Consider the following 221,502-nt stretch of genomic DNA (forward strand, 5'->3'; position numbering starts at 1 on the left):
CTGCGCAAGGTCGCTGGAGAAATGGCCGATGTCGTCGTAACTCCCAGTGACGCGTATGGCGATGGGCTGTTCGGCGAACACGCCGGTGATCACTTCGGGCGCGGGCCGGAACAGTTCGAACTGCAGGCCGCGTCCCAGGCCGGCCTGATTGATGTCGGTCAGCAGGGCATCCATCTCTGATTTGTTCGGGAGTTGTTTGAGCAAGGCCCCGAACGACTGCTCGGTCGCCTGCATCTGCTTCTTGAGGAGGTCAAGATTGATGGCCTGCCCTTTCTTTTCCAGGAACACGCTCTTGAGCGTAGTTTCCTCAGCTTGGTAGGCGCTCAAGGTATCCCATTGGCTTTGCCAGTCGAGCAATGCGCCGAGAACGATTACCAGCAGGAAGATCAGGCTCAGCGAGAACAGTTTGACCGACTGCGGCCATTCGCCGGGGGTCTTGGGATTGACCGCTTTCAATTCGTCGAGCAATTTCATGGCTGCCCTCGGCGTTTGTCGTCAGTGACCTTGCCGGACTCTGCATGGGTCAGGTTGAAGTTCAGCGAGAACTCATTGGTCCGGACATTGTTGTTCACGGAAGCGTGGATGTCGACCAGCACCGGTGAATCCAGCCAGGGCGAGTCTTCGATGGAGCGCATCAGCGTGGAGACCCGGCCATTGGACTGGGCATAGCCTGCCAGGCTGATCTGCTTTCCCGTTTGTTTCAGGGATTTGATATACACCCCTTCGGGCAGCAGCCGCAACATCTGGTCGAGCAGATGTACCACGTCGGCGCGGGTACTTTGCAGGTCTTCGACCACGGTCTTGCGTGCCATCAGCGAGTTGCTTTGTTCGCGCAACTGCCGGATGTCGGCAATTTGCGCATCGAGTACGGCGATCTCTTGCTTGAGGTAGTTATTGCGCCGTTCCTGGTAATCGATCCTGGTGCCTATCGCCAGATGGATGATGCCAACGATCACCAGGCCCGACAACGCGGCCAGCGCGCTCAGAGCGATGAACTCATTCTGGCGGGCACGCCGCTTTTCCGCACGGTGTGGCAGGAGATTGATGCGGATCATGATGGATCGAACCTCCGTAGCGCCAGCCCGCAGGCGACCAGCAGAGAGGGCGCATCCACCTGCAACTGGCGCTGGTTGATGCGTTTCGACAAGCTCATGCGGGCGAAGGGGTTGGCCAGTTCGGTGGCGATGCCGGTCTGCTTGCCTATGGCTGCGGCCAAACCTTCGACGCTCGCGCTTCCCCCGGCCAGGATCAGCTGGCCGATGTCGTTGTAGGGGGACGAGCTGTAGAAGAACTGCAGGGCGCGCATCACCTCCATGGCGACGTTCTCGCGGAACGGTTCGAGGACTTCGGTGATGTAGTTTTCGGGCAGTCCGCCTTTTCGTTTGGCGATCTCGGCCTCTTCGGGAGAAAGCTCGAAGAGGGTCTGTATCTGCCGGCTGAGCAACTCTCCGCCGATCTGCTGGTCGCGCGAGTAGACCGACTCACCGTCCTTGAATACGCTGACGTTGGTGGCATGGGCCCCCATATCCACCAGGGCGGTGAGGGAACCTTCGCTGCCGGGGGAAGCGGAGATCAGGTTGAATGCCACTTGTTCGGCGAACGACTCGACATCGATGATGGTCGCTTTCAACCCGGCTGATTGCGCTGCGGCCACGCGGTCTTCGACATTGGCTTTGCGTGACGCGGCCAGGAAGACCACGATCTCGTCGGCGTTGCCGGGAGCCGGGCCGAGCACCTGAAAATCCAGATTGACCTCGTCCATGGCGAAAGGGATGTATTGACTGGCCTCGGCTTCGATCTGCAGCTCCATGACCTCCTCATCCAGTCCGGCGGGTAGCAGGATGCGGCGGGTGATGACTGCCGAAGCAGGCAAGGCCATGCAGACGTTGCGGGTGTGCGTGCCGAGACGGTTCCATACCCGCGCCAAACTGGCCGACACCGCATCGAGATCGTTGATGGCACCATCCACGATGGCCTCCCTTGGCAGGGGTTCGATGGCGTAGTGCTCCAGTTGATAGGTGTTGCCGCTCTTGCTCAGTTCGACCAGTTTGATGGCAGACGAGCCGATATCCACCCCCATCAGCGGGCGTGAGCGGTCATTCAGGAAACTTGGCTTAAAGTCGATTTTTCCGTTAAACATGGGCCAAGGGGCAACGGATTGTAATTGTGCGGGGCATCCTAACAACTTCCTTTAGGTGTGTAAATATAGCATTCGGACTTTATTCGATTTTCTGTGCGATTAACGTACATCATCCCGGCATCACGAAGAACGTATCGGCGTGTATTTCCGTATCTTGAGGCGGCTTAGTCGATATAATCCGACGCAGTCCATTCCTGATGACTGTGCGCCATGACTTCACGCTGGTGGTTCTACCCCGCTCTTGTTGCCCTAACCGCCGTTCTTGTGCCCGCGTTGATCCTGGGGTTCGCGGCCATCATGACCTACCCGACCCTGCCCTCGCTGGAGGTGTTGACCGACTATCGCCCCAAGGTCCCGTTGCGGGTATATAGCGCCGATGGAGCGCTGCTGGGTGAGTTCGGCGAAGAGCGCCGGGCGCTGGTCAAGATCGACGATGTGCCTGATCTGATGAAGAAATCCATCCTGGCGGCGGAAGATGACCGGTTCTATCAGCATGGCGGTGTGGATTATCTCGGGGTGCTGCGCGCGGCGCTGTCCAACTTCACCTCCGACTCGAAGCAAGGGGCCAGCACCATCACCATGCAGGTGGCGCGCAACTTCTTCCTGACCAAGGAAAAGACCGTCACCCGCAAGTTCAACGAGATGCTGCTGGCGTTCAAGATCGAACATAGTTTGAGCAAGAACGAGATATTCCAGCTGTATCTCAACCAGATATATCTGGGGCAGCGTGCCTACGGTTTCGCCGCTGCGGCGCAGATCTATTTCGGCAAGACGCTGGATCAGCTCACACCTGCCGAGATGGCGATGCTGGCTGGGTTGCCCAAGGCCCCGTCTGCCTACAATCCGGTGGCCAACCCGAAGCGTGCCAAGCTGCGCCAGATGTACGTGTTGCGGCGCATGCACGAATTGAAGTTCATCGACGATGCCCAGTATTCGGCAGCGCAGGACGAGCCGCTGCACGTCAAGCATGGTTTCCAGTCGTTCTCCGTGCGCGCCGATTTCCTGTCCGAGATGGTTCGTCAGGAGGTGTATGACCGCTTCCAGGAGGCGACCTATACCCAGGGCTATCGCGTCTATACCACCATCCGTCAGGCCGACCAGCAGGCAGCCTACGAGTCGGTGCGTCGCGGTGTGATCGATTACGACCATCGCCACGGCTATCGTGGCCCGGAAGGGTTCGTGAACATCAGCCAGAGTGGCGAAGAGGCTCTTGAGGATGCGCTACAGGAGGTGAGCGAGGGCGACGATCTGCTGCCGGCCATCGTGCAGCGCATAGGCGCAAACTCCGTCACGGCGTACTGCCGGGGAGGCGAGGTCGCCGAGATCAGCGGCGATGGCCTCAAGTTCGCCCAGCGTGCGCTCAGCGAGAAGACTCCGCCCAGCCAGCGCATCCGTGTCGGCTCCATCATCCGCGTACAGCGCAACGACAAGGGCGCATGGCAGATCACCCAGTTGCCGCAAGTGGAAGCAGCCTTCGTTTCGGCCAGCCCGCAGACGGGGGCCATCTTCGCGCTGGTGGGCGGTTTTGATTTCACCCGCAACAAGTTCAATCACATCACCCAGGCCTGGCGGCAGCCCGGTTCCAGCATCAAGCCCTTCATCTATTCGGCAGCGCTGGAGAAGGGCATCACCCCGGCCACCATCTTCCAGGATGCACCGCTGACCTTTGATGCTGCGCAGACCGGCAGCGAGGCTTGGTCACCCAAGAACTTCGACGGCAAGTTCGATGGCCCGATGCGCGTACGGGAGGCGCTGACCAAATCCAAGAACCTGGTGACGGTGCGCATCATGCAGGCGATTACGCCGGAATATGCGCGCGAGCATCTGGCCCGTTTCGGCTTCGATCCGGAGAAACACCCGCCTTACCTGACCACCGCCTTGGGTGCTGGCTCGGTCACGCCGATGCAGATGCTGGTCGGCTATTCCACCTTCGCCAATGGCGGCTACCGTATCGCGCCGTATTTCATCGACCGCATCGAGGACGGCAAGGGCAAGGTGTTGAGCCGTGCCAAACCTGTGGTGGCCGGGGAAGGGGCCGAGCAGGTGATCGATGTGCGCAACTCCTTCACCATGGTCAGCATGATGCAGGATGTGGTGCGGCGCGGTACGGCGACCCGCGCCATGCAGTTGGGGAGGCACGATCTGGCGGGCAAGACCGGCACCACCAGCGACTCGATGGATGCCTGGTTCTGCGGCTTCCAGCCTTCGCTGGTCGGAATCTCCTGGATAGGCTTCGATACGCCGCGTACGCTGGGAGAGAAAGAGACCGGCGGCGTGGCGGCCTTGCCGATCTGGATGGGTTACATGGCCAAGGCGCTCAAGGATGTGCCCGAAGTCGAATACCAGATGCCCGAGGGACTGGTGGCAGTGCAGATCAATAACAGCGGACATCGCGATGCCAGCGGCGGATTGACCGAGTATTTCTACGAGGAACATGCTCCGGGCGAGTCCCTGCTGGACTCGATCGCCAAGCCGTTGGAGGACCTCAAGGACAAGCTGTTCAACCCATGAAGCGCGACCTGATGCGTGAGCAGCTCGCGCACCATGCAGCGCGGCTGATGGCGGAGGACGGCATCACCGACTACGCATTCGCCAAGCGCAAGGCGGCCCGCCAGATGGGGGTGCCCGATACGCGGCATCTGCCCAGCAATCAGGAGGTGGATGGCGCGCTGCGCAGTTTCCGCAACCTGTATCAGCAGGACACCCATCCCGAGGTGCTGCATGCGCTGCGCGAGCAGGCCCTACTGACCATGCGGCGCTTGGAGTCGTTCCATCCCTATCTGACCGGCTCGGTGTTGAGTGGCACGGCGGGCGAGCAGTCGGACATCAATCTGGTGGTGTTCTCGGACGACGAGAAAGCGGTGCTGCTGTATCTGCTCAAGCTGGGCATGGAGTTCGACAGCGGGGAGTGGAAGGTGGTCTTGTCAGGCCGTACCCAGACCGTGCCCAGCTTCACACTGCAGACCGAATTCGGCGTGCCCGTGCACCTGACCGTGCTGCCGGACAGCGCCCGTTACAGCAGTGGGCGCAAGCCGGAGACACATGCCGACATCGCGGCGGTGACCGCACTGCTACGTGCGGACTGATGTTCAGTACAGAGCCTGGTTCACCGAAGCGAGGTCGGCCTCGCTCAAGTCTCCCGCCGCTGCCTTGAGGCGCAAGCGGCTCATCAGGAAGTTGTATTCGGCCTGATACAGGTCGCGGCGGGTGGCATAGAGCTGCTGCTGCGCATTGAGCACATCCAGATTGGTACGCACGCCGACTTCCTGTCCGAGCTTGCTGGCATCCAGCAGGCTGCTGCTGGATTTGAGCGCCTGCTGCAAGGCACCGACCTGAGCGATGCCCGACTCCACGCCCAGATAGGCCTGCTGAGTCTGCAACTCGACATTGCGGCGGGCGGTCTCCAGGTCTTGCCGGGCGCGCTCGCGGTTGGCTTCCGCCTCGCGCCATCTCGACTGTGTCGCCATCCCCTGGAAGATGGGCACGGTCACTTGCACGCCGACGACGGTGCTGCGCACATCGCTACCCACCCCGAAGCTGCCGCCATTGGCATAGTTCTGGCCATAGCTGGCGACCAGGTCGGCGGTCGGCGCATGCCCGGCCATGTTGCGGGTCGCCTCCTTGTCGGCTAGTTCGGCACCGGCTTGTGCCGCCGTCACCTGCGGATTGTTCTGGCTGGCGGTCTCAATCCAGCTGCTCATCACGGCGGGTTGCGGCGGGTCGAGCTTCAGTTCCTGATTCAGCGCGCGCAGCTCATCGCTGGTCGAGCCCGTCAACTGCTGCAAGGCGCGGCGCTTGATCAGCAGATTGCTCTGTGCGGCGATCTGTTGCGAGTTGATCAGGTCATGGCGCGCCTGCGCCTCGTACACGTCCGTTACGGTGGCGCTGCCGACCTCGAAGTTGCGCTTGGCCTGCGCCAGTTGCTCGGCGATGGCGGTCTTCTGTGCTTCGGCCAGTTGCACATTGTCCTGTGCCATCAGCACGTCGAAGTAAGTCTGCGCTACGCGCAGTACCAGTTCCTGCTCGGCGGCGCGGAACTGTGCATCCGCGATGGCGACCTGCAGTTCCGACTGGCTGTAGGCGAGCCAGTTCTGTGGGCGGAACAGCGGCTGCACCAGCGATACGCTGTAGCCGTGACTGTTGTAGCGGCTGTTGTACGGGTTGGGCAAGCCGAAGCGGGCGTTGGTCGCAGAGTTGGTGACCAGATCGTTGAAGTTGCTGTTGGCGACGAGATTGACGTTCGGCAGCAGCAGGGCGCGGCCTTGCGTCAACTTCTCCTGTCCGGCCTGATGGCTGGCGCGGGCAGCGGCGAAAACGGAATCCTGACCTTGTGCGGCGTGATAGGCATCCAGCAGATCGACACCGTGCGCCCAGGGTGCGAGGGTCATGGCCAACAAAAACGAGATGGGCTTCAGCTTCATGGAGAGGTACCTATATAAGATTCTTCTAATACTACCAAATCGCTCGGCTTTGATGCAACTGGCGGCATTATAGCGATGAGCAACCCGAGGCGGCGAGGACGGGGCTATTTCAAAGCCGCGTAGACCATCCATACCAGCATCGCCATCAGTACCGCCGTGATGGCCATCAACCAGAGGTTGCGCAACTGCGTCTGGCGGTAATGCATGGCCAGCAGCTCTTCGAGCTGGTCCAGCCGCTGGTCGTGCAAGCGCTGGTGCAGCAGGCGCGGGAGTTGCGGCAACAGGGTCGCGTAGTGCGGAGCCTCTTCCTGCAAGGCTTTGACGAAGCCGCGCCAGCCGATCTGCTCGCTCATCCAGCGCTCCAGCCAAGGCTTGGCGGTCTTCCACAGGTCCAGTTCTGGATCGAGTTGCAGACCCAGCCCTTCAATGTTGAGCAGGGTCTTTTGCAGCAACACCAGTTGCGGCTGGATCTCGATGCCAAAGCGGCGCGAGGTCTGGAACAGGCGCAACAGCACGCGACCGAAGGATACTTCGCGCAGCGGTTTGTCGAAGATGGGTTCGCATACCGAGCGGATGGCGGCCTCCAGCTCGTCCACCCGGGTGTTAGCGGGTGCCCAGCCGGATTCGATGTGGACCTCGGCGACGCGCTTGTAGTCGCGGCGGAAGAAGGCGATGAAGTTCTGCGCCAGGTAGTGCTTGTCGGTGTCGGTCAGCGTACCCATGATGCCGAAATCCAGCGCGATGTAACGCCCGTCGCGCGCCACCTGCACGTTGCCGGGGTGCATGTCGGCATGGAAGAAACCGTCGCGGAACACCTGGGTGTAAAAGATCTCCACCCCGTCCGCCGCCAGTTTGGGGATGTTCACCCCGGCAGCGCGGATCTCGTCCACCTGGCTCACCGGGATGCCGTGCATCCGCTCCATCACCATCACCGACTCGGAGCACCAGTCCCAATAGATCTCGGGTACCAGCAACAGGCGCGAGGTGGCGAAGTTGCGCTTCAACTGGCTGGCGCTGGCGGCTTCGCGCATCAGGTCCAGCTCGTCGTGCAGGTGCTTGGAGAACTCGGCCACGACTTCGCGCGGCTTGAGTCGGCGGCCGTCGGCCCAGAACCGCTCCAGCAATCCGGCGGCGGCATCGAGCAGATCGAGGTCATGTTCGATCACGCGCGCTATGCCGGGCCGCAGCACCTTCACCGCGACCTCGCGCCCGTCGGGCAGCTCGGCGAAGTGGACTTGCGCTACCGAGGCGCTGGCGATCGGCGTTTCGTCGAAGCGGGCGAACACCTGATCCAGCGGTTTGCCGAAGTTGGTCTCCAGCAAGGCGATGGCCTGCGCGGACGGGAACGGCGGGACCTGGTCTTGCAACTTCGCCAGCTCATCGGCCAGGTCGGTTGGCATCAGGTCGCGGCGGGTGGACAGCATCTGGCCGAACTTGACGAAGATCGGGCCCAACGATTCGAGCGCCAGCCGCAAGCGTGGCGCGCGCGGGGTGTCGGTGTCGCGGAAGAACAGCAGCCAGTTGAGGGTGACGCGCAAGAACGCGGTGCGCTGGTGGGCGAGGATGAACTCGTCCAGGCCGAAACGCAGCACGACGAACAGGATCTTGAGGATGCGCAACAGTCGCATGGTTTATTTTGCGCCGGAGAGGCGGGACAGACGTTGTTCCAGGCGGGCCACATCGTCGCGCAAGCGGTCCACCTGCTGCACGAAACCGGCCACGTGCTCCGGCTTGGCCAGCAGCGGGCGCTCCTCCGTCCAGTATTCGGCCAGAGTCTGCGACAAGCTCAGCGCTGTGTCCCGTACCTGGCGATGCTTGGCGGCGGCGAGCCGTACGATGCGCTCAGCCGCGATGTCGCCGGTGATGCGGCTGATGTCCTCGGCGGCATCCCAGCGCAGATTGCGGCTGAGATAGAAAATCTCGGCCAGCAGTGCAGCATCGCCGGATGTCTGGATCTGGCCGTAGGCACTCTCGTCCTGCAGTGCCAGCCGGGGGAGCAGCGAAGGCGGTACGACGCACACGGCATCGGCGCTGGTGTCGGTCGCCGCCACGCTCAGCAGGCCGTCCGGACCGACGGAGCAGGTGACGGAGAACGGCGCGATGCGGAACTGTGCCGTCTTGCCGACGAACCGGGCCAGTCGAGGCAACGCCCAGCCGCTGCCCGCAAGCAGATGGTTGAGCGTGGCGACGACGGGCTGGCCGAGCATCATCAGTTGACTTGCTGGATACCTGCCAACAGCCACATCGACTTGTCGTCGCGCAGGTTCTTCTGCACATGCCAGACCTCGTCGAAGTGCTCCGGCGCAGCGCCGTTCTCCGACAGCTGGCCGCTCAGGCGTACGCTGGCGATGGCGATGTTGCCTTCTTCCACGACCTCGATCAGCTCGGCATTGACGCTGCTCACATCGGTCTTTTGCGGCGTGTCGTCGCGCTCTTGCATCTGCATCGAGATCTCGGCGTACATCTCCGGCGTGGTGTACTCGCGGATGTCGTTCAGATCCTTGCGGTCATTGGCCGCTTGCAGGCGGATGAACGAAGTCTTGGCCGAGCGCAGGAATGCCTCGACGGGGAAACCCGCCGGGATGCTCGCTGCGGCAGCCACCGGTGCGGTGGAGGTGCCGGTGCCTTGCACCGGTTCCATCGCCGGGGGCGGCGAGTAGGGCGCGCCAGCGCCTGCGTACTGCATCGCCGGTTGCTGCTTCTTGCGGAACAGGGAGATCAGGAACATCACGGCCACGGCGGCGAGGATGGCCATCAGGATGCCGCCCATCGCACCGCCCATGCCGCTACCGGCGAACAGGGCGCCCAGACCTGCACCTATCGCCAAGCCAGCCAGTGGCCCCAGCCATTTGTTGCCCGCCGGGGCGGGGGCAGGGGCAGGTGTTGCCGCAGGAGCAGGAGCGGCTGCCGGAGGGCGCTGCATCTGTTGCTGGTTCATGGTGCGCTGTTTACCGATACTGCTACCGCCCCCGAAACGCTTGGCCTCCGCAGACGCGGCGAACAGGCAAAAACAAGTGAGAGTCAGGGTGAGCAGCTTCAAGAAACGTATCATGTATTCCTCTACAGGTGAATGAACAAACGGCGCGCAGTATAGCATCGCTGCGCCCGCCTGCTGAATGCGATGGGCGCGACTCTTGCAGACGGGTGGGGAGGGTCAGGCGCTGGTTTCGCTGTTGAGTTGCACCAGCAGCAGGTCGGCGGCCTGTTCCAGTTGGGCCACGCTGAGCGTGCCTATGCACATCTCGGCGACCTGTATGCCTTCCAGTACGGAAGGGCGTTCACTTTCGGAGATCTCCCATATCCCGGTGGTGTCGCCACGTTGCCGGACGTGGTGCAGCACGGCGATGGCGGCATCCAGGATGGGGATGGCTTGCGGGGTCTTGGTCTGGCCGAGCTCCAGCGCGTAGCGAACGACGGAGACCGCCGCCGCCAGTCGGCTGAACGCGACCACGGTGAATTTCCCGGCGCAGGCGGACTGATAGGGCAGATGCATGTCCATCGCATAGATGTCCTTCATTCCTTGCGTGACAGGGACTCGGATCCGGCTACGCTTCTTCATGATGACTTTCCGTGGTTGGGTGATGGACGGCAAAGCTATCGGCAGGCGCGGCATAAGCTTTAGCGGTTGGGAAGGGAGCGGCGCTGAAAAGCTCCAATGAGCTGTCGGTTGCCGGGTGCGTAAAGGACAGGCGGCATGCGTGCAGATACAGCCGTTCGGCTGCCCGCCCCTGATACAGCGTGTCGCCGATGATGGGGTGGCCGATGGCTTGCAGATGCACCCGCAATTGGTGGGTGCGTCCGGTGACCGGCTCCAGCTCGACATGGCTGAGATCCGCTTCCGGCTCGTAGTGTCCGGCTCGGTAGCGGGTGAGTGAGGGCTTGCCCAGCTCGGCATCGACCTTGTGCCGGGGCCGATTCGGCCAGTCTGCTGCGATCGGCAGGTCGATCGCGCCGTACCCTTCCAGACGGCCTTCCAGGACGGCAACGTAGCGCTTGTTGACCTGGCGTTCGGCGAACGCCCGGGACAAGGCCCGCTGGATCTCGATGTTGCGGGCGAACACCATCAGGCCCGAAGTTGCCATGTCCAGCCGGTGTACGACCAGAGCATCAGGGAAATCACGCCGCAAGCGGGTCAGCAGGCAATCCTGCTTGTCCTCACCCCGGCCAGGCACGGCCAGCAGCCCAGCCGGTTTGTTCACCACCAGCAAGGCATCATCCTGGTGGAGCAGGTCGAGGGGGCGCGCAGGCGGTGGGAGGTAGGTCGGTTGGGAGTCCACGCTGGGATGCGATCACATCAGGATCACGTCGTATTGTTCCTGGCAGTACAGTGTGTCGACCTGCAGCGATACCGACTTGCCGATGAAGTCGGAGAGTTGCGCCAGGCTTTGCGATTCCTCATCCAGGAACAGGTCGATGACTTGCTGCGAAGCCAGGATGCGGTACTCGCGGGCATTGAACTGGCGCGCCTCGCGCACGATTTCGCGCAGGATCTCGTAGCACACGGTCTGCGCGGTCTTCACCTCGCCGCGCCCCTGGCAGGTCGGGCAGGGCTCGCACAGCACATGGGCGAGGCTCTCGCGGGTGCGCTTGCGCGTCATCTCGACCAATCCCAGCGCGGAGAAGCCGTTCACCGTGATGCGGGTGTGGTCGCGTGCCAGGGTCTTCTTGAATTCGTCCAGCACGGCATCGCGGTGCTCCTGCGTGTCCATGTCGATGAAATCGCAGATGATGATGCCACCCAGGTTGCGCAGGCGTAGCTGGCGGGCGATCACCTGCGCGGCCTCCAGGTTGGTCTTGAAGATGGTGTCGTCGAAATTGCGGCCACCGACGAAGCCGCCGGTGTTCACATCCACCGTGGTCAGCGCCTCGGTCTGGTCGAAGATCAGGTAGCCGCCCGACTTCAGGTCCACGCGCCGCGACAAGGCGCGCTCGATCTCGGCCTCCACCGCATACAGATCGAACAGGGGGCGCTCGCCGGTGTAGTGCTCCAGTCTGGGCAAGGCATCGGCCATGTAATCCTGGGCGAAGGTCTGCATGCGCTGGTAGGTGCCGCGAGAGTCCACCAGAATGTGGGTGGTGTCTTCGCTGACGAAATCGCGCAATACCCGCAAGGCGAGGTCCAACTCCTGATACAGCAGGGCCGGGGCGGCGTGGCGCTTGGCATCGTCCTGCAACTTCTGCCACTGGCGCTCCAGATACTCCATGTCGGCCAGGAATTCCTTGTCCGAGGCCGATTCCGCCATGGTGCGGATGATGTAACCGCCGCTGTGTTGTGCCGGCAGCAGGCTGACCAGCTTGTTTCTCAGCATCTCGCGTTCGGTTTCATCCTCGATGCGCTGTGATACGCCGATGTGTGTCTCCTGCGGCAGGAATACCACCAGCCGTCCCGCGATGCTGATCTGGGTAGACAGCCGCGCGCCCTTGGTGCCGATGGGGTCCTTGATGACTTGCGCCAGGATGGATTGCCCCTCGAACAGCACCTTCTCGATCGGCTTGGCGGCATCGCCGTTGTTGCGGTTCTCCCAGATGTCGGCCACATGCAGGAAGGCCGAGCGCTCCAGCCCGATGTCGATGAAGGCCGACTGCATCCCCGGCAGCACGCGCTTGACCTTGCCCAGATAGACGTTGCCGACCAGTCCGCGCTGGCTGGCGCGCTCGATGTGCAACTCCTGCACCACGCCGAGCTGCATCACGGCGGCGCGCGTCTCCTGGGGGGTGATGTTGATGAGGATGTCGTTGTTCATGGCACCGGATACCCGAAGTGTTCCAGCAGCTCGGCGGTCTCGCACAGGGGCAGCCCCATCACGCCGGAATAGCTCCCGGCGATGTGGCGGATAAAGGTGGCCGCGTGCCCCTGGATGCCGTAGGCCCCCGCCTTGTCCAGCGACTCACCGGTCAGCAGATAGCGGCGGATGCGTTCCTCGTTTAACTCGACGAAAGTCACCCGGGTGGTGGACAGGCGCAGCTCGCATTGGCCATCGCGCGCCATCGCCACAGCGGTCAGCACCTGATGCTCGCGTCCGGACAGTTGCCGCAGGATGTCCGCTGCCGCGTCCCGGTCATGCGGTTTGCCGATGATCTGGCCGTCCAGCGTGACCGTGGTGTCGGCGGCCAGTACCGGGAACGGCGGCAGATTGCGCTGCTGCATGATCTTCCAGCCGGCGGCGGCCTTTTCGCGGCAAACCCGCTGCACGTAGGTCTCGGGCGATTCGTCGGGATGCGGCGTTTCGTCCACGTCAGGCAAGCGCCCCGAATCGCTGCGCAGCAACAGCGAGCCGAAGTTCACGCCGATCTGCTTGAGCAGTTCGCGGCGGCGCGGGCTTTGCGAGGCGAGGTAGATGCGATGTTGGGTCAGGCTCATGGTCGGCTCATTCGCGATGGTAGGGGTGATTGTGCATGAGACTCCACGCCCGGTACAACTGTTCGGCCAGCAGCACACGCACCATGGCGTGCGGCAAGGTCAGCGCGGACAGGGCCAGCAGCTTGTGTGCCGCCCGTTTCACCGTATCGTGCAGGCCGTCGGCTCCGCCGATGATGAAGGCCACATCGCGGCCTTCGCCCATCCAGCCAGTCATCTCGTCGGCCAGTTTGCGCGTGGTCCAGGCGGCACCGCGTTCGTCCAGGGCGCAGACCAGCGCTCCTTGCGGCAGGGCAGCCAGGATGCGGCCCGCTTCGGCCTCCATGATCTGCTCGGTGGTCTTGCCGGTGGTGCGTGGCTCGGGCTTGAGTTCGATGAGTTCGATTTTCGCCTCGCGCGGCATGCGTTTGGCGTATTCGGCATAGCCGTCGCTGATCCAGCCCGGCATCTTGTGGCCGACGGAAACGATCAGCAGCTTCACGTCAGGCGGCGCGCGGCTGGTGCTGTTCGCCCCACAGCTCTTCCAGGTTGTAATAGGCGCGCACGGCGGGCTGCATGACGTGGACGACGACATCGCCCAGGTCCACCAGCACCCATTCGCCCGCGCGTCCGCCCTCGACATCGCGCGGACGTTCACCCAGTGCCATCAGCGCCTCGACCACGTGGTCGGCCAGCGCCTTGGTCTGGCGGGTGGATTGGGCGCTGGCGATGACCATGCGCTCGAACAGGGAGCTGAGTCGGCTGGTGTCGAGCACGGTGATGTGCTCGCCCTTGATGTCCTCCAGTGCGGAGACGATGGCGGCGGTCTTTTGTTCTACGGTCAACATGCGGGATAAAGCTCGTGGGTGTGGATGTACCAGGCGACACTGTCCGGTACCAGATAGCGCAGATTCCTGTGCGTCGAGACCCGGCGGCGAATGTCGGTGGCCGAGATCTCCAGCAACGGCATGTCCAGCGCCACGATGGCTCCGGCGGCCTGCTCGTGCAGCTTCAGTGGTGCGGGTGCCAAACGGGCGAAGTATTCGAGGCGCAAGGCCTCATCCGCTTCCAGCATGGCGTTCCCCAGCGGCAAGCCGGGGCGTTGCATCACCACGATATGCGCCAGTTCGAACAAGCGTGTCCATTGGTGCCAGGTGTGCAGTTGCAAAAAGGCATCGCTGCCCAGCAGCAGGCAGATGGGCTGCTGCGCCCCCAGTTCATCGCGCAGCGATTCCAGAGTGTGTACGGAGTAGCACGGCCCGGCGCGGAAGATCTCGCGCTCGTCCAGCGTCAGCCCCGGATTACCCTGCAAGGCCAGTCGCACCATCTCCAGCCGTTGTTGCGGGGTAGAGAACGGCTTGCTGCGATGGGGGGGCGTACCGTTGGGGATGAACCTGACCTGACGCAGGTCGCACTGTTCCAGTGCTTCCAGCGCCAGGCGCAGATGGCCGTGGTGGATGGGGTCGAAGGTGCCGCCGAGTACGCCTATGGGCCGAATGAGTGCGGGTGGGTTCACGGCTCAGTCGGCCAGCAGACTTACAGCACCAGACGACGCACGTCGGACAGCACTTGCGCCAGCGCGGTGGTGAAGCGTGCGCCGGAGGCCCCGTCGATGACGCGGTGGTCGTAGGACAGCGACAGCGGCAGCATCAGGCGCGGCACGAACTCGCCGTCCTTCCAAACCGGCTTCATGCTGGAGCGCGATACACCCAGGATGGCGACTTCCGGCGCGTTGATGATAGGCGTGAACGCCGTACCGCCGATGCCGCCCAGGCTGGAAATGGAGAAACAGCCGCCCTGCATCTCGGCGGCGGACAGTTTCTTGTCGCGCGCGCGCTGGCTGATCTCGCCCAGTTCCTTGGCCAGCTGCACCAGGCCCTTTTGGTCCACGTCGCGGATCACCGGCACCATCAGGCCGTCCGGCGTATCGACCGCCACGCCGATGTGGTAATACTTCTTCAGGATCAGCTTTTCGCCGCTGGCATCCAGCGAGGCGTTGAACTCGGGGAACTTCTGCAAGGCCATGACCACAGCCTTGAGCAAGAACACCAGCGGGGTGATCTTGATGCCTTGCTTGACGTATTCCGCGCCGATCTCCTTGCGGAAGGCTTCCAGTTCGGTGATGTCGGCCTCGTCGAACTGCGTCACGTGCGGCAGCATCACCCAGTTGCGGTGCAGATTCGCGCCGGAGATCTTCTTGATGCGCGACAGCGGTTGGCTTTCGATTTCGCCGAACTTGGCGAAATCCACCACCGGCATGTCCAGCAACTGGATGCCGCCGACACCCGTTGCGGTGCCGCGCGGGGTGGCGAGCGCCGCCTTGACGTAGTTCTGCACGTCGTCCTTGGTGATGCGTCCCTTGGGTGCGCTGCCCTTGACCAGCGACAGGTCCACGCCCAGTTCGCGCGCGAAGCGGCGGATGGATGGGCTGGCGTGCGATTTTCCGACCGGGGCTGCGCTGGGTGCAGAGGCGACCGGTGCGGTGACTGGCGCTGCAGGTGCCGCGACCGGCGCTGGAGCCGCCGCCTGTACCGGGGCGGGCGTGGGTGCGGCGGGTGCCGGAGCGCTTGCTGCCGGTGCAGCGGCTGCACCGCTGGCTTCCAGTACTGCGATCAGCACGCCTTCCGACACCTTGTCGCCGACCTTGACCTTGAGTTCCTTCACCACGCCATCGAACGGCGCGGGCACGTCCATGGTGGCCTTGTCGGTTTCCAGCGTGATGAGGGTTTCTTCGGCCTTGATCGTGTCGCCCACCTTGACGGGCACTTCGATCACGGCGACATCCTTGAAGCCACCGATGTCCGGTACTACTACCTGTTGTTCTGCCATGTTCCTGTCCTCCGCTTAAACCGTTACCGGGTTCGGCTTGTCGGGGTTGATGTTATAGAGCGCGATGGCGCGGCTCACTTCGCTGGCGGGGATGGTGCCTTCGTCGGCCAGCGCTTTGAGGGCGGCGACCACGACATAGTGGCGATCCACCTCGAAGAAGTGGCGCAGTTTCTTGCGCGTGTCGGAGCGGCCAAAACCGTCGGTGCCCAGCACGGTGTACAGCGCGGGCACAAAGGCGCGAATCTGGTCGGCGTAGCTCTTGATGTAGTCGGTGGCGGCGATCACCGGGCCGTTGCGGTCGGCCAGGCACTGCTCGACATAGCTGATGCGCGGCTCGGTCTCGGGGTGCAGCATGTTCCAACGCTCGCAATCCAGACCTTCGCGGCGCAGCTCGTTGAAGCTGGTCACGCTCCACACGTCGGAAGTGATGCCGAAGTCCTGCGCCAGCAACTCGCCCGCCGCGATGACTTCACGCAGGATGGTGCCGCTGCCCAGCAGTTGCACTTGCGGCTTGCCGCCTTCGCCCGGTGCGCGCTTGCCTTCGCTGAACAGATACATGCCCTTGACGATGCCGTCTTCCGCCCCTACGGGCATGGCCGGATGGGTGTAGTTCTCGTTCATCACCGTGAGGTAATAGAACACGTCTTCCTGCTCCACATACATGCGGCGCATGCCGTCACGCACGATGACCGCCAGTTCGTAGGCGAAGGTCGGGTCGTAGGAAATGCAGTTGGGGATGGTGGCGGCCATCAGGTGGCTGTGGCCGTCCTGGTGTTGCAGGCCTTCGCCGTTCAGCGTGGTGCGGCCAGCCGTGCCGCCGACCATGAAGCCGCGCGCGCGCAGGTCGCCCGCCGCCCAGGCCATGTCGCCGATGCGCTGGAAGCCGAACATCGAGTAGTAGATGTAGAACGGGATCATCGCCACGCCGTGATTCGCATACGCCGTCGCGGCAGCGATCCAGTCGGCCATGCCGCCCGCTTCGTTGATGCCTTCCTGCAGGATCTGGCCGGTGCGGTCTTCCTTGTAGTACATCAGCTGATCGGCATCCTGCGGGGTGTAGAGCTGGCCCACTTGCGAGAAGATGCCGAGCTGGCGGAACATGCCTTCCATACCGAAGGTGCGCGATTCATCCGGCACGATGGGCACCACTTGCTTGCCGATCTGCTTGTCCTTGACCAGGCCGCTCAGCAGGCGCACGAAGGCCATGGTGGTGGAGATCTCACGGCCATCGGTACCCTTCAGCAGGCCGTCGAATGCCTCGCTGGCCGGCATCGGCAGCGGACTGGCCACCGGGCGACGGGCGGGCACTGCGCCCATCACGGCGTTGCGTTCGCGCAGATATTTGGCTTCCAGGCTGTCTTCCGCCGGGCGCACGAAGGGGATGCTGGTCAGCTGCTCGTCGGTGACCGGGATGTTGAAACGGTCACGGAAGGCGCGCAGCGACTCTCCATCCATTTTCTTCTGCTGGTGGGTCGGGTTTTGCGCCTCACCGGAGGAACCCATGCCGTAGCCCTTCACCGTCTTGGCCAGGATCACGGTCGGTTTGCCGTTGCTCTTGCTGGCTTCCGCGTAGGCCGCGAACACCTTGTGCGGATCATGGCCGCCTCGGTTCAAGCGCCAGATCTCGTCGTCGGACATGTCCGCGACCAGCTCCAGCAGCTCGGGATACTTGCCGAAGAAATACTTGCGTACGTAAGCGCCGTCCTTGGATTTGTAGGTCTGGTACTCGCCGTCCACCACTTCCTGCATGCGCTTGAGCAGCAGGCCGCTCTTGTCCTTGGCCAGCAGGCGGTCCCACTTGCCGCCCCAGATCACCTTGATGACGTTCCAGCCCGCGCCACGGAACACGCCTTCCAGCTCCTGGATGATCTTGCCGTTGCCGCGCACCGGGCCGTCCAGACGCTGCAAGTTGCAGTTGATGACGAAGATCAGGTTGTCCAGCTTTTCGCGTCCGGCCATGGAGATTGCGCCCAGCGATTCCGGCTCGTCGGTCTCGCCGTCGCCGAGGAAGGCCCAGACCTTGCGGCCATCGGTGCTGGCCAGGCCGCGATGTTGCAGGTAACGCATGAAGCGCGCCTGGTAGATCGCCATCAAGGGGCCGAGGCCCATGGACACGGTGGGGAACTGCCAGAAGTCCGGCATCAACCAGGGGTGCGGGTAGGAAGACAGGCCGCCGCCGTCCACTTCCTGGCGGAACTTGCGCAACTGCTCTTCGCTGATGCGGCCTTCGAGGAAGGCACGCGCGTACATGCCGGGCGAGGAGTGCCCCTGGAAATACACCAGGTCGCCGCCGTGGGTGTCGGTCTTGCCGTGGAAGAAATGGTTGAAGCCGACATCGTACAAGGTAGCCGCCGAAGCGAAGCTGGCGATGTGGCCGCCCAGTTCGGAAGATTCCTTGTTGGCGTTCAGGATGATGGCCATCGCGTTCCAGCGCATCAGCGCGCGGATGCGGTGTTCCAGCTCATGGTTGCCGGTGGAACGCTGCTCGCGGCTGACCGGGATGGTGTTGACGTAAGGCGTGGTGTCGCTGATCGGCATGTCGTCGCCCGCTAAGCGGGCGTGGTCGATCAGTTGGTCCAGCAGGAAGTGGGCACGCTCGGAGCCCTCGTTCTCCAGTACGGAACGGAGTGCGTCCAGCCACTCCTGGGTTTCCTGTGGATCGAGGTCTACAGTCTGCGGTTGTTGTGTCGACATCTTCATTTTCTCCAATACACTTGCCTATGCGCCTGCCCGTAGGGCGACGCAATCAATAATCTCGTTTTCGGTGACCAGACAGTCCACTTTGCGATCCGTCGGTTCCTGCGGAATGTTCTCCACAACTTGCAACGAAAACGCGGCGGCGACCAATGCCGGTCGATGTTTCAATCGTGCCAGCAGCTTGTCGTAGAACCCGCCGCCGTAGCCCAGTCTCGAACCGTCACGCCCGAATGCCACCCCGGGTAGCAGGATGAGATCGATCTCATCCAGATCGGCGAGCGCGCAATGCGCCGGGATCGGTTCGCGGATGCCATAGCTGCCGGGCCTTATCTGGGTCTCCAGATCATCCACACGATATACGTCGAGTTGTCGCGTGGTCCGATTCACGTACGGCAAAAGCAACTGCTTGCCATCCGCCAGTACCTGTCGCACACAGTCGTCGCTCTCGAACTCAGCACCAAAACTCATCAGGCCCAACACCGATCTTGCCCTGACGAAGTCGGGTAGTTTGGTGAATTTCCTTGTTATTTCAGTGCTATATCGCTTTCTATCCTGTAAGGAAAGCGCTTCGCGCCCGGCGATTATACGTTGCCTGAGGCCCTGCTTCATAGTCTGCATGGTCATGGTCGTGCTGCTGCTCGCGCCCAAACCTGCAAACTGTCGACATCTTCCAATATCTCGGCGGGAACTTCGCGGTAATTCTGCAGAGCCTGTTTGGGGGACGGAGCGAACACTTCGGCGTGATGCTTCAAGTACTCGGCCAGGGTCTCGGGGTGCGTCTTGAAATACAGGCGACCGTCGAAGACGATGCCGAAGAACGCTGCGCCCGAATACAGGCCATAGCCACCGAACATGCGTTTGCTGCGCAACTCAGGCAGGCCGGCGAGCTGCTCCAGAACAAAGGGAAGGAAGGAGTCGGCGGGCATGACTCGGGGCTAGCCCAGGAACAGGCGGTAGGCCGGATTCTCGCTCTCGTCCCAATATGGGTAGCCAAGGCCGTCGAGGAAGGCGCGCAGGGCATCCTTGTCGTGGTGCGGAACCTGCATGCCGACCAGCACACGACCGTAGTCTGCGCCATGGTTGCGGTAGTGGAACAAGCTGATGTTCCAGTTGTGGCTCATGCGATTGAGGAAGTTCATCAGCGCGCCGGGACGCTCCGGGAATTCGAAGCGGAACAGGATCTCGTCGCTGACCCCCGCCGAATGGCCGCCGACCAGATGGCGCAGGTGGAGTTTGGCCATCTCATTGTCGGTCAGGTCGAGCGCACGCAGCTGGTTCTGTTGCAGCGTGGCGACCAGTTTTGCGGTCTCGGCAGGGTCTTTCACCTGTACGCCGACGAACACCTGCGCCGCTTTCGGGTCGGCGTAGCGGTAGTTGAATTCGGTGATGTTACGATTGCCCAGCAGTGCGCAGAACTTGCGGAAGCTGCCTGGTGTTTCGGGGATGGTCACGGCGAGGATGGCCTCGCGTTTCTCGCCGATCTCGGCACGTTCCGCGACGAAACGCAGGCGATCAAAGTTCATGTTGGCACCACAAGCGACAGGGATCAGCGTCTTGCCTTTGAGTTTCTCGCGCTTGGCATACAGCTTCGCTCCCGCCACGGCGAGCGCACCTGCCGGCTCCAGGATGGAGCGCGTGTCCTGAAACACGTCCTTGATGGCGGCACACACGGCATCGGTGTCCACGCGCACGATCTCGTCCACGTAATGCTGGCAGACGCGGAACGTCTCCTCGCCCACCAGCTTGACTGCGGTTCCGTCCGAGAACAGGCCGACATCGTTGAGCTGGACACGCTGCCCGGCCTGAAGCGACTGGAACATGGCATCGGAATCATTGGTCTGCACGCCGATCACCTTGATGTCAGGGCGTACCTGTTTGACGTAGGCGGCCACCCCGGCGATCAGCCCGCCGCCACCGATGGCGCAGAAGATGGCGTGGACCGGGGCCTGATGCTGGCGCAGGATTTCCATGCCGATGGTGCCCTGGCCGGCAATCACATCGGGATCGTCGAAGGGGTGGACGAAGGTCAGCTGTTGTTCCTTTTCGAGTGCCAGTGCGTGACCGTAGGCATCGCTATAACTGTCGCCGAACAGCACGATCTCCACCGCACCCTGCCCGAAATGGCGCACGGCCTCGATCTTGAGTTGCGGTGTGGTAGTGGGCATCACGATGATGGCCTTGCAGCCGAGCCGATGTGCTGACAGCGCCACGCCTTGCGCATGGTTGCCCGCCGAAGCTGCGATGACACCGCGCTGAAGCTGTGCTGCGGTGAGTTGCGCCATTTTGTTGTACGCCCCACGCAGCTTGAACGAGAACACCGGTTGCATGTCCTCACGCTTGAACAGCACGGTGTTGCCGATACGGGCGGACAGATTGGGGGCGGCTTCCAGCGGGGTTTCGACTGCTACGTCGTAGACGCGGGCGGTGAGGATGCGTTTCAGGTAGTCTTGCATGGTTCGACGATGGTGACCGGATTGGCCGCAAGATTAGCAGGAATTGCTGCCTCCCCCAAGAATTTCGGGTATTCCACGGTTCCTAAAGTCGGTGATTCCTGCAATAATCCGAGCACAAATCATAAAGACAGCAAGGGATGATCCATGACTCAAGACGAATTGAAACAAGCCGTAGCCAAAGCGGCCATCGCATATGTTCCCAATGACTGCATCGTGGGCGTGGGTACGGGTTCCACGGCCAATTTCTTCATCGATGAATTGGGCAAAATCAAGCACAAGATCCGTGGCGCGGTCGCTAGCTCGGAAGCCTCGGCCAAGCGCTTGCAAGGTCACGGTATCGAAGTCGTTTCCCTGAACGATGCCGGTGAGTTGCCCGTGTATGTGGACGGTGCCGACGAGATCACCCGTCATATGCACATGACCAAGGGCGGTGGCGGTGCGTTGACGCGCGAGAAGATCGTGGCGGCGGCCAGCAAGAAGTTCATCTGCGTGTGCGATGCCAGCAAGCTGGTGGACGTGCTGGGCAAGTTCCCGCTGCCGGTGGAAGTGATCCCGATGGCGCGCAGCTACGTGGCGCGTGAGTTGGTACGCATGGGCGGACAACCGCAGTTGCGGGCCGGGTTCACCACCGACAACGGCAATCTGATCCTGGATGTCCATGGCCTGAGCATCCTGAACCCGGTGGAGTTGGAGACGGCGATCAATCACCTGCCGGGTGTGGTGACCAACGGCCTGTTCGCCCGCCGTCCCGCCGATGTGCTGTTGTTGGGCACCGCCGAGGGTGTCAAGACGATGACCGCTTGAGCGTCACGAAAACTTCATCTTGCAGCCATACACTTGCCGATTCGATCGGAAGTCTTGAGGAACACCATGATTAACAACGAACATACCTCGAAACAGTTTGATGCCGAACTAGAAGCGGTGCGCGCCCGCGTACTGCAGATGGGAGGATTGGTAGAGAACCAGATCCGGCTGGCCGTCGAGGCCCTGACCAATGGCGATGTCGACCTGATGAACCGAGTGGTAGCCGATGACCACCGCGTCAACGCGATGGAGGTCGAGATCGACGAGACCTGCAGTCAGATCATCGCCCGCCGCCAGCCTGCCGCTGGCGATCTGCGCATGGTGATGACCGTCATCAAGACCATCACCGATCTGGAGCGCATCGGCGACGAGGCGGAGAAGATCGCCCGCATGGCCAAACTGCTGTCGCAGCGCGAGCGCCTGAACCTGCCGCGCTACAACGAGATCAAGCATGCCGCCGAGATTGCGCTGGACATGCTGCGCAAATCGCTGGATGCCTTCGCCCGACTCGATCTGCATACCGCCGCCCAAGTGGTGCGTCAGGATGAGCAGGTGGATGAAGAGTTCCGCGCCATCATGCGCTACCTCATCACCTTCATGATGGAAGACCCGCGCACCATCTCCACCTCGCTGGAGATCCTGTTCGTCGCCAAGGCCATCGAACGCATCGGCGACCATGCCAAGAACATGTCCGAATACGTGGTCTATATGGTCAAGGGGCGCGACGTGCGCCACGTCACTGTGGAAGAGATCGAGCGCGAAGCTGCCGCCAGTTGAACGGGGCGGTAGCGTGTGCAACAGTCCGGTCCTGGCCGCGATCGATCTCGGTTCCAATAGCTTTCGACTGCAATTCGCCCGCGTCGAACATGGCCAGCTGGCACTGATCGACGGCCTGCGCGAACCCGTCCGTCTGGCAGGTGGGCTGGATGCCGATGGAAATCTTGGAGCCGCTGCCCGTGACCGTGCGCTCGCCTGCCTGAACCGCTTCCGTGAACTGCTGCACCAGATGGCACCCAGCGCGGTGCGTGTGGTCGCCACCAACACCTTGCGCATCGCCAGAAACTCCGCCGAATTCCTGCCTCAGGCCGAAGCTGCGTTGGGCTTGCCCATCGAGATCATTGCGGGGCCGGAGGAGGCTAGGCTGATCTACCTCGGCGTGGCACACAGCTTGCCGGACACCTCCGAGAGGCGTTTGGTCATGGACATCGGCGGCGGTTCGACGGAGCTCATCCTCGGCAGCGGCTTCAGCACTCATCGCCTGGATAGCCTGCAGTTGGGCTGTGTCGGCTACAGCCGCCGCTTCTTCCCCGAGGGGCGCATCACTGCCGCCGCACTGGCAAACGCCGTCAGCGCGGCCAGCGCAGTCTTGGCATCGGTCAGCGATGACTTCGCCCGCGCGAACTGGGATGTCGCCTACGGTTCGGCAGGCACCGCCTGTGTGGTCAGCCAGATCCTCAAACTCAACGGCTATAGTGACGGCGATCTGACCCGCGTCGCACTGGATGCGCTGTACGCACGCCTGATCGAGCTTGGCGATGCGTCCAGGCTAGACCTTACCGGGATCAAGCCGGATCGCATCCCGGTCCTGCCTGGCGGATTCGCCATCCTGTACGCCGTGTTCCAGACCTTGGGCATAGAACATATGTGCGCCGCCGAGAGCGCCTTGCGCGAGGGTGTATTGCAGGATCTGCTGAATGCATCGGGCTTGCGCAGCGAACGGGAGGAAACTCGTTGACATCCTCCGTCGTGCTCTTTAGGATGCGCAGCACGTTCGTTCTGTGAGGGTTCCTCGTGACTGATTTCGACACATCCGCAGCAAACAGCAAAGACGCTGAATATCTGGCCAGATTGCAGGACTACTATGCGGACTGGAAGAGCATCCCTTCTTACGCCAAGTTGTGCGAGATATTCGGCATCGCCTCCAAATCCTGGGTCAAGACGATACTGGAGCGGCTGGGTAAAGAGCACCTCATCGAACGAACCCCCGATGGAGTCTGGGTGCCGACCCGCTTGTTCTTTGCCCGTCCGCTGGCCGAATCCACCGTGCAGGCCGGTATGCCGGTGGCGGTGATGGCGACCCAGGCAGACTATATGGTCATCGACGAGATGTTGATCGAAGTGCCATCCAAGACCATCCTGATCACGGTCAAGGGCGATTCGATGATCGGGGCAGGCATCCACGAGGGAGATGTCGCCGTCGTCGAGAAGCGGCCCATCGCTAACATCGGAGAAATTGTCGTGGCCGTCGTCGATAACGACTACACCCTCAAGACGCTGGACAAGGAAGATGGGGAATTCGTCCTGCGCCCTGCCAACCCGGACTTCCCCGTGATCCGCCCGCACGGCTCGCTGGAAATCTTCGGTGTGCTGATCGGCCTGGTGCGCAAATACCGGCACTAGCTGCTGCCAGGTGGCCGGAGCTTACGGCAGCTACTTTCTCGGCTGGGCCTCTCCCGCAGGCCTGGTCATTCACATCGATCTTGCCCGAGCATTGCAACTCGGTGGTCCATTTCGTCGCCGAGTGATTGACCGCCTTCAAACACTGTGCCTTTCCCGATATGCGAAAAACTGCAGCAGTCTTCGGCAAGCTTGGATGTAACTTTAACTATGTATTTTTGGTACTTATATTTGCTTATTATCAGGAGGGTGATTTGTGTATATTTATTGCAAATTCAACTTTCTGCGATAAAAGCCGACAGGCTAGGCTAGAATCCGCGAGCCGAAGATCAGGTGTCGCGGCGCTCGGAGGGATGGATTATGAACAAGAAGTATCGAGTCTTGCTGGTGGATGACCATGTGCTGTTCAGGGAGGGCATGCGGGCGTTGCTTTCGCAAGAGTCGGATGTGGAAGTGGTGGGCGAGTCGGGTGAGGGGCGCGAGGCTCTGGAGCAGATCGAGAGTCTTCAGCCAGACCTGGTCCTGTTGGATCTCGCCATGCCCGGTATCAGCGGGATAGAAGTGATACGCAACGTCAGGCGCAGCAACCTACAGGTGCGCATCATCGCCCTGACCGTGCATAAGTCGGACGAATATATCCATGAGAGTCTGCGTGCCGGTGCCAATGGCTACCTGCTCAAAGAGTCGACCCATAATGAATTGCGCATCGCGATACGCAATGTGCTGCAGGGCAAGATGTACCTGAGTCCGGAAGTATCCGAGAAGGTTATCAACGGATATCTTGGTCAGGAGGGGGCGTACGGTGCCGGCCATTCTCGCGACACGCTCACCGCGCGTGAGCGCGAAGTGCTGAAGCTGATCGCTGAAAGTAACACCAACAAGAAGATCTCCGAGTGTCTGGGTATCAGCGTCAAGACGGTCGAGAAGCACCGGGCCAATCTGATGAGGAAGTTGGGTATGCGCAACGCTGCCGCGTTGACCGCTTATGCCATCGAGAAGGGCTTGGTGGTGCTGTAAGCGCTGACGATGAAATTCGAGCTCAAAGTTCTCAAGGGCAGCGAGAAGATCGGCTTGATCGCACTGGATGCGATGGACGCGGCGGATGCCCGTCTGCAGGCCAGAAATCAGGGCTACACGGTACTCAGCGCACGTCCGACGGGCTCTTTGGCGACACGCATCACCTCCGGGCGGAGCAACTTTCCGCTGGTGCTGTTCAGTCAGGAACTGCTCTCCTTGTTGACCGCAGGCCTGAGCCTGATCGAGGCGCTGGAAGCCTTGGCCGAGAAAGAGCGGCATGCCGACATCAAGAAGGTCTATGACGGCATCGTGGCGCGCCTGTACGAGGGGCAGACCTTTTCCTCAGCTCTGAATGAGCTGCCCGGCATTTTCCCGCCGTTGTACATCGCCACAGTGCGCGCCAGCGAGAAGACCGGCGGTATGACCGAGGCGCTTGCGCGCTTCGTCACTTACCAGTTGCAACTCGATCTGGTCCGCAAGAAGATCGTCAGCGCGTCAATCTACCCGGCACTGCTGCTGGGGGTGGGCGGGTTGGTCGTGGTCTTTCTGATGGGCTATGTCGTGCCCAAGTTCTCTGCCGTGTATGAGGGCAGCAACACCGAGTTGCCGTGGATGTCCAGCTTGTTGTTGCAGTGGGGAACGTTACTGGAGGCGCATGGCATGACCATGTTGCTGTTGCTGTTGTCCGTGGTGGCACTCGTTGCTTACACGTTGACCCGACCATCAGTACGGGAACGACTCCTGCTGCAACTATGGCGCATCCCCGCTCTGGGCGAACGCATGCACATTTATCAGCTCGCTCGTTTCTACCGTACTCTGGCCATGCTGCTCAAGGGCGGCACACCCATCGTCAATGCGCTGGGCATGGTCTCGGGTTTGCTGCAACCCAGTTTGCGGGCCTGCCTGGAACAGGCTACCACCAGCATACGCGAGGGGAATTCGATCTCGCATGCGATGGAAAGGAACGAGCTGACCACGCCGGTGGCATTGCGCATGCTGCGCGTGGGCGAGCGCACCGGCAATATGGGCGAAATGATGGAACGCATCGCTGCCTTTTACGATGAAGAGATGGCGCGCTGGGTGGAGTGGTTCACCAAGCTGTTCGAGCCTATCCTGATGGCGTTGATCGGCGTAGTGATCGGGGCCATCGTGATCCTGATGTACATGCCCGTGTTCGATCTTGCCGGGAACATCCAGTGACCTCAGGGCAGCCCGGTGTTTTCTATTGGCACTCCGCGGAGTAGGCTTTACAATCGCACCGCTCCACAGTTCTTACACATACCATGAACATCGCCTCAGGGATTTGCAGATGCTGAACCAGATCAAGCGCAGTGAACAACGTACCACGCTCAAACAACAACCCAAGGGGAAGTTCTGGCTGTTGTCCGATGAGGGCTGCTCCGATGTGATCTCGGTTCGGGACATCTCGCCGGCAGGCATCAGTCTGCAAGTCGATCGCTTCATCGACAAGGTTTCCAACGTGCGCGTGAAATATCAGAACGAAGTGGTGGACATGCTCGTCAATGGCATCGTGGTATGGAACAGCCCGGGTGGAGCCGATGCCGCAACAAACCCGGCGGCGCGAAACGATCAGTCATGCACTGTGGGTATCAACTTGCTCGGTCCCAACCTGCTGTATACCTTCATGTAAGCGAATGAACGGCGGCCCTCGCCGCCGTGCCTCATGGCGCGAGCCATTCAGAGTCTGCCACTACGCCTTTCCCCGCCGACAGGTCAAAACGCACGATGTAGCCGCCCTTGGAAGCGAAGCGCTGTCCTTGGGCCAGACTCAAATGCGGATAGCTGGTTGTTCCCCTAGGCGTGCCTGTGCGGTTGGTGCTGGCCTCCATCGCGACCAGATCGCGTGTGTCGCTCATCGAACGTCTTGAGGGATAGTGACTCCCCAAGTCACCTGCGCGGCCAAGCACGGCGCGTTCCCGCGCTTCCTGCTCCGCCTTGCCCGCCTCACGCTGGCCGAGCATGCTCTCTGCTCGTTCCAGCAGGTAATCCCGATACACGTTGTCCAGCATCTCGGCCAGCGTGTCGGTCAGGAAGTTGACGGCAAAATACGCTTCGGATTGCAGCACCTCGTCAACCAGAGGCAGCTTGCGTAATCTCATCCAGCTGTGGAAGTAAGCCAATCCGGTTCGCCGGTCTTGCGGCAGGGCGTAGGGGTAGAGCAGACGAGCCTGGCGTTTCCACAAGGGGGGCACAGGAGCGTTCTCCGCCCCGGCCAGGGTCGCCGAGAAGTAACTTGCGCCGACTGGCAGCATCGAGCTTAGCGTCGCCACGTCGGGAGCCTTGAGCCAGTACACTACACTGTCCTTGCTGCCTACCCCCGCCAGCGCCTTGCGCAGGCTGCCATCGCCATGCTCCGCGAGTGCCCGGTCTTCCACCTGTATGCCTGAGGCGGCCAGGCGATGCGCAAGCATCTGCTCCGCAACTTGTCCGACCTGCGCTGTGCGAAATACTTGAATCACCCGGGCTGGCTTCTTCTGCTGAGCGCCGAGGTGCTGCGCCAGCAGATCGGCCTCCAGCGCCAACCCACGGGAGAAATATATCGAATAAGGCGAGCCGTCCTGTTCCGGCAGTGGCACGCTGGGGAACCAGCAGGGGAGCTTTTCCTGTTGGCAGAAGTGGTGCACCGGTGCCCAGGTGTCGTCCGAGATACCCGAGATCAGGGCGAACACCGGATGTGCCCGGTAATGTTCCGCCAGCTGTGCCGCCCAGGTGTCCGCTGTCCCGGTCAGCTGCCATACATCCAGTTCCCAGGTGCGCTCGGTCCCCAGCACCAGCTCCGCCGATGTCACCATGTGCCGCCGACCACCGGCGCGGCTGGCCACCACGGTGCTGGCGTTCTTCTGGACGAACGCTGAACGTAGCACGTCGAGCAGGGCCTGTCGCCGTTCCGGTGTTACCTCCGGGGTGATGACGGTGGCGAAACGTATGCTGCTGGCGCTGACTCCGGGCGACCATGCGGAGGAAAGTTGCCGCAGGTAGGCCTCCAATGCCTGCATGTCGCGGTCACTCAGATGGAAGCGGGGCATGACCACATTCAGTTCGCGCCCGTCGCTGCCGACCCCGTTCTTCACCGCCAACGCGAGAGACTCCGAGGTGTAAGGCGTGTGGGATTGGTTGAAACTCTTGCGGCGACGCTGATCCAGCGTGGCCAGATTCTGCCCTTCCTGATCGAACAGGAAGTGTCCGCTGATGGGCGGCACCAACAGCGTCCCTTCGACTGCTCCCATGCCGCTGCGGCGGTGGCAGTTGGCACACGCGGCCTGAGCGCCGGAAACCGCCGTGCCGCCTGCGCGCTCAGCTTCCAGGGCCGCGCCCGAGGAGAGTCTGCCTTCGAGGTAGATCCGTCGCCCGATCTCGACCTCATCCCCGTCCCCGGCCCAAGTGGTCGGTGCGCCGAGCACCAGCGTGAACAAGGTCAGGGCGGAGACGCAGAGTCGTTGCATATGCGTGCGCGCTACCGGGAAGGCTGGGGAGGCGCAGCGCGCAGGCAGAAACTCCTGTCCCCCGTTGCCGGGAGCACCCTGAACTCGGAGTATGCCTGTAGCGACTTACCATCGCCTGCCGGGCTGTTCGCCCAGCCCCAGGGCGACAGATCGGTGCGGTCGGCCACGACGGACAGCCAGTATCGGGTGTCGGCGGCCAGCGCCAGCGGGCGCCCCAGTTCCACCGAAAAGTCCGACAGTTTCATCCCCGCAGGCTGTTCGTGCGCATGCCCGCTCACTCGTATCACTTCCAGCGGATTGCGCACGTCCGGCCCGGCGAATGCGTCATTGGTGGCGGGGTACAAGGTGAGCGTGAAGCCCGCAAGTGACGCGTCTGCCGCACTGCCGCGCCAGCAGATATGAGAGATCTGCGCCGGTGCGTTGAGCTGGAAGCTATCGAACGCTTGCACATCCTGATCGCTTCCCTCGCCGCCGATCAGGCGGTTGGAGTTGACCAGTTGCGTGTCCGGCAAGGCCACAGGGGCCTGTACATAACCGTTGGGCAAGGGCGTGGCCGTTGCGCAGCCGGTGATGCCGCTGACCCATGCCGCAAGTATCCCTATCCCTAGGCTTCGCTCCAGTCTGCGCATGATCGTCTCTCCGTGTGTCACTGCTTGATGGCAAGCAACTCTACATCGAACTGCAGTGTTTCGTTGGGGCCGATCTCGGTGCCTACGCCGCGTTCGCCGTAAGCCAGTTTTGCGGGGATGAAGATCTGCCATCTGGATCCTTCGGGCATCAGCTTGAGCGCTTCCTTCCACCCCGTGATCAGGGCCGAGAGCTTGAGCGTTGCGGGGTGGCCGGCTTCGGTAGCATCGAATTCCGTGCCATCGAGCAGCGTGCCGCGATAGTTGCACTCGATCAGATCGGCTTCGGTCGGCTTGCGGCCAGTGCCAGCCTTCAATATCCGGTATTGCAGTCCACTGGGCAGTGCCACCACATCCTTCTCGGCCTTGTTCTTCTCCAGGAAGGCTTCCTCGCGCTTGCGGTTCTCCTCCTGCGCTACGCGGCGGTCCTTCTGCATCCGCTGCCTTACTTCGCTCTGATAGGCGTTCATCAGCTTGCGCAGATCCTTTTCCGGGATCAGCAATGGTTTGCCGCTCATGCCGTCCTTCAGTCCGCGCACCAGCAAATCCATGTCCATGTCACTGCCTTGCTTCTTCAGGTTGCGCGCCACGCTGACACCGATGCCATAGCTCAACATCTCCTGCTGTGTCTTGAACTTGACCTGTTCCGCCAGTGCCGTCTGCATGGTCGCCGCGATGAGCAGGCCAGACACAATCATCCTTGATGACATTCTCGCTCCTTAAAAAGAATGCTGCCAGAGTCTCCCGCCCGGAATCATACCCGTTGCTTGAAACTGCTGGCAGCGTTCAACTGCTGTGGCCCCTGATGGGCAAACCTCCCAGATCAGGGGCTCTGGACTTACTGCGCTATTACGGTGTTGGATGGGCCGGCATAAGCGGAGTTACCTGCGCCACCTGTTGCCATCACTTGATAGCGGTAACTTGTACCTGCGGTGAGGCGGGTATTGGTGAACGTGGTCACATTGGCTGCTGTCGTGCCCACATTGGCCCAAGCTCCCCACGTACCTGCTCTGCTCATCGTGCTGCGCTGGATGGTGAAGCCGGATTCGTTGTTGGCATTATCCGTCCAGGTGACCGTCGCGGTACGCGAACCCACCGCCCCGACAGCAGCGGCTACGTTGCTGGGTGCAGCCGGAGGCGTCATGTTCAGGTCTACCGGGCCCGCCACTGCCGAGGTTGCCGTGACACCGAACGCGGTAGCGGTGGCCTTCACCTGGAAGCTGTAGGTGTTGCCTGCTACCACCGCTGCGGTGTACGTCACCGTACGCGCCACGGCTGTGCGTTGAGCATTCGAACTTGCTACGGTCGCCAAAGTCACGAACGGAGCGCCGTTGGTCGAAGCTTCGACTATGTAGGCATTCTCGTTGTTGGCGTTATCCACCCAGCTCAGCGTCGCACTGGTGGCCGTGGCCGGAGCAGCGCTCAGGTTGGTCGGAGCGGCCAACGCACCCGGACCGGTCAGATCCGCTGTCACCGTAGCCGGAGCCGAGGCGAAGGTCGAAGCCCCGCTGACCACGATCGCCACCACCTGGAAGCTGTAGACGCTGCCCGGTGTGGTCGCTGCGGCGTAGGTCATGCCGCGTGCGGTCTGAGTACGCTGGCGAGTCGAGCTGTTCAGCGTGGTCAGCAGGGTGTAGGCACCGCCGTTCACCGATGCCCAGACCTGATGCGCGGTCTCGTTGTTGGCCATGTCGTTCCAGGCCAGGGCCACCGAGGTGCCTGCTGCGTTCGGCGTGGCGGTGAGCGCTGACGGGGCTGTCACCACCAGCGGCATGGTCACGGCTGTTGCCGACATGGCCCAAGTGCTGGAGCCTGCCGCATTCACCGCCTTCACGCGGTAGCAATAGGAGGCGCCGGCTGCCGTTGTCGCATCGGTCGTGCCGGTGCTGCCGGCTGCCAGCGTGACGAGTGCCGCCCAGGTTCCTGCGGCATCACAAGCGGCACCTGCTGTGCTCAACTGGCGCTCTACCACGTAGCTGGATTCGTTGAAGGCTACATCGGTCCAGCTCAAGGTCGCCTGAACGCCCGCTCCGGCGGCACCGCCCAGTACGGTCAGTCCGGTCGGGGCCAGAGGCACGGAGAACGGCGTGGTCAGTGTCACCTGGTTCGACGCGACAGCTCCCGCCGGGTTGACGGCCTTGACCAGATAGCTGTAAGCCGTGTTCTCGGTGACGGTGTTGTCCACGTAGGTCACGGCGTTCACGCCCAGTGTCGTCAGCAGTGCGCCATTGCGCCAGACTTCGTAGCTGGTCTCGTTGCCTGCGTTATCTGCCCAGTTCAGGGTGACCTGATTGAATGCGACCGGAGCTGCCACCAGATTGCCTGGCGCAGCCGGTGGGGCATACGAGGTATGCACCGAGATCACGCCGGACGACGCGAAGCCAGCCGGATTGACCGCCCGCACCTCGTAGGTGTAGGTCGTGTTCTGGGTCAGTGCCGTATCCGCGAACGTAGCGCTATCGGCAGCCAGTGTGGTGAGCAGCACGCCGTTGCGCCATACCTCGTAGCTGGTCTCATTGCCCGCGTTGTCTTGCCAGGTCAGGGTGATCTGGTCAGCCGTGACGCTGGATGCGGTCAACAGAGTCGGAGCCAGTGGCATCGCATAGGGCGTTGCGACCGAGATCGTACCGGAAGAGGCGGAGCCCGTCGGATTGACTGCCCTAACCTCATAGCTGTAGGTAGTGTTGCCGGTGACGGTATTGTCGGTGTAGCTGGTTGCGCCTGCCGCCAACACGCCGATCAGCGCACCATCGCGCAGCACTTCGTACGACTTCTCGTTGCTGGCATTGTCCGTCCACGTCAAGGTGACATGGCTGGCCGTCACCGGGTTGGCCATCAGATTGCTGGGGGCCAGCGGTGGCGTCATCGGGACGGAGGAGTTGACGATGTTCGAAGGCAGGGACGTGCCCGCTACGTTATACGCCAGGACCTGATAGGCATAAGTGTCTCCCATCACTCGATTCTGGTCGGTCCAGCTGGTCAGGTTGGCTGCGACCTTGGCGACCTCGGCAAATGCGCCGATCACATCCGCCACGACGGGGGCGCGTTGAACGATGAAACCGATCTCGTTCTTGGCATTCCCGGCGGTGGCTACGCTGGCGGCATCGAACCCGCCCAAGGGGGTTGGATCGCCCCAGACCAGGGTTCCTGCAGCATCGACGCTCAAGCTGCCGGGGGCATCGGGCACCACCACGGTCGGCTTGAACACTACCGGACGCATGAAATCGTTCTCCTCGTGACCGAGGATGTGGCAGTGCCACACGTACTCGTTGTCATAGTTCGCGATGGCGTTGGCGACGACCTTGGGCGCGTTGGTCAGCGGGTTGATCTGGGTGAAGCCCAGCGTCGAACCCAGCGGTTGCGAAGGGTCCATCGGACGAATACTTTGCGGAAGACCGAACGGCACTTGCGGGCGCTTGGCCTTCAGCGCGACCACGATGTCTTCCAGCGGATTCATCGTGACGGTCTCTTTCCAGCCCAGCTCGTTCGGGAAGGGCGGTTTGACCGTGCCGTCCCAGCCTATGCGGTTGATCACCTGCACGTTCACCAAGTGGAAGTGGACCGGGTGCGAGTCCACGCCGTTGTGGGTGATCTTCCAGATCTGGGTCTCGCCATCGGCTACGGTCTCGGTGGCCGGGTCGACGTAGTTCAGGGGGATGGTCGTCTGCGTCAACGCGGTGGTGAAGGGCAGTTCGACACCCAGTGTCGCATTCATGCGGCCATAGACCGGATCGAACAATTCCTGGATGGCTTTGTTCTGCACCGGCAGCGATTGGGTCAGATCGGTCTGCACCGTCGCGGTGGCACCGATACCGCCGCCGCCCGTGAAGGTGATGAGCGGTGCCGACGTGTAGCCCGTACCGGGGTTGGTCAGCGTGATGCCGGTCACTTTGCGGGTAGCCGCATTGATCGTGGCCACCGCTTGGGCACCTGTCCCGCCGCCGCCATTGAACACCACGGTGGGGGCGGTCTTGTAGCCGGTCCCGCCGCCGGTCAATGTCAGGCCGGTGATGGTCTGCGGGCCGGTGGCTGTCCAGTTGAAGGTCGGCTGGTTCGCGGTGCCGGTCGAGATCTTGGCGTAGTTGTCCACATCAGCAGTGCCGAAGGCGGCGTTGTAGGCTACTTCGGGCACGATGGGGCGTTCCTGGCTTTGACCGTATGCCACCGGCAGCGCGCCTTGCAACGCGGCCAGGTCAAACGCGGCGCCACCTGCGGGCGCTGCATTCACCTTGATCTGCATGACGGTCCGGGTGTTCGGGCCGTAGCCCGGCAAGGTGTTGCCCGCGCCACCAGCGGCGGACTGGTCGCCATCGCCGGTGTAATAGTCGATGCGTGGGTCGAATGCGGGAACCGGGGCCGGAGCATCGTTGTAGACGATCAGGGTCTTGCCCGCGTACTGCGAGAAATCGACCACGACATCGGCCCGTTCAGCCGGGCCCATGTACAAGCCGTGATCCATCACGTTCAGCACGGTGATGGTGCGGCGGTTCATGTCATATGTGATCGGGTGCGGTGGGACTACGGCGGGTGCCGGGAGCAGGCCGCCTTCGCTGCCGATCACGACGAAATCCGGTCCCAGTGTCGCCGGGTCGGGTACGCCGCCCGCACGACCATCCTTGGGCCAGGTTGCGGGCCAAGCTGCTGCCAGCGCGGGGTCGGTCGGGACGGAGGCTGGCACCATTCTGACTTCCTTGCCGAAACCGGGGTTCGGTGCGCCCGTCACGGGGTCGAACTCGGGGATGGAGTCGTCCGCTACGAACAGGCTCAGGTTCAGGTAGCGGTCGTTGGAGGCGTTCAGCACGCGCAAACGGTAGGCTTGTGGATCGACGGTCAAGGTCGGGTAGGCCGTACCGTTGACCACCGCCGTATCGCAAAACGCTTCCGGTGTGACGGTTACGTCGCCATAGCTGCCGGAGGGCAGGGAGTACTGTGCCGGGAACACTGGCCAGAACCAGGGACCCCAGTCCCAGCGCCCGACTGGATTGGTGCCGTCGATGGAGTTCGGATCCTGGTTGGTCTCGTAGACGTGCGGATACCAGAGGTCGCCTTCTTGCCCCCAATGGTTAGTGTCCCACTTGGCATCCTGCTCGGCGATGTCCTTGGGTACGAAGGACTTATCCTGGATCACCAGCGGGATCTGTGCGGCGGGGATGATGCCGGAGTTGACCAAGTCCTGCTCCACCGGGTCGGACACCAGATAGCCGGCTGCGACACCGGCGTACACGTTCAGTCGGGTCAGGCCCGAGGTGTGATCGTGGTAGAACATGAAGCGGGCGCTCAGGTTGTTCGGGAAATACATGGTGTTGGAGCCGGGGCCGGGATCCGGCATATCCGGTACATTGGCAGTGGCCGCGCCCTTGCCCATGCCTGCGGCATACGCGGCAGCCTCACCGGCTGGAGCGATCCACTGGTGCGGCGTGCCGTCGCTGATCCACGGCGAATCACCGCCGTGCCAGTGGATGGCCACCCGGTTCTGGGTGAACGAGGTCGCGCCATCTGGTCCCAGGCCGGCACCGGGGATGGTCGGGTCGACCGGGATGAACAGCTCGCCAGCTGCGCCCACCGGCAGATAGTTGGTGTACTTGAAGCGGACGGCGACACCGCGTGTGGCGCTGATCAGCGGTCCCAGATAGTGGGGGTGATCCACGGCGTAGACCTGGTTGCCTGCATTGTCCAGAATGGGCGAGCCGTCCGGGTAGTTCAGGGCGATATGCTTGCCAGGATTGTTGGGTGTGGAGATCTGCACGTAGCCGCGCAGGCGGGTCGGCTTGGCCAGGTCGCTGTGCATCCGCTCGGTGTACTCGACCACCGCCAGCTCGTAGTAGTCGTCGTTAGTCACATTGCCATTGCCATCTACCCATTTCTCGGGCGTGGCGACCGGGATGTACTGGCCGAGATTGTTGGCGGCAGCTTCGCCCAGGCCGGGCAGTGTGTCTACGAACTTACGCAGCGGAGTGCCGGTGTCGATAGGCGCGCCACCCAATGGGTTGGGCCGCACACCCGAGGGGCTGTTGGCGTAATAGGTCTGCACCTTGATCGGTGCGCCGGTGATATCGAAGCTATCACCCCAGCCGGGGCCAGCATAGGCCTGGTGGATTGCAAAAGGCAATACTGCCAGTGTGAACAAGCCGTTCGCAGCAAGACGTTTCATGATTTTCCTTCCCTGAGTTCTCTGGATTTCTTTGTGCAGTCAGTCGGGGTCACAGCCCCTGACTGATCGCCTGCTGCTTCATTGCCCGCTTGGTGGCCTGAATGTCTTTCTTGGATAGATCGGCCTTGCGTTTGCGCCATGAGCGACTCTTGTTGGCGACATCGTCCGGATTGGTGCTGGGAATGGTTACCGCACTTGTCTTGCCTTTTTCGCTTGTCGCCGGCACGCCTGAAGCGGCCTGAGGGGCGGCCCAGGCCGCCTGACAGCTCAGCGCCGCCAATACCGACAGCCACAGCACCAGCCACTTTGCCTTGATTTCACTGCTCTTGATCATGATAGTTCCCTTCATTTCAGATGATCCATACCCGTCACCATGACGGTTGCCTAAAACTTGTGCTACTGATCCAATCCCCGATACTTCTCGAACAATTCCGCTGCAGTTACAAAACCGTCTAATCTCACCCAACTCGTGCCGGCAGACTTGCGCAGGAAGAACACCGGTGTGTGATTCATCTTGTCGCCATGGTAGACCTCGAACGCTTGCTGTACTTGAATGCTGGCAGCCGTGGTGCCGGTGTAATGCTGCCAGCCCGGTTCGGCACCGTAGCGCTGAGCGTAGTCCCGCAGACGAGTGGGGGTGTCCTGCTCCGGATCGATGGAGATCGATACGATGTGCACCGCGTCGCGCTTCCTATCCAGCATTCCCTGGAATTCGGCCAAGGTCCGGCTGACCAGCGGACACACCGCCGTGCAGTCGGTGTAGATGAAAGACAGCAATACTGCCCGACCATCATCCAGCTCGTCCCTCAGGGCCACATACTTGCCATCGTCACGCAGCAACTGCACCGCAGGGGCTGCATAGTTTCCCGCAGAGACCTTGGACTCCAAGTGGGCTGGATGGTGGTGAGCATGTGCGCCGTCCGAGGCATCTGCCGTGCTCCAGATCAGGCATAACAACAACGTCCATAACGTGCATCTGAACTGCATGGTAATACTACCCTCGCCTTCCGTGTGATTCCGGGGCACCTCTTCAGATGCGATTTATCCTTATGTTTAACATAGGAAATTTGTTTAATGTTACAGGAGCCCGCGCGAGGCCGCCAGAGGAAAGTGCGACATTTTGTCGCATTGACTTTTGGGGCGCATGGGTGGTGGTTCCCGTACTTGATTGTGCTATCGGCGGCGGGTAGGTGAACTTGAGTGATCCGTGATCGGAAGGTGGGGTAGGGTCAGGGGTGTCCCGGCTGGCCTGTTTGCCCGGCGGGTTGGAGGGGGGGGAGCGCAGGATTCTTGAAGACCCAGTCGGAGTATTTTTCGCTGCCCTCGAAGCTTCGGTTGGCCAGCGTGAAGCCATGCTTTTTCAGCGGTTCGTGTTCGGACAGGCTGTACACGCCCACGATGCCGCCGTCGGTGCCCTTGAGCAGTCCCCACTCCGCCTTGCCGGTGATCGGGTCGGGATAGAGTCTGCGCAGGTAGCGTTGGGTATCGGGGACGCGAGGGTCCTTGAGCAAGTCGGTCAGCACCTGAGGGTAGCGATCGGTACCGGGGCTGTGGCGGTAATACAGTTCAAGGGCGGTGCGGAACTGGTTGCCGACGAACAGCAGCTCCTGTTCGCGCTCCCGCTTGCCGATCTGCCCCCAGTACTGCCCCAGACCGGCGAGCGCGGTGCCCATCATCGCCACCACGATGAGGATGCCGATATAGGTGAAGCCTTGCTGTTGGCGCTCGACCACGCTCACCAGCCCCGATAGGGCGAACCATCTTGCGCGTTGCCGGGTGCGCCGCTGTGCAGATCATAGACGGCACCACTCTCGCCGTTCTCGGGGGCGACGATCTCCCAGGTGGTGGCGCTCTCGGTGAGCGGGTCTTGCGGCAGACTGCGCAGATATCTTTTGCTGACCAGCTCTTCCAGCGAGTCCGGGTAACGTGCGTTGTCGCCGTAGAACTTGTCCAGTGCGCGCCGCGTCTCGGCGAGGTTCTGCCGCAGCACTGCCTCTTTGGACTTGTCCACGCTGTGGAAGTAGCGCGGCATCGCCAGCGTCAACAGGGTGGCGATGATGGCCATCACCACCAGCAGTTCGATCAAGGTGAATCCCTTGTTACGGCTCGCTCTCATGGCTTCACCATTTGCGGTAAGGGATGCCGTTCAGGCCGGTCCCCGCCGCTTTCGAATAGACATCGAACACATCCTCGCCCTCGCGTGGGTCGTCGGCACTGCTGGCGTAACTGCGCTTGCCCCAGCTCTCCTCGGCAGACAGGGTGTTTTCGGCGAAGGGGTCGCGGGGCAGGCGGCGCAGGAAGTGGAGCTTGCCCTGTTTGTCGACATTGCCCCGGTCTTGTACACCGTCCACCAGCACGGCCAGCGCGGTCGGGTAGCCGGAGCGCGACAGGGTGGGATCTACCCGCTTGTCATCCACTGCCTGCTTGTAGGCATCCAGCGCGGAGCGGATCTCGCGCAGTGACTGGCGCAGCTCCTGCTCCTTGGTGCGCTTGACCAGCAGCTCTTCCACCGGGATGACGATGCTGGCCAGCAGGGCGACGATGGCCACCGAAACTACCAGCTCGATCAGGGTGAATCCGTTACGGCGCATTTTCCGTCGCCACTCCCTCGGGGATGGCCAGCACGATGGGGGGCGGCACAGCCATCCGGTCCGCGCCAGCGGAGGATTGCAGTGTGTCCAGCGTCAGCTGGGTCTCCACCGCGCTGCCCAGCACCTCGAATTCCAGAGTGGCGATGCGCCCGCTATTGCCCGCCGCCCCAGTGTCGGAGAGCCCGATCTGCACATAGCCGATGGACTCGTTGCTGCTCTGGCTGAACTTTTCCGGCTTCACCAGGCTGCCCGGAGTCACACTCAGCAGTTTGAGCAGGCTGGTCTCATAGTTCACCCGGAAGCCGACATCCTGCAAGGCGGCGCTGACCTTGCCGTCGACCGGCACCACCAGCTTGTCGCCGACCTTGAGCGTCGCCGGGGCCGACCAGTTCACGGTCAGCGTCGGCTCAGCCGCTGACGTTTGCGCTGCTCCTGCCGTGCCGGGGGACTGGGCATCGGCCAGGTTCAGCGAGCTACCCGCGCCCAAGGTGCTGGACAGCGACAGGCTGGAATCCGGTACCTGTGCTGCACCTTTGCTGTCCGTCGTCACAGCAGGCTGCGCGGTCGGGGCAGGCGGCATGGGTACGGCGGCTTGGGCTGGCGCAGGCTGGATCGCAGTGGCGGGCGGCAGCACCGGTCGTGCCGCTGGCGCTGCGAGTGGTGCGGCGGATGTCTTGACGGCTTGCGGCACGGCCACCCCGCCCGGCGCGGTCACGCTGCGCGCCTGCATCGCCTTGGTGCGTAAGGTGGCTTCCGTACCCGACCAGTATTCGACATCACGCGCCTCGGGATGATGCGGCTTGCCCACGATGTGCGGTGTGATGGACAGGATGATCTCGGTCTTGGCACCGTTGCCCTGATGCGCCGAGAACAAGCGACCGATGCCGGGGATCTGGCCCAGTCCCGGCACCTTGTTGGCGGTGTTGCGCATCTGGTTGTCGATCAAGCCGCCCAGGATCTGGGTCTCGCCATCCTTGAGCTGCAACAGGGTGGACGCGTTGCGGGTGCCGATCTGGTAGGCGCGGGTGCCCGAGTTGGCATCGTTGATGGTGTTGGTGATGGAGCTGACCTCCATGTTTATCTTGATCGCCACCTCGTTGTCGAGGTGGATGTCCGGCTCCACTTCCAGCGTCAGGCCGACATCGATGTAGCGCACGTTGGCGTTCACTACCGGTGCAGCGCCGCCAGCCACCGGCATGGCTGCCTGGGTGATGATGGGCACGCGCTCGCCGATCATGATCTTGGCCTTCTCGCGGTTGCGGGCGCGGATGCGCGGACTGGCGATGATGTTGGTATCCGTGTCGGTCAGCATCGCGCTCAGCGCCACGCTGAGGTTCGGGGCTGTGACGATGTTGTTCCCGTTGATGGCGCGCAGCTGATTGAGCGTCGGGGCGGTCGCCCCGACTGCCCCCGCAGCCGCCCCCGGCACCACCCCGGTGCCGACGGCGGTCAGGGTCAGTCTGGACGGCCACAGCACGCCGAGGTCGGACAAACGGGTGCGGCTGACTTCCAGCACTTCCACTTCCATCATCACTTCCGGCTCGGCGATGTCCTGATCCGCGATCAGTTTTTCGGCCAGCTGCACCGCCTCCGCCGAGTCACGGATGATGATGGAATTGGTCTTCTCGTTGACGAAGATGGCGTTGGTCTTGAGCAGGGTCTTGAGCATGGACTGGATCGCCTTGGGATCGGCGTTGGTGAGGTGGAAGCTGCGCACCACCAGATCCTGATACTCCTTGGTCTTGGCCTGGGTGTTGGGGTAGATGAACAGCATGTTGTCGCTCATCACCTTGCGCTCCAGCTGGCTCTGCATCAGGATCATGCCGATGGCATCCTCCACCGACACATCCTTGACGAACAGGGTGATCTTGAGGTCCTGGCGCACGTCCTTGTCCAGCAGGATGTTGATGCCGCTGATGCGCGACAGCGATTCCAGCACGGTCTTGATGCCGGCATCGCGGAACTGCAAGGTCACCGGCTTCTTGAATTTGGCCATCAGGGAACTTTCCAGCACCGGCTCGTGTGGTGTCGCTTCCTGAATCTGGCGTTCGAGCTGCAACGCCTCGGCATTCTCGGCATCTTCCACCAGCACGGTCTTCACCAGTGCAGCAGCCACATCCAGATTGCCCGCCCTGAGCTGTCCCTTGGCATCGGTCAGCGTCTGCACATGGCGTTTGTCCATCGCCAGCAGTTCCAGGCCTTGCTGTGCGCGGCTGTTCCCCGGTTCGATGCGCAGGATGCGCTCGTAGAGCAGCCGTTCCTGCTCCTTTTGACCGGAGGAACGGGCGGAGTTGGCATCGACCAAGAGTCGGGCGACTACCTGTTCGCGGTTGCGCCGCTCGTCGTTGAGGAACACGGCATTGCCCGGATCGGCGCGGACCGCCGCATGCAGCTTGCCTATCCCTTCCTCGTAGCGCCCGTCTTCCAGCAGGGACATGCCTTCGCGATGCAGGCGATCGCCCGCACAGCCGGTCAGTAACGCTATGCCCAGCGCCAGCATGCTGGTTCGAGTGATGTACTTGTTCATGGTCCGTTCTTTCATGTCCCGCCGCCCACATTGAGCGACTGTTTGATGTTCAGCGGTAGGTAGATCAGTTCCAGCTGGTTGCCGATGAGGGAGCCTACCCGATACGCATTGTCCACCGTATCGCCTTCCATCACCGTGTAGATCTGGGTGCCGCGCGCCAGTATGAACACCCGCCGGGGTGCATCCGGGCCGTGATATTGCCCCACATAGGCAAAGGGCAGCGGCGGTGCCGTCGGTACAGGAGGGGGCGGCGGCGGTGGCGGCGGTGGAGGGGGTGGCGGGACGTACCAGGACTTGGCCGCGAACGGATTGCCGTCCTCGCTCTCCTCCTGGGCCGCCTGCTTGCGTGGCTCGCTGCCGGTCATCTGCGCGGCTGATCCGCCGCCAGCGTGTGCGGCTGCCAGCGTGCGTGTGCGCGGTGCACTGACCACGGTCCCTGATTCTTGCGGCGGCGCAAAGGCGAGCGCCATCACGCCGGCCAGCACGCCGATCAGCAACAAGGTGCGCGGCTGCATGCTCATGCGTCCTCCGCGACGAAGAAGAGGACGAGCTTGATCTTGGCTTCCACTTCGGCCTCGCCGATCTTTTCCCGGCGGAACTCCACGTGCTCCAATGCCAGGAACGGCATCTCCGCCCGCAGTGCCGCCAGATATTCGCGTATCTGCGGGTATTCGGCCACCACGGGCAGGGTGACCTGGTAACGGATCAGTCGCCCTTGTTTGCTGCGCACGGCTGCATATTCACCCTCGTCCAGCTCGATCTTCTGCTTTTCGGCCAGGGTGAACAGATGTTTGAGCCACTCCGGCGAGCTGTGCTCGGCGGGCAAGGCGCGGTAGAGTCTGGCCAGTTGGGCCTCCGGCAGCTGTTGCTGCTCCGTCGCCAACGTGCCGCTCTGTACCTTGTGCTGCAAGGTTTGCGCACTTTGCCGGGTGGTCACCAGCGTGGCCTTGGTCGGCACGATCACCGCGAGGTAGAACACCAGGTAGGCGGCGATCAGCCCCAATCCCAGCAGCCCCGGCCAGGCCAGATGCATGCGGATCTGGCGCTTCATCCAGGCGGCGTTCAGCCCGGGTGCATTGAGCCAGCGCCGGACGGAGAGTCCGGCAGCGCCGGCATCGATGGCGCGCGGGGCGAGCAAACCGTGCTTGAGGCGTGCGAACCAGCTCATCGGGCCCCCTTCCACTGGGCCAGCAAGGCGAAGCTCATGGGCCGCTCGGGGTCATCCAGCTCCAGCTGGTGGCTTTGCAGATAGACGCCGCCGAACTCGGGCTGCTGTTCCAGACGATGGATGAAGTCCAGCATGGCGGCATAGTTCCGCGCTTCGCCATGGATCTTGACCTCGTGTCGAGCCGGGTCGGGATCCAGTCCGAGCAGGGCGATGTCATCTTCCACCGTCCGCTCGACGGCGAGGAACAGCGCGTCCCATGGCACAGCGGTCAGCCGCGTGACCTCGTGCAGTTGGTCCAACTCCAGAGTGGTGTCGCCGCCTCGCTGGACTTGATGCAGCAGACGTTTCGAGCTGCGTTCGAGCTGTTCCAGACTGTCCTCCCAGCCGGAAAGGCGCTCGCTCAGGTGGCTGTAATACATGCCGACCAAGGGCAGCGCGAGCAGGCTCAGGGCGAGCACGGCGACTCCCAGCCTGGGGAAGGGGCGGGCGCTGTGCTGGTAATCGAGATGAAGTCGCGGCATCGCAGTCAGCCGTGCAGATACAGCGCAAAATGCCGGTCGCGCTCGGGTTCCAGCCCGGGCACGCCCGCTGGCTGGAAGTAGTGGAAATGCCAGCGCGTGCCCTCGGGCAGGACGGCACGCTGGGGCGACGAGATGAACACGTCCTGGGTCTGCACGTCGGCATCGGCCAGAAACGCCTCGCGTTCCAGCAGGGCGGGCAATTCCTGCGCCCAGGCATCGCTGCTGCGCAAGGTACGTACCCACACCCATTGGCCACTGCGCAACAGCATCACGCACAGGTAGTTCTGTTCGACGATCACCAGCCACGCATCCTTGTCATGCAAGGCCGCCTGACTCTGGTTATAGGCCAGCATCAACAGTGGCTGGACCGAGTCCAGCACGAGCTGATGGCGTGTGCCGAGTTCGCGCAGGGCGCGCAACAGTTGCGCATCCACTGCACTGGCCATCTGCGGTTTGCCAGCCCGGTTCGGGCTGATGCGCAGCTCCCAGTCGGCGGCTTCGTCGCCATAGATCTCGCGGAACGTGTGCTCGGCGTAGGCGCGTTCCTCCTGTTCATCGCTCAAGGCATCGCTCCACGGGATCATGGCGTAACGAACGAAGTGGTTGGACAGCACCACGGTCGTCCGCGCCGACGCAGCGGCGAAGGTCGGCAGTGCCTGCTCCAGTGCTGCCAGTGTCGCCCCCCACGGTTCGGCATCGTCGTCCTGTCGCGCGCAGGGTACGATGCACTTATCCACCACCTCGCGCTGCCAGCCCAGCAAGGAGCGCTGTGCCCGCGCCTTGAGCAGGATCAGCTGGTCCGGGCCGAACACCACCCGCAACTCGTCACGCGATAAGAGTGACACGGTTGATCTCCTGTAAGGTGGTTTCACCGTTGGCTACCAGCGCAAGTGCGCTCTCGCGCAAGAAATGCGTGCCGTTGCGTCGCGCCGCCTCTTTGATGAGGCGCAGCGGCTGGCGGGCGATGATGAGTTCGCGTATCTCTTCGTTCAGAGCCAGTATCTCCGAGATGGCTTTACGTCCCTTGAAGCCGGTGCCGCGACAGCGTCCGCAGCCGCGTCCGGTGCGAAAGGTCATGCCTTGCACCTGCTCCGGGGTGAGGCCGGATTCGGCGATCAACTCCGCGTCAGGATGGTCATCGGTCACGCAATTCGTGCAGTTCACCCGCACCAGCCGCTGCGCCAGGATGCCGTTCAGCGCCGAGACGAAGCTGTAGGGATCGACCCCCATGTGCATGAAGCGGCCGATCACGTCGAACACGTTGTTGGCGTGCACGGTGGTGAACACCAGGTGGCCGGTGAGCGCCGACTGCACCGCGATCTGGGCCGTCTCCGAGTCTCGGATCTCGCCCACCATGATCTTGTCCGGGTCGTGGCGCAGGATGGAGCGCAAGCCGCGCGCGAAGGTCAGCCCCTTCTTCTCGTTCACCGGGATCTGTAGCACGCCCGGCAACTGGTACTCCACCGGGTCTTCGATGGTGATGATCTTGTCCAGGCCGTGGTTGATCTCGGAGATGGCGGCGTACAGCGTGGTGGTCTTGCCCGAGCCGGTGGGGCCGGTGACCAGCACCATGCCGTAAGGCTCTTTCGACAGCTTGCGCATCACCGCGAGCGACTTTGCGTCGAAGCCGAGATAGTCGAGCCGCAGCGACTTTTTCTGGTCGGTGACGGTCTGTTTGTCCAGCACGCGCAGCACCGCATCCTCGCCGAAGCTGCTGGGCATGATGGAGACGCGCAAGTCCACCTCGTGGCCGCGCATCGACACCTTGAAGCGGCCATCCTGCGGTACCCGCCGCTCGGCGATGTCCAGACTGGAGATGACCTTGATGCGCGAGATCACCTGGTCGGCCATGGCCAGCCCGGCCATCGAGGCCACGGTGGTGAGCACGCCGTCGATGCGGTATTTGATGACCAGGCCGGACGGGCTGGTCTCCAGATGGATGTCGCTGGCCTCGGCCTTGAGTGCGTCATAGACGGTGGATTGCACCAGCTTGACCACCGGGCTGGCGGCTTCGCTGATCGCCTTGAACGACAGGTCTTCCACGCCGTCGTCGTCGCCGCCGACATGCTCTTCCACGGCGGAGAGATCGTCCATGGCATTGAGCGACTCTTCGTGGTGGGACAGGTAGGCGAGGATGTCGCTGCGGTGGGCCAGCGCCCAACTGAAGCCAGCGTTGATGTGTTGCTCCGCCCAGGCTTGCAGGCGTACGTTGAACGGGTCGCAGATGACCAGGATCAGTTGCTCATCCTGATCCCTCAGCGCCAGACACTCGCGTTCCATCGCCAGCGAGAAGGGCAGCACATCGAACGCGGAGGTCAGGCGGTGCAGGTCGCTCATGACCAGCACCCGGTAGTGCAGCAAGCTGCTCAGGGCGTGGACGAAACTCTCGGTGGACAGGCCGGATTGTTCTTCCAGCACCTCGACCACACTGCGTCGCGTCTGGGCCGCCGTCAGCCGCGCTTCCGCCACCTGCTTGGTGGAGAACAGGGGCTTGCTCTGCGAATGTAGGGCTTCGGTCGACTCCATGACTGACGCTTGCTGTCCAGCTCGGCCCGGTCACCAGTTGGTGATGTCGGCGGCCTCCCCGGTACCGCCGGGCTGGCCATCCTTGCCGAGCGAGATCAGGTCATATTCGCCGTGTTCGCCGGGGATCTTGTAGACATAGGCGGCTCCCCAGGGGTCCATGGGCACGCCCTTGGTCAGATAGGGGCCGTCCCACTTTGCTTCGTTGGCAGGCTTGGTCACCAGCGCCGCCAGCCCCTCTTCCATGGCCGGATAGTGCCCGGTGTCCAGACGGAACTGGTCCAGTGCCTTTTCCAGTGCGTTGATCTGGGCCTTGGTCGCCTTGATCTCGGACTTGCCCACCTGCGAGAAGTAGCGCGGTCCGACATAGGCGGCCAGCAGGCCGATGATGACCATCACCACCAGCAATTCGAGCAAAGTAAAGCCGCGCGTCCGGCGTGGCAGTGTGTAACGGTCCATGGTTTCTCCCCTAGCTGTGAAATTCCGATTCGGCTTCCGTGCTTGCGGCATACCTGGCCAAAGCTTTAGCCGACCAGCTGACACTGATGCGTGTCTCTGACCCGGTGTGTGTCACAGCGAATTTTCCGCCGTACAGCAAGGCGCGCTCCCTGATGGCGGGCAAGGCTGCGGGTTCCTCCGCATGCTCCGGCGCAGATGGCGCGCCGGGCTGGCTGCCCGATATTTCCAGCCACAGCGTGCCGCCATGCTTGCGCAGCTCCAGCCTGATCTGGGTGGTCGGACGATCCTTGGTCAGCAGCTCCACTGTTTCTTGCAGGATGCGGAACAGGGTGATGCGCAGCACGGCGGGGACATCGCTTTCTTCGATGCGCAGGACGCGCTCGATGCGCAGGTCAGGGCGAGCCATCTCCAGTCGCCGGAAGAACCAGGTGAGGGTGGCCAGCAAGCCCAGGTCATCGAGGATGGAGGGGCGCAGCTCGGCAGAGATGCGGCGCAGGTCGGCCAGCGTATCGACCACGATCGGGATCAGCCAGCGTATGGATTGTTCGGCTTTGTCCGTGGTTCCGTTCTGGATCTGCGCCGCCGCAGATTCGAGGGTGACCTTCACCAGACTCATCACCTGTCCGACGCCTCCGTGCAACTCAGTGGCGATACGCTGCCGGTCATGCTCCTGTTCATCCAGCAATTGCGCGAACAGGGTACGCAGCCGCTGATCCGAACGGCGTTCGCGGTGTTGCCAGCTTTGTTCAGTTCCCATGGTGCATCCCCAGCCTGTCGAGGGGGAAGTAGAACCCAACATCGAACCTTACGTCAAGCTGACTCTGGGCCCCGGACCTCAGTCATCGAGCGGAACATCGCGGGTTTCCGGCAGGAAGAACGTACCGACGGCGAGCGCCAGCAGCAGCAAGGCGACCGGATACCAGAGTCCGGCGCGTGCATCGCCAGCCTGGACGCTGAGCAAGGTGATCATGAACGGCGACATGCCGCCTATCCAGCCCGCGCTCAGATTGTGCGGCAGGGCGACGGCGGTGTAGCGGGTGCGGGCCGGGAACAGCTCCGCCAGGGTGGCCGTCTGCGGGCCGGTGATGAGCGCGACCGCCACCACCAACACCGCCAGCAGCAACAGGATCATGCTGCGGTCGACCTGCTGCGTATCGGCTTGCTCGCTCCACCCTGCGGCTTGCAGTGCGGCGGTCAGCTGCCGGGGCTGGAACCCGGCGAGTCCGGCTTGCTGGCCGATATGCACCGAGGTTCCCGTTCCTGCCGGTGCGGGGATGAGCGTGTAGGTCACGCCGAGCTTGGCCAGCAACTCCTGGTTACGTTCGCAATCGTTGCGCGCGGCGACGAACGGACTGTAGGCGCAAGCGGCTCCGTGCAGCTCCACGGTGACTTCACGTTCGAAGCGTTCCAGTGCGGGGTTGCCATAATGGATCAGCCCGCTGTACACGGGGAAGATGCTCAGGCTGCCCAGCAGCAAGCCAGCCAATAGCACGGGCCGCCGCCCGATGCGGTCCGACAGCCAGCCGAACAGGATGGTCAGCGGGAACAGCAGCAAGGTGCTGGTCATCACCAAGGTTCCGGCCAGATGCGGGTCCAGTCTGACCACGCTCTTAAGGAACACGTTGGTATACACCTGCGACGAGAAGAACAGCAGGGAGCCGCCCGCCGACAGGCAGAAGAACAGCAGCGCCATCCGGCCCCGCGTCTGCGGGTCGGCGAAACACTCGCGCAGCGGCGCGCTGGCGAGTGTCCGGTTCTCGCGCATGCGGCTGAACACGGGCGACTCATGCAGGTTCAAGCGACTCTTCAGCGAGATCAGCAGCAACACGGCGGAGAACAGGAAGGGCACGCGCCAGCCCCAGGCGTTGAAGTCGTCGCCGCTCAGGTAGGCTTGCAGGGCGAGTATCTGCAGGGTGGAGACGAGAATGCCCAGCGGCCCCATCAACTGCAGCACGCTGGTGTAGATGCCGCGCCGGTGCGCGGGCGCATGTTCGGTCAGGTAGACCGCCGAGCCGCCGATCTCGCCGCCGACCGAGAATCCCTGTAGCAGACGCAGCACCAGCAACAGCGCCGGAGCCAGCAGGCCGACCTGTTGGTAGGTGGGCAGCAGGCCGACGGCGAAGGTTGCTCCGCCCATCAAGACCAGAGTGGCGATGAAGACGGGGCGGCGGCCATATTTGTCAGCCAGCGACCCGAACAGGGCGGCACCCAGTGGGCGCACCAGCATCCCCACGCCGAACGTGGCCAGGCTGGCCAGCAAGGCCGCCACCGGGTTGTCGGGCGGGAAGAACAATACGCTGAAATAGGTCGCCAGCGAGGCGAAGGTCAGGAAGTCGTACCACTCCAGAAAGGTGCCGAAACAGGCCGCGATCACGACCTTGCGCTGGATGGTGCGGCTATCCGGCGTGGGGTTCCCGGCGTGTACGGGCGGGCGGCTGCCGGGCATGAGGCCTAGCGGTGGACCGCCGCGTCCAGTCCGTCCAGCACCATCTCGGCGGCGCGCAGCACGGCGCGTGCCTTGTTCTGCGTCTCCTGCCATTCGCTGTCGGGCACCGAGTCGGCGACGATGCCCGCACCGGCCTGGACGTAGAGCATCTGGTCTTTCACCACAGCGGTGCGCAGGGCGATGGCCACGTCCATGTCGCCGTTGAAGCCGAGGTAGCCCACCGCGCCTGCGTAGATGCCACGCTTGGTCGGCTCCAGCTCGTCGATGATCTCCATCGCTCGCACTTTGGCCGCGCCGCTCACGGTACCGGCGGGGAAGGTGGCTTTCAGCACATCCATCGCGGTGAGGCCTTCTTTCAGCTTGGCTTCCACGTTGGAGACGATGTGCATCACGTGCGAGTAGCGCTCGATCACCATCTTGTCGGTGAGTTTCACCGTGCCATTCCGGGCGACGCGGCCAATGTCGTTACGGCCCAGGTCGATCAGCATCAGGTGTTCGGCCAGTTCCTTGGGGTCGGCCAGCAGCTCTTGTTCCAGCGCCTTGTCCTGTTGCGCTGTCTGGCCGCGCGGACGGGTACCGGCGATGGGACGCACGGTGACGGTGTCGTTCTCCAGGCGCGCCAATATCTCCGGCGAGGAGCCGACCACGTGGTGGTCGCCCATGTCGTAATAGAACATGTAGGGCGAGGGATTGATGCTGCGCAGGGCGCGGTACAGCGACAGTGGCTGGGCCGGGAAGGGCTGCGCCATGCGTTGCGCCAGCACTACCTGCATGATGTCGCCGTCGAAGATGTAGCGCTTGGCCTTTTCCACCGCCGCCTTGAATGCTACCTCGCCAAACTCTGAACGAGCTTCGCTGCTCGGCATCGCCGGGGCGAACGGAATATGGACGGGCAGATGCAACATGCCGACCAGTTCGCGCAGGCGGTGGCGTGCGATCGAATAGGCATCTTCCATGGCTGGGTCGGCATAGACGATGAAGATCAGCTTGCCGGACAGGTTGTCGATCACCACCAGCTGTTCGGTCAGCATCAGCAGGATGTCGGGCGTGCCGATCACGTCCTGCTTTTGCGTGCGCGCCAACTTGGGCTCGATATAACGCACCGTGTCGTAGCCGAAGTAACCCGCCAGCCCGCCGGTGAAGCGCGGCAGGCCGGTCAGCGGCGCGACCTTGAAGCGCGCCTGGTACTCGGCGATGTAATCGAGCGGGTTGGCGACCTGTTGCGTCGTCTCATGTCCGCGTTCATGGAGCGTAGCCTGATGGCCGCGCACCACGATGCGGGTCTCGGCGGGCAGGCCGATGAAGGAATAGCGGCCAAAACGCTCGCCGCCCTGCACCGATTCCAGCAGGTAGGAGAACGGCTTGTTCGCCAGCTTGAGATAGAGCGAGAGCGGGGTATCGAGGTCGGCGAACGTCTCGCAGACCAGCGGGATGCGGTTGTAGCCCTGCGCGGCGAGGGCGTTGAATTCAGATTCGGTGATCGGGGTCAGCATGATGGCTCCAGAAAAGTAGAACGACAGGTGAACGGAAACTCAGTTCACCATCGCCAACTCGTCCTGTGCAGGAGCCGTTCCATCTCAGACCTTGCGCACCAGCGGCAGCACGCCCATCAGATCGGTAATCACCGCGTCGATGTCCAGCGTCTCCACCGGCTCGCCGTGGTTGTAGCCGTAAGGCACGCAGAGGATGGGGCAACCGGCAGCGCGGGCAGCTTGCGAATCGCTCAAGGAATCGCCCACCAGCAGCAGATTTTCAATGGCGCAGCCGAAGAACTTGGCGGCGTGCAGCAACGGCATCGGGTGCGGTTTCTTCTCTGGCAAGGTGTCGCCCGCCAGCACGATCTCGAAATACGGTGCCAGACCGGAGGCTTTGAGGATCGGGTCGGTGTAGCGCATCACCTTATTGGTGATGCAGCCGAGGCGAAAACCCGCTGCCTTCATCGCGTCCAGACCGGCCACCACATTGGCAAAGGGCTGGCTCACGCAGGCCAGTTCGGTGTAATGCTGCTCGAAGATCGGCAGCGCTTCGTCGAACAGCGCGGCGTCCGGCTCGGCGTACATATCGCCGGTCAATGCGCGCTTCACCAGCCAGTGGATGCCGTTGCCGATGTAGCTCATCAGCAGTTCTTGCGAAACGGGCGCGCGGCCCATGTCGCGCAACATGCGGTTGGCGGATTCGGCGAGTTCGGGGGCGGTGTGGAGCAGGGTGCCGTCAAGGTCGATGACGATGGCGGCAGCGTTAATGGGATTTTGCGGGCTTACTTGGAGCTTCATCGTGTTCGGTCTTCTTTGCGCCGGACTTGCCAGCGGGGTCTGTCTTTTCATCGGCAGCGGGCTTCTCGTGCTTGCCGGATTTCTCTTCCGCCTTGGCATCGGCTGTCTTTTCGTCCTTGCCACCCTCAGCCTCGGCATCCGCCGCAGCCGGGGCTGAAGCGGCCACCGGCACCACATTGCTCATGGTCGGGTCGATGTGGCCGCCTTTGATGTCACCATCCGCCTTCTTCCAGCCCGCCAGCACCGAGGAAGGGCTGTGCGCGTCGTTCTCTTTCATGCAGGCTTCGGGCACTTTTTGCGACACGCGGCAGGCATAGCCCACCGCTTCCGCATCCAGTACCTTGGGGTCGGGCGCGCCATCCCGCATCGCCTTGAGCTTGTCGCATCCGGACAGGGCCAGGGCGGCCAGCAACAGCAGGGTGAGATGGCGGATGGCCATGACGTTACTTGCCGACCTTGGCCAGTTCGGCGCGCAGTTCGCCGATGATGGTGTTGTAGTGATTCTTGTCAGCCGCATTCTTCTTGCCGAACACCGCCGAGCCTGCCACGAAGGTATCCACACCGGCTTCCGCCACTTCGCGAATGTTGGCCGGGCCGACGCCACCGTCGATCTCCAGACGGCAGTTGTAGCCGCCGGCGTCGATCATCTTGCGCACGGCGCGTGCCTTGTCCAGCACGTAGGGGATGAACTTCTGGCCGCCGAAGCCGGGGTTGACGGACATCAGCAGCACCATGTCCAGCTTGGGCAGGGTGTATTCCAGGATGTCCAGCGGGGTGGCCGGGTTGAACACCAGACCGGCCTTGCAACCCAATTCCTTGATCAGGCCGATGGTGCGGTCAACGTGCTCGGAGGCTTCTGGGTGGAAAGTGATGTAGGTCGCGCCCGCCTTGGCGAAGTCAGGGATGATGCGATCCACCGGCTTGACCATCAGATGCACGTCGATCGGCGCGGTCACGCCATGCTTGCGCAGCGCCTCGCACACCAGCGGACCGATGGTCAGGTTCGGCACGTAATGGTTGTCCATCACGTCGAAGTGCACGATGTCAGCGCCGGAGGCGAGGACGTTATCGACTTCTTCGCCCAGTTTGGCGAAATCGGCGGACAGGATGCTCGGTGCGATCTGGTACATGGCAAAAACCTCAATCAAATAAAAAATTCAAGGCGAGCATTCTACCCCAACTTTCGCGCCCGTTATCAACCGCTTGTCAAGCCGCTTGAATTCGGTTGAAATGGGGCCATGAACGCAACCCTTACCCCTATCCCGATCAAGGTTTCCGTTGCCGTAAGGTATCTCGACGAGCAATCTGACGAAGCCGCCGAACGCTACGTCTTTGCCTACACCATCACCATCAGCAACCTGAGCGAGCTGACGATACAGTTGATGAGTCGCCACTGGATCATCACCGACTCGAACATGAAGGTGCAGGACGTGCGCGGTGAGGGCGTGGTGGGGGAACAGCCGGTGCTCAAGCCCCGGCAGAGTTTCGAGTACACCAGCGGCACCGCGCTGACCACGCCGGTCGGCACCATGAGCGGCAGCTATTCGATGCAGACCAGCGACGGCGAGCCGTTCGAAGTCGCCATCCCGCAATTCGTGCTCAGCGTGCCGCGCGTGCTTCACTGATCGATGTCCCTGCAGACCAGCTACCGATTCATCGCGCCGTTCTACGACGTTTTCCTTGAGCGCGCCACGCGGGAAGCGCGGCGGCGCAGTTTGCAGCGACTGCCGATCGAGCCCGCCAAGGTTTTTCTGGGTGGGGCGGGTACCGGACTCGACTTTCCGCTACTGCCCCCACAGCATGACTACGTCGCACTCGACATCACCGCCGCCATGCTGACCAAAGCCCGCCCGCGCAGTGTCGGCCTCAATCTGGCACTGGTACAGGGCGACAGCATGGCGCTCCCGTTCGCCGCTGCCAGTTTCGACTGCGTGGTGCTGCACCTGATCGTCGCCGTCGTTCCGCACCCGGCGCAAGCCCTGGCCGAAGCCGCGCGCGTACTCAAACCCGGCGGCACGCTGCTGGTGTTCGACAAATTTCTGCGTGCCGGGCAAGTCGCTCCGCTGCGGCGGGCACTCAGCCCCTTGATTGGCCAGATCGCCACGCGCACCGATGTGGTGTTCGAGGAGGTGCTGGCCGCTGTCCCTGAACTGAATCTGCGCTCCGATGAGGCGGCGCTGGCAGGCGGCTGGTTCCGCCTGATCGAGTTGGAGAAACCATGAAGACCTTGCAGCAAAAACTGGCGGCATCCCTGATCCTGATTGGCCTGCTCGCAGGTTGCCAGACTCCGCCGCCGGCTCAACCCGTCGTCGCGCCCGTGTGTCCGCCGCCGGAGGTCGTCGCCCCGGCTAAGCCGTTGCCGCCCAGCTATGTCGCCAGCCGTTGGGACCAGCTGCCGGACTGGGCTGGTCAGGACCTCGCGCCTTCCTGGACGGCGTTCCAGCAAAGCTGCCGGGGGTTGAAGAACAAGCCCAACTGGAAAGCGGTGTGCGACCGCGCCTGGCAAGTCGAAACCACCGACAACGCCACGCTGCGCGCCTTCTTTGAGGCCAACTTTACGCCCTACCAGATCATCAATCCGGATGGCAGCGAGCAAGGCCTGATCACCGGCTATTACGAGCCGCGCTTGTCCGGCAGCCGCACGCCGAGCGAACGTTACCGCTATCCGCTGTATGCCGCGCCGGACGATCTGCTGGAGATCGATCTCGCCGAGGTCTATCCGCAGCTCAAGGGCATGCGCTTGCGCGGGCGGCTGAGCGGCAAGAAGGTCGTGCCGTATTACAACCGGGCCGACATCGACGCGGGCAAGCCGCCGTTGCAGGGGCGCGAGCTGTTCTGGGTGGAGAATGCGGTCGAGCTATTCTTCCTGCAGATCCAGGGCTCGGGCCGCATCGCCCAGCCGGACGGCACGCTGAGCAAGGTCGGCTATGCCGATCAGAACGGCCATCCCTACATCTCCATCGGCAAGAAGCTGATCGAGATGGGCGAACTGAAAGCCGAGGAAGCGTCGATGCAGGGCATCAAGCAATGGGCGGCGCGCAACCCTGAGAAGCTGCCCGCTTTGCTGGCGCAGAATCCCAGTTACGTGTTCTTCCGCGAGTTGCCCGACAGTTTGTCTGCCCCGCTGGGTGCGCTGGGCGTGCCGCTCACCAACGAATACAGCCTCGCTATCGACCCGCGCAGCATCCCTCTGGGTGCGCCGGTGTTCCTGTCCACCACCCGCCCCAACAGCGAGACACCGCTCAACCGGTTGATGCTGGCGCAGGATACCGGCGGCGCGATCAAGGGCGCGGTACGGGCGGACTTCTTCTGGGGTTACGGCGACCAGGCGGGTGCGCTGGCCGGCAAGATGAAGCAGAAGGGGCGGATGTGGATCTTCTACCCGGCGGGCAGCGAACCCAGTGTGGCGAATGGCGGTGGCGCGCCGGCAGGCGGCAGGGCAAACTGATGGCCGGGGCGGTCATCACCCGGATCACCCTACCGGCTAACCGTATATAATCGCGGCTTGGTGCGGGCTGGCCCGTCGCTCGAATTCTTGAGGTGAATCATGTGTGGAATCGTAGGTGCAATCGCTCAGCGTAACGTCGTTCCCATCCTGCTAGAAGGTCTGCGCCGACTGGAATATCGCGGCTATGACTCGGCAGGTGTGGTGGTGGTCAGCGACGGCCAGCTCGAACGGGTGCGCAGCACCGGGCGTGTGGCCGAGTTGATGGAAAAGAGTGCGGATACGCGCGGGCTGCTGGGCATCGCCCATACCCGCTGGGCCACTCACGGCGTGCCCAGTATCCGCAATGCGCATCCTCACGTCAGCCGTGATCGCGTCTCCGTGGTACATAACGGCATCATCGAGAACTACGAAGAACTGCGCACCCGACTGGAGGCGCAGGGATATGAGTTCACCTCCGACACCGATACCGAGGTCATCGCCCATCTGGTCCACAACCACTATGCGCAAGGCAAGACCTTGCTGGCTTCGGTGCTGGAGACCCTGGCCGAACTGATCGGCGCGTATGCCATCGGCGTGGTCGCCGCCGACGATCCCGACCGCCTGATCTGCGCGCGCAAGGGCAGTCCCCTGTTGCTGGGGGTGGGCGTGCAGGAACACTTCATCGCTTCCGACATGTCTGCGCTGCTTCCCGTGACGCAGCGTGTCGTCTATCTGGAAGAGGGCGATGTCGCCGAGATCGGCCTGCTGAGTTACCGCATCTTTGACGCGGGCGGCAGTCCGGTCGAGCGTCCGGTCCATACCAGCGAACTGAGCAACGAAAGCGTCGAGCTGGGCGAATACCGTCACTTCATGCAGAAGGAGATCTACGAGCAGCCGCAGGCGGTGTCGAACACGCTGGAGGCAGTGTGCAACAGCCAATCGCTGATCCCTGGCATCTTTGGCGCGGAAGCACCGGCGATCTTCGCCGATATCGACAGCATCCTGATCCTGGCGTGCGGCACCAGCAGTCATGCCGGCATGGTGGCGCGCTATTGGCTGGAAGAGATCGCGGGCATCCCTTGCTCGGTCGAGATCGCTAGCGAGTACCGCTACCGCGTCAGCGTCGCCAACCCCAGAACGCTGGTGGTGACCATCTCCCAGTCGGGCGAGACGGCGGACACCCTGGCGGCGTTGAACTATGCCAAGTCGCAGGGCATGGGGCACACCCTGAGCATCTGTAACGTCCCGGAGAGCGCGCTGATCCGCAACTCCAGACTGCGCTTCCTGACCCGCGCCGGTCCCGAGATCGGGGTCGCCTCGACCAAGGCCTTCACCACCCAACTGGCGGCGCTGTTCCTGCTGACTCTGGTGCTGGCCAAGCAGCGTGGTCGCCTCGACCATGCGGACGAACAGCGGCATCTGCATGAGTTGCGCCACCTGCCCAGCGCCATCCAGGCTGTGCTGCGGCTGGAGCCGGCCATCGCCCGGCTTGCTGAGCGCTTCGCCGACAAGCACCATGCCCTGTTCCTCGGGCGCGGCCTGCATTACCCGATCGCCATGGAAGGCGCGCTCAAGCTCAAGGAGATCTCCTACATCCACGCCGAGGCCTACGCGGCGGGCGAACTCAAACACGGCCCGCTGGCTCTGGTGGACAAGCACATGCCGGTGATTGCCGTCGCGCCGAACGATGTTCTGCTGGAAAAGTTGAAGTCGAACCTGCAAGAGGTCAAGGCGCGCGGCGGCGAGCTGTACGTGTTCGCTGATGCCGATACCCGCTTCGAATCGAGCGAGGGCATCCACGTGATGCAGATGCCGGAACATGCGGGCTACCTCAGCCCCATACTCCACACCATCCCGCTCCAGTTACTGTCGTATTACGTGGCGCTGCAAAAGGGGACGGATGTGGACAAGCCGAGAAATCTGGCGAAATCCGTTACGGTGGAATGAGTCTGCTCCGGAGCCGCCCATAGCGATGAGAAGACTGGCCTGCGCATTCCTGTGGTCGATAGGCTTGGCGGCGTGTGCTACTCCGCCCGCCGTGCCGCTTCCGCCGCCTGAGCCGGTGGCGGTCGAGCGCCCTCCGGCCCGCATTGCACTCGCGCTGGGCGGCGGCGCGGCGCGCGGTTTCGCACACGTCGGTGTCATCAAGGCACTGGAGGCGCAGGGCATCAGCCCCGACATCGTGGTGGGGACCAGTGCCGGGTCGGTGGTCGGCGCGCTCTATGCTGCCGGGCTCAACGGCTTCCAGATCCAGGAGCTTTCCATGGGCATGGCGGAAGAGCAGGTCGTCGATGGCTCGGGCATGTACCGCTGCATCGCCGAGACTGCCGTTTCCAACAAGCGCGGCTGTATCAAGGGACAGGCCTTGCAGGATTTCGTCAACAAGAACGTCGGCGGTCGTCCGATCGAGCGACTTCACAAGACCTTCGCCGCCGTCGCCACCCATCTGGCTTCAGGCGAGATGGTGGTGTTCCGCACCGGCAACACCGGAATGGCGGTGCGCGCCTCCTCCTCCGTGCCGGTGTTCTTCGAGCCGGTCAACATCGGCGGGCAGGATTATGTCGATGGTGGCCTGGTCGCGCCGGTCCCGGCTCGGGTGGCGCGTTCCATCGGTGCCGATTTCGTTATCGCGGTGGACATCTCGGACCGTCCGCAGGATCGCAAGACCAGCGGCATGACCGACATCCTGTGGCAGACTTTCTCCATCTTCGGGCAGACCCTCAACCGTCACGAGCACTCCAGCGCGGACATCGTGATCCGTCCGGTCACCACCGGCTTGCCGTCCGCCGATGTGAGTGGCCGCAACAAGGCCGTGCTGGAAGGCGAGAAGGCGGTCGCTGCCATCCTGCCGGAGCTGAAGGCCAAACTGGCGAAACTGAACGAGAAGAAGCGCGTGGCCGGGATGCTGTGACCGTTGCGCGGCTACTGGAAGCGCAATGCCTCGATCGGCCTGAGCCGTGATGCCTTCCTGGCCGGATACAGACCGAAGAACACCCCCACCGCCACGGATACGCCGAAAGCCAGCAGGATGGGCTGAGCGGTGACGTGTACCGGGATCTCGGCGAGCTTGCCGATGGCGGTGGCCAGCCCCGCCCCGAGCAGGATGCCGATCACGCCGCCGGTCACGGTGATGATGATGGATTCGAGCAGGAACTGGGTCAGGATGGTGCGGCGATCCGCGCCTATGGCCATGCGGATGCCGATCTCGCGGGTGCGCTCGGTGACCGATACCAGCATGATGTTCATGATGCCGATGCCGCCTACGAACAGCGAGATGGAGGCGATGGCACCCAGCAGCAGCGACAACATGCCGGTTACCTCCGAAGCGGTCTCGGCCACCGAGGTCATGTTGGTGACACCGAAATCGTTCTCGGCCTTTTCGCGGATGTGATGGCGCTGGCGCAACAGTTCGGTGATCTGGCGTTCCAGCGAATTCAGGCTGGCCGAGCTTTCCGCCTGCACCATGATCATGCCCACCGCCGTGCGGAACGGGCCGCCCAGGAGCTGGCGTTGGGCGGTGGTGACCGGCACGATGATGGAGTCGTCCTGGTCGCGGCCATCCATGCTTTGCCCTTTCTGGCTGAGCACGCCGATCACGGTGAACGGCTGCCCCTTCACCCGGATGACCTGACCGATGGGGTCCTCGCTGTCGAACAGGTTCTCCACCACTTTCTGGCCCAGGATCACCACGCGGGTCGCGCTGGAGATGTCGGACTCGCTGAAGCTCCGCCCCCGTTCCACGCGCCAGTCGCGCAGTTCCAGATATTCCGTGTTCACGCCCAGCGCCGAGGTGTTCCAGTTGTTCGGGCCATAGACCAGTTGCACGAAGCCGGTGGAGATGGGCGAGGCGTACAGCGTCGGGGCCAACTCGTGGATGGCGGCGACATCGCCCAGCGTCAGCGTCGGCATTCCGCCCATGCCGCTGCGCACGCCGCCGGAACGCGCCGAGGCGGAGTTGACGATGAGCAGGTTCGCCCCCATGGAGTTGATGGTGCCGATGACCTTCTGCTGCGTGCCCTGGCCGATGGCGACCATCAGCACCACCGCCGCCACGCCGATGGTGATGCCCAGCGCGGTGAGGAAGGTGCGCAGGCGGTTGGCCAGCATGGCCTGCCAGGCTTCGCCGAGCAAGGTCGCGATCATGCCGTCACTCCCTGAAACTCGGCCACCGGGCCGTCGTAGGCCAGCACGCCGTCCTTGAGATAGACCAGCCGCTGGGCGTAACGCGCGACGGACATGTCATGGGTGACCAGCACCAGCGTGATGCCCTGCTCGCGGTTGATGCGCTGGAACAGCTCCATGATCTCGCGCCCGGTATGGCTGTCGAGGTTGCCGGTCGGCTCGTCGGCCAGGATCAGGCTGGGGCGGGTGACCAGCGCGCGGGCGATGGCGACGCGCTGCTGCTGGCCACCGGAGATGCGCGTCGGCAGCGAGTCCACCAGATGCCCCAGCCCGACCCGGCTCAGCATGTCGGCGGCGCGTGTCAGGCGTTCGCTCTTGCCGACGTGCTGATACACCAGCGGCAGGGCGACGTTGTTGCCCAGACTCATGCGCGGTAGCAGGTTGAAGCCTTGGAACACGAAGCCGATGACCTGCCCGCGCAGCCGCGCCAGCTCGGATTCCGGCAAGGTACCGATGTCGGTGCCGTCCAGGCGGTAAGCGCCGCCACTGGGGATGTCCAGACAGCCGAGGATGTTCATCAGGGTGGATTTGCCGGAGCCGGACGGCCCCATGATGGCGACGAACTCGCCCCGGCTGATGGTCAGCGACACGCCTTTGAGCACGGACACCGCACCGGCATCGGTGAAATAGTCCTTGCTCAGGGCATCTAGCTGGATGACCGCGCTCATGTCATTGCAGGCGGATGGGTGGGGCCGAGGCGTTGCTCTTGGCGGACTTGTCCGGTTGGGTGTCCTCCACGACCACGGCATCGCCCGCCTTCAGCTCGCCCTCGACCACTACGCTGAACTTGCCATCCGAGGCGCCCACCAGCAGCGGGATCTGCTTGAGCTTCTCAGCGTCCAGCACATAGACGCTGCCGCGCAATGTGCCGGGCTGTACCGGCAAGCCTTTCTTCTGCGCGCCGTTCTTGCGGTTGGCGCGTTCGGCCCCTTCCGGGCGGAAGCGCAGCGCGGCATTCGGCACTTTCAACACTTCCGTCTTTTCGGCGGTGACGACACCGACGTAGGCCGTCATGCCCGGCAGCAGCAGGCTGTCCGGGTTGTCTACGTCGATCACCACGTTGTAGGTCACCACGTTCTGCTGGGTGGTCGGGTTCAGGCGGACCTGCCGCACCAGCCCCTTGAACTGGCGGCCAGGGAAGGCATCGACGGTGAAGCTGGCTGGCTGCCCGGCGCGGATGTTGCCGATGTCGGCTTCGGCGAAACTGGAGTTGATCTGCATCTTGGACAAGTCCTGCGCGATCTGGAACAGCACCGGAGCTTGGAACGAGGCGGCGACCGTCTGCCCCACGTCGATCTGGCGCGACACCACTACGCCGGACACCGGCGAGCGGATCTGTGTGTAGCCCAGATTGGTGCGGTCGCGTGCGGCCTGGGCCTCGGTCAGCGTGAGCTGGGCACGCGCGGCCTTCAGCGCCTGCACGGCGGTCTCCAGCTCCTGTCGGCTGGCGTATTCCTGCGCGTACAGGCTGCGGATGCGCGCCTCGTTGGCCTGTGCCAGGTCCAGACTGGCGCGTGCGGAGGCGACGCTGGCCGCGCTCTGTTGCGCCTGCGCCTGCACCAACGCCGGGTCGAGTTCGAGCAGGACTTGACCCGCCGTGACGTGATCGTTGAAGTCAGCGTGCAGGCTTTTGACGATGCCGGAGACCTGGCTGCCGACGCTGACCAGCGTCACCGGATTCAGCGTGCCGTTGGCCGACACCGTCTGCGTCAGCGCGCCGCGCTCGACGGCTTCGGTCAGATAACGCGGGTTGGGTGAGGATGATCTGGGCAGCAGCCAGACGGCGGCGGCAACGATGCCGAGCACGGTGCTGGCGAGCAATATCTTTTTGACGGTGGGGGAAAGGGGCACGGTCACCTCAGTGGATCAAAGTCGTTTGCGTCAGGTCGAGTTCGCCTATGGCCTGGGCCAGGGCGAAGCGGCTGGCGAGGAAGTTGTAGCGCGCGGTGATGCGCTGCTGGCGCGCGCTGGCGAGTGTGGATTGCGCGGTGAGCACGTCGAGCAGGTTGCCCAGTCCGGCCTTGTAGCGCCCCAGCGTCATACGCTCGGATTGCTCGGCTGAGGCGACCAGGTCATCGGCCATGCGCAGTGCCTGACTGCCGGTCAGCAAGGACTGGTAGGCTTTCCATACGTCCAGCGCGATCTGGTTGGCGAGGCGGTCGCGGTCGGCGATGCGGCTTTCCACTTGCGCCTCGGCGGCGCGGGTCTGGTAGGTGGTGCGCATGCCGGTGAACAGCGGGATGTTGAGCGATACGCCGATGCTGTTGCCGCGAGTATCCGGGGTGCCCGAGTTCGCATTGCGCGACGTGGTGGCATTCAGGTTGACGCTGGGGCGGCCACTGGCACGTGCAGCCTCCACTTGCGCCTCGGCGGCCTTGATCTGCGCTTCGGCGGCAACCAGGTCGGGACGCTGTCGGCGTGCCTCGGCGATGAGCTGACCGATGGCCTGCTCGACCTGCGGGTCCGGGGACAGATCTGCATCTTCGGCCAGGTTCAGCGGCTGATCGGCATCGAACCCCATCAGGTTGGCGAGGGTGCCAGCCGCCGTGGCCGCATTGCCTTCCGCCGTGATGCGGTTGAGCGTGGCTTGCGACAGGGCGGTCTGCGCCTGCATGCGGTCGGCGGGGGTCGCGCTGCCGCTCAGATAGCGCGCCTGGGCGGCGGTCAGACTCTCCTGTGCAGCAGCCTCGGCGGTGCGGGTCGCCGCGACGGAGGCACGCGCCGAGCGCAGGGAGAAATAGGCTTGCGCCGTGCTCAGCCACAGGGATTGCAGGCTGGCATCGCGTGTCGCGTTGGCGGCGATCAGCAGCTGTTGCGCGTTCTCCAGGTTGGCGGCACGGCCCCCGAAATCCAGCAGCAGATAACTCGCGGTCAGTCCGACACTCTGTCCGTGGTTGGTGGTGGTCGGAGCGATGCCGCTCTGCGACTGGTTGCGCGTGGCATTGGCGCTGGCGGAGAGCGTGGGCAGATAGTTGGACAGATTGACTCCGAGCTGTGCTGCCTGCGCCCGCGAGTTGGCCCACAGCCCATGCGTCTGGGGGTTGTGGCACAGGGCGAGATCGACGACATCCTGCAAGGCGAGCGGGCGCTGGATGCGTGCGCTGTCACAGGCGCTTGCTTCCGCTCGGCGCGTCGTCCCGGTGGACAGCGGATCGGCGAAATCCCAGGCGAGCGCCATCGCCGAGTGGCACAAGGTCAGAGCGGCAAACAGGAGGCGAGGACTCATGAAGGCGGCTGGCGCGTCAGCGTATCTCGATGGTGCCGGACACGCGCACCGTCACCGGCGTGGTTCCGGCGGCGAACTCGGGTGCGGGCATGCCCGCATCGGCAGCGCTGCGCAGCAACGACATCGGCATCACGCCCAGGTTGCCGCCATCGTCGATGACCAGATGGCGCACCGTGTAATCCTGCGCGCTCATGGCCCCGGTGACGACTTGGGCGCGTTTGCGGAACGCCTCCATGGCTTCGACTATCAAGCCGTCGCGGGCGAGCTGGCGGGTGGCGGGGGCCAGGCTGAAACTGATCCCGGTGAGTTGCAGGCTGTCCTGCAACTGGGCGATGAGTTGGGCGGCGGCCTGGAAATCCTTGCTTTCCAGCCGCAGGTCGGCATGGCCGCGCCAGCCCGTGAGTTGCCCGTTCTTGCCGTACACCGGCAGGGTGAACTGGTTGCCGCTGCTAACCAATACCGACGGGAATGTACGCGCCAGGCGCAGGCCGGAATCGAGTGTGCCGGAGAGGCGGCTGGCGACCTGGGCGGGGTCGCGTTCGGTCAGTTCCACGCTGAGTTGCGCCGACATCAAATCATTGCTGACCTCGCGACTGGCTTCGCAACCGAAGTCGACCGACGGGTGGTCTGCGGCCCAGACAGGTGCGGCGGGGATGAGTGCAAACAGTAGCGGCAGGCTGGCTATCAGTCCGCGCCGATGCGGGCGGTGGCACGGCGGGCGCGTAGGGATGGTGTGCTGTTCCATGTGTCGTGCCAGGACCTAGAGCGAACGCCGGGACACCCGGCGCGCGCCGTTATAGCGCGCGCGCCAATAGCCGACGTTGAGGTTTTCGATGCGTATGCTGCTGCCGATCCGGGGGGCGTGGATGAACTGCGATTCGCCCAGATAGATGCCGACGTGGGAGAACGGTTTGCTGGTGGTCTTGAAGAACACCAGATCGCCGGGAGTCAGGTGGTGGAGTTCGATGTGGTCGCCTAGGCTGGACATCTCCCGGCTGGTGCGTGGCAGTTTCATGCCCAGCGAGTGGTCGAACACGTGTTGCACGAAACCGCTGCAATCGAAACCGTCCGCCGGGGCCTCACCACCGGGCCGGTACGGCGTACCGTCCAGGCTCATGGCGTAGAACGTCATGTCGTTGATGGCCGGGTCGCCGCTCTGCAGCGAGCCGCCCTCTTTCGGAGGCGAGCTGGTACAGGCGCTGACCAGCATGAGCATGAGCAGGGGCAGGAGTTTCTTCATGGGCGGGAATTTACGGTAGAGTGGCGGACGTGTAAAGCGGATGGTAGGGACATGAACAGGATGGCGGCGATTTGGATGTGTCTGGTGTGCGCAGGGACGCTGTGGGCGAGCATTGCTCTTGCCGAGGTGGCCGTGCTCCCCTTGCAACATCGCTCGGTGGACGAGGTCCTGCCGGTGTTGCGTCCGTTGCTGGAGCCGGATGGCGCGGCGACCGGCATGAACAACCAGCTCATCCTGCGCGGTTCACCTGCCGCTCTGGCCGAGATACGCGCGCTGTTGCCGAGTCTGGACGTGCCGCTGCGGCGCTTGCGCATCACCGTGTTGCAGGATGTGGATGAGACGACGGTCAACCGCCTGCGCGGGCTGTCCGGCACTGTCGGGGTCGGGCCGCATGCGCGGATGGCTGTGGCGGACGTGGCCGGCAACGGTGGTCTGGTGGTCGAGGCCGGACGGGGCAGTGACCGGTTGCGCGGGCGGATGCAGGATGGGCAGACGCAGCTGGAGGATCACAAGTCGCAGCAGGTGATGGTGGTCGAGGGTGGTCGGGCGCTGGTGCGTATCGGACAAGCGCAGCCCGTGACCGTGCGGCAGCAGGTGCTGACGGTACAAGGTCAGGTGCAGACCGTGGAGACGACGCAGTACCGGGAAGCGAACAGCGGGTTCTATGTGCAGCCGCGTCTGGCGGGCGAACAGGTGACGCTGGAGGTGACGGCGCAGAACGACTCGCCCGCATCGGCAGAGGGCGGTTATGCGCGACAGCGGCAGGTCTCGACCACGGTCACCGGGCGTTTGGGAGTCTGGCTGGTGCTGGGCGACCTGGCGCAGCAGTCCTCTGGCCGCAGCCGTGTGGTGGGCGGTGGGACTGATTCGAGCGGGACGGAGTCCAATCGGGTGTTGCTGAAAGTGGATGAGGTGCGCTGAGCGCAGTTCAGAGCATGGAGTAACGCTTGAGGCCCGCTGCATCGACAACTTCGATCTGCTCCCGCCCCAGTCTGACCCAGCCCTGGTCGGCAAACTGCTTGAGCAGACGGCTGACCATCTCGCGCACGCTGCCGAGTTCGTCGGCCAGTTGCTGGTGGGTGGTACGCAAAGGGTTGGGCTTGGTGAGCAGGAGTGCGGCCAGGCGCTGATCCAGTTTCTGGAAGGCGACCGCCGAGACCAGTTGCATCATGTCGGTGAGGCGCTCCGAGAACAGGCCGAAGATGTAGTCGCGGAACGGCTCGAAGCTGGATACGAGGCGGCGGAAGACCGGGGCGGGCAGCACCACCATCTCCACATCGTGCTCGACTTCGCCGCGTGCCTGATAGCGGGTGTGGCCCATCAGGCAACTGCTGGTGAGGATGCAACTCTCGCCGGGATCGACCCGATACAGCTGCAACTCGCGGCCATGCGGCGAGGCCTTGATGACGCGCACATTGCCGGACAGGATCAGCGGAAAACCCTGGCAGGGCTGGTTCTCGTCGAACACTACGGTGCCGGCGGGCAGTCTCAGTAGCTGCGCACCAGCGGACAGCGATCCCAGCAGGTCGGCAGGCAGTTCACCCAGCATCGGGTAGTTGGCCAGCAGGCGGGTCTGGGTTGCTGCATCCAGCATGGCTCAGGCTTCCGGGCGCATGTGCGGGAACAGGATCACGTCGCGGATGCTGGCGGCATCGGTCAGCAGCATCACCAGCCGGTCGATGCCTATGCCTTCGCCTGCGGTCGGCGGCAGGCCATATTCCAGTGCGCGGATATAGTCGCCATCCTTGAACATCGCTTCTTCGTCACCCGCATCCTTGGCCGCGACCTGCGCGTCGAAACGCGCTTCCTGATCTTCCGGGTCGTTCAGCTCGGAGAAGCCGTTGGCGATCTCGCGCCCGACGATGAATAGCTCGAAGCGTTCGGTGATGCCGGGCTGTTTGTCGGAGGCACGCGCCAGTGGCGAAACTTCGACCGGGTAATCGACGATGAAGGTCGGCTCGAACAGCAGGTGTTCCGACAGCTCCTCGAACAGCGAGAGTTGCAGGCCGCCGATGCCGTCCTCCGGTTTGTGCTTGGCTTTCAGGTCTTGCAACTGGGACAGCAGGAACTCACGGTCGCCGAGCTGTGCGTCGCTGAACTGCGGGTGATACTTCTGGATGGCCTGGGTGATGGTCAGGCGGTGGAATGGTCGACCGAGGTCGAGTTCGCGTCCCTGATAGCTGAGGACGGTGGTGCCCAGCACCTTGCGCGCCACTTCGCGGAACAGGTTCTCGGTGAAGTCCATCATGTACTTGTAATCGCGATAGGCTTCATAGAACTCGATCATGGTGAACTCGGGGTTGTGGCGTGTCGACAGCCCCTCGTTGCGGAAGTTGCGGTTGATCTCGAACACCTTCTCGAAACCGCCGACGACCAGGCGCTTGAGGTACAGCTCGGGTGCGATACGCAGATAGAGTTGCATATCGAGCGCGTTGTGGTGTGTGGTGAAGGGCTTGGCCGAAGCACCGCCGGGTATGGTGTGCATCATCGGTGTCTCGACTTCGAGGTAGTCGTGACGGATGAAGAACTCGCGGATGGCCTGGATCACCTTGCTGCGGATCATGAAGGTCTTGCGCGTGTCTTCGTTGGTGATGAGGTCGACGTAGCGCTGGCGGTACTTTTGCTCCTGATCAGTCAGGCCGTGGAACTTTTCCGGCAGGGGTTGTAGAGACTTGGTCAGCAGGCGCAGGCGGGTGACACGCACCGATAATTCGCCGGTCTTGGTCTTGAATAGCACCCCCTCGGCACCCAGGATGTCACCCAGGTCATAGTGCTTGAACGCAGCATGGGCATCTTCGCCGGTATCGTTGTTGCTGATGAACAACTGCATGCGCCCGCTCATATCCTGGATGGTGGCAAAGCTGGCCTTGCCCATCACGCGCTTGAGCATCATGCGGCCAGCGATGCTGACCTTGATCTGGTTTGCTTCCAGCTCGTCATGGCTGCTCTCGCCGTATTCCGAGTGCAGCGTATCGGCGTAATGTTGACGGTCGAAGTCGTTGGGGTAGGCCAATCCAGCCGAACGCAGTGCGGCGAGTTTGGTGCGGCGCTCGGCGATGATCTGGTTGGCATCCTGGGTGGTCGATGGGGTGGTCGTTGTGTTCATGCGGACTTTCATTAATAACGAGCATCAGGCTCGGTCAGCGTGCATCCGTAATCCATGGGCGATGCAAAACGGGGCGATTATACACTTGAGCAAAGTGCTGGCGCGCAGAGGCGATGCTGCGAGAAAAAGAATCCCCATAACCTCCCGTATTTGCTTGACCGTGGACGGGGCGCTTGATATAAAGTGCATCGGGTTCAAGTTCGATTTGACTAACTGAGCAAAAGGGGGGCATGTGAGTAATAAATCTGATTTGGTAGATGCAATCGCAACATCCGCTGATATTTCCAAGGCTGCTGCTGGCCGTGCATTGGATGCCGTCGTTGCGGCGATCAAGGGATCTCTGGCCAAGGGTGAAGAAGTCAGCCTGGTTGGTTTCGGTACGTTTTACGTCGGCGAGCGCGCTGCCCGTAGTGGCCGCAACCCGCGTACAGGCGCTTCCATCGACATCAAGGCTGCCAAGACCCCGAAATTTAGGGCTGGCAAAGGCCTGAAGGATGCTGTAAACTAGCGGACTCGTTGGGTGCTTAGCTCAGCTGGTAGAGCACCGCCCTTACAAGGCGATGGTCGGCGGTTCGATCCCGTCAGCACCCACCAGAGTTTCAAAGGTTTTTGGAGTGGTAGTTCAGTTGGTTAGAATACCGGCCTGTCACGCCGGGGGTCGCGGGTTCGAGTCCCGTCCACTCCGCCAAACAAAGGCGAACGAAAGTTCGCCTTTTTTCATGTTGTTCACACTTTCCTTCGAGTAGGCCGTTATGTTCGATTTCGTGCATGAAAAGCGTCGTCTGGTTCAAATCGTTTTGGGATTGATCGTATTGCCGTTCGCCTTCTGGGGCGTGGACTCTTACCGCAAATCCGGCGGGGACGAGTACCTTGCCAAGGTCGATGGCATCAAGGTCACTCCGCAAGAGTTCGATAATGTCCTGCGCCAACAGCAAGGCCGGATGCGGGAGATGGCGGGCGGCAACGTCGATCCGGCCATGTTCGATACGGTTGAAGTCAAACAGTCCGTGCTGGAAGGGCTCATCAATCAGAAGATGTTGCTCAAGCGGGCCGAGTCTGCTGGCTTGGCGGTGACGGACGAGCAGTTGGCTCAGGTGATCGCTGGCATTCCCGCGTTCAGTACGGATGGGAAGTTCGATCAGAAGCGCTACGAATCGCTGCTGGCCTCGCAGAACATGACTCCCATGGTGTTCGAGGCGCGAGTGCGTGAGGAGTTGAGCGTGCGCCAACTGACCGATCCTTACACGCAAAGCGGCTACGCTTCTTCCGCCGCTGCAGACAATCTGATCCGTCTGGCCGAGCAGGAGCGCATCATCAGCGTCGCGGCTGTGTCGCCTGCCGCGTATCAGGCGCAGGTCAAGGTAGACGATGCGGCGGTGAAGTCTTATTTCGATCAGCATCAGAGCGAGTTCCAGATGCCTGAGCAGGTGCGTGTCGAATTCCTCGCTTTTTCGGATGGAGCGCTGCAATCGCAAGTCGCGGTGGCAGAGGCCGAGATCAAGCAATACTACGACGAGCACCAGAGCGAGTTCGGTACGCCCGAACAGCGTCAGGCGGCGCACATCCTGATCAGCGCCTCGGCGCAGTCGAGTGCGGCTGAGAAGAGTGCGGCCAAAGCCAAGGCCGAGGCCATCCTGGCTCAGGTGAAGCAAACTCCGGCCAAGTTCGCCGAGTTGGCCAAACAGAATTCGCAGGACCCAGGCTCCGCCGCAAATGGCGGCGATCTGGGCGCGTTCGGGCGCGGTGCCATGGTCAAGCCCTTTGAGGATGCGGCCTTCGCGCTCAAGGTTGGCGAGATCAGCGGCCTGGTCCAGTCCGATTTTGGCTATCACATCATCAAGCTGCTGGCGATCAAGCCCTCTCACACGGCCACTCTGGCCGAAGTCAAGGGTGCGATCGAGATGAAGCTGCGCCAACAGAAGGCCGGCGAAAAGTTCGCCGAGCTGGCCGAGAAGTTCAGCAATGCCGTGTACGAGCAGAGCGATAGCCTTAAGGCGGCTGCCGACCTGGTCAAGTTGCCGGTGCAGCAGAGCGGCTGGCTGGTGAAAGGGCAGGCCGTTGCTCCCTGGACGGACAAGGTGCTGCAAGCTGTGTTCAGTGATGATGTGCTGAAGAACAAGCGCAACACGACGGCGATCGAGATCGCCCCCAACACCTTGCTGGCGGCGCGCCTGCTGGAGCATAAGCCTGCCAGCGTGCGCCCCTTGGCTGAAGTGGCTTCGGTCATCCGTCAGAAGCTCCAGTTCCAGCAAGCGATGGACCTGGCCAACAAGCAGGGCAAGGAGAGCCTGGCCCAGCTGCAACAAGGCGGGAAGCCTGCGGTCAACTGGCAGGCGACCCAGGCGGTGACGCGCGCGCGTCATCCGGGGCTGGAGGGCGATCTGGCACGCCAGTTGTTCCGTGCCGACACAAGCAAGCTGCCGCTCTATCTGGGGGCCGAGACCCCGCAAGGCTACGTCCTGCTGCGCCTCGAAGCGGTCAAGGAAGTAGCGCAGGTCGAAGATGCCAAGCGTACGGCTTACATGCAGCAATTGCGTCAGTTCAGCGGCGAAGAGTTGATGCGTGCCTATCTGGCCGATGCCCGCAAGCATGCCGATGTCAGCATCAAGCCGTTTTCTGAAGAAAAGAAGTAGAGTTTTTTCATGACCGTCGGTAGAATGCGCGCCGGTCAAGGGAGTGGTAGTTCAGTTGGTTAGAATACCGGCCTGTCACGCCGGGGGTCGCGGGTTCGAGTCCCGTCCACTCCGCCAATAAAGAAAGGGGCGAATCGCAAGATTCGCCCCTTTTCCATACCCGCCTTCCGAGCGCTATTCTTCGCTGGTACCCAGCGCGGTGGTGTTGAAGCCGCCATCCACATAAGTGATCTCGCCGGTCACGCCGCTGGCCAGGTCGCTGCACAGGAAGGCGGCGACGTTGCCGACCTCCTCGATAGTGATGTTGCGCCGCAGCGGCGCACACTTCTCGTTGTAGGTGAGCAGCTTGTTGAAGTCGGCGATACCTGCCGCCGCCAAGGTGCGGATTGGGCCGGCGGACACGCCGTTGACGCGGATGCCGCGCGGGCCGAGGTTCACGGCCAGGTAACGCACGCTGGATTCCAGACTGGCCTTGGCCAGCCCCATCACGTTGTAATGCGGCATGGTGCGCACCGCGCCGAGGTAACTCAAGGTGAGCAGCGCAGCGCGGCCGCTCAGGTAGGGCAGAGCAGCCTTGGCCAGCGCCGGAAAGCTGTAGGCGCTGATGTCATGGGCGATGCGGAACGCTTCGCGGCTGAGGCCATCGAGGAACTCGCCCGCCAGCGCTTCCTTGGGGGCAAAGGCGATGGAATGGACGAAACCGTCGAAGGTGTCCCAATGCGCGCTCAGGTCGATGAACAGTTGCTCGATCTGCTCGTCACTGCCGACATCGCAGGCGAACACCCGCTCGCTATCGAACTCCTTGGCCAAGGCGAGCACACGCTCACGGATGCGTTCGCCCTGATAGGTGAAAGCCAGCTCCGCCCCTTCGCGGTGCATCGCTTGAGCTACGCCATAAGCGATGGAACGGTTGCTGACCATGCCAGTGACCAGAATGCGTTTACCTGCGAGGAATCCCATGATGTTGTAGGCGTGTAAAGACAGTGCGCGATTATAAGGCAAAGCCTGCGGCGGGTATCCGGTCGGCGTTGCGGTGTAGAGCGTCAGTTGTCAGGGCAATGTCGCGGCGAACTGGTTCCGGGGTCAGGTCTTGCATCCAAGCATTTCCCATGCTAGCCTTTTCGCATGGCGCGTCCCCTTAGAATCGAATTGGCCGGTGGGCTTTATCATGTGACCTCACGCGGCGATAGGCGCGAGGATATTTTCCTCGATGAGGCTGATCGCCTTGCTTGGCTTGAATTGTTCGGCCAGGTGTGTCGGCGCTTCAACTGGGTGTGCCATGCTTGGTGCCTGATGGATAACCATTTCCACATCGTCGTGGAAACGGTCGAGGGTAATCTGGCGCAAGGTATGCGCCAACTTAACGGCGTTTACACGCAAACCTTCAACCGCACTCATGGCCGGGTCGGTCATGTATTTCAGGGGCGCTACAAGGCGGTCATGGTTGAGAAGGATAGTTACCTGCTGGAACTGGCTCGCTATGTGGTGCTTAATCCGCTGCGGGCGTGCATGGTGAAAGAGGTTGCCGCTTGGCCGTGGAGTTCGTATGCGGCGATGACGGGTACGCAGCCCGCGCCAGCATGGTTGCAGACCGATTGGATACTCGGGCAATTTTCTTCCCAGCGCCCTCGTGCGATCATCCAATATATTGACTTTGTCCGAGCAGGCGTTGGGCTTGCGAGTGTTTGGGAGCAACTGGAAGGCCAGATTTATCTCGGCTCGGAAGCGTTCATCAAACGTATGCAGCAAATAGCCGACACGGCGACAATCGGCGAGATACCACGCGCGCAACGCCGACCACCCGCGAAGCCGTTAACCCACTACCAAGATAAACACCGTGATGCAAAAGCAGCCATGGTTGCCGCCTATGCCACAGGTGACTATACAATGCAGGAAATCGCGGATCACTTCGGCGTACATTACGCCACGGTCAGCAGGGCAGTTAAATTGAGGAGGGATGCGTGAATGCAAGACCTGACCCCATTTCACATTTTCATTTCACAGTTGCAGCAAGGGTGACTGCTGACATGCTCTGGCAGAACCCCCTTCAGGGTAAGAGATAATCCGGAGTTATTGATGAGGAAAGTTATCCAATATATGTTGCTGCTAATTGTGCCTGTGGCTTCTGCATCTTGCTCAAATTATGGAATACCATATGGTCAGCTGGGCTCTGCCGTTCAGAGGGAAGAGAAGTTTTTATATGGTCGCCCCGGGGTATTTGTATACTTCATGTATTTACCAAGTCCTGAGTTGAAAGGTGTAACAACACAGGAAAAAAATATAAAGAGGGCGCAATACATCAAGGAGAAATTTAGACAAGCCCCGAGTATTGCCCCACCTGGGTGTCTTGGCGAGATTGAAGTAATTGGCTGGGGTGATTCTCAGGGTGGGAATTCAAATGCCAGCTTTCGCTGCCTTCCATAATGGCAAGGAAGGTGATAATAGAGAATGCACCAAGGTATTCTGATGTTTTATGAGCTACTGATTCCATGCTCACCCTAACCGCCCACCACCCCAGCCAAGGCATCGTCCGCCTGAACTTCGATGCACCCAGCGTCGAAGAAGCGGTACGCCTCGCCGAATCCCAAGGCTACCGGGTGGTGTCATCGGGCGGATTTGCTCTGCCGTCCCTCCGCATCACCCGCCCTAAACGCTTCCCGCTCACTATGTTCAGTCAGGAACTGCCGTCGCGGCTGCTGATGCAGTGGGGCAAGTATTTCGAGGCGCACGGCAGCGCGCAGTAGACTCGTCGAGGTTCTTTTATGTCTGAAACTCGGGCTGGAGCAAGGTTTTGATCCAATTCTTTTGCGCGGCTTGTTTTCGTTGCTGCTCCAGCTTTTGCCGAATGTGCGGGGCAGCCTCGGCATGACTCATCACATGTTCAACTGATATCGCGTCGCAGCGCAGCAGATGGAAGCCGAGCTCGGATTCCAGCACGGTGCTGACTTCCCCCGCATTCAGCTCAAATAGTGCTTGATCCAGTTCGGGGAAAAGTTTGCCGCGCGGCAAGTCACCTAGCTTGCCTCCCTCCAGCGCGGTCGGACATTCGGAGTGTTTCAGTGCCTGTTCTTCGAAGCGCTGCGGCTCTTTCGCAAGCCGCGCGGCTATTTCTTCGATCCGTTTGCGTGCCGCTTCGCGCGTATTTTCGGCGATGGTTTCATTGATGGTGATCAGGATGTGGCGTGCCAGCCGGGTTTCCGGGCGACGGAAACGCTGGGGGTGATAGAGGTAATACAGTTCGATGTCGGTATCACTGACTTTGGCGGCCCCACTCGCCACCTTCTCCAGAATGGCTTCGACGCGCAACTCACGTTCCAGCGCGGTGGAAAAACTGGACTCGTCCAGGCCATTGCGAGCCAGATCGCTGGAGAACTCATCATCGCTGGCGTAGCGACCACGAATCTCTGCCATTGCGGCATCCCGAGTCACCGGGGGCACCATCGCATCGCGCGCTTCGGGGGTGGCCAATACACGCGCTTCGAGTGCGTGTTGTTGGTGTGCCATACGTTCTACGCGCGCCAGTTCATTGGGCGGCAAGGCGGCCAGCTCCTTACCGTACAGCTTTTGGGCCGCTTTGAACGCCAGATAGGCGACAGCAGGTTCGGTGAGTTGTGGCATCACGGCTCCTTATCCTCAAAAACGTGCGTTGCTTCCAGCGCAGACTCGGGGACTTGCAATACCTGATCGCGGAAGATCACCTGATATTGCACGCCGTGCTCCTCGTCACGCAGTACCTTGAGCACCTCTCCTTCAACACCCGGTGTGACGCGTACCTCACCACGCACCGCCAATGTGATCCGGCTGCGCACCTTTTCGCGGCTTTCAAATTTGCTGGGTATCCAAAGCTCATCGATGCTGATGAGCTCTTCTTCGCGACAGCCTACGATGCGTTGCAGCTCCAGAAAATTGACGGTGTAGATCAACTGGTCTTGCAGAAAGGTGCCGACATTCATGACGAAACCCGTGGAGCCACGCCGCACCAGCAACTGTCCCGGCGGCATACCTGGATAGGTGCCATCGTTGCGCACGTTGCGCACGATGCGAACCTCGTCACCGAATTCGTATTTAGGCAGCATCTTGCTTATTCACTGTGATCGCTGAAAGCGGCACGAACTTGGTTTGCGGTTCGTGCATGTGGAATACCTTGAACACCTTTTCGGTCAGGGCATCGGATGTCACGAAATCTTGGTAGGCTTGCTGCAAGGCCGTGACATAGACCAAGCGACGCGCAGACTCCAGTTCCGGCAACACCGATTTGCTGATGTAGTCGTGGAAGCGTTGCAAGATGTGCAGGCGATTCACCTGCACGATGGATGGTTCGTACTTGATGCCGAAATAGTCCAGAAAATCCTCGGCAGATACCAGCTCATCCAGCGCTTCATTCAGGGTTAGCTCGTCCATTTCTCACTTCCTTTCTATAGTCCCATTATCGACGGTTGACTGGTACAGCACGTCCAGCAATGCTTTGCCTCCCATGCGGTCATGACTGTCCAGTGCTACCAGTTTCTCCAGCATGGCTTGCCCGATGGCAAGATTCCCAAGGCGCAAATGAAGATAGCCGGTCGCTTTGAGCACCAGCAGGTAGAAGCGCACCAGCCCCATCGAGCGGAGTACCCCCGCACCCACATTGGTTTCGCACAAGTACTCCCACGAGGATGGAAACTCCAGGCGGGTGCCAGCGACTGCCAAGGTGCTTTCCGCCACCAGCAAGGCATCTTCCAAACGATGCTGGTAGAAGTAATAGCGGTACAAGGCGACCAGCACGGTCAGGTGATTGGGGGCCATGAAGCTGGCCTTCAGCAGTAAGCTCTCCGCCTGTTCATGGCCGTAATTGACGGCAGCCAACACGATCAGATCACTGATTTCCGGTGCCAAAGGTTCGTCGAAATACAGTTCGGCTTGTTCAAAATCGAGCAGGTCCATCGTCATTCTTTCCTGAGTTTGCGTGCCACTTCCGTACCACAGAGATCGTCCGCCTCACACGTGCGGCATTGCCCCTCCACGGCATCACCGTGCTTGCGCAATTGACCTTCCAGCACTTCGATGCGCTCCATCAGGCAGGCGATGGCGCGGCCCACCGGGTCGGGGATCAGGTGATGGTCGAGGTTGATGCCGTAGATGTTGTCTGCGTCGGCCTCTTCGGTGCGCAGCACGATCTTGGCCGGGATGCCGACCACCGTGCGGTGTGCGGGCACATCCTTCACCACCACCGAATTGGCACCCACGCGCACGTTGTCGCCCAGGGTGATCGCACCAAGGATCTTCGCCCCTGCGCCGATCACCACGCCGTCGCCCAAGGTGGGATGACGCTTGCCACGGTTCCAGGTGGTGCCGCCCAAGGTCACGCCATGATACAGCGTCACGTCGTTGCCGATCTCGGCGGTCTCGCCGATGACGACACACGCGCCGTGGTCGATGAAGAAACGGCGGCCTATCGTCGCGCCGGGATGAATGTCGATGTTGGTGAGCAGCCGCGCGAACCAGGACAACCAGCGTGCCGGATAGCGCAAGCCCGTCCGCCACAGCCGGTGTGCCAGCCGTTGTAACAAAATGGCGTGCACGCCGGGGTAAGTGGTCAGCACCTCGAAGGTGGAGCGCGCGGCCGGGTCGCGCTGGAATACGCAGCGTACGTCTTCGCGCAACAAGGTGAACAGGCCGATCCGTTGCGGCACGCCGCTTTCAGCGACCATCTGAGCCACACTGGGCAGAGCCTTTTCCATGTCCATCCCCTAGTGCGCCGCGCCCGGCATACTGCGCCCGATATAACGCTGATACATGAACAGCAGTTCCTGATCGGCGGGCGAGCGTTTGGCGCGTTCGGCAAAGTTGCGGATGTCGGGCAGCAGCGCGCGGGCTTCGGCCTGACTCAGGTTGAGCCCCATGGTGGCGTAGGCGGCGATCACACCGTGCGTGCCGGAATGTTTGCCTAGCACCAGCTTGCGGCTGCGTCCCACTTCGCCGGGATCGAAGCCCTGATAGGTGTCCGGGTCTTTCAGCAGTCCATCGACGTGGATGCCCGCCTCGTGGGTGAACACGCCTTCGCCGACTAAACTTTTCTGCCAGCCCACCGGACGGCCAGAGGCGGCAGCCACCGCCTGCGACAGCGCCGGAAAGTGCGTCAGGTCGAGGCCAGTGTCGAAGTTGTAGAGCTTCTTCAAGCCCAGCGCAACCTCTTCCAGTGGCGCATTGCCCGCGCGCTCACCCAGGCCATTGACCGTCGTGTTGAGGTGCGTTGCCCCGGCCAGCGCGGCGGCCAGACTGTTGGCAGTGGCCAGCCCGAGATCGTCGTGGGCGTGCATCTCGATCTCGATGTCCACCTCGGCGCGCAGGGCTGAAATGAGTTTGTGTACGCCGAACGGCTCCATCACGCCCAAGGTGTCGGCGATGCGGAGACGCTGCGCCCCCGCCGCCTGCGCCGCCTCAGCGACGCGCAGCAAAAATTCAGGATCGGCGCGGGATGCGTCCTCGCAACCGACGATGATGCCCATGCCTTGCTCGCTGGCAAAGGGCACGAGGTCAAAGATCGTCTCCAGCACCCAGTCGCGGTCGTGCCCCAGCTTTTTCGTCAGATGGATGTCCGACACCGGGATGGAGAGATCGAGCAGGTGCACATCCACCAGCTCCGCCGCCAGAATGTCCGCCTTGCACATGCGACACCAGGCGACCAGCCTGGCATTCAGATCGAGCGAGGCGACCGCGTTGATGCTGTCGCGTTCTGCTTCGCCCATTGCCGGGATGCCGACTTCCAGCTCAGGCACGCCCAGCGCATCGAGCTGGCGTGCGATGTCCAGCTTCTCTTCCAGCGTGAACGCCACCCCGGCGGTCTGCTCGCCGTCGCGCAGGGTGGTGTCGTCGATGGTGATGGTTCTGCTCATTTCATTCAGCCTAGCCGGATAGAGCGCCCCTCATCCCCAGCCCTTCCCCCGGCGGGGGAAGGGAGCTCGAAGCCCCTCTCCCACCGGGAGAGGGGTTGGGGTGAGGGTACGCTCTTGATGATGGCAACGATCTTCATGCGTAAGTCGGCGCGAACGCCTTGTCCGGCTCGGCCTTGGGCTTGTCGCCATCCCAGTACGGTGACAGCTTGCGCAGCTGGGCGATGATCTCCGGCACCACGGCGATGACGCGATCCACTTCCGCTTCGGTGCTGTAGCGCGACAACGAGAAGCGCACCGTGCCGTGGGCGGCGGTGTAAGGGATGCCCATCGCGCGCATCACGTGCGACGGCTCCAACGAACCGGAAGTGCAGGCCGAACCCGAACTGGCGGCAATGCCGAACTTGTTGAGTAGCAGCAAAATGGCCTCGCCCTCGATGTATTCAAACGCGATGTTGCTGGTATTCGGCAGGCGATCATCGGGATTGCCTGTCACAAAGGAGCTGGGGACTTTCGCCAGAATGCCTGCCTCCAGCTTGTCGCGCAGGCGCTTCACCTCGGTGTTCTCGAAGGCCATCGCTTCCAGCGCCATCTCGGCCGCTTTGCCCAGGCCGACGATGGACGTGGTGTTTTCGGTACCGGCACGGCGACCGCGTTCCTGATGGCCACCGCGCAGCAGCGGACGGAAGCGCACACCGCGCTTCAGGTACAGCACACCCACGCCCTTGGGCGCATGCAGCTTGTGGCCAGACACGGAAAGCATGTCGATCTTGGTGTCTTTTAAATTCAGCGGCACTTTGCCCACGGCTTGCACCGCGTCGGTATGGAACATCGCACCGGCGGCATGCGCCAGCTCGGCCATCTCGACCACGGGGAAGAAGGTGCCGGTCTCGTTGTTCGCCCACATCACCGAGACGACAGCGACTTGGTCAGTCAGCAGCTTCTTGTATTCGTCCAGGTTGAGGCGGCCTTTGCCATCGACCTGGAGGTAATGCACTTTGTAGCCTTCTTTCTCAAGGTAGGCGCACAACGTCAGAATGGCCGGGTGCTCGACGGTGGTGGTGATGATCTCCTTGCGTTCGGGCTGCGCCTTCAAGGCAGACAGGATGGCGGTGGAATCCGACTCCGTCCCGCAGGAGGTGAAGATGATCTCGGAGTCATGTTCAGCGCCCAGCAATTCCTGCACCTGCATGCGTGCCTTCTTGATGGCGAGCCCGACCTTGTTGCCGAAGCTGTGCATCGACGAAGGGTTGCCGAACTGCTCGGTGAAATACGGCAGCATGGCTTCCACCACCGCTTCATCGACGCGGGTAGTGGCATTGTTGTCGAAATAGATGCCTTCCATTTGATGCTCCTTCTCTGGCGTAGGGTGGGCACGTTTTTTGTGCCCACGCGTTACCGAAATATTTGTCTCAACCGCGTGGGCAACAAGTTGCCCACCCTACATAATTGTTACGGCTGGCAGCTGGCGCGGCTCAGCGCCCCGGCCTTGGTTGGCACGATCTTGATGAACTCTTTCAGTTCTTCCATCAGCTTCTGCTGGATGCCTTGCAGCGTCAGCGCTTCCATCTGGCAACCCGCGCAAGCACCGGTCATGCTGACGTAGATGGTCTTGCCGTCTACATCCAGCAGTTCGATGTCGCCGCCGTCGCGCTTGAGTTGCGGGCGCACCGATTCCAGCACGGCTTCGATCTTCTTGATGCGTTGCAGATTGGTCATGCCAGCGGGTGGGGCTTCTTCCTTGGCGGGTGTGCCGGGCTTGAAGCTGTCGCCGCGCTCGGCCATCACCTTCACCAGAATTTCTTCGATGCCTTCGTGGCAGGATGAGCAGCCGCCGCCCGCCTTGGTGTAGTTGGTCACGTCCTGAACTGACGACAGATTGTTGGCGCGGATGGTGTCTTCGATCAGCACGGCATCGATAGCGAAGCACTTGCACACCAGCGCACCTTCTTCGTGATCGTCGCTCCACACTTCGCCGCGATAGTTGGCAACGGCGGCTTGCAGCGCTTCGCGTCCCATCACCGAGCAGTGCATCTTCTCGGGCGGCAGGCCGTCGAGGTAATCGGCGATGTCCTGATTGCTCACTTTCAAAGCTTCGTCCAGCGTTTTGCCTTTAATCATCTCGGTGAGCGCGGAGGAAGAGGCGATGGCCGAGCCGCAGCCGAAGGTCTGGAAATGCGCATCGAGGATGATGTCGGTCTCCGGCTCGACCTTGAGCATCAGGCGCAGCGCGTCGCCGCAGGAGATGGAGCCGACATCGCCGACGCCGTTGGCATCTTCCAATGGGCCTGCGTTGCGCGGCTCAAAAAAGTGCTCTTTAACCTTGTCCGAGTAATCCCACATGATGAACTCCTTAAGCTGAAAAAGACGAACCGCACGCGCAGCTGGAGCTGGCATTCGGATTTTCGAACTTGAAACCGCTACCGCTCAGGCTTTCGACGAAGTCGATGGTGACACCTTCCAGCAAGGGGGCGGACAGTGGGTCGACCAGTAATGTGACTGCACCGAACTCAAGTACGGTGTCATCTTCCTGCTTGGCTTGCTCCAGGGACATGCCGTACTGAAAGCCGGAACAGCCGCCACCCGAAATGGCAATACGCAGTCCTGCAATCGGATCGGTCGTACCCTTGATGAATTTTTCCACGGCGGAAAGTGCGTTGGGGGTCAAGTTAATCATGCTCAAGCTCCTAATCAGGTTGGTGTGCTTGTTACTTTGCAAGCACTGTGCCATCTGGGGGATGTTTCTATCTGAATGATTATCAATGGAAATAAATATCACCCCTGCTCAACTCGGGTGTATGGAACTTGACGGGGAGGTGGAGTTGTCGCATTTGCAACAAGTGCGACTGCGACAAAACCTTCAGAGTCTCTGTTGCGTTGCGTTGCGTTGCGTGGTGGTCTTGCCTTGCGGCAAATCATCCGCAGAACTGGCGTGTAGTGAACCTGGTTGGGCGCGAAGCCCATCATGCATCGCCAAAGACTAAGGCTGGACGTGGACACGTCTGTCTGTGATCCAAATGCCTTCCTGATCTTCCTCGATTTCGATCGAAGTGAGTCGCTCCCCATTGCAGATCGAGCTGATCGATGCGCCCGTCAGTGGTTCATACACGATGCCATGCATGGAGCAGCGCAAAAATTGCCCGGTCTCATCGAAGATGACATTGCTCTCGCAATCCAGTTTGCGCGGCATGTGCACACAGAGATTGTGATACGCAATGCAGCGCCCTTGGTGTCTGAATATAAACATGGGAATCAACTCACCCGCATAGATGACATTCAAGTGCAGGGGACTATGCTCTGGAAATTGTTCGCTTGGACCGACCCAAACGCGTTCTTTACGTGATGCCGGTGCGTCAATCAACGCTGAGTTCTGCATGGGATGGAGGCGAGGGAAGTTGGAATAAGGAATTGGCCTGTGCTTCGCAGGCGCGACGAACCTGCGTATCCAAAGTCTTTAGCCAGGCATCGGGGATCGACTCCAATCCATAAAGTGCTCCTGCCAGCATTCCAGCGATGGCACCAGTGGTGTCTGCATCCCCCCCGCGATTCACTACGTCAATCAGGCAAGCGCGGAAATCATCCGTATCGAAAAAGCTTTGAAACACAGCCTGTATCGTATCGACGATGTATCCGCTGGGATTCTGACTTTGGCGCACGGCGCGGAATTTGAATTCGGCGTGGCGGGCGGCGAGCGGATGGGCATGGTGATGCAGCAGGTCATTTTTGCTGGCACCGCGCAAAGCATCCTGCACCATGAAAATCAGGCATTCGCAGGCAGCATCGGACAGCGCTGAGTGATGGGTGACGTGCGCCTGTGCGCGGCTGGCGGCGCGCACCGCGTCTTCACTTTGGCCGAAGGTGGCGAGCGCCACGGGCAATAAGCGCATCGCCGCGCCGTTGCCCGCATCGTGGTCGGAGTAGGGTGCTGCCGGGGTGCCGGTCTTGCGGAATTGCAGCAAGTTGCGGCGCACGGTGTTGCCGATGTCCACCGGCTTGGCGCGCATCCAGGCATCGAACGCCTGCGCGACCGCGAGGGCATCGACCTTGCCCTGTTGCAGGATGGACTCGCCCAAGGCCAGTGCCATCGTCGTATCGTCAGTGACCTGCCCTGGCTTGAGATGCAGCCAGCCGCCACCGATGAGGTGTTGATGCACGCCATATTTCGCGCTGATCTCGCGCGGGGTCATGAATTCCACCGTCGACCCTAAAGCATCGCCGATGGCGAGGCCGAGATAGGCGGCAACGGCGCGGTCAGCAGGGTTGGGATCGGCTACTCTTCCGGTCCGAAGCATGTCAGATAGTCGGTGCAATATTCACAACTGGGTGCGCGGCACGCATTGATGCCTTCCCGCTCACAGAGTTGTTTATACAGGAACTTCTTCCATTTCATGTCGTGCACGTTGCGTGCGGCCAAGGCCGGAAAGTTGTCGTTCATCAAGCGGCTGAGGTGGTCGCGCGACCACAGGCCGAGGTCTTGCCACAGGTGGTCACTGGCCATGCAGGCGGTGGTGACGATGTGCGCCATCCAGAGTTCGGAAGCGTCGCGTCCGGCGCGTTCGTCGAGCAGCAGTTGCAGCACGTCATCGCGCTCACTGGCGCGTGCATCGTGGGCAGACTCGCCGCACGGCACTTCCCACTCGATGCCGGGAAAGTGGCGCGCCAGCAAGGCGGCGAACGCGTGCCCATCCAGCCCGAGGCCGGGCGGCAGTGCGCCGACTTTGGCGAGCTGGCTCGTGATCATCTGCGCAAACAGCACGTCATTCGGCAAGCCGACAGCGTGTGCCATCAGCTCGTTGTAAAGAGGGTGACCCAGCACGCCCACGTTCCGAGCGGGGGCGGAATCCAATGGGGGGGGATGTGCTTGGGTCATGGTCTGGCCTGCTTATTTGCTGGGATACTCGATCAGCAAGTCTTCGTCGCGCAGCACCATCTGGCATGCCAGACGCCATTCGGTGGTGATGACATCGTTGACCTTCATCGCTTCGATCTGAGCCGCCGTGATCTTGCCCGACTGCTTGAGTACGCTGATCTCGCGGTCGGTGAGCGGGCCGGCCATCGGGCCCTTGTTGGACAGATTGGTGACTTTGACCAGGCAGGTCGAACATTCGCCGTTCTCGCAGCCGAAGTCGATGGGGATATGGTTCTCTTTCGCTAAGTTCAGCACGGTCTTGGTATGGCTGCCAGCCACGGCATACACCGTTTTGTCTTTGTGCAGCGGGCTGGAAAATGTGATGTTAGGCATGACTTGATTCCTCTGTTAGTGGTTGATGACTCAGGCTTTGACGATGATGTCGCCGCCCAATACTTGTGCCTGACAGGCGAGCCGGTGATTGCGCCCGGCCATGTTCTCTTGCAGCACCTGGTCTTCCAGCACCGAGCGTTCGCTCATGTGCTCCATGCCGGAAACGATACGCATCATGCAGGTGCCGCATTCGCCTTCGCGACAGCCGTAGGTGATGCTGGCGCCGACCTTTTCGGAGATCTCGATCAAGCGGGTACGCTCACTGTGTATGGTCGTCGAGTCGTGGGCGCGTATCGCCGTCTGGAGCAGGAGCGGGAACAAGTGCTCAAAACGTTAAGCCGCATCATGGATGACTTCGATGAGTATTACCATTTAATCAGGAGATTCGATATGAAGACGAGTGCGCGTAATCAGTTTTTGGGTTCGGTGAAAAGCATCAAGCTGGGGCAGATCAATGCCGAGGTGATCGTGGACATCGGCGGTGGAGACAGTATTGCAGCCGTCATCACCAATGAGAGCGTGGAGCATCTGGCGCTGAAGGAAGGGGCGGAGGTGTACGCGATGGTGAAAGCGCCGTGGGTGATCGTGACCACCTCGGACGGCTTCAAGACCAGCGCCCGCAACGAGTTGCACGGTACGGTGGTGCGCTGTCAGGAAGGTGCGGTGAACGGCGAGGTCATCATCGAGCTGGCAGGCGGCAAGAGCGTGGCGGCGGTGGTGACCAACGACAGCATCCGCTCGCTGGGGCTGGCCGAAGGCGTGAAAGCCTGCGCCCTCATCAAGGCATCCCACGTGATTCTGGCCGTCAACGCTTAAGGAGAATCCCATGAAGAGTTCCATGACCAAACTCGTTGCCGGTCTGCTGTTGAGCGCACTGGCACAGCTCGCCCAGGCGGGCGAAGTGAATGCTGCCGTGGCGGCCAATTTCCAGAAGCCTATGGAAGAGATCGCGGCGGCCTTCCAGAAGGATACCGGCCACACCGTCAAACTCTCCTTCGGCTCCAGCGGCAAGTTCTACGCGCAGATCAAGGAAGGCGCGCCGTTCGACTTGTTCCTCGCCGCTGATGTGAAGTACCCGAAACTGCTGGAAGAGGAAGGCTGGGCCTTGAAGGACACGCGCTTCGTCTACGCGCTGGGCAAGCTGGTGTTGTGGAGCGCACAGCCGGGTTTGGTGGATAGCAAGGGCGCGGTGCTGGCCAAGGGTAAGTTCAACAAGGTCTCTTATGCCGACCCCAAGCTGGCGCCCTATGGCCTGGCCGCGCAAGAGACACTGCAAAAGATGAAACTGTGGGATAGCATCCAGTCCAAGATGGTTACCGGCGACAGCATCGGCCAAGCCTACCAGTTCATCGCCAGCGGCAATGCCGAGCTGGGATTCATCGCGTTGTCGCAGATCACCAAGGACGGCAAGGTGAGCGAAGGTTCTTACTGGCTGGTGTCGCCGGAGTTGTATAACCCGATCGAGCAGAGCGCCACCTTGCTGACTAAGGCCAAGGATAATGATGCGGCCAAGGCACTGCTGGCGTATCTGAGGGGCAACAAGAAGGCGCTGGCGGTGATCGAGAAGTTTGGTTACGGGTTGAAGTAAGCGTAATAGAAATACCCCGTCATTCCGGCGTAGGCCGGAATCCAGCAAGATAAAAATGCATTTTGTTTTGAATCACTGGATTCCGGCCTGCGCCGGAATGACGAAGCTACGGAGTGAATCAATAAATGGAAAGTGGTTTGTCCCCCTCAGACCTGCAAGCCGTCTGGCTCACGCTCAAGCTGGCCAGCGTTACGACGCTGATCCTGCTGGGCATCGCCACGCCGCTGGCATGGTGGCTGGCGCACTCGACGCGCGGGTACAAGGGCATCGTCGCGGCCTGCGTGGCTTTGCCGCTGGTCATCCCGCCTTCGGTGCTGGGCTTCTACCTGCTGGTGTTGATGGGACCGCACGGCCCGGTCGGTGCGCTGATGACGGCGCTGGGGATGCAGCGCCTGCCGTTCACCTTCGCCGGGCTGGTGGTGGGCTCGGTGTTGTTCTCCCTGCCGTTCGCGGTGCAGCCCATCCAGAATGCCTTTGAGGCGATAGGCCGCCGCCCGCTCGAAGTGGCGGCCACCTTGCGTGCCAACGCTTGGGATCGCTTCTTCAGCGTCGCTTTGCCGCTGGCGCGTCCCGGCTTCCTCACCGCCTGCATCCTCGCTTTTGCGCATACCGTGGGCGAATTCGGCGTGGTGCTGATGCTGGGCGGCAACATCCCCGGCGAGACGCGCGTGCTGTCGGTCGCCATCTACAACCACGTCGAAGCGGTGGAATACGGCGCGGCACATTGGCTGGCGGGCGGCATGGTGCTGTTCTCGTTTTTGGTGTTGCTCGGCCTGTATCGGGTGGGCGGCAATTGGGCGAAAGGTGCGCGATGAGCGAGATCTACGCCCGCTTCCAGTTGCCGCGTGACGACTTCGCGCTGAATGCCGAGTTCAGCGCGCCCGCGCGCGGCATCACCGCGCTGTTCGGCCCCTCCGGTTGCGGCAAGACGACGTTGTTGCGCTGCATCGCCGGGCTGGAGCGCGCGCAAGGTTCGTTGCACATAGCCGAAGCGACTTGGCAGGATGCCAAGACTTTCGTTCCCACCCATCAGCGTCCGCTAGGCTATGTTTTCCAGGAGGCCAGCCTGTTTCCGCACTTGTCGGTACGCGCCAATCTGGAATACGGCTATCGACGCATCCCGCCTGCCGAACGGCGGGTGGCGCTGGAGCAGGTCATCGACTGGCTGGGGCTGGCGCACCTCGTCGAACGCCGCGATCCGGCGCAGCTCTCCGGCGGCGAACGCCAGCGCGTCGCCATCGGTCGCGCCTTGCTCACCAGCCCGAGATTGCTGCTGATGGACGAGCCGCTTTCTGCGCTCGACTCCATCAGCAAGCAGGAGATATTGCCGTATCTGGAGCAGCTGCACCGCGAGCTGGAGATCCCGGTGTTCTACGTCAGCCACGCGCTGGATGAGGTCGCCCGTCTGGCCGACCATCTGGTGCTGCTGGAACAGGGGCGCGTGCTGGCCAGCGGCGCACTGCACGCAGTGTTGGCCCGGCTCGACCTGCCCATCGCCCACTTCGACGATGCCGGTGCGGTGATCGAAACCGTGATCGCCGAACACGACCCACGCTACCACCTCACCCGGCTGGAGATGGCGGGCGGCTCGCTGTGGGTGAGCCTGCTCGACCAGCCTCTAGGCCACGCCGTGCGCGCCCGCGTCCTTGCCCGCGATGTCAGCCTCGCCACCCGGATGCCGCACGATTCCAGCATCAGCAACCTGCTCACCGCGCGCATTCTGGAACTACGCGACGACGGCGCGGACAAGGTCAACGTCTTGCTGGCCGTGGGCGACTCGCAACGCCTGCTGTCGCGCATCACCCGCCGCTCGCGCGATCTGCTGGCGCTGGAAGTGGGCATGAGCGTGGTCGCGCAGGTGAAGAGCGTGGCCTTGATGTAGGTCGGGATTCATCCCGACTAGCGGACTCAATTTTGCCATGACCACTCCCTCACCCTGCCCTCTCCCGGAGGGAGAGGGTGCGAGGTCTCGCTGCGCGAATTTCACGCTAAAGATGTCGGACTGAAGTCCGACCTACGGATGATATGAACATCGATTTTGCTACTGAAGACGATATACCCCAGCTCGCCGACTTGCTCGCCGAGTTGTTCACCCTTGAAAGCGATTTTCAGCCCGAGCGCGACAAGCAACTGCGCGGCCTGCGTCTGATCCTAGACAACCCGGCGCTGGGGCGCTTGTTCGTGTTGCGCGTCGAGGGCGCGGTGGTGGGCATGGCCAACGCCCTCATCACCGTCAGCACGGCGGAGGGCGGGCGCGTGCTGCTGCTGGAAGACGTGATCGTCAGCCGCGCCCATCGCGGCAACGGTTTGGGGCAGCAGTTGGTTAGGCATGTGCTGGCGTGGGCTAGCGACGCAGGTATGTTGCGTGTGACGCTGCTGACTGACAGTGATAACCGACCCGCCCTGAATCTATATTCGCGACTCGGTTTCTGCCTTTCCAATATGCGGGTGTTACGCAGGTCGCTGGAGTAGCTGCAGCGAATTACCGGATGGTTCCTGTTGGCTTTCCAACAAGGCATGGACCGGAATTGTTATATTCACGACCTGACGCATTCCGATAACTGTTGTTACGAAACAGTTAGATAGAAAAATCCTCTGGGTGGCATATAGCTTGCGTGTAGGACATGCATATCAGCCTCGTTCCCCTATGCAGGCGTGTGGTGGGCTGGCTATCTGAAGCCGAAGTGCCTTACGCGCAAGTAGTGGAAATGGAGGAAATTAGCAGCGACTTTTCCGACACTGACGTGGTTAACCCAGCCGTCAGGACTGACACGGCCAGCCCGATTTACGGTATGCCGATTCTGGAGATGCATAAGGCGGGCACCGTGTTGGTGGTCAAGCGCTCGATGGCGGCGGGTTACGCGGGTCTGGACAACGGCCTGTTCTATTTGGATAAAACCATGATGGTGTTTGGCGATGCCCAGAACGTCGTCGAAGAGGTGATTAAGGCCAAGGCGCACTAGCTGTTGTTTAGAGGGCAGGCGATTATTGCAAGAGGTGACTATGGGCAAGTTGCACTTAACCACAGCTGCGGTACAGCTGCCGCTGGCAGATTGCTCGACGTGCGTCTATCAGGCGAATTTTCTGCCCGAAGGCAAGTGCGTGCCGGGGGATACATGTGTGGTGGCGCAAAGTGGACGGCAGATTGACCGTTTCCTGCGCCGCCATCCTCACTTGGCGCAGGACTATCTGACGGACGACTTTTGGGAGCGGCGCGCCATTGCTGCACGCTATGCGCCGCTCGATGTTTTGCGTCAACTACCCCGTGACTCCGACGAGGCGGTGCGCCGAGTATTGGCGAGCCGCTTGCCGATAAATGAGTTGGAGGATTATTTGCATGATCCTGATCGGGAAGTGCGCATGACCGTAGCCAACCGTGTGATTCCCGAACAGTTGTTGCGGCTGGTTCGGGATGAGGATTATTTGGTGCGTTTGCAAGTGGCGAAACGCTTGCCGCATAGCCAGCTACGCCGTATGGCGGGGGATGTGGATTGGGAAGTGCGCAAGGAAGTGGCACGACGAATGCCTCCTTTTGCCCTAAGTTTGCTGATTAAGGATAGTGATGCCGAAGTCCGTCGTATTATTGCGGCGCGAGTGCTGCCCGATGATGCAGCCAAACTGTTGAAGGACGTTGATTGGGTGGTGCGTCTGGAAGCTGCACAACGCGCGCCGATAGATGTAATTGCCGAGTTAGTGGATGATGTCGAGCCCGATGTGCGCGCAACCGTGCGCCGACGATTGAACGAATTCTTGCACGAGGATAATAAATGAGTCTCTATACGATAGATGAGGCCACGCTGCTCAAGCTGGCTGCTGAGATTGAAGCCCTGCCACCCCGTCCTCATCACAGTGCCTTGCTGGAAATTACCCAGCGCATCCGGCCCGGCTGTACGTTCAGTTATGCGCTCAACCGGGGTGGTTGGTATCGTCCCGGCGGGGTGATTGCGGAGGACGGTGAGCGTCTTGCCAGTAGTCTTGAAGTGTGGGCGAAAGCCGAGTTGGAGTCATGCGGCGGCGAAATGGAAGAGCTGGTCGAGCGCTATGCAGACAGAGGCCTGCTGGTAACGCGTCACTCTGGTCGTACCCACTACTTTGTTGCCGCCTACGGCGTGGCTCCTACCGAATTTCTGCAGCTTGAAGTGGAAGAGTTGCAGGAGGTATTGGATCGTAAGCTCATTGATATCGAGCGGCCACCCCATGACTGGCAAGAGTTGACTGAACCGCTGCTGCCCGAGATGATTGAAGCCCAACCGGTGGGCGCGCCCCATTACCGATTCCGTCGTTTGCTCGACATGCGTCAGATTCTGGCTCGTGTCGCTTCGAATGATGGCCATACCGCAGGACTGACGCGCTTGTTCTCAGAATGGCAGATGAGCAGCGCTGCGACGCGTGGTCACTTCAGCGACCATTGGATCGTGGCCTTGCGCGAGCATCAGGATCGTTATCGCAATCAAGTGCTGTCGGCAACCTTGGTGTCGCGTCAGTTGCGCCAACTCAAGCCCTTCCAGTGGAATAAGGAGTTGGCCGGTTTGGAGCTGGCTGCCCAGTTGCAGGCTTTTGATCGAGCCGCTGGCTACACTTCCGCTTGGTATTTCCATCTGGTGTCGGCAAAACTCACCCCGCCGGAGATCGCCTTCGCCTTGATTCGTGATCTGGACGCAGGTTTTAGCTATCTGCCGGATACGGAAGTGGCGTTGCTGCGCGGCTGGGTGGCAGCCCCCTACTCTGCCTGAGATTGTTGCTCTTCTATCGTCTTGTCGTAAATGCGACAAGACGAATTGAAATAAAATTCATGTAAATCAATGTGCTGATTCTTGGCACGTCAATTGCAACGCTAGGCATGTCATCACTTACGAGTGCCTGCCATGCAAGCCAAAGACATTGCCGAACTGCTGAACGAGCCGGCCTGTACCCATAACAAGAAGGAGAAATCCGGTTGCGTGCGTCCCAAGCCGGGGGCGACGGCGGGTGGATGTTCGTTCGACGGGGCGCAGATCGCCTTGCTGCCCATCGCCGATGTGGCGCATATCGTGCACGGCCCCATCGCTTGCGCGGGTAGCTCCTGGGACAATCGCGGCACGCGCTCGTCCGGGCCGACACTGTATCGCATCGGTATGACCACCGACCTCACCGAGCAGGATGTCATCATGGGGCGCGGCGAGAAGCGGCTGTTCCATGCCATCAAACAGGCCGTCGATAGCTACGCGCCGAAAGCGGTGTTCATCTACAACACCTGCGTCCCCGCGCTCACCGGCGACGACATCAGCGCGGTATGCAAGGCTGCTGCCGAGAAGACCGGCGTGCCGGTGGTGCCGGTGGACTGTGCCGGTTTTTACGGTACCAAGAATCTGGGCAACCGTATCGCGGGCGAGGCGATGTTTAAATACGTGGTGGGCACGGCGGAGCCTTTGCCGCTGTTGCCGGAGCAGCAACGCCCCGGCATCACCGTGCACGACGTGAACCTCATCGGCGAATACAACATCGCGGGCGAATTCTGGAATGTGCTGCCGCTGTTCGACGAACTCGGCCTGCGCATCCTGTGCACCCTGTCCGGCGATGCGCGCTTCCATGATGTGCAGACCATGCACCGCGCCGAAGCCGACATGGTGGTGTGCGCCAAGGCCTTGCTCAATGTGGCGCGCAAGCTGGAAACCGATTACAAGATCCCGTTCTTCGAGGGCAGCTTCTACGGCGTGACCGACACCTCGCAAGCCTTCCGCGATTTCGCCCGCCTGCTCAAAGACTCGTCATTGACTGAACGCACGGAGGCGCTCATCGCGCGCGAGGAGGCCAAGATCAATGCTGAACTCGAACCTTGGCGCGAAAAGCTGCGCGATAAACGTGTGCTGCTCTACACCGGCGGTGTGAAGTCGTGGTCCATCGTGTCCGCCTTGCAGGATCTGGGGCTGGAAGTCGTCGCCACCGGTACCAATAAATCCACCGAAGAAGACAAGGCGCGTATCCGCGAGATCATGGGCGAAAAGACCAAAATGATCACCGACGGCAGCCCCAAGGCGCTGCTCGGGGTGGTGAAGGAATACCAGGCGGACATCCTGATTGCCGGTGGTCGCAACATGTACACCGCACTAAAAGCAAAGTTGCCATTCTTGGATATCAACCAGGAACGCGAATTTGGCTACGAAGGCTACAGCGGCATGACCGAGCTGGCGCGGCAACTGGCACTGACGTTGCAGAGTCCCGTGTGGCAAGCAGTGCGAAAACCCGCGCCGTGGGCGAAGTCGGGCGTGCCGGGTGTGGAGTTGGGGGCGTGATGATGTGCGACAACTTATTTGGCATGGGTAGGGTGGGCAGGGTTTGTCTGCCCACGCGGTATCGAAACTGCGCGGGAATGACGGCGGAGGGAGTCTGACATGGCTGAGATACTGAAGCGTAACAAAGCACTTGCGGTGAATCCGCTCAAGGCCAGCCAACCGGTGGGTGCTTCGCTGGCTTTCCTTGGCATCAACAAAGCGATTCCGATGATGCACGGTTCGCAGGGCTGCACTGCCTTTGGCAAGGTGTATTTCGTGCGCCATTTCCGCGAGCCCATTCCCTTGCAGACCACGGCGATGGATCAGGTCTCGACCGTGATGAATGCGGATGAGAATGTGATCGAAGGTTTGAAGGCGGTCTGCGAGAAGAGCAAGCCTGCACTGATCGGTTTGCCGACGACGGGTCTATCCGAGACGCAGGGCACGGACATCAAACGGTTGGTGAAGGATTTCTATACCAAGCATCCCGAGTACGCGCACATCCCCGTGGTGCCGGTGAATACGCCGGATTTCACGGGGTGTCTCGAAAGTGGTTATGCGCTGGCGGTTAAATCCATCTTGGAGGTGTTAATTCTGGGCGTTCCCTCACCCCAGCCCTCTCCCGGGGGGAGAGGGAGTCTGGTCGGCAAGCGCAAGAAGCAAGTCAACGTCCTCGCGGGTTCATTCCTCACGCCCGGCGACATCGAGCACATCAAGGAGTTGATCGAAGCCTTCGGTCTGCGTCCGCTGGTGTTGCCGGACATCGGCGATTCGCTCGATGGTCATCTCACCGAGATGGAAAGTTCGCCGCTTACCGTGGGTGGCACGCCGGTGGGCGACATCGCCAGCATGGGCGAGTCCATCGCCACGCTGGTATTAGGCAGTTCGCTGTATGACGCGGCCGATTTCCTCAAGGGGCAGTCGGGCGTGCCGGACTACCGCTTCGATGCGCTGATGGGCTTGGATGCTGTGGATGCGTTCGTCGCCGCGCTGGCCGAGATCAGCGGCAAGCCGGTGCCGGAGAAGATAGCCCGCCAGCGGGCGCAGTTGCAGGACGCGATGGTGGACTCGCACTTCATGCTGGGCTTTGCGCGCGTCGCCATCGCCGCTGATCCTGATCTGCTTTATGGCTATGCCCAGTTGCTCAGCGGGATGGGCGGCGAAGTGGTGGCGGCGGTCACGCCCGCCCGTGCCGCCATCCTGAGTCAGGTTCCGGCAGCGCAGGTCGCCATCGGCGATCTGGAAGACCTCGAACACGCCGCGCGCAAGGCCGGTGCGCAACTCGTCATCAGCAACTCGCATGCGGTGGAGACCGCGCGCCGCTTGGGCGTGCCGCTGCTGCGTGCCGGTTTCCCGCAATTCGACCTGCTGGGCGGCTACCAGCGCCTGTGGGTGGGCTATCGCGGCACGCGGCAGACGCTGTTCGACTTGGCCAATCTGCTGGTCGAACACGGGCATCACGAGCCAGCCCCTTACGTTTCCATCTACAACCAGCGAACAGGAGATGCTGCGCATTTCCCCCACCCTAACCCTGATGGAACTACTAGCCATTCGACTAAGCCCGCAAGCGGGCAAGTCGCTGGTTATCCCCCGGTGGGAGAGGGGACGAACGTGAAAAGCAATATGGGAGATCCTTGCCATGCGGCATCTGCGGCTGGTCAGACCCATTGAGGAGTCAAGTATGAGTGTGAAGATCGCCTTTGCAACGAGCGACCGCCGCGCGGTGAATCAGCACTTCGGTGCGGCGGAAGCCTTCGCCATCTACGAGCTGGATGAAAGTTCTGCCCGCTTGGTCGAGGTGGCTGAGTTCATCGAGACCGCGATGGATGGGCATGAAGGGAAACTCGCCGCCAAGATCGAGCTGCTGCTGGATTGCGCGGCGGTGTATTGCAACGCGGCGGGTGCCTCCGCCATCCAGCAATTGCTGGCCAAGGGCATCCAGCCGATGCGGGTGGACGAAGGTTCGGCGATCGAGGTGTTGTTGAGCGGGCTGCAAAAGAATCTGGTCAGCGACACCCCCGTGTGGTTGGCGAAGCATCTTAAAAAACAGTCGGACAGCAGCCGTTTTTCGGACGATGAGGCGTGGCAGGAATGATAGAGACCTCCGCCCGTGTAGTGTCTGTCGAGTCCGGCGTGGTGAGGATAGAACCCACTACGCAGTCGGGTTGCGGTGGCTGCAAGTCGCGCAGCAGCTGCGGCGTGTCGGGCTTGGCCAAGTATTTTTCCAATAGCCGCCAAGCGATAGCGATCCGTTGCGATGTCCCCGTCGAGTTAGGCGAAGAGTTGCAGTTGCGCATGAGTGAAGGCGATCTGTTCAAGGCCGGGCTGTTCGCTTATCTGTTGCCCAGTGTGTTGGCGCTGGTCGGGGCAGGGATGGTCACCTCATTCGGCGGCGGCGATGCTGCGGCCGTAGTGGGAGCCGTCGCTGGATTTGTCCTCGCTTTTTTGCTTACCCGTGTGACCGGCTGGACCCCTTCTTTGTCGGCACACAAATCTCATCATTCAACCTAAGGAGTAACACCATGAACCAGGCAGTTGAGCAAGACCCGTTGTTGAGCACCGATTTCATCAAGGAGATGGTCAAGCAGATGCGCGCGGTAGATAGCTACGGCACGTATGACGGCTGGCCGGTGGAGCGCATTCTTGCGCCGTACGTGTTGACCAAGGAGCAGCGTCGCGCCATCCCCGTGATCGGTGATCCGGACGAAGTGCTGCTGGCGCGCATCAAGGCGTTCTACAACGCGATTGCCTCCTTGATCGAAAAGGAGTGCGGCCTGATGGCGATCCCGATGATCAATATCACGCATGAAGGTTTCGGTCGCGCAGTCATCACCGTAGGCAAGCTGGTGGTAATGGATCGTACCTTGCGTGACGTGCATCGCTACGGTTTCGAGAGCCTGTCCAAGATGAAGGATGAGGCCGACAAGCTGTTGTCGGTGGCCTTGGGCTTGGTGGGCAAGTATCCCGAAGTGGCCGGGCTTTAGAAGACGTAAGACGTAAGACGTAAGACGTAAGACGTAAGACGTAAGACGTAAGACGTAAGACGTAAGACGTAAGACGTAAGACGTAAGACGTAAGACGTAAGTTTATAGGGTGGTTTTGGGTGCCAACTTGTAACTTACGTCTTCCAACTAACCAATGGAGTAAGAAAATGACCGAAGACGAGTTGAAGGCGCTCGACAAGGAAGTCAGGAAGCTGAAGCGCATTTCCAGCGAATGGGCTTCGCAGTTGCACGATCTGGTCGAGGATAAATTGCCCGCAGGGTATGAGCAGATCCCCGCGATCGCACAGTCAACCTATGACGCCTGCGCAGCGTGGGCAGCGGCAAGCGAGAAGCTGGCTGCCGCACAGAAAGGAGCTTGAGCATGGAACCGATTACCGGAATCACGCGGGGTGGCACCGCCTACACGCCGACTTTTCTGACGGCACTCGATCAAAGTACCTGTATCGGCTGTGGCCGCTGTTACAAGGTGTGTCCGCGTGATGTGTTCGAACTGTTGGAGCGCGACGAGGACGACGAGGCCTATGACGAGGATGAGGACAACGCGATGGTGATGTCGATCGCCAATGCCATGGACTGTATCGGCTGCGGCTCCTGCGCGCGCGTCTGCCCCAAGCAGTGTCATACCCATCAACCTCTGCCTGCTGGAGCCTGATCATGCCTAAACCGTTGCGACATGTATTCGTTTGTTCCCAATCACGCCCACCCGGACATCCGCGCGGCTCATGTGGTCAAAAAGGCTGTCGCGAAGTCGTGGATGAATTCACGCGGCAGTGGCAACAGCGCCAATTGTTCACGCAAGTGGCGGTCACCCCGACGGGCTGTCTGGGGCCTTGCGGAATGGGGCCTAGCGTGCTGGTCTATCCCGAAGGGGTGATGTATGGCAACGTCACTGTGGCGGATGTGAGCGAGATATTCGAGCAGCATCTGCTGGGTGGTCAGCCGGTCGAGCGGCTCATCGTTCCCCCTGCGATATGGTAGATGCGATGCAGCCGCTGCCTTTGGAGTTGCAAGGCCTGGCCGAGCGAGTCGTGCAGGCTTTGCAGCAGGAGGCCGTGAAATTCGCGCCGAGCGATGCCACGCCGCAGATCGCTCTGGCTGCGGTTCAGTTTACCCCGGTCATTGATCCCGGCAATCAACTGCCGGGGTATCAAGGTGTGTGGCGGAATGCGCGCAACGACCGCTGCGGTGTGATGACGATCAACAGCGATCACAGCGTGTATGCTGAGTATGACCTGTTCTGTCCGCACCCGCGCGACGAGCGCTGGTTCGTTGAAATGGTGACGGTGTGGGGGCGCGGGGGTGACTTGCGCAGTGAGCCAAGCTTGATTCCGAACGTGTGAGGTGTGCAGTGAGTAGATTCCAAATGGGTGACATGGTGTTCGCGGCGCATGATCTGTACAACGAGTCGCTGGAAGAAACCGGCGAGAGCAGCATCCCCGGCATCGAGCCGGATGCTTTGCTGGCGGCGGCAGGTACGCGCGGCGTGGTGGTCAACGTCGGCCATGCGCAAGAGATGCCGAACGAAGAGATCTATCTGGTGCGTTTCGAGATGGATGCGGACGGTACGTTGGCTGAACCCATTGGCTGTCTGAGCGACGAGTTGACCGGTCTCAATTAGCAATGGGCGATACCCGCGCTGCGACTGTGCTGGCTTACCACGTGCGCAGCAAGCATGCGCCGGATCGTTATGCGGCGGGGCCGGGCACCCTGGATTGGGATGCCCAACCCAAGGCGTTTCGCGATTGGGAGGGCGCCATGCAGACGCCTTTGCCGCGCGAGATCGCCGTGGCGGATATTGCGTGGGGCGAGTTGGTGGCAGCGCGCGCGCCGCTGCCGTTCAACCTGCAAAACCTCGGCTCTTTGTTGCGCTTGTGCGTGGGGCTGACGGCATGGAAAGAATATGCCGGTTCGCGCTGGTCGTTGCGCGCGCACCCTTCATCCGGCAATCTGCATCCGACCGAGACCTGGCTGATCGCCGCTCAGGTGGACGGTCTGCAAGATGGTCTGCATCACTATCAAAATCTGCATCATGTTTTGGAACGCCGTGCGTGGGGAAGCGATACGCAGGCGGCGGGAGTGTGGCTGGGCTTCAGCTCCATCCATTGGCGCGAGGCATGGAAATACGGCGAGCGCGCTTTCCGCTACTGCCAGCTCGATATGGGGCATGTGCTGGCCGCGCTGAGTTACGCGGCGGCATTGCACGGCTGGAAGCCGCGTTTGCCGGAACTGGACGAGGCAATGTTGGCACACACGCTCGGCGTGGATCGCGTTGAAGAGTTTGCCGGTGTCGAGCACGAAGAGGCGGAGGTGCTGGTTGCACTACATGCGACGGACGCTGCATTGCCACCGGATTGGCAACAATGGGCCGGCAAGCCGGCTTTGCTCGATGCGCGTCCGCTGTATCAATGGCCGGTGATTGACGAGGTGGCGGAGGCCACGCGCGGCCCGTTGCCGCCGACGCAAGTTTCCGCATTTGGCGCAGCAGTCAGGAGGGGCGGCGACAACGACATCCGCGCAGCCCAAGTGCTGTTGAAGCGGCGCAGCGCGCAAGCCTTCGACGGGCAATCGGTGCTGCCGCAGGCCGTGTTCCGGCGCTTGCTCTGGGCGTTGTTGCCCGGCGGCTCGCCCGTGTGGGAGATGTGGACGCTGGCGGCGCGCGTGCATCCGGTGTTGCTGGTGCATCGCGTTGAAGGCATCGCGCCCGGTATGTATGTGTTGCCGCGCAGTGATGCGGCGCGGGGAGCGCTGCAAGCCGCTTTCCGCGAGACCTTTGTCTGGCAACCCGCCGATGCCGAATTCCCCTTGTTTCAACTCATCGCCGCCCGCGCCGGAAAAACCGCGCGCACCTTGTCCTGCCATCAGGATATCGCCTCCCAGTGTGCTGTCACCTTCATGCTGGTGGCCGAGTTCGCCGCGCCCATCGCCGCCGATCCGGCTGCTTACCGGCATCTGCATTGGGAGGCGGGCATGCTGGGACACGTCATCACGCTGGAAGCCGAAGCCGCCGGATGGCGCGGCACGGGCATCGGCTGTTTTTTTGACGATGCCGACCACGAGGTGCTCGGCCTCAAGGACGATACCTGGCAAGTGCTTTACCACTACGCCGTGGGCATGGCGCTGGATGATCCGCGCATTGCCACTGTGACCGCTTACGCCTGAATCAGGAGCCCCAATGAACGACGCAGAACTTAAAGAATGGCTGGCTCAGGCCGGCTTCGATGTGGCAGAACCGCTGGATATCGAGCGCACGATCGGCAATGCCACCACGCCGCTGATGCATGCCGCACGCCTGGGAAATCTAGTCGTGCTCGAAGCGCTGCTGGCACGCGGCGCGGCGGTGAACCGGATGAATGACGACAGCAACGGGGCGTTGTGGTTCTCCTGTTTTGCCGATAGCGAGGCTTGTGCCCGCGCGCTTATCCACGCGGGTGCGCCGCTGGACAGCCAAAATATCAACGGAGCCACGGCGCTGATTTATTGCGCCTCGGCGGGCAAAACGTCGCTGGTGAAATTGCTGCTGGAGGCGGGCGCAGATACCACGCTGATGACGCTGGACGATTTCACTGCGCTGGAGCTCGCCGCTAATCGCGCGTGTATGAAGTTGCTCAAAGAAGCCAAGGCCGCTGCACATGTTTGAGGTAAGTCGCATACAGCATCGCGCGTTTGGTTCATTGATTCGCGTGCAATTCGCCGACAACTACGTGCTGCGGCTTACTCAGGCTGAGGCCTCCAGCCTGTCGTTTGCGTTGGTTGCCGTGCGCGACGGCGTGAGTCCCGAGCGGGAAATCTATATGAGCCCGATTGCCAGTGATGGCGCTTTCATTGGGACGGTGTGCGATGCGGGCATGAGCATCGCGTTGCCCGACGGTACGCTTGAACTGGACTGGCCCCATGTTGGCGCCTTAGCCCAAGCGCTGGCAGCTGCCATCGCTTAAGCGGATAAGCCAAGCTCAGCGTTTCTGCCGCGCCTGCATGATTTGCGGCAGATTGATTTCGATCCAGTCGGTCAGCGCCTCAACCTGTTGACCGACTCCCTCGCCCAGCGGGGTTAGCGAATATTCCACATGCGGCGGCACCACCGGGTGAGATACCCGATTGATGAAGCCATCCTGTTCCAATTGCTGTAGCGTCTGTGCCAGCATCTTTTCGCTCACTTCCCCGACCTTGCGGCGCAGTTCGCTGAAGCGGTGCGTGCCTTCCCTCAACGCCACCAGCACCAGCACGCCCCAGCGGCTGGTGACATGCTTGAGGATTTCGCGCGAAGGACATTGCACGGCGAAGACTTCTCCGCGTCGCATTTTGACGGACAGCGTCTGAGGTTGAGTTGTTGGCATTGCACTTACCTTTTTGTGCGTACTTACGAAAAGTCATTGTAGCGGATACTCTTCGCTTCCCCAACTCGATTAACCCATGCCGAAAGGAAACACCATGATCGTCGTTACCGGAGCCACTGGCCAGCTGGGCCGCCTTGTCATCGCAGCCCTGCTGAAAAAAACAGCCGCCACCAACATTGTCGCCGCTGTGCGCAATGTCGAAAAAGCCCAAGGCCTCGCGGCATTGGGCGTGCACGTGCGCCATGCCGACTACAGCCAACCCGCGAGCTGGGATGCGGCATTACACGGCGCAGATAAAGTGCTGCTGATTTCTTCCAGCGAAATCGGGCAACGCACGCAACAGCACCGCAGCGTGATCGATGCCGCCAAACGCGCGGGCATCAAACTGCTGGCCTACACCAGCGTGCTGCACGCCGACACTTCCGTGCTGGGCTTGGCCGCCGAGCACAGGGAAACCGAGGCGCTGCTGCGCGCCTCCGGTGTGCCCTTCGCGTTGCTGCGCAATGGCTGGTACACCGAGAACTATGCGGCTGGCATTCCCACCGCGTTGGCGTTGGGTGCGGTGTATGGCTGCGCGGGCGATGGCCGCATCTCCTCCGCCACGCGCGCCGACTACGCCGAAGCTGCCGCCGTCGTGCTGACGACCAACAACCAAGCCGGAAACGTTTACGAGCTGGCTGGTGACAACGCCTACACCTTGAGTGAATTTGCCGCAGAAATATCGCGCCAAGCTGGCCGCGCCATCGGCTACGTCAATCTGCCGGAAGCGGAATACAAAAAAGCGCTGCTAGGCGCGGGCTTGCCGGAGTTCCTCGCCGAACTGCTGGCGAATTCCGACACGGGCGTTTCAAAAGGCGCGTTGTTCGATGAGGGGCAGCAATTGAGCACGCTCATCGGCCGACCGACGACCACGTTGGCAACGGCAGTTGCGGCGGCACTTTAACTTCCACTCGGGGCAGGCTGCGGCCTGCCCTTGCACACCATCTCGCTCAGACTGCAAGCCCAAATTCAGGCGAGATCAGCTTCAACCACGCTTCCACCCGAGCATCGGTCAGCAGCTTCTGGTTTTCCTGATCCAGCACCAAGCCGACGAACTCGTCATCCACCAATGCCTTTGAGGCGATGAAGTCGTAATCGTCCGCAGGCCATTGGCCAACCACCCGTGCGCCGCGAGCAACCAGGAATTCGTAGAGGATGCCGAGCGCATCGACGAACTCATCCGGATATTTTCCCTGGTCACCGAGTCCGAACAGCGCGACCGTCTTGCCCGTGAAATCCACCTCACTGAGTTGAGGCAGGAACTCTTCCCATCCTCCGCCCATGCAATCGGTTGAAAGGCCGGGGAGTTGTCCGCCACCGAGAGTGGATGTGCCAAAGATCAGGTAGTCGTAGCTGGCCACCAGCGCTGCATTGGCCTTGTTCACATTGAGTGCATCGGCCATGGTGTCATCATCAAACTGCTTTTTTATCGCTTTGGCGATGCGGCGAGTATTACCTGTGCTACTGGCGAAAAACAATCCGGTGCGGGACATATCGACTCCTTGCGGGTTGCGCTGATTGTCGGGTATCCCACAATCAGCGCGTTGTACGACACAAACTAGACGGGGCCGCGACCAGCACGTTTCAGTTCCACAGTGCGGGTTAGCGCCTCTTCGAACGAGACCTTGTCGCCTTTGGGCTTGAAGTCGTGCAGTGCCTTATAGACGGTAATGATCTTTTCGGAGGCGGATTGCCCCTTGAAATCACCCTTATCCAGAGCGGCGAGATCAATCAATTCGTTCCAGATCAGCCCTTCCTGCATGCCGATCACGGGGATGTGCAAATTGCCCAGCTCGATGATGAGCGGCTTGTTGATATTCACCACGAACAGAATAATCTTAATATCTTCCGCAAAATCAGCTTGATAGTAATCAATGACCTTGGGCAGAAGCGCGAGTTCGTCCAGACTGCCGACGTACAGTTTGATCTTGTCGTCCTGAGACAGCACGATGGTGTTCTTGATGGTGGCAACCGGAGGTTTGCGATGTCCCAGAGCATCTCCTATCTCACCCAATTCCAATACAAGGTCGCCACGATAAGCAGCGTAGCTCCCATTGGCTTCCTTGAAGTTCATATTGAACAACAATCCTTTTTGCTCGTAAGTGTCGAATAGCATGTCAGCTCCTGTGTTGAATAAAGGTGCTTGTGACACAGCAATATCCATACCAAGCTATGGGTGCTTGGGCGAGGTGGTTGCAGCAGGTTGCGTGGATAGTCAGGCGGAAATTACTGGAAGCAATGCAGCGTTGGCATTTGCGATGCTGGAAAATACAAAGGTGGACACCGTAGTGCCCACCTTTGTACCGAATTGGCTTCCCGACCTGGACTCGAACCAGGGACCTGCGGATTAACAGTTCGATGTTCCAAATTTAGCGGTGATTATTACAGTCGATCCGAGGCGGTGACAAGAAAATGCCTAGCAATTCAGCTAGGCATTTTTCATTTTCTATTCGTCGCTCAGAGCAGACTTATCTGACCGGGAGAGCACGATTATGTGTCCAAAGAGCAGCCTTATCTGTCCGCGAACGGATGTCGCGGTCAATCCCAGCTCAACGCGCCGCCCGACTGATATTCCGTCACCCGCGTCTCGAAGAAGTTCTTCTCTTTCTTCAAGTCAATCATCTCGGCCATCCAGGGGAAGGGGTTGGTTGCGCCCTGGAACAACACGTCGATGCCGATCTGCTGGCAGCGACGGTTGGCGATGAAGCGCAGGTATTCCTTGAACATGCCGGAATTCAGCCCCAGCACACCTCGCGGCATGGTGTCTTCGGCGTAGCGGTATTCGAGGTCGACGGCCTTCTGGAACAGGCCCTGGATCTCGGCGCGGAACTCGGGTGTCCACAGGTGCGGGTTCTCCAGCTTGATCTGGTTGATCACGTCCACACCGAAGTTCAGGTGCATGGATTCATCGCGCAGGATGTACTGGTACTGCTCGGCGGCACCGGTCATCTTGTTCTGGCGACCGAGGGCGAGGATCTGCACGAAGCCGACATAGAAGAACAGGCCTTCCATGATGCAGGCGAACACGATCAGGCTGCGCAGCAGTTTTTGGTCAGCTTCCGGCGTGCCGGTCTTGAAGTCCGGGTCGGTGAGCGTCTCGATGAACGGGATCAGGAACTCGTCCTTGTCGCGGATGCTCTGGACTTCGTGATAGGCGTTGAACACTTCGCCCTCATCCAGCCCCAGGCTTTCCACGATGTACTGGTAGGCGTGGGTGTGGATGGCTTCCTCGAAGGCTTGGCGCAGCAGGAACTGGCGGCACTCGGGATTGGTGATGTGGCGGTAAGTGCCCAGCGCGATGTTGTTGGCGGCGAGCGAGTCGGCGGTGGTGAAGAAACCCAGATTGCGCTTGACCAGACGGCGCTCGTCTTCGGTCAGGCCGTTCGGATTCTTCCACAGCGCGATGTCGGCGGACATGTTCACTTCCTGCGGCATCCAGTGATTGGCGCAAGCGGCGAGGTATTTCTCCCACGCCCACTTGTACTTGAACGGCACCAGCTGGTTCACATCGGCACGGCTGTTGATGATGCGCTTGTCCTCTACGCGCACGCGGCCCGTGCCGGTGGAGGCGGTCTGCGTCGCCGTGCTGGTGCTGCTCGGCATGGAGGTGGCGGAACTCATCGCGCCCATGCGTACAGCGGGGGCGATGGATGGGGTGATTTCGTCGTCGAAAGAGAGCATTTGCTTATCTCCTGTGGAAACCCGCCTTACTGGCAGGCCTCGCACTCTGGATTATCTATGGAACAGAATTTGGGTTCTTCTGCGGCTGGCGCTGCCGATGCGCTGGCGATGCCGCCGCTGTTCGGCACAGCGTTCAGGCTGCCTGCGCGCGAGGTAGATTTTTCCGCCGAGGTCGCGCCCAGAGTGCGCAGGTAGTACGTCGTCTTCAGGCCGCGCAGCCAAGCCAGCTTGTAGGTGTCGTCGAGCTTGCGGCCCGACACGCCCGCCATGTAGATGTTCAGCGACTGCGCCTGGTCGATCCACTTCTGGCGACGCGAGGCGGCTTCGATCAGCCAGCTCGGCTCGACTTCGAAAGCGGTAGCGTACAGGTTGCGCAGGTCAGCCGGGATGCGGTCGATCTTGCTCAGGCTGCCGTCGAAATACTTCAGGTCGGCGATCATCACCTCGTCCCACAGGCCGAGCGCCTTGAGGTCGTTCACCAGATGGTCGTTGATGATGGTGAATTCGCCAGACAGGTTCGATTTCACGAAGATGTTCTGGTAGGTCGGCTCGATGCTGGCCGACACGCCGACGATGTTAGAAATGGTCGCGGTCGGGGCGATGGCCACGCAGTTGGAGTTGCGCATGCCGTGCTGGGCGATGCGGGCACGCAGTGCGTTCCAGTCCAGCGTGGACGATTCGTCCACTTCGACGTAGCCGCCACGCGCGTCGCGCAGCAGGGCCAGCGTGTCTTGCGGCAGGATGCCACGGTCCCACAGGCTGCCGCGATAGCTGGAATAGCGGCCACGCTCTTCGGCCAGCTCGGTGGAGGCGAGGTAGGCGTAGTAGCACACGGCTTCCATCGAACGGTCGGCGAACTCGACTGCTTCTTGGCTGGCGTACGGCACGCGCAGGGTGTGCAACGCATCCTGGAAGCCCATGATGCCCATGCCGACGGGGCGGTGGCGCAGGTTGGCATCGCGCGCCTTCTTGACGGCGTAGTAGTTGATGTCGATCACGTTGTCCAGCATGCGCATCGCGGTGCGGATGGTGCGTGCCAGCTTGGCCTGGTCGATCTGGCCGTCTGCGGTGAGGTGCGCCGCTAGGTTCACCGAGCCCAGGTTACACACGGCGATCTCGGATTCCGAAGTGTTCAGTGTGATTTCCGTACACAGGTTGGAGCTGTGCACCACGCCGACGTGTTGCTGCGGGCTGCGGATGTTGCACGGGTCTTTGAAGGTGATCCAGGGATGGCCGGTTTCGAACAGCATGGTCAGGATCTTGCGCCACAGCGAAGCGGCGGGAACTTTCTTGAACAGTTTCAGTTCGCCGGAGGCGGCCTTGGCTTCGTAGCCGGTGTAAGCCGCCTCGAATTCGGCGCCGAACTTGTCGTGCAGGTCGGGGCAAGTGGCGGGCGAGAACAGCGTCCAGTCGCCACCTTCCATCACGCGCTTCATGAACAGGTCGGGGATCCAGTTCGCGGTGTTCATGTCGTGGGTGCGGCGGCGGTCGTCGCCGGTGTTCTTGCGCAGTTCCAGGAATTCTTCGATGTCCAGATGCCAGGTTTCCAGGTAGGCGCAGACCGCGCCCTTGCGCTTGCCGCCCTGATTCACCGCCACGGCGGTGTCGTTCACCACCTTGAGGAAGGGGACCACGCCCTGTGACTTGCCGTTGGTACCCTTGATGTGCGAACCCAGCGCACGCACGTTGCTCCAGTCGTTGCCCAGACCGCCCGCGAACTTGGACAGCAGCGCGTTCTCCTTCAGCGCCTCGTAGATGCCGTCGAGGTCGTCGGACACGGTGGTCAGGTAGCAGGAGGACAGCTGCGAACGGCGGGTGCCGGAGTTGAACAGCGTCGGCGTGGACGACATGAAGTCGAAGCTGGACAGCAGGCGGTAGAACTCGATGGCGCGGGCTTCGCGGTCGATCTCGTTCAGCGCCAGACCCATGGCCACGCGCATGAAGAAGGCTTGCGGCAGCTCGATGCGCTCGTCCTCGATGTGCAGGAAATAGCGGTCATACAGGGTTTGCAGGCCGAGGTAGTTGAAGTTCAGGTCGCGGCTGGCATCCAGTTCCGCGCCCAGGCGGGCCAGGTCGTAATGGCCCAGTTCCGGGTTGAGCAACTCGGCTTCGATGCCACGCTTGATGAATTTGGGGAAGTATTCCGCGTAACGCGCAGCCATCTCGGCCTGAGTCACCTCTTCGCCCAGAATGACGAAGCGGATGTTGTCCAGCAGCAGGCGCGCGGTGACGAAGCCGTAGGCCGGGTCTTTCTCGATCAGGGTGCGGGCGGACAGGATGGTGCTCTTGTGGACTTCCTTCAGCGATACGCCTTCGTACAGGTCTTTCAGCGTCTGCTTGAGGATCAGCTCGGGATCGACCGCGCTGCCCAAGCCTTCGCAAGACGAAGCGATGACGCTCTTCAGGCGGTCCATGTCCAGCGGATGCAGGCTGCCGTCCAGATGGGTGACGTTGAGCGTGTGCTCCGGCTCGGTCTTCTTCGCCTTGGCGCGTTCTTGCGAGCGTTGCTCGCGGTACAGCACATAAGCACGGGCCACGTCGTGTTCGCCGGAGCGCATCAACGACAGCTCGACCTGATCCTGGATATCTTCGATGTGTACCGTGCCACCTTGTGGCTGGCGGCGCATCAGCGCATTCACCACGTTGGCGGTAAGTTGCTCCACCATCTCGCGCACGCGGGCGGAACCGGCGGCCTGGCTGCCGTTGACGGCGATGAACGCCTTGGTCACGGCGATGGCGATCTTGGAGGGCTCGAACGACACCACAGAGCCGTTGCGGCGCACTACCTTGTAGGCATCATAGAGCGACGCGCCAGTGGCGGAAGAGTCGGCGGTCATGCCGCTGTGGATCGGGGGCGGATTGGCAGTAAAGCTCTCGGCGGCTTGCAGCATGAATGATTCTCCCTGTCGAATTATTGAGTTGCTTGGTTTTTTCATGAAACCACAATATATAGTGGTCGGACTGCTTTATGGGCGCTAATTCTAGTGCATGGCTGAATTTATGCAAGCGCTTTTCGGAAGAAATTTTCGGGGATTTTTCGACGCGATTCGGCGATGGGTTGAACGCTGCAAGCAGGCCATGTTTTCAGCGAGCAAGCACTGACTTGATGCGTGGAAACGCCGGGATCAGGCCTGCAACGCGCTCAGAAAACGGGGCCAGTCGAAGTACGGGCCGGGGTCGGTCTTGCGGCCTGGGGCGATGTCGCTGTGGCCGGTGATGTCGCGCAGCGGGTAATGGCGTTGCAGGCGGCGGGTGAGGCGGATCAGTGCGGCATACTGGGCATCGGTGAACGGGGTGTCGTCATCGCCCTCCAGTTCGATGCCCAGGGAGAAATCGTTGCAGCGGCTGCGTCCCTGCCATTCGGATACCCCGGCGTGCCAAGCCCGCTTGCTGCAGGACACGAACTGGATGAGCTGGCCATCGCGCCGGACGAGGAAGTGCGCCGAGACTTGCAGCCCGCGCAAGCGCTCGTAGTACGGATGCGTGTCACAGTCCAGGGTGTTGGTGAACAGTTGCTCGATGGCTTTGCCGCCGAACTCGCCCGGCGGCAAGCTGATGTTGTGGATGACCAGCAGCGAGACCTCCGTACCCGGCAAGCGCCGGTCGCAGTTGGGCGAGGCGATGCGGCGCAGGCCGTGGCACCAGCCTTCAGCATCAATCCTCATCCTTGTCCGCTCCCTTGATACCCAACCGCTCCATGCGATAGCGCAGGGTGCGGAAGGTCACGCCCAGCAGCCGTGCGGCGGCGGTACGGTTGAAACGGGTGCGATCCAGCGCCTTGAGGATCTCGGTGCGCTCGACCTGGTCGAGGTAGTCCGGCAAGGCCACCGAGCCGTCGGCGACCACGGGCGCGGCCTGGGTGGAACCCGCATCGGGGGGCAGTTGCAGGTCGGCGAGCTGGATGGTCGCGTCGTCGCACAGCGCCAGCGCGCGTTCGATGATGTTCTCCAGCTCGCGCACGTTGCCGGGGAAATCATAGGTGCTGAGCGCACGCAGCGCGTCCGGCGCGAAGCTCACGTTGGATGCACCGCGCAGGCGCAGCAACAGGCGCTGGGCGATCTCCGGGATGTCGTCGCGCAACTCGCGCAGCGGCGGCATGGTCAGGTTGATGACGTTCAGCCGGTAATACAAGTCCTGGCGGAACTTGCCTTCCTGCACCCGCCGAGCGAGGTCGTTGTGAGTGGCGCTGATGATGCGCACATCCACCGCCTCCTCCTGGGTGGCACCGACCTTGCGCACTTTCTTCTCCTGAATGGCGCGCAGCAGCTTGACCTGCATCGCCAGCGGCAGATCAGCCACTTCATCGAGGAACAGCGTGCCGCCGTGGGCGGACTGGAAGAAGCCGTCACGGTCACTGTCCGCGCCGGTGAACGCGCCCTTGCGGTAACCGAAGAACTCGCTCTCCATCAGGTTCTCCGGGATGGCGCCGCAGTTGACGGCGATGAAGGGGTGCTCGCGGCGGGCGCTCTGTGCCACGATCAGCCGTGCCGCCAGCTCCTTGCCGCTGCCCGATTCGCCGCAGATGTGGACGGGAGCCTGGCTGCGCGCCACGCGGCTGATGAGGTCGCGCACTTTCTGCATGGCGGGCGCATGGCCGAGCAGGCCCTGCGCGTCGTCGCCCTGCGCGGACAGACCGGGAGCGGACTTGGGAGTCTGGATGGCGGACTTGACCAGGGCGCGCAGCTGTTCCAGCGCAACCGGTTTGGACAGGTAGTCGAACGCGCCGGCCTTGAGCGCGGTGATGGCGCTCTCCATGTTGCCGTGGGCAGTGATGACGGCGATGGGCAGTTCCAGGTTCTGCGCCGCGATATGGCGGACAATCTGCAGACCCTCGCCATCCGGCAGGCGCATGTCGGTCAGGCAAAGGTCGTAGCGGGCCTCGTTCAGGCAGGCCAGCGCGGCTCCCACGCTGTCGGCGCGATCCACTTCCAGTCCCATGCGCAGCAGGGCCAGCTCCAGCAACTCCAGGATGTCCGGCTCATCGTCCACCAGTAAGACGCGCGCGGACTGGCTCAGGGACAATCGTCGCTCATTGCTCATCGCTTCCTCCAAAGGTGATCCTGAAACACGCACCTTGTTCTTCCCTCGGCAGGTGTTCCAGGCGTGCGCCGTTAGCCTCGCACAGCTCGCGCGAGATGTACAAGCCCAGGCCGGTCCCGGCGGCATCGGTGGTGAAGAACGGCTCGAACAGGTGCGGCAGCACAGCGGGGGCGATACCCGGCCCGTCGTCGCTCACGTCCAGCAAGATGCGCCCGTCCTCTTCCCGGGCGTGCAGGGTGACGCTGCCCGGCTGCTGGCGACTATGCCGCAGGGCATTGCTGCACAGGTTCCACAGGATCTGTTCCAGATGTCCCCGGTCGAAGCGGACCGGCAGGTGGGCCGCGCGTTTCAGGCTGACGGTCTTGGCCGGAGTGCCGGTGGGCTGCAGGATCTCGCGTATCAGTCCCGGCAGTTGCTGGCTGAGGTCGAAGTTCTCCTGATGCAGCCGGTCGCGCCGGTTGAGCTGCATGATGTCCTGCACCAGGCAGTTGAGGCGTGCCACGTTCGACAGGATCAGCTGTTGTAGCCGGTTGCGCGAGTCGGCGCGTTTCTCCTCACTCAGCAGTTCGGCGGCGTAGCTGATGGAGGCGAGCGGGTTGCGCACCTCGTGGGCGATGCTGGCGGTGAGGCGGCCCAGTGCCGCCAGTTTGAACTGCTGGGCCTGTTCCTGGATGCGCCGGGTGTCCTCCAGCACGACGACCGCCCCCCGGAAGCCATCTTCCCGTACCGGCAGGAAGCGCACTCTGAGTGTCTGAGCCTGGCCGGGCACGGTGAGCGCGGTCGTGGTCTGCTCGGGGTGTAGGCACCAGGTCTCATGCAATCGAGCCAGTTCGGGGACGCTCTCGGTGAGCGAGCCGCCCGTGCTGACTTCGGTTCCCAGCAAGCGGGAGGCGCTGGGGTTGGCCTGATGGATGCCGCCGTGCTCGTCCAGCATCAGCACCCCGTCAGGCAGGTCGTGGATCAGCAGCCGATTGGCTTCGGCCATCATGGCCAGCTCCATGCCGCGCTGCATGGCGAGCTGCTCGCTCTGCATGGCGTAGCGGGCAAGCAGGTGGGCCAGCCAGGTCACGGCGAAATAAGCCACACAGAGCAGGCCGACCTGCATGAACAGCTCGGGCACTGCGCCGCGCGTCAGCACCGCATAGCCGTGCTGCAACAGCACCGCGATGCTGGCCAGCGCGGCGTAGAACAAGGTGGCCGGTCCATGGCTGACCAGCCCGGTGGCGGCCAGCGAGACCAGCAAGAGCACGTTCAGGCCGCTGGTGATGCCGCCGCTGGCATCGGCGAGCAGGGTGATGCCGAGGATGTCTACCCCGACCAGCAGCGCGAGCTGCACGTCAAAGCTCGGTCGGCGCAGGCGTACCGTCAGCAATCCCAGCAGTGTCAGCAGGAAGTAGCCCAGGCTGGCCCGGAAGAACTGGGGCGTGTCGTTGCTGCCCAGCCAGAGCGAGGCGCTGAACGGGTAGAGCAGGAACAGAAACACGCCGCCCAGGGTCAGTCGATAGGCGGCATAGAAATACAGGGAACGCCACAGGCGCTCCTGGACCGGAGCGATGCCGTATTCGAGGGTGGGCGTGGCGAGGAAGGGCACGGTCAGTCGGCGGTACCGTGGGCGCGGCGGTGGGCCTCGCTGCAATAATACTTGCCCCCGGCCAGGAGGCTCTCACCTTTGGGCAGGTGTACGCCGCACTGCGCGCAGCGCACCATGTCTTCGGTGACTTCCGGTGTGTGGTGCTTGCGCGGGGGCCGGCGGTAGGATTTCAGCAGCAGATAGACCAGCGCCGCGATGGCGACCAGAAACAATAAACGACTCATCGTCGTCACTCCATTCGGGAATCGGGAACAGCCCGCACTTTATCACTCGTCAGCCGTTTGCGGGAGCGTGCCGCCGCCTCAGGGGCGGGGCTGTAACGGGATGCGCTCGATCAGTACGCTGGCCGCGCCGTCGCTGATCCAGCATTGGCCGTCCTGGATGGTGGCCTGCAAAGACATGGTGCGTTGCGCCAGCCGGGCCAGCGCGCTCGTCTGCTCGGGCGGCAGCTGGTACACGCTCAGATTGGTCAGTCGGGCGAAGGCGCTCTTGTTCTGCTCGAACCAGATGTCGGCGGCGCGACCGCCATAGGCGTAAAGCACCACCTGATCGGCGCGACCGCAGGCGCGGCGGATCAGCTTCTCGTCCGGCAGACCGACATCCAGCCAGAGTTGGATCGCGCCGGTCAGGTCCTTCTGCCACAGCGCAGGTTCGTCATCCGCACTCAATCCACGCCCGAAATCCAGCCATTCGTGCGCGTGCAGCGCGAAGGCCAGCAGCCGCACCATCATCCGCTCGTCCGTCTCGGACGGATGCCGCGCCAGCGTCAGCCCGTGGTCGGCGTAGTAGTGTCGCTCCATATCGGCGATCTGGAGATTGGCTTTGAAGACGGTGGATTTGATGGCCATGGTTATTCGCTGACTCTGCCGCGCAGTTGTTTCACCGCGCCGCGTTTGGTTTTACTTTCGATGCGCCGTTGCTGCGAGCCGCGCGTGGGTTTGGTGGCGATGCGCCTCTTCGGCGGCGTGGCCACGCTTTGCAGTAGTGCCTTCAGCCGCCGCAGCGCGGCACTGCGGTTCTGTTCCTGATTGCGAAACTCCTGTGCCTTGATCACCAGCACGCCGTCCTTGCTGATGCGCTGGTCGGCGAGATTCAGCACCCGCTGCTTGAAAGCCTCCGGCAACGAAGAAGCCTGGATGTCGAAACGCAGTTGCACCGCGCTGGACACCTTGTTGACGTTCTGCCCGCCCGCGCCCTGCGCGCGGATCGCCGAGAACTCGATCTCGCGCAGAGAAAGCAACAGACCGGGGGTGAGGTAGAGCATGGTTCTAGCGTCTTTTTGTCAAATACATGAGAGTTGCTGAAATGAATAGCCCAAGGAGAGGAGAAAGCAGCGCAAACACATTTCTTCCGCCGTCTCCAATGGCGCGCATCTCGACTTCTTCTGGAGAAAAGACATCGTCTTGGTTGAGGTCAAAGGCTGCGAGTTGGGAGTTTAAACAACTGTTTGTGGCTAGGGTTTGGCTGATGATAGGCGCACTGAACAGAAGTGCTCCAAGCAAAACTACCAAAAAAACTTGCAGCTTACCTTTGTAGAACTTTCGGAATGCGCGAATTGCAGCAACTGGAGCCGCCAATGCTGCTACTAGGGGAACTATCCTGAACCATTCTGAAAGTATCAATTCGCACATTTGTTGTAGTTCAATTTTCCAGCAGACGGATGGTGGCGGCTCCGGCTACGCTCACCACTTGCCCGGCGCGTATCTTGGCCGTCTTGCGCAGCTCAAGCACACCGTCCACCGAGACCATGCCCTCTGCCACCATCATCTTGCCCGCCCCGCCGGAATCGCACACGCCGGTGAGCTTGAGCAGGTCGTTGAGGGCGACGAACTCGCCGCGCAGGTGGAAATCGAGTTGTTGCATGTCAGCCTCCTTGGTGCCGTCATTCCCGCGCATGCGGGAATCCAGCAATACAAATGGCCCGCGTAGCGGCCAAAACCTGCGTTGCTCCGCTGCGCGGAGTTATATCTCACTGGATTCCCGTGTTCACGGGAATGACGGCAAAATCTGCTACAGCTTCGCCGCGTGTTCCCGGGTGTCGTGGAACACCACTTTCGGCCAGCGCTCCTGGGTCAGGCGCAGGTTGACGTTGTTCGGCGCGAGGTAGGCCAGGTTGCCCGCCGCGTCGATGGAGAGATTGTGCGACAGCGCTTTCTCGAAGTCGCCCAGCATTTTCTTGTCGTCACAGCTCACCCAGCGCGCGCTGCTGATGGCGGCGTTCTCGAACATCGCGTCCACGCCGTATTCGCCTTGCAGGCGGCTGGCTACCACGTCGAACTGCAACATGCCAACCGCGCCGATGATGAGGTCGCCGCCGTCCATGGGCTTGAACACCTGCACCGCGCCTTCTTCGCCGAGTTGTTGCAGTCCCTTGTGGAGCTGCTTGACCTTGAGCGGGTTGCGGATGCGCACCGCACGGAAGAAGTCCGGCGCGAAGTAGGGGATGCCGGTGAATTGCAGCAGCTCGCCTTCGGAGAAGCTGTCGCCGATCTGCATGTTGCCGTGGTTGGGCAGGCCGATGATGTCGCCCGCGTAGGCTTCCTCCACCTGCTCGCGGCTGGAGGCCATGAAGGTCACCACGCTGCTTACTCTGATCTCCTTGCCGATGCGCAGGTGCTTCATCTTCATGCCGCGCTCGAAATGGCCGGAGCAGACGCGCAAGAAGGCGATGCGGTCGCGGTGCGCCGGATCCATATTGGCCTGGATCTTGAACACGAAGCCGGAGAACGGCTGCTCGGCGGGCTCCACGGCGCGCACGCTGGCATCGCGGCTACGCGGCGCAGGTGCCCAGTCCAGCAGGGCGTTGAGGATCTCGCGCACGCCGAAGTTGTTGATGGCGGAACCGAAGAACACCGGGGTTTGCTTGCCTTCGAGGAAGCGTTGCAGGTCGAAGGGATGCGAGGCTCCGTGCACCAGCTCGACTTCCATCTTCAGTTGCTCGATCTCCAGCGGGAAGCGCTCGGCCAGGATGGGGTTGTCGATTCCTTTGATGACTTCCACCTCGCCGTCGGCGCGCTCCTCGCCCGGCTTGAACAGCAGGATCTCGTCGCGCAGCAAGTGATACACGCCACGGAAGGTCTTGCCCATGCCCAGCGGCCAGGTCACCGGCGCGCACTGGATGTTCAGCACCGATTCCACCTCGTCCAGCAGCTCCAGCGAATCGCGCACCTCGCGGTCCATCTTGTTCATGAAAGTGACGATGGGCGTGTTGCGCATGCGGCACACGTTGAGCAGCTTGATGGTCTGCGCTTCCACGCCCTTGGCCGCATCGATCACCATCAGCGCGGAATCGACTGCGGTCAGCACGCGATAGGTATCTTCGGAGAAATCCTGGTGACCCGGCGTGTCGAGCAGGTTCACCACATGGTCGCGGTACTCGAACTGCATCACCGACGATGCCACCGAGATCCCGCGCTGCTTTTCGATTTCGAGGAAGTCGGAAGTCGCATGGCGGCCGCTCTTGCGCGCCTTCACCGCCCCCGCCATCTGGATCGCGCCCGAGAACAGCAGCAGCTTCTCGGTCAGCGTGGTCTTGCCCGCATCCGGGTGGGAGATGATGCCGAACGTGCGGCGGCGCGCCACTTCGCGGGCGATGACTTCGCTGGGCGCGGCGGTATTCCCTGTGTTGTTTTCCTGATCCATTCGATGGCCTGCAAGCTATATCGCAAAGGGCCGCAAGTCTAAAGACTTTGGGTGGGGATGTCTAACGGCTGGGTGGATTCTGGTGGTGGCCAACGTCAGTGGGCATCGAGCGGAGGCTGTGGGACGTATCTTTTCCAGATGCTCATCAGGCGATAGCGCGCTTGCTACCTGACTTCGCTGAGCCACGATACAGATGTTAGGGATAGGCTGGAATGATGACACGCATCGGCACTATGCGGGCTTTCGACCATGACGGGATAGTTAACAACTGATTTGATTGGTGGGCGATACTGGGTTCGAACCAGTGACCCCTGCCGTGTGAAGGCAGTGCTCTACCGCTGAGCTAACCGCCCAATCAAGGGCGCGGATTAAATCACAACCGCTGGCCGGTGGTCAATTCGTTTATGGGGCGATAAAGTGACCGGAGTAGAGTGATCCACGGGTATCATCCCGGCTGGCATGGGGAGTGGTCCGAACTCCCTTATATTTGATCGAGAGAGTCGCTACCCCCCGTTCGCGCATGATAGAGCTGATCACCCTCACTATCCTTGTCACTGTCGTAATCGCCCTGATCCGGCCAGGGCGGACCCCGCCGCTCGACAATCCGCTGGTAATCGAACGCGGCGGGCAGTTCCACTCGACTCTGGCACCGCAGCTAAATCTGGCTCAGCCGCTGATCGAGGCCATCGCGCGTCGCTTGTTGGATGACGGTCTGCCGCCGGGCGATAGCGAGACGCTGTGTTTCGAGATTCGTGACGCGGAGGTGGCGGCGCATGGCCAGAAGTTCTATCTGCTGGGGCTGACCCGGCGCAATGGCATGCTGTATTTTCAGGCCATCGGGCCGCGCCCGCTGGTGCCGGACACGGATCGTGACACGCCTTACAAGGTGCTGCAGGATTATGCGGCGCAGGTGCTGGTCAACATTCCCGCGACTCCGGGTGACGCGGAGCTAGGCGTGCAACTGGTACAAACGGTGCTCGCCGTCGCTGCGTCACGCGGCATTAGTGCCCGGCAACTGTCCGTCTAGGGCGTGTTAACACTTATTTCACATCTGCGTTGCAGCGAGAAAGCTGTGGATGCAAGGCGCGAGCCGCCGCGAATGGCAGCGACCATGACACGGTGCGCGAAGCGAGGGGTGCGGGAATGGTCGCCTGCGGTCGCTCCCGCAAACGGCTGCTACGCAGTAACGTGTCGCGACCGCGCATTCGCAAGGTTCGCAACACCGCAGACGCGGTTTTCTCGCAGCCACCCTTCGGGACGGGGGCGATTTGGGCGCCCTCCTTTGTCGCAAGCCGCTGGTAATGGCTTGTATTACGGCGCGTCTTGCTTCGCGGATGGCATCCCAAATCGCCCCCGTCGCAGATGCGAAATAAGTGTTAACACGCCCTAGTCAGATCCACCTGCTGTTTCAGTGACGTTGCGGCAGTAGGTCTCGCGGATGAAGCATGCACCGACCAGGCCCAGCAGCGCGCAGGCGAACATCACACTCAGGCCGTGCTGGTAGTTCGCGGGCGAGTAGATGCGTGCCCCGTTCAGCATATTGCCATCCCAGTGCCGGTCCATCACCCAGCCGACCAGAGGCTGCAAGATCCCCGCGCCGATGAACGAGCCGGTGTTAACCAGGCTGGTCGCCATGCCGGACAGGGCGGGTGGGTTCACCTCTTTGGCACTCGCCCAGGACAGGGTGAAGCCGGACGCGGCCAGGCCCATCAGGAAGAACTGGCCCAGGCTGCCCGCCACCGGCAGTTCCCAGAGCAGCAACAGTGGCAGCCAGCACAGCACGTAGAGCAGCGAGCCGCCGACGATCACCGCCTTGCGGCGTTTGATGCGGTCGGACAGCAGGCCGCTGCACAGTGCGCCTATGGCGAAACCCATCAGCAGCAGACTGTTGTGCTGGCTGGCCAGTTCGCGGCTCATGCCGTGGGCATCGCGCAGGTAGGGGATGGCCCACAGTCCGGCGAAGGCGAACAGGGTGCCGGCGATGCCGAAGTTGGGGAAAAAGCCGGGCCAGGTCTGGCGATTCCTGGCCACCCGGATGAGGCCGTCGCGCCAGTGTCCCTCATGTCTTGGGTGGGGTGGTTTGCCTTCCAGCTCGCGCATGCTGGGCAGTCCCGCCTGGTGCGGATGGTCGCGCACCAGTTTCCACACCAACGCCGCCAGTAGCAGGGACAGCACCCCCACCGCACCGAACACGTTGCGCCAGGAAGTCTGCGACACCAGCCAGACCAGAGGCGAGGCGGCCAGGATCGCGCCCACGTTGCCCAACAGGATGGAGAGGCCGCCCGCGCTGCCGAAGTGGCGATCATGGAACCAGACCGCGTTGACCTTCATCAATGCGATGAAGAACACCGAAACGCCGAGCCCGACCAGCAAGCGTCCCGCCGAGGCCCAGAGCAGCGTGTCGGCGCTGGCGAACAGCAGGGAGCCGAGGCCGGCGATGACCGCGCCCAGGCTGACGATGCGGCGTACGCCCAGCGTGTCCGCCATCACGCCCACCGGGATCTGCATCAACAGGTAGACGTAGAAGTACATCGCGGCCAGCCCGCCCAGTGCCGTGCCGCTGGCGTGGAAGTCGCGTTGCAACTCCCCCGCGATGGCGGCGGGAGCCATGCGATGGAAGAAGGCCAGCATGTAGCACAGCGCCAGCAGGGTAAAGGCGATCCAGCGCAAGCGGCGTATCTTCTGGTGCGGCATCGGTGGTTGTTAGTTTGAGGTGCGAAAGAGACAGGGGGCTTGCGCCCCCCTGTATCGAATCAGATGATCGCGTTGCTCAGATGTTGCGGGTGGGGCGGATACGGGACTCCGAGCTTTCCATCCACTTCTTGACGCGGGCGGCATCACCCACGCGGGTCTGTTTGCCCTGCGAATCCAGCAACACCATGATGATGGGGCGGCCCTGGATATTGGCTTCCATCACCAGACAGCGTCCGGCTTCGTTGATGAATCCGGTCTTGCTCACGCCGATGTCCCATGAAGCGTTCTTCACCAGCGGATTGGTGTTGTTGTATTGCATGGTGCGGTAGCCGGCTGGCGTGACCACATGCGAGGCGGTCGTGGTGAATTCGTGGATCAGGGCATAGTTGTCGGCGGCATCCACCATCCGTACCAGATCCTGAGCGGTGGAGACGTTGTTGCTGTTCAGGCCGGATGGCTCCAGGAAGCGGGTGCTGGTCATGCCCAATGCCCGTGCCTTTTCGTTCATCTTGGCGACCGCCGCTGCGGTGCCGCCCGGATAGGTACGCGCCAAGGCGCAGGCGGCGCGGTTCTCCGATGACATCAGTGCCAGTTTCAGCATCTCGGCGCGAGTCAGGGTCATGCCCGGACGCATGCGCGAATGCGTGCCCTTCAGTGTGTCGACATCAGCCTCACTGATGGTGATGGGCTCGTCCATCGGCAGATTGGCATCCAGCACCACCATGGCTGTCATCAGTTTGGTGATGGAGGCGATCGGTGCAACGGTGTCGGCGTTCTTGGCATAGAGCGGACGGTGTGACTCGGCATCATAGACCAGTGCGATGTTGGAATAGAGGCGCGGCGAAGTGCCGGCTTTCTCCATCACCAGATTGGTCAGTTCGTCGTCTTCTTGCTTGGAATGCACGCGCTGTGGCTTGTGGGCGTGGAACTCCTTGTGGATGCGCGCCTTCTGCGCCACTTTGACGGCTTTGTGGTGATGTTTCTGTTGCGCCTTCGCCATGGCGGGATTCCCTTGCACCAACAAGGCGCAGCTGGCAATCAGCGTAAAGATCAGCTTGTTCCCCATGTTTCTCTCCGTGGCAAAGTTCGATGCGGAGAGGATACCAAATATATCTGGAAAATCAAGGGGAATCAGCCCTTATTTAAGGGAGTGCATGCAGGGTGTGGCAGGGCGGCGCGAGCCATGCGGTTGAAGCGTCAGGGCATTTTCCCTTGGCGGCACCGACCCAAGTTGCGTGGTGCGTCGGTCGGGGTGGGCGATCAGCCCTGCGCTGTCCCCGGTTCGGTAAGTGCGAACTTCGCTTCCAGCAGGCGCTCTCAGGCCGAGTTTTGCGATTTGTGGTGTAGAATGCGCGCCTGATTTATAGCCCGGTCCATCCGTTTTGAATTCCGATTTCGTCAGAGGAACCCCCATGTCTCTCACGCCTTCCGCCGCCGACAAGAAAGCCCGCACACTGTCCGAGGCGATGCCCTACATCCAGCGCTTCTTCGACAAGACCATCGTGGTCAAGTACGGCGGCAACGCCATGACCGACCCGCAGTTGCAGGACAGCTTTGCGCGCGACGTGGTGCTGCTCAAGCTGGTCGGCATGAATCCGGTGGTGGTGCACGGCGGCGGTCCGCAGATCAACGATCTGCTCAAGCGCGTCGGCAAGCAGGGTGAGTTCATTCAGGGCATGCGCGTCACCGACGAAGAGACCATGGACGTGGTCGAGATGGTGCTGGGCAAGGTCAACAAGGACATCGTCAACCTGATCAACAAGCACGGCGGCAAGGCCGTCGGCCTGACCGGGCAAGACGGCGCGTTCATCCGCGCCGAGAAGATGATGCTGGAGAGCAAGGATGAGCCGGGCAAGATGCTGGACATTGGCCAGGTGGGCGAGATCACCAAGATCGATCCGACCATCATCAGCTTCCTGGATTCCGGCGATTTCATTCCGGTGGTCGCGCCCATCGGCGTGGCACCGGACGGCGAGACGCTCAACATCAACGCCGATCTGGTGGCGGGCAAGCTGGCCGAGGTGCTGAAGGCGGAGAAGCTGGTGCTGCTGACCAACACGCCGGGCGTGCTGGACAAGGACGGCAACCTGCTGTCCGGCCTGACCCCCAAGAACATCGACGATCTGGTGGCCGACGGCACGCTGTCCGGCGGCATGTTGCCCAAGATCGGTTCGGCGCTGGACGCGGCGCGCAGCGGCGTGAAGTCGGTACACATCATCGATGGTCGCGTGGAGCACGCGCTGCTGCTGGAGATCCTGACCGACGAAGGCGTGGGCACGCTGATCAAGAGCAAGTGATGGACGGGCGGGTCTGGATCTTCGATCTGGACAACACGCTGCACAACGCGACGGCGCACGTCTTTCCGCACATCAACCGCAGCATGACGGCGTATCTGCAAGCCCATCTGCAACTGGACGAGGCGGCGGCGAACGCGCTACGCATGGACTACTGGCGGCGCTACGGGGCGACGCTGACCGGGCTGATGCGGCATCACGGCACCGATCCGCACCACTTTTTGTGGCATACGCACCAGTTTCCGGACCTGCCGAACATGGTGTTGCGCGAGGTGCGCTTGCGCCATGTGCTGAAAAAGCTGCCGGGCCGCAAGATCGTGTTCTCCAACGGGCCGCAGCGCTATGCGCGGGCGGTGCTGGAGTTGATGCGGATAGACGATCTGTTCGACGACGTGCTCGGCATCGAACAGAGCGATTTCCGCCCCAAGCCGGAGTTGGCAGGCTTCCGCGCCGTGCTGCGCAAGCATCGCCTGAATCCGCTGCGCTGCGTGATGGTGGAGGACAGCGCCGAGAACCTCCGGGCGGCCAAGCGGCTGGGGATGCGGACGGTGTGGGTGAGCGCGGGGTCGCGCACGCCCGCCTACGTAGATGTGAAGATCAGAAATGTCATGGAATTGCCCCGCAGGTTGGGGTGTATCAGATAAAGAGGAGAAAGCATGGCGACCAAGCCCGGCGAACGCAAACTACAGATTCTGCAAACCATAGCCTCCATGTTGGAGCAGCCCAAGGGCGAAAAGATCACCACTGCCGTGCTGGCGGCCAAGCTCGACATCTCGGAAGCCGCGCTGTACCGCCATTTCGCCAGCAAGGCGCAGATGTTCGAGGGACTGATCGAGTTCATCGAGCAGACCGTGTTCGGTCTGGTCAACAAGATCGTCGCCGATGAGAACAATGGCATGAAGCAGGCCGAGGCGGTGCTGGCGCTGCTGTTGCGCTTCGCCCAGAAGAATCGCGGCATGACCCGCGTGCTGATCGGCGATGCGCTGGTGAACGAGAACGAGCGGCTGCAACTGCGCATCAACCAGTTCGTTGATCGCATCGAGACCACGCTCAAGCAATCGCTGCGCATCGCAGTCACGCAGGGCGAGCTGCCCGCCGAGACCGATGTCGGTGCCTACGCCAATCTGCTGGTGTGCTTCGTCCTCGGACGTTGGCAGCAGTTCGGCAAGAGCGGTTATACCCGCGACCCGCTGGCCGGTTGGCCGCAACAATGGGCTTTGCTCAAACGATAAAGAAACGAGACTGACATGATCCTGATCCTGACTTCCAACACCCAGCCCGGCAGCGCCGATTTCCAGAAGCTGATGAATCACCTCGATGCCCTGCCCGGCATCAAGACGCGCGTCCACACCGAGCGTGGCGACGAGCAGACCCTGACCGAGCTGTACCTGATCGGCAACACCAAGGCATTGGACCTCGAAGACATGCAGAACCTGCCGTGTGTCGAGCGCGTGGTGCGCGTGTCGCAGGAGTACCGCATTCTGGGCCGCCACAAGGGCGACGACCGTCCATCGCATTTCGACTACAACGGCGTGCGCTTCGGTCAGGACACCTTCCACGTGTTCGCCGGGCTGTGCGCGGTGGATACGCCCGAGCACGTCGAGATGATGATGAAGGCGGTGGCCGCTGCTGGTCAGGTGTGCACCCGCATGGGCGCGTACAAGCCGCGCACCAGCCCGTATGCCTTCCAGGGGCACGGCAAGGCCTGTCTGCCCTATGTGTTCGAGCTGGCGGGCAAGTACGGCATCAAGGTCATCGCCATGGAGATCACCCACGAGTCGCACCTGCATGAGATCAGCGAGGCGCTGCACCAGACCGGCAATCCGACCGGCGTGATGTTGCAGATCGGCACGCGCAACACGCAGAACTTCGAGCTGCTCAAGATCGTCGGTCGCCAGACCGAGATGCCGGTGCTGCTCAAGCGCGGCTTCGGCATCACGCTGGACGAGTCGCTCAACGCCGCCGAATATCTGGCTTCCGAAGGTAACCGCAACGTGATCTTCGCCTTGCGCGGCATGAAGACCAACATGGGCGACCCGCACCGCAATCTGGTGGACTTCGCCCACGTGCCGGTGGTCAAGCGCCTGACCCGCATGCCGGTGTGCATCGACCCGTCGCACTCGGTCGGTACGCGCGCAGCGGGCCCGGACGGCATCCTCGACGTGATGCACGCCACCGCACAAGGCGTGGCGGCGGGTGCCAACATGGTGCTGGTGGATTTCCACCCGGTGCCGACCAAGGCGCTGGTCGATGGTCCGCAAGCGCTGCTGATGCCGGAGCTGTCGCACTTCCTGGAAGACGTGCAGATCGCCCGTGAAGCCTATCTGAAGCGGGTGGAGCTGGCGGCGCGCTACAACCAGCAGTGAGATGAGCAGCCTGCTCCCGCGTGTGGCGCACCGCGCTCTCGCAGGCGGTAGCTGCTGTACTCTGTTGGCTGTTTACCTACTTGCCGCCTTCCTTGCCGCGCCACTCGGTGCGGCACCGTTGCGCATCACCGACGATAGCGGCTCCACGCTGCTGTTCGCCACTTCCCCGCAGCGCATCATCTCGCTGGCGCCCAACCTGACTGAGCTGGCTTATGCCGCCGGTTTGGGCGGGAAGCTGGTGGCCGTCACGGCTTACAGCGACTATCCGCCCGAGGCGAAACTTCTGCCGCAAGTGGGCGATGCTTTCCGTCTGGACTGGGAGCGGCTGCTCGCGCTCAAACCCGATCTGGTGCTGGGCTGGCAGAGCGGACTGTCGGCGCGTGACCGGGCCATGTTCGGCAAGCTCGGCATCAAGCTGCTGGTGCTGGAACCGCACCGCTTGCAGGACATCCCCGAAACCGTGCGCGCGCTGGGGCGTTTGGCTGAGTCGCCCGTGCAGGCCGAGACCGCCGCGCGCGACCTCGAACAGCAACAACAGGCTCTGGCCCGGCGCTACGCCCAACGTCCCGAGGTGCGCGTCTGGTTGCAGGTGGCTGCCGCGCCGCTGCTCACGGTGAATGGGCGACACATTCTGTCGGACGTGCTGCGGCTCTGTGGTGCGCGTAACGTTTTTGCCGACCAGCCCCTGCTGACAGCGGCCGTCTCCGTCGAAGCCTTGGTCGCCGCTCGTCCGCAACTGTTGTTGGCACTGGCGGATGGCCCGCAGCAAGAGACCGCCATACGCCGTGACTGGGCCAGGCTAGCGCCGGGGGTACCGACCGGATTCCTGTCGCCGGACCTGTTAAGCCGTGCGGGCCCGCGTTTGCTGCAGGGCGCGGCATCGGTCTGCCGACAGGTCGAACAGGTGCGCTCCCCTGTGCCGATCCCCTGATGGCCTCTGGCCCGGCGCGGAAATGAAGGCTCTTTCGCTATTCCCCTAAAATAGTTTGGATAAATGCCGTAGGATATACCCATGAAAACCCCTCCCATGGCAGGCAAGATACTTCAACACCTGGAGACGTTGACACGTTACCGGGATACCTCCTTGCTGAAGGTCAGCTTGATGAACACCATGCGTTCGCTCACGCGGGTGCGTGACGTGCGCCTCCACGATGTGGTGGAAAGCGAGGGCAAGTGTCTGTTGTTGCTCTCGGCTTGGAGCGCGGGGGAGGCGGTATATGGCGGGGGAGATTTCCCCATGGAAGACCAGGTGGTGCTGGTCGAACCCGGCTCTCTCATGGCGCGGGCCATCTCGCTGCAACACCCTGTGGAGGACATCACGGACGAGCGCCATCATGTCTGTTTCCCCATAGTTCTGGGGGGGCGCGTGGTCGCCGTCTTCGAGTGTGAGAGTCCGGGACAGATCAGCGACTATGAGCAGGACGTGCTGGACGGCGTGATCGGCGTGTTCCGCAACTACCTCGACCTGTTGCGCGATAGCCAGCATGACACGCTGACCGGTTTGCTGAATCGCAAGACCTTCGATCTGGGTTTCTCCGGCGCGTTGGCCGCGTGTAGCGGGGACGAAGTCATGGCGGGTAAAGAGCAGCGCCATCTCGCCAGCTCACACTGGTTGGCGGTGCTGGACATCGATCATTTCAAAAGCATCAACGACCGTTTCGGTCATCTGTATGGCGATGAGGTGCTGATCCTAATGGCCAATCTGATGCGTCGTTCGTTCCGCCGCACGGACCGGCTGTACCGGTTCGGGGGGGAAGAGTTCGTCGTGCTGATGCGCAACGTGGACGAGAGGGGCGCGCACCTCAAGCTGGAACAGTTCCGCCAGTCCGTCGAGCAACATCCGTTCCCGCAGGTGGGCCGGGTGACGATGTCCATAGGCTATTCAGTGATACTTCCGACCGACACCGCGTCTGCCGTGGTGGGCAAGGCGGACGAGGCCTTGTATTACGCCAAGCATCATGGCAGGAACCAGGTGTGCGGTTATGGTCGTCTCGTGACCGAGGGTGTGCTGGTACCGAACCAGAGCAATCAGGACGTCGAGTTCTTCTGACTCCGCCGTCACCACCTGCGCCTGCGTAGCAGTTCGCTCCCCGATATCCGCGTTTCATCGCAAGCCGCTCGCCCGGCCCCATGCGCGTGGTTATAGTGCGCCCATCACATATCGAAGGGGTGCGGGATGAGGGCGTGGATAGGAGCGGGTGCGTGGCTGCTGATGGCTCCCGTCTGGGGCGGCGATCTGGAGTTGACGGTCCTGGGCGGTCCGCCCGGGATGCCGGTCCGGGTGGCGCTCTACGAGAGCGCGACGGACTTCGGGGACAGCGCTGGTCATGGCGCGTTGCGCGAACAGCAGGGGCAGATGGCCGACGGGGCGGCGAGGTTCTTCTTCCCCGGGCTGAAGGCCGGGCGCTATGCCGTGGCTAGTTATGCCGACCTGAACGGCAACCACAGACTGGACAGCAACTTCCTCGGGAAGCCGACCGAGCCCTATGGTTTTTCGCGTGACGCACGCAGTGTGTTCGGCATCCCCGACTTCGAGCGCGCTGCGATCCACGTCGGTGACGGCCACGTCGTACAGACCATCCAACTGAAATGAGTATCCCCATGACAACTTCCGCCCACCCATTGGTCAGACTCGATGCCGTACACCGTCAGTTCCACCTCGGTGAGACCGTGCTGGATGCGCTCAAGGGTGTCTCGCTCGACATCCATGCCGGCGAGTTCCTGGCCGTATGGGGGCCGTCCGGCAGCGGCAAATCCACGCTGATGAACATACTTGGCCTGGTCGACGCGCCCACGGCGGGCGCAGTCTGGTTCGATGGCCGCCCGACGCAAACACTGGCTGACGATGCACTGACCGAGTTTCGTGGCAGCCAGGTGGGCTTCGTGTTCCAGAGCTTCAACCTGGTGCCGGTGCTCTCCGCGCTGGAGAACGTGATGCTGCCCTTGCAGATACGCGGCATGGCGGAGCACGAGGCGAAAGCGCGGGCGGCGACGGCGTTGCTGGATGTCGGGCTGGCCAAGTTCTCGGCGAACTATCCGGACAAACTCTCCGGTGGTCAGCGCCAGCGTGTGGCCATCGCGCGCGCCCTAGCGGTGCACCCCAAGCTGGTCATCGCCGACGAACCGACCGCCAACCTCGATTCCGAGAACAGCCGCATGGTGGTGGAACTGATGCGCGAGATGAACCGCGCCAAAGGTGTCACCTTCGTTTTCACCACCCACGACCCGCGCCTGCTCGACCACGTGGATCGGAAGATACTGCTGCGCGATGGACGGATCGAAACCGACGAGGTGATGGCATGAGTGCCGCCAATCCCGTTCGCGCTGAGCGTAGCGGCAGGGGCCTGACGCGAAGTCGAAGCGGCCCCGTTACGTTGAGTTTCTCCCCGCTCAGCGACACTTCGACTTCGGGCTGCGCCCTACGCTCAGTGCGAACGGGTGTTGTCGAAGAACAAATAACGGCTGGTATCGGCCAGAGGAGCATCGCATGAACACATTCAAACTCGCCCTGCGCGGTCTCGCGCGCAACCGCCGCCGTTCGCTGGTGACCTTGCTGGCCATCGCCTTTGGCTTTGCTGCCATCGCGCTGTTCGCCGGCTACACTCATAACGTCTACGACGGGCTGGAGCGGCAGTCCATCCACGGCGAGCTGCTCGGCCACCTGACCATCAGCAAGCGCGGCATGAGCAAGGAAGGCAAGCTTGACCCCGAACGTTACCTGCTCACCGGCGCGGACGTGGCGCGTATCACCGCGCTGCTGCGCGACGAGCCGCAGGTCAAGCTGGTCGCCCCGCGTCTGGGCATCTCCGGACTGGCCAGCAATGGCCGCGCCAGCACCATCTTCATCGCCGAAGGTATCACGCCGCAGGCGATGGCGGCCTTGCAGGCCAATGTGCTGACGGCGGAAGAGGAACGCAGCGGCTTGTACGCCGACATCATCAAACAGCTCGATCCGGCGCATCCCGAGTCGGTATTGTTCAGTCAGGGGCTGGCCGAGATGCTGCATCTGGCCAGGGGCGACAGCGCCGCGCTGCTGACCAACACCCTGTCCGGCCAGGCCAACGCGCTCGATGCCACCGTGGGCGGGCTGTTCAACACCGGCAACGCGGGCAGCAACGACAAGTTCACCTTCATGCCGCTGGCGCTGGCGCAGTCCCTTTACGATGCGCCGGGTGCGGCAGACAGATTGACCGTGCTGCTGGACGAAGCAGCAGCGGTCGGCACCCTGCGCGAGCGTCTGCAAGCCAAGTTGCAGGCTGCCGGATACGACGTGGAGATCAAGACCTGGCAGGAGCTGTCGGATTTCTACAATCAGGTGCACGACATGTTCGACATGATCTTCGGCTTCATCTTCTCCATCGTGCTGACCGTGGTGGTGATGAGCGTGGCCAATTCGATGGGCATGACGGTGGTCGAGCGCACCCGCGAGATCGGCACCCTGCGCGCCATCGGCCTCAAGCAGGGCGGCGTGGTGCGGCTGTTCACCACCGAGTCGTTGCTGCTGTCGCTCATCGGTGTCGCCGTCGGTGTGGCACTCACTTTCCTCGTGCGCTACGGCATCAACGTCGCGCACATCAGCTACACCCCGCCCAACAGCGCCAGCGCGGTACCCTTGCTGGTCGACCTCGATGTCACCCGCATCGCGTTCACCGCCTTGATGATGCTGGCCGTGGGCACATTCGCAGCCTACCTTCCCGCCCGCCGCGCATCGCGGCAGCGGATCATCGATGCGCTGGGGCATGTGTAGAGGCAGACTTGAGACGTAAGACGTAAGACGTAAGTTATGGGTCTGAGCCTCTCCTCTTGTGGGAGGGGGCGGGGAGAGGGGTCCCAAAAAAAGCCGCGCAGCGCCAAAACCTACTACCAACTTACGTCTTACGACTAACAACTGAATTAAGGAATCCCATGAACCCTAAATCCATCCTTCTCCCCCTCGCACTCTGGAGCGCTTCGACCTTCGCCGCCCCCGACCCGCAAGCCCTGCTCGAACACGCCGACCGCGCACGCGGCGGCGGTTTGCCGGGCATCGTGTGGGAGATCGCGCTGCAATCGCGCGAGGGCGACAAGGTGGACGAGCCGCAGCGCTTGCGGGTCAAGGCCACCGACGCTGCCAGCGTGGCCGAGACGCTGGAACCGGCGCGTTCGCGTGGAGCCAAGCTGTTGCAGGTCGGTCATAACATGTGGCTGACCAAGCAGGGATTATCCAAACCCATTCCCATCTCGCCGCGTCAGCGCATGAGCGGGCAAGCCGCCAACGGCGACATTGCCGCCACCGATTACGCGGGTGACTACGCGGCGACGCTGTCCGGCGAGGAGGGCGTGGCAGGCGAAGCCTGTTTTGTGCTGGAACTGCAAGCCCGACACAAGCGCGCCACCTACGACCGCATCCGCTACTGGGTGTCGACCAAACGCGAGGTCGGGGTGAAAGCCGAGTTCTACTCGGTCAGCGGCAAGCTGCTCAAGACTGCGCTGTTCGACTACGGCAACCTCATCCAGCACGACGGACGGCGCATCCCCTTCGTCAGCCGGATGAGCATCCGCGACGCGCTCACCCCCGCCGAGACGGTGATGGACTTCAGTGCGGTGAAGGTGCAGAAGGTCGCCCCGGCGGAGTTTGACTTGGGGCAGATGCAATGAGCATCGCCGTCATTCCCGCGCAGGCGGGAATCCAGTCGAAAAAAGCACTCTCGCGTAGCGAGACAAAGCCTGAATTTTGTGCGCTTCGCGGAATTTCTTCTTTGCTGGATGGCCGTCCCTCGAAACTCGCCGACGGCTCGTTTTCCCGCCTGCGCGGGAATGACGGGAGCGTGGCAATGTCTCGTATCACCCTGCCGGGCTTCGCAAGCTCACCCCAGTCTGCTGCGCGCTCTAACCCTCCCCCTTGCAGGGGGAGGGTTAGGGTGGGGGTAGAAACCGTCTGGTTATTGTCGGCCTTGATGTCGGTGACCGCCCACGCCGCCGACTGGCGTACTTCCTGGGACGGTGCGCTCTACGGCTACCTGAGCGAGACTGCAGTGGACGTGGCGCTGGCACCGCCGGTCAACCAGGTTTTCCAGGTGGCGCAGCACAACCGCACTGCCGAGGCGCGTCTCAACTTCAAGGCGGAGAACGAGTCGTTGCGCGTCTCCGCTCGCCCCATCCTGCTGGCGCAAGGTGGCTCGCAGACTGGCCGCGAGGCGTATCTCAGCCAGTGGCAGCTACGTTGGCGCGCTGCCGAGGACTGGAGCGTGTCCGCCGGACGCGAGTTGCTGAACTGGGGGCCGGTGCAGTTCCGCTCGCCATCCAGCCCTTACTACTTCGACAACGGGCGCAGCAATCCGCTGCGCGAGCTGTCTGGCATGGACGCGCAAAAGCTGAGCTGGACACCGGATGCGGGCCATGCGCTCACGCTCGCCCACCTGTCCGGCTCCGGCCACGCCCGCGTCAGCCCCGACCCGTGGCGTGATAGCTGGCTGCTGCGCTGGGAACCGCGCGGCGAAGATTGGGCCGCCGGTTTGGCGCTGGCCCGTGCGGGCAGCCAGCCCGTTTTCGTCGGCCTGCATGCGCAATACACGCCGGACGATGCTTGGCTGCTGTACGGCGAAGCGGGCAGCGGCGCGCGTTCAGGCGCGGTGGATGTTCTGGTGGCGAACGCGCTCGGCCAGCCTGCGCCGCGCCACGGCGACTGGCTGCTCGGCGCGTCCTACACCCTGGAGAGCGGCAGCAGCGTCTATGCCGAGTGGATGCGCAACGGTCACGGCCTGTCTGCTGTCGCCCAGCCTGCCGCTTTCAATGCACTGCCCCAGATGACGGCTTTTACCGCCGCGCCCTTGCTGGGTCGCGACTACCTGCATCTGGTGTGGCAAAGCAATCTGATGGACGACGGCGGTACTGCCCGGTTGATGGCGACCCACGGCTTCGACGGCACGGACACCGAGCTGTCTGCCTACGCCGAGCGGCATCTGAACGGACGCGCTTCCGTGTTCGCGCTGGCAGCGGCGGGGGAGAGTGGCAGTTTTGTCCGCCAGCGCACGCGCAGCCTTAGTGCCGGAGTGAGGGTGGCGTTGCCGTGAGCACCGACGCATAATCCCGCCATGCGCCACTGGATCCTTCCCACCCTCTCCTCCTTGCTGTTCAACACGGCCATCGCCGGTCTGCTGACGCTGGTGTCGTTCGGCGATTTCTGGGTCAACTTCGTGTTCTCGCAGTGCATCGGGCTGTGCAGCTATTCCATCAATGCCATCGTCGCCTGCCGCATCGGCGAACGTCGTCGTCGCTGGCTGGTGCTGGCGTTCACCTTTCCCGCCAGTATCTTTTTGGGAGTGACGCTGGGGGCGTGGCTCAGTGGCGCAGGTGACTGGAACGATCCGCAGGCCTGGGTCGCCATGGTGATCGGACTGTTCTTTGGCGGTATCGGCGGAATCACCTACTTCATGTCCGAGCGCATCGAGAAGCTGGATGCCGAGGTGAAGCAGCGTCAGTTGCAGCAGAGCGAGACCGAGCGGCGTGCGCTGGAGGCGCAACTGAAGTTGTTGCAAGCGCAGATCGAGCCGCATTTCCTGTTCAACACGCTGGCCAACGTCGGCAGCCTGATCGACTCCGACCCCGCCGCCGCGCGCCATCTGCTCGACAGGCTCAACGACTGGCTGCGCGTGGCGCTGGCCCGTGCGCGCAGCGATCACGCCACGCTGGATGACGAGTTGCAACTGCTGGAGAACTATCTGGAGATACTCAAGGTGCGCTTTGGCGACCGGTTGATCTGGCATGTCGAAGCCGATGCCGCCGCGCGCGCCGTGCGTTTCCCGCCCATGTTGCTGCAACCCTTGGTGGAAAACGCGGTGCGCCACGGCATCGAGCCCAAACTCGGCGGCGGAGAGTTGCGTATTTCCGCCCAGCTCGAATCGGGGCGCTTGCTGATCGCCGTGCAGGACGATGGCGCGGGCTTGGGCGAGTCCGCCTCCGGCGGCACCGGCTTGAGCAACGTGCGCGCTCGGCTGGCCGCGCTCTACGGCGAAGCCGGACGGCTGACGCTGGAAGCCAACGCGGCGGGCGGCGTGACAGCGTGGATGGAGATGCCGGAATGACAAATTTCACAGGGGCGCTGTCAGAATGAAAGCCCTCATCGCCGACGACGAAGCCCATCTGGCCGACGACTTGCGTCGCCGTTTGGCGCGGTTGTGGCCGGAGCTGGCGGTGGTCGCCGTGGCGCATGACGGCTTGGCTGCTGCCGCCGCGCTGGCGCAACATCAGCCCGATTTCGCTTTTCTCGATATCCGCATGCCGGGCCAGTCCGGGCTGGAGGCGGCGAGGTCCGTGTCCCCCGACTGCCGCGTGGTGTTCGTCACCGCCTTTGACGACCACGCCGTGGCCGCCTTCGAGCAGGCCGCTGCCGACTATCTGCTCAAGCCGGTATCGGACGAGCGGTTGGCGCGCTGTGTGGCGCGGCTGAAGCAGTCGGCGCCCGCGCCGCAGGCCTTGCTGGCGCAGTTGCAGACCTTGCTGGTCGCACCGGTGAAACCTGAGCCGCTGCGCTGGTTGCGCATCCAGGTGGGGCAGACGGTGCGGCTGGTGGCGGTGGAGGAGGTGTGCTATTTCCAGTCCGCCGACAAATACACGGCGGTCTATACCCGCGATGCGGAACTGCTGCTGCGCACGCCGCTGAAAGAGCTGGTCGCCCAGCTTGATCCACAGCAGTTCTGGCAGGTGCATCGCGGCACGGTGGTGGCCGTGAGCCAGATCGTCAGTGCGCGCCACGACCTGCTGGGGCGGGTCAGTCTGACCTTGCGTGACCGCACCGAGACGCTATCGGTCAGCCGCAGCTACGCACACTTGTTCCGGCAGATGTGATTCCGGCGCGCGCCGGAATCACCCACGGTGGTCATTGCATCGAGTGCAGGCCTATCATGTTGCCCTCGGTGTCCAGCGCAAGGGCGATGAAGCCGTACTGTCCGATGGAAAATTTGGGGCGCGCGATCTGACCGCCCGCAGCGATCACGCGGCCCGCTTCCGTCGCGCAGTCCTCGCAGGAGAAATACACCAGCGTGCTATTGCCGCCGGAGCAGACGCCCTCCATCTTCACCAGTGCGCCTGCCGCACCCCACAGGTCGCGCTCCATCTTGAACGCGCGCATCTCCAGACCGTTGGCTTCCAGCGTCTCCAGCGTGGTCTGGAACACGGCTTCGTAGAAGCGCTGCGCACGCGCCATGTCTTGCACATAGATCTCGAACCAGCCTACGGGATTGGGTTTCATGGCAACTCCTTGCAGTGGGGACGGGGGAGTGATTCTGCCTGAGCTGCGCCGCCAGGCGCAATGGGGTGGGCGGTTCAGCGCTCGCGCTGCCAGCCGGTCTCGGCCTGTCCCGCCGCGCGGTTGAGCGTCCGCGCCAGTACGAACAGCCAGTCGGACAAGCGGTTCAGATACGGTAGCAAGCCGATGGCGATGAGTTCCTGCTGCGCCAGTGCGGCCAGGTCGCGTTCCGCGCGGCGGGCGGTGGCGCGGGCGACGTGGCACAAGGCCGCCGCGCGCGTGCCGCCGGGCAGGATGAACTCTTGCAGCGGCGGCAGTGTGGCGTTGTAACGGGCGGCGAGAGCGTCCAGACGAGCAACGGCGGCCGGCGGGAACTGGCCGTGTTCCGGGTAGGCCAGCGCACCGCCCAGTTCGAACAGCTCGTGCTGGGCGGGTTGCAGGTCGGCGCGGATCGCGTCCGGCAGCGCTTCGGTCAGCAGCAGGCCGAGCAGGCTGTTGAGCTCGTCCACGCTGCCGATAGCGGCGATGCGGGCGCTGGATTTGCTCACGCGCGAGCCGTCGGCGAGGCCGGTCGTGCCGTCGTCGCCGGTGCGGGTGACGATGTGGGTCAGCCGGTCTGCCATCACTGTTGTCTCAGGCAAGTCAGATAGACCGCCGCGTCCGGCTGGCCACCGTTGCGCTGAGCTTGCCAGATCATCTCGCCCAGACAGTCCATCATGGCGTGCTGGGCTTCGTGCTCGGACTCGTATTTCTGCGTCAGTCGGGCGAACTGTTCGCGCACGCCGTGCGGCTGTCCGATGGAGATCTGCTCCTCGATGGTCAGGTGCATCATCAGGTGCAGGAACGGGTTGGTTCCGCCTTGCTCGGGCTGGTAGTCCTGATCTAGAAAACGCTCGGGGTCGCCCAGCAGGTCATGATATTCGGGATGTTTCTCGATGAGTTGGGCGGTCAGGTCTTCCAGCGGTGTGAGCAACTCACTGGCACGCCGCTTACGCCAGGTCTCGAACAGAAACTGTCGTGCTTGGTCGCGGGTGGGGTTGAACATCAGAGCACCTTTTCCTTGTATTCGCACAGATCGGCGATGAGGCAGGCTCCGCACTTGGGCTTGCGCGCCACGCATACATAGCGGCCATGCAAAATCAGCCAGTGGTGGGCATCCAGCTTGAATTCGTCGGGGATGACCTTGAGCAACTTCTGCTCCACCGCCAGCACCGTCTTGCCGGGGGCCAGGCCGATGCGGTTGCTGATGCGGAAGATGTGGGTGTCCACCGCCATGGTGGGCTGGCCGAAAGCGGTGTTGAGGATCACGTTGGCCGTCTTGCGTCCCACGCCGGGCAAGGCTTCCAGCGCCTCGCGCGTCTGCGGAACTTGCCCGCCGTGCTGTTCCAGCAAGATGCGGCAGGTCTGGATGATGTGTTTGGATTTGGTCTGGTACAGGCCGATGCGCTGCACGTAGCCGCGCAGCTCGTCTTCGCCCAGATCGAGGATGGCCTGCGGCGTGTTGGCGACGGGAAACAGTGCGCGCGTGGCCAAGTTGACGCTCTTGTCCGTCGCCTGCGCCGACAACATCACCGCCACCAGCAACTCGAACGGCGTCCGGTATTCCAGCTCGGTGGTGGGATGCGGATTGGCCGCGCGCAGCCGGGTGAAGATTTCGCTACGTTTTGCTTGGTTCACGAGGTGCCTTCGTGCAGACCAAACTTTCTAGAGCAATAGTTGCGAGCATGGTCGTGCCATTCGAGAAGAGCAGGAATGCAGCTCACCATGGCTTTGATGATCTCGCCCAATGCCTCTGGATCGTCTTCATATTCATGATTGATCTGATTCCGAATCTCGCGGATTTCTCTCCACTCGGTTTCGCTGGCGATGATGCCGATTTTCTCTGCGTAGGCCAGTACGTCAGAGAAGCCACAGAACTCGACTTCCTCTTCGCGTGCGATGGAGGCCAGCAATTTGCCCAAGTGCTCCTGAAACTCGGAAACACGCATCCTGAAAGCGGCAAGATCGTTTGAGTCGTCCAGAGAAAAACTGGATAGCGACTTGTCTGCAAGGCCACGAGTGGTGACTTTTCCGGTGGCGTGCGTCAGGTAGGTGCGGAGTTTCCCCAGATGAACTAAACGGGAAGCGATCAGTTGCAGATGGGCTTTCATGCCAGCTTCACGCCTTGCTCACGAGCGATCTGATAAATGGGGCGCTCTTTGCGGTGGTTGTTGACGATCAGATCAACCGAGCGGCCAAAGATACTTTCCAGTGCGATTTTGGCGCGCACAGTTTCGCGTAGCAAAATGCCGGGCAAAGGGGTTTCTGTGTACAAGTCAACGTCTCCGCCACGCTTGCTATCGTCCACGCGCGAACCAAATAGCCACACGGCAGCCTCTCCGCCCAAGTGGGTGCGGATCGCCGAAATGGCTTGTTCAGCTTGTGCGGGTGTGATGCGCATGGCGTGATTTCCGAAAATCAGGCGCTTATTTTACATGACGTATTGATTTGACGGGTTGGGTGCGGATTCCAGCAGGGATTTCAGCCACAGCAGATCCTGCTCGACCAGTGCGGCATCCGCCGTGAAATCGGCTTCCGACATGCCGGGCTGCTGAAACAGGGTGAACAGCAACTCGCTACCCGTGCCATTGGCGATGACGCGCATCGGCACGTGGATTTCACCGCTGGGGGTGCCGACGAAATGGTCCAGCACGCCCAAGGCGTTGGGTGCGGCAAAGCGGAAAGTCAGTTCACCTTGCGGCGTGGTCAGCAGCCAGTGGTCGCCATCTGGCCGGATGGCCAAGCACAAGCCGGGCGCCCAATGCGGCAGATGAGTGGGATCGGCAACGTAGTCATAGACCCGTTGTGGCGAACAGGCGATGGAGATTTGTAGCGTTCTGCTGCGCAGCACGGTCAATGGGCAGTAGGCGAGCAGCCGCCTTCCACCGGGGCGACTGTGGCGTCGGCACCTTGGGCTTTGCGGGCGGTGCGCAGGCTGTGCCAGTTCTTGGCGGCGATCAAAAAGGCCAGGCCGATGAAAGCGCCGGGCGGCAGGATGGCGACCAGGAAGCCTTTGTAATCGGGGATGACGTGCAGCACCCAGCCATGCGCCCAGTCGCCGAGTGCTAGGTCGATACCGGAGAACAGCGTACCCTTACCGATGACCTCGCGCAGCGCACCCAGTACGCCGAGCACCAGCGTCAGGCCCAGTCCCATGGCGAAGCCGTCCAGCGCGGCATGGCCGACCGGGTTCTTGGCGGCGAAGGCTTCGACGCGCGCCAGCACGATGCAGTTGGTGACGATCAGCGGGATGAAGATGCCCAGCACCACGTACAGGCCGTACATATAGGCGTTCATCAGATACTGCACCACGGTCACCAGCACGGCCACGATGAGGATGTACACCGGGATGCGGATCTCGTTGGGGATGTAGTTACGGATGGGAGACACCGCCGCGCCGGACAGGGTCATCACCAGCGCCGTGGCCAGCCCGAGGCTGACACCGTTGACCAGGGTACTGCTCACTGCCAGCAGCGGACACAGGCCGAGCAGTTGCACCAGGCCGGTGTTCTGTTTCCAGATGCCGTTATAGAGGATGTCCTTGTATGCGCTCATGATTTCTTCTCCCCGGCAGGCGCGGCAACAGTGAACAGCGTATCTCTGTGGGCCTCGAAATAGTTCAGCGCCTTGTGCGTGGCCTTGATCACCGCGCGCGGCGTGATGGTCGCGCCCGCCATGTAGTCGAACTGGCCGCCATCCTTTTTCACCTTCCACTCCGGTTCGGGCCGGTTGGCATGCGACTTGCCGTCGAAATTCTTGATCCACGCACTCTTGGCCAACTCGATGTAGTCGCCCAAGCCGGGAGTCTCATGGTGGTTGACCACGCGCACGCCGGTCACTTCACCGTTGGCCCGTATGGCCAGGATGATGGATATCTTGCCGCTGTATCCGTCCGGTGCGATCGCTTCCAGTACCACGGCGGACGGTTCGCCATGCAGGCGGGCGCGGTGGACGACGGTCGTACCCGACGTGCCCAGCAAGGGATCGGCAGCAATCTCCTGCGTGTCCTGGATGATGTCGTTGTCGTATAACTCGGCGGGCAGGAGTTGCGCGATGAGCTTGAGCTTCTCGCCTTCCTCGGTCTGCTTGATGGTCTCTTCGGTCAGCAGGTGAGTGGAGGCCAGCACAAAGGTGCCGATCACCGAGAAGAACAGCAGGTTCACCGCCGTGCGGAAGGAGGCGCGGGCCAGCGTGTTCCTCATTTCTGCGCTCCCTTGGCCTTCTTGCCGAACACCTTGGGCTGGGTGTAGGCATCGATCAGCGGCACGCAGATGTTCATCAGCAGGGTGGCGAAGGCCATGCCGTCGGGGAAGCCGCCGAAGGCGCGGATCAGATAGGTGAGGATGCCCGCGCCTGCGGCGAAGATGATCTTGCCGCGCGGGGTGGTCGGGCTGGTCACCGGGTCGGTCAGGATGAAGAACGCGCCTATCATCGCTGCGCCGGAGAACAGGTGGAACAGCGGCGTGACGTAGTGCGCCGGGTCAATCACATGGAACAGGCCGGCGGTGGCATACAGCGTGCCGAGATAGACGATGGGCAGGTGCCAGCTGATGATGCGGTTCCACAGCAGGTACAGGCCGCCGATGGCGAAGCCGGTGGCCACCATCTCGCTGCCCTTGCCCGCGAGGCGGCCATAGATCGGCATGTCACGGATCTCGCCGACCGAGAGGCCGAGGTGGAGCTGGGTCTTCAGCGTGTCCAGCGGAGTCGCCATGGTCACCGCGTCCAGCGTCAGCCCGCGCGGCAGCACGCCACTGAAGATGTAGCCGAGTTGCTCGATGAACGACAGTTCGGGGTGGCCGACCGGGTGCGGTGTCAGCCAGTGCGTCATCTGTACCGGGAAGGAGATGATGAGCACGGCGTAGCCTATCATCGCCGGGTTGAACGGGTTGTTGCCCAGCCCGCCGTACAGGTGCTTGGAAATGCTGATGGCAAACAGCGTGCCGACCACCACCAGCCACCACGGGGCCAGCGGCGGGATGGATAGCGCCAGCAGCCAGGCGGTGAGAAGGGCACTGTTGTCCTTCAGGAACGGAGCGACCGGGCGATCACGCAGCTTGAGCATGGCGGCTTCGGTGGCGAGCGCGGTGACGCTGGCCAGGGTGATCGAGACCAGGATGGCTGGGCCGTAGTACCAGACGTAAAAACCGATGCCCGGCAGCAATGCGAGCATCACCTTCAGCATGATCTCGCTGACGCTGACCGGTTTGGTGATGTAGGGCGAGGTGAACATGTTATTCCTTGGGCGGCTCGTGGTGCTTGTCCAGGTCGGCTTCGGGATGCGCCAGCTCCTGGATGTGGGCGCGCCGGGCTTCGATCTCGTCGATCTTGGCTTGCTGCTCGGGCGTCAGGTTGGCGGTGTTCCTAGGCTGCGTCGCATCGTGCTGAGCCTGCACGCGCGCCATGGCAGCCTGGATGCGCGCCTGCGCATCTTCGTCTGTATTGGCGGTGGCTGCGGCGGCATCGGCTTGTTGCTTGGCGAGCAGCGCCGCACGTTCCTTCTGTGCCAGTTTCTCGGCTTTTTCCTGTTTCTCGCGTTCCAGACGGAACTGGCGGTACTCGTGGCGCTGGCGTGCGGTGTCGGCAGCGGTCTTGTCGCGTTCGCGCGCCCAGATCTCGCTCTTGGCATAGCGGTAATACTGCACCAGCGGAATGTTGCTGGGACAGACGTAGCTGCACGCGCCGCATTCGATACAGTCGAACAGGTGGTAATCCTGCGCCTTGCCGAACTCCCTGGCCTTGGCGAACCAGTGCAGCTCCTGCGGTTGCAACTCGGCTGGGCAGACCTCGGCGCAGCGGGTGCAGCGTATGCAGGGCATGGTCGGCGCGGGTGCTGGGAACAGCGTGGGTGCCGTGGCGATGATGCAGTTGGTGGCCTTGACCACGCCCACCTGGTCGGACGGCAGCAGGAAGCCCATCATCGGGCCGCCCATGATGTAACCCTGGGTGCCGGACTTGAGGCCAGCTTGCGCGACCAGTTCGGCCACGGGCGTACCCAATAGCACCTCGTAGTTCTGTGGACGCTCGACGTTGCCGGTGACGGTGACCACGCGCGACAGCATCGGTTCGCCGTAGGAGATGGCGCGATAGGCCGAGTAGGCGGTGGCGACATTGAAACATTGCACGCCCATCTCGGTGGAGCGCACCCCGGCGGCGACCTCGATGCCGGTCAGCACGCGGATCAGCTGCTTGGCTCCGCCGCCCGGATAGACCGTGGGCACGGCGACCGCTTCCATGCGTGCATGTTTGCCGTCCACGATGGCCTGCTGCATGGCGGCCAGCGCTTCCGGCTTGTTGTCCTCGATGCCGACCACGACCTCTTCGGCGTGCAGCAGGTCGCGCATCATCTCCGCGCCCAGCAGGATCTCGGCGGCGCGCTCGCGCATCAGGCGGTCGTCGCAGGTGATGTAAGGCTCGCACTCGGCCCCGTTCAGCACCAGCGTCTTGATCTGGTGCTTGCCGCCGTACAGCTTCATGTCGCTGGGGAACACCGCACCGCCCAGGCCGACCACGCCTGCATCGCGCAGCCGGTGGCGGATGTCGGTATGCGACAGTTCGCGGTAATCCGCGCCCAGGTTTGCCACCCACTCGTCCTTGCCATCGGGGATCAGGGTGACGCACAGGTCGTCCATGCCCGAAGGATGGGCGACCTTGCTGTAGCCGATGGTGGCGATGGTGCCGGATGTGGAGGCGTGGACCGCGCTGGACAAGCGTCCGTCCGCTTTGCCGATGACCTGCCCCTTAAGCACGTGCTCACCCACGCTGACCACGGGCCGGGCGATGTTACCGACGTGCTGATGCAGCGGGATGACCAGCTTGGACGGCATCGCCGACGCGATGATGGGCGTTTCGCTGGACTGGGTCTTGTTGGTGGGCGGATGTACGCCGCCGTGGAATCGGTGGAGCTGTCTCATCGTCTCGTCGCCTCTGTGCTGGGGATGAAGGCGTACACCGGATACTGCCACTTCCAGGTGGTGACACTCTCGGCGATCGGCTCCATGCTGATGCAATCCACCGGGCAGGGCGCGATGCACAGCTCGCAGCCGGTGCATTCCGAGGCGATGATGGTGTGCATCTGCTTGGCCGCGCCCAGAATGGCATCCACCGGGCAGGCTTGCAGGCACAGCGTGCAGCCGATGCAGTTATTCTCGTCCACGAAGGCCACGGCCTTGGGTTTGGGCGCGGCACCTGCGCCGAAGGGCTTGGCTTCCACGCCGAGCAACTCGGCCAGTTTCTGGATGCCTTCTTCGCCACCCGGCGGACACATATTGATGTCAGCTTCGCCTTCAGCGATGGCGGTGGCGTAGGGGCGGCAGCCGGGGTAGCCGCACTGGCCGCACTGGGTCTGCGGCAGGATGGCATCGATCTTGCCTACCAGCGGATTGCCTTCGACCTTGAACTTGAGCGCGGAAAAGCCCAGCCCAGCGCCCAACACCAGCGCGAGGATGGACATGACCAACAGGGCGGTCAGCATTATTTGATCAGCCCGGAGAAGCCCATGAAGGCCAAACTCATCAGGCCAGCGGTGACCATGGCGATGGCCGAACCCTTGAATACGGGAGGGACGTCCGCGCCTTCCATGCGCTCACGGATGCCGGCGAACAGGATCAGCGCCAGCGAGAAACCGACCGAGCCGCCGAAGCCGAACAACAGCGACTGGATGAAGTCGTGCTTTTCCTGCACGTTCAGTAGCGGGATGCCTAGCACGGCGCAATTGGTGGTGATCAGCGGCAGGTAGATGCCCAGCGTCTGGTACAGCTCGGGGCTGGTCTTCTCGATCACCATCTCGGTGAACTGCACGATGCCCGCGATCACCACGATGAACGACAGCGTGGTGAGATAGGCCAGCTCGGGGCCGAGCAGGTATTCGTTGATGAGGTAGCTGGAGCCGGAACCCAGCGTTAGCACGAAGGTCGTGGCCGCGCCCATGCCGAACGCCGCTTCCAGTTTCTTGGAAACTCCCATGAACGGGCAAAGCCCGAGGATCTTGACCAGCACGATGTTGTTGACGAACACCGTACCAACCAGAATGAGCAGGTAATCAGTCATGTCGGCCTAAAAATTTAGGCGCGGATTATGCGCCGAATCAGGAGGCGGTTCAATCACCCATGAGCATATCCATAGAAGGCCGGGATATATCCGGTTCGAGCCGGGGTGTCGGCTGCGGCGACGCTTCTATGCTTAGATCTCGACCTTGGTGCCCATCTCGATCACGCGGTTGGCCGGGATCTTGAAGAAGTCGGCGGCGTTCATCGCGTTCTTGGTCATCGCCAGGAACAGCCGCACGCGCCACATCGCCATGCCCGGTCTCTTGCCGGCGACGACTAGCGCGCGCGAGATGAAGAACGAGGTGGTGGCCATGTCGAAGTGCAGGTCGTGCAGCGAGCACATCTCCAGCGCAACGGGAATGTCGGGGGTCTCCATGAAGCCGTATTCCAGATTGATGCGATAGAACCCCTTGCCCAACTCGCTGATCTGCATCCGCTCGCGGGAAGGCACGTAGGGCCGCTCCTCGACGCGCACCGTCATCAGGATGTTGTGTTCATGCAGTATCTGATTGTGTTTGAGGTTGTGCAGCATGGCGGATGGCGCACCTGTCCCGGCGGCGGTGAGGAACACCGCTGTGCCACAGGCCTTGGGGATGTCGTCCGAACTGTCGATGATGACCTGTAGCGGCACCTCGTTGCGGGCGATCTCGGCGAACAGCAGTTGACGGCCTTTGCGCCAGGTCATCAGCACCGAGAACGAGATGCCGGAGATGGCCAGCGGGAACCAGCCGCCTTGCGGGATCTTGATGGCGTTGGCGAAGAAATAGGCCAGATCGGTCAGCAGGAAGACCGTCACCAGCGGGATGGCCAGCCACAGCGGCCAGCGCCAGGCGAGGAAGATCATGAAGGCGATCAGCAACGTGTCTATGGTCATGGTGCCGGTCACGGCGATGCCGTAGGCGGCGGCCAGGTTGCTGGAGCTCTGGAAGGTCAGCACCAGGTAGATCACGGCCAGGTACAGCGTCCAGTTGGTGAACGGGGCGTAGATCTGGCCGCGCGCCTTGTCCGAGGTCTGGCGTATCTCCATGCGCGGCAAGAAACCCATCTGCACCGACTGGCTGGCGACCGAGAATGCGCCGGAGATCACCGCCTGCGAGGCGATCACGGTGGCGGCGGTGGCGAGCAACACCATGGGCATCAACGCCCAGCCTGGAGCAAGCAGGAAGAACGGGTTCTCGATGGCTTCTGGATGATCGAGCAGCATCGCGCCCTGACCAAAATAATTGAGCACCAGCGCGGGCAGTACGAAGGAGAACCAGGTCACCCGGATGGGGAAACGGCCAAAGTGGCCCATGTCGGTGTAGAGCGCTTCACCGCCGGTGACGGCCAGCACCACCGAACCGAGCGCGAGAAAGGAGAGTTTGGGATCTTGCAGCAGGAAATGGAAGGCGTTGAGCGGGTTGAGCGCCAGCAGCACATGCGGATTTTGCAGGATATGTGCCAAGCCCATCAGGCCCAGACTGAAGAACCAGAACACCATGATGGGCCCGAACGCCAGCCCGACCACACCGGTGCCGCGTTTCTGCACGAAGAACAAGGCGGTCAGCACGGCGAGGGTGATCGGCAGCACGTAGTGTCCGAGATCGGGAGAGATGACGTTCAAGCCCTCCACGGCGGACAGCACCGAGATCGCCGGGGTGATCATGCTGTCGCCGTAGAACAGGGCGGCGGCGAAGATGCCTAGAGCGGTGACTACCCATTTGGTGCGAGGATTCCTGGCGGTCAGCTCACTGACCAAGGCTAGCAGCGAGAGCGAGCCGCCTTCGCCGTGGTTGTCGGCGCGCATGATGATGGCGACGTATTTCAGCGACACCAGCAGCATGATGGTCCAGAACATCACCGACAGCACGCCGAGGATGTTGGCCTCGACCACCGGCAGCGGGTGATGTCCGGCGAAGGTCTCTTTCAGTGCGTACAAAGGGCTGGTGCCGATGTCGCCATAGACCACGCCGATGGCGCCTATCATCAGTGCGGGCAGGCCGTGTTTCGTTTCGGACGAACTCATCGTTAGCTTTGTGGGATTCGGAAGGGGGCGACTTTACGCCTACGGGTAGGCGATTGCAATTCGCCGATTCTGGTTCGATGGCAAAGAGGATGGATTACAATTTGCCGAGGTGCAGGTGAGTCGGGTGGCGGGGATCGTGATCGGGTCGCGCCTCTTAGACAGGGTTGAACATCGACAGCGTCCCCGCGTGGGGATGGAGAGGTAGCCGAATGGTGAGCAGGGCCCCAAAAACATCAAAGCTGTTCGGAGCGGTGTTGCTGTTCATCCTGCTCGATCTGGCGGTGTTGTTGATCAATTACTGGATCACCTATCAGGTCGCCAGCGATGCCGTGGCGATCAACCTGTCGGGGCGGCAGCGCATGCTGACCCAGCGCATGACCAAATCCCTGCTGCAACTTCAGCTTGGTACGCCTGACCGGAACGTGGTCGAGCAGGAGTTCGTGGCTGCCGTGGATTTGTTCGACCGGACCTTGCAGGCTTTCAATGCGGGCGGAACCACCATCGGCGGTGACGGCCATCCGATCTTGCTGGAGCGGGTGCAGATGAAGGAGGCGCGACACCTGCTGGCACAGGCCGATGCGATCTGGTCGCCGTTGCACGACAAGGTATTGCCGCACGCCTTGCATCAACGCCCCATTCCGGATGCGACGCTGGAGCATGCGCGACAGCATCTGTTGCAGAACAACCTACGCCTGCTCGAACTGATGAACAGCCTCACTTCGCAACTGGAACGCAGCTCGCAGCGGCAGGCCAACCTCTTGCGTTTGATCCAGTCCGTGGTTTTTCTGATCGCCTTGCTCAATTTCGTGGTCATCGTGCGAGGTTTCCATTTGCTGGCCCGTCAGGCCGAACAGGCGAATGCGTGCCTGGGCGAGCTGGCGATGCGCGATCCGCTCACCGGGGTGTTCAATCGTCGCCAATTCAATGAGAACCTCGCGCGGGAGGTGGCTTCCGCGCGCCGCCGGGAGGGCGGGTTCGCGCTGCTTCTGTTCGATCTGGACGGGTTCAAGCCGTTGAATGACAGGCATGGCCATCACGTCGGCGATGCTGTGCTGAAGTCCACCGCATCCCGACTGGCCGCGCATGCGCGCAGCAACGATACTGTCGCCCGGATCGGCGGGGACGAGTTCGTGCTGCTCTGTCCCGACCTTTGCGACGAAGAGGCGGCGAGCGCCCTGGTGGAGCGCTTGCTGCATGCTGTGAACGAGGGGATCGTTGTGGCGGACGAGGAGGTCAGCGTGGGTGTCAGCATCGGTATCGCGTTCTTCCCCCGGCATGCGGATGCAGCGGACAAGCTGATCCAGGCTGCCGATCACGCGATGTATGCCGCCAAGCGGGCAGGGCGTAACCGTTGGGCCTTCGCCAGAGAGCATGGGTGAGCAGGCTTCAAGAGATCGGCAGCTCATGTGCTGAGAGCTTTGTGACAGTACAATGTAGTACCCAAACTTCTTATGTCTGAATATTCGATGGAGCGTCCTAAACCTCTGGCTGGCCAGTCGGCTGGCACGCAAGTTGCGGCTCATGCAGAGCAGGGAACCTATGCAGACACTTCGCCGTTGTGGCTGATCCCGCTGGTGGCGGTGTTGGTCGCATGGGGCGTGCTGGTCGATCATGTGGTGGATCGCCATTTCGAGGCGGTGGAGAACGACCGCATCGTGGCGAGCCAGAAGCGGGTCCAGCACGATGTCGTGGGCATCAGCAGTGCCTTGCAGCGCCGCCTGGAAACGGTCAGGGGCGCTACCCGGCTGATGGTGCAAGCGCGTGACGTGGTCGCCGTACTGAAACATTCCGGCAGCGATGTGCGCCCCTCCTCGCAGGGACGCGAGGCCAACATCCAGCGTTGGGGGGCTGACCCCGAGCTGGTTGCCGTGAGTCGGCATCTGGGTGAGGCAGCCGATGCTCTGGGGCTGGATGTGATCTATGTCCTCAATGCGGCTGGCGACTGCATCGCCTCCAGCAATGCCGGCGATCCCGACCAATTCATCGGCGGCAATTATGCCGACCGCCAGTATTTCCAACAATCGCAGCAGGGGCTCATCGGGCAGCAATACGCGGTCGGCAAGGTGAGCAACATCGCAGGTTTGTATTTCTCCTCGCCGGTGATCGTGGATGGCAAGTTCATCGGTGCCGTGGCGGCGAAGCGCAATCTGTATCAACTGGCCTATCTGGTGCAGCAGGATGATTCCTTCCTGGTGGACGAGAACGGCGTGGTGATCCTGGCCAGCAACAAGGCGTTCGAGATGCATGCGCTAGCGGGGGCGGAGGTCGACCGCCTGTCTCGGGATCAGCGCCTGTCGCGCTATCGGGTCGATGCCTTTCCCGTGCTGCGGCTGGAGCCCTGGGGCAAGGATCTGCCCCGCTTGCAGCGGCTGAATGGGCAAAGCCAGCCGATGGTTGTCAGCCGTCACGAGATCGCAGGGTTCAGTTTCCAGGTCTATTCCTTCGTCCCCCTGTACGGTCTGCTCGATCAGCGGTCGGCGCGTGACTGGTTCAAGCTGGCCGGTTTTGCGATCGGAACCTTGCTGCTGTTGCTCGGGGTGGGTGGCTGGATGTACCTGCGTAATGCGCATCGTTCGCGCGCCCTCATCGACGCGAGCGAGCGCAGCTATCGCGGCATCTTCAACAGCCTGGAAGAAGCCATCTATGTGCAGGATGCGCAAGGCCGCTTTCTCGACATCAACGACGGCGTGCTCAAGATGTACGGCCATCCGCGCGAGTTCTTCATCGGCCATACGCCGGAGATCGTCAGCGCCCCCGGCCTCAACGATGCGACCAGCATCGCGCAACAGGTGGCGCTCGCTTATGCGGGCGAGGCGCAGGCGTTCGAGTTCTGGGCGGTGCGGGCCAACGGCGAGGTGTTCCCGAAAGAGGTCCACCTCTATCCGGGCGAGCATTTCGGCCAGAAGGTGGTCATCGCCATCGCTCAGGACATCACCGAACGCAAGCGGATGGAGGAGGCGCGCCAACTCGCCCAGCTGGTGTACCAACATACCAGCGAGGGGCTGATGGTGTGCGATGCGGATAACCACATCCTCGCGGTCAACCCGGCCTTCACCGAGACGACCGGCTATACCTTTGAGGAGGTGCAGGGCAAGACTCCCCGCATCCTGCATTCCGGCAGGCAGCCCCCCGAGTTCTACCGGGCGATGTGGGAGCAGCTCGGGAGCGAGGGGCATTGGCAGGGTGAGATATGGAACCGTCGCAAGAGCGGAGAGATATTCCCGGAGTGGCTGGTGATCAACACCATCTACCATTCGGGTGGCTCGGTCGACCGGCGTGTCGGGATCTTCTCCGACATCAGCGCACGCAAGCAGTCGGAAGAGCTGATCTGGCGTCAGGCCAACTTCGATACGCTGACCGAGTTGCCCAACCGGCGCATGTTCCGCGACCGGCTCAGGATCGAGGTGAGCAAGGCCCATCGCGAAGGTCACATGCTGGCGTTGCTGTTCATCGACCTGGATCGCTTCAAGGAGGTGAACGACACCTTGGGGCATGAGGCGGGCGATCAGCTGCTGGTGCAGGCCGCCCTGCGCATCACCGCTTGCCTGCGCGAGACCGATACCGTGGCGCGCCTGGGCGGCGACGAGTTCACCGTCATCCTGCCCGGTCTGAACGACTGCAACGATGTCGAAAGGATCGCGCAAACCCTGATCACCAGGCTGTCCGAGCCGTTCACTCTGCTCGACATCCACGAGGCTTACGTTTCGGCCAGTATCGGCATCGCGATCTACCCCGATGATGGCCAGGACGAGAGCGATCTGATCAAACATGCCGACCAGGCCATGTATGCGGCCAAAGCCGGCGGCAGGAACCGCTACAGCTATTTCACCCATGCCTTGCAGGAGGTCGCACAGAATCGACTCAGATTGGCCAATGCATTGCGCGGGGCGCTGGAGTTCGGTCAGATGCACGTGGTGTTCCAGCCCATCGTCCGGCTCAGCGACGGGCATATCCACAAGGCCGAGGCGCTGTTGCGCTGGCAGCACCCGGTGCGGGGGTTCGTCAGTCCGGCGGAGTTCATTCCGCTGGCCGAAGAGATCGGCCTGATCGGCGAGCTGGGCAACTGGGTGTTCCGCCAGTCCATGGACTGGGTGCAGCGTTGGCATGCCTTGCATCAGGGGGAGCTGCAGGTCAGCGTCAACATGTCCCCGCTACAGTTCCACGGCGCGGACACCTCCCAGTCGTGGGACGAGTACCTGAGCGGTGCGCAGCTCACCGGCCACAATGTGATCATCGAGATCACCGAGGGCTTGCTGCTGCACGCTGATCCAAGCATCACCGACAAGTTGCTGCGTTACCGCGATCTGGGCATCCAGGTCGCGATCGACGATTTCGGTACCGGCTATTCCTCCCTCGCTTACCTGCGCAAGTTCGACATCGATTATCTGAAGATCGACCAGGCGTTCGTGCGTCCGCTGGACGAGGACGTGGACAGCCAGGTGCTGGTCGAAGCCATCGTGGTCATGGCGCACAAGCTGGGCCTGAAGGTCATTGCCGAAGGCGTGGAAACCGAAGCGCAGCGCGATTTCCTGCGCGGCATCGGCTGCGACTACGGTCAGGGCTATGTGTTCTCCAGGCCGGTACAGCCCGAGGCGTTCACGGCGGTACTGGAACGCAATGCCCAGAGCGAGGTTTGACGTGCGCATGCTCCTGCTCTGGGCGATGCTGGGTCTGGTGTCGCCAGCCTGCGCGCATGACCTGCCCGTGTTGTATGACTGGGATTCGGCCAACGGCAAGGTGCTGCGCGCCCGCATGTCCGCCGGGGCGGACTTCTGGCAACTCAGCCCGGTGTTCGCCACGCAGGAGACGCAGACCTATTGCGCCGTGGCCAGCGCGGTCACCGTACTCAACGCCCTGCCGTTGAGCAGGCCGGTCGATCCGGCCTATGCGCCGTATCCCTTCTTCACCCAGCGTAACTTCTTCAGCGCCGAAGTCACCCGGCTGATCAGCCCGCAGACCGTGCTGGCGCAAGGCATGACGCGCGACGAGATGGTGCAGGCGCTGACCTTGCACGGCGTGCAGGCACATTCGGTCGCGGGCGACAGCTTGAGCGAGGCGGCCCTGCGCGAGTTGTTGCATCAGGCCCTGGGTGACGATGGCCGCTTCGTGCTGGCCAACTATCTGCGGGCGGAGTTGGGCCAGGTGGGGGGCGGCCACTGGTCGGTGCTGGCCGCTTATGACGAGATCAGCGACCGCGTGCTGATCCTCGATGTCGCCAAGTACAAATACCCGCCGGTGTGGGTGGATCTCGCCACCTTGCGGCGGGCCATCGCCACCCGGGATGCGACCAGCGGCAAGGCGCGCGGTCTGGTGATCGTGCGGGCGGGCAGATAGTTCGCCTGTGCCGCTGGCCCGGCAGGTCTTACAATGCGCTCTTCGTCAGCTACAAGGAAAGTGTCGTGGATTTCATCTCATGGGCGGTGTTCGGCATCCTGTTCATTCTGGCCGAGACCGCCATCGGCAGTCGTCATGCGCTGGCCATCGGGCTGGCGTTCCTCTATCCCGCCATCGCGGACCTGACCAAAGCCTCGCTCGGCATCCAGCTGACCGTGCTGCTGGCCGGTGCGCTGGTCCACCTGCTGATCGTCACTGCGCTGCGTCGTCGTCCGGGCGTGGCAGCGGAGCAGGCACACGACGATCTGGGGCAGCGCGTCGAAGTGCTGGAATGGCTGGATGAGTGCACCGCGCGGGTGAGCTATCGTGGCCGCGAATGGGAGGCCGACAAGGTGCGCGCCGAGATGCCCGATGCCGACTCCGGCATCATCCGGGCCGTGCAGTATGGCCGTCTGGTGATCTCGACCGAGCGGGCTGATGCGCCCGTCGGAAAGTAGCCCGTGCACACACTGGCGGCCCTGCGGGCGGGCGAACTGGCTGGTATCCGGCGACTCGACCTGGCGGCAGGTCTGACCGAGTTCCCCCGCGAGATATTCGCACTCGCCGATACGCTGGAGATACTCAACCTCTCCGGTAACGCGCTCTCCAGCCTGCCGGACGACCTGGACCGGCTGCACCGGCTGCGCGTCATCTTCGTCTCCGACAACCAGTTCACCCGCGTGCCGGACGTGCTGGGTCGCTGCCGCAACCTGGAGATGATAGGTTTCAAGGCGAACCAGATCAGCGAGCTGCCCGCTGCCGCGCTGCCCGAGAAGTTGCGCTGGCTGATCCTGACCGACAACCGGCTGAGCGTGCTCCCGGCTGAGCTCGGTCGTTGCACCCGCTTGCAGAAGCTGATGCTGGCGGGCAACCGGCTGGAGCGTCTGCAGGAGGAGCTGGCGGCGTGCCGCAATCTGGAACTGCTGCGCATCTCCGCCAATCGTTTCCGGAGCTTGCCCGACTGGCTGACTACGCTGCCGCGTCTGGCCTGGCTGGCGTATTCCGGCAACCCGTGCAGCGCTGCCGACGAGGCCGCTGCGCTGGAGGACCTGCACATCAGCCCGGTCGAATGGCACGCGCTGGAACTGCATCACGCTTTGGGCGAGGGCGCGTCCGGCGTGATCTACCGCGCCCATCACCGCACGGCGGATGAGCCGGTGGCGGTCAAGATGTTCAAGGGCGCGCTCACCAGTGACGGATCGCCGCGCAGCGAAAAGGCCGCGTGCATCGCCGCCGGGTCGCATCCGGGGCTGATTCCCGTCGTCGGCAAGGTGAGTGGGCATCCCGCTGACGTGCCGGGGCTGGTGATGTCGCTGATCGACCCCAGCTTCGGCAACCTGGCCGGGCCGCCCAGCCTGGAATCCTGCACCCGCGATGTCTATCCGGCGGACGCCCGCTTTTCCTTGCGCGCCGCGCTCGACCTCGCCCTGGGCATCGCCTCGGTGGTCGCCCATCTGCACCAGCGTGGCGTGATGCACGGCGACCTCTACGCGCACAACATCCTGTGGAACCGCGCGGGCGACTGCCTGCTCGGTGATTTCGGGGCGGCTTCGTTCCTGCCGCGCCAACAAGCCGCGCACGCCATCGCCTTGCAGCGTCTGGAAGTGCGCGCCTTCGCTTGTCTACTGGAAGAAGTGCTGGAGCGTTGCACCGCGCCAGCGGCTGAGTTGGCCGGACTGTGGCAGTTGCAGCAGCGTTGTGCGGATGCCGATGTGGCGGCCAGACCCTTGTTCACCGAGATACGGGAGGTACTGGCCGGGATGTCGGGTCAGCCCTGAGTGCCGCAAGGCCCCGGGGCTGACGGTGGCTGTGCTCAGAAGCGCTGGGTGATACCCAGCGTCGCGCCCAGATTGCTGGTGAGTTGCGTGCCGGTCACGTTCTGATAGACCGGGACCTGGAGCAGGGCGTAGATGCGCGTGTCCGGCGCGGCGGCGATGCTGATGCCGGGGCTGAGCGCCAGCGTCTGGCCGCCGGTGTTGGCCGGCACCCCGGCCTGACCACCTTCACTGCCGCTGATATGCAGGTTGGCTTGGGCGGTCAGCGCCACTTCATGCGTCAGCGGATAGGCCAGCCCGGTCGCCAGCGCGACACTGTAGCCCGGCTTGTAGCTGCCGGTCGCAGTGCCGTTATCGCCCGCCGTATTGAGCGCCTGTTGCGCGGTGGCGCTGGCGAACCAGCGCAGCCCGCCGTCGGGAGGACTGCTGTTGTAGCTCAGGCCGAGGATGCCGTCGGTGGTGCCGGTGCCCGGCTGGAACATGCGTTCAGCGGCGGTCAGGCCATCGACGGCCATCTGGTTGGTCTTGCCGGTAGGCAGTTTCACCCCGACTCGCACCGTGAAACCGTTGGGAGACTCGCCGCCCAGGCGGTAGCTGGCCAGCAGCTTCACATCACCCAGCGTAGTGAAATCCCAAGTGTCCGGTGCGCCGGGCGTGGCGGAGCCGTGCTGGTGGTAGCGCTTCAGCATTGGCGCTTCGATCTCGGCCTGCCATTGCGGGCTGAAGGTATAGCCCAGGTTCGCCACGAAATTCTGGTTGGTGGTGGTGATCTCGTCACCGGCGGCTGCCGTGGCTACCGTGAAGTTCGGCAGCTTGCCGGTGCCGCTGCGCAGCTGGTCGCTCTTGATGTACTCGTAACGCAGGCCGAAGGTGAAGCCCTCGCGCACATTGCTGCCCTGCGCATCCCAGCCGGTATCGGCCAGACAGAAACCTGCACCGCAGGCCAGCGCCTGCCCCGAAGCCAAAGCAGCGCTCAGCGCCAGAGCCAACGTCGTGTGTTTTGTGTTCATTTTTGTTATCTCCCTGAAATGGTGGGCAACTGTAGCTCATTCGCGCAAGCCGGGGGTGCGACAAAATGTCGCACCCCCGGCCATGCCGGTCCGGTTCAACGGCATTTTAGGCATCAGTGATGCAGCGCGGCCTGGCTGTAGTCCCACATCGGCAGGAAGATGGCGAGGGCGAACACGAGGACGAAGCCAGCCAGGATCACGATCAGCACCGGCTCGATCTGCTGGCTCAGGTTCTTCACCGAGTATTCGACTTCGCGCTCGTACATGTCGGCGATCTCGAACATCATGCCGTCCAGGTCGCCGGTCTCTTCGCCCACGGCGATCATTTGCAGCATGATGGGATCGAAGATTTTGGCGGCGCTGGCCACGCGCAGGATGCTCTCGCCGCGTTCGACCCCGGCTTGCATCTGCTCGATCTTCTCGCGGAAGTAGCCGTTATCGACCACGATGCTGACCACCTGCATGCCTTGCACCACCGGCACGCCGCTCTTGAACGAGAGGCCGAGGCTGCGCGCGAAGCGGGCGGCGGTGGACTTCAAGATGATCTGGCCGATGATGGGGATGCGTATCTTGTAGCGGTCCCACAGATATTTCCCCTGCCGCGTGGCGATGAAGATCTGGATGGCGATGAAGGCCGCGACCAGCACGCCCAGCATCGTCGGCCAGTGGTGCACCATGAAATCGGAGAAGGCGATCAGGTATTGCGTCATCATCGGCAGCTTCGCGCCCATGCTCCTGAACACGTTGGCGAAAGAAGGGATGACGTACAGGTTGACGATCACGATCGCCGCCGCCATCGCCACGATCACGAAGCTGGGGTAGCGCATCGCGGCCTTGATGCTGTCGCGCGTGCGTTTGTCGAATTCGATATGGCCGAACAAGCTCAGGAAGGTGGTGTCCAGCGTGCCGGTCGCTTCGCCCGCCTGCACCATGCTGATGTAGAACGGGCTGAACGCTTTCGGGTGCGCGCGCATGGCGGTGCTGAGGTCGCGCCCGCTGTCGAGATCGGCGCGCAGCTCGCCGAGGATGCGGCGCAGCGAACCGTTGCGGGAGGATTCCTGCAATCCCGTGAGCGCCCGCATGATGGGCACGCCCGCCTTGAGCAGGCTGTACATCTGGCGGCTGAACAGCATCATCTCCGAGGGGGAGACATGGCGCAGCGCGCGCTCGGCCTTGTCCCACCATACGCGCCACGGGATGAGCTGGCGCGCGGCCCGTATCTCCACCGGGATGATGCCGACCCCGAACAACTGGCTTGCGACGGCGTTGCTGTCCGCGCCTTCCAGCGAACCTTTCACCAGTTCGCCGCGCTCGTTGCGTCCCTTGTAGTGGAATGCGGCCATCAGTCATCCACCTGGTTGCTGATGCGCATCACCTCGGCCACCGACGTGGTCCCCGTCAGCATGCGCGCGATGGCATCGTCCAGCAGGGTTTTGCCGGTCAGCTGTTCACGCGCTGCCTGGATGAAGCGCGTCGCATCGTGATGAGCGGCGAGGTCGATCAGCGCGCGGTTCATCACCAGCATCTCATACACCGCCTGCCGTCCGTTGTAGCCGGTCTTGTTGCAATACGAGCAGCCATGGCCGGTGCGCAGCTGGTTCCACTCGGCCTCGGCCACGCCTGCCTGCAACAGCCACTCCGCCTCGATGGCGCTGGGCGCATGCGGTTGGCTGCAACTCTCGCAGACGCGGCGCAGCAGACGTTGTGCCAGCAGCACCTGCACCGACGAGGCCACCATGTAACGCGGCACGCCCATGTCCACCAACCGCGCCAGCGTGCCCGCCGCATCGCGCGTGTGCAGGGTGGAAAACACCAAGTGGCCGGTGATGGCGGCGCGCAGGCCGATCTGCGCCGTTTCCGGATCGCGCATCTCGCCCACCAGGATGATGTCCGGGTCTTGCCGCAGCACCGAACGCAGCACCCGCGCGAAGGTCAGGTCGATCTTTTCGTTCACCTGCACCTGATTGATGCCGGGCAGGCGGTACTCCACCGGGTCTTCCACGGTGACGATCTTCTGCTCGATACTGTTGATCTCGTCCAGCGCGGCGTACAGCGTGGTGGTCTTGCCGCTGCCGGTCGGCCCGGTCACCAGCACCATGCCTTCGCTGCGGTGGATGATCTTGCGGAACTCCTTGAGCATCTCCGGCGACATGCCCAGCTTCTCCAGCGACAGGAAGTTGCCGCTGCGGTTGAGCAGGCGCAGCACCACCGATTCGCCGTACTGCGTGGGCATGGACGAGACGCGCACGTCCACCACCTGATCGCGCGCGCGCATGTGGAAGCGGCCATCCTGCGGCAGGCGCTTCTCGGAGATGTCCAGCCCGGACATCAGTTTGAGGCGCAACACCAGGGCGGGCGCGATGTTCGGGTCGGCCTCGGTCTGCAAGTGCAGCGCGCCGTCGATGCGGAAGCGGATGCGCAACTGCCGCTCCATCGGTTCGATGTGCACGTCGGAAGCGCGGATGCGCATCGCATCGTCGAAGATGGTCTGCAACAGCTTCACCACCGGCGCGGCCTCCAGATTGGCGGCCTCGTCCAGCTCGTGCAGATCGACGATGCTGTCGCTCATGTCGTCGGACAGTTCCTGCGCCAGGCCGCTGATCTCCTCGGTGCGGCGATAGACCCGATCCAGCGTCTCGAAGAACTGGCTTTCCGCCACCACGACCAGCGTCAACTCGCTGCGCAGCAAACGCTTCAGCTCGTCGTACAGCAACAGGTCGGTAGGATCGACCATGCCGACCACCAGCGCGCCATCCCGTTCTTCCAGCACGATGGCGTGCAGGCGGCGCGACTGGTATTCGGACAGGCGGCGGCTGACTTCGGGGCGCAGGTGGAAATGGCGCAGGTCAATGAACGACAGCCCCAATTGTCCGGCCAGTGCCTGCGCCACTTGCAGCTCGGTGGCGAACTTGCGCTCGACCAGCACCTTGCCCAGCCGTTCGCCGCTCTGCCGTTGTTGCTCCAGCGCCTGGCCGAGGTTGTCCTGCAACACATGCCCCAGTTGCACCAGCATGTCGCCCAGCCGGGCTTTTCCGTAACGTGCCATTGCTTACTCTCCCTGCCGTTTCTGTCCGCCGTTCAAACGCTGTTCGGCGAAGCGCTGCATCTCCGGTGCCAACGTGCCCAGCGCCAAGGCGCGCTGATACGCTGACTTCGCCTCGGCTTCGCGTCCCGCCGCTTGCAGCGAGATCCCCAAACCTACCCACCAGCCCGCGCTATCCGGCGCGAGTTGCAGTGCCGCTTGATAGTCTGCGACGGCTTCCTCGTGTTTGCCCAAACGCTGTGCCAGCGTCCCCATGAACGCGCGGTAGTCCGGTTTCTGTTGCGCGTGCGGCGCACTGGCGCGCAAGGTCTCCAGTGCCGCCGCCACCTCGCCGCGCTCCACGCGCAGCCGCGCCAGCAACATGGCATCGGCACTTGCGTCGGGATGCAAGTTCAGCCCGTCTTGCAGCAGCCGTTCGGCTTCGCTCGAACGCCGCGCCTGAATCAACAGTCTAGCCAGCAAGGTGCGGGCTTCGCGATGCCCGTTGTCCAGCTTCAGCGTTGAAGTCAGCGCGGTCTGCGCCTCCTCCTCGCGTCCCTGTTCGACCAGCATCACCGCCCGCGCGTACTCGGCATCGGCCTGGTTCTGCGTGTTCATCTTCTTGCCGGTCGTGGGAGCTAAGGTCGAGTGTGCGGTCGGGGCGGAGGGAGTCAGCACTTTTTGCGAGGGTGCCGGGGCGGCCACCGGATCGACGGGTTTGGCGGGCTCAGTCTTGGCCAGCGCCAGCGGAGCAGCGGCTTGAGCTTTGACCGGCGCGACCGTGCTCGCGGCGGGCGTGACCGCCCGTTTCGCGGTTGCGCTTGTGCGTGCCGGAGCCGGTGCGCTGGCCGCTACTGGCGCAGCCGCCACCTCGGCAGCGGGCGGAGTGGCGGCAGGCGCGCTCCCCGTCGGGCGCATCACCCACACCAGCGTGGCGGTGACCACCAGCACCAGCGCACCGGCGAACCACGGCCAGCGGCGTGGCTGCTCCGCTACGCCAGCCAGCGTCTGCTCGCCCACTTTCACCGCCACGCCACGCCGGTCCAGATCCTGCAATACCTGATTGATCACACTCATGCTTTAACTCGAACCTTGTCATTCCGGCGCAGGCCGGAATTCAGTTGATTGAAAAATCGGGCCAATGCCAACATGCTGTCTGCTGCGCAGAATGTTTGTCTTGCTGGATTCCGGCCTGCGCCGGAATGACGGTGTGGCGTATTTGGGGCTGAATCTACAAACAACATCCTCATCCCCACCAAACAGCCGGGCGCATCCAGCCGAACCAATCGCGCAGCGTCTGCGGCGTGTCGTTCGCCGCCAGCCGTATCTGCTTGGCCGACACGGTTCGCCGTCCCGCACCGTAGGCCAGCATCAGCGCCTTGTGCGCCACGATGTTGACCAGCCGGGGCGTGCCGCCGGTCACACGGTACAGCGCGGCCACCGCACCGGAGGTGAACACACGCTCACCGCTGTAACCCGCCGCCCGCAGGCGCGATTCCAGATAGTCGGCCAATTCCTGTGCCTGCAAGCCGCCCAGGCTGCACTGGAAGGTGATGCGCTGGCGCAACTGGCGCACCGAATGCTGATTCAGATGGACATCCAGTTCCGGCTGGCCGAACAGCACCACTTGCAGCAACTTGCGCTTGCCGGTCTCCAGATTGGTCAGCAGGCGCAGCACTTCCAGCGTCTCCAGCGGTAGGGCTTGCGCCTCGTCCAGACACACCACCACTTGCACGTCACGGGCGGCGAAACTCAGCAGCGCCTCGTTCAGTCGGCTCACCAGCAGATGTTGCGGCGCATCGCTCGCCAGCTCCACGCTCAACTCATCCGCCAGCGCCAGCAACAGGCTGCGCGGATCGAGGTAGGGATTGGGCAGATAGGCTGAGACGAAGCGCGGCGCGTCGGCGTTGGCCAGATCGAGCTCGTCCAGAAACTGGCGGCACAGCAGTGTCTTGCCGTTGCCCACCTCGCCCACCACCTTGATGAAGCCCTCGCCGCCCAGCGTCGCCACGCGCAGCATGTTGAGCGCCTGGCGATGACTGCTGCCGGAGAAAAAGAAACCGGTATCGGGAGTCAGGCTGAACGGCGGCTCGGTCAGGCCGAAGTGGGCGAGATACACGGAACGATCACTCCACCGGCTTGGCCTGCGGGACAGGCTCTTCGTTGCTTCTGCCGTTGTTCAAGCGCTCCATGCGATCACGGCTCTTGCGGATGTCCTCCGACCAATCCTCATCCGTATCCACGATGGTCGGCTTGATCAGGATCACCAGCTCGCGCTTCTGCGTCACCTTGCTGGTCTGGCCGAAGATGCTCTTCGGCAGCCCCGGCAGACCGGAACGGTCATCGGTCGAAGCCTGCCGCATCAAGCCGCCGATAGCGATGATCTGGCCATCCTTGGCGCGCACGATGCTGTCGGTCTCGGAGATCGTGCTGGCCGCCATGGGCATGCTGTAAGTTTGCCCAGCCAGTGTGATGATTTTAGTGACGGTGGTGATCTGTCCGATGGAGGGGTGGACATGTAGCGTGATGTTGCCCTTATCGTCGATGTCTGGCGTTACGTCCAGCATGATGCCGGAGAAAAACGGTGTCATCGTCACGGTTGGAATGGTGTTGGTGGTGGTATTGCCGGTGGTTTGCGTTCCGCTAGGGGTTACACCGGTGACGAAATACTCGTCAGTCCCGACCTTCAGTATGGCCTTCTGATTGTTCAACGTGGCAATACGTGGGCTGGACAGCACGTGTACATCGCCTTGTGTCTCCAGGAAACTGAGCAGTGCGGCGAAGTTCGACGTTTGGAAGGCCAGGCCGATCAACGAGCCGGGGTTTCCTCCAGTGGCAATCGCCGAGCCGGGTAGAGCGGCCAGGCCAGCAGTGGAAAGTATCGTGCCCAAACCTGCTGCAGTTGAGGGAGCCACTCCAGTGTTAGGCGACAGCAAGCCCGCTGTAGCGTGTGAATTCGGACCGTTCTTGAAAACACCCCAATTCACGCCGGACTGGAAGCTGGCGTTCAATTGCACTTCCATGATCTTGGCTTCCAGGATCACCTGACGCTCAATGGAAAGTTGCGCTGCCTTGAGGTAGGAGGTCACTGCTTGCTGGTCTTCGTAAGAGCCTCTCACTACGATGATGCCGGTCATGGGGCTCAACATCACACTTCTCCCCCCTTCTTTTCCAACCAGAACATCGAGGGCACTGCGGAGTTCAGCCCAGAGGTCTGTGGCGGTAGTGGTGCTTACCCGACTGCTTTCGCGCGAACCTGCTCCCATTGCACCACCCGCACCACCTGTACCTCCCGTTGCGCCGGTAGCTGCGCCACCTGCCCCCGTGCCCGTAGCTTCGGACACGGAACTGGGTTGAACCCGCAATTGCGATCTGCCGTCACGTTGTCCGGTCAGGTAATTCACCTTGTACATCCGCGTCTGCAATTCTTTGGGCATGATGGAGATGCGTCGTCCGTCCAGTTTGTAGTCGTAGCCGTACATGTCACGGATCGCGTCCAGGGCTTCGAGTACGGTCACGTCTTTCAGGCGGATGGAGATGTTGCCGGTCACGTCGGGATGCACCAGCATGCTGTAGCGGCTGTCGGCGGCGATGGCGTAGAACACCTGTGCGGCAGGGGTCTCGTTCAGCTCCAGACTGAAGCGCGGCTCGCGTGGCTTGGCGGGCGCGGCGGTGGTGAGCGGCGGCAGCAGCGCGGCGTTGATCGCCTCTGCGGCAGGCGCGGGCGCAGCGAGCGCGGCGTTCATCTCTTGACGGATGGAATCGCGCGCGATCGGGTCGCGCGACACGCTACATGCGGACAGACTGATGAGTACCAAGATTCCGAGTGACTTGTTCATTGCTTCCCCTTGTCGGCGGCAACACGCGCCGGTTTGATTCGTAAATGCTGTTTGGCCGGCGCAGCGGTGTTTTGCTGTACGCCCGGATTGGAAAACACCCGCAGCTCGCGCCGCCCGTGTTCACCCTGTAACACGGCGCGACCTTCGCTGACCGCGACCAGACGCTCGTCGCCATAGCGCCCACCCAACCGGATAGTCTGGCCATTGATGATGGCAGCGCGGCGTGTGGGCGAGATCAGCACGGCTTGCAGGCCGCCGCCGTCGGGCAGATAAGCCGGGCCGGGCGAGACCATGCCGGCAGGCGGTTGGGTCGGGTCGCGCGGCGCGGCAGCCTGAGCTGCGTTCGTCGTCACGGTCAGCGCAAGAGCGAGGAGACCGAGGTTCAAATGGCTAGCCATGATCCATCTCCCAGTGTGTAGATCGTCAAGGTCAGCGTGGCGACCGGATAGTGTTCGACGCTGTAATCCAGCGTGTGCCAGTGCAGCGGGTAGGGCAGGCGTTCGGCGCGTTCGAGGTAGTCGAGCAGGTCGAAATAGCTGCCGCGCAGGGTGATGCTGAGGTACTCCCTGGGCGCTGTGGGCGGGGTGGTCGCCGCCACAGCCGAGGCGGCTGCCGGTGCCGCAGCTGCTGTCGGGGCTGGAGCGGCGGCGGGAGCCGCGTCAGGGGCGGCGATCCTCTCCAGCTTGACCAGCGTCAGTCCGGGACTTTGGCTCAGCAGTCGATCGAGCACGCGCAACATCTGCTGCCCGTTCACCGCCGGGGTGCCGCGCGAAGCCGCGTCGGGGCTGCGTTTCGCCAGCTCGCGCTTGAGCTGGCCGATCTCTTCGAGTAGCGCCTTGCGTCCGTCGTCCTGCGCGTTGGCTGCCGTGGCCTGCGCGGTCAACGCCTCTTGCTGTTGGGTGAGTTGGCGCTGTTGCTCGATCTGGGGCGAGATGCCGAATCTCATCACGGCCCACAGCAACGATCCGGCCAGGAGCGCGAAGACCAGGATGCGCCAGTGCAGCGCCAACCCATCCACCGCATCGGCAAAGCGGTTCCAGTTCTGCTTCATTTCGCTCCCGCCTTTCCATTGAGTGTCAGTTCGAACGCCATGGGGTGTTGGCCCGCGCCCTCTTGCTTGCGCAGCCCCGTCAGTTCCACCTTGGCGCCCCGGAACTGCGGCGTTTGGCCGAGCTGTTGCAGGTAGTCGGTGACCAGCTCGGGATACAGCGCCTGACCGCTGAGTTTCAGCTCGGGGTGCTCGCATTCGCAGCCCTTCAGCGAGAAACGGGTCAGCCAAACCCCGTCCAGCGTGTGCCGCGCCAGCGCGTGCAAGTGGCCGGAGAACTCGCCGCTGCCTTGCTTGCTTGCCGCCAGCAACTCGTCGCGCTCCTTGACCAGTTGCGCCTTGGTTTGGCGGTTCGCATCACTGGGTGGGTTGAGCTTGTCGTGCTGGAGCTTGGCTGCGGCCAAGCGAGCCTGAGCCTGCCCGGTCTGGTGATAAAGCCAGCCGCAGCCCAGCGCGGAAACCAGCGCCAGCACGCCCAGCCCTTGCAGCATCATCGCCGTGGAAAAATACTTGCCCTGCCGGGTGAAGACCGGGTTGAACAGATTAATCTGCTGACTCATAGCACCCGCCTTTCCTGACGCAGCGCCGCGCCTATCAGCAACAACATGGACGCGGCGAACTCGGGATTGGACAGCCGCGCCACCGCCGAGATGTCGAGCACGTCAGCCAGGCGCACCCGCTCCACCGGGACGCTCAGTTGCTCTTCCAGCATCTCGCGCCCGTACAACTCGCTGCGCAGCGAGATCATCACCTTGCCGATCTTCAGCTCGAACTGGCGCTCGAAATACTCCAGAGAGCGTTGCGCCTCGCGCGCCAGTTCATCCCAGGCATGCTGGCGCTGGTAGGTGTTGCCATCGTCCAGCTGATACTCGCCGATGCTGATGTGCCGCGACAGATACAGCTCGCCGCCGCTGCTCACCGTCAGCGCCGTGCCGCTGCTGTCGGCCACCAGCATCATCACCGCCTCGCCCGGCGTTTCATACAAGCTCGCCAGATTGCGTTGCGCCATCTCCGGCACGTCGATCACGCGCAGCGGGATGCGCGCGCTCTCTAGCAGCACCGTGCGTTTGCGTATGGTCTCGTTGGGCGCGGCCACGGCGTAGTACGATTGCCCCTGACCCTCGCGGCTGTGCCCGGACGGGATGCGGATCACGTCCAGCGTCACCGCCTCCACATCGAAGTTCAGACCGTCCTTGATCAGCCAGCGCACCGCCGAGTTCAGCTCGTCGGCAGGCACGTTCGGCGCCTCCACCGGCATGATCTGATACTCGCTCGCCCCCAGCAGCGTGGTGACGGGCAACCTGCCCAGCTTATGCTCGCCCGCCAACTTCTCCAGCGCCGCGCTGTTCACCTTGGGTATGGCGTGGAAACCGCACTGCACCACACGCGGCATCCCCCCGGTGAACTCCACCTGCGCCACCCCCACGCCGCCGTTGCCGATGCCGATCGCACTCCAGCCGGAGTCGGCACGGCGGAAGAGTCTAGTTAAGAAACCGATAGCCATTCCATTCATCCCTGATTAGTTTCTATCTATGCGCACTTGCAAAGTACGCTCGGAGTATTCCGCACGTCCCGCCTGAGTGTTGGTCGCTTCAGCCACACCACTCCCCGCCGTCACCGCCGTAGCGACTGCCGATACCGCATAGGCCCAGCCCACCGCACTGGCGGCGGGCACGCCGCTGGCAGCGCAAACGACCGCGCTCGCCGCCGTCACGGCACTGGCTGTGACCACCACCTGAAAATCGGCCAAGCTACCCGCCAACGGCGCTACAGCCGAAACGGGGGCTGTTCGAGCACCCACGGCGAACGCACCGCAGTCGTTGTTTAGCGTCTGATACGCCGCCCATTCAATCCCGGCGCGGGCGGCCAATTCAGCCTCGGTGGCGCGCGCCTCCTGCGTGACTCCGGCCTGTTGCGGCATGGACAGGCTCAGCCCGGCCACCACCAGCGCCGCGATCATCACCAGCGCAAAGATCTCGATCACCAGAGCAAAGCCGCGCTGCTTATGTGAAGTCGGGTTCACCACGTCCTCCGGTACGAAATCGTGTCGTGGAGTTCCATCATCTCGTTGCCGACACTGGTGTCCTGGCAATTCGTGCGGGCGATCAGCGGCAAGTCGATCTTGACCGACTGGCTGGCCGTGTCCAGAAAGAAGGCGGGATTCGTGTGCACTTCTGCACCTGGACAAACGCCAGCCACCAGCACTTTATTGGCTCCCGAGAGCGAGCTGTCGCTGCGCAGTAGTTGATTGCCGGTGAAGCTGTAGGTCACGGTTGTGCCACTGGCCTTTGTGATGCTCAGGCTGTTTGTCCCCGTGACTGTCGGTGCGCCTGAGGCCTGAGCCAGATCGGTCCTGAGCCAGCTTAGCGCCGTCGCACCCGCGTAGCTCAACTCGGCGCGGCTGGCCGCGTTGGCGTAACTTTGTGCAGGCAGGGAAATGAAGTTCGGCGTGATCGCCGCCAGCACGCCGAGGATGACGATCACGGCGATGAGCTCGATGAGGGTGAATCCGCGCTGGCGCATCAGGGCAACCTCGTCACTTTGCCAGCGGGATAGTTGGCGCGGTAACTGTCCAACTGCACGCGATTTAGAGTCCCGCCGTCATCCGCTGCGAGGATGTTCACGGTCAGGGTCAATTGCTTGATGTCGTTAGCCGTGGTGACGTTCGGCCAGCTTGGGCAACTGACCAGCAGCGACGCGGAATAGCCGGTGACCGGATTCCCTGTGCCATCAGGCAGCGCTTGGGTGACGGGTGTCGGGCTGCAGGCGGGCAGATTGGCGAAAGGCTGCGAGTCGAGTCGGGTCAGCACAGCGCGTGCCAGCACCACCGCCTGTGCCTGACGTGATGCGCTGGCGCTGCTGCGGGCATTAGCTTGCATCACCGCTGCCATGCTAACCATTGCGCCGCCCAGGATCACGATGGCGACGATCAGCTCGATCAGGGTCAGGCCGCACTGGCGCTGCTTCAGGTTCAGCATGCGCTCGCTCCCGTCCGCAGGGGATAGATCAGCCCGGTTTCTGGGGCGATGCACAGCGTGCGGCACGCGCCGTTCGTGGCATTGCTTTCCACATCCACGCCGCAGATGTTGAGTGAGCCGACGTAACTGGAGCTGCCCTCCTTGGAAAAATAGAATGGGGTCGGAGTCGCCGAGAATCGGGCCAACGGCAGACTGCCTGGCGGGGCATCAGCGGCGGGCGTGCTTACGGAATATTGCGCTAGTGCATTGTCCGGCGCAGGCAAATTCGTTCCGCAAAGGTTGGTGTCGCCGAAGCTGTAAGCCAGTTGGGTCTGGGTGTTCGTTTGAGTGAACGTGACGCACACAAAGCGCTGTTGGGTGACAGCGGCTCTCTGGGCGTAACGCAAACTGCTGATGACTTGATCGTAGAAAACGCGGGCATCGACATCGCTGCGCTCGACGGAAACGCGCGGCAGAACCAGTGCCGCCAGCACGCCAAGGATCACCATCACGGCGATCAGTTCGATCAGGGTGAATCCGCGCTGCCAGGGCGCGAAACGGGGATTTTTCATCGGGTTCCTGAAACACAAAAACGGGCAAGGTACACACCCTGCCCGTCTCAGTACAGCAAGTTATTACATGCCGGATGCAGAGCAGCCAGTAGTGACAGCCTCAATCTTTGGCTCAATAACGGTTTGATTAGTGCCATTCATAGGAGTCGAGAGGGAAGCATTGGTGTATTTCACATAGCAGGCCGACGCATTCATGCCAGTACCAACAGAAGCTGGAGTCCAAACTGTTTGACCTGCAACAATCGAAACTGGCGTACCATAAGTCGTCATACCCATGGTGCTGGTACCGAATGTCGCTGGCCCTTCCAATACATTCCAATCACTTGTAGCTACTGCTGTAACGGGCATCATACCGCCAGTACCTGATACTTGGTTCAACCCGGCGATCAGACCGGCAGATGGGCCATCAGGGTTGTGGGCGGACCAAGAGATGGGGCCAATGCCGTCAAAAATTGCAGGCATCTGATTGGTGGCCAGCATCTTGGCGTGAGCCATGGTGGCAGCGCTGGCCAGATTAGCCTTAGCACCATTCACGGCAGTAGCACGGGCTTCAGCTTGCAGGCCGAAGAACTTGGGCATGGCGATGGAAGCCAGGATGCCGAGGACCACGATCACGGCGACCAGTTCGATCAGGGTGAAACCCTGTTGTTTGCGTTGCATTTGCATTGTTGCGCTCCTGATTTGTTTTGGATGGTTATTGCTGTTCCGCATGTAAGTACCCCTTGCATGAGAACTGCCCTCAAGTTGTTAGGCGGGCGCAGTGTAAGAAAACTTGTTACGCCTGGGAATGTGACATATTGTCGCACCCATCATATCTACATGAATAAATAAGATAAGCATCCTGCGCGCGGCCTTGGTTCAAGGTGGATTCCTGGCCTTGGCGGGCGCGTTTCGCGTTGCTGCCCTACTTGCCTTTTGCCTGTTGCTGTTCACGCGCGGCGTATTCCTGTTTGGCGTAGGCCAGCAGCGGGCCGAGGTGTTCCGGGTCTTGCAATACCAGCCAGGGCATGGCTTGCCGGACGGCATCAAAGCGATGTGGATGGGCCCAGATGGCGCGCTGCATCATGGCTTGGGCTTCTGCGCTGCGACCTTGTACGGCGAGCAACACGGCGACGCGGTAGCCCAGGGTATCGACCGGGGCGTAGCGCAGGGCGGGTTCGCTGTAGTGCAATCGAACGGCGGGGTCGTTGATGCCGAACGGGGCGGACGAGGCCATGAACAGGTCGGCATAGGGACGCATCAGCAGGTCGGCATCCAAGATTTTCATGGCGGCTTCGACGCGCTGCTCGTATTCCTCGGGGTGACCTTCGATTTTGGGTGCGGAAAGTCGCACCAGATGGGCGTTGGCGCGGTAGAGCTGGCCGAGTTCCCAGCCGCCACCGAGCAGGATCAGCGCCATCAGCGGCGCGCCTAACCGCGCGAGGTCGAAACGCAGGGTGTGGCTCTCCAGCAGGCCCAGGGTGATGGCGGCGATGCCGAGGAAATAGGCGTACCACAGGGGATATTCCAGCAGGGAGTGGATGCCCAGCACCAGCAGCAGGCCGTAGCCCCAGCCGTGTTCCAGCGTGGTGGCGGTGCTGCGCTGGCCGCGATACCACAGCGCTACGGCGAGCACGAGCAGGACGAGCCCCGCCAGCCCGGTCTCGGCGGCCAGTTGCATCACCAGATTGTGGGCGTTGCTGCCCATGACATCCGGAATGGGGTTGCGCAGCTCGGCGCTGTGCAGGAAGTGCTGCCAGGCGAACTGGCCGAAACCCGCGCCCAGCCAGGGCGATTGCGCGAACACCAGCGCGGCCTCGTGCCACAGATAGAGGCGCTGGGCATATCCGCCGAGGTTGCTCATCTTCTCCAGCGGCGACACATCCCCCGCAGCGGCGAACCAGGGCAGGTGCGCCACGCCGTGCATCAGCACGAAGGCGGGCAGCAGCCACCCGGCATAGCGGAACAGAGGGCGCAGCGCCTCGTCGCGCCGTTGCCAGACGTAGCTCGCGGCGGCGAAGGCGGCGAGGTAGAGCCAGCCGCTGCGCGAGCCGCTCAGTACCATGGCGTACAGCAGCGGGGCGGCCAACAGGCCGGTCAGCCCGGCACGCAGGCTGCCACGGGCGTACAGCAATCCCAGCGAAACCAGCCCGAGGGCGAGGTAATCGCTCAGTGAATTGGCCTGACCCAGATTGCCGTTGATGATGGTGCGCTCAGCCTGTGTCCACAGCACGAAGTGGTTGAGGGGCGTGTCCCAGCGGAAGTTTTGCAGGATGGCGCTCAGCGCCTGTAGCTCGGCCCCCGCCAGCAGGAAGGCGGCGAGGGTGGCGGCCAGCAGCGGCAGGCCGAACGCGATGCGCAACTGCCTCCCCAGCAGGATGAGCAGGATGGCCCACAGCAGGTAGAGCGCGACGGTCAGCGCATGTCCGGCGTAAGGGATCAGGCCGAGCTGAAGCTGCCAAAGCACGAGCAGGATCAGCCCGGCGGGGAGCAGGGTGATGGCGGGCAACTCCTGCGTGCGCCAGCTTTGCGGCGACAGCAACGGGAGCAGCGCGGCCAGCCCGAGCGCAAAGGCATCCCACTCGGGGTAGAACGTGGCTCTGGGCAGCAGGTGGCGGAAATCAAGGCCGGGCACGACCCACATCAGGCCGACGCACAGCAGGCCGAGGTAGCGCAGGGAGGAAAGTGGTGTCAGGGAGTGGAGGCGTTGGATGTTCACGTTCGTCGAAGGCTTGGATCTGGCCGGTTGCGGTTAGGGTGCTTCAGCGTCCGCCCCCCGGTGGTAACGGACGCTTGGGCACGGTACAACGAGCTACAGGAGAGACCCGCAGACGGTAGCAATTCAAGCAGAGGAGTTTGGGAGGAGACTACTGAAACCATCCACCGTCTGCGGGGTGAGCGAACTATACGGGCGTAGCGCCCGCTTGGGAATGCGGCATTTTGTCGCATCTGCGCAGGCCGGGCGGATCAGGGCAGCGCGGGCGACACATTGCGCACTATCTGCGCCTGTGCGGCGACACCGGGATGCAGGTCGTCAGCCTGAAACTGCTCCGGCGGTATGTGCGCCAACAGGAAGGGAACCAGCGCGGTGCGGTAGCGCTGAGCCAGTTTGGGGTAGAGTGCGCGGAAATCCCGGGTATAGTCCGCGCCGTAGTTCGGCGGCAGTTGCATACCCAGCAGCACGACCCTGGCTTGGGCGTGTTGTGAGCGGCGGATGAGTTCGGCCAAATCGTGTTCGATGTCGGGGACCGGGCGGCCACGCAATCCGTCGTTCGCGCCCAGTTCCAGCAGTACGAGGTCGGGGCGATGCTGGCGCAGTGCGGCATCCAGCCGCCGCAATCCGCCCGCTGCGGTCTCGCCGCTGATGCTGGCGTTGACCACCTTGAGGTCCGGGCGTGCGCGTTGCAACAACGCCACCCAGCCCTGTTCGCGCGGGATGCCGTAGGCGGCGGAAAGACTGTCGCCAAACACGAGGATGGTTTGCGCGGTGCCGAGCGTGGGCAGGCACGCGGCGAGTAACAGTAGCAACTTGATGATGGAGCGTTTCATGGCGGCGATTGTGCGGGCAGACGATCTGGGCAAGCAAGTGGAAAGTGGCGGCCAGCCGCTGGTGATCCTGGAGGCGATCAGCTTCGGTGTGGAGGCGGGCGAGAGTCTGGCCATCCTCGGTGCGTCCGGCTCCGGCAAGTCCACCTTGCTGGGTTTGCTGGCCGGGCTGGATGTCCCGAGCAGCGGTACGGTGAAGCTGGATGGCGTGGACATCTTCGCCTGCGATGAAGACGCGCGCGCCCGCTTGCGCGGCAGACTGGCCGGTTTCGTGTTCCAGTCGTTCCAGCTTTTGCCCGCCCTGACTGCGCTGGAGAACGTGATGCTACCGCTGGAACTGCGCGGCCAGCGCGATGCCCGCCAGCAAGCCGAAGCCGTGTTGATTCGCGTCGGCTTGGGTCACCGCCTGCATCATCTGCCCAAACACCTGTCCGGCGGCGAACAGCAACGCGTCGCCATCGCCCGCGCCTTCGTCGTCCAGCCCAAGATCCTGTTCGCCGACGAACCCACCGGCAACCTTGATGCCAGCACAGGCCGCCAGATCATCGAACTGTTGCTGGAACTGAACCGTGCCCAAGGCACCACGCTCATTCTCGTCACCCACGACGAAGCACTGGCGGCGAGATGCGGCAGGCAACTACGGCTGGAAGCCGGGCGGGCGGTTTCCCCTCGCCCGTTTACGGGAGAGGGGTAGGGGAGAGGGGCGATGAGCCTTCTGGACAACGCAAAATCACTGCGCCGCAACCAGACCGAGGCTGAGCAACGCCTCTGGTATCACCTGCGCGCGCATCGTTTCATGGGGTTGAAATTCAAGCGACAGAAACCGCTCGGGCGCTATGTAGTGGACTTTGTGTGTATGGAGGCAAAACTGGTGATTGAGCTGGATGGAGGGCAACACCTGGATCAGGTCGGCTGTGATCGGGTGAGGGATGCATGGCTGAAAAGTCAGGGATTTACGGTGTTGCGATTCTGGAATAACGAGTTGATGAGCGAGATGGAGACAGTGCTGGAGCGTATTCGATTGGAGGTGGAGAGTCGCGCCCTCTCCCCCAGCCCCTCTCCCGTAAACGGGCGAGGGGAGGTGGAATGAGCCTCGTTCGGCTGGCATGGAACATGTTGCTGCGTGACTTCCGTGCCGGCGAGTGGCGCGTGTTGCTGGTCGCGCTGGTGTTGGCGGTGGCCAGCATCGCTACGGTCGGGCTGTTCGCTGACCGGGTGCGGCAGGCGTTGCAGACTGAGGCGCATGCCTTGCTGGGGGCGGATCTGCGGCTGAGTTCGACGCGGGCGATTCCGGCGATGTATCGGGATGAGGCGCAGCGGCGCGGCTTGCGGGTGGTGGCGACGGCGACGTTTCCCAGCGTGGTGCGGCACGGGCAGCAGAGCGTGCTGGCCGAGTTGCTGGCGGTGGAGGCTGGGTATCCGCTGCGCGGCAGCCTGGTGATTGATACGGGCGACGGTATGGCCGAGGCTGCGCCCTCACCCCAGCCCTCTCCCAATGGGAGAGGGAGCGACAGCAATATTCCTGCGCCCGGCACGGCTTGGGCGGACGAGCGTCTGCTGCGTCGTCTGGATCTGCAGACTGGCGATACGCTGGAGGTCGGGGCGCTGCATCTGCGTCTTGCGGCGCGGGTGGTACGCGATGTGGATCAGTCGGCGGGCTTCGCCAGCTTTGCTCCGCGCCTGACGCTGAACGCCGCCGATCTGCCTGCCAGCGGGCTGGTGCAGGAGGGCAGTCGCATCAGTCATCGCTTGCTGTTCTCGGGCGACGCGGTACAGCTGGCGGCGTATCGCGGCTGGCTGGAGACGCGGCTGGGCGTGGGCGAGAAGCTGGAGGACGTGCGCGATGCGCGCCCCGAGATTCGCATCGCGCTGGAACGCGCCGAGCACTTCCTCGGGCTGGCCGCGCTCACTGCCGTGGTGCTGGCCGGTGTGGCGCTGGCGCTGGCGGCGCGCCGCTTCATCACCCGTCATCTCGATGCCTGTGCCGTGATGCGCTGCCTGGGTGCCAGCCAGTCGCAGGTGCTGGGCATCTTCCTGTTGCAATTCCTGTGGCTCGGACTGGCTGCGGTGCTGTTGGGCGATGGGCTCGGTTACGCGGCGCAGGTGGCACTGGTGCAGGCCATTTCGGCGATGCGCGAGGCGGCTTTGCCCGCGCCCGGCGCGTTGCCCTTGATGCAAGCTGCCGCCAGCGGCATGGCGCTGCTGCTCGGTTTCACCTTTTTGCCGCTGTGGCAGTTGAAGCAGGTGCCGCCGCTGCGCGTCATCCGCCGCGAACTCGGCGCGCCGGGCGGCAGCGCGGCCTTGCTCTATCTTTCCGGCGGGGCGGTGCTGGGCGCGCTGTTCCTGTGGCAGGCCGGTTCGGTGAAGTTGGGGCTGGCGGTGCTGGGCGGGCTGGCAGCCGGTTTGCTGGGATTCGGCGTGCTGGCCTGGGCACTGTTGCGCGGCTTGGCGAGATTGCCGCTGGCCGGACATCACGCCTACGCCAACCTCGCCCGCCACGGGCGCAGCAACGCGGTGCAAATCGTGGCGCTGAGTCTGGGCGGCATGGCGCTGCTGAGTCTGACGCTGGTGCGCGACGACTTGCTGCAAAGCTGGCAGGGACGGCTGCCGCCGGATGCGCCCAACCGCTTTCTGGTCAACGTGCAGCCGGATCAGGTGGCGGGCGTGGGCGAGTTGCTGGTGAGTCACGGCCTGCCAGCGCCCACGCTGTTGCCCATGGTGCGCGGACGGCTGCTGGCGATCAACCAGCGTCCGGTGCGCAGTGAGGACTATCCGGAGCCGCGCGCCCGCGCGCTGGTGGAGCGCGAGTTCAACCTGTCCTGGGCGGACAAGCTGCCGGAAGGCAACGCGCTGGTGAGCGGGGCGTGGTGGGCACTGCCCCATTCAGAAGAGACTCTGTCGTCACATCGGCGCAGCCCGGTATCCAGTTCATCAGAAGCACTGGATTCCGGCCTGCGCCGGAATGACGAAACCCAGCGTGACGGCGGCCAGCTCTCAGTAGAAGAGGGCATCGCCAAGACACTCGACATCCACCTCGGCGACACGCTCACCTACGATCTGGCGGGCGAGACGTTCACCGCGCGAGTGGCGAGTCTGCGCCGGGTGCAGTGGGATTCGATGCGGGTGAACTTCTTCGTCATCGCCGCGCCCGGCTTGCTGGAGAACGCCCCGGCCAGCTACATCACCAGTTTCCATCTGCCGCCGGACCAGCTCGCCGCCGAAGCCGCGCTGCTGACCCGATTCCCCAATGTGCTGGTGATCGACACCGGCGCGGTGATCGCCCAGGTGCGCGTCATCATGGACCAGATCACCCGCACGCTGGGCGCGGTGTTCCTGTTCACCTTGCTGGCCGGGCTGGCGGTGCTGTACGCCGCGCTGCTGGCGACGCAGGACGAGCGCATCAAGCAAACCGCCATCCTGCGCACGCTGGGCGCGGACAGCCGCTACCTGCGCCGTTTGCACCTGACCGAATTCGCCGTGCTGGGCGGCCTGAGCGGTGCGTTCGCAGCGGCGGGCGCGGAGGCGCTGGGCTATGTGCTGGCGCGCCATGTGCTCGATCTGCCCTTTGTGCTCGATGTGGACGTTTTCGTGCTGGGCGGTGCGGGCGGAGTGGCGATCGTGATGCTGGCAGGTTGGTTTAACACGCGCAGATTGCTCCACTCTCCACCGCGTCGCCTACTGTTGGATTGAGCTTGCGGAGGGCGGCGTGTTTGGTCGATACTGCCGCAGCCGTATCGATTTCAGCCGAATAGCCGAGCCAAGTACCGGGGGTTCTTTTCGTTGCAATGTTTCCATTTCAATTTTGAATATGACTGATGCGCGCGATATCGAGTTGAGGCTCAACGAGTTGGAGCGTGAGAATCAATGGTTGCGCGCCCAGCTCGGGCAGAGCGACCCACAATCGCTGGCGCGCGCGCGGAGCTTCATCCAGAGCCTCGATCTGTGCAAGATCCTCGACCACATGCCCTCGATGATAGGCTACTGGGACAAGTCACTGATCAATCGCTATGCGAATCAGGCGTATCTCGACTGGTTCGGCCTGCTTCCCGAGCAAGTCCTTGGGCAACACATCCGTCAAGTCATCGGTGAGGAGCGTTACCGGCTCAATTTGCCGTTCATCGAGGGGGTGCTGCGCGGCGAGCCGCAGGAGTTCGAGCGAGAGATCCCGTCACCCGATGGCATCATCCGTTATTCGCTGGCGCGCTATATCCCCGATGTGGTGGACGGTGAGGTTCAGGGCTTCTTTGTCGAAGTGTCGAACGTGACCACTATCGTGCAGGGGGCGGCGGAGATCCGGGAGCGCGCGGAAATCCTGGATGGTTTGTATTCGCTCTCGCCGCTGGGCATCGCCTTGACCGACCCGAACGGCAAGTTCATCGAATTCAATGAAGCCTTCGAACGCATCACCGGCTATGACACTGAGGAGTTAAGGCACCGCGATTTCTGGGAGATGACATCGCCTGACTATCAAGGGCAGGACATCTTGCAGCTGGATGCGCTCCGGCAGACGGGGCGCTATGGTCCCTACGAAAAGCAGCTGAAACGCAAGGACGGTAGCCTCGTGCCGGTGCGATTGAGCGGGTTCCAGTTGGTGCGGGAAGGGGTGAATCACACGTGGTCATTGATCGAGGACATCAGTGACCGGGTGAAAGATACGGCCAGCATCCAGTCATTGAGTCAGCGTTATCAGCTCTTGTTCGATGAACTGCCCGATAGCGTGGTGCTGATCGATGTGTCGGGGAAGGTCATCGGTTGTAATCAGTCCGCCTTGCGTGAATATGGCTATAGCGAATCCGAGATGCTCGCGCTCTATATCCCCGATTTCGAGGCCAAGGAAGACCCGGCGCGGGTCGAGCAGCATAAACGACAAATCCTGAAGTCTGGCCGGGACCGGTTCATTACCCAGCACCGTAAGCGCGATGGCAGCATCGTCGATATCGATGCCTCGGTGGTTGTCGTCGAACTGCCCGATGGCGGGGCGATCTTCCAGTGCGTGTTCCATGACATCACCGAACACAAACAGTGGGAAGCCTACATGCTGCAAGTCGAGGAACGGCTTGAGCTGGCGCTGGAAAGTGCCGAGGCGGGGACGTGGGATTGGGATATCGTCACCGGCGAGCTGATCACCTCACTGCAATGGTCGGCGATGCTGGGCTATCAGCCTGGTGAGTTGGCGCATGATATTTCGGTATGGGAGCCGTTGTGTCATCCCGACGATCTGCCGGAGGCCCAGCGTCTGCTGGAAGCGCACTTCAAAGGCGAGTTGCCGAGTTATGAATACGAGCACCGCCTGCGCCACAAGAGCGGCGAGTGGATATGGGTGTTGGGCAAGGCCAAAGTGGTCAAGCGCGATGTGGACGGTAAGGCACTGCGCATCATAGGCATCAATATCAACATCACACCGCGCAAGTTGGCCGAGCTGTCCTTGCAGCGCGAGAGTCAAAAAAATGTCGCGTTGCTCAAGGCGGCGAGCGATGGACTGCACATCCTCGATAGTCGCGGCACACTCATACAGGCCAGCGATTCGTTCTGCCGCTTGCTGGGCTATAGCGCGGATGAGCTGAGTGGTGCGAACGTGCTGAGCTGGGATGTCGAGCTGGGCTCATTGGAAGATTTCATCTCCAAGGTGAATAGTTTCCCTGTCGAAGGAGCGACCTTTGAGACCCGGCAGCGGCGTAAGTCCGGCGAGATCATCGACGCGGAGATCTCGGCGGTTCGGCTGGTCATCGACGGTCAGCAGATGATCTATTGTTCGGCGCAGGACATCACCTTGCGCAAACAGACGGAATCCCGGTTGCGTGACCGTGAGGCCAAGCTCCGCGCGATCCTGGACAATATGCCGTACATGGTCTGGCTGAAGGATATGGCCGGGCGTTATGTCGCTGCCAACCGACTGTTCGTTGAAGCGGCGGGCAAATCCAGCCTCGATGAGTTGATCGGCAAGGTAGATACGGAGATATGGTCGCCTGCGCTGGCCAACCGCTATCACCTGGATGATATGGAAGTGATCGCCACCCGCAAGCAACTGACCCTGGAGGTGCACAGCGTCGATCGGGGAACGGACATCTGGTACGAGGCGTTCAAAGCACCCATCATCAACGAAGCGGGTGAGTTGATCGGTACGACGGGCGTAGCGCGCGACATCACGGAGCGCAAGCGCATCGATGAGTCGCTGAAGATCGCCAGCATGGTCTATCAGGCCAGCAGTGAAGCGATGTTGGTTACGGATGGGGATAACAACATCCTCAATGTGAATCCGGCGTTCACCAAGATATCCGGTTATACGCTGGAAGAAGTGAAGGGCAAGAACCCGCGCATCTTCCAGTCCGGACGGCATGACCAGGAGTTCTACCACGCGATGTGGAGCGCGTTGAACGACCATGGCTACTGGTTCGGCGAGGTGTGGGATAAGCGCAAGAACGGCGAGGTCTATGCCAAACAGCTGACCATCAATACCATCCGGGATAAGGCAGGCAAGATCAGTCGCCATATCGCCCTGTTCTCTGACATCACCGAAAAGAAGAAGAACGAACAGATCATTTGGAGCCAAGCCAATATCGATCCACTGACGCAACTGCCGAACCGGCGGCTGTTCATCGATCGTTTGGAGCAAGACATCCGCAAAGTGCATCGCAGCGGCCAGACGCTGGCCCTGTTCTTCATCGATCTGGATCGCTTCAAGCAGATCAACGACTCGCTCGGACACCAGGCCGGCGATCTGTTGCTGATCGAGGCTGCCCGGCGCATCGGCCAGTGTGTGCGGGAATCGGATACGGTGGCGCGTCTGGGCGGGGACGAGTTCACGGTCATCCTGCCGAACCTGAGTGAACAAGCTCATGTCGAGCGCGTGGCGAGCAGCATCATCTCGAAACTGGCGGAGCCGTTCGAGTTGGGCGGCGACATCGCCTATGTCTCCGCTAGTATCGGCATCACGCTCTATCCGACCGATACGCAAACGGTGGATGGCTTGCTCAAATGTGCCGACCAAGCCATGTATGCCGCCAAAGATCGCGGCCGCAACGCCTATTCCTACTTTACCCAGTCGATGCAGGAACTGGTGATCGAACGCCAGAGCATGAGTAACGACCTGCGTCTGGCGTTGGCGCGGAACGAGCTGGAGGTGTACTTCCAGCCCATCGTCGAGCTCGCCACCGGACGCACCCTTAAAGCCGAAGCCTTGCTCCGCTGGAAGCATCCGCGTCTTGGCATGGTGAGCCCGGTTGATTTCATACCGCTGGCGGAAGAAACGGGGATGATCCACTCCATCGGTAGCTGGGTGTTCAAGCAGGCCATTTCAGCAGCTAACCGTATACGCAGGGAGTTGGGCATCGAGCTACAGATCAGTGTCAACAAATCGCCGATACAGTTCAGCCGTCATCCCGAGGAGATCGACTGGATGACCTACCTCGCGGACCAGAAAATGGCAGGAGGAATGGTCGCCGTGGAGATCACGGAAGGCTTGTTGCTGAATTCCGATGCGGCAGTGCAGGATCGCTTGCACCAATTCAGTGATACGGGCGTACAAGTCTCCATCGACGACTTCGGCACGGGATTCTCATCCCTGGCCTACATCAAGAAATTCGACATCGACTACCTGAAGATCGACCAGTCTTTCGTGCGCAATCTTGACCAAGACAACAGCGATCTGGCGCTCACCGAAGCCATCATCGCGATGGCTCACAAACTCGGCATCAAGACCATCGCTGAAGGCGTGGAAACCGGTGCCCAGTTGGACGTACTCAAGGCGTGCGGATGCGACTTCGCCCAAGGATACTATTTCGCCAACCCCATGCCCGAAGCCGATTTCAAGCGCTGGTTGCAGGACAGGCCGAAGTGAGACGCTTGCGCACAGCGCCATTTGTGGCGGCGGTCGATGGCCTGATTTGATACCATAGCCCACCTTTTTCTAGCCAGCTTCGCGCTGGCTTTGTTGTGATGCGCACCGACCTGTTCGACTTTCACCTGCCCGAAGAACTCATCGCCCAACATCCGCCGGAACAGCGCGGCGGTAGCCGGTTGTTGCACGTCGCCGGGGCGGAGCTGACGCACCGGCAGTTCGCCGATTTGCCGTCCTTGCTGCGCGCAGGCGATCTGCTGGTGCTGAACGACACGCGCGTGCTCAAGGCGCGGCTGTTCGGGCAAAAGTCCAGCGGCGGACAGGTCGAGGTGCTGGTCGAGCGGGTGACGGGCGAGCATGAGGTACTGGCGCAGGTGCGCGCCAGCAAGTCGCCCAAGCCGGGCAGCCGCATCGTGCTGGCGGGCGAGCTGGCGGTCGAAGTGTTGGGACGCGAGGATGAGTTCTTCCTGCTGCGTTTCCTGAGCGAAGCATCGGCCTACGATCTGCTGGAGCGTTACGGCAAGCTGCCGCTGCCGCCCTACATCACTCACGCGGCGGGCGAGGAGGATGAGACCCGCTACCAGACCGTGTTCGCCCGCGAACCCGGTGCGGTGGCAGCCCCCACCGCCGGGCTGCATTTCAGTGATGCGATGCTGGACATCCTGCGCGCCCAGGGCGTAGCCACGGCCCACGTCACCCTGCACGTCGGCGCGGGCACCTTCAAGCCGGTGCGCGCTGAAAACGTCAGCGAACATGTGATGCACAGCGAGCGCTACAGCATCCCGCCGTCCACCGTGGAAGCCATCCGCGAGACGCGCGCACGGGGCGGACGTGTGGTGGCGGTGGGCACCACCAGCTTGCGCGCACTGGAAAGCGCGGCGCGCTCCGGCGAATTGCTGGCAGGTGCGGGCGAGACTGACATCTTCATCACTCCCGGCTACGCCTTCCGCGTGGTGGACGTGCTGCTCACCAACTTCCACCTGCCGCGCTCCACCCTGCTGATGCTGGTCTGCGCCTTCGGCGGTATGGAAAATCTACTGGCCGCCTACCGCGAGGCCGTAGCGCAAGGCTACCGCTTCTTCAGCTACGGCGACGCGATGCTGATCGAGCGGTGAGTTGGGGGTGTGCTGACACACTGACGCGGGGAATGCTGTTCCGGGGCTATCTTGCTAAATCAGTCCAATCAATCCGGATAATCTAAACAAAGAAAACACGAAAAAAACTACGATTACAATTCGCATAATCCATTCATTCTGGATATACATTTTCAATAGATGTGCATAGAAGAATGCTATTCCCATCACAATCGCCAATGTCATAAGTGACGATAGTTTTAGGAAGACTCCAAGTGACCAGACGAAGAAAATTAACAGAAATACCCTAAAATCAGTCAATCTCATCAAGCCATTTGGTACTTTGTTCAAGTTGCTCATTTGACATTTGCTCAGAAAGTCCAACAAAAATGGGGGCAAGTTGGACATTCCAGCATGTCACCTCGCCACACCGCTAAATTGCCCTGCTGCCCGTGGCGTTTGCCATTGCCCGCATTGTATCGTCACCTGCGGCCCAGGCCGCAACCTTCCTTCTGGTCGCCTACCGCTGCTTCAGCTACGGCGCACGATGCAGAGCTAGCGCTAAGTTGGCACGGCATAAGTTCCGTGGCGTGGGCTTGTCCGTGTACAATGGCGCGCAATAAAAACAGTGGTAGTCCTGAGTTTCCCCGATGCATATCCTGATTAGCAACGACGACGGTTATTTCGCGCCCGGACTGGAGTGTCTGGAGGAGTTCCTGTCGGAGATCGCCGAGGTGACGGTGGTGGCGCCGGAGCAGAATCGCTCGGGGGCGTCCAACTCGCTGACGCTGGACAGGCCGCTGGTGCTGCGCCGCGCCTTCAATGGTTTCAACTACGTCAACGGCACGCCGACCGACTGCGTGCATCTGGCCGTGACCGGGATGCTGGAGAAGAAGCCGGACATGGTGATCTCGGGCATCAATGCCGGTGCCAACATGGGCGACGACACGATCTATTCCGGCACGGTGGCGGCGGCGACCGAAGGCTATCTGCTCGGCGTGCCGTCCATCGCGGTATCGCTGGTGGGCGGACGCACGCTGAGTCATTACGAGACCGCCGCGCGCGTGGTGGTCGAGCTGGTGCAGCGCTTCCAGCGTCAGCACGAGCCGCAGCCCTGGCTGCTCAACGTCAATGTGCCGGATGTGCCCTATGAGCAGTTGCAGGGGACGCAGGTCACGCGCCTGGGCAAGCGCCATCAGGCCGAGCCGGCGGTGAAGTGCCACAGTCCCAGCGGCGAGGCGATGTTCTGGGTGGGCGCGGCGGGCCAGGCGCAGGACGCGGGACCGGAGACGGATTTCTTTGCGGTCGAGCACGGTTACGCTTCCATCACGCCGTTGCAGATCGACCTGACCCATTACGGACAGTTGAACGCGGTGCGCGAGTGGATGGCGGTTGGAAAGGATGCTGCATGAACGTGCGTCACAGCGGTATCGGCATGACTTCCGCGCGCACGCGCAACCGCATGATCGAGCGCCTGCGCACGCAGGGCATCACCGACGAGGTGGTGCTGGCGGCGATGAACTCGGTGCCGCGCCACATGTTCGTGGACGAGGCGCTGGCGACGCGAGTGTATGAGGATGTCTCCCTGCCCATCGGCCACGGCCAAACCATCTCCCAGCCTTACATCGTCGCCCGCATGATCGAAGTGCTGCGCAACGACAGGCCGCTCAACCGGGTGCTGGAAGTCGGCACCGGGCGCGGCTATCAGGCGGCGGTGCTGGGGCAGGTGGCGCGCGAGGTATTTACCGTCGAGCGCATCAAGCCGCTGCATGACATCGCCGTGCTGTGTCTGCGCGAACTTGGCGCACGCAACGTCAGTTTGCGCTACGCCGATGGCGGCATGGGGCTGCCGGAGATCGCGCCGTTCGATGGCATCATCATGGCGGCGGCGGCCACGCATGTGCCGCGCGAACTGCTGGCGCAACTGGCGATAGGCGGGCGGCTGGTCATGCCGCTGGGGACGCAGGAGCAGATGCTGTATCTGATCGAGCGCGAGGAACAAGGCTTCCGCCAGACCGCGCTGGAGCCGGTGAAGTTCGTTCCCTTGCTGGTGGGGAAATCGTGAGCATCAGACAGTTCACCCTGGTCCTGGCACTGGCGCTGACCGCCTGTGGCACCGGCAATCAGCGTGTCGCGGTGGTCGACCGGACCGAGGCCGCCAAGCCGAGCGCGCCGGTGGTGTCTTCTTCGACACCGAAAAAGTCTGTGGCGGCTGCCAGCGATTGGCGGCCCAACGTGCATGTGGTCAAGAAGGGCGACACCATGTACAGCATCGCCTTCAACTACGGTCTGGATTACCGCGAGCTGGCCGAGCTGAACGGCATCGAGAACCCTTCCATCATCAAGATCGGCCAGGAGATTCGCCTGTTCCCACAGGGCAAGGGCACTCAGGCCAAGGTGGGCGATGACGCGGCGGTGCCGGTGGAGCCGGTGAAGCGACCGGCTGAGATTCCGCTCAAGACCACGCCCAAGGCGATCAAGCTGCCCTATTCCGAGCAAGCGCTGGCGCAACTGGAAGCCATGCCGGACTGGAACAAGCCGGTGGTCGCGGCCCCGGTGACCACGGCCAAACCGGCGGCAGAAGCCAAGCCGGAGACAGCGGCGGTCAAACCACCTCCGCCGCCGGTGATCGTCACCCCCGTAGTGCCGGTGCCCAAGGCGGAGGCAGCCAAGGCCGAGACCGAGCCGGTTGCCGATGACGCGGCTGCGGGTGAGGAGTTGGTGTGGATAGCGCCGACCAGCGGCAAGGTAATCGGTGAGTTCTCCGAAAGCGCCAACCGCAAGGGCGTGGACATCGCGGGCAAGGTCGGTCAGCCGGTGTATGCCAGCGCGGGCGGCAAGGTGGTGTACAGCGGCAGCGGCTTGCGCGGCTACGGCAAGCTCATCATCATCAAGCACAACAAGACCTACATCAGCGCTTACGCCCACAACGACAAGATTCTGGTGAAGGAGCGCCAGCAGGTCGCCAAGGGCGACAAGATCGCCGAGATGGGCAATACCGATTCCGAGCAGGTCAAGCTGCACTTCGAGATCCGCAAGTTCGGCAAGCCTATCGACCCTTCCAAACTGCTGCCGCCGATCAAGCCTTGAGCGAGCGGACGCTTTCCACAGCCGACCACGACCGCGATAGCGCCGGACTGCGCTACGTCTATCCCGTCATCTCGCGCCGCGCGGGCGGCGTCTCGGTCGGCATCAATCTCAATCCCAACAACGCCTGCAACTGGCGCTGCCTGTATTGCCAGGTGCCTAACCTGACGCTGGGCAGCGCCCCGCCGGTGGATATGGCGCGGCTGGAGCAGGAGCTGCGCGGCTTTTTGCATGAGCTGGTGCATGGCGATTTCATGGCCAGCCGCGTGCCGGAAGGCATGCGCCGCATCAACGACATCGCCCTCTCCGGCAACGGCGAGCCGACCAGCGCGGCGGAGTTCGCCGAGGTCATCGAACTGGTCGGCAGGCTGAAAGCCGAGTTCGGGTTGGCCGAGCAGAAGCTGGTGCTCATCACCAACGGCAGTCTGATCCAGCGCGAGAGCGTCCAGCGCGGTCTGCGCCTGATGGCGCAGCACAACGGCGCAGTCTGGTTCAAACTCGACCGGGCTTCCGAGGTCGGCATGCTCGCCATCAACGACACCCGAACCACCCTGGCCAAGGTGCGTGAGCATCTCGTCACCGCCAGCGCGCTGTGCCCGACCTGGCTGCAAACCTGCTGGTTCGCGCTGGATGGCGCGCCGCCCAGCGGTCGCGATGAAGACGAGTATCTGGATTTCCTGTCCGGGCTGCTGCACGCCGGCACGCGCCTGCAAGGTGTGCTGCTGTATGGCTTGGCGCGCCCGTCGTTGCAGCCGGAAGCCGCCAGACTGTCGGCGTTGCCGGTGGCGGAGTTGGAAGCTTTTGCAGCAAGGGTGCGTGATTTGGGGCTGGTGGTCAGGGTCAGTGGCTAAGGGGGGAAGTGTGGAGACATTTCGTTGGAACAAGTATTTCGATACGGGGTTGGGAGAGGTCGATCAGCAGCACAAGGTGCTGGTCAATCTGATCAATCGTCTCAATGAGTCGCTGATCCGGCGCGGCGATGTCTCGACACACGAGGTCGAGGCGGTCTTCAAAGAGCTGGTCGAGTACACGCAATACCACTTCCGCGAGGAGGAGGCGATGATGTTGCGCGAGGGGCTGGACAGTCGGTTCGTCGACAAGCATATCCAGCTGCACGTTGATTTCCTGCGTCAGGCCATCGAGATGCACGAGGTGATCCTGGAGCGGGATCGTGGCGCGGCGAAAGCCATGCTGGATTTTCTGGTGCACTGGCTGGCCTTTCATATTTTGGGCATAGACCGTTCCATGTCCAGACAGGTGGCGGCGGTCCACGCCGGGCAAACGTCGGCGGCGGCCTTCGAGGCAGAAGAGCACATCAATACGGTGGTGACGGAACCTCTGCTGTCGGCACTGGATGGTTTGTTCCAGCAGGTGTCCGAGCAGAATCGTGATCTGCTCGAACTCAATCAGACGCTGGAAAGCAAGGTCGCCGAGCGCACGCACAATCTCGATGTCGCCAATCAGCGGCTGGAGGCGATGGCTATGACCGATGCGCTGACCGGCTTGCCCAACCGTCGCCATGCCATGACGCGTCTGGCTCAGGAGTGGGAGCGGGCGGAACGGGACGGCACGCCGCTTTCGTGCATGATGATCGACGCAGACGGCTTCAAGGGCATCAACGATAGCTGCGGCCATGATGCGGGGGATGCGGTTCTGCGCGAGCTGGCCAGGCAGTTGCGGTTTGCGATGCGCTCGGACGATATCGTGTGCCGTCTGGGTGGCGATGAGTTCTTCATCATCTGTCCGAACACGTCGCTGGACGGTGCATTGCACATCGCCGAGATCATGCGTGCCTCGGTGGCCGAGATGCGCGTCCCGGCGTGCTCGACGTTCTGGGTGGGCAGCGTGAGTGTGGGCGTGGCGACCCGTAGTCCCGCGATGCAGGTGATCGAGGATCTGATGAAAGTGGCGGACGAGGGCTTGTACCAGGCGAAGCGTGCCGGGCGCAACCGGGTGGCGTGTTCCATGGTTGGGGCGTAGTCCGGCCTGGTCCGCTACGGCAGTCTTCCCGCCGCCAGCAGCCGTTCGTACAGTTGCGGGCGTGACAGCCAGATGAGCTGGTCGTCGAAACCGGGGGATATGTCGTCGCTCTGATAGATGGCGCTGCTGGCTTCGAAGCTGGCGTTGTGACCGTCCGCCTGCATGTTCTGACCGGCGGAATAGACCAGGGCGACCGGGCGCTCGGTCGTGGTGGTCAGGTTGTTGGCGGCACTGTCGCGCACACTGAGCGCATCCACGGAAAAGTTGGTGCTGAGGGTGATCGCACCGCCCGCGAAGTTCCGGTCCACCCGGTAGCGCCACTGGCCACCCCAGCTATCCGTCTCGGCAACTCCCAACGTCTTCCAGGGTAACCGGCCTTCCGAGGCCGGTGCGCCGTTGCAGCTTGCCGGGGCGATGCCGTAGCTGCTGTTGGCCGGGTCGCTCACCGTGCCGGGGCAGGGCAAATAGCCGTAGAGCACGGCGTGGCCCAGCAGTGCGTTGCGGATATCTTCCAGTGTCTGCCGTGTCTGGTTGAGATGCTGTTGCTCGCGTTGTGCGGCCAGCGTCGCCAACAGCCCGCCGCTGAGCAGGGCGACGATGGCCAGCACCACGGCCAGCTCGACCAGGCTGAAGCCGCGTTGCGGATTCATCGGCAGGTGCTCCGGCCATCCAGGCAGAGCGCCAGGTCATTGACCGATAGGCTGGCCGTGTCGGTGCCGCGATGGCTCTCGAAATCGATGGCCGGTTCGGCGTGCAGGTTGGCCCCTTCCAGCCAGCTCGCCGGGGGGAAGGCGGCGACTTGGCGCGGTGTCTGCCCGGCCAGCGCCGGGCCAGCCACCAGCACCATCGCGCGATAACTGCCCGAACCGTTCAGCCGCAGGCAGGTCGATCCCGCGATGCAGCCGCTCCCGCCCGGCTGCGCACCTTCCGCCACTTGATAAAACACCTCGTTGCGCCAGTGGTTCCAGTAGCTGCTGCCGACATGGCCGCAGCTGGCCGGCCAGCCGAGGGCCATGCCGCCATCGAGCGGGACACCCGCCGCCAGCAGTCTGCTGAAGCAGGCTTGCAGCAGACTGCGGACGTTGGCGACCGTGCCGACCGGGGGCGATTGCGCCAGTGTCTGCGCAGCGTTGCCGGCATCGTTCGCGCTGTTGGTGACCGGGATCGGCAGGGCGGGCGAGGCGCTGGCGCTGATGGCCAACGCGCTGCCGACCAGAGCCGATCCGGCGGTTTGCAGGGTGTTGCGGTTGGCGCTGGTGTTGCTGGCGGCATATCTGTCCAGCGCCGATTGCAGTGCGGCCAGCGCATCGAGCAGGGCGTTCACCTTGCCATCACTGATCTCGACAGTGAGCGGCCTCGGTTGTTGAGGTATGCGACCGTAGTACACGCTCACTGTGGCACGCTGGTTCAGCGTGTCGGTCACGGGGGCTGCCCATGGATAGCGGCCCGCCGAGGCGGCAGCGTAACTGTCGAGACAGGACTTGACCTCGCGCCCGATGCGCTGCGCCGTGAAGGCCAGCAACTCCTGATGAGTGATCGCCAAAATCTGGTCATTGAAACGGTCGTCGTGGGTCAGCGCCTGAAAGCCCAGGTTGCGCACGGCCTTGCTGTTGAGCGCGGCGTTGCTGCCTTCCAGATAGTTGGCGGCGCACAGGTTCTCCGGCTGGCTGTTGCCGGTGGTCGCGCAGGGTGCGGAGTTGTTCCCGGAACGTTGCTGGCCCGGCAGTGCGAGGCCCGGTGCAAACAACAGCGCCGCCAGCGATCCGCCGCTCTGCGCGCCGCTCAGGTTCAGGTCGCCTGGCGTGTCGCTGTTGATGTCGTTCGAATTGTCGTCGCGGAAGTTGCGCGAGAGCGCATACCACAGCGCTTCGCCCGCACCGTCCAGCGGTTGCGGGATGCCCAGCGTCTTGTACGGGACATGACCGATGTAGAACGGACAGTCGTTGCCGGAAAGCAGATCGGCACTGCCGTCGCCGTTGGCATCCGGACAGGGCAGGCTGCCGGGCAAGCTGGCATCTGTCGCGGCGCGACCCAGCAAGACGCGTTTGACCTCGGCCAGCATCACCGCGCTGCGTTGCTGGCGCTGGCTGGGCTGTGCAGCCGACCGCACGGTGGCGAGCAGCAGACTCAGGCCGCCCAGCACCAGGCAGCACAGCAGCAAGATCAAGGCCATGCCGCTTTGCCTCATGGGACCGCCTCCCCGACTTTGACGCGCACCGCTGTGTTGTCCGGCCCGATCACTAGCTGACTGCTCTGGTGTGCGCTGCCGGACCGGGATTCCGTCTGATCGTCCAGCCAGATCGTGCGTCGGCCACCGTGTGTTTGCACGATACCCTTGAGCATGTGCGGCGCGGTGCCGTCGGCTGCACCGCGTTCAAGCTGGCGACGCTGCTCCGGCGTGTAGAACAGGCGGCCCAGCGCCTCGGCCTGAGCGTGGGCGGCCATCAAGGCCAGGCAGATCAGGGCCAGAGGTTCAGGGTGACGCATGGCGTTCCAGCGTGAGCCAACTGCCGGTGCAGTCGGCGTGCAGGGCTTGTTCGCCCGGTTGCAGGGTACATCGGTCGAGCATGAACCAGCCCGTTGCGCGCAATCCGTCCAGCAGCTCCAGCAGGCGGGCCTCGTGCAGCAGTTCCAGTTGCAGGTGTAGCGGATGCCGCATCAGCGCGAACGGCCCGACGCCGGGTTCGGCAAGGGCGGGCGACAGGGTGTAATGCAACTCTAGGGCCAGCGGGCGCTGGGCTTCGATGAGTGTGCGGAAGTCGGGGGCGCTGTCGCGGATGACTTGTTGCTGTTGCAAGCCCCGATAGAGTGCGGCGTAGATCGGCATGATGAGTTGGTCGTCGCGGGCGGCGGCGAGGGCGTGATGGGCAGCGGTGAGTCGCTGCTGAGCGGTCTGCAGCTCCTGACGCGCGTTTTCCACCCGATACTGGCCGAACAGGGCGAGGGCAGAGGCCGCTAGCATCGCCAGTAACAAGGGAAGCAAGCCGCCGCGCAGGTCGGTGAACCAGCGGTCGCGCGACATCAGCCGCTCACTTGCCAGGTGTGTCGCGGCATGGGCGAATCATCGCCGTCACGATCCTGCAACTCGATCACGCGATAGCCACTTGCGGTCAGAGCCTGACGGAATCGCCCCAGTTGATCCGCTGTCTCCGGTGTCGTCATGAACTGGAGCTGCACGGTCGGGGACGGTTGCGTGCCTTGCCACTCCAGCTTGAGCAGTTGCACGGCGGGAAGCGCGGTCAGGATGTGCGACAGGCCGATCAGCAGATGTTGTGGCGGTATCTGGTCCAGCGAGCGCAGGCGATCCACTACCGCCCGGATGTCGCTGGCGGTTGCGGGAAGCTGGCCGGGAGCGGGGCGGACCTGCGTCCCGTGCGCCAGCAACTGCTGGGTCTGGCGTTGCAGGGATGTGGCCTCGACATGTTGTTGCCGTGCTTGCCACAGGTTGATCAACCCCCAGGCAGCTACGGCGCTCGTGAGTATCAGGGCGAGCGTGTACAGGGTGCGGTGGGTGGTGCGCTGGCGGAAGCGCAGGGTCAGTTCGTCCGGTGCGTACTGGCGTGTGGGTGGCTGGGTGGCGAGCAGGTGCAGAAACAGCGGGGTGGCATCGGAGCCTGCCAACTCTGTTGTGACACCGAGGCGCTGTGCGGTCTCGGCCAGGTCGAGTTGTCGTAGCGGCAGCTCTGGGTCGGGCGGCATGCGGCTCGCCAGGGCATGCCAGGTGTCGCTCGGGCACAGCACCGTGACTGTCAGTGGCTGGTCGCGCGGCAGCAGACGGCAATGGGTCAGATAGGGACGGGTCTGGCGGGCTTCGACGATGGTGCGATCAGCCAGGTCGCCCGGGGTGGCGAGGCGCGAGAATCGCAGGCGGTTTTTGTAGAAATAAGCGATGCGCACACCGGCCTCCGCCTCCAGCGTGACCAGTAATTGGTGCTCCACCTCGCTGCCTTGCAGCAGGACTCCGCTCAAGTGTGCGACAGAGTAGATGCCCGCCAGCGGGATGTGGCGCGCCTGCATCGCGGCCAGCCAGGGTGTCAGATGTGTCGGCTGGGTCAGCGCCGAATACAGCATCTCGTCATCCTGCCCGATCCTGGTCTGTTTGAACTGCTTCACCACCATGCGCAGCGGTGTATCGGGAAAGTGGGCGGCGAGGCGTTGCAGGGCGGCGGCGTGATGATCGAGGTCGTTGATGTGGGGCAGGCCTTCGTAATGGAACTCCTCCCCGGTCAGATCGACCAGCAGCCAGATCGGGTCGCGGTGCTTTTTCAGGTAGGCATCGAACTCGGCGAGCTCGGCGTTGCTGAAGGAGCGTGGAGTGTCGCAGCCAGACGCGGTCCATTGCCAGGCAGTGAGTCGGTGGTCGGTCAGCAGTAGCAGCGTTTTGCGTTTCATCGTAGGTTCACTCGGCTGATGATGTCGTAGATGGGTAGCAGCGTGGCGAGCATGACCCAGCCCAGGATCAGGCCGAGGAACAGGGTCAGCGCCGGTTCGAGCAGGGTGTGCAGGCGGCGGATGGAGTCCTGCACTTCCCGTCCGTAGAAGTAGCTGACGTTGAGCAGCGCCTGATCCAGGTTGCCGGTGGTCTCGCCCACCTTGAGCATCTGCAACACCAGCGGCGGGAACAGGCCGGTGTGCTGGAAACTTTGCGTCAGCGTCTGGCCGGATTCGACCGCCTCGGTGATGCGTCGCAGGCCGTGGGTGATGACCTGGTTGCCGGTCAGGTCACGGCATAGGGCAAGGCAATCGAGCACGCTGATGCCGGAGGCGTAGAGCAGGGCGAAGGTGTGGGCGAAACGGGCCAGAATGACCTTGCGCAGGATATCGCCGAACAGCCACAGACGTAGCTTGATCGCGTCTGCCCGCAAGCGCCAGCCGGCATGGCGCGACCACTGCGACTTGATCAGCACGCCCAGCACCACGAGGGTGACGGGCGGTATGAACCAGAACTGGCGCAGCGCGCTTGAGAGCAGCAACAAGATGCGGGTCTGTAGCGGCATGGTCAGGCCGAAGCTCTGGATGACGGTCGCCAGTTGCGGTACCAGCCAGATCAGCAGGAACACAGTGATGGCTGTCACGATGATGGCGACGAAGGCGGGGTAGAGCAGCAGGTTGCGGGTGTGGGCGGCCAGTTCGTCTTGCCATTTCAGCGTGTCGGCCAACTGGCTGAACACTTCAGGTAAGCGCCCGCTCTCTTCTCCTGCGCGGATCAGGCTGACACAGACCGGATCGAAGATGGTCGTGTGTCGTAGCAGGGCCTGCGACAAGGGCAAGCCGTGGGTCACGCCATCGAGTACCTCCGCCACCACCCAGCGTAGCGGCCCGTCCAGGCTGTCGCGCATGCCGCTCAGGGCATCCAGCAGCGGAACGCCAGCGCGTGCCAGTTGTGCCAGAGTGAGAAAAAATGTGATGAGTTCGCCGCGTCCTACTTTCGGGTGCAGGAAGCCCAGCGGGTGGCTGTGCGCACGAATGAGGTGTAGTCCCAGGCGGTGCAGGCGCGTGTTCAACTCGTCCAGGCTGGCGGCCTCCAGACTACCCCGGCTGAGTTGGCCGTGCACGTCCATCGCTTTGTAGGCGTAGTGCGTCATCATGCCGTCCGTGCCGTGAGGTCGACCACGCGCATCACCTCTGCCAGCGAGGTGATGCCCGCCGCTACTTGCTGGCGGGCAGCCTGCGCCAACGGGCGGAAGCCGCGTTCCTGTGCCAGCCGTTTGAGGGTGCGCGGACTGGCGCGTCGGGCGATAAGCTCGTCCAGTTCATCGTCCAGTCGTAGCAGTTCCATCAGCGCCCGTCGCCCGGAGTAGCCTTGCTGCTGGCAGTGTCCGCAGCCGGTCGGACGGAAGATGACGGCATCGTGCTCGGGAGGCAGATCGAGTGATTGGCGTTCTGCCAGTCCCGGTGAGTAGGGCTGCTTGCAGTGTGGACACAGTACCCGCACCAGCCGCTGGGCCAGGATGCCGCTGAGGTTGCCGCTCAGGAGGTCTGGCAGGATGCCCAGGTCGAGCAGGCGCGGGATGGCCCCGACGGCAGAGTTCGAGTGCAGGGTGGCATACACCTGATGGCCGGTCATCGCGGCGCGCAAGGCCATCTCGGCGGTGGCCTGGTCGCGGATCTCGCCGACCAGGATGATGTCCGGGTCCTGCCGCATGATGGAGCGGATGCCGCTGGCGAAATCCAGTTTGGCGGTCTCGTTCAGCGAGGTCTGCCGTATCTGCGCGATGGGATATTCCACCGGGTCTTCCAGCGTCATGATGTTGAGCGAGGCCTGGTTGATGTGGCTGAGAATGGAGTACAGCGTGGTGGTTTTGCCGCTGCCAGTGGGGCCGGTGACCAGCACGATGCCTTCCGGCTGGGCGATGATCCGGTGCAGGGTGGCCAGCGCTTCGGCATCCAGCCCCAGTTGGTCCAGCGGTACGATGCCTCGTTGCCGATCGAGGATGCGCAGTACCAGATTTTCGCCATGCAGGGTGGGGTGCGTGGCCGCACGGAAGTCGATGGTGTGGCCGGACGTGGTGCGCGAGAAGTGGCCGTCCTGCGGCGCGCGCGTCTCGGCGATGTTCATGCCGCTCATCACCTTGAGCCGCACCAGCATGGTCGGCCAGAGGCTGCGGTGGATGTGGTGCATCTGGCGCAACACGCCGTCGAGCCGGTAGCGCACGCGCAGGAAGCCGCTTTCCGGCTCGAAGTGGATGTCGGAGGCAGCGTGTCGTACCGCCTCCACCAACATGGCATCGATCAGCTTGACCAGAGGGTGGGAGTCATCGTTGCTGCTTGTCGTCGGGGCCGCTGTGGCGGGCGACTCCGGCTCGATCCGGCGCAGCAGGTCCTCGATGGAGTGTGGTTCGCCATAATGCCGCGCGATGGCGCGCTGAAGGTCGGACGGGCTGGCGAGACGGGTGCTGATGCGGAACTTATCATCCAGATGGGCGCGCAGTTGGTCGAGTGCGACGACATCGTTCGGATCGCTCAGCGCGACCAGCAGTTGCCTGTTCCCGAGATCCGCTGCCAGTGGCAGCAGTTGGTAGCGCGCGGCCAGTTCGCGCGGGACCAAGTCTAGCGCCACTTGGTCGATGGCGATGTGATCGAGCTCGACGCTTTGCTGCCCCCACCTCTCTGCGAGTACGTTGCGCAAGGTATCTTCCGCCAGGAAGCCCAGATGCACCAGCAGATCCCCCAATGGTCGATGGTGTCTGCTCTGCTCCTGCAGGGCGAGGTACAGCTGCTCGTCGCTGATGTGGCCCAGTTCCAGCAACTGGCTGCCTATGGGTAGGGAGGGCATCGCGCTGTTCATTGGGCGAGTTGTTCCAGCCGCCGCGTGATGGCGGCGTGGTCCAGGGCGAGTCCGGACACATCCAGTTGCAGCGCACGCCGGTAGCTGGCCATCGCCGCTTGCGATTGGCCCAGATGGTCGAGGCAGACAGCCAGATCGAAGGGCAGCACGGCTGCGTCGGGGGCGTAGCGTTGGGCGAGCGCGTAGGCATCGCGCGCTTCGCTCCAGCGTGATTGTTCAGCGTACACGCGGCCCAGTGCGAAATGCAGCGCGGCACTGTCCGGATGTTGCTCCAGTGATAGCTTGAGCGAGCTTTCGGGCTCGGTTTCGTGGCTGAGCAGCGCCAATCCGGCAAGGGCGCTGGGGTCGCGCGGATCCAGCGTCAGGACGTGATTGAAATACCGTGCCGCCAGAAGCGAGTCGCCCTGGCGCAGGGCGACAGCGGCGACACCCAGCAACGCATCGTGGTTACTGGCTTCCAGTCGCAACACTGCGCGGTATTGCTCCAAGGCGGGCAGCAGCTCTCCCCGATGTAGGGATTGCCAGGCATCGGCCAGCCTGGAGTTCACCTTCGGACTATCCGTGCGGTGCTCTATGCGTATCCGGTCACCTGCCCACGCTACTGTGGGCAGCATGGCCGCAATCGACAGGATCAGGAGCGCGTGGCGGAGGTTCATGGCTTGACCGGAGTCGAGGGGCTGAGGTCCGGGCTGAAAAAATCAGTGTCGGGCAGCTCATGGCCGAAGGCCAGGTAGTCGCCGTTCAGACTGGCATTCCGCACGACCTGCGGGCGCAGGAAGATCACCAGTTCGGTCTTTTCACTGCTATCGCTCGTGTGCGTGAAGAAGCGGCCCAGCCCGGGCAGGCGAGACAATCCGGGCACGGCATCGGTCAGCTTGTTGGTTTGGTCCTGCATCAGGCCGCCCAGCACGGCGATCTGTCGGCTGTCGATCTTGAGCACCGATTCCATCTCCCGCGTCTGGGTCTGGGGAATCCTGCTGGTGATGCCCACTCTGGCCAGTTCGGGATTGGGGTCGTTGACGTAGCCGATGACGCGCGAGATCGAGGGTTTGAGGTTGAGCAGCACCGTGTCACTTTCATCGATCTGCGGTGTGACGCTCATGGTGAAGCCTATGGGCAGGGTATTCGGCGTGGTGGTGTAGGTGGTGATGGAATTGGTCTGGTTGGTCGTGGTGTCGGCCTTGACGGTGAAATAGACCAGGTTGTCCACGACGCGCAGCATCGCGGTCTGATTGTTGAGCACGCTCAGCTTCGGGCTGGACAGCACTTTCACGTTGCCGAACGACTCCAGCAGCGACACCTGTACGCCCAGGTTGCCCAGGCGCGAGGTCGGGTTCAGATAGTCGAGTATGAACAGGCTGCCGTTACCGGCGGTCGGCAGGCCAGCCCCTCCGGCCTGACGCAGTTGCAACGCGCCGCCTTGCTGTAGCAGCGACCAGTTGATGCCTTGTCGGTACTGGTCGCTCAGGCGGACTTCGACCACGGTGGCCTCGATCAACACCTGCCGCCGTGCGCTATTCATCACCCGGTCCACGAATTCCTGGACTTTTTCATGCTGTTTGCGGGTGGCGCGTACCGTGAGCAGGCCGGTTTCGGGGTTGGCGATGACGGAGGCCGCTTCGCGGAAGGTGCTGCGCCGAGTGATGGTAGTACCGCCTTCCTGCAATGAGGCGGGGTTGGGGCTGGCTTCCAGGCCAGTGGGTTTTGCGCTTCCCTTCTTGGCGGCTGGAGGCGGAGCGGCACCGGTTCCCGTGGTGCTGATCGCGCTCTTCTGTTCCACCACCGTCTCGCTGGAGCCTTCCGGCAGGATCTTGTCAGTCTCGTGCAGCAGATCCTTGATGTTCTGCGTCAGTGTCTCCCAGAAGTGGTTGTGCGAGGAGTTGCGGATGGAGATCAGGGAGTTGTTGTTCGGCAGGGTCGGAGTGCCGGTGGTGGCCGGGGCGACACTGGAACTGACTTGGGTGGCGTTGGCGATGGCAGTGTCGGCATCGCGCGACATGTTCACGTAGTCGATCTTGTAGTGGTGCAGGTAGGGCGAATCGGGCAGCACGATCAGGCTGTTGCCGTGCAGCTCGTAGCGCATGTCCACTTGCCGTGCGATGCGGTCCAGCAACTGCGGCAAGGTCTGGTCGAGCGCATTCATGGTGACGCTGCCGATGATGCCGGGATGGATGTCGAGATTGATCCTGGCGTCGCGAGCCAGAGCGAACAAGATTTCCTGCGCCGGGACTTGAGTGACCACCACGCTGTAGGTTTCCGGCTTGCGGCTGGGGCGTGGCGAGGGAAGCGGCAGTGCATCGGTGACGAGTGCCGGTATGTCACCAGTGACTGCGGTGTTCGCTGCGGGGGAGTCGCGGAGCAGGTGTCGGGCCGAGGGGGTGATGGGCGCAGTTCCGCAGCTGACCAGACAAAGCAGGCCGATAAAGATCATGTGCGGATGGGTGTGGCTCATATGCCCTCCTGAAGTTCGAGGGCAGGTTACCCTGCCTGGTGACGGGTCTCAATATGCTGAAATATCTAGACAAAATTTACTTGTGGCTAGACTGTCAGGCGTGGCTGAGGACGGACGGTCATGAGGGATATAGCCTATCGACGGGGGATGTCTAGCGCTGTCATCCGGCTGCACAAGGTCGAGCGCGGGATGCCCAGCAAACGGGCGGCGGTGCTGATGTTGCCTTGCGTTCTGGCCAGGGCGGAGGCGATGTATTGGCGAGCGTGGCGGGTCATGGCCTCATCAAGGTTTTGCATCAGAGCATGCGCTTCAGGCGGGCCGTTCGGCGCGACCTCTGCAGGTGCGCGTAAATGTGGGAGCTCGGCTTGTAACTGTTCGACGCTGACGACCTTTCCCGGATATGCGGTGAGCAGGCGTATGACCAGGCCGCGCAGCTCGCGGGTGTTGCCAGGGAACGGGTACGCTTCCCAATAGGGCAGGGCGTCGGGATCCAGCTCGAAGGTCGGCAGATCGTTCTGGGCTGCCAGTGTGTGCCGGAAGTGGTCGAGTAGCAGTACCTTGTCTTGCCCCAGTTCGCGTAACGGGGGTACGCGTATGACCAGGATGTTGAGGCGATGGAACAGGTCGGAGCGGAAACGACCGGACGCGGCCTCATGCCGCAGGTCACGGTTGCTGGCGGCCAGAATGCGGGCATGGCTATGGCGCAAGGCAGTCTCGCCGATGCGGCGGAATTCGCCGTTCTCCAGCACACGCAACAGCTTGGCTTGCAGCTCGAATGGGAGCTCGGCGATCTCATCCAGAAACAAGGTGCCGTTGTCGGCCTGTTCGAACAAGCCGCGACAATCGCGATGTGCGCCGGTGAATGCGTTGCGGGTATGGCCGAACAGCGAGGCTTCGAGCAAGGGCGGGGGAATGGCGGCGCAATTCACCGGGAAGAACGAGTCGCTATCGTGCCGCGCGAGATGCAGTGCGGTAGCGACCAACTCCTTGCCGCTGCCGGTCTCGCCCTCGATCAGCACTGTATGCTGGCTGTGGGCGTAGCGCCTGATCTGCTGGCGCAGCAACTGGATAGGTGGGCTCAGACCGATGATGCCGAATTCGGCGCGGCTTGCGGCGGCGTGCGGCGGGAGAACGAGGGTGGGCTGGGTCATGGCATGGTTCGCACTACGGTTGGGACGCAGAATAGGTTGCGGAATCAATGGATTCAATATGCCGCAGGAGCTAGCCATCCATCTCTTATGTCGCGCAGGGGCTAGGCCTTGTGGGCCGCGACCGCGAGATGCGTGCTTGTGGTGTATCGTTGCGGTAGTTTAGAATTGCCGCCCCGCCACCTACAGGTATCGTTACGTGTCCTTACAACCGCTGGTTGAGATCCGCGACCTCAATTTCGCTTACGATAATCGTGCCATTCTGAAGGGTATCAATATGTCCTTCCCCAAGGGCAAGCTGATCGCCATCATGGGCTTGAGTGGCTGTGGCAAGACGACCTTGCTGCGTCATATCGGTGGTGTACTCAAACCGACCAGGGGTTATGTCAAGGTGGATGGCAAGGTCATCCACGAGCTGGATCAGGAAGGGCTGTATGCGATGCGTCGCAAGATGGGGATGCTGTTCCAGTTCGGTGCCTTGTTCACGGATATGTCGGTGTTCGATAACGTCGCTTTCCAGATGCGCGAGCACACCGACCTGCCGGAAGACATCATTCACGACCTGGTGTTGATGAAACTGCACGCAGTGGGTTTGCGCGGTACGCACAATCTGATGCCGGCTGAGCTTTCCGGCGGCATGGCCAGGCGTGTGGCGCTGGCGCGCACCGTGGCGCTGGATCCCATGCTCATCATGTACGACGAGCCGTTTGCCGGGCTGGATCCGATCTCGCTGTCGGTGGTCGGGAACCTGATCCGCCAACTGAACGATGCCTTGGGCGCGACCTCCATCGTGGTCACCCACGATATCCAGGAGTCGCTGAAGATCGTCGATTATGTCTATTTCATCTCCGATGGGGCGATCATCGCCGAGGGTACGGCGGACGAGATACGTGCTTCGGAGGTGCCATTTGTGCGCCAGTTCGTGCATGGCGAGATCGATGGGCCGATCCCGTTCCATTACCCCGGCGGGAACTACTCACAAGATCTGCGGCTGCGAGCCTGATTATGTCTATCGTCAATAGTTTGCGCACCATCGGTCACCGCACGGTCAATGCGGTATGGCGTATCGGCTTTGCCGCGCGCTTCTTCGCGATGACCCTGTTCTACTCCGGAGCCAGCTTTCGCCGGTTCCGCTTGACCATCAAGGAGATGTTCTTCTCAGGCGTGATGTCGCTCATCATCATCCTGGTGGCGGGCATGTTCGTCGGCATGGTGCTCGGCTTGCAGGGCTATGAGACGCTGAAGCGCTATGGCTCGGAATCGGCGCTGGGTTCACTGGTCGCGCTGTCGCTGGTGCGCGAACTGGGGCCGGTGCTGGCGGCGCTGTTGTTCGCCAGCCGCGCCGGTTCGGCGATGACCGCCGAGATCGGCCTGATGAAAGCCACCGAACAGATCGCGGCGATGGAACTGATGGCGGTGAATCCGATCGCACGGGTGGTCGCGCCGCGCTTCTGGGCCGGTGTGTTCTCCATGCCCTTGCTGGCGGCGCTGTTCTCGGCCATGGGTGTACTGGGCGGCTATGTGGTCGGCGTGGTGCTGATCGGCGTGGACGAGGGGTCGTTCTGGTCGCAGATGCAGGGCGCGGTGGATTTTCGCCACGATGTGATGAACGGTGTCATCAAGAGCTTTGTGTTCGGCCTGGCGGTGACGGCGATCTCGCTGTTCGAGGGCTATGACGCGCCGCCCACGGCAGAGGGTGTCTCCGGCGCAACGACCCGCACCGTGGTCGAATCCTCGCTGGCGATCCTGATTCTGGATTTTATTTTGACCGCATTAATGTTTGGGAGTAATTGAGATGGAGCGCACTACGTTGGATTTGTGGGTCGGTGCATTCGTGGTGGCCGGTGTCGGTGCACTGGTGGTGTTGGCGCTGAAGGTGGGGAACCTGAGCACCTATAACGTGTCCGAGTCCTACCAGTTGCAGGCCTACTTCACCAACATCGGGGGATTGAAGCCCAAAGCCTCGATCAAGAGTGCAGGCGTGCTGATTGGTCGGGTGACGGACATCCGGCTGGATCCCCAGCATGAGTATCAAGCGAAAGTGACGATGAGCCTGGACAAGCGCTACCAGTTTCCCAAGGACACGGTCCCCAAGATCCTGACAGCGGGTCTGCTCGGCGAACAGTACATCGGCTTTGAGCCGGGCGAGGATGAAAAGATGCTCGTCAACGGCGATGAAGTGCGCAAGACTCAATCCGCCGTGGTGCTGGAGGACCTGATCGGCAGGTTCCTGTACAGCAAGGCAAGCAGCAATTCTGATTAAGGAAGCAAGATGAAAAAATTGATGGCAATGGTGTTGGGGCTCTGGCTGGCGGGTGCCGCTGCCTGGGCGCAGGCCGAGGAGTTCAAGGCGCCGGATGCGTTGATTCGGGATGTGGTCAATGAGGTGCTGGAGGCGATCAGCAAGGATCAGGCTCTACACAATGGCGACAAGCAAAAGGTCCAGGCGCTGGTCGAGACCAAGATCCTGCCCCAGTTCGATTTCACCCGCTTGACCCAGAAAACGATAGGCGGCAAAAGCTGGCGCGCGGCTACGCCGGAACAGCGTACCTCGCTGACCAGCGAGTACCGCAGCTTCCTGGTGCGTTTCTACACCAAGGCGTTCACCTCCTATCAGGATCAAAAGGTCGAGATCAAGCCGCTCAAGCAAGCGCCCGTGGATGATGAGGTCACTGTCCGGAGCCTGATCTCCAAGCCGGGAGCCCAGCCGGTGATGGTGGATTACGATCTGTACAAAACTGCCTCCGGCTGGAAAGTGTATGACGTTTCCATTCAGGAGATCAGCTTGGTGGCGACCTACAAGAAACAGTTCGCCGAGAAGATCGAGCAGTCCGGCATCGATGGCCTGATCCAGTGGCTGAAGGACAACAACCAGGCGGCCAGCAAAAAGGCGGGTGCCAAGTGATACATCAGGCCGGAAATCGGCTCGCTGTCTCGGGTGAGCTGACGATGGTGACCGTGGCGCACCTGCATGATCTGGTCGAGCCGGCCGATCCTGGCTCGCCTGTGGTGGTCGATCTGGCTGAAGTCGAGGTTGTGGACTCTGCTGCGGTCGGCTTGTTGCTGGCTTGGTTGCGGCAGGCACAGGCGCGAGGCATCGAATTGCGCTACAGCAACCTTCCCCCGAACTTGATCAGTCTGGCACGCATGTACGGCGTGGACGGATTGCTGGCGGTTTGATCGTGGTCACCCCGGAAAGTATCCAGCAGGGCATCGCCGCCGGCATGGTGACCGAGCATTTGACCGTGGTCGGTGACGGCGCGCATTTCGAGGCAGTGGTGGTGAGTGCAGAGTTTCTCGGCAAAAGTCGGGTGCAGCGCCACCAGCGCGTCTATCAGACCTTGGGCGACCGGATGCGCGAAGAGATCCACGCCCTGTCCATCAAAACATTTACTCCACAGGAATGGGAATCGGCAGCCGGTCGTTAGTGCTCGTCTGGGCGGTGCTCACGGAACCACGGACGACTCCTGTCATCAACTGAATCTATGCAAAAACTAGCCATCATCGGTGGTACGCCACTGCGCGGGACTGTCCGCATCTCCGGTGCCAAGAACGCGGCCCTGCCCATTCTGTGCGCCGGTCTGCTCACCGCCGACGACCTGCATTTGACCAATCTGCCCGATCTGCATGATGTCGCCACCATGCGCCGCTTGCTGGAGCAGATGGGGATCAAGGCTACGCCGGGTGCGGGCGAGATCACTCTGAACGGCGCAGCGGTGGACAAGCTGGAAGCGCCTTACGACATGGTGAAGACCATGCGCGCGGCGATTCTGGTACTGGGCCCGCTGGTCGCCCGCTTCGGCGAGGCGCGCGTCTCCTTGCCCGGCGGCTGCGCCATCGGCTCGCGTCCGGTCGATCTGCACATCAAGGGTTTGCAGGCGATGGGGGCCGAGATCCACATCGAGCACGGCTACATCCACGCCACCGCGAAAAAGCTCAAGGGCGCGCGCATCTTCTTCGATATCGTCAGCGTCACCGGTACCGAGAACCTGATGATGGCCGCCGCGCTGGCCGACGGCGTGACCGTGCTGGAAAACGCCGCGCGTGAGCCTGAAGTGATCGACCTCGCGGATTGTCTGCGTGCCATGGGCGCGAAGATCACGGGCGACGGCAGCGACACCATCACCATCACCGGCGTCGCATCGCTGCACGGCGCGAGCCACCGCATCCTGCCCGACCGTATCGAGAGCGGCACCTTTTTGGTCGCGGCGGCGGCCACGGGCGGCGATGTCACCTTGTGCGACACCCGCGCCGACTTGCTGGAGACTGTGCTGGAAAAGCTCAGCGAGGCGGGCGCGCAGATCGATGTCGGCACCGACACCATCCGTCTGCGCATGACGGCTCGCCCCAAGGCGGTGAACGTGCGTACCGCACCGCATCCGGCTTTTCCCACCGACATGCAGGCGCAGTTCATGGCGCTCAACTGCATCGCGGAGGGCAGCGCCATGGTGGTGGAGACCATCTTCGAGAATCGTTTCATGCACGTGCAGGAGTTGCGCCGCCTCGGCGCGCGCATCGATGTCGAAGGCAATACTGCCGTGGTGCACGGGGTGACCAGGCTGGAAGGTGCCGACGTGATGGCCACCGACCTGCGAGCCTCGGCTTCACTAGTGATCGCCGCACTGTTGGCGCAAGGCGAGACCGTGATCGACCGCATCTATCACCTGGATCGCGGTTACGAGCACATCGAAGCCAAGTTGTCGCAACTGGGTGCTAACATTCGCCGCCTGAAATAATCGGAAGCATAGATATGATCACCATCGCCCTGTCCAAAGGCCGCATCTTTGAAGAGACATTGCCATTGTTGGCGGCGGCAGGCATCACGCCGCTGGAAGACCCCGAGTCTTCGCGCAAGCTCATCCTGCCGACCGATCGTGACGATGTGCGCCTGATCATCGTGCGCGCATCCGACGTACCGACCTATGTGCAATACGGTGCGGCAGACATCGGCGTGGCGGGCAAGGATGTACTGAACGAGCATGGCGGAGAGGGGCTGTACCAGCCGCTGGACCTGAACATCGCCAAGTGTCGCTTGATGGTGGCGGTGCGCAACGGTTTCGATTACGCATCTGCCGTGAAGCAAGGCGCGCGCCTGCGCGTGGCGACCAAGTATGTGAACGCGGCGCGCGAACACTTCGCCAGCAAGGGGGTTCACGTCGATTTGATCAAGCTGTATGGCTCGATGGAGTTGGCGCCGCTGGTCGGCCTGTCCGACGCTATCGTGGATCTGGTCAGCAGCGGTGGCACGCTGAAGGCCAACGATCTCAAGGCGGTCGAACACATCGTCGACATCTCGTCGCGACTGGTGGTCAACCAGGCCTCGCTGAAACTGAAACGTGGCACGCTCCAGCCGATGCTGGATGCGTTCGCTCTGGCTGTGAACAAGTAAAAGGTGTGCCGATGAATATCACTCGTCTTTCCACTCGTGATTCCGATTTTGAAGCCCGGCTGAGCAAGTTGCTCGCCTTCGAGGAGACTGCCGACGAGAAGCTGGAGGCCACCGTGGCCGCCATCCTCGCCGATGTGAAAAAGCGCGGTGATGAAGCCGTGTTGGACTACACGCGCAAGTTCGACCGTTTGCCCCTGTTGGATGCGGCGGCGATGGAATTGCCCCAGGCGGAGTTGCGTGCGGCTTTCGAGGGCTTGCCTGCCGCCCAACGCGCTGCGCTGGAGGCTGCCGCCCAGCGCGTCACGTCGTATCACCAGAAGCAGGTGCAGGCATCGTGGACCTATCTGGACGATGATGGCACCATGCTCGGCCAGCAAGTCACGCCGCTGGATCGCGTCGGCCTGTATGTGCCGGGCGGCAAGGCGGCTTATCCGTCTTCCGTGCTGATGAATGCGCTGCCTGCGAAAGTGGCGGGGGTGGCCGAACTCATCATGGTGGTGCCCACGCCGGATGGCATGAAGAATCAGTTGGTGTTGGCAGCGGCTCACCTGTGCGGGGTGGATCGCGTGTTCACCATCGGCGGGGCGCAGGCCGTGGCGGCGCTGGCCTATGGCACGGCGAGCATCCCCAAGGTGGACAAGATCGTCGGTCCTGGCAACGCCTACGTCGCCTCGGCTAAACGGCGCGTGTTCGGTGCCTGCGGCATCGACATGATCGCCGGGCCTTCCGAGATACTGGTGATCTGCGACGGCCAGACCGATCCGGACTGGGTGGCGATGGACCTGTTCTCGCAGGCCGAACACGACGAGTTGGCGCAGGCCATCCTGCTGTCGCCGGATGCGGCGTTCATCGAGGCGGTCGCCGCCAGTGCCGACAAGCTGCTGGAGCAGATGCCGCGCAAGGAGATCATCAAGACAGCGCTGGAGAATCGCGGTGCGCTGGTCCATGTCGCCGACCTGGACGAGGCCTGCATTATCAGCAACCGTATCGCGCCGGAGCACTTGGAGCTGTCCGTGGCCGACCCGCAAGCCATGTTGCCCAGGCTGAAACATGCCGGGGCGATCTTCATGGGGCGCTATACCTCGGAATCGCTCGGTGACTATTGCGCCGGGCCTAACCACGTGCTGCCGACCTCCGGTACGGCACGCTTCTCCTCGCCGCTCGGCGTGTACGACTTCCAGAAGCGCAGCAGTCTGATCCAGGTGTCTGCGCAAGGCGCGCAGACGCTGGGCGCGGTCGCTGCAGAGCTGGCGTTTGGCGAGGGTTTGCAGGCCCATGCCCAGTCGGCCCTGTTCAGAAAAAATGCGTAATTAGTGTTTGACAGGGGGCGGGGGTTTCAGGATAATCCCGCCCTCTTCACGGAGGGGTGGCCGAGTGGTTAAAGGCAGCAGACTGTAAATCTGCCCTCTTATGAGTACGATGGTTCGAATCCGTCCCCCTCCACCAGAATTTAAGTTGTACGAGCAGGTGTTGAGTCGCCTGAAGTTGAAAGCAGGATACGCGGGTGTAGCTCAATGGTAGAGCAGAAGCCTTCCAAGCTTACGACGAGGGTTCGATTCCCTTCACCCGCTCCAGAGTTTCGCCCATGTGGCTCAGTGGTAGAGCACTCCCTTGGTAAGGGAGAGGTCGCGAGTCCGATTCTCGCCATGGGCACCAGTTTTTAGGTAGTGGTTCTTTCGTTAATTCGGTTGTTGATGAGGAAAAATCATGGCAAAGAGCAAATTTGAGCGCACCAAGCCGCACGTGAACGTGGGCACGATTGGTCACGTTGACCACGGCAAGACCACCCTGACAGCGGCGATCACGACCGTGTTGTCGAAGAAGTTTGGCGGCGAAGCCAAGGCGTATGACCAGATTGACGCAGCGCCGGAAGAGAAGGCACGCGGCATCACCATCAACACCGCCCACGTCGAATACGAAACCGCTGCGCGTCACTACGCGCACGTGGACTGCCCTGGCCACGCCGACTATGTGAAGAACATGATCACCGGCGCAGCCCAGATGGACGGCGCGATTCTGGTGTGTTCCGCTGCTGACGGCCCCATGCCACAGACCCGCGAGCACATCCTGCTGGCCCGCCAAGTGGGCGTTCCTTACATCATCGTGTTCCTGAACAAGTGCGACATGGTCGATGACGAAGAACTGCTGGAACTGGTCGAGATGGAAGTTCGCGAACTCCTGTCCAAGTACGACTTCCCTGGCGACGACATCCCCATCGTCAAGGGCTCCGCCCTGAAGGCCGTGGAAGGCGACACCGGCGACCTGGGTGAAGGCGCCATCATGCGCCTGGCCGACGCGCTGGACAGCTACATCCCGACTCCGGAGCGTGCCATTGACGGCGCCTTCCTGATGCCCGTGGAAGACGTGTTCTCCATCTCCGGTCGCGGCACCGTGGTGACGGGTCGTATCGAGCGCGGCATCATCAAGGTCGGCGAAGAAATCGAAATCGTCGGCATCAAGGCCACTGCCAAGACCACCTGTACCGGCGTGGAAATGTTCCGCAAGCTGCTGGACCAAGGTCAAGCGGGTGACAACGTCGGCGTGCTGCTGCGCGGCACCAAGCGTGAAGACGTCGAGCGCGGCCAAGTGCTGTGCAAGCCGGGCTCCATCAAGCCGCACACCAAGTTCACTGCCGAGATCTACGTGCTGGGCAAGGACGAAGGCGGTCGTCACACCCCGTTCTTCCAAGGCTACCGTCCGCAGTTCTACTTCCGCACCACCGACGTGACCGGTGCGATCGAACTGCCGGCAGGCACCGAAATGGTGATGCCGGGCGACAACGTCTCGATCACCGTGGGCCTGATCGCCCCGATCGCGATGGAAGAAGGTCTGCGTTTCGCCATCCGTGAAGGCGGTCGTACCGTCGGCGCAGGTGTGGTAGCCAAGATTATCGAGTAACAAGCACTTGATTAATCGGCGCGGCAGTGTATACTGCCGCGCTTTCGTTCTTTAACGTAGCGGTTCGCCGCTCATTGCAAGAGAAAATTATGGCAAGTCAGAAAATTCGCATCCGCCTGAAGGCGTTTGACTATCGTTTGATCGACCAGTCTGCTTTGCAGATCGTTGATACAGCCAAGCGCACTGGTGCCGTGGTCAAGGGCCCGGTTCCGCTGCCTACCCGTATTGAGCGTTTCGACGTGCTGCGTTCTCCGCACGTGAACAAGACCTCTCGCGATCAGTTCGAGATTCGCACCCATCTGCGTTTGATGGACATCGTCGATCCTACAGACAAGACTGTGGATGCGTTGATGAAGCTGGATCTGCCTGCTGGCGTGGATGTGGAAATCAAGTTGCAGTAATTGTAGTTTGTAGCACTGGATCGGCTGGCCAATTGTAGTCAGCCCCTTACTAAATAAGGAAATAATATGAGCTTAGGACTTGTCGGTCGCAAGATTGGCATGACCCGCGTGTTCACTGAAGACGGTTCCTCGTTGCCGGTGACTGTGCTGGACGTGTCTAACAATCGCGTTACCCAGATCAAATCCGCAGAAACTGACGGCTACACTGCCGTTCAGGTTGCTTATGGCGAGCGCCGCCCTGGTCGTGTGACCAAGGCTGCTGCGGGTCATTTCGCAAAGGCGGGCGTTGAGGCGGGTAGCGTACTCAAAGAATTCACCGTTGATGCTGATCAGTTGGCTGGCTTCCAGGTCGGCTCCGCTATCAGTGTCGATTTGTTCCAGGTTGGCCAAAAGGTCGATGTGACGGGTGTGACCATTGGTAAGGGCTATGCCGGTACCATCAAGCGTCACCACTTCAAATCGGGTCGCGCAACTCACGGTAACTCCAAGTCGCACAATGTACCGGGCTCTATCGGTATGGCGCAGGATCCGGGTCGCGTGTTTCCGGGTAAGCGCATGACCGGTCATCTGGGTGATGTGCAGCGCACCGTCCAGAATCTTGAGATCGTCCGTATTGATGCCGAGCGTCAGTTGCTGTTGGTTCTGGGTGCAGTGCCCGGTGCCAAGGGTGGTGATGTGATCGTGCGTCCGGCAGTGAAGGCAGGTGCATGATGGAACTGAAGGTCATTAACGAAAACGGTCAGGCTGCGGCAAGCATGAATGCTTCCGACGAGCTGTTCGGTCGTGAATATAACGAAGCGCTGGTTCACCAAGTGGTGACCGCGTATCAGGCGAATGCCCGTGCTGCGAACAGCAAGCAAAAGGGTCGCAGCGAGATCGCTAAGTCCACACGCAAGCCGTTCGCCCAGAAGGGTACTGGTCGTGCGCGTGCCGGTATGGCATCCAGCCCGCTGTGGCGTGGTGGTGGCAAGATTTTCCCGAACACCGGCGAAGAGAACTACACCCACAAGGTCAACCGTAAGATGTATCGCGCCGGTCTGGCTTCCATCTATTCGCGTCTGGTCGCTGAAGGTCGTCTGACCGTGGTCGACAGCTTGAATGTGGACGCACCCAAGACCAAGCTGCTGGCCGACAAGGTCAAGGCGATGGGTCTGGATCGCGTGCTGATCATCACTGACAATCTGGATGAGAACCTGTTCTTGTCTTCCCGCAATCTGCCTAACGTGCTGGTGCTGGAGCCGCATCAAGCTGACCCGGTCAGCCTGGTCCGTTTCCCTAGCGTGTTGGTGACTCGCGCTGCGGTAGCGAAAATTGAGGAGATGCTGGCATGAGCGCACAAAAGTTCAGTGAAGAGCGTCTGATGAAGGTGCTGCTGGCACCGCAGATCTCGGAAAAGGCGACGTTCGTTGCCGAGAAGAATGAGCAGGTGATCTTCCGCGTCGCGACCGATGCTACCAAGCCTGAAGTCAAGGCTGCTGTTGAGATGATGTTCAAGGTGGCTGTCGAGAGCGTGCAGATCAGCAATGTGAAAGGCAAGCAAAAGCGCTTTGGCCGTTTCATGGGTCGCCGCAATGACTGGAAGAAGGCCTATGTTTGCCTGGCTCCGGGTCAGGAGATCAATTTCGCCGTAGGTGAGCAAGGATAATTATCATGGCACTCATCAAACTAAAACCAACTACTCCTGGTCAGCGTGCAGTCGTGCGCGTGGTCACCCCTGGCTTGCACAAGGGTCGCCCCGTGGCTGCGCTGGTCGAGAAGAAGACCAAGACTGCCGGTCGTAACCATAATGGCCACATCACTACCCGTCATATGGGTGGTGGGCACAAGCAGCACTATCGTCTGGTGGACTTCCGTCGCAACAAGGACGGTGTGCCAGCGACTGTCGAACGTATCGAATACGATCCGAACCGCAGCGCCCACTTGGCTTTGCTGTGCTACGCCGACGGCGAGCGCACTTACATCATCGCCCCTAAGGGTGTGGCTGTGGGCGCGACGCTGATGAATGGCTCGGAAGCACCGATCAAGGCGGGTAACTGCCTGCCGCTGCGCAACATCCCGGTCGGCTCTACCATCCACTGCATCGAGATGCTGGCTGGCAAGGGTGCCCAGTTGGCGCGCTCTGCCGGTACTTCCGTCCAGTTGCTGGCGCGTGAAGGTGCCTACGCTCAGCTGCGTCTGCGCTCTGGCGAGATCCGCAAGGTGCACGTGGATTGCCGCGCAACTCTGGGTGAAGTCGGCAACGGCGAGCACTCTCTGCGCTCCATCGGCAAGGCTGGCGCGATGCGCTGGCGCGGTGTTCGCCCGACCGTTCGCGGTGTGGTGATGAACCCGGTCGATCACCCGCACGGTGGTGGTGAAGGCAAGACCGCAGCTGGTCGCCATCCGGTCAGCCCATGGGGTACACCGGCCAAGGGCTTCCGTACCCGCAACAACAAGCGTACCGACACTATGATCGTGCGCCGTCGCTTTCAGAAATAAGGGGTAGATAAACATGGCACGTTCCATCAAAAAAGGCCCGTTTGTTGACGCTCACCTGTTGAAGAAAGTCGAAACGGTGCGTGCAACCAATGACAAGCGCCCGGTCAAGACCTGGTCGCGTCGTTCCACAGTGTTGCCTGATTTCGTCGGCCTGACCATCGCCATCCACAATGGCAAGCAGCATATCCCGGTGTACATCTCCGAGAACATGGTGGGTCACAAGCTGGGTGAGTTTTCGCTGACACGTACCTTCAAGGGTCACGCGGCGGACAAGAAGGCGAAGAGATAAGGAGACATGATGAACACAACAGCACACGTGAAAGGTGTTCGCCTGTCGGCGCAGAAAGGGCGTCTGGTCGCTGACCAGATCCGTGGTCTGCCGGTCGGTCAAGCACTGAACATCCTGACTTTCAGCCCGAAGAAAGGCGCCGTCATCATCAAGAAGGCGCTGGAATCCGCAATCGCCAATGCCGAGCACAATGACGGTGCCGACATCGACGAGTTGAAGGTTGCGACCATTTATGTGGACAAGGCAGCTTCCCTGAAGCGTATGTCGCCCCGCGCCAAAGGCCGTGGCAACCGCATTGAGAAGCAGACCTGCCACATCACGATCACCGTCGGGAACTGAGGATAGATTATGGGACAGAAAATTCATCCAACCGGTTTCCGGTTGAGCGTGCGCAAGGACTGGTCGTCCAAGTGGTTTGCCAACAGCAAGCACTTCGCCGAGCAGCTGCACAAGGACATCGAGGTTCGTGACTTCCTGAAGAAGAAGCTGGCCAATGCCGGTATCTCCAAGGTGGTGATCGAGCGTCCGGCCAAGAACGCCAAGGTCACCATCTACACGGCACGTCCGGGTGTGGTGATCGGCAAGAAGGGTGAGGACATCGGTGCACTGCGCGCTGAGCTTAAGAAGCGTATGGGTCTGCCAGATGTGGCCCTGAACATCGAAGAAGTGCGCAAGCCTGAAGTCGATGCGCAGTTGATCGCTGACAGCATCACCTCGCAACTGGAAAAGCGCATCATGTTCCGCCGTGCCATGAAGCGTGCGATGCAGAACGCCATGCGTCTGGGGGCCCAGGGCATCAAGATCATGAGCTCGGGTCGTCTGAACGGTATCGAAATCGCGCGTACCGAGTGGTATCGCGAAGGCCGTGTGCCACTGCACACTCTGCGCGCCAACATCGACTACGGTACCTCCGAAGCCAAGACCACCTACGGCATCATCGGTGTCAAGGTCTGGGTATTCAAGGGCGAGCACACTGGCCTGGAAGAAGTGGCTGCACCTGCCGCTGAGCCGGAAAAGAAAGTAAGAAAGTCGGGAGCTAAACATGCTACAGCCAGCTAGAAGGAAATACCGCAAGGAGCAGAAAGGCCGTAACACCGGTCTGGCGACTCGCGGCAACAAGGTTAGTTTCGGTGAGTTTGGCCTCAAGGCCATGGGTCGTGGTCGTCTGACTGCGCGCCAGATCGAGGCTGCACGTCGTGCCATGACTCGTCACATCAAACGTGGCGGTCGTATCTGGATCCGTGTGTTCCCCGACAAGCCGATCTCCAAGAAGCCGGCGGAAGTTCGTATGGGTAACGGTAAGGGCAATCCGGAGTATTACGTCGCCGAGATTCAGCCGGGCAAGATGCTGTACGAAATGGACGGTGTTGCAGAAGAGTTGGCACGCGAGGCATTCCGCCTGGCATCCGCCAAGTTGCCGATCGCGACTACGTTCGTGGTCAGACAAGTAGGGGCTTAACATGAAGGCAAGTGAACTGAGAGCAAAGTCCGCTGAAGAGTTGAATCAGGAAGTTATCTCCCTGACCAAGGCTCAATTCGGATTGCGTATGCAGAAGGCCACCCAGCAACTGAGCAACACCAGCCAGATGCGTAAGGTGCGCCGCGACATCGCTCGTGCGAAAACCGTTTTGACTGAGAAGGGTGCTAAGTAATGTCTACGACGAATCTGAAGCGTACTCTGACCGGCACTGTGACTAGCGACAAGATGGACAAGACCGTGACCGTTCTGATCGAACGCAAGGTCAAGCATCCGTTGCTGGGCAAGATCATCCGCGTATCCAAGAAATACCACGCTCATGACGAGAACAACGAGTTCCGTCAGGGTGATGTCGTGGTGATCGAAGAATGCCGTCCTATGGCCAAGACCAAGGCATGGCGCGTGGCAAAGCTGGTCGAAAAAGCAGAAGCTGCATAATGTTTTAAATTCAGCTTGCGCTACGGCGCAAGTTTGAATAGAATGCGCGGCTTCGTAAATCGCCGCTCTGTAGCGGCGACCTAACCCGAACGGGTTCCAAAACTAGCCGCTCCTGAGCGGACAAAGTTGGAGATTGATAATGATACAAATGCAGTCAGTTTTGGATGTGGCCGACAATACCGGTGCGCGTTCCGTCATGTGCATCAAGGTGCTGGGCGGTTCCAAGCGTCGCTATGCCGCCATTGGTGATGTGATCAAGGTCAGCATTCGCGATGCCGCTCCGCGCGGTCGCGTCAAGAAGGGTGATGTCTACAATGCCGTGGTGGTGCGTACTGCCAAGGGCGTTCGTCGTTCCGATGGCTCGCTGGTCAAGTTCGATGGCAATGCTGCGGTGTTGCTGAATAACAAGCTGGAGCCGATCGGCACCCGCATCTTCGGGCCAGTTACGCGTGAGTTGCGTACTGAGAAGTTCATGAAGATCGTGTCGTTGGCGCCGGAAGTGCTGTAACCGCCGCAATTGCAAGGATAAATCATGCAAAAGATTAAAAAGAACGACGATGTGATCGTCATCGCTGGCAAAGACAAAGGCAATCGCGGCAGTGTGCTGCGCGTGCTGGGCGACAAGCTGGTGGTGTCCGGGATCAACAAGGTCAAGAAGCACCAGAAGCCGAATCCGGTCAAGGGTGTCTCTGGCGGTATCGTTGAAATGGAAAAGCCGATTCACATCTCCAATGTGGCGATTTATAACGCTGCTGCGAAGAAGGGTGATCGTGTGGGTATCAAGGTCCTGGAAGACGGTCGCAAAGTGCGCGTGTTCAAGTCCAGTGGCGAACAGATTGACGCTTAAGGGGTGATGGAACATGGCACGTTTGTATGATGTTTACAAAGACTCCGTAGCGCCAGAGCTGATGAAGAAGTTCGGCTACAAGTCGGTGATGGAAGTTCCTCGTATCGAAAAGATCACCCTGAATATGGGTGTGGGCGAGGCAGTTGCGGATAAGAAGGTGATGGAGCACGCTGTGGGTGACATGCAGAAGATCGCAGGTCAGAAGCCGGTCGTGACCAATGCCAAGAAGTCCATCGCTGGCTTCAAGATTCGTGAAGGTTATCCCGTCGGCTGCAAGGTGACCCTGCGCAAGGAGCGCATGTATGAATTCCTGGATCGTCTGGTGACCGTGGCTATCCCGCGTATCCGTGACTTCCGTGGTATCTCGGGCAAGTCTTTTGATGGCCGTGGCAATTACAACATGGGTGTCAAGGAACAGATCATTTTCCCTGAGATCGAGTACGACAAGATCGATGCTTTGCGTGGTATGAATATCACCATCACCACCACGGCCAAGACTGACGATGAGGCGCGTGCCCTGTTGGCTGCGTTCAAATTCCCTTTCAAGAACTGAGGACGAGATGGCTAAGTTATCCGTTATTAATCGCGAGCAGAAGCGTCGCGAAACCGTCAAGAAGTTTGCCGCCAAGCGTGCAGCCTTGTTGGCGATCATCGACGATGTGAAGGCGAGTGATGAGGAGCGTGCAGCAGCGCGCCTGAAGTTCCAGGCGTTGCCGCGTGATGCAAGCCCGGTTCGCTTGCGTAATCGTTGCGCGCTGACGGGTCGTCCCCGTGGCACGTTCAGAAAGTTTGGTCTGGGTCGCATCAAGGTGCGTGAGTACGCGATGCGTGGCGAAATCCCCGGTGTCGTCAAGGCAAGCTGGTAAGCAGGTAGGAGTAAGTTATGAGCATGAGTGATCCGATCTCCGATATGCTGACGCGCATCCGGAATGCGCAAATGGCGGAAAAGGCTGTAGTCAAGATGCCTTCCTCCAAGTTGAAGTCAGCTATTGCACAGGTGTTGAAGGACGAAGGTTACATTGATGATTTCAGTGTCTCCGCGTCCGAAGGTGGTAAGTCTGCGATGGAAATCGCCCTGAAGTACTACGCTGGTCGTCCGGTTATCGAGACTATCCAGCGCGTGAGCCGTCCAGGCCTGCGCATCTACAAGGGCAGCAACGACATTCCCAAGGTGATGAATGGTCTGGGTATCGCCATCGTTTCTACCTCCAAGGGTTTGATGACTGATCGCAAAGCGCGCGCCAATGGTATCGGCGGCGAAGTGCTGTGCATCGTCGCGTAAGGGGTAGGGCATGTCTAGAGTAGCCAAGAATCCAGTTATCGTTCCAGCCGGTGTTGAAGTTTCCATCAGCGCAGAACAAATCGTTATCAAGGGCCCGCAAGGTTCGTTGACTCAAGCGCTGAATGGCGATGTGTCCGTCGTGCGTGAAGGTGATGCCTTGTTGAGCAAGGCAACCAGCGAGTCGCGTCAGGCCAATGCCATGTCCGGTACCATCCGTGCATTGCTCGCCAATATGGTGACTGGTGTCACCAAGGGCTTCGAGCGCAAGCTGACGCTGGTTGGCGTGGGTTATCGTGCCCAGGCCGCAGGCGACACGCTGAACCTCACCCTCGGTTTCTCCCATCCGGTGGCTTACAAGATGCCGGCAGGTGTGAAGGTGGCGACACCGACACAGACCGAAGTCGTGCTGACCGGTGCTGACAAGCAGCAAGTGGGTCAAGTGGCCGCAGAGATTCGCGCTTTCCGTTCTCCTGAGCCTTACAAGGGCAAGGGCGTGCGCTATAGCGACGAAGTGGTCACCCTGAAAGAAACCAAGAAGAAATAATCGAGGCGGATATGTCTAAAAAGATTGAAGCACGTCAGCGCCGGTCACGTAAAACCCGTGCCAGAATCGCTGAACAAAAGGCTGTGCGTCTGGCGATCCATCGCACCAATCAGCACATTTATGCACAAGTGATCTCCGCTTGTGGCGGCAAGATTCTGGCTTCGGCTTCCACTATCGAGGCAGATGTCCGTAAGGATCTGGCTAACGGTGGTAACGCCGCAGCTGCAGCCGTCGTGGGTAAGCTCATCGCCGAGAAGGCCAAAGCTGCCGGAGTATCCCAGGTTGCATTCGACCGTTCCGGTTTTAAATACCATGGCCGTGTCAAGGCGCTGGCAGATGCCGCGCGTGAAAACGGTCTGCAGTTCTAAGTCGAGGTAGATGATGGCTAAAGCGCAAGGTAGGGCACAGCAGGAAGAGCGTAGCGACGATTTCATCGAAAAGATGATCCATGTGAACCGCGTGACCAAAGTGGTCAAGGGTGGTCGTATCATGGGTTTCGCCGCGCTGACCGTGGTCGGTGATGCTGATGGACGTATCGGCATGGGCAAGGGCAAGTCCAAGGAAGTGCCTGTGGCTGTGCAGAAGGCGATGGACGAGTCCCGCCGCAAGATGGTTAAGGTCAATCTGAAGAACGGCACGCTGCATCATGCAGTGATTGGTCGTCATGGTGCTGCCAAGGTGTTCATGATGCCCGCATCGGAAGGTACCGGCATTATCGCTGGTGGCGCGATGCGTGCGGTGTTCGAGGCGGTTGGCGTGCACAACGTGTTGGCCAAGTGTATCGGCTCCAGCAATCCTTACAACGTGGTTCGCGCTACGCTGAACGGCTTGATGCAGCTCAATTCGCCAGCCGAGATCGCTGCCAAGCGCGGCAAGAGCGTTGAAGAAGTTCAGGGGTAATCATGGCTGAAGCTAAAAAACTGAAAGTGACGCTGGTCAAGAGCGTTATCGGCACCAAGCAGTCGCATCGCGATTGCGTGCGTGGTCTGGGTCTGCGCCGCATGAATCACACCGTTGAAGTGGAAGACACTCCGGCAGTGCGCGGCATGATCAACAAAGTGTATTACCTGGTTAAGTGCGAGGCGTAACATGGAACTGAATGACATCAAGCCGGGCGAAGGCTCGAAGCACTCCAAGCGCCGTGTCGGTCGAGGTATCGGTTCCGGTCTGGGCAAGACTGCCGGTCGCGGTCACAAGGGCCAGAAGTCTCGTTCCGGTGGCTTCCACAAGGTCGGTTTCGAAGGCGGTCAAATGCCTTTGCAGCGTCGTCTGCCGAAGCGTGGCTTTGTTTCGCTGACTCGTAACGACACTGCTGAAGTGCGTTTGTCCGATCTGGAAGCTCTGCCGGTTGACACCATCGACCTGTTGGCGCTGAAGCAGGCGGGTATCGTTTCGGCGAACTCGCTGGGTGCTAAGGTGATCTTGTGTGGTGAACTGACCCGTGCCGTCAAGCTGCAAGGCCTGACCGCAACCAAGGGTGCGCGTGCTGTGATCGAAGCAGCGGGCGGCAGCATCGCTGAGTAAGGAAGTACGTGAACGCACCGGTCAAGAGCAATAACAAGTACGGCGACCTCAGTCAGAGACTGTGGTTCCTGCTTGGGGCGCTGGTGGTCTACCGTATCGGGGCCCATATCCCGGTGCCGGGGATCGATCCGGTCGTATTGGCTGATCTGTTCAAGCAGCAAAAAGGTGGCATCCTGGGCATGTTCAACATGTTCTCGGGCGGAGCGCTGTCGCGCTTCACCATCTTCGCGTTGGGCATCATGCCTTACATCTCTGCCTCCATCATCATGCAGCTGGCGACCATCGCCGTGCCGCAGTTGGAGCAGTTGAAGAAGGAAGGTGAGGCTGGTCGTCGCAAGATCACTCAGTACACACGTTACGGAACGCTGGCTCTGGCGGTGTTCCAGGCGTTCGGTATCGCGGTGGCCTTGCAGGCTCAGCCGGGGCTGGTGATCAATCCTGGTTATATGTTCCAGGTGACCACCATGGTGACTCTGGTGACGGGTACCATGTTCCTGATGTGGCTGGGTGAGCAGATTACGGAGCGCGGCTTGGGTAACGGTATCTCGCTGATCATCTTCGCGGGTATCGCAGCCGGTCTGCCAAATGCCATCGGTAGCACTCTGGAACTGGCTCGTACCGGCGCGTTCTCGATCCCGCTGGTGTTGTTCCTGCTGATTGGCGCGTTCGCGGTGACCGCTCTGGTGGTGTTCGTCGAGCGTGGTCAGCGTAAGGTGCTGGTGAATTATGCCAAGCGTCAGGTAGGTAACAAGATCTATGGTGGTCAGGCTTCGCACCTGCCGCTGAAGCTGAACATGGCGGGTGTGATCCCTCCCATCTTCGCTTCTTCCATCATCCTGTTCCCGGCGACTTTGGCGGGCTGGTTTGGTAGTGGTTCGGGGATGACCTGGCTGAAGGACATTAGCGAGAAGTTGTCTCCTGGGCAGCCGATCTATGTGCTGTTCTACGCGGCAGCGATCGTGTTCTTCTGCTTCTTCTACACGGCGCTGGTGTTCAGCCCCAAGGAGACTGCGGACAATCTGAAGAAGAGTGGTGCATTCCTTCCAGGGATACGCCCCGGCGAGCAGACTGCGAAGTACATCGAAAAGATCATGCTGCGACTGACCTTGGTGGGCGCGTTCTACATCACCTTGGTGTGTCTGCTGCCTGAGTTTCTGGTGGTTAAGTGGAACGTACCGTTCTACTTCGGCGGAACCTCGTTGTTGATTCTGGTGGTGGTGACCATGGACTTCATGGCCCAGGTTCAGTCATATCTGATGACACATCAGTATGAGAGCCTGCTGAAAAAGGCGAATTTCAAAGGTGGATTGGCGCGATAAATGAGTAAGGCAGATGCGATTCAAATGCAGGGAGAGGTGGTTGAGTCCCTGCCGAACGCGACCTTTCGCGTTAAGTTGGAAAACGGCCACGTGGTATTGGGACACATTTCAGGCAAGATGCGCATGCACTACATCCGCATTCTGCCGGGCGACAAGGTCATGGTCGAATTGACGCCCTATGATTTGAGCAAGGCGCGGATCACATTCCGCTCCAAGTAAGTTTGGTTTTAAGGAGAGCATCATGAGAGTGCAAGCATCTGTAAAAAAGATTTGCCGTAACTGCAAGGTTATCCGGCGCAATCGCATCGTGCGCGTGATCTGCACTGATCCGCGTCACAAGCAACGTCAGGGTTGATTGGAAACAATCGACTCTGGATGGTTAATTTTAGACTTTTCAAGTGATAGGGTAGCTGCATGGCACGTATTGCAGGGGTAAACATTCCGAATCATCAACACACCGTCATCGCTTTGACCGCGATCTACGGCATCGGAGACACGCGCGCTAAAGGAATTTGCGCTGCGGTAGGTATCGCTGAGTCCACCAAGATCAAGGACCTCACCGATGCAGAGATGGACAAGCTGCGTGAAGAAGTAGGCAAGTTCACGGTTGAGGGTGACCTCCGTCGTGAAGTGACTATGAGCATCAAGCGCTTGATGGACTTGGGCTGCTATCGTGGCTTGCGCCATCGTCGCGGCTTGCCGTGCCGTGGTCAGCGCACTCGCACCAATGCACGTACCCGCAAGGGACCGCGCAAGGCTATCGCCGGCGCCAAGAAGTAATTCGTTAAGAGGATAGAGACATGGCTAAGCCCAGCAGCACTCGCGTGCGCAAGAAAGTCAAGAAGAACGTCGCGGAAGGTATCGCTCACGTTCATGCTTCCTTCAACAACACCATCGTGACGATCACTGATCGTCAGGGTAATGCGCTGTCCTGGTCCACCAGCGGCGGTCAAGGCTTCAAGGGTTCCCGCAAGAGCACCCCGTTCGCAGCTCAGATCGCTGCAGAGGCTGCTGGCAAGGCGGCTCAGGAATTCGGCGTGAAGAATCTGGAAGTGCGCATCAAGGGCCCAGGCCCAGGTCGCGAATCTGCTGTGCGTGCCCTGAATGCTGCCGGCTTCAAGATCACCAGCATTTCCGACATCACCCCAGTTCCGCACAACGGCTGCCGTCCGCCCAAGAAGCGCCGTATCTAATTATTGTAGGAGTATAGATCTTGGCTAGAAATCTTGATGCAAAGTGCCGTAAGTGCCGCCGCGAAGGCGAGAAGCTGTTCCTGAAGGGCGAAAAGTGCTTCACCGACAAATGTTCGGTCGAGCGTCGCGCCTATGCACCCGGCCAGCACGGTCAAAAGAAAAACCAACGCGTGTCTGACTACGCAGGCCAGTTGCGCGAAAAGCAAAAAGTCCGCCGTATCTACGGCGTGCTGGAACACCAGTTCCGCCTGACCTACGCCGCTGCTGAAAGCGAACGTGGTATCACCGGTGAGAACCTGTTGCAGCGCCTGGAATCCCGTCTGGACAACGTCACCTACCGCATGGGTTTCGGTGCATCCCGCGCTGAATCGCGTCAAGTCGTTCGCCACAACGGTATTCTGGTGAATGGCAAGCGCGTCAACATCCCTTCCTACCAGGTTCGTGCTGGCGATGTGGTCGAAGTGGCTGACCGTGCCAAGTCGCAACTGCGTGTCAAGGCAGCGGTTGAGGCGGCTGAGCAGCGTGGCTTCCCGGAATGGATCGAAGTGGACACCAAGGCTCTGAAGGGTACCTTCAAGGCTCGCCCACAGCGCTCTGAATTGCCTGCCACGATCAACGAGCACCTCGTTGTCGAGTTGTATTCCAAGTAATCCACGCGGAGCTGGACATGGCAAATAACGAATTTCTGAAACCACGCATCATCGACGTCCAAAACATCTCGGCCACCAAGGCCAAGGTGGTGATGGAGCCGTTCGAGCGTGGCTATGGACACACGCTGGGCAATGCCCTGCGTCGTATCCTGCTGTCCTCGATGCCTGGCTCTGCGCCGACCGAGGTCAAGATCGCCGATGTGCTGCACGAATATTCCACGCTCGACGGGGTCCAGGAAGATGTGGTCGACCTGATCCTGAATCTGAAGGGTGTCGTGCTGAAGCAGCACGGGGCCAACAGAGAAGTGACTCTGCACCTGAAGAAAGAAGGTCAGGGCGTGGTGACTGCCGGTGACATCGAGGTGGACGCAGACACAGAAGTGCTGAACCCGTCTCACGTGATCGCTCATCTGACTGCCGGTGGCAAGCTGGACATGGAGATCAAGGTCGAACAAGGCCGTGGCTATGTTTCCGCTATCTCCCGTCAGGTTCCTGGCGAAACCCGTTCTGTCGGTAACATCGTTCTGGACGCATCGTTCAGCCCGGTCAGCCGCGTCAGCTATGCGGTCGAAAGCGCTCGCGTTGAGCAGCGTACCGATCTGGACAAGCTGGTGATCGACATCGAGACCAATGGCGCGATCGACCCTGAAGAAGCGATCCGCTCGGCAGCTCGCATTCTGGTCGAACAGTTCAGCGTGTTCGCCGCACTGGAAGGCACGCCAGCACCGGTCGAGAAGCCCAAGGCTCCCAAGGTTGATCCTATGCTGTTGCGTCCGGTCGATGATCTGGAACTGACACCGCGTTCGTCCAACTGCCTGAAGGCACAAAGCATCCACTACATCGGTGATTTGATCCAGTACACCGAAACCGACCTCTTGCGTACCCCGAACCTGGGCCGCAAGTCGTTGAACGAAATCAAGCAAGTGCTGGCCGAACACGGTCTGTCGCTGGGCATGAAGCTGGAAAACTGGCCTGTCGCCGCCGAGAAGTAAGAGAGGAAAATCATGCGTCACCGTTTAGGATTGAGAAAACTTAACCGCACCAGCAGCCATCGTCTGGCGATGTTGCGCAACATGAGCGTTTCGCTGCTGCGTCACGAAGCGATCAAGACAACTCTGCCCAAGGCCAAGGAACTGCGCCGTGTGGTTGAGCCGCTGATCACTCTGGGCAAGAACCCCAGCCTGTCGAATCGCCGTCTGGCGTTCGCCCGTCTGCGCGACCGCGAGATCGTCGGCAAGCTGTTCGACGAGATCGGCCCGCGTTACGCTGCACGCAACGGTGGTTACACCCGTACGCTGAAGTTCGGTTTCCGTCAGGGCGACAATGCTCCGATGGCGCTGATCGAGCTGGTGGATCGTCCGGAAGTGACCGAAGCTGTGGAAGTTGCTGACGAGTAAATCGTCGAGTTGCACTACATGAAAAAAGCCGGGACATCCCGGCTTTTTTCATTGGACCGCCGTATACCTCAGCCCGTGATGGTCAGGTCCGGATTGACCAAAGACTTCTGTATCGCGCGGCGTTTGGTGATGTTGATGGCGATGGGGGAGCGCGTCAAGGCAGCGACCTTGTCCATGGCTACCTCGCCACTTTCACCCAGTGGATGCGAGAGCATCACAGCAAGGCAGATGTCATCGTTCTCGTCCACGCGCAGGGTATCGGCCTCTTCATCGCTCAGCTTGACGTTGTATGACAGCTTGATCTGGGAAGGGTCTGTGATGGAGAACACGACTTCAGGTTCGTCGATCGACTGTAGCCAGAACACCCGTGGCTCATGACCATCATCGCGGTGCAGCAGCTTGAAGCGCTTGCAGTCCTCGAATCCCGGTAATCCATTGGGGAACTCGATGATGGAATCTTGGGAGAAAGACACCTCTTGGGAACCGAAGCGTGGCAGGGTGAGTTTCATGGCGGCCTCCTGATTTTGTGGTTGTCGAGGCGTTCATATTACCCCCGAACAGTCCCACCCATGCGGAGAAATGAGGGGGATTTCCATGCCAATAATGGGGTTGGCCGGTACTCATGGGTTGGCGAGGTTGAGTTTGGCTCTGTTTGGATTCGCGCGCCTTTGGGTGGTGGTGGTTTCGTGATATGCTGCGCGCCTCTGGCTGTGCACTTGGCGGATCAGGTCGGTAGACGCGGTATCGCGCCCGATCAACGCTTAAGTCACTGCCATTTTAGTTAATTCAATCAAGGAATACCGTAATGTCTAGCGTAGAAACTCTGAGCGCCGTGCAGCGCCGTCTGAATGCATCCATCCCGCAACAGCAGATTCGCGGCGAAATGGAAGCCCGTATCAAGCGTATCGGCCGCACTGCCAAAGTGTCCGGTTTCCGTCCTGGCAAAGTGCCGTTCAAGATCCTGGAGCAGCAGTATGGTGCCCAGGTGTACCAGGAAGTGCTGGGCGAGGCGCTGGAAAAGTCGTTCGCAAGTGCCGCCGAGGCACAGCAGCTGAAGGTCGTTGGCTATCCGAAGTTTGAAGTGCAGCCTGCCGAAGCTGCAGCTGAACACATCGACTTCAGCGCCACCTTCGAGGTCTATCCCGAAGTTACGCTGGGCGACATCACTGCGCAGGAAGTGACCCGCGTCAATTACACCCTGAGCGATGCCGATGTGCAAAACACCATCGACACACTGCGCAAGCAGCGCACCACCTACGTCGCCGCCGATCGTGCTGCGCAGAATGACGACCAGGTGAAGATCGACTTCCGTGGCACGCTGGACGGCGAGGTGTTCTCCGGCGGCGAAGCCAAGGATTATCCCTTCGTGCTGGGTCAAGGCCGCATGTTGCCTGATTTCGAAAATGCCGTACTGGGCATGAAGGCTGGCGAATCCAAGTCGTTCGACATGACTTTCCCGGCGGATTATCACGGCAAAGATGTCGCTGGTAAGCAAGTGACGTTCGCCATCACCTTGAACGCCGTCGAAGCCCCTGTGCTGCCAGCAGTGGATGCTGATTTCGCCAAGTCGCTGGGCGTGGCCAGCGGTGACGTGGCTGAACTGCAGACCGAGATCCGCACCAATCTGGATCGTGAAGTGCAGCGCCGTCTGAAGGTGCGCAACAAGGATGCGGCCATGGCCGCGCTGCTGAACATCGGCGAACTGGAAGTGCCGAATGCGATGCTGGACTGGGAGGCACAGAACTTGCAACAGCAAGCGGTGCGCGACATGGAGCAGCGTGGTATGAAGATACCGAAGGGCATGACCTTGCCGGCGGAGTTGTTTGCGGAGCGTGCAATCAAGCGTGTGAAACTGGGCGTGATTTTGAACGCACTCGTTGAGCAACATGGCTTGGCAGCTAAGCCTGAGCAGGTTCAAGCCTTGGTGCAAGAGTATGCGCAAAGCTTCGAGCAACCCGAAGAAGTGGTCAAGTGGTATGCGGCTGATCCAGCGCGTACTCAAGAAGTTGAGAATTTGGCGTTGGAAGACAATGTTGTCGCATATGTGCTAAAGCACGCAAAAGTGTCTGACAAAGCCATCGAATTTAAAGAGCTGATGGAGAACAATTGATGAACCACACTGCCATGTCTGGCAATCTGGAACCGCAGAACTCCGGCCTGATCCCGATGGTCATCGAGACCAGCGGGCGCGGCGAGCGCGCGTTCGACATCTACTCGCGCCTGTTGAAGGAACGCGTCATCTTTCTGGTTGGCCCGATCAACGATCAGGTCGCCAATCTGGTGGTGGCGCAGTTGCTGTTCCTGGAGTCGGAGAACCCGGACAAGGACATTCATCTCTACATCAATTCGCCCGGCGGTTCGATCTCGGCTGGCATGGCGATCTACGACACCATGCAGTTCATCAAGCCGAACGTCTCGACCTTGTGCATCGGCATGGCGGCTTCGATGGGGGCATTCCTGTTGCAGGCGGGCGAGAAGGGCAAGCGTTTCGCGTTGCCCAACTCCACCGTGATGATCCATCAGCCGCTGGGCGGATTCCAGGGCCAGGCGACCGACATCGAGATCCACGCCAAATACATCCTGAGCCTGCGCGAGAAGCTGTACTCGCTGATGGCGCAGCACACCGGACGCACGGTGGAAGAGATCGCCCGCGATAGCGAGCGTGACAACTTCCTGACCGCGCAACAGGCGCTGGAATATGGATTGCTGGATCAGGTGCTGGATAAGCGCGCCTGATAACTTAAGGAAAAACCATGTCTTCAGACAAAAACAAGGGCGAAAAACTGCTGTATTGCTCGTTCTGCGGCAAGAGTCAGCACGAGGTGAAGAAGCTGATCGCTGGCCCATCGGTGTTCGTCTGTGACGAATGCGTGGCGCTGTGCAACGACATCATCCGCGAAGAGATCCAGGCCGAGTTGGGCAAGAAGCAGGGCGAATCGTCCAGCGACCTGCCGGTGCCGAAGGAGATTCGAGCCAAACTGGACGAGTACGTAATCGGTCAGGAGCAGGCCAAGAAGATTTTGTCGGTGGCGGTGTACAACCACTACAAGCGCCTGAAGAACGTGGATATGCGTGACGGCGTAGAGTTGGCCAAGAGCAACATCCTGCTGATCGGACCGACCGGCTCCGGCAAGACCTTGCTGGCGCAGACTCTGGCGCGACTGCTCAACGTGCCGTTCGTGATGGCCGATGCGACCACGCTGACCGAAGCCGGTTACGTGGGCGAGGATGTCGAGAACATCATCCAGAAGCTGTTGCAGGCGTGCGAGTATGACGTGGACAAGGCGCAGCGCGGCATCGTCTACATCGACGAGATCGACAAGATCTCGCGCAAGTCCGACAACCCGTCCATCACCCGCGACGTGTCCGGCGAGGGCGTGCAGCAGGCATTGCTCAAGCTGATCGAAGGCACCAAGGCTTCGGTGCCGCCGCAGGGCGGGCGCAAGCATCCGAACACCGAGTTCCTGCAAGTGGACACCAGCAACATCCTGTTCATCTGCGGTGGCGCGTTCGACGGTTTGGAGAAGGTCATCCGCAACCGTTCGGAAAAGGCCAGCATCGGCTTCGGCGCGAATTTGGCCAAGCGCGATGACACCAAGAGCGTGGGCGAAGTGTTCCGCACCGTGGAGCCGGAAGATCTGATCAAGTTCGGCCTGATCCCCGAGTTCGTCGGTCGTCTGCCGGTGGTGGCGACTTTGACCGAGCTGGACGAGGCGGCACTGATCCAGATTTTGACCGAGCCCAAGAACGCGCTGGTGAAGCAATACCAGAAGCTGTTCGCCATGGAAGGGGCCGAGTTGGAGTTCAGCGAGAAGGTGCTGCATGCCATCGCCAGGAAGGCGCTGGCGCGCAAGACCGGTGCACGCGGCTTACGTTCCATCCTGGAGCAGGCGCTGCTCGACACCATGTTCGACCTGCCTTCGATGGACAACGTCACCAAGGTGGTGCTGGAAGAGACCGCTGTCGAAGGCGAACTCAAGCCCATCCTCGTCTATGCGGACGAACCCAAAGCCGCGTAGAATCTGCATCGAATCGCGGCGGCAGCCCTTGAAATACAGCGCTGCCGCCCGCACCTCCCGCTTCAACTGTCAACCTCAAGAGATCTGCCATGTCTGAACGCGACGTATCCGAGAATCTGTACCCACTGCTGCCGCTACGCGATGTGGTGGTGTTTCCGCACATGGTCATCCCGCTCTTCGTCGGGCGCGCCAAATCCATCAAGGCGCTGGAATCCGCCATGGATGAAGGCAAGAGCATCGTGCTGGTGGCGCAGAAGTCCGCAGCCAAGGACGAGCCTGCCATCGAAGACCTGTACCGCATCGGCAGTCTGGCCAACATCCTGCAGATGCTCAAGCTGCCGGACGGCACGGTCAAGGTGCTGGTCGAGGGCACGCAGCGCACCAAGGTGGTCGGCGTGGTCGATGATAAATCACACTTCGATGCGCGCATCGAAGTGGTGCCGGCCGATGGCGAGCTGGCTCCGGAAGCTGAGGCCATGCGCCGTGCCTTGTTGTCGCAGTTCGATCAGTACGTGAAACTGAACAAGAAGATCCCGCCCGAGATACTGACTTCGCTGGCGGGCATCGACGATGCCGGTCGGCTGGCCGACACCATCGCCGCGCATCTGCCGTTGAAGCTGGAGCAGAAGCAGGAAGTGCTGGAGATCTTCGACGTGCAGAAGCGCCTCGAACATCTGCTGGGCTTGCTGGAAGCTGAGCTGGACATCCTTCAGGTGGAGAAGCGCATCCGTGGCCGCGTCAAGCGCCAGATGGAAAAGAGCCAGCGCGAGTATTACCTGAACGAGCAGGTCAAGGCGATCCAGAAGGAGCTGGGTGAAGGCGAAGAAGGGGCCGACATCGAGGAGCTGGAGAAAAAGGTCAAGGCGGCGCACATGCCCAAGGAAGCCTTGGCCAAGGCCGAGGCCGAGCTGAAAAAACTCAAGCTGATGTCGCCGATGTCTGCCGAAGCCACCGTGGTGCGCAACTACATCGACGTGCTGGTCGGCCTGCCCTGGAAGAAGAAGACCAAGATCAGCGCCGACCTGAAAAAGGCGGAAGAGGTCCTGGAAGCCGACCACTACGGCCTGGACAAGGTCAAGGAACGAATCGTCGAATACCTGGCGGTGCAGCAGCGCGTGGACAAGCTGAAGGCGCCCATCCTGTGCCTGGTCGGCCCGCCCGGCGTGGGCAAGACCTCGCTGGGGCAATCCATCGCCCGCGCCACCAACCGCAAGTTCGTGCGCATGTCGCTGGGTGGTGTACGCGACGAATCCGAGATACGTGGCCACCGCCGCACCTACATCGGCTCCATGCCGGGCAAGGTGTTGCAGAACATGAGCAAGGTCGGTGTGAAGAACCCGCTGTTCCTGCTGGACGAGGTGGACAAGATGGGGCAGGACTTCCGTGGCGATCCGTCGTCGGCGCTGCTTGAGGTGCTCGATCCCGAGCAGAACCACACCTTCGTCGATCACTACGTCGAGGTCGAGTACGATCTGTCCGACGTGATGTTCGTCGCCACCTCGAACAGCTACAACATCCCCGGTCCGCTGCTGGACCGCATGGAGATCATCAACGTCTCCAGCTACACCGAGGACGAGAAGGTCAACATCGCGACGCGCTATCTGATCCCCAAGGCGCTGAAGAACAACGGCCTCAAAGCTGAAGAACTGAGCATCTCGGAAAGCGCGATCCGCGACATCCTGCGTTACTACACCCGCGAGGCGGGCGTGCGCGGGCTGGATCGTGAGATCTCCAAGATCTGCCGCAAGGTGGTGAAGGCGCTGCTGACCAAGGAAGCCAAGGGCGGCAAGGTGACGGTCAACTCGCGCAATCTGGACAAGTATCTGGGCGTGCGCCGTTACAGCTACGGCATTGCCGAGAAGAACAACCAGGTCGGTCAGGTGACCGGCTTGGCCTGGACGGAAGTGGGCGGCGAGCTGCTGACCATCGAGACCGCTGTGCTGCCGGGCAAAGGCAAGACTACGACGACCGGCAAGCTGGGCGAGGTGATGCAGGAGTCCATCCAGGCCGCGCTGTCGGTGGTGCGCAGCCGCGCCAAGTCGCTGGGCATCAAGCCGGACTTCTACGAGAAGAACGACTTGCACATCCACTTGCCGGAAGGTGCGACACCCAAGGACGGCCCGAGTGCTGGGGCAGGCATCGTGACCGCGATGGTGTCCGCGCTGACCGGCATCCCGGTGCGCGCCGACGTGGCGATGACCGGCGAGATCACCCTGCGCGGCGAGGTGTTGCCCATCGGCGGCCTGAAGGAGAAGCTGCTGGCGGCGCATCGCGGCGGCATCAAGACGGTGCTGATCCCGCACGAGAACGTGAAGGATCTGGTCGAGATACCCGACAACATCAAGAACAAGCTCGACATCCACCCGGTGCGCTGGATAGACCAGGTGCTGAGCGTCGCGCTGGAAAGCAAGCCGGAGCCGCTGGCCGAGCCGGAGCCGGTCGCTGCGCCCGTGGCTGTGGTGGCCGAAGTCGCACCGGTGACCCACTAAGCCGGGTTGTCCAATCAGCAAGGGGCGCGCAAGCGCCCCTTGGCATTACAGGAACGAATCGATGGAAATCGCATTGCTGGTACTCGCCGCATCGACCTTGCTCATGGTGCTCGTGCTGTGGCTGGCGCAGCGGCGCGCGCCCGCGCAGACGGCGACGGCCTTGGAACAGCAGCACCGCGCCATGCTGGCTGACCTGCACGATGGTCTGAACCGGCAAAGTGACCGGATGATCGCGGCGCAGACCGATCAGGCCGAGCGCCTGCGCGCCGCCGTGGCGGAAGAGCTGCGCCTCACCCGCGACGCGCTGGCCGCCCTGCAAGCCAAGCAGGAGGCGCTGCGCACCGAGCTGCTGGCGCAGACGCTGGAGAAGCTGGCGGAGCAGGGTCGCGCCGACCAGGAGTTGATCCAGTTGTCGTTCCGCAATGCCACGCAGCATCTGGCGGGCAGCATGGAAACGTTGTCCAAGACGGTGGACGGGCGGCTGGAGCAGATCGGCGGCAAGGTCAACGAGCGGCTGGACGAGGGCTTCAAAAAGACCAACGAAACTTTCGTCAGCGTGATGGCGCGGCTGGCCACCATAGACGAAGCGCAGAAGAAGATCGACGGCCTCACCACCAACGTGGTCAGTTTGCAGGAGTTGCTGGGCGACAAGCGCTCGCGCGGCGCGTTCGGCGAAGTGCAACTGGAAGCCTTGGTGCGCAACATCCTGCCGCCGCAGGCGTATGACTTCCAGCACACGCTGCCCAACGGCAGCCGCGCCGACTGCGTGTTGAAGCTGCCGGAGCCGACGGGGCTGGTGGCGGTGGATTCCAAGTTTCCGCTAGAGAACTACCATCGCATGTTCAGCGAGGGCGGCGATGCCGTGACGCGCCAGTTCAAGGCCGACCTCAAGAAGCACATCGACGACATCAGCAGCAAATACATACTGCCGGGTGTGACTTCCGACGGCGCGGTGATGTTCCTGCCCGCCGAGGCGGTGTTCGCCGAGGTGCACGCGCACCATCCCGAGGTGGTGGACTACGCCATGCAGCGCCGGGTGTGGATCGTGTCGCCGACCACGCTGATGGCCGTGCTGAACACCGCCCGCGCCGTGCTCAAGGACGTGGAGACGCGCAAGCAGATCCACATCATCAAGGACGAGTTGGGTAAGCTGGGCAAGGATTTTGGCCGCTTTGACGAGCGCATGAAGAAACTGGCCGACAACATCCGCCGCGCCCACGAGGAAGCCGGGCAGGTAGAGATTTCCAGTCGCAAGATCAGCCAGCGCTTCGCCAGCATCGAGCGGGTGGAGCTGGATGCGCCGGGCGCGGCGGTGTTGCTGGAACAATCAGGAGACGGGCAATGAAACTCGCCATCGCACAAATCAACTGCACGCTGGGCGACCTGGCGGGCAACTCGGCCAGGATATTGGAGGCCGCCGAGCGCGCCCAGGCGCAGTCTGCATCCCTGCTGCTGACACCGGAACTCAGCCTGTGCGGCTACCCGCCGGAAGACCTGCTGCTGCGCGACGGCTTCTATGCCGCCTGCGATGAGGCGCTGCAACAGCTGGCCTGCGCTGCGCCCGCCGGCATGACGCTGGTCGTGGGCCATCCGCACCAGGTGGGTGAGTTGCGTTTCAATGCCGCTTCGGTGCTGCGCGACGGCCAGATCATTGCCACCTATCACAAGCGCGAACTACCCAACCACAGCGTGTTCGACGAGGTGCGCTACTTCACGCCGGGCCATGCCAGTTGCGTGTTCGAGCACGAAGGGCTGCGTATCGGCCTGAACATCTGCGCCGACATCTGGGAGCCGGAAGCGGCGCAGCGTGCCCGCGGGGCGGGTGCCCAGCTGCTGCTGGTGCTGAACGCCTCGCCTTACCATCTGGACAAGCAAGCGGCGCGTCATGCTGTGGTCCGCGCACGGGTGCGCGAGACCGGCACCCCGGTGGTGTACGCCAATCTGCTGGGCGGGCAGGACGAGCTGGTGTTCGACGGAGACTCGTTCGTGATGGATGCGCGCGGCGAGTTGACGCACCAGCTCGCCGCGTTCGAGGAAACGGTCGGGCTGGTCGAGGTCGTGCACGGACAGCCCGTGCCCGGCCAATTGCAGCCGCCGCTAACGACCGAGGCCAGCGTCTATCAGGCGCTGTGTCTGGGCGTGCGGGATTACATAGACAAGAACCGCTTCCCCGGCGTGTTGCTGGGTTTGTCCGGCGGCATCGACTCGGCGTTGACGCTGGCGGTGGCGGTGGATGCGCTGGGCGCGGACCGGGTGCGCGCAGTGATGATGCCGTCGCCCTACACTGCGCAGATCAGCCTGGACGACGCGCGCGAGATGGCGCAGATCCTCGGTGTGCGCTACGACGAGCTGGACATCCAGCCGACTTTCGCCGCCTTCGAATCCACGCTGGCACCGCTGTTCGTGGGTCGCGCCGCCGATACCACCGAAGAGAACCTGCAAGCGCGCATCCGTGGCACGCTGCTGATGGCCCTGTCCAACAAGACCGGCGCGCTGGTGCTGGTCACCAGCAACAAATCCGAGATGACGGTGGGTTACTCCACGCTGTACGGCGACATGGCGGGCGGTTTCGCCGTGCTCAAGGACGTGAGCAAGACGCTGGTCTATCGCCTGTCGAACTACCGCAACTCGCTGGGTTATGTGATCCCCGAGCGCATCATCACCCGTCCGCCCAGTGCCGAGCTGCGTCCCGACCAGACCGATCAGGACAGTCTGCCGCCCTACGACGATCTGGATGGCATCATGGCGGCCTACGTCGAGCGCAACCTGTCCATTCCCGACATTGTGGCGCTGGGCTATGCCGAAGCCGACGTGCGGCGTGTGGTGCGACTGGTGCGCATCAACGAATACAAACGCCGCCAGTCGCCGGTCGGCGTGCGCATCACCGACCGCAGTTTTGGCAAGGACTGGCGCTATCCGATCACGGCGCGGTATCAGGACGATTTCTGAAGCGAAGGGCGCTCAGAACGGCAACGCCAGTGCCTTGCACAGAAATCCCATGCAGGACGCGGCGGCGCGGTAGCGTTCCACCACCAGCGGGAGCAACTGGCCGGAGAGGATGTCTGCTTCGCTCAGGCGGCACAGGCCGATGAAATCCTTGCGTTTCAGGTCGGCCAGCAGCGGATGATCCTTGGCGTAGCCGCGCGGCGCGTTGGCGAGTGACTCGCCTTCCAGCGTGTAGTGCCGACGGAAGTCCACCGCGTCGCGTGCTGCGACCCACGCTTCCGGCTGCTCCACGATGGCCTGCCTGATCTTGAACAGCGCGTCCGGCTCCGGTCGCCACAGGCCCACGCCGAGGAAACATTCGCCCGGCGCGATGTGCAGGTAGTAGCCGGGCGCGTGCACATCCTTGCCCACCTCGTGGCGGAACTGGATGCCAATGTTGGTCTTGTAAGGCGTCTTGATCTTGCTGAAGCGCGTGTCGCGCTGTACCCGCATCAGCGAGCCGCCCACCTTCTTGGGCTGCGCCAGAAAGTGGCGGGAGAGGGCGGGCATCGCGTCCGACATGTCCGCGATGAAGCGCAGCGCGGGCGTACGCACGAAGTCCTCGTAGTCTTGCTTGTGCACCTCGAACCACTCGCGGGTGTTGTTCTGCTCAAGTTGGGCGAGAAAAGCGAACGTCTGCGGGCTGAAATACTGCGTACTCATGGCGGAGGCCTCCGGGGAAAGTGCAGCGATTGTAACCAACTCCGCCCGCGTGGGGCGCGCCAGTTCGGGCACAATACGCGGCGCACATACAGGGGGCAGCATGAACTATCGACATTACAAGGGCGGCATCTACGAGATCGTCTGCGAAGCCACGCTGGAAGCGGATCCGTGCGTCACGCTGATGATCTACCGCTCCAGCGAAGGACGGATCTGGGCGCGTCCCAAACCGGAGTTTTTTGAAACGGTGCAACACGAAGGCCGCAGCGTCCCGCGCTTCGCGCCGGTCGATTGAGTCGCGAGGTAACGGATGGATACCGGCAGTTTGCTGTTACTGATGGGGATAGGCGCGCTGGCCGCCTACTGGCTGCACAGCCTGCGCATCCTCGAACTGGCGCGCGCCGCAGGCAAACACGCCTGCGAACAAGCCCGCGTCCAATTCCTCGACGACACCGTCGCCAGCACCCGCCTGGGCCTGGCTCGCGACCGTCACGGCCGCCGCAGCCTGCGCCGCACCTACCGCTTTGAATTCACCGAAACCGGCAACACCCGCCGCGAAGGGAAAGTGGTCATGCTGGGCGAGCGGGTGGAAGCGGTCACGATGGAGCCGTATGAAATGCTGGAGTGATGGGTTCTCCGTCACGCTGTTGCGGCGTATCATGCGCACGTTCCATCAAATTGCGGAGGATTCCAAATGCGCAAGCAACGTGAGACCTATACCACGCCACTCGATGCGCTGGTGGCAGTGAGCAAGCAGCTCAGTCTGTATGAAAAGCAGCACGGCCTGGAATCAGAGACATTCTTTGATCGTTTTCAGAAAGGTCTGATCGACGATGATGCCGATTCTGTAGCTTGGGCTAACGCCTACCGTCATTACGTCGCACTGCACCAACAATTGGAAAGCCAATTGCGTGTTGCTGCATGACGCAATCGAAGGCTATTTTGCCGGAATCGAGGCGGAAGTTGCCCGACTGCCCGCATATGCCGAAAGCTATGTTGAAGAAATTCTGACCGCCGAGCGCGCCAACCTGCGTATCCGGTTGCGTTTCAATAATGGCCACCTGCTGGAAATCAACGAAGCAATCATCATCGAAAGCGGTACGCTGAAGCCGCTAGGCTACCGCTACCATTGCCAGCGGGCCGACAACGCATTGATTTTTCGTTACGACAACACCCCGCACTTTCCTGACCTGCCGAGTTTTCCTCACCACAAACACCTGCAAGACAAGGTCGTGGCTGCCAGCAAGCCGGATTTGTTGGACGTGTTGCGGGAGGCAGGGGCTTGCATGGGATAAGTCGAGGGAAACCGTGGTGCGTCCCCGATTATTCCCGATTATTTCCCGCCTCGTTCTGGCCCGCGACCGTCACGGCCGCCGTACCCTGCGCCGCACCTACCGCTTCGAATTTACCGAAACCGGCAATACCTGCCGCGAAGGGCAAGTGGTCATGCTCGGCGAGCGGGTGGAAGCGGTCACGATGGAGCCGTATGAGATGGTGGAGTGGTCGTAGGCTGGGCAAAAGCGTAGCGTTGCCCACGCAAGCAAGTAATCATCAAAGTTTGCCAAAGCCCTCCTGAGTCCTTGCTTTGTGAGTCATCTTAGGGACCGAACCGAGGCTATTCCAACTTGTTCAAAAAGCTCAACTCCCGAGAGGCCAAAGAGATCTCCCTCAAGAAGCAGAGTAAGCCGAGAATGAGGAACAACATGGCGGCGAAAAACGTACCGGCTACGAAGTCGGGCATGTTCAGGCTCATCTCTACCTCGACGAAAAGCGAGGCGATGGACGTACACACGCTCAACGCGGCCAGCGTGATGAGCCCGATAGACCTGCGTATCCAGGCGGTACGCCGCACGATGATATCGAACTCGACTTCATGTTTGGCACGCTGGTCTTCGTTCATCGCATGCAGCACACGAGCGCGGTCGATTGCTCGGCCAAGTCTATTCACCAGCACCGAGAGAATTGAGCCAACACCCGTCAACAAGAACACGGGAGCGACTGCATCGCGGATGGCAGCCGACACACTCTGGAATGCAGGTAACGAACTTTCAATCATCAAATTTCCTTGGAATACCTCTGAACACCTCAGGGACAGTTTAGTCTAGTAGGGTGGGCAAAAGCGCAGCGTTGCCCACGCGGTTCGTCCATTCTACTCGCCAACGTCCAACTCGTTTACGTCACCCGCCCAATCTATCGGATAAATCCCCTCTGCCGCCCAGCGATGGAAGGTCGAATAGGGCCAATCGCTTACATGTGAGACCAGACCGTGTTTTACCGGGTTGTAGTGCAGGTAAGCCATATGCCGTTGCAGGTCTTGCTCGTCGCGTATGAGGTGTTCCCAAAAGCGGCGCTGCCAGAGGGTCGCTTCGCGGTGTTTGCGTTTCGATGCGCTCAGCCAGTCCGCGTGATGATATGTCTTTCCCAGTGAGCGGCTCACTGAGCTTTTGATGCGCGCCCAGCGCCCGGAGAAGTCGTTGTTTCCCTCGGGCAAGGTCCAGATGCAATGCAGATGATCGGGCAGCAACACCCAAGCGTCCACCGTAAATGGCAGGCTGCGCCGCACCGTGGCTAGTGCGGCTCGGAGCGCGTGCCGAACGGCCTCGTCGCACAGGATGGGTTGCCGCCGGTAGGTGACGACGGTGAAGAAATAGGTTCCGCCTGATAGGTTGGCCCGGCGGTAGTGAGACATGTTGGCTTTGCCTCCCGTGATGCTGTTCGCGTGGGCAACGCTGCGCTTTTGCCCACCCTACTTGATCTACACGCTACAGCAACTTCTTCAACTGATAAATTCGTTCCAGCGCCGCTTTCGGGCTGAGTTCATCCGGGTCCAGCTCGCGCAGGGCAGCGACGAGTGGGTGTTCTTCCGGCTCTTCGGGTTCCGGTGGGGCGGCGGCGAAGAGGTCGCCTTGGGGATTTTGGGCGGCGCTTTGTTGTTCGAGGCGGATGAGTTGACGTTTGGCGCTGCGGATGACGCTGTGCGGCACACCGGCCAGCGCGGCGACTTGCAGGCCGTAGCTTTGGCTGGCGGCGCCTTCGTTCACGGCGTGCAGGAAGACGATGCTGTGCTGGTGTTCGACGGCGGCGAGGTGGACGTTGGCGAGTTGGGCGAATTCTTCCGCCAGCCGCGTCAGCTCGAAGTAGTGGGTGGCGAACAGGGTGTAGCTGCGGTTGGCTTCCAGCAGGTGGCGCGCGATGGCATAGGCCAGCGCCAGGCCGTCGAAGGTGCTGGTGCCGCGCCCGATTTCGTCCACCAGCACCAGGCTGCGCTCGGTGGCGTTGTGCAGGATGTTGGCGGCTTCGGTCATCTCGACCATGAAGGTGGAGCGGCCGCTGGCCAGGTCGTCTGACGCGCCGATGCGGGTGAAGATCTGGTCGATCTCGCCCAGCACGGCCTGCTGCGCCGGGACGAAGCTACCGACGTGGGCGAGCAGGGCGATCAGCGCGGTCTGGCGCATGTAGGTGGATTTACCGCCCATGTTGGGGCCGGTGATCAGCAGCAGCTTGCGGGCCTCGCCCAACTGGCAGTCGTTGGCGATGAACTGCTCGACCTGCGCTTCCACCACCGGATGGCGGCCCGCCGTGATTTGCAATACCGGCTCATCGACGAACTGCGGGGCGCAGAAATCCAGCGTGGCGGCGCGTTCGGCGAAGGTGGCGAGCACATCCAGTTCGGCCAGCGCGGCGGCCACGCGCTGCAAGGTCGGGATGTGTGGCGCGAGTTGCTCCAGCAGTTGCTCGTACAGCCATTTTTCGCGCGCCAAGGCGCGGTCGTTGGCGGAGAGCGCCTTGTCCTCGAAAGCCTTCAGTTCCGGCGTAATGTAGCGCTCGACATTCTTCAGCGTCTGGCGGCGACGGTAATCGTCCGGTACCTTGTCGGCGTTGGCGACGCTGACCTCGATGTAAAACCCGTGCACGCGGTTGTATTCCACCTTCAGCTTCTCGATGCCGGTGCGGGCGCGCTCGCGCGTCTCCAGCGCCAGCAGAAAATCGCCGCAGTTCGACTGGATACCGCGCAGCTCGTCCAACTCGGCATCGAAACCATCGGCGATCACCCCGCCTTCGCGCAGGACGGAGGAGGGTTCGTCCTTCAAGGCTTTTTGTAGCAGTTCGACCAGTGCGGTGTCGGTTTGCAGGTCATGGGCGAGAACTTGCAGTCGTGATGCGTAGGGTGGGCACGTTTCTGTGCCCACGCGGTTCTCGGTATTCGGCTCCGCGTGGGCAGCGGAGCTGTCCACCCTACCCAAAGCGGTTTGCAGTTGCGGCAGTTGCTTCAAGGTGTCGCGCAGGCCGGAAAGGTCGCGCGGTCTTGCGCTCTTCAGGGCGATGCGGGCGGTGATGCGCTCGACGTCTACGCAGGGTTTGAGCTGGTCGTGGACGGCACGATATCCCTCTCCCCCTGCCCCTCTCCCGCAAGCGGGAGAGGGGAGTGACAGATGTTCCACCGCATCCAGCCGTGCCCGCAGCACTGCGCGGTCGCGCAGCGGATGGTGCAGCCAATGGGCGAGCAGGCGGCTGCCCATGTTGGTGGCGCAGGTGTCGAGCAGGGAGAGCAGGGTGGGCGCGGGTTCGCCGCGCAGGGTCTGGGTGAGCTCCAGGTTGCGGCGGGTGGCGGCGTCGAGGCGGACGTATTGGTCGGCGTGATAGACCTGCACGCTGCGCACATGGGCGATGGTCTGGCCCTGAGTCAGCTTGGCGTAACCCAGCAGCGCCCCGGCGGCTTCCAGTCCCAGTGTGAAATCGTCGCAGCCGAAACCGGCGAGGTCGCGGGTGGCGAATTGCTGGCACAGGGCGCGGCGTGCCGTCTCCAGTTCAAAGTGCCAGTCGGGCAGCGACTTGTGCGCGGCGACCATCCCGGCAGGCAGGACGGCGTTCTCGGCATGCAAGATCTCGGACGGTTGCAGCCGCTCCAGCTCGGCGCTCAGATTATCGGTGGCGGTCTCGCTGACGTAGAACTGGCCAGAGGCAAGGTTCAGCCAGGCCAGCCCCAGCTTGCCGCTGCGCTGGTGCAGCGCGAGCAGCAGGTTGTCGCGCTTCTCTTCCAGCAGGGCGGAATCGGTGACAGTGCCGGGGGTGACGATGCGCACCACCTTGCGTTCGACCGGGCCTTTGCTGGTGGCCGGGTCGCCGATCTGTTCGCAGATGGCGACCGATTCGCCCATCTTCACCAGCCGCGCCAGGTATTGCTCGGCGGCGTGATAAGGCACACCCGCCATCTTGATGGCGTTGCCGCCGGACGCACCGCGCTGGGTCAGCGTGATGTCCAGCAACTTGGCCGCCCGCTCGGCATCGCCCATGAACAGCTCGTAAAAGTCGCCCATGCGGTAGAACAACAGCATGTCGGGATGCTCGGCCTTGATGCGCAGGTATTGCTGCATCATCGGGGTGTGCTTGCTTGCTTCCGGTGTACTCATGGTGGCTAACTGATCTTGACTACGATGTCGTGCAGGCGGTTGGCGCAGAGCGCCATGTGTTCTGCGGCGTTGGTCAGGTGGCGATAGATCTCGCGGCGTTTGAACATGTTGATGTAATCGTCGCCCTCGAACAGGATGGGCAGGGCCTTGCGGTAGAGTTTCTCGGCGCGTCGTCCGGATTTGCGGGCGGCATCGGCATCCAGTGCCGCCG

247 protein-coding genes, 7 tRNA genes and 1 pseudogene (2 of these 255 cut by a window edge) are annotated in these 221,502 nt (G+C 61.9%); 127 read left to right on the forward strand and 128 right to left on the reverse strand.

Features of this window, described 5'->3' with window-relative positions; genetic code table 11:
• The 3 genes in view from DM08_RS00260 to DM08_RS00270 are tightly spaced (each overlapping or abutting the next) and all read right to left on the reverse strand, a layout consistent with a single transcriptional unit that may run on beyond the window.
• Positions 1-474, reverse strand: partial view of a type IV pilus inner membrane component PilO gene (locus tag DM08_RS00260; protein ID WP_035382577.1) — the 5' portion only. Its footprint begins 156 nt before the window's first position; only the first 474 of its 630 coding nucleotides appear in the window; it begins with the start codon at positions 472-474; its stop codon lies off the left edge, out of view.
• Positions 471-1,055, reverse strand: coding sequence for a PilN domain-containing protein (locus tag DM08_RS00265; protein ID WP_035382579.1), 585 nt, complete (start codon positions 1,053-1,055; stop codon positions 471-473). Before DM08_RS00265 ends, DM08_RS00260 begins: the two co-directional genes overlap by 4 nt.
• Positions 1,052-2,140: a pilus assembly protein PilM gene (locus tag DM08_RS00270; RefSeq protein WP_081908700.1), complete on the reverse strand. Its 1,089-nt coding sequence runs from the start codon at positions 2,138-2,140 to the stop codon at positions 1,052-1,054. Before DM08_RS00270 ends, DM08_RS00265 begins: the two co-directional genes overlap by 4 nt.
• Before the next feature lie 297 nt (positions 2,141-2,437).
• Here DM08_RS00270 and DM08_RS00275 point away from each other — a divergent pair, with 297 nt between their 5' ends.
• Positions 2,438-4,651 (forward strand): penicillin-binding protein 1A, encoded by a 2,214-nt coding sequence (locus DM08_RS00275; protein WP_343282951.1) that lies wholly within the window; start codon positions 2,438-2,440, stop codon positions 4,649-4,651.
• Complete coding sequence (locus tag DM08_RS00280; RefSeq protein WP_035382582.1) at positions 4,648-5,226, forward strand: nucleotidyltransferase domain-containing protein; 579 nt, start codon at positions 4,648-4,650, stop codon at positions 5,224-5,226. Before DM08_RS00275 ends, DM08_RS00280 begins: the two co-directional genes overlap by 4 nt.
• 3 nt (positions 5,227-5,229) lie before the next feature.
• On the opposite strand, the gene DM08_RS00285 is transcribed toward DM08_RS00280, so the two are convergent.
• The 16 genes from DM08_RS00285 to ilvA all read right to left on the reverse strand — a co-directional run bounded on the left by DM08_RS00285 (position 5,230) and on the right by ilvA (position 20,877).
• The gene (locus DM08_RS00285) at positions 5,230-6,561 is read right to left on the reverse strand and encodes a TolC family outer membrane protein (protein ID WP_035382584.1); all 1,332 of its coding nucleotides are present in this window, start codon (positions 6,559-6,561) and stop codon (positions 5,230-5,232) included.
• A 104-nt stretch (positions 6,562-6,665) separates the two neighbouring features.
• The gene (ubiB, locus tag DM08_RS00290; RefSeq protein ID WP_035382588.1) at positions 6,666-8,189 is read right to left on the reverse strand and encodes a ubiquinone biosynthesis regulatory protein kinase UbiB; all 1,524 of its coding nucleotides are present in this window, start codon (positions 8,187-8,189) and stop codon (positions 6,666-6,668) included.
• A 3-nt stretch (positions 8,190-8,192) separates the two neighbouring features.
• Positions 8,193-8,771, reverse strand: coding sequence for a ubiquinone biosynthesis accessory factor UbiJ (locus tag DM08_RS00295; protein WP_237560178.1), 579 nt, complete (start codon positions 8,769-8,771; stop codon positions 8,193-8,195).
• The gene (locus DM08_RS00300; protein ID WP_035382589.1) at positions 8,771-9,613 is read right to left on the reverse strand and encodes a Tim44 domain-containing protein; all 843 of its coding nucleotides are present in this window, start codon (positions 9,611-9,613) and stop codon (positions 8,771-8,773) included. The genes DM08_RS00295 and DM08_RS00300 overlap by 1 nt, the downstream gene beginning before the upstream one ends.
• Positions 9,614-9,715: 102 nt before the next feature.
• The gene (locus DM08_RS00305) at positions 9,716-10,120 is read right to left on the reverse strand and encodes a hypothetical protein (RefSeq protein ID WP_152555741.1); all 405 of its coding nucleotides are present in this window, start codon (positions 10,118-10,120) and stop codon (positions 9,716-9,718) included.
• Positions 10,107-10,838, reverse strand: coding sequence for an RluA family pseudouridine synthase (locus tag DM08_RS00310; RefSeq protein ID WP_081908701.1), 732 nt, complete (start codon positions 10,836-10,838; stop codon positions 10,107-10,109). The genes DM08_RS00305 and DM08_RS00310 overlap by 14 nt, the downstream gene beginning before the upstream one ends.
• A 12-nt stretch (positions 10,839-10,850) precedes the next feature.
• Entirely contained in the window at positions 10,851-12,305 is a 1,455-nt protein-coding gene (rng, locus tag DM08_RS00315; RefSeq protein WP_035382592.1) for a ribonuclease G, read from the reverse strand.
• The gene (locus DM08_RS00320) at positions 12,302-12,922 is read right to left on the reverse strand and encodes a Maf family protein (protein ID WP_035382594.1); all 621 of its coding nucleotides are present in this window, start codon (positions 12,920-12,922) and stop codon (positions 12,302-12,304) included. Before DM08_RS00320 ends, rng begins: the two co-directional genes overlap by 4 nt.
• A gap of 7 nt (positions 12,923-12,929) precedes the next feature.
• Positions 12,930-13,400 (reverse strand): 23S rRNA (pseudouridine(1915)-N(3))-methyltransferase RlmH, encoded by a 471-nt coding sequence (gene rlmH, locus DM08_RS00325; RefSeq protein WP_035382595.1) that lies wholly within the window; start codon positions 13,398-13,400, stop codon positions 12,930-12,932.
• A 1-nt stretch (position 13,401) separates the two neighbouring features.
• The gene (gene rsfS / locus DM08_RS00330; protein WP_035382596.1) at positions 13,402-13,746 is read right to left on the reverse strand and encodes a ribosome silencing factor; all 345 of its coding nucleotides are present in this window, start codon (positions 13,744-13,746) and stop codon (positions 13,402-13,404) included.
• Positions 13,740-14,414, reverse strand: a complete 675-nt coding sequence (nadD, locus tag DM08_RS00335) for a nicotinate-nucleotide adenylyltransferase (RefSeq protein WP_237560179.1) — start codon at positions 14,412-14,414, stop codon at positions 13,740-13,742. Before nadD ends, rsfS begins: the two co-directional genes overlap by 7 nt.
• Before the next feature lie 20 nt (positions 14,415-14,434).
• Positions 14,435-15,727, reverse strand: a complete 1,293-nt coding sequence (gene aceF, locus DM08_RS00340) for a dihydrolipoyllysine-residue acetyltransferase (RefSeq protein WP_035382597.1) — start codon at positions 15,725-15,727, stop codon at positions 14,435-14,437.
• A gap of 15 nt (positions 15,728-15,742) precedes the next feature.
• Entirely contained in the window at positions 15,743-18,421 is a 2,679-nt protein-coding gene (gene aceE, locus DM08_RS00345; protein WP_035382998.1) for a pyruvate dehydrogenase (acetyl-transferring), homodimeric type, read from the reverse strand.
• A 24-nt stretch (positions 18,422-18,445) separates the two neighbouring features.
• Complete coding sequence (locus DM08_RS00350) at positions 18,446-19,048, reverse strand: 5-formyltetrahydrofolate cyclo-ligase (protein WP_035382598.1); 603 nt, start codon at positions 19,046-19,048, stop codon at positions 18,446-18,448.
• A complete protein-coding gene (locus DM08_RS00355; protein WP_035382599.1) occupies positions 19,045-19,350 on the reverse strand; it encodes a TfoX/Sxy family protein in 306 nt (101 codons plus the stop codon). The genes DM08_RS00350 and DM08_RS00355 overlap by 4 nt, the downstream gene beginning before the upstream one ends.
• Positions 19,351-19,359: 9 nt before the next feature.
• On the reverse strand, positions 19,360-20,877 hold the full coding sequence (ilvA, locus tag DM08_RS00360; RefSeq protein WP_035382601.1) for a threonine ammonia-lyase, biosynthetic: 1,518 nt from the start codon (positions 20,875-20,877) through the stop codon (positions 19,360-19,362).
• A 144-nt stretch (positions 20,878-21,021) separates the two neighbouring features.
• Here ilvA and rpiA point away from each other — a divergent pair, with 144 nt between their 5' ends.
• The 7 genes from rpiA (at position 21,022) to DM08_RS00395 (ending at position 26,746) form a co-directional block, all read left to right on the forward strand.
• Positions 21,022-21,681 carry a ribose-5-phosphate isomerase RpiA gene (gene rpiA / locus DM08_RS00365; RefSeq protein ID WP_035382602.1) on the forward strand — a complete coding sequence of 220 codons (660 nt, stop codon included), beginning with the start codon at positions 21,022-21,024 and terminating at the stop codon, positions 21,679-21,681.
• Positions 21,682-21,747: 66 nt separating this feature from the next.
• Positions 21,748-22,458, forward strand: a complete 711-nt coding sequence (gene phoU, locus DM08_RS00370) for a phosphate signaling complex protein PhoU (RefSeq protein WP_035382603.1) — start codon at positions 21,748-21,750, stop codon at positions 22,456-22,458.
• Positions 22,459-22,471: 13 nt separating this feature from the next.
• On the forward strand, positions 22,472-23,416 hold the full coding sequence (gene ppx / locus DM08_RS00375; RefSeq protein ID WP_051937682.1) for an exopolyphosphatase: 945 nt from the start codon (positions 22,472-22,474) through the stop codon (positions 23,414-23,416).
• Positions 23,417-23,472: 56 nt separating this feature from the next.
• Positions 23,473-24,081, forward strand: coding sequence for a LexA family protein (locus tag DM08_RS00380; RefSeq protein WP_035382605.1), 609 nt, complete (start codon positions 23,473-23,475; stop codon positions 24,079-24,081).
• A gap of 357 nt (positions 24,082-24,438) precedes the next feature.
• Positions 24,439-25,095, forward strand: coding sequence for a response regulator (locus DM08_RS00385; protein ID WP_035382610.1), 657 nt, complete (start codon positions 24,439-24,441; stop codon positions 25,093-25,095).
• A gap of 9 nt (positions 25,096-25,104) precedes the next feature.
• Positions 25,105-26,295 (forward strand): type II secretion system F family protein, encoded by a 1,191-nt coding sequence (locus DM08_RS00390; RefSeq protein WP_035382615.1) that lies wholly within the window; start codon positions 25,105-25,107, stop codon positions 26,293-26,295.
• Between the two features lie 109 nt (positions 26,296-26,404).
• Positions 26,405-26,746, forward strand: a complete 342-nt coding sequence (locus DM08_RS00395; protein ID WP_035382617.1) for a hypothetical protein — start codon at positions 26,405-26,407, stop codon at positions 26,744-26,746.
• Between the two features lie 31 nt (positions 26,747-26,777).
• On the opposite strand, the gene DM08_RS00400 is transcribed toward DM08_RS00395, so the two are convergent.
• From DM08_RS00400 to rpe, 22 genes are all read right to left on the reverse strand, one after another.
• Positions 26,778-28,559, reverse strand: coding sequence for a c-type cytochrome (locus DM08_RS00400; RefSeq protein ID WP_081908703.1), 1,782 nt, complete (start codon positions 28,557-28,559; stop codon positions 26,778-26,780).
• Positions 28,560-28,570: 11 nt separating this feature from the next.
• A complete protein-coding gene (locus DM08_RS00405; RefSeq protein ID WP_035382621.1) occupies positions 28,571-29,188 on the reverse strand; it encodes a hypothetical protein in 618 nt (205 codons plus the stop codon).
• Between the two features lie 17 nt (positions 29,189-29,205).
• Positions 29,206-29,895 carry an FKBP-type peptidyl-prolyl cis-trans isomerase N-terminal domain-containing protein gene (locus DM08_RS00410; protein WP_035382623.1) on the reverse strand — a complete coding sequence of 230 codons (690 nt, stop codon included), beginning with the start codon at positions 29,893-29,895 and terminating at the stop codon, positions 29,206-29,208.
• Positions 29,896-30,023: 128 nt separating this feature from the next.
• Positions 30,024-35,336 carry a fibronectin type III domain-containing protein gene (locus DM08_RS12070; RefSeq protein ID WP_051937683.1) on the reverse strand — a complete coding sequence of 1,771 codons (5,313 nt, stop codon included), beginning with the start codon at positions 35,334-35,336 and terminating at the stop codon, positions 30,024-30,026.
• Positions 35,337-35,385: 49 nt separating this feature from the next.
• On the reverse strand, positions 35,386-35,670 hold the full coding sequence (locus tag DM08_RS00420) for a hypothetical protein (protein WP_035382625.1): 285 nt from the start codon (positions 35,668-35,670) through the stop codon (positions 35,386-35,388).
• Between the two features lie 62 nt (positions 35,671-35,732).
• A complete protein-coding gene (locus tag DM08_RS00425) occupies positions 35,733-36,323 on the reverse strand; it encodes an SCO family protein (protein ID WP_035382627.1) in 591 nt (196 codons plus the stop codon).
• Positions 36,324-36,565: 242 nt separating this feature from the next.
• Positions 36,566-37,069: a type II secretion system protein gene (locus DM08_RS00430; RefSeq protein ID WP_237560180.1), complete on the reverse strand. Its 504-nt coding sequence runs from the start codon at positions 37,067-37,069 to the stop codon at positions 36,566-36,568.
• Between the two features lie 2 nt (positions 37,070-37,071).
• On the reverse strand, positions 37,072-37,452 hold the full coding sequence (locus DM08_RS00435) for a type II secretion system protein (RefSeq protein ID WP_035382629.1): 381 nt from the start codon (positions 37,450-37,452) through the stop codon (positions 37,072-37,074).
• 4 nt (positions 37,453-37,456) lie between these two features.
• A complete protein-coding gene (locus tag DM08_RS00440) occupies positions 37,457-37,927 on the reverse strand; it encodes a type II secretion system protein (RefSeq protein WP_035382631.1) in 471 nt (156 codons plus the stop codon).
• Positions 37,917-40,469, reverse strand: a complete 2,553-nt coding sequence (locus DM08_RS00445) for a secretin N-terminal domain-containing protein (protein ID WP_081908704.1) — start codon at positions 40,467-40,469, stop codon at positions 37,917-37,919. Before DM08_RS00445 ends, DM08_RS00440 begins: the two co-directional genes overlap by 11 nt.
• Positions 40,466-40,975 carry a hypothetical protein gene (locus DM08_RS12075; RefSeq protein ID WP_051937685.1) on the reverse strand — a complete coding sequence of 170 codons (510 nt, stop codon included), beginning with the start codon at positions 40,973-40,975 and terminating at the stop codon, positions 40,466-40,468. Before DM08_RS12075 ends, DM08_RS00445 begins: the two co-directional genes overlap by 4 nt.
• Complete coding sequence (locus tag DM08_RS00455; RefSeq protein WP_035382632.1) at positions 40,972-41,622, reverse strand: hypothetical protein; 651 nt, start codon at positions 41,620-41,622, stop codon at positions 40,972-40,974. The genes DM08_RS12075 and DM08_RS00455 overlap by 4 nt, the downstream gene beginning before the upstream one ends.
• Entirely contained in the window at positions 41,619-42,143 is a 525-nt protein-coding gene (locus tag DM08_RS00460) for a PilN domain-containing protein (RefSeq protein WP_152555742.1), read from the reverse strand. The genes DM08_RS00455 and DM08_RS00460 overlap by 4 nt, the downstream gene beginning before the upstream one ends.
• A 5-nt stretch (positions 42,144-42,148) precedes the next feature.
• A complete protein-coding gene (locus DM08_RS12080) occupies positions 42,149-42,988 on the reverse strand; it encodes a hypothetical protein (RefSeq protein ID WP_152555743.1) in 840 nt (279 codons plus the stop codon).
• Entirely contained in the window at positions 42,969-44,669 is a 1,701-nt protein-coding gene (locus tag DM08_RS00470) for a GspE/PulE family protein (RefSeq protein ID WP_035382634.1), read from the reverse strand. The genes DM08_RS12080 and DM08_RS00470 overlap by 20 nt, the downstream gene beginning before the upstream one ends.
• A 30-nt stretch (positions 44,670-44,699) precedes the next feature.
• A complete protein-coding gene (gene gspG, locus DM08_RS00475) occupies positions 44,700-45,125 on the reverse strand; it encodes a type II secretion system major pseudopilin GspG (RefSeq protein ID WP_035382635.1) in 426 nt (141 codons plus the stop codon).
• 10 nt (positions 45,126-45,135) lie between these two features.
• Positions 45,136-45,882, reverse strand: a complete 747-nt coding sequence (locus tag DM08_RS00480; protein ID WP_035382637.1) for a sensor histidine kinase — start codon at positions 45,880-45,882, stop codon at positions 45,136-45,138.
• Between the two features lie 78 nt (positions 45,883-45,960).
• Entirely contained in the window at positions 45,961-47,571 is a 1,611-nt protein-coding gene (locus tag DM08_RS00485) for an MFS transporter (RefSeq protein WP_051937688.1), read from the reverse strand.
• Between the two features lie 5 nt (positions 47,572-47,576).
• A complete protein-coding gene (gene trpE / locus DM08_RS00490; protein WP_035382639.1) occupies positions 47,577-49,064 on the reverse strand; it encodes an anthranilate synthase component I in 1,488 nt (495 codons plus the stop codon).
• Positions 49,065-49,148: 84 nt separating this feature from the next.
• Positions 49,149-49,844, reverse strand: a complete 696-nt coding sequence (locus tag DM08_RS00495) for a phosphoglycolate phosphatase (RefSeq protein ID WP_035382641.1) — start codon at positions 49,842-49,844, stop codon at positions 49,149-49,151.
• Positions 49,810-50,283: a hypothetical protein gene (locus DM08_RS00500; RefSeq protein WP_035382643.1), complete on the reverse strand. Its 474-nt coding sequence runs from the start codon at positions 50,281-50,283 to the stop codon at positions 49,810-49,812. Before DM08_RS00500 ends, DM08_RS00495 begins: the two co-directional genes overlap by 35 nt.
• Positions 50,284-50,287: 4 nt before the next feature.
• Positions 50,288-50,974 carry a ribulose-phosphate 3-epimerase gene (gene rpe, locus DM08_RS00505; RefSeq protein WP_035382645.1) on the reverse strand — a complete coding sequence of 229 codons (687 nt, stop codon included), beginning with the start codon at positions 50,972-50,974 and terminating at the stop codon, positions 50,288-50,290.
• Positions 50,975-51,082: 108 nt separating this feature from the next.
• Between rpe and apaG the strand changes: the two genes are divergently transcribed.
• The 5 genes from apaG to DM08_RS00530 all read left to right on the forward strand — a co-directional run bounded on the left by apaG (position 51,083) and on the right by DM08_RS00530 (position 56,182).
• Positions 51,083-51,469, forward strand: coding sequence for a Co2+/Mg2+ efflux protein ApaG (gene apaG, locus DM08_RS00510; RefSeq protein WP_035382647.1), 387 nt, complete (start codon positions 51,083-51,085; stop codon positions 51,467-51,469).
• Between the two features lie 3 nt (positions 51,470-51,472).
• Positions 51,473-52,066: a class I SAM-dependent methyltransferase gene (locus DM08_RS00515; RefSeq protein WP_035382650.1), complete on the forward strand. Its 594-nt coding sequence runs from the start codon at positions 51,473-51,475 to the stop codon at positions 52,064-52,066.
• Positions 52,063-53,292, forward strand: coding sequence for a murein transglycosylase A (locus DM08_RS00520; protein WP_051937689.1), 1,230 nt, complete (start codon positions 52,063-52,065; stop codon positions 53,290-53,292). Before DM08_RS00515 ends, DM08_RS00520 begins: the two co-directional genes overlap by 4 nt.
• Before the next feature lie 99 nt (positions 53,293-53,391).
• Positions 53,392-55,218 (forward strand): glutamine--fructose-6-phosphate transaminase (isomerizing), encoded by a 1,827-nt coding sequence (glmS, locus tag DM08_RS00525; protein ID WP_035382651.1) that lies wholly within the window; start codon positions 53,392-53,394, stop codon positions 55,216-55,218.
• A 25-nt stretch (positions 55,219-55,243) separates the two neighbouring features.
• Positions 55,244-56,182, forward strand: a complete 939-nt coding sequence (locus DM08_RS00530; RefSeq protein WP_035382653.1) for a patatin-like phospholipase family protein — start codon at positions 55,244-55,246, stop codon at positions 56,180-56,182.
• An 11-nt stretch (positions 56,183-56,193) separates the two neighbouring features.
• On the opposite strand, the gene DM08_RS00535 is transcribed toward DM08_RS00530, so the two are convergent.
• Genes DM08_RS00535 through DM08_RS00560 form a run of 6 tightly spaced genes read right to left on the reverse strand, consistent with a single transcriptional unit; the run spans position 56,194 to position 61,919 of the window.
• Positions 56,194-57,414 (reverse strand): ABC transporter permease, encoded by a 1,221-nt coding sequence (locus DM08_RS00535; protein WP_035382655.1) that lies wholly within the window; start codon positions 57,412-57,414, stop codon positions 56,194-56,196.
• Positions 57,411-58,121, reverse strand: a complete 711-nt coding sequence (locus tag DM08_RS00540; protein ID WP_035382657.1) for an ABC transporter ATP-binding protein — start codon at positions 58,119-58,121, stop codon at positions 57,411-57,413. The genes DM08_RS00535 and DM08_RS00540 overlap by 4 nt, the downstream gene beginning before the upstream one ends.
• Position 58,122: 1 nt before the next feature.
• Positions 58,123-59,304: an efflux RND transporter periplasmic adaptor subunit gene (locus DM08_RS00545; protein ID WP_035383008.1), complete on the reverse strand. Its 1,182-nt coding sequence runs from the start codon at positions 59,302-59,304 to the stop codon at positions 58,123-58,125.
• Positions 59,305-59,311: 7 nt separating this feature from the next.
• A complete protein-coding gene (locus DM08_RS00550; protein WP_035382659.1) occupies positions 59,312-60,679 on the reverse strand; it encodes a TolC family protein in 1,368 nt (455 codons plus the stop codon).
• A gap of 16 nt (positions 60,680-60,695) precedes the next feature.
• A complete protein-coding gene (locus DM08_RS00555; RefSeq protein WP_035382661.1) occupies positions 60,696-61,424 on the reverse strand; it encodes an SIMPL domain-containing protein in 729 nt (242 codons plus the stop codon).
• 15 nt (positions 61,425-61,439) lie between these two features.
• On the reverse strand, positions 61,440-61,919 hold the full coding sequence (locus DM08_RS00560) for a C40 family peptidase (RefSeq protein ID WP_035382663.1): 480 nt from the start codon (positions 61,917-61,919) through the stop codon (positions 61,440-61,442).
• Positions 61,920-61,979: 60 nt separating this feature from the next.
• Between DM08_RS00560 and DM08_RS00565 the strand changes: the two genes are divergently transcribed.
• Complete coding sequence (locus DM08_RS00565; protein WP_035382665.1) at positions 61,980-62,840, forward strand: secretin N-terminal domain-containing protein; 861 nt, start codon at positions 61,980-61,982, stop codon at positions 62,838-62,840.
• A gap of 7 nt (positions 62,841-62,847) precedes the next feature.
• Here DM08_RS00565 and DM08_RS00570 read toward each other — a convergent pair whose 3' ends face one another.
• Both DM08_RS00570 and lysS read right to left on the reverse strand, forming a co-directional pair.
• A complete protein-coding gene (locus tag DM08_RS00570; RefSeq protein ID WP_035382667.1) occupies positions 62,848-63,513 on the reverse strand; it encodes a Crp/Fnr family transcriptional regulator in 666 nt (221 codons plus the stop codon).
• Between the two features lie 3 nt (positions 63,514-63,516).
• Positions 63,517-65,025 carry a lysine--tRNA ligase gene (gene lysS / locus DM08_RS00575; RefSeq protein WP_035382669.1) on the reverse strand — a complete coding sequence of 503 codons (1,509 nt, stop codon included), beginning with the start codon at positions 65,023-65,025 and terminating at the stop codon, positions 63,517-63,519.
• A 232-nt stretch (positions 65,026-65,257) separates the two neighbouring features.
• Between lysS and DM08_RS00585 the strand changes: the two genes are divergently transcribed.
• The 5 genes from DM08_RS00585 (at position 65,258) to DM08_RS00605 (ending at position 67,775) form a co-directional block, all read left to right on the forward strand.
• Positions 65,258-65,533, forward strand: coding sequence for an HU family DNA-binding protein (locus DM08_RS00585; RefSeq protein ID WP_035382673.1), 276 nt, complete (start codon positions 65,258-65,260; stop codon positions 65,531-65,533).
• A 10-nt stretch (positions 65,534-65,543) separates the two neighbouring features.
• Positions 65,544-65,619, forward strand: a tRNA-Val gene (locus DM08_RS00590).
• 17 nt (positions 65,620-65,636) lie between these two features.
• Positions 65,637-65,713: transfer RNA gene (locus DM08_RS00595), tRNA-Asp, on the forward strand.
• 64 nt (positions 65,714-65,777) lie between these two features.
• A complete protein-coding gene (locus tag DM08_RS00600) occupies positions 65,778-67,658 on the forward strand; it encodes a SurA N-terminal domain-containing protein (RefSeq protein ID WP_035382675.1) in 1,881 nt (626 codons plus the stop codon).
• A gap of 40 nt (positions 67,659-67,698) precedes the next feature.
• Positions 67,699-67,775 (forward strand) — tRNA-Asp (locus DM08_RS00605).
• Positions 67,776-67,832: 57 nt separating this feature from the next.
• Here the strand turns inward: DM08_RS00605 and fabI are convergent.
• Positions 67,833-68,618, reverse strand: a complete 786-nt coding sequence (gene fabI / locus DM08_RS00610; RefSeq protein ID WP_035383009.1) for an enoyl-ACP reductase FabI — start codon at positions 68,616-68,618, stop codon at positions 67,833-67,835.
• A 165-nt stretch (positions 68,619-68,783) separates the two neighbouring features.
• Between fabI and DM08_RS00615 the strand changes: the two genes are divergently transcribed.
• From DM08_RS00615 to DM08_RS00620, 3 genes are all read left to right on the forward strand, one after another.
• Entirely contained in the window at positions 68,784-69,623 is an 840-nt protein-coding gene (locus DM08_RS00615) for an REP-associated tyrosine transposase (protein ID WP_035382677.1), read from the forward strand.
• Between the two features lie 111 nt (positions 69,624-69,734).
• Positions 69,735-70,082, forward strand: a complete 348-nt coding sequence (locus DM08_RS12755; protein WP_152555744.1) for a hypothetical protein — start codon at positions 69,735-69,737, stop codon at positions 70,080-70,082.
• Positions 70,083-70,147: 65 nt separating this feature from the next.
• Positions 70,148-70,402, forward strand: a complete 255-nt coding sequence (locus DM08_RS00620; RefSeq protein ID WP_035382679.1) for a hypothetical protein — start codon at positions 70,148-70,150, stop codon at positions 70,400-70,402.
• Between the two features lie 16 nt (positions 70,403-70,418).
• Here DM08_RS00620 and nifM read toward each other — a convergent pair whose 3' ends face one another.
• The 14 genes from nifM to DM08_RS12725 all read right to left on the reverse strand — a co-directional run bounded on the left by nifM (position 70,419) and on the right by DM08_RS12725 (position 80,093).
• On the reverse strand, positions 70,419-71,276 hold the full coding sequence (nifM, locus tag DM08_RS00625; protein ID WP_035382681.1) for a nitrogen fixation protein NifM: 858 nt from the start codon (positions 71,274-71,276) through the stop codon (positions 70,419-70,421).
• Positions 71,276-71,734 (reverse strand): nitrogen fixation protein NifZ, encoded by a 459-nt coding sequence (locus DM08_RS00630; RefSeq protein WP_035382683.1) that lies wholly within the window; start codon positions 71,732-71,734, stop codon positions 71,276-71,278. Before DM08_RS00630 ends, nifM begins: the two co-directional genes overlap by 1 nt.
• Positions 71,724-72,059: a nitrogenase-stabilizing/protective protein NifW gene (locus DM08_RS00635; protein WP_035382685.1), complete on the reverse strand. Its 336-nt coding sequence runs from the start codon at positions 72,057-72,059 to the stop codon at positions 71,724-71,726. Before DM08_RS00635 ends, DM08_RS00630 begins: the two co-directional genes overlap by 11 nt.
• 3 nt (positions 72,060-72,062) lie before the next feature.
• On the reverse strand, positions 72,063-72,581 hold the full coding sequence (locus DM08_RS00640; RefSeq protein ID WP_035382688.1) for a hypothetical protein: 519 nt from the start codon (positions 72,579-72,581) through the stop codon (positions 72,063-72,065).
• A 2-nt stretch (positions 72,582-72,583) separates the two neighbouring features.
• Positions 72,584-73,312, reverse strand: coding sequence for a serine O-acetyltransferase (gene cysE / locus DM08_RS00645; RefSeq protein ID WP_237560190.1), 729 nt, complete (start codon positions 73,310-73,312; stop codon positions 72,584-72,586).
• Between the two features lie 75 nt (positions 73,313-73,387).
• Positions 73,388-74,533: a homocitrate synthase gene (nifV, locus tag DM08_RS00650; RefSeq protein ID WP_035382690.1), complete on the reverse strand. Its 1,146-nt coding sequence runs from the start codon at positions 74,531-74,533 to the stop codon at positions 73,388-73,390.
• 133 nt (positions 74,534-74,666) lie between these two features.
• Positions 74,667-75,875: a cysteine desulfurase NifS gene (nifS, locus tag DM08_RS00655; protein ID WP_035382692.1), complete on the reverse strand. Its 1,209-nt coding sequence runs from the start codon at positions 75,873-75,875 to the stop codon at positions 74,667-74,669.
• 107 nt (positions 75,876-75,982) lie between these two features.
• On the reverse strand, positions 75,983-76,873 hold the full coding sequence (gene nifU, locus DM08_RS00660) for a Fe-S cluster assembly protein NifU (protein WP_035382693.1): 891 nt from the start codon (positions 76,871-76,873) through the stop codon (positions 75,983-75,985).
• Between the two features lie 10 nt (positions 76,874-76,883).
• Positions 76,884-77,207 (reverse strand): HesB/IscA family protein, encoded by a 324-nt coding sequence (locus DM08_RS00665; RefSeq protein ID WP_035382694.1) that lies wholly within the window; start codon positions 77,205-77,207, stop codon positions 76,884-76,886.
• 303 nt (positions 77,208-77,510) lie between these two features.
• A complete protein-coding gene (locus DM08_RS00670; protein WP_051937691.1) occupies positions 77,511-77,906 on the reverse strand; it encodes a Rieske (2Fe-2S) protein in 396 nt (131 codons plus the stop codon).
• Complete coding sequence (gene draG, locus DM08_RS00675; RefSeq protein WP_035382695.1) at positions 77,884-78,822, reverse strand: ADP-ribosyl-[dinitrogen reductase] hydrolase; 939 nt, start codon at positions 78,820-78,822, stop codon at positions 77,884-77,886. Before draG ends, DM08_RS00670 begins: the two co-directional genes overlap by 23 nt.
• Positions 78,801-79,400, reverse strand: coding sequence for a nitrogen fixation protein NifQ (locus tag DM08_RS00680; RefSeq protein WP_081908707.1), 600 nt, complete (start codon positions 79,398-79,400; stop codon positions 78,801-78,803). Before DM08_RS00680 ends, draG begins: the two co-directional genes overlap by 22 nt.
• Positions 79,401-79,412: 12 nt before the next feature.
• Positions 79,413-79,772 carry a 2Fe-2S iron-sulfur cluster-binding protein gene (locus tag DM08_RS00685; protein WP_035382697.1) on the reverse strand — a complete coding sequence of 120 codons (360 nt, stop codon included), beginning with the start codon at positions 79,770-79,772 and terminating at the stop codon, positions 79,413-79,415.
• A 30-nt stretch (positions 79,773-79,802) separates the two neighbouring features.
• Positions 79,803-80,093 carry a 2Fe-2S iron-sulfur cluster-binding protein gene (locus DM08_RS12725; RefSeq protein WP_275451038.1) on the reverse strand — a complete coding sequence of 97 codons (291 nt, stop codon included), beginning with the start codon at positions 80,091-80,093 and terminating at the stop codon, positions 79,803-79,805.
• A 69-nt stretch (positions 80,094-80,162) separates the two neighbouring features.
• Between DM08_RS12725 and DM08_RS12445 the strand changes: the two genes are divergently transcribed.
• The 21 genes and pseudogenes from DM08_RS12445 to DM08_RS13060 all read left to right on the forward strand — a co-directional run bounded on the left by DM08_RS12445 (position 80,163) and on the right by DM08_RS13060 (position 94,551).
• On the forward strand, positions 80,163-80,588 hold the full coding sequence (locus DM08_RS12445; protein WP_035382698.1) for a TOBE domain-containing protein: 426 nt from the start codon (positions 80,163-80,165) through the stop codon (positions 80,586-80,588).
• Positions 80,589-80,598: 10 nt separating this feature from the next.
• Positions 80,599-81,360 (forward strand): molybdate ABC transporter substrate-binding protein, encoded by a 762-nt coding sequence (gene modA / locus DM08_RS00700; protein WP_035382699.1) that lies wholly within the window; start codon positions 80,599-80,601, stop codon positions 81,358-81,360.
• 125 nt (positions 81,361-81,485) lie between these two features.
• Complete coding sequence (gene modB / locus DM08_RS00705) at positions 81,486-82,175, forward strand: molybdate ABC transporter permease subunit (protein WP_035382700.1); 690 nt, start codon at positions 81,486-81,488, stop codon at positions 82,173-82,175.
• Positions 82,172-83,242, forward strand: a complete 1,071-nt coding sequence (gene modC, locus DM08_RS00710) for a molybdenum ABC transporter ATP-binding protein (RefSeq protein WP_035382701.1) — start codon at positions 82,172-82,174, stop codon at positions 83,240-83,242. Before modB ends, modC begins: the two co-directional genes overlap by 4 nt.
• 143 nt (positions 83,243-83,385) lie before the next feature.
• Positions 83,386-83,832, forward strand: coding sequence for a GNAT family N-acetyltransferase (locus DM08_RS00715; RefSeq protein WP_035382702.1), 447 nt, complete (start codon positions 83,386-83,388; stop codon positions 83,830-83,832).
• Between the two features lie 197 nt (positions 83,833-84,029).
• A pseudogene (locus DM08_RS00720) lies at positions 84,030-84,323 on the forward strand (NAD(P)(+) transhydrogenase (Re/Si-specific) subunit beta); the annotation flags it as partial.
• A gap of 40 nt (positions 84,324-84,363) precedes the next feature.
• Entirely contained in the window at positions 84,364-85,131 is a 768-nt protein-coding gene (locus tag DM08_RS00725) for a 4Fe4S-binding leucine-rich repeat protein (protein ID WP_035382704.1), read from the forward strand.
• Positions 85,128-86,093, forward strand: a complete 966-nt coding sequence (locus tag DM08_RS00730; protein ID WP_035382705.1) for a hypothetical protein — start codon at positions 85,128-85,130, stop codon at positions 86,091-86,093. The genes DM08_RS00725 and DM08_RS00730 overlap by 4 nt, the downstream gene beginning before the upstream one ends.
• 132 nt (positions 86,094-86,225) lie before the next feature.
• Positions 86,226-87,632, forward strand: coding sequence for a nitrogenase iron-molybdenum cofactor biosynthesis protein NifE (nifE, locus tag DM08_RS00735; protein ID WP_035382706.1), 1,407 nt, complete (start codon positions 86,226-86,228; stop codon positions 87,630-87,632).
• A gap of 99 nt (positions 87,633-87,731) precedes the next feature.
• The gene (gene nifN / locus DM08_RS00740) at positions 87,732-89,282 is read left to right on the forward strand and encodes a nitrogenase iron-molybdenum cofactor biosynthesis protein NifN (RefSeq protein ID WP_035382707.1); all 1,551 of its coding nucleotides are present in this window, start codon (positions 87,732-87,734) and stop codon (positions 89,280-89,282) included.
• 10 nt (positions 89,283-89,292) lie between these two features.
• Positions 89,293-89,706, forward strand: coding sequence for a NifB/NifX family molybdenum-iron cluster-binding protein (locus tag DM08_RS00745; protein ID WP_035382708.1), 414 nt, complete (start codon positions 89,293-89,295; stop codon positions 89,704-89,706).
• Positions 89,703-90,122, forward strand: coding sequence for a SoxR reducing system RseC family protein (locus tag DM08_RS00750; RefSeq protein WP_035382709.1), 420 nt, complete (start codon positions 89,703-89,705; stop codon positions 90,120-90,122). Before DM08_RS00745 ends, DM08_RS00750 begins: the two co-directional genes overlap by 4 nt.
• Before the next feature lie 11 nt (positions 90,123-90,133).
• Positions 90,134-90,595 (forward strand): NifX-associated nitrogen fixation protein, encoded by a 462-nt coding sequence (locus DM08_RS00755; protein ID WP_035382710.1) that lies wholly within the window; start codon positions 90,134-90,136, stop codon positions 90,593-90,595.
• 167 nt (positions 90,596-90,762) lie between these two features.
• Entirely contained in the window at positions 90,763-90,975 is a 213-nt protein-coding gene (locus tag DM08_RS00760) for a CCE_0567 family metalloprotein (RefSeq protein WP_035382711.1), read from the forward strand.
• A 2-nt stretch (positions 90,976-90,977) separates the two neighbouring features.
• Positions 90,978-91,268: a ferredoxin III, nif-specific gene (gene fdxB, locus DM08_RS00765; RefSeq protein WP_035382712.1), complete on the forward strand. Its 291-nt coding sequence runs from the start codon at positions 90,978-90,980 to the stop codon at positions 91,266-91,268.
• 98 nt (positions 91,269-91,366) lie between these two features.
• Entirely contained in the window at positions 91,367-91,594 is a 228-nt protein-coding gene (locus DM08_RS00770) for a (2Fe-2S) ferredoxin domain-containing protein (RefSeq protein ID WP_237560181.1), read from the forward strand.
• 5 nt (positions 91,595-91,599) lie between these two features.
• Positions 91,600-91,956 carry a hypothetical protein gene (locus tag DM08_RS12085; protein ID WP_152555745.1) on the forward strand — a complete coding sequence of 119 codons (357 nt, stop codon included), beginning with the start codon at positions 91,600-91,602 and terminating at the stop codon, positions 91,954-91,956.
• A gap of 8 nt (positions 91,957-91,964) precedes the next feature.
• Positions 91,965-92,234 carry a nitrogen fixation protein NifZ gene (locus DM08_RS00780; protein WP_081908708.1) on the forward strand — a complete coding sequence of 90 codons (270 nt, stop codon included), beginning with the start codon at positions 91,965-91,967 and terminating at the stop codon, positions 92,232-92,234.
• Between the two features lie 2 nt (positions 92,235-92,236).
• Entirely contained in the window at positions 92,237-93,775 is a 1,539-nt protein-coding gene (locus DM08_RS00785; protein WP_035382715.1) for a nitroreductase family protein, read from the forward strand.
• 13 nt (positions 93,776-93,788) lie between these two features.
• The gene (locus DM08_RS00790) at positions 93,789-94,253 is read left to right on the forward strand and encodes an ankyrin repeat domain-containing protein (RefSeq protein WP_035382716.1); all 465 of its coding nucleotides are present in this window, start codon (positions 93,789-93,791) and stop codon (positions 94,251-94,253) included.
• Complete coding sequence (locus tag DM08_RS13060; protein ID WP_035382717.1) at positions 94,246-94,551, forward strand: hypothetical protein; 306 nt, start codon at positions 94,246-94,248, stop codon at positions 94,549-94,551. Before DM08_RS00790 ends, DM08_RS13060 begins: the two co-directional genes overlap by 8 nt.
• Before the next feature lie 15 nt (positions 94,552-94,566).
• Here the strand turns inward: DM08_RS13060 and DM08_RS00800 are convergent, their stop codons facing one another.
• Positions 94,567-94,950: a winged helix-turn-helix transcriptional regulator gene (locus tag DM08_RS00800; protein WP_035382718.1), complete on the reverse strand. Its 384-nt coding sequence runs from the start codon at positions 94,948-94,950 to the stop codon at positions 94,567-94,569.
• 94 nt (positions 94,951-95,044) lie between these two features.
• Between DM08_RS00800 and DM08_RS00805 the strand changes: the two genes are divergently transcribed.
• Positions 95,045-95,893, forward strand: a complete 849-nt coding sequence (locus DM08_RS00805; protein WP_035382719.1) for an SDR family oxidoreductase — start codon at positions 95,045-95,047, stop codon at positions 95,891-95,893.
• 46 nt (positions 95,894-95,939) lie between these two features.
• Here the strand turns inward: DM08_RS00805 and DM08_RS00810 are convergent, their stop codons facing one another.
• From DM08_RS00810 to DM08_RS00880, 14 genes are all read right to left on the reverse strand, one after another.
• The gene (locus DM08_RS00810) at positions 95,940-96,482 is read right to left on the reverse strand and encodes a flavodoxin (protein WP_035382720.1); all 543 of its coding nucleotides are present in this window, start codon (positions 96,480-96,482) and stop codon (positions 95,940-95,942) included.
• Positions 96,483-96,547: 65 nt separating this feature from the next.
• A complete protein-coding gene (locus tag DM08_RS00815) occupies positions 96,548-97,105 on the reverse strand; it encodes a hypothetical protein (protein ID WP_035382721.1) in 558 nt (185 codons plus the stop codon).
• A 422-nt stretch (positions 97,106-97,527) separates the two neighbouring features.
• On the reverse strand, positions 97,528-98,670 hold the full coding sequence (locus DM08_RS00825; protein WP_035382722.1) for a ribonucleotide-diphosphate reductase subunit beta: 1,143 nt from the start codon (positions 98,668-98,670) through the stop codon (positions 97,528-97,530).
• A gap of 26 nt (positions 98,671-98,696) precedes the next feature.
• The gene (locus DM08_RS00830) at positions 98,697-101,507 is read right to left on the reverse strand and encodes a ribonucleoside-diphosphate reductase subunit alpha (protein ID WP_237560191.1); all 2,811 of its coding nucleotides are present in this window, start codon (positions 101,505-101,507) and stop codon (positions 98,697-98,699) included.
• 288 nt (positions 101,508-101,795) lie between these two features.
• Positions 101,796-102,335, reverse strand: coding sequence for a 1,6-anhydro-N-acetylmuramyl-L-alanine amidase AmpD (ampD, locus tag DM08_RS00835; protein ID WP_035382724.1), 540 nt, complete (start codon positions 102,333-102,335; stop codon positions 101,796-101,798).
• Positions 102,325-103,710: a sigma-54-dependent transcriptional regulator gene (locus tag DM08_RS00840; protein ID WP_088177583.1), complete on the reverse strand. Its 1,386-nt coding sequence runs from the start codon at positions 103,708-103,710 to the stop codon at positions 102,325-102,327. The genes ampD and DM08_RS00840 overlap by 11 nt, the downstream gene beginning before the upstream one ends.
• On the reverse strand, positions 103,700-105,301 hold the full coding sequence (locus tag DM08_RS00845) for a sensor histidine kinase (protein WP_051937693.1): 1,602 nt from the start codon (positions 105,299-105,301) through the stop codon (positions 103,700-103,702). The genes DM08_RS00840 and DM08_RS00845 overlap by 11 nt, the downstream gene beginning before the upstream one ends.
• Positions 105,302-105,303: 2 nt before the next feature.
• Positions 105,304-105,525 carry a PP0621 family protein gene (locus DM08_RS00850; RefSeq protein WP_035382725.1) on the reverse strand — a complete coding sequence of 74 codons (222 nt, stop codon included), beginning with the start codon at positions 105,523-105,525 and terminating at the stop codon, positions 105,304-105,306.
• A gap of 78 nt (positions 105,526-105,603) precedes the next feature.
• A complete protein-coding gene (locus DM08_RS00855) occupies positions 105,604-106,149 on the reverse strand; it encodes a YaeQ family protein (RefSeq protein ID WP_035382726.1) in 546 nt (181 codons plus the stop codon).
• A gap of 2 nt (positions 106,150-106,151) precedes the next feature.
• Complete coding sequence (gene arfB / locus DM08_RS00860; RefSeq protein WP_051937694.1) at positions 106,152-106,565, reverse strand: alternative ribosome rescue aminoacyl-tRNA hydrolase ArfB; 414 nt, start codon at positions 106,563-106,565, stop codon at positions 106,152-106,154.
• A gap of 4 nt (positions 106,566-106,569) precedes the next feature.
• Positions 106,570-106,932: a hypothetical protein gene (locus DM08_RS00865; RefSeq protein WP_035382727.1), complete on the reverse strand. Its 363-nt coding sequence runs from the start codon at positions 106,930-106,932 to the stop codon at positions 106,570-106,572.
• Between the two features lie 10 nt (positions 106,933-106,942).
• A complete protein-coding gene (locus tag DM08_RS00870) occupies positions 106,943-107,164 on the reverse strand; it encodes an RNA-binding S4 domain-containing protein (protein WP_035383017.1) in 222 nt (73 codons plus the stop codon).
• A 147-nt stretch (positions 107,165-107,311) separates the two neighbouring features.
• Positions 107,312-108,943 carry a peptide chain release factor 3 gene (locus DM08_RS00875; RefSeq protein WP_035382728.1) on the reverse strand — a complete coding sequence of 544 codons (1,632 nt, stop codon included), beginning with the start codon at positions 108,941-108,943 and terminating at the stop codon, positions 107,312-107,314.
• 278 nt (positions 108,944-109,221) lie between these two features.
• Positions 109,222-109,296 (reverse strand) — tRNA-Val (locus tag DM08_RS00880).
• 167 nt (positions 109,297-109,463) lie between these two features.
• Here DM08_RS00880 and DM08_RS00885 point away from each other — a divergent pair.
• The gene (locus tag DM08_RS00885; protein WP_035382729.1) at positions 109,464-109,970 is read left to right on the forward strand and encodes a hypothetical protein; all 507 of its coding nucleotides are present in this window, start codon (positions 109,464-109,466) and stop codon (positions 109,968-109,970) included.
• 359 nt (positions 109,971-110,329) lie between these two features.
• On the opposite strand, the gene DM08_RS00890 is transcribed toward DM08_RS00885, so the two are convergent.
• Positions 110,330-111,637, reverse strand: coding sequence for an MFS transporter (locus tag DM08_RS00890; RefSeq protein WP_035382730.1), 1,308 nt, complete (start codon positions 111,635-111,637; stop codon positions 110,330-110,332).
• 76 nt (positions 111,638-111,713) lie between these two features.
• Positions 111,714-112,703 (reverse strand): D-alanyl-D-alanine endopeptidase, encoded by a 990-nt coding sequence (gene pbpG / locus DM08_RS00895; RefSeq protein WP_035382731.1) that lies wholly within the window; start codon positions 112,701-112,703, stop codon positions 111,714-111,716.
• Between the two features lie 346 nt (positions 112,704-113,049).
• On the opposite strand from pbpG, the gene argB reads away from it, so the two are divergent.
• The 13 genes from argB (at position 113,050) to DM08_RS00960 (ending at position 125,123) form a co-directional block, all read left to right on the forward strand.
• Positions 113,050-113,934 (forward strand): acetylglutamate kinase, encoded by an 885-nt coding sequence (gene argB / locus DM08_RS00900; RefSeq protein WP_035382732.1) that lies wholly within the window; start codon positions 113,050-113,052, stop codon positions 113,932-113,934.
• Positions 113,934-114,575 (forward strand): pyrimidine 5'-nucleotidase, encoded by a 642-nt coding sequence (locus tag DM08_RS00905; RefSeq protein WP_035382733.1) that lies wholly within the window; start codon positions 113,934-113,936, stop codon positions 114,573-114,575. The genes argB and DM08_RS00905 overlap by 1 nt, the downstream gene beginning before the upstream one ends.
• Before the next feature lie 12 nt (positions 114,576-114,587).
• Positions 114,588-115,163, forward strand: coding sequence for a nucleoid occlusion factor SlmA (gene slmA, locus DM08_RS00910; protein WP_035382734.1), 576 nt, complete (start codon positions 114,588-114,590; stop codon positions 115,161-115,163).
• 15 nt (positions 115,164-115,178) lie between these two features.
• Positions 115,179-116,297 carry a 3-deoxy-7-phosphoheptulonate synthase gene (locus DM08_RS00915; RefSeq protein WP_035382735.1) on the forward strand — a complete coding sequence of 373 codons (1,119 nt, stop codon included), beginning with the start codon at positions 115,179-115,181 and terminating at the stop codon, positions 116,295-116,297.
• A 64-nt stretch (positions 116,298-116,361) separates the two neighbouring features.
• Positions 116,362-117,228, forward strand: a complete 867-nt coding sequence (locus tag DM08_RS00920; RefSeq protein WP_161780243.1) for a cobalamin-binding protein — start codon at positions 116,362-116,364, stop codon at positions 117,226-117,228.
• A gap of 81 nt (positions 117,229-117,309) precedes the next feature.
• Positions 117,310-118,347 carry a GGDEF domain-containing protein gene (locus DM08_RS00925; protein WP_081908709.1) on the forward strand — a complete coding sequence of 346 codons (1,038 nt, stop codon included), beginning with the start codon at positions 117,310-117,312 and terminating at the stop codon, positions 118,345-118,347.
• Between the two features lie 126 nt (positions 118,348-118,473).
• Entirely contained in the window at positions 118,474-118,890 is a 417-nt protein-coding gene (locus DM08_RS00930) for a DUF2141 domain-containing protein (protein ID WP_035382737.1), read from the forward strand.
• Between the two features lie 8 nt (positions 118,891-118,898).
• Positions 118,899-119,600 (forward strand): ABC transporter ATP-binding protein, encoded by a 702-nt coding sequence (locus DM08_RS00935; protein ID WP_237560182.1) that lies wholly within the window; start codon positions 118,899-118,901, stop codon positions 119,598-119,600.
• 184 nt (positions 119,601-119,784) lie between these two features.
• Positions 119,785-121,044, forward strand: a complete 1,260-nt coding sequence (locus tag DM08_RS00940; protein ID WP_035382739.1) for an ABC transporter permease — start codon at positions 119,785-119,787, stop codon at positions 121,042-121,044.
• 158 nt (positions 121,045-121,202) lie between these two features.
• Positions 121,203-121,934, forward strand: coding sequence for an outer membrane lipoprotein-sorting protein (locus DM08_RS00945; RefSeq protein WP_035382740.1), 732 nt, complete (start codon positions 121,203-121,205; stop codon positions 121,932-121,934).
• Between the two features lie 263 nt (positions 121,935-122,197).
• Positions 122,198-123,349, forward strand: a complete 1,152-nt coding sequence (locus DM08_RS00950; protein WP_152555746.1) for a hypothetical protein — start codon at positions 122,198-122,200, stop codon at positions 123,347-123,349.
• A gap of 21 nt (positions 123,350-123,370) precedes the next feature.
• Positions 123,371-124,360 (forward strand): sensor histidine kinase, encoded by a 990-nt coding sequence (locus tag DM08_RS00955; protein WP_051937697.1) that lies wholly within the window; start codon positions 123,371-123,373, stop codon positions 124,358-124,360.
• 25 nt (positions 124,361-124,385) lie between these two features.
• A complete protein-coding gene (locus tag DM08_RS00960; RefSeq protein ID WP_035382742.1) occupies positions 124,386-125,123 on the forward strand; it encodes a LytR/AlgR family response regulator transcription factor in 738 nt (245 codons plus the stop codon).
• Between the two features lie 31 nt (positions 125,124-125,154).
• Here the strand turns inward: DM08_RS00960 and DM08_RS00965 are convergent, their stop codons facing one another.
• From DM08_RS00965 to DM08_RS01030, 14 genes are all read right to left on the reverse strand, one after another.
• Complete coding sequence (locus DM08_RS00965) at positions 125,155-125,526, reverse strand: VOC family protein (RefSeq protein ID WP_035382743.1); 372 nt, start codon at positions 125,524-125,526, stop codon at positions 125,155-125,157.
• Positions 125,527-125,600: 74 nt separating this feature from the next.
• Positions 125,601-126,146, reverse strand: coding sequence for a cob(I)yrinic acid a,c-diamide adenosyltransferase (locus DM08_RS00970; RefSeq protein WP_035382744.1), 546 nt, complete (start codon positions 126,144-126,146; stop codon positions 125,601-125,603).
• Positions 126,146-126,568 (reverse strand): DUF1841 family protein, encoded by a 423-nt coding sequence (locus DM08_RS00975; protein WP_035382745.1) that lies wholly within the window; start codon positions 126,566-126,568, stop codon positions 126,146-126,148. The genes DM08_RS00970 and DM08_RS00975 overlap by 1 nt, the downstream gene beginning before the upstream one ends.
• Positions 126,568-127,200: an endonuclease III gene (nth, locus tag DM08_RS00980; protein ID WP_035382746.1), complete on the reverse strand. Its 633-nt coding sequence runs from the start codon at positions 127,198-127,200 to the stop codon at positions 126,568-126,570. The genes DM08_RS00975 and nth overlap by 1 nt, the downstream gene beginning before the upstream one ends.
• Positions 127,197-127,673: a hypothetical protein gene (locus DM08_RS00985; RefSeq protein ID WP_051937698.1), complete on the reverse strand. Its 477-nt coding sequence runs from the start codon at positions 127,671-127,673 to the stop codon at positions 127,197-127,199. The genes nth and DM08_RS00985 overlap by 4 nt, the downstream gene beginning before the upstream one ends.
• Positions 127,670-127,963, reverse strand: coding sequence for a nucleotidyltransferase family protein (locus tag DM08_RS00990; RefSeq protein ID WP_035382747.1), 294 nt, complete (start codon positions 127,961-127,963; stop codon positions 127,670-127,672). Before DM08_RS00990 ends, DM08_RS00985 begins: the two co-directional genes overlap by 4 nt.
• Positions 127,964-127,993: 30 nt before the next feature.
• Complete coding sequence (locus DM08_RS00995) at positions 127,994-128,413, reverse strand: SRPBCC family protein (RefSeq protein WP_202593351.1); 420 nt, start codon at positions 128,411-128,413, stop codon at positions 127,994-127,996.
• A 2-nt stretch (positions 128,414-128,415) separates the two neighbouring features.
• A complete protein-coding gene (locus tag DM08_RS01000) occupies positions 128,416-129,117 on the reverse strand; it encodes an electron transport complex subunit E (protein ID WP_035382749.1) in 702 nt (233 codons plus the stop codon).
• Positions 129,114-129,764, reverse strand: coding sequence for an electron transport complex subunit RsxG (gene rsxG, locus DM08_RS01005; protein WP_035382750.1), 651 nt, complete (start codon positions 129,762-129,764; stop codon positions 129,114-129,116). Before rsxG ends, DM08_RS01000 begins: the two co-directional genes overlap by 4 nt.
• Positions 129,761-130,795 (reverse strand): electron transport complex subunit RsxD, encoded by a 1,035-nt coding sequence (gene rsxD / locus DM08_RS01010; RefSeq protein ID WP_035382751.1) that lies wholly within the window; start codon positions 130,793-130,795, stop codon positions 129,761-129,763. The genes rsxG and rsxD overlap by 4 nt, the downstream gene beginning before the upstream one ends.
• Position 130,796: 1 nt before the next feature.
• The gene (rsxC, locus tag DM08_RS01015) at positions 130,797-132,476 is read right to left on the reverse strand and encodes an electron transport complex subunit RsxC (protein ID WP_051937699.1); all 1,680 of its coding nucleotides are present in this window, start codon (positions 132,474-132,476) and stop codon (positions 130,797-130,799) included.
• Positions 132,473-133,036, reverse strand: coding sequence for an electron transport complex subunit RsxB (gene rsxB / locus DM08_RS01020; RefSeq protein WP_035382752.1), 564 nt, complete (start codon positions 133,034-133,036; stop codon positions 132,473-132,475). Before rsxB ends, rsxC begins: the two co-directional genes overlap by 4 nt.
• Positions 133,036-133,611 (reverse strand): electron transport complex subunit RsxA, encoded by a 576-nt coding sequence (rsxA, locus tag DM08_RS01025; protein ID WP_035382753.1) that lies wholly within the window; start codon positions 133,609-133,611, stop codon positions 133,036-133,038. The genes rsxB and rsxA overlap by 1 nt, the downstream gene beginning before the upstream one ends.
• 132 nt (positions 133,612-133,743) lie before the next feature.
• Positions 133,744-135,615 carry a potassium transporter Kup gene (locus tag DM08_RS01030; protein ID WP_035382754.1) on the reverse strand — a complete coding sequence of 624 codons (1,872 nt, stop codon included), beginning with the start codon at positions 135,613-135,615 and terminating at the stop codon, positions 133,744-133,746.
• Positions 135,616-135,824: 209 nt separating this feature from the next.
• Between DM08_RS01030 and DM08_RS12090 the strand changes: the two genes are divergently transcribed.
• The 5 genes from DM08_RS12090 (at position 135,825) to DM08_RS01055 (ending at position 142,766) form a co-directional block, all read left to right on the forward strand.
• Positions 135,825-136,994, forward strand: a complete 1,170-nt coding sequence (locus DM08_RS12090; RefSeq protein WP_051937700.1) for a GGDEF domain-containing protein — start codon at positions 135,825-135,827, stop codon at positions 136,992-136,994.
• An 87-nt stretch (positions 136,995-137,081) separates the two neighbouring features.
• Entirely contained in the window at positions 137,082-140,252 is a 3,171-nt protein-coding gene (locus DM08_RS12095; RefSeq protein WP_051937701.1) for a bifunctional diguanylate cyclase/phosphodiesterase, read from the forward strand.
• A 7-nt stretch (positions 140,253-140,259) separates the two neighbouring features.
• Positions 140,260-140,949 carry a phytochelatin synthase family protein gene (locus DM08_RS01045; RefSeq protein WP_161780244.1) on the forward strand — a complete coding sequence of 230 codons (690 nt, stop codon included), beginning with the start codon at positions 140,260-140,262 and terminating at the stop codon, positions 140,947-140,949.
• Between the two features lie 65 nt (positions 140,950-141,014).
• A complete protein-coding gene (locus DM08_RS01050) occupies positions 141,015-141,446 on the forward strand; it encodes an NfeD family protein (protein ID WP_035382756.1) in 432 nt (143 codons plus the stop codon).
• A 3-nt stretch (positions 141,447-141,449) separates the two neighbouring features.
• On the forward strand, positions 141,450-142,766 hold the full coding sequence (locus DM08_RS01055) for a protein kinase (RefSeq protein WP_035382757.1): 1,317 nt from the start codon (positions 141,450-141,452) through the stop codon (positions 142,764-142,766).
• 35 nt (positions 142,767-142,801) lie between these two features.
• Here the strand turns inward: DM08_RS01055 and DM08_RS01060 are convergent, their stop codons facing one another.
• The 17 genes from DM08_RS01060 to DM08_RS01140 form a co-directional block, all read right to left on the reverse strand.
• Positions 142,802-143,773, reverse strand: coding sequence for a hypothetical protein (locus tag DM08_RS01060; protein WP_035382758.1), 972 nt, complete (start codon positions 143,771-143,773; stop codon positions 142,802-142,804).
• Positions 143,774-143,886: 113 nt separating this feature from the next.
• Positions 143,887-145,116, reverse strand: coding sequence for a type II secretion system F family protein (locus tag DM08_RS01065; RefSeq protein ID WP_035382759.1), 1,230 nt, complete (start codon positions 145,114-145,116; stop codon positions 143,887-143,889).
• The gene (locus DM08_RS01070) at positions 145,116-146,819 is read right to left on the reverse strand and encodes a GspE/PulE family protein (RefSeq protein ID WP_035382760.1); all 1,704 of its coding nucleotides are present in this window, start codon (positions 146,817-146,819) and stop codon (positions 145,116-145,118) included. The genes DM08_RS01065 and DM08_RS01070 overlap by 1 nt, the downstream gene beginning before the upstream one ends.
• 3 nt (positions 146,820-146,822) lie before the next feature.
• Entirely contained in the window at positions 146,823-147,872 is a 1,050-nt protein-coding gene (locus DM08_RS12100) for a tetratricopeptide repeat protein (RefSeq protein WP_051937702.1), read from the reverse strand.
• A 169-nt stretch (positions 147,873-148,041) separates the two neighbouring features.
• Complete coding sequence (locus tag DM08_RS01080) at positions 148,042-148,914, reverse strand: ExeA family protein (protein WP_051937703.1); 873 nt, start codon at positions 148,912-148,914, stop codon at positions 148,042-148,044.
• A gap of 7 nt (positions 148,915-148,921) precedes the next feature.
• Positions 148,922-150,634: a secretin N-terminal domain-containing protein gene (locus DM08_RS01085; protein ID WP_035382761.1), complete on the reverse strand. Its 1,713-nt coding sequence runs from the start codon at positions 150,632-150,634 to the stop codon at positions 148,922-148,924.
• Positions 150,631-151,032 (reverse strand): hypothetical protein, encoded by a 402-nt coding sequence (locus DM08_RS01090; protein WP_051937704.1) that lies wholly within the window; start codon positions 151,030-151,032, stop codon positions 150,631-150,633. Before DM08_RS01090 ends, DM08_RS01085 begins: the two co-directional genes overlap by 4 nt.
• The gene (locus tag DM08_RS01095; protein ID WP_035382762.1) at positions 151,017-151,685 is read right to left on the reverse strand and encodes a hypothetical protein; all 669 of its coding nucleotides are present in this window, start codon (positions 151,683-151,685) and stop codon (positions 151,017-151,019) included. The genes DM08_RS01090 and DM08_RS01095 overlap by 16 nt, the downstream gene beginning before the upstream one ends.
• Positions 151,682-152,242 (reverse strand): PilN domain-containing protein, encoded by a 561-nt coding sequence (locus DM08_RS01100; RefSeq protein WP_035382763.1) that lies wholly within the window; start codon positions 152,240-152,242, stop codon positions 151,682-151,684. Before DM08_RS01100 ends, DM08_RS01095 begins: the two co-directional genes overlap by 4 nt.
• Positions 152,239-153,186, reverse strand: a complete 948-nt coding sequence (locus tag DM08_RS01105) for a type IV pilus biogenesis protein PilM (RefSeq protein ID WP_035382764.1) — start codon at positions 153,184-153,186, stop codon at positions 152,239-152,241. Before DM08_RS01105 ends, DM08_RS01100 begins: the two co-directional genes overlap by 4 nt.
• Before the next feature lie 15 nt (positions 153,187-153,201).
• The gene (locus tag DM08_RS12105; RefSeq protein WP_152555747.1) at positions 153,202-153,705 is read right to left on the reverse strand and encodes a hypothetical protein; all 504 of its coding nucleotides are present in this window, start codon (positions 153,703-153,705) and stop codon (positions 153,202-153,204) included.
• Entirely contained in the window at positions 153,702-154,205 is a 504-nt protein-coding gene (locus DM08_RS12110) for a type II secretion system protein (RefSeq protein WP_051937706.1), read from the reverse strand. Before DM08_RS12110 ends, DM08_RS12105 begins: the two co-directional genes overlap by 4 nt.
• Positions 154,205-154,660, reverse strand: a complete 456-nt coding sequence (locus DM08_RS01120; RefSeq protein ID WP_035382765.1) for a type IV pilus modification PilV family protein — start codon at positions 154,658-154,660, stop codon at positions 154,205-154,207. Before DM08_RS01120 ends, DM08_RS12110 begins: the two co-directional genes overlap by 1 nt.
• Complete coding sequence (locus DM08_RS12115; protein WP_051937707.1) at positions 154,654-155,211, reverse strand: pilus assembly FimT family protein; 558 nt, start codon at positions 155,209-155,211, stop codon at positions 154,654-154,656. Before DM08_RS12115 ends, DM08_RS01120 begins: the two co-directional genes overlap by 7 nt.
• Before the next feature lie 63 nt (positions 155,212-155,274).
• Positions 155,275-155,877, reverse strand: coding sequence for a type II secretion system protein (locus DM08_RS13280; protein ID WP_051937708.1), 603 nt, complete (start codon positions 155,875-155,877; stop codon positions 155,275-155,277).
• A gap of 238 nt (positions 155,878-156,115) precedes the next feature.
• Complete coding sequence (locus DM08_RS01135; RefSeq protein ID WP_035382766.1) at positions 156,116-157,909, reverse strand: PglL family O-oligosaccharyltransferase; 1,794 nt, start codon at positions 157,907-157,909, stop codon at positions 156,116-156,118.
• Positions 157,910-158,157: 248 nt separating this feature from the next.
• Entirely contained in the window at positions 158,158-158,739 is a 582-nt protein-coding gene (locus tag DM08_RS01140) for an arylesterase (RefSeq protein WP_035382767.1), read from the reverse strand.
• Between DM08_RS01140 and DM08_RS01145 the strand changes: the two genes are divergently transcribed.
• The 10 genes from DM08_RS01145 (at position 158,723) to DM08_RS01195 (ending at position 172,713) form a co-directional block, all read left to right on the forward strand.
• Positions 158,723-159,430, forward strand: a complete 708-nt coding sequence (locus tag DM08_RS01145) for an ABC transporter ATP-binding protein (RefSeq protein WP_035382768.1) — start codon at positions 158,723-158,725, stop codon at positions 159,428-159,430. The two genes, DM08_RS01140 and DM08_RS01145, sit on opposite strands and share 17 nt — an antisense overlap.
• A 12-nt stretch (positions 159,431-159,442) precedes the next feature.
• Positions 159,443-159,826: an endonuclease domain-containing protein gene (locus DM08_RS01150; RefSeq protein WP_035382769.1), complete on the forward strand. Its 384-nt coding sequence runs from the start codon at positions 159,443-159,445 to the stop codon at positions 159,824-159,826.
• Positions 159,823-162,426, forward strand: a complete 2,604-nt coding sequence (locus DM08_RS01155) for an ABC transporter permease (RefSeq protein WP_035382770.1) — start codon at positions 159,823-159,825, stop codon at positions 162,424-162,426. Before DM08_RS01150 ends, DM08_RS01155 begins: the two co-directional genes overlap by 4 nt.
• A 118-nt stretch (positions 162,427-162,544) precedes the next feature.
• Positions 162,545-166,573 carry a sensor domain-containing protein gene (locus tag DM08_RS12125; protein WP_051937709.1) on the forward strand — a complete coding sequence of 1,343 codons (4,029 nt, stop codon included), beginning with the start codon at positions 162,545-162,547 and terminating at the stop codon, positions 166,571-166,573.
• A gap of 98 nt (positions 166,574-166,671) precedes the next feature.
• The gene (gene queA, locus DM08_RS01165; RefSeq protein WP_035382771.1) at positions 166,672-167,688 is read left to right on the forward strand and encodes a tRNA preQ1(34) S-adenosylmethionine ribosyltransferase-isomerase QueA; all 1,017 of its coding nucleotides are present in this window, start codon (positions 166,672-166,674) and stop codon (positions 167,686-167,688) included.
• Positions 167,689-168,296: 608 nt separating this feature from the next.
• Positions 168,297-169,058, forward strand: coding sequence for a 5'/3'-nucleotidase SurE (gene surE, locus DM08_RS01175; protein WP_035382773.1), 762 nt, complete (start codon positions 168,297-168,299; stop codon positions 169,056-169,058).
• Positions 169,055-169,711, forward strand: coding sequence for a protein-L-isoaspartate(D-aspartate) O-methyltransferase (locus DM08_RS01180; RefSeq protein WP_035382774.1), 657 nt, complete (start codon positions 169,055-169,057; stop codon positions 169,709-169,711). The genes surE and DM08_RS01180 overlap by 4 nt, the downstream gene beginning before the upstream one ends.
• On the forward strand, positions 169,708-170,736 hold the full coding sequence (locus DM08_RS01185; RefSeq protein ID WP_035382775.1) for a peptidoglycan DD-metalloendopeptidase family protein: 1,029 nt from the start codon (positions 169,708-169,710) through the stop codon (positions 170,734-170,736). The genes DM08_RS01180 and DM08_RS01185 overlap by 4 nt, the downstream gene beginning before the upstream one ends.
• Positions 170,733-171,584 (forward strand): radical SAM protein, encoded by an 852-nt coding sequence (locus tag DM08_RS01190; protein WP_035382776.1) that lies wholly within the window; start codon positions 170,733-170,735, stop codon positions 171,582-171,584. Before DM08_RS01185 ends, DM08_RS01190 begins: the two co-directional genes overlap by 4 nt.
• Positions 171,585-171,594: 10 nt before the next feature.
• A complete protein-coding gene (locus DM08_RS01195; RefSeq protein ID WP_035382777.1) occupies positions 171,595-172,713 on the forward strand; it encodes a GGDEF domain-containing protein in 1,119 nt (372 codons plus the stop codon).
• Positions 172,714-172,727: 14 nt separating this feature from the next.
• On the opposite strand, the gene DM08_RS01200 is transcribed toward DM08_RS01195, so the two are convergent.
• From DM08_RS01200 to DM08_RS01245, 10 genes are all read right to left on the reverse strand, one after another.
• Positions 172,728-173,363 carry a type II secretion system protein gene (locus DM08_RS01200; protein WP_051937710.1) on the reverse strand — a complete coding sequence of 212 codons (636 nt, stop codon included), beginning with the start codon at positions 173,361-173,363 and terminating at the stop codon, positions 172,728-172,730.
• Positions 173,360-174,886, reverse strand: a complete 1,527-nt coding sequence (locus tag DM08_RS01205; RefSeq protein ID WP_035382778.1) for a hypothetical protein — start codon at positions 174,884-174,886, stop codon at positions 173,360-173,362. The genes DM08_RS01200 and DM08_RS01205 overlap by 4 nt, the downstream gene beginning before the upstream one ends.
• A gap of 11 nt (positions 174,887-174,897) precedes the next feature.
• Positions 174,898-175,200: a hypothetical protein gene (locus DM08_RS01210; protein ID WP_035382779.1), complete on the reverse strand. Its 303-nt coding sequence runs from the start codon at positions 175,198-175,200 to the stop codon at positions 174,898-174,900.
• Positions 175,187-175,735, reverse strand: a complete 549-nt coding sequence (locus DM08_RS01215) for a hypothetical protein (RefSeq protein ID WP_035382780.1) — start codon at positions 175,733-175,735, stop codon at positions 175,187-175,189. The genes DM08_RS01210 and DM08_RS01215 overlap by 14 nt, the downstream gene beginning before the upstream one ends.
• Entirely contained in the window at positions 175,735-177,105 is a 1,371-nt protein-coding gene (locus DM08_RS01220) for a hypothetical protein (protein ID WP_035382781.1), read from the reverse strand. The genes DM08_RS01215 and DM08_RS01220 overlap by 1 nt, the downstream gene beginning before the upstream one ends.
• On the reverse strand, positions 177,102-178,301 hold the full coding sequence (locus DM08_RS01225) for a type II secretion system F family protein (RefSeq protein WP_237560183.1): 1,200 nt from the start codon (positions 178,299-178,301) through the stop codon (positions 177,102-177,104). The genes DM08_RS01220 and DM08_RS01225 overlap by 4 nt, the downstream gene beginning before the upstream one ends.
• Positions 178,298-179,989: a GspE/PulE family protein gene (locus tag DM08_RS01230; protein WP_237560184.1), complete on the reverse strand. Its 1,692-nt coding sequence runs from the start codon at positions 179,987-179,989 to the stop codon at positions 178,298-178,300. Before DM08_RS01230 ends, DM08_RS01225 begins: the two co-directional genes overlap by 4 nt.
• Before the next feature lie 8 nt (positions 179,990-179,997).
• Entirely contained in the window at positions 179,998-180,657 is a 660-nt protein-coding gene (locus tag DM08_RS01235; protein WP_051937711.1) for a tetratricopeptide repeat protein, read from the reverse strand.
• Positions 180,654-182,453 (reverse strand): pilus (MSHA type) biogenesis protein MshL, encoded by a 1,800-nt coding sequence (gene mshL, locus DM08_RS01240; protein WP_051937712.1) that lies wholly within the window; start codon positions 182,451-182,453, stop codon positions 180,654-180,656. Before mshL ends, DM08_RS01235 begins: the two co-directional genes overlap by 4 nt.
• A 134-nt stretch (positions 182,454-182,587) precedes the next feature.
• Positions 182,588-183,604 (reverse strand): sigma 54-interacting transcriptional regulator, encoded by a 1,017-nt coding sequence (locus tag DM08_RS01245; protein ID WP_051937713.1) that lies wholly within the window; start codon positions 183,602-183,604, stop codon positions 182,588-182,590.
• Between the two features lie 196 nt (positions 183,605-183,800).
• On the opposite strand from DM08_RS01245, the gene DM08_RS01250 reads away from it, so the two are divergent.
• From DM08_RS01250 to rplQ, 42 genes are all read left to right on the forward strand, one after another.
• Positions 183,801-184,604: an ABC transporter ATP-binding protein gene (locus DM08_RS01250; RefSeq protein ID WP_035382783.1), complete on the forward strand. Its 804-nt coding sequence runs from the start codon at positions 183,801-183,803 to the stop codon at positions 184,602-184,604.
• Positions 184,605-184,606: 2 nt separating this feature from the next.
• Entirely contained in the window at positions 184,607-185,395 is a 789-nt protein-coding gene (gene mlaE / locus DM08_RS01255; protein WP_035382784.1) for a lipid asymmetry maintenance ABC transporter permease subunit MlaE, read from the forward strand.
• Position 185,396: 1 nt separating this feature from the next.
• Positions 185,397-185,864, forward strand: a complete 468-nt coding sequence (gene mlaD, locus DM08_RS01260; protein WP_035382785.1) for an outer membrane lipid asymmetry maintenance protein MlaD — start codon at positions 185,397-185,399, stop codon at positions 185,862-185,864.
• Positions 185,865-185,873: 9 nt separating this feature from the next.
• The gene (locus tag DM08_RS01265) at positions 185,874-186,506 is read left to right on the forward strand and encodes an MlaC/ttg2D family ABC transporter substrate-binding protein (protein WP_035382786.1); all 633 of its coding nucleotides are present in this window, start codon (positions 185,874-185,876) and stop codon (positions 186,504-186,506) included.
• On the forward strand, positions 186,503-186,781 hold the full coding sequence (locus tag DM08_RS01270) for an STAS domain-containing protein (RefSeq protein ID WP_202593352.1): 279 nt from the start codon (positions 186,503-186,505) through the stop codon (positions 186,779-186,781). The genes DM08_RS01265 and DM08_RS01270 overlap by 4 nt, the downstream gene beginning before the upstream one ends.
• Before the next feature lie 2 nt (positions 186,782-186,783).
• Positions 186,784-187,029 (forward strand): BolA family protein, encoded by a 246-nt coding sequence (locus tag DM08_RS01275; RefSeq protein WP_202593358.1) that lies wholly within the window; start codon positions 186,784-186,786, stop codon positions 187,027-187,029.
• A gap of 57 nt (positions 187,030-187,086) precedes the next feature.
• Positions 187,087-188,337 (forward strand): UDP-N-acetylglucosamine 1-carboxyvinyltransferase, encoded by a 1,251-nt coding sequence (murA, locus tag DM08_RS01280; RefSeq protein ID WP_035382787.1) that lies wholly within the window; start codon positions 187,087-187,089, stop codon positions 188,335-188,337.
• 14 nt (positions 188,338-188,351) lie between these two features.
• A complete protein-coding gene (hisG, locus tag DM08_RS01285) occupies positions 188,352-188,990 on the forward strand; it encodes an ATP phosphoribosyltransferase (protein WP_035382788.1) in 639 nt (212 codons plus the stop codon).
• 11 nt (positions 188,991-189,001) lie between these two features.
• Positions 189,002-190,300, forward strand: a complete 1,299-nt coding sequence (gene hisD, locus DM08_RS01290) for a histidinol dehydrogenase (protein WP_035382789.1) — start codon at positions 189,002-189,004, stop codon at positions 190,298-190,300.
• Between the two features lie 50 nt (positions 190,301-190,350).
• Positions 190,351-190,436: transfer RNA gene (locus tag DM08_RS01295), tRNA-Tyr, on the forward strand.
• A 54-nt stretch (positions 190,437-190,490) separates the two neighbouring features.
• Positions 190,491-190,564 (forward strand) — tRNA-Gly (locus DM08_RS01300).
• A gap of 7 nt (positions 190,565-190,571) precedes the next feature.
• Positions 190,572-190,646 (forward strand) — tRNA-Thr (locus DM08_RS01305).
• Between the two features lie 51 nt (positions 190,647-190,697).
• Complete coding sequence (gene tuf, locus DM08_RS01310; protein WP_035382790.1) at positions 190,698-191,888, forward strand: elongation factor Tu; 1,191 nt, start codon at positions 190,698-190,700, stop codon at positions 191,886-191,888.
• An 89-nt stretch (positions 191,889-191,977) separates the two neighbouring features.
• Entirely contained in the window at positions 191,978-192,289 is a 312-nt protein-coding gene (rpsJ, locus tag DM08_RS01315; protein ID WP_035382791.1) for a 30S ribosomal protein S10, read from the forward strand.
• A 66-nt stretch (positions 192,290-192,355) separates the two neighbouring features.
• Positions 192,356-193,000: a 50S ribosomal protein L3 gene (gene rplC / locus DM08_RS01320; RefSeq protein ID WP_035382792.1), complete on the forward strand. Its 645-nt coding sequence runs from the start codon at positions 192,356-192,358 to the stop codon at positions 192,998-193,000.
• Entirely contained in the window at positions 193,000-193,620 is a 621-nt protein-coding gene (rplD, locus tag DM08_RS01325) for a 50S ribosomal protein L4 (RefSeq protein WP_035383038.1), read from the forward strand. The genes rplC and rplD overlap by 1 nt, the downstream gene beginning before the upstream one ends.
• Positions 193,617-193,934 (forward strand): 50S ribosomal protein L23, encoded by a 318-nt coding sequence (gene rplW, locus DM08_RS01330; RefSeq protein WP_035382793.1) that lies wholly within the window; start codon positions 193,617-193,619, stop codon positions 193,932-193,934. The genes rplD and rplW overlap by 4 nt, the downstream gene beginning before the upstream one ends.
• A gap of 5 nt (positions 193,935-193,939) precedes the next feature.
• Positions 193,940-194,767 carry a 50S ribosomal protein L2 gene (gene rplB, locus DM08_RS01335; RefSeq protein ID WP_035382794.1) on the forward strand — a complete coding sequence of 276 codons (828 nt, stop codon included), beginning with the start codon at positions 193,940-193,942 and terminating at the stop codon, positions 194,765-194,767.
• Positions 194,768-194,780: 13 nt separating this feature from the next.
• On the forward strand, positions 194,781-195,056 hold the full coding sequence (gene rpsS / locus DM08_RS01340; RefSeq protein WP_035382795.1) for a 30S ribosomal protein S19: 276 nt from the start codon (positions 194,781-194,783) through the stop codon (positions 195,054-195,056).
• Positions 195,057-195,065: 9 nt separating this feature from the next.
• Positions 195,066-195,395, forward strand: a complete 330-nt coding sequence (gene rplV / locus DM08_RS01345) for a 50S ribosomal protein L22 (RefSeq protein WP_035382796.1) — start codon at positions 195,066-195,068, stop codon at positions 195,393-195,395.
• Positions 195,396-195,404: 9 nt separating this feature from the next.
• Positions 195,405-196,115, forward strand: a complete 711-nt coding sequence (gene rpsC / locus DM08_RS01350) for a 30S ribosomal protein S3 (protein ID WP_035382797.1) — start codon at positions 195,405-195,407, stop codon at positions 196,113-196,115.
• Positions 196,099-196,515, forward strand: coding sequence for a 50S ribosomal protein L16 (gene rplP, locus DM08_RS01355; protein ID WP_035382798.1), 417 nt, complete (start codon positions 196,099-196,101; stop codon positions 196,513-196,515). The genes rpsC and rplP overlap by 17 nt, the downstream gene beginning before the upstream one ends.
• 1 nt (position 196,516) lies before the next feature.
• Positions 196,517-196,708 (forward strand): 50S ribosomal protein L29, encoded by a 192-nt coding sequence (gene rpmC / locus DM08_RS01360; protein ID WP_035382799.1) that lies wholly within the window; start codon positions 196,517-196,519, stop codon positions 196,706-196,708.
• The gene (gene rpsQ, locus DM08_RS01365; RefSeq protein WP_035382800.1) at positions 196,708-196,971 is read left to right on the forward strand and encodes a 30S ribosomal protein S17; all 264 of its coding nucleotides are present in this window, start codon (positions 196,708-196,710) and stop codon (positions 196,969-196,971) included. Before rpmC ends, rpsQ begins: the two co-directional genes overlap by 1 nt.
• A 139-nt stretch (positions 196,972-197,110) precedes the next feature.
• Positions 197,111-197,479: a 50S ribosomal protein L14 gene (gene rplN, locus DM08_RS01370; RefSeq protein WP_035382801.1), complete on the forward strand. Its 369-nt coding sequence runs from the start codon at positions 197,111-197,113 to the stop codon at positions 197,477-197,479.
• A 24-nt stretch (positions 197,480-197,503) separates the two neighbouring features.
• Complete coding sequence (rplX, locus tag DM08_RS01375; protein ID WP_035382802.1) at positions 197,504-197,818, forward strand: 50S ribosomal protein L24; 315 nt, start codon at positions 197,504-197,506, stop codon at positions 197,816-197,818.
• Between the two features lie 13 nt (positions 197,819-197,831).
• A complete protein-coding gene (gene rplE / locus DM08_RS01380) occupies positions 197,832-198,371 on the forward strand; it encodes a 50S ribosomal protein L5 (RefSeq protein WP_035382803.1) in 540 nt (179 codons plus the stop codon).
• A gap of 7 nt (positions 198,372-198,378) precedes the next feature.
• Positions 198,379-198,684: a 30S ribosomal protein S14 gene (gene rpsN, locus DM08_RS01385; RefSeq protein ID WP_035382804.1), complete on the forward strand. Its 306-nt coding sequence runs from the start codon at positions 198,379-198,381 to the stop codon at positions 198,682-198,684.
• Positions 198,685-198,701: 17 nt separating this feature from the next.
• A complete protein-coding gene (gene rpsH, locus DM08_RS01390; RefSeq protein ID WP_035382805.1) occupies positions 198,702-199,100 on the forward strand; it encodes a 30S ribosomal protein S8 in 399 nt (132 codons plus the stop codon).
• Positions 199,101-199,110: 10 nt separating this feature from the next.
• Entirely contained in the window at positions 199,111-199,644 is a 534-nt protein-coding gene (gene rplF, locus DM08_RS01395; protein ID WP_035382806.1) for a 50S ribosomal protein L6, read from the forward strand.
• A gap of 11 nt (positions 199,645-199,655) precedes the next feature.
• Entirely contained in the window at positions 199,656-200,012 is a 357-nt protein-coding gene (gene rplR, locus DM08_RS01400; RefSeq protein ID WP_035382807.1) for a 50S ribosomal protein L18, read from the forward strand.
• A gap of 13 nt (positions 200,013-200,025) precedes the next feature.
• Complete coding sequence (gene rpsE / locus DM08_RS01405; protein WP_035383039.1) at positions 200,026-200,544, forward strand: 30S ribosomal protein S5; 519 nt, start codon at positions 200,026-200,028, stop codon at positions 200,542-200,544.
• A gap of 2 nt (positions 200,545-200,546) precedes the next feature.
• Positions 200,547-200,732, forward strand: a complete 186-nt coding sequence (gene rpmD, locus DM08_RS01410) for a 50S ribosomal protein L30 (protein ID WP_035382808.1) — start codon at positions 200,547-200,549, stop codon at positions 200,730-200,732.
• A gap of 1 nt (position 200,733) precedes the next feature.
• The gene (gene rplO / locus DM08_RS01415; protein WP_035382809.1) at positions 200,734-201,168 is read left to right on the forward strand and encodes a 50S ribosomal protein L15; all 435 of its coding nucleotides are present in this window, start codon (positions 200,734-200,736) and stop codon (positions 201,166-201,168) included.
• Between the two features lie 8 nt (positions 201,169-201,176).
• The gene (gene secY, locus DM08_RS01420; protein ID WP_035382810.1) at positions 201,177-202,487 is read left to right on the forward strand and encodes a preprotein translocase subunit SecY; all 1,311 of its coding nucleotides are present in this window, start codon (positions 201,177-201,179) and stop codon (positions 202,485-202,487) included.
• Positions 202,488-202,706 carry a translation initiation factor IF-1 gene (infA, locus tag DM08_RS01425; protein ID WP_035382811.1) on the forward strand — a complete coding sequence of 73 codons (219 nt, stop codon included), beginning with the start codon at positions 202,488-202,490 and terminating at the stop codon, positions 202,704-202,706.
• Positions 202,707-202,728: 22 nt separating this feature from the next.
• Positions 202,729-202,842: a 50S ribosomal protein L36 gene (rpmJ, locus tag DM08_RS12450; protein WP_081908715.1), complete on the forward strand. Its 114-nt coding sequence runs from the start codon at positions 202,729-202,731 to the stop codon at positions 202,840-202,842.
• Between the two features lie 59 nt (positions 202,843-202,901).
• Positions 202,902-203,267, forward strand: coding sequence for a 30S ribosomal protein S13 (gene rpsM / locus DM08_RS01430; RefSeq protein WP_035382812.1), 366 nt, complete (start codon positions 202,902-202,904; stop codon positions 203,265-203,267).
• Between the two features lie 20 nt (positions 203,268-203,287).
• Positions 203,288-203,680, forward strand: a complete 393-nt coding sequence (gene rpsK, locus DM08_RS01435) for a 30S ribosomal protein S11 (protein ID WP_035382813.1) — start codon at positions 203,288-203,290, stop codon at positions 203,678-203,680.
• 20 nt (positions 203,681-203,700) lie between these two features.
• Positions 203,701-204,330, forward strand: a complete 630-nt coding sequence (rpsD, locus tag DM08_RS01440; protein WP_035382814.1) for a 30S ribosomal protein S4 — start codon at positions 203,701-203,703, stop codon at positions 204,328-204,330.
• Between the two features lie 17 nt (positions 204,331-204,347).
• Entirely contained in the window at positions 204,348-205,322 is a 975-nt protein-coding gene (rpoA, locus tag DM08_RS01445; RefSeq protein WP_035382815.1) for a DNA-directed RNA polymerase subunit alpha, read from the forward strand.
• Positions 205,323-205,334: 12 nt separating this feature from the next.
• Positions 205,335-205,727, forward strand: a complete 393-nt coding sequence (rplQ, locus tag DM08_RS01450) for a 50S ribosomal protein L17 (protein ID WP_035382816.1) — start codon at positions 205,335-205,337, stop codon at positions 205,725-205,727.
• A 68-nt stretch (positions 205,728-205,795) separates the two neighbouring features.
• Here rplQ and fliW read toward each other — a convergent pair whose 3' ends face one another.
• Complete coding sequence (gene fliW, locus DM08_RS01455; protein ID WP_035382817.1) at positions 205,796-206,236, reverse strand: flagellar assembly protein FliW; 441 nt, start codon at positions 206,234-206,236, stop codon at positions 205,796-205,798.
• Positions 206,237-206,532: 296 nt separating this feature from the next.
• On the opposite strand from fliW, the gene tig reads away from it, so the two are divergent.
• From tig to DM08_RS01485, 6 genes are all read left to right on the forward strand, one after another.
• Positions 206,533-207,837 (forward strand): trigger factor, encoded by a 1,305-nt coding sequence (gene tig, locus DM08_RS01460; protein WP_035382818.1) that lies wholly within the window; start codon positions 206,533-206,535, stop codon positions 207,835-207,837.
• Positions 207,837-208,463, forward strand: a complete 627-nt coding sequence (gene clpP, locus DM08_RS01465; RefSeq protein ID WP_035382819.1) for an ATP-dependent Clp endopeptidase proteolytic subunit ClpP — start codon at positions 207,837-207,839, stop codon at positions 208,461-208,463. Before tig ends, clpP begins: the two co-directional genes overlap by 1 nt.
• A 17-nt stretch (positions 208,464-208,480) precedes the next feature.
• Positions 208,481-209,746 (forward strand): ATP-dependent Clp protease ATP-binding subunit ClpX, encoded by a 1,266-nt coding sequence (gene clpX / locus DM08_RS01470; RefSeq protein ID WP_035382820.1) that lies wholly within the window; start codon positions 208,481-208,483, stop codon positions 209,744-209,746.
• An 89-nt stretch (positions 209,747-209,835) separates the two neighbouring features.
• On the forward strand, positions 209,836-212,235 hold the full coding sequence (gene lon, locus DM08_RS01475) for an endopeptidase La (protein ID WP_035382821.1): 2,400 nt from the start codon (positions 209,836-209,838) through the stop codon (positions 212,233-212,235).
• 61 nt (positions 212,236-212,296) lie between these two features.
• Entirely contained in the window at positions 212,297-213,580 is a 1,284-nt protein-coding gene (rmuC, locus tag DM08_RS01480) for a DNA recombination protein RmuC (RefSeq protein ID WP_035382822.1), read from the forward strand.
• A complete protein-coding gene (locus tag DM08_RS01485; protein ID WP_035382823.1) occupies positions 213,577-215,184 on the forward strand; it encodes an NAD+ synthase in 1,608 nt (535 codons plus the stop codon). Before rmuC ends, DM08_RS01485 begins: the two co-directional genes overlap by 4 nt.
• Positions 215,185-215,196: 12 nt before the next feature.
• Here DM08_RS01485 and DM08_RS01490 read toward each other — a convergent pair whose 3' ends face one another.
• On the reverse strand, positions 215,197-215,883 hold the full coding sequence (locus tag DM08_RS01490) for a DUF2461 domain-containing protein (RefSeq protein ID WP_035382824.1): 687 nt from the start codon (positions 215,881-215,883) through the stop codon (positions 215,197-215,199).
• Between the two features lie 100 nt (positions 215,884-215,983).
• On the opposite strand from DM08_RS01490, the gene DM08_RS01495 reads away from it, so the two are divergent.
• The 5 genes from DM08_RS01495 (at position 215,984) to DM08_RS13110 (ending at position 217,389) form a co-directional block, all read left to right on the forward strand.
• Positions 215,984-216,175: a DUF1653 domain-containing protein gene (locus DM08_RS01495; protein ID WP_035382825.1), complete on the forward strand. Its 192-nt coding sequence runs from the start codon at positions 215,984-215,986 to the stop codon at positions 216,173-216,175.
• 15 nt (positions 216,176-216,190) lie between these two features.
• On the forward strand, positions 216,191-216,508 hold the full coding sequence (locus DM08_RS01500; protein WP_035382826.1) for a DUF3301 domain-containing protein: 318 nt from the start codon (positions 216,191-216,193) through the stop codon (positions 216,506-216,508).
• A 66-nt stretch (positions 216,509-216,574) separates the two neighbouring features.
• On the forward strand, positions 216,575-216,805 hold the full coding sequence (gene tumA, locus DM08_RS01505) for an antitoxin TumA (RefSeq protein WP_035382827.1): 231 nt from the start codon (positions 216,575-216,577) through the stop codon (positions 216,803-216,805).
• Entirely contained in the window at positions 216,792-217,175 is a 384-nt protein-coding gene (gene tumE / locus DM08_RS01510; RefSeq protein ID WP_202593353.1) for a toxin TumE, read from the forward strand. The genes tumA and tumE overlap by 14 nt, the downstream gene beginning before the upstream one ends.
• A gap of 16 nt (positions 217,176-217,191) precedes the next feature.
• Positions 217,192-217,389: a DUF3301 domain-containing protein gene (locus DM08_RS13110; RefSeq protein ID WP_035382828.1), complete on the forward strand. Its 198-nt coding sequence runs from the start codon at positions 217,192-217,194 to the stop codon at positions 217,387-217,389.
• A 106-nt stretch (positions 217,390-217,495) separates the two neighbouring features.
• Here the strand turns inward: DM08_RS13110 and DM08_RS01520 are convergent, their stop codons facing one another.
• The 4 genes from DM08_RS01520 to DM08_RS01535 all read right to left on the reverse strand — a co-directional run.
• Positions 217,496-217,936, reverse strand: a complete 441-nt coding sequence (locus DM08_RS01520) for a DUF2721 domain-containing protein (RefSeq protein WP_035382829.1) — start codon at positions 217,934-217,936, stop codon at positions 217,496-217,498.
• A gap of 93 nt (positions 217,937-218,029) precedes the next feature.
• Positions 218,030-218,569: an REP-associated tyrosine transposase gene (locus tag DM08_RS01525; RefSeq protein ID WP_035382830.1), complete on the reverse strand. Its 540-nt coding sequence runs from the start codon at positions 218,567-218,569 to the stop codon at positions 218,030-218,032.
• Between the two features lie 73 nt (positions 218,570-218,642).
• The gene (gene mutS, locus DM08_RS01530) at positions 218,643-221,291 is read right to left on the reverse strand and encodes a DNA mismatch repair protein MutS (protein WP_035382831.1); all 2,649 of its coding nucleotides are present in this window, start codon (positions 221,289-221,291) and stop codon (positions 218,643-218,645) included.
• Between the two features lie 5 nt (positions 221,292-221,296).
• Positions 221,297-221,502, reverse strand: partial view of a DUF47 domain-containing protein gene (locus tag DM08_RS01535; protein WP_035382832.1) — the 3' end only. 442 nt of this gene lie beyond the right edge of the window; the window shows 206 of its 648 coding nt (coding positions 443-648); its start codon lies off the right edge, out of view; the stop codon is at positions 221,297-221,299.

Origin of the sequence: Ferriphaselus sp. R-1, assembly GCF_000746095.1 — a bacterium.
Lineage (GTDB): Bacteria > Pseudomonadota > Gammaproteobacteria > Burkholderiales > Gallionellaceae > Ferriphaselus.

Coding starts and splice junctions, on each gene's coding strand:
- DM08_RS00265 (WP_035382579.1), bottom strand. CDS start 1,055: ATGATCCGCATCAATCTCCTGCCACACCGTGCGGAAAAGCGGCGTGCC.
- DM08_RS00270 (WP_081908700.1), bottom strand. CDS start 2,140: ATGTTTAACGGAAAAATCGACTTTAAGCCAAGTTTCCTGAATGACCGC.
- DM08_RS00275 (WP_343282951.1), top strand. CDS start 2,438: ATGACCTACCCGACCCTGCCCTCGCTGGAGGTGTTGACCGACTATCGC.
- DM08_RS00280 (WP_035382582.1), top strand. CDS start 4,648: ATGAAGCGCGACCTGATGCGTGAGCAGCTCGCGCACCATGCAGCGCGG.
- DM08_RS00285 (WP_035382584.1), bottom strand. CDS start 6,561: ATGAAGCTGAAGCCCATCTCGTTTTTGTTGGCCATGACCCTCGCACCC.
- ubiB (WP_035382588.1), bottom strand. CDS start 8,189: ATGCGACTGTTGCGCATCCTCAAGATCCTGTTCGTCGTGCTGCGTTTC.
- DM08_RS00295 (WP_237560178.1), bottom strand. CDS start 8,771: ATGATGCTCGGCCAGCCCGTCGTCGCCACGCTCAACCATCTGCTTGCG.
- DM08_RS00300 (WP_035382589.1), bottom strand. CDS start 9,613: ATGATACGTTTCTTGAAGCTGCTCACCCTGACTCTCACTTGTTTTTGC.
- DM08_RS00305 (WP_152555741.1), bottom strand. CDS start 10,120: ATGAAGAAGCGTAGCCGGATCCGAGTCCCTGTCACGCAAGGAATGAAG.
- rng (WP_035382592.1), bottom strand. CDS start 12,305: ATGAACAACGACATCCTCATCAACATCACCCCCCAGGAGACGCGCGCC.
- DM08_RS00320 (WP_035382594.1), bottom strand. CDS start 12,922: ATGAGCCTGACCCAACATCGCATCTACCTCGCCTCGCAAAGCCCGCGC.
- rsfS (WP_035382596.1), bottom strand. CDS start 13,746: ATGTTGACCGTAGAACAAAAGACCGCCGCCATCGTCTCCGCACTGGAG.
- aceF (WP_035382597.1), bottom strand. CDS start 15,727: ATGGCAGAACAACAGGTAGTAGTACCGGACATCGGTGGCTTCAAGGAT.
- aceE (WP_035382998.1), bottom strand. CDS start 18,421: ATGTCGACACAACAACCGCAGACTGTAGACCTCGATCCACAGGAAACC.
- DM08_RS00350 (WP_035382598.1), bottom strand. CDS start 19,048: ATGACCATGCAGACTATGAAGCAGGGCCTCAGGCAACGTATAATCGCC.
- DM08_RS00355 (WP_035382599.1), bottom strand. CDS start 19,350: ATGCCCGCCGACTCCTTCCTTCCCTTTGTTCTGGAGCAGCTCGCCGGC.
- ilvA (WP_035382601.1), bottom strand. CDS start 20,877: ATGCAAGACTACCTGAAACGCATCCTCACCGCCCGCGTCTACGACGTA.
- rpiA (WP_035382602.1), top strand. CDS start 21,022: ATGACTCAAGACGAATTGAAACAAGCCGTAGCCAAAGCGGCCATCGCA.
- phoU (WP_035382603.1), top strand. CDS start 21,748: ATGATTAACAACGAACATACCTCGAAACAGTTTGATGCCGAACTAGAA.
- DM08_RS00385 (WP_035382610.1), top strand. CDS start 24,439: ATGAACAAGAAGTATCGAGTCTTGCTGGTGGATGACCATGTGCTGTTC.
- DM08_RS00390 (WP_035382615.1), top strand. CDS start 25,105: ATGAAATTCGAGCTCAAAGTTCTCAAGGGCAGCGAGAAGATCGGCTTG.
- DM08_RS00395 (WP_035382617.1), top strand. CDS start 26,405: ATGCTGAACCAGATCAAGCGCAGTGAACAACGTACCACGCTCAAACAA.
- DM08_RS00400 (WP_081908703.1), bottom strand. CDS start 28,559: ATGCAACGACTCTGCGTCTCCGCCCTGACCTTGTTCACGCTGGTGCTC.
- DM08_RS00405 (WP_035382621.1), bottom strand. CDS start 29,188: ATGCGCAGACTGGAGCGAAGCCTAGGGATAGGGATACTTGCGGCATGG.
- DM08_RS00410 (WP_035382623.1), bottom strand. CDS start 29,895: ATGTCATCAAGGATGATTGTGTCTGGCCTGCTCATCGCGGCGACCATG.
- DM08_RS12070 (WP_051937683.1), bottom strand. CDS start 35,336: ATGAAACGTCTTGCTGCGAACGGCTTGTTCACACTGGCAGTATTGCCT.
- DM08_RS00420 (WP_035382625.1), bottom strand. CDS start 35,670: ATGATCAAGAGCAGTGAAATCAAGGCAAAGTGGCTGGTGCTGTGGCTG.
- DM08_RS00425 (WP_035382627.1), bottom strand. CDS start 36,323: ATGCAGTTCAGATGCACGTTATGGACGTTGTTGTTATGCCTGATCTGG.
- DM08_RS00435 (WP_035382629.1), bottom strand. CDS start 37,452: ATGAGAGCGAGCCGTAACAAGGGATTCACCTTGATCGAACTGCTGGTG.
- DM08_RS00440 (WP_035382631.1), bottom strand. CDS start 37,927: ATGCGCCGTAACGGATTCACCCTGATCGAGCTGGTAGTTTCGGTGGCC.
- DM08_RS00445 (WP_081908704.1), bottom strand. CDS start 40,469: ATGAAAGAACGGACCATGAACAAGTACATCACTCGAACCAGCATGCTG.
- DM08_RS12075 (WP_051937685.1), bottom strand. CDS start 40,975: ATGAGCATGCAGCCGCGCACCTTGTTGCTGATCGGCGTGCTGGCCGGC.
- DM08_RS00455 (WP_035382632.1), bottom strand. CDS start 41,622: ATGAGCTGGTTCGCACGCCTCAAGCACGGTTTGCTCGCCCCGCGCGCC.
- DM08_RS00460 (WP_152555742.1), bottom strand. CDS start 42,143: ATGCCGCGACTTCATCTCGATTACCAGCACAGCGCCCGCCCCTTCCCC.
- DM08_RS00470 (WP_035382634.1), bottom strand. CDS start 44,669: ATGGAGTCGACCGAAGCCCTACATTCGCAGAGCAAGCCCCTGTTCTCC.
- gspG (WP_035382635.1), bottom strand. CDS start 45,125: ATGGACCGTTACACACTGCCACGCCGGACGCGCGGCTTTACTTTGCTC.
- DM08_RS00480 (WP_035382637.1), bottom strand. CDS start 45,882: ATGGGAACTGAACAAAGCTGGCAACACCGCGAACGCCGTTCGGATCAG.
- DM08_RS00485 (WP_051937688.1), bottom strand. CDS start 47,571: ATGCCCGGCAGCCGCCCGCCCGTACACGCCGGGAACCCCACGCCGGAT.
- trpE (WP_035382639.1), bottom strand. CDS start 49,064: ATGCTGACCCCGATCACCGAATCTGAATTCAACGCCCTCGCCGCGCAG.
- DM08_RS00495 (WP_035382641.1), bottom strand. CDS start 49,844: ATGAAGCTCCAAGTAAGCCCGCAAAATCCCATTAACGCTGCCGCCATC.
- DM08_RS00500 (WP_035382643.1), bottom strand. CDS start 50,283: ATGGCCATCCGCCATCTCACCCTGCTGTTGCTGGCCGCCCTGGCCCTG.
- rpe (WP_035382645.1), bottom strand. CDS start 50,974: ATGTACCAGATCGCACCGAGCATCCTGTCCGCCGATTTCGCCAAACTG.
- apaG (WP_035382647.1), top strand. CDS start 51,083: ATGAACGCAACCCTTACCCCTATCCCGATCAAGGTTTCCGTTGCCGTA.
- DM08_RS00515 (WP_035382650.1), top strand. CDS start 51,473: ATGTCCCTGCAGACCAGCTACCGATTCATCGCGCCGTTCTACGACGTT.
- DM08_RS00520 (WP_051937689.1), top strand. CDS start 52,063: ATGAAGACCTTGCAGCAAAAACTGGCGGCATCCCTGATCCTGATTGGC.
- glmS (WP_035382651.1), top strand. CDS start 53,392: ATGTGTGGAATCGTAGGTGCAATCGCTCAGCGTAACGTCGTTCCCATC.
- DM08_RS00530 (WP_035382653.1), top strand. CDS start 55,244: ATGAGAAGACTGGCCTGCGCATTCCTGTGGTCGATAGGCTTGGCGGCG.
- DM08_RS00535 (WP_035382655.1), bottom strand. CDS start 57,414: ATGATCGCGACCTTGCTCGGCGAAGCCTGGCAGGCCATGCTGGCCAAC.
- DM08_RS00540 (WP_035382657.1), bottom strand. CDS start 58,121: ATGAGCGCGGTCATCCAGCTAGATGCCCTGAGCAAGGACTATTTCACC.
- DM08_RS00550 (WP_035382659.1), bottom strand. CDS start 60,679: ATGAGTCCTCGCCTCCTGTTTGCCGCTCTGACCTTGTGCCACTCGGCG.
- DM08_RS00555 (WP_035382661.1), bottom strand. CDS start 61,424: ATGGAACAGCACACCATCCCTACGCGCCCGCCGTGCCACCGCCCGCAT.
- DM08_RS00560 (WP_035382663.1), bottom strand. CDS start 61,919: ATGAAGAAACTCCTGCCCCTGCTCATGCTCATGCTGGTCAGCGCCTGT.
- DM08_RS00565 (WP_035382665.1), top strand. CDS start 61,980: ATGGCGGCGATTTGGATGTGTCTGGTGTGCGCAGGGACGCTGTGGGCG.
- DM08_RS00570 (WP_035382667.1), bottom strand. CDS start 63,513: ATGCTGGATGCAGCAACCCAGACCCGCCTGCTGGCCAACTACCCGATG.
- lysS (WP_035382669.1), bottom strand. CDS start 65,025: ATGAACACAACGACCACCCCATCGACCACCCAGGATGCCAACCAGATC.
- DM08_RS00600 (WP_035382675.1), top strand. CDS start 65,778: ATGTTCGATTTCGTGCATGAAAAGCGTCGTCTGGTTCAAATCGTTTTG.
- fabI (WP_035383009.1), bottom strand. CDS start 68,618: ATGGGATTCCTCGCAGGTAAACGCATTCTGGTCACTGGCATGGTCAGC.
- DM08_RS00615 (WP_035382677.1), top strand. CDS start 68,784: ATGGCGCGTCCCCTTAGAATCGAATTGGCCGGTGGGCTTTATCATGTG.
- DM08_RS12755 (WP_152555744.1), top strand. CDS start 69,735: ATGAGGAAAGTTATCCAATATATGTTGCTGCTAATTGTGCCTGTGGCT.
- DM08_RS00620 (WP_035382679.1), top strand. CDS start 70,148: ATGCTCACCCTAACCGCCCACCACCCCAGCCAAGGCATCGTCCGCCTG.
- nifM (WP_035382681.1), bottom strand. CDS start 71,276: ATGCCACAACTCACCGAACCTGCTGTCGCCTATCTGGCGTTCAAAGCG.
- DM08_RS00630 (WP_035382683.1), bottom strand. CDS start 71,734: ATGCTGCCTAAATACGAATTCGGTGACGAGGTTCGCATCGTGCGCAAC.
- DM08_RS00635 (WP_035382685.1), bottom strand. CDS start 72,059: ATGGACGAGCTAACCCTGAATGAAGCGCTGGATGAGCTGGTATCTGCC.
- DM08_RS00640 (WP_035382688.1), bottom strand. CDS start 72,581: ATGGACCTGCTCGATTTTGAACAAGCCGAACTGTATTTCGACGAACCT.
- nifV (WP_035382690.1), bottom strand. CDS start 74,533: ATGAGCAGAACCATCACCATCGACGACACCACCCTGCGCGACGGCGAG.
- nifS (WP_035382692.1), bottom strand. CDS start 75,875: ATGGAAGGCATCTATTTCGACAACAATGCCACTACCCGCGTCGATGAA.
- nifU (WP_035382693.1), bottom strand. CDS start 76,873: ATGTGGGATTACTCGGACAAGGTTAAAGAGCACTTTTTTGAGCCGCGC.
- DM08_RS00665 (WP_035382694.1), bottom strand. CDS start 77,207: ATGATTAACTTGACCCCCAACGCACTTTCCGCCGTGGAAAAATTCATC.
- DM08_RS00670 (WP_051937691.1), bottom strand. CDS start 77,906: ATGCAGAACTCAGCGTTGATTGACGCACCGGCATCACGTAAAGAACGC.
- draG (WP_035382695.1), bottom strand. CDS start 78,822: ATGCTTCGGACCGGAAGAGTAGCCGATCCCAACCCTGCTGACCGCGCC.
- DM08_RS00680 (WP_081908707.1), bottom strand. CDS start 79,400: ATGACCCAAGCACATCCCCCCCCATTGGATTCCGCCCCCGCTCGGAAC.
- DM08_RS00685 (WP_035382697.1), bottom strand. CDS start 79,772: ATGCCTAACATCACATTTTCCAGCCCGCTGCACAAAGACAAAACGGTG.
- DM08_RS12445 (WP_035382698.1), top strand. CDS start 80,163: ATGAAGACGAGTGCGCGTAATCAGTTTTTGGGTTCGGTGAAAAGCATC.
- modA (WP_035382699.1), top strand. CDS start 80,599: ATGAAGAGTTCCATGACCAAACTCGTTGCCGGTCTGCTGTTGAGCGCA.
- modB (WP_035382700.1), top strand. CDS start 81,486: ATGGAAAGTGGTTTGTCCCCCTCAGACCTGCAAGCCGTCTGGCTCACG.
- modC (WP_035382701.1), top strand. CDS start 82,172: ATGAGCGAGATCTACGCCCGCTTCCAGTTGCCGCGTGACGACTTCGCG.
- DM08_RS00715 (WP_035382702.1), top strand. CDS start 83,386: ATGAACATCGATTTTGCTACTGAAGACGATATACCCCAGCTCGCCGAC.
- DM08_RS00725 (WP_035382704.1), top strand. CDS start 84,364: ATGGGCAAGTTGCACTTAACCACAGCTGCGGTACAGCTGCCGCTGGCA.
- DM08_RS00730 (WP_035382705.1), top strand. CDS start 85,128: ATGAGTCTCTATACGATAGATGAGGCCACGCTGCTCAAGCTGGCTGCT.
- nifE (WP_035382706.1), top strand. CDS start 86,226: ATGCAAGCCAAAGACATTGCCGAACTGCTGAACGAGCCGGCCTGTACC.
- nifN (WP_035382707.1), top strand. CDS start 87,732: ATGGCTGAGATACTGAAGCGTAACAAAGCACTTGCGGTGAATCCGCTC.
- DM08_RS00745 (WP_035382708.1), top strand. CDS start 89,293: ATGAGTGTGAAGATCGCCTTTGCAACGAGCGACCGCCGCGCGGTGAAT.
- DM08_RS00750 (WP_035382709.1), top strand. CDS start 89,703: ATGATAGAGACCTCCGCCCGTGTAGTGTCTGTCGAGTCCGGCGTGGTG.
- DM08_RS00755 (WP_035382710.1), top strand. CDS start 90,134: ATGAACCAGGCAGTTGAGCAAGACCCGTTGTTGAGCACCGATTTCATC.
- DM08_RS00760 (WP_035382711.1), top strand. CDS start 90,763: ATGACCGAAGACGAGTTGAAGGCGCTCGACAAGGAAGTCAGGAAGCTG.
- fdxB (WP_035382712.1), top strand. CDS start 90,978: ATGGAACCGATTACCGGAATCACGCGGGGTGGCACCGCCTACACGCCG.
- DM08_RS12085 (WP_152555745.1), top strand. CDS start 91,600: ATGCAGCCGCTGCCTTTGGAGTTGCAAGGCCTGGCCGAGCGAGTCGTG.
- DM08_RS00785 (WP_035382715.1), top strand. CDS start 92,237: ATGGGCGATACCCGCGCTGCGACTGTGCTGGCTTACCACGTGCGCAGC.
- DM08_RS00790 (WP_035382716.1), top strand. CDS start 93,789: ATGAACGACGCAGAACTTAAAGAATGGCTGGCTCAGGCCGGCTTCGAT.
- DM08_RS13060 (WP_035382717.1), top strand. CDS start 94,246: ATGTTTGAGGTAAGTCGCATACAGCATCGCGCGTTTGGTTCATTGATT.
- DM08_RS00800 (WP_035382718.1), bottom strand. CDS start 94,950: ATGCCAACAACTCAACCTCAGACGCTGTCCGTCAAAATGCGACGCGGA.
- DM08_RS00805 (WP_035382719.1), top strand. CDS start 95,045: ATGATCGTCGTTACCGGAGCCACTGGCCAGCTGGGCCGCCTTGTCATC.
- DM08_RS00810 (WP_035382720.1), bottom strand. CDS start 96,482: ATGTCCCGCACCGGATTGTTTTTCGCCAGTAGCACAGGTAATACTCGC.
- DM08_RS00815 (WP_035382721.1), bottom strand. CDS start 97,105: ATGCTATTCGACACTTACGAGCAAAAAGGATTGTTGTTCAATATGAAC.
- DM08_RS00825 (WP_035382722.1), bottom strand. CDS start 98,670: ATGCTCTCTTTCGACGACGAAATCACCCCATCCATCGCCCCCGCTGTA.
- DM08_RS00830 (WP_237560191.1), bottom strand. CDS start 101,507: ATGACCGCCGACTCTTCCGCCACTGGCGCGTCGCTCTATGATGCCTAC.
- ampD (WP_035382724.1), bottom strand. CDS start 102,335: ATGAGGATTGATGCTGAAGGCTGGTGCCACGGCCTGCGCCGCATCGCC.
- DM08_RS00840 (WP_088177583.1), bottom strand. CDS start 103,710: ATGAGCAATGAGCGACGATTGTCCCTGAGCCAGTCCGCGCGCGTCTTA.
- DM08_RS00850 (WP_035382725.1), bottom strand. CDS start 105,525: ATGAGTCGTTTATTGTTTCTGGTCGCCATCGCGGCGCTGGTCTATCTG.
- DM08_RS00855 (WP_035382726.1), bottom strand. CDS start 106,149: ATGGCCATCAAATCCACCGTCTTCAAAGCCAATCTCCAGATCGCCGAT.
- arfB (WP_051937694.1), bottom strand. CDS start 106,565: ATGCTCTACCTCACCCCCGGTCTGTTGCTTTCTCTGCGCGAGATCGAG.
- DM08_RS00865 (WP_035382727.1), bottom strand. CDS start 106,932: ATGTGCGAATTGATACTTTCAGAATGGTTCAGGATAGTTCCCCTAGTA.
- DM08_RS00870 (WP_035383017.1), bottom strand. CDS start 107,164: ATGCAACAACTCGATTTCCACCTGCGCGGCGAGTTCGTCGCCCTCAAC.
- DM08_RS00875 (WP_035382728.1), bottom strand. CDS start 108,943: ATGGATCAGGAAAACAACACAGGGAATACCGCCGCGCCCAGCGAAGTC.
- DM08_RS00885 (WP_035382729.1), top strand. CDS start 109,464: ATGATAGAGCTGATCACCCTCACTATCCTTGTCACTGTCGTAATCGCC.
- DM08_RS00890 (WP_035382730.1), bottom strand. CDS start 111,637: ATGCCGCACCAGAAGATACGCCGCTTGCGCTGGATCGCCTTTACCCTG.
- pbpG (WP_035382731.1), bottom strand. CDS start 112,703: ATGGGGAACAAGCTGATCTTTACGCTGATTGCCAGCTGCGCCTTGTTG.
- argB (WP_035382732.1), top strand. CDS start 113,050: ATGTCTCTCACGCCTTCCGCCGCCGACAAGAAAGCCCGCACACTGTCC.
- DM08_RS00905 (WP_035382733.1), top strand. CDS start 113,934: ATGGACGGGCGGGTCTGGATCTTCGATCTGGACAACACGCTGCACAAC.
- slmA (WP_035382734.1), top strand. CDS start 114,588: ATGGCGACCAAGCCCGGCGAACGCAAACTACAGATTCTGCAAACCATA.
- DM08_RS00915 (WP_035382735.1), top strand. CDS start 115,179: ATGATCCTGATCCTGACTTCCAACACCCAGCCCGGCAGCGCCGATTTC.
- DM08_RS00925 (WP_081908709.1), top strand. CDS start 117,310: ATGAAAACCCCTCCCATGGCAGGCAAGATACTTCAACACCTGGAGACG.
- DM08_RS00930 (WP_035382737.1), top strand. CDS start 118,474: ATGAGGGCGTGGATAGGAGCGGGTGCGTGGCTGCTGATGGCTCCCGTC.
- DM08_RS00935 (WP_237560182.1), top strand. CDS start 118,899: ATGACAACTTCCGCCCACCCATTGGTCAGACTCGATGCCGTACACCGT.
- DM08_RS00940 (WP_035382739.1), top strand. CDS start 119,785: ATGAACACATTCAAACTCGCCCTGCGCGGTCTCGCGCGCAACCGCCGC.
- DM08_RS00945 (WP_035382740.1), top strand. CDS start 121,203: ATGAACCCTAAATCCATCCTTCTCCCCCTCGCACTCTGGAGCGCTTCG.
- DM08_RS00955 (WP_051937697.1), top strand. CDS start 123,371: ATGCGCCACTGGATCCTTCCCACCCTCTCCTCCTTGCTGTTCAACACG.
- DM08_RS00960 (WP_035382742.1), top strand. CDS start 124,386: ATGAAAGCCCTCATCGCCGACGACGAAGCCCATCTGGCCGACGACTTG.
- DM08_RS00965 (WP_035382743.1), bottom strand. CDS start 125,526: ATGAAACCCAATCCCGTAGGCTGGTTCGAGATCTATGTGCAAGACATG.
- DM08_RS00970 (WP_035382744.1), bottom strand. CDS start 126,146: ATGGCAGACCGGCTGACCCACATCGTCACCCGCACCGGCGACGACGGC.
- DM08_RS00975 (WP_035382745.1), bottom strand. CDS start 126,568: ATGTTCAACCCCACCCGCGACCAAGCACGACAGTTTCTGTTCGAGACC.
- DM08_RS00985 (WP_051937698.1), bottom strand. CDS start 127,673: ATGAAAGCCCATCTGCAACTGATCGCTTCCCGTTTAGTTCATCTGGGG.
- DM08_RS00990 (WP_035382747.1), bottom strand. CDS start 127,963: ATGCGCATCACACCCGCACAAGCTGAACAAGCCATTTCGGCGATCCGC.
- DM08_RS01000 (WP_035382749.1), bottom strand. CDS start 129,117: ATGAGCGCATACAAGGACATCCTCTATAACGGCATCTGGAAACAGAAC.
- rsxG (WP_035382750.1), bottom strand. CDS start 129,764: ATGAGGAACACGCTGGCCCGCGCCTCCTTCCGCACGGCGGTGAACCTG.
- rsxD (WP_035382751.1), bottom strand. CDS start 130,795: ATGTTCACCTCGCCCTACATCACCAAACCGGTCAGCGTCAGCGAGATC.
- rsxC (WP_051937699.1), bottom strand. CDS start 132,476: ATGAGACAGCTCCACCGATTCCACGGCGGCGTACATCCGCCCACCAAC.
- rsxB (WP_035382752.1), bottom strand. CDS start 133,036: ATGCTGACCGCCCTGTTGGTCATGTCCATCCTCGCGCTGGTGTTGGGC.
- rsxA (WP_035382753.1), bottom strand. CDS start 133,611: ATGACTGATTACCTGCTCATTCTGGTTGGTACGGTGTTCGTCAACAAC.
- DM08_RS01030 (WP_035382754.1), bottom strand. CDS start 135,615: ATGAGTTCGTCCGAAACGAAACACGGCCTGCCCGCACTGATGATAGGC.
- DM08_RS12090 (WP_051937700.1), top strand. CDS start 135,825: ATGGTGAGCAGGGCCCCAAAAACATCAAAGCTGTTCGGAGCGGTGTTG.
- DM08_RS12095 (WP_051937701.1), top strand. CDS start 137,082: ATGGAGCGTCCTAAACCTCTGGCTGGCCAGTCGGCTGGCACGCAAGTT.
- DM08_RS01045 (WP_161780244.1), top strand. CDS start 140,260: ATGCTCCTGCTCTGGGCGATGCTGGGTCTGGTGTCGCCAGCCTGCGCG.
- DM08_RS01060 (WP_035382758.1), bottom strand. CDS start 143,773: ATGAACACAAAACACACGACGTTGGCTCTGGCGCTGAGCGCTGCTTTG.
- DM08_RS01065 (WP_035382759.1), bottom strand. CDS start 145,116: ATGGCCGCATTCCACTACAAGGGACGCAACGAGCGCGGCGAACTGGTG.
- DM08_RS01070 (WP_035382760.1), bottom strand. CDS start 146,819: ATGGCACGTTACGGAAAAGCCCGGCTGGGCGACATGCTGGTGCAACTG.
- DM08_RS12100 (WP_051937702.1), bottom strand. CDS start 147,872: ATGAGTGTGATCAATCAGGTATTGCAGGATCTGGACCGGCGTGGCGTG.
- DM08_RS01085 (WP_035382761.1), bottom strand. CDS start 150,634: ATGAACAAGTCACTCGGAATCTTGGTACTCATCAGTCTGTCCGCATGT.
- DM08_RS01090 (WP_051937704.1), bottom strand. CDS start 151,032: ATGGCTAGCCATTTGAACCTCGGTCTCCTCGCTCTTGCGCTGACCGTG.
- DM08_RS01095 (WP_035382762.1), bottom strand. CDS start 151,685: ATGAAGCAGAACTGGAACCGCTTTGCCGATGCGGTGGATGGGTTGGCG.
- DM08_RS01100 (WP_035382763.1), bottom strand. CDS start 152,242: ATGAGTCAGCAGATTAATCTGTTCAACCCGGTCTTCACCCGGCAGGGC.
- DM08_RS01105 (WP_035382764.1), bottom strand. CDS start 153,186: ATGGCTATCGGTTTCTTAACTAGACTCTTCCGCCGTGCCGACTCCGGC.
- DM08_RS12110 (WP_051937706.1), bottom strand. CDS start 154,205: ATGCGCCAGCGCGGATTCACCCTCATCGAGCTCATCGCCGTGATCGTC.
- DM08_RS01120 (WP_035382765.1), bottom strand. CDS start 154,660: ATGCTGAACCTGAAGCAGCGCCAGTGCGGCCTGACCCTGATCGAGCTG.
- DM08_RS12115 (WP_051937707.1), bottom strand. CDS start 155,211: ATGAAAAATCCCCGTTTCGCGCCCTGGCAGCGCGGATTCACCCTGATC.
- DM08_RS13280 (WP_051937708.1), bottom strand. CDS start 155,877: ATGCAAATGCAACGCAAACAACAGGGTTTCACCCTGATCGAACTGGTC.
- DM08_RS01145 (WP_035382768.1), top strand. CDS start 158,723: ATGATGGAGCGTTTCATGGCGGCGATTGTGCGGGCAGACGATCTGGGC.
- DM08_RS01140 (WP_035382767.1), bottom strand. CDS start 158,739: ATGAAACGCTCCATCATCAAGTTGCTACTGTTACTCGCCGCGTGCCTG.
- DM08_RS01150 (WP_035382769.1), top strand. CDS start 159,443: ATGAGCCTTCTGGACAACGCAAAATCACTGCGCCGCAACCAGACCGAG.
- DM08_RS01155 (WP_035382770.1), top strand. CDS start 159,823: ATGAGCCTCGTTCGGCTGGCATGGAACATGTTGCTGCGTGACTTCCGT.
- DM08_RS12125 (WP_051937709.1), top strand. CDS start 162,545: ATGACTGATGCGCGCGATATCGAGTTGAGGCTCAACGAGTTGGAGCGT.
- queA (WP_035382771.1), top strand. CDS start 166,672: ATGCGCACCGACCTGTTCGACTTTCACCTGCCCGAAGAACTCATCGCC.
- surE (WP_035382773.1), top strand. CDS start 168,297: ATGCATATCCTGATTAGCAACGACGACGGTTATTTCGCGCCCGGACTG.
- DM08_RS01180 (WP_035382774.1), top strand. CDS start 169,055: ATGAACGTGCGTCACAGCGGTATCGGCATGACTTCCGCGCGCACGCGC.
- DM08_RS01200 (WP_051937710.1), bottom strand. CDS start 173,363: ATGAATCCGCAACGCGGCTTCAGCCTGGTCGAGCTGGCCGTGGTGCTG.
- DM08_RS01205 (WP_035382778.1), bottom strand. CDS start 174,886: ATGGCCTTGATCTTGCTGCTGTGCTGCCTGGTGCTGGGCGGCCTGAGT.
- DM08_RS01210 (WP_035382779.1), bottom strand. CDS start 175,200: ATGCGTCACCCTGAACCTCTGGCCCTGATCTGCCTGGCCTTGATGGCC.
- DM08_RS01215 (WP_035382780.1), bottom strand. CDS start 175,735: ATGTCGCGCGACCGCTGGTTCACCGACCTGCGCGGCGGCTTGCTTCCC.
- DM08_RS01220 (WP_035382781.1), bottom strand. CDS start 177,105: ATGAAACGCAAAACGCTGCTACTGCTGACCGACCACCGACTCACTGCC.
- DM08_RS01225 (WP_237560183.1), bottom strand. CDS start 178,301: ATGATGACGCACTACGCCTACAAAGCGATGGACGTGCACGGCCAACTC.
- DM08_RS01230 (WP_237560184.1), bottom strand. CDS start 179,989: ATGCCCTCCCTACCCATAGGCAGCCAGTTGCTGGAACTGGGCCACATC.
- DM08_RS01235 (WP_051937711.1), bottom strand. CDS start 180,657: ATGAACCTCCGCCACGCGCTCCTGATCCTGTCGATTGCGGCCATGCTG.
- mshL (WP_051937712.1), bottom strand. CDS start 182,453: ATGAGCCACACCCATCCGCACATGATCTTTATCGGCCTGCTTTGTCTG.
- DM08_RS01245 (WP_051937713.1), bottom strand. CDS start 183,604: ATGACCCAGCCCACCCTCGTTCTCCCGCCGCACGCCGCCGCAAGCCGC.
- mlaE (WP_035382784.1), top strand. CDS start 184,607: ATGTCTATCGTCAATAGTTTGCGCACCATCGGTCACCGCACGGTCAAT.
- mlaD (WP_035382785.1), top strand. CDS start 185,397: ATGGAGCGCACTACGTTGGATTTGTGGGTCGGTGCATTCGTGGTGGCC.
- DM08_RS01265 (WP_035382786.1), top strand. CDS start 185,874: ATGAAAAAATTGATGGCAATGGTGTTGGGGCTCTGGCTGGCGGGTGCC.
- murA (WP_035382787.1), top strand. CDS start 187,087: ATGCAAAAACTAGCCATCATCGGTGGTACGCCACTGCGCGGGACTGTC.
- hisG (WP_035382788.1), top strand. CDS start 188,352: ATGATCACCATCGCCCTGTCCAAAGGCCGCATCTTTGAAGAGACATTG.
- hisD (WP_035382789.1), top strand. CDS start 189,002: ATGAATATCACTCGTCTTTCCACTCGTGATTCCGATTTTGAAGCCCGG.
- tuf (WP_035382790.1), top strand. CDS start 190,698: ATGGCAAAGAGCAAATTTGAGCGCACCAAGCCGCACGTGAACGTGGGC.
- rpsJ (WP_035382791.1), top strand. CDS start 191,978: ATGGCAAGTCAGAAAATTCGCATCCGCCTGAAGGCGTTTGACTATCGT.
- rplC (WP_035382792.1), top strand. CDS start 192,356: ATGAGCTTAGGACTTGTCGGTCGCAAGATTGGCATGACCCGCGTGTTC.
- rplD (WP_035383038.1), top strand. CDS start 193,000: ATGGAACTGAAGGTCATTAACGAAAACGGTCAGGCTGCGGCAAGCATG.
- rplW (WP_035382793.1), top strand. CDS start 193,617: ATGAGCGCACAAAAGTTCAGTGAAGAGCGTCTGATGAAGGTGCTGCTG.
- rplB (WP_035382794.1), top strand. CDS start 193,940: ATGGCACTCATCAAACTAAAACCAACTACTCCTGGTCAGCGTGCAGTC.
- rpsS (WP_035382795.1), top strand. CDS start 194,781: ATGGCACGTTCCATCAAAAAAGGCCCGTTTGTTGACGCTCACCTGTTG.
- rplV (WP_035382796.1), top strand. CDS start 195,066: ATGAACACAACAGCACACGTGAAAGGTGTTCGCCTGTCGGCGCAGAAA.
- rpsC (WP_035382797.1), top strand. CDS start 195,405: ATGGGACAGAAAATTCATCCAACCGGTTTCCGGTTGAGCGTGCGCAAG.
- rplP (WP_035382798.1), top strand. CDS start 196,099: ATGCTACAGCCAGCTAGAAGGAAATACCGCAAGGAGCAGAAAGGCCGT.
- rpmC (WP_035382799.1), top strand. CDS start 196,517: ATGAAGGCAAGTGAACTGAGAGCAAAGTCCGCTGAAGAGTTGAATCAG.
- rpsQ (WP_035382800.1), top strand. CDS start 196,708: ATGTCTACGACGAATCTGAAGCGTACTCTGACCGGCACTGTGACTAGC.
- rplN (WP_035382801.1), top strand. CDS start 197,111: ATGATACAAATGCAGTCAGTTTTGGATGTGGCCGACAATACCGGTGCG.
- rplX (WP_035382802.1), top strand. CDS start 197,504: ATGCAAAAGATTAAAAAGAACGACGATGTGATCGTCATCGCTGGCAAA.
- rplE (WP_035382803.1), top strand. CDS start 197,832: ATGGCACGTTTGTATGATGTTTACAAAGACTCCGTAGCGCCAGAGCTG.
- rpsN (WP_035382804.1), top strand. CDS start 198,379: ATGGCTAAGTTATCCGTTATTAATCGCGAGCAGAAGCGTCGCGAAACC.
- rpsH (WP_035382805.1), top strand. CDS start 198,702: ATGAGCATGAGTGATCCGATCTCCGATATGCTGACGCGCATCCGGAAT.
- rplF (WP_035382806.1), top strand. CDS start 199,111: ATGTCTAGAGTAGCCAAGAATCCAGTTATCGTTCCAGCCGGTGTTGAA.
- rplR (WP_035382807.1), top strand. CDS start 199,656: ATGTCTAAAAAGATTGAAGCACGTCAGCGCCGGTCACGTAAAACCCGT.
- rpsE (WP_035383039.1), top strand. CDS start 200,026: ATGGCTAAAGCGCAAGGTAGGGCACAGCAGGAAGAGCGTAGCGACGAT.
- rpmD (WP_035382808.1), top strand. CDS start 200,547: ATGGCTGAAGCTAAAAAACTGAAAGTGACGCTGGTCAAGAGCGTTATC.
- rplO (WP_035382809.1), top strand. CDS start 200,734: ATGGAACTGAATGACATCAAGCCGGGCGAAGGCTCGAAGCACTCCAAG.
- infA (WP_035382811.1), top strand. CDS start 202,488: ATGAGTAAGGCAGATGCGATTCAAATGCAGGGAGAGGTGGTTGAGTCC.
- rpmJ (WP_081908715.1), top strand. CDS start 202,729: ATGAGAGTGCAAGCATCTGTAAAAAAGATTTGCCGTAACTGCAAGGTT.
- rpsM (WP_035382812.1), top strand. CDS start 202,902: ATGGCACGTATTGCAGGGGTAAACATTCCGAATCATCAACACACCGTC.
- rpsK (WP_035382813.1), top strand. CDS start 203,288: ATGGCTAAGCCCAGCAGCACTCGCGTGCGCAAGAAAGTCAAGAAGAAC.
- rpoA (WP_035382815.1), top strand. CDS start 204,348: ATGGCAAATAACGAATTTCTGAAACCACGCATCATCGACGTCCAAAAC.
- rplQ (WP_035382816.1), top strand. CDS start 205,335: ATGCGTCACCGTTTAGGATTGAGAAAACTTAACCGCACCAGCAGCCAT.
- fliW (WP_035382817.1), bottom strand. CDS start 206,236: ATGAAACTCACCCTGCCACGCTTCGGTTCCCAAGAGGTGTCTTTCTCC.
- tig (WP_035382818.1), top strand. CDS start 206,533: ATGTCTAGCGTAGAAACTCTGAGCGCCGTGCAGCGCCGTCTGAATGCA.
- clpP (WP_035382819.1), top strand. CDS start 207,837: ATGAACCACACTGCCATGTCTGGCAATCTGGAACCGCAGAACTCCGGC.
- clpX (WP_035382820.1), top strand. CDS start 208,481: ATGTCTTCAGACAAAAACAAGGGCGAAAAACTGCTGTATTGCTCGTTC.
- lon (WP_035382821.1), top strand. CDS start 209,836: ATGTCTGAACGCGACGTATCCGAGAATCTGTACCCACTGCTGCCGCTA.
- rmuC (WP_035382822.1), top strand. CDS start 212,297: ATGGAAATCGCATTGCTGGTACTCGCCGCATCGACCTTGCTCATGGTG.
- DM08_RS01485 (WP_035382823.1), top strand. CDS start 213,577: ATGAAACTCGCCATCGCACAAATCAACTGCACGCTGGGCGACCTGGCG.
- DM08_RS01490 (WP_035382824.1), bottom strand. CDS start 215,883: ATGAGTACGCAGTATTTCAGCCCGCAGACGTTCGCTTTTCTCGCCCAA.
- DM08_RS01495 (WP_035382825.1), top strand. CDS start 215,984: ATGAACTATCGACATTACAAGGGCGGCATCTACGAGATCGTCTGCGAA.
- DM08_RS01500 (WP_035382826.1), top strand. CDS start 216,191: ATGGATACCGGCAGTTTGCTGTTACTGATGGGGATAGGCGCGCTGGCC.
- tumA (WP_035382827.1), top strand. CDS start 216,575: ATGCGCAAGCAACGTGAGACCTATACCACGCCACTCGATGCGCTGGTG.
- DM08_RS01520 (WP_035382829.1), bottom strand. CDS start 217,936: ATGATTGAAAGTTCGTTACCTGCATTCCAGAGTGTGTCGGCTGCCATC.
- DM08_RS01525 (WP_035382830.1), bottom strand. CDS start 218,569: ATGTCTCACTACCGCCGGGCCAACCTATCAGGCGGAACCTATTTCTTC.
- mutS (WP_035382831.1), bottom strand. CDS start 221,291: ATGAGTACACCGGAAGCAAGCAAGCACACCCCGATGATGCAGCAATAC.